Origin of the sequence: Fluviicola sp., from assembly GCF_039596355.1 — a bacterium.
Lineage (GTDB): Bacteria > Bacteroidota > Bacteroidia > Flavobacteriales_D > Crocinitomicaceae > Fluviicola.
On the sequence record NZ_JBCNJW010000006.1, the window covers coordinates 57,672 to 223,577 of the forward strand.

Here is a 165,906-nt window from a genome sequence, read left to right on the forward strand (position 1 = left end):
AATAAGGAAGCAAAAGCAACCCAAAGAATCAGACAAGTGACCACTATCGCCGCAGTACTTCCCATCAATTCCTCCATGAAAATACTGATGAGATAATCGGTATCACAGGTTTCTTCCCACGGAATCACACTGACCACACTGATGTTCATCGCCAGGTAAAGCACCGAAATTCCGGCAATGGACAGGAACATACTTCGTGGAATATTCCGGGTAGGATTCTTGATCTCGCTTCCCAAATGGCACACATTGTAGTAGCCGAGATAGCTGTATACCGTTTTCACGCTGGCAAAACCAATGGCCGAAACAAAGGCATAATTGACCGTCAACCCGTCGTTCATGTGGCGAATCGGTTCCAGGAAATTTCCGTGAGAGATTCCCCCGGCAACAATCCAGAGAATGGTCAGAATAACCCCGAACCACAGGAACATACTGATCTTCCCGATGGTTTCAATTCTCCGGTAAAGCAGTAAAACAATCAGGATCACCACTCCCCCGCTGACCGCTTTGGCCGCAAGCGGATTCAACGGAAACAGGTATGAAAAATAAGCCGTAAACCCGATTGCAGCGGATGCAATTACGAGCGGAGCCTGGATCATGGTTTGCCAGACAAACAGGAAACTCATCAGTCCGCCGGCTTTATCTGCTCCGTAAGCTTCTTTCAGGAAATTATACGATCCCCCGGCCTTCGGGAAGGCTGCACCGAGTTCACTCCATACCATCGCATCGATGAAAGACAGGAGCGCTCCCGCAATCCAGGCATAGAGAAAATAGGGGCCGTTCATCATCGTAATGATCATCGGCAGGGTGATGAATGGTCCGATTCCGACCATATCAATCATATTGATAGCAGTAGCTTGCGCTAGTCCCAGACGTCTTTCTAACATAAGACTCAAAATTACGAATTTCGAAGACGCTTCTGCTCTTTTTGCCAAATGACCATTCAATTCTTTTCCTGCCATAATTTTCCCGATAATCACGCAATCATCATCGAGCAGAATCCGGAAGAACATCCAGTGATGATTGATACAACTAATTCCTCCTTTGCGTTTAGATGAAATTTTGATTTACAAACCCCAAAGAAGCGAAGCGCACAAAGTTTCCACTCCATCCGATTCATTCTCAGACAAGGACTAAAAACAACAATGCCCGCTTGGGAGCAGGCATTTGTTTTTCTATAAATCAGTCGATTCATTGGTGCTTATTCCCCTTCATAAGCCGCTTTAAATTCCTGTGCGAAATCTTCGAGTTTTACTTTCCCGAATACAGGCTTGTGATTGATGTAATGTTCCGTTGCTCTTCCTTCGCGGAATGCGCGTCCCATTTCAACATAACTCAGGGCCATATCTTCGCTTAAACCACCTTCGCTCATTCCTTTCAAGGCTTCTTCGTCGCTGAATAAAATCCACGGTGTTTCCGGTTTTCCAACAGCCGTTCCGAGTACACGGGAAATATCTGCGGAAGTCCGTTCGTCGCTGACGATGTATTCCACCGTTTGACCTTCGAAGTCTGACGCAATCAGGTATTTGGCTGCTACATCGGCGATGTCATGGGTATGTGTCAGTGGAATCGGCTCATCGGTTCCTCCGAAGTTAGACCCCATAATTCCTGCATGGCGCACCATATCGCCCATCGTGAAGAGGTTGTAAAAGAAATACGACGGTCTCAGGATTTTCACGTGAAGATCAAGTCCTGCAAGTGCTTCTTCTAAGTAACCCAATCCATCGATTGGCCCTGCTCCCTGGCGCAGGTGTGCACCGATGCTGCTAAGCAATACTACGCGCTTCACTCCCGATGCTTTCAATGCATCAACGTAGCTGTCGCCCACTGCGTGCTGGTGTTCCCAGATACTTGGAGCAGCAAAATTGTTCGGAACCATGAGGTACACGGCATCTGCTCCTTGAAAGGTGTTTGTCAAAAAATCGATATCGGTTACCGATCCGATGGCTGCTTTTGCTCCCAGAGCTTCAATCGCAGCCTGTTTCGCTGAATCGCTTGTAATGACTGTTACGTGATGTCCTGCTTGTGTAAGCTGTGCCGTAAGTGGCTTGCTGATGTTTCCCAGCGATCCTGTGATAATGTAATGCATCATTTGTATTTTTGAATTTGATGGAACAAAGGTATATTTGCACTTACTTTTATACTAGTACTTACCAAAAAGTAGGTTTATGCGCATCATCAAAGAATCATCTACAAATAACGAAAACCGGCAGATTGTCAACGATTTCTGCCCCGTCAATTTCACACTCGATCGCATCGGAGGGCGTTGGAAACCACTCATTTTATGGAATCTTCGGAACGGGAGCCGGCGCTACAGTGAACTGAAAAGAGGAATTCCGTCCATTACCGAAAAAATGCTGATTCAACATCTGCGTCAACTGGAAACGGATGGTTTAGTCACACGCCAGGTGATCGAAGTGATGCCACCACACGTAGCTTACGATCTTTCTGCATCCGGAAAAGAACTCATTCCTGCATTGGACGCCATGGCGAATTGGGGGAAGAAGAACCGGAATTCTTAGATGAGGAAAGGAAGAGATTCGGGGAAATAGGCATCGGAGCAAACCGTTTTCCCACAGGCGCAAACTGCTTTTTACTCTTTAACATATTCCCCGAAAATTATCTCTATTATTGTTCCAATTATTCATTAACACTATTCACATATGACAACTAGTTCTACCTCTTTGCTTCCGGGTACTGTTCAATCCGCGGCCCCCAACCTGAAAGGATTCGACACCAATACCGTTTTAACGGCAAAACAAGCTACCGCTTTTATACAGAGCGGTTATTCTTTCTGTCTGCGCTACCTGTCACGGGGTAATGGTCAGCAACCGGGAGATCTGAGCTATGCGGAAGCAAAAATGATCCTGGATGCGGGCCTGGCTTTGGGAGCTGTACAGCACGTTTCGGCCCAGGGATGGTCACCAAACGCTGCCCTCGGAATAGCATATGGTACCAATGCTGCTCACAATGCTGCTTCCATCGGCTTACCGCAAGGAATGAACCTTTGGTGCGATGTTGAAGGTATCAAAACCGGAACTTCCGCCCAGTCGGTTATCGAATATTGCAATGCCTGGTACGATTCCGTTGTGGCCGGAGGCTACGTTCCCGGAATTTACGTCGGTGCCAACTGCATGTTGACAGGAGACCAGCTGTACAATAACCTGAAGTTCCAGCATTACTGGAAATCGATGAGTTCGGTTCCGGACATTCCCAATCGCGGCTATCAAATGGTACAAGGTTATGCTAAACATCCTGTCAATGGTGTGTATATCGACAGCGACTCTACTCAAACAGATCAAAAAGGAGGAGCCGTTCTTTGGTTGAAGGTCTGACCGGGAAGATAAAAACATCGCATCCCCCGATAATTTTCATCGTTTTTAAACGCGAAATCCCGGCAGAAATTATCTACCGGGATTTTACATTTTTTGAATATTACAAACTATTCAGATACGCGGTCAGCGCAGCCAAAGTAGTCGGCATCATGACAGGTATATTTGTTACCATGCCCGGAGTTGCTATGGTTGTAGCATTTCCGTAATAGAGCTGACCATTATAGCTTGTAATTGCCACATATGTCACCTGGTATCCTATAGGAAGTTGCGCATTTGGATTGGCGTACCACCATCTTGGCGAAGCATTGTACCTGTCAAGACTAAAGATGATTTTTTGTCCTTGCGGCGTGCATGGTTCCAGTACCACATAAACCTGCGTATTCGACTGGTTGAAGGCTGCAGATGCGGAAATAGTAACCCGGTGATCGGTTAACTGTAATCCCGGACACAGGTTTCGCATATCGACGTTGTAGGCGGCATTCCGGCTCCAGTTGAAATTATAGGACTGCCCGTTCGAACCTGGCGTAACGGGAGCTGGTACTCTCACCCAAACGTTATCACGCGGCTGGCTCTCTGAAGGGACACCTTCCCAGAGCGTCATTTCCGGATTAAAATTATCCGTAGCGACACTCACCACGACGCCTCCGTTCGGAGCTTCCAGAGCTTCTCCCTGCGAGTTGAACATTTCGATACGCATCGAACCGGCTGTTATGATTCCACCACCGAGACCTTCCTGCGCGTCAAAAGCACTTTGTGTCGGCATACCGCCAAGCGCGTTGTCAGCAAGCCGGGTCACAGCAAACATACTGATGGTTACCTGCCCTGTCTCAATAGATCCATCCGGGCGTGTCAGCACCGACCCGGCGATAGAAACCCGCACATTGCCACCGGAACTGACAAGTTCCCCACCCTGCAATGCATTGAACTGGGAGGAAACCGTGTTCTGGTCTCTGTAAGCCCTGAAAAGACTACTGATTGGATCATTCGCTTTTTCGGTAGCGGTTACCGGTTTTTTGGTTGTTTCAGAAAGTTTGGCGTCTTTCTTACAGGCTACAAACGTCATTCCGACGAACAATGCAGCGATTGTTAGTTTTCCTAAATGCATGAATAATGGTTTTATTAATTGGCTGGAAATTAAACCCATAAGAACACCACAACAAATAAAACCAAAATATTCACAAATTAATCCTGTTCTAATGTGATATGTAACAATTTCAACTTTAACAGTAAAAAATTAACTAAATTATTAGTGATAACTAATGGTTGATTGAAGAGTTTTATACGTGAGAATACTCAATTTATAAACTGTGTAGTGGATTTCGCCTCTAATACTTTTGTCAGAGTAACAATTAGGTATAGAAACGGGATCCATTTTTTACAAATTGTCCATTATCTAGCCAAAATCTGCAAGAACTTGCCGGTTTCAAATAGAAAATCGAACAATAAATACCAATCTTTTGAATGTGAAATAGAGAAAAGCAGAAAAAATACTATATTCGCAGGCGCTTAGCGCAAATCCACGCGCATGTGGTGAAATTGGTAGACACGCCATCTTGAGGGGGTGGTGCCTTCGGGTGTGCTGGTTCGAATCCAGTCATGCGCACAAAAAGAAAAGCGAATTGCGGCAGTAATTCGCTTTTCTTTTTCCCTCGAGACTCACACTCTCCCTCACACTGACCCTGCCTGCTTTTTCTTTTTGCAGTAGTGAGTGTGGAGTTTTGAGTGTGAGGAGAATCTGGCTTCGAAAATTTTCATTTCTCCTTCCGAATACTTATATTCAAGTAAGCAAATAACTTAAACCATTATTCATGTTCGATTTTGAGAAACTGGAGGTCTACAAAAAAGCCAAGGCATTTAATAAAGACGTTTTGGTATTGATGAAAAACACTAAATCTATTGATGTTGTTACGAAGAATCAATTGCGAAGAGCCTCACTCAGCATAGTCTTAAATATTGCTGAAGGAACTGGTCGTTTTAGTAAAGTTGACAAACGTCACTTTTACATTATGGCAAGAGGATCAGCCTTTGAATGCGTTGCCATTTTCGATGTGATGAAAGACGAAACAATCTTAACCGAAGAAGAATTTACCTGCTTTTACGGAAAGGCAGATGAATTGTCGCGGATGTTGTTTAAAATGATAGGGAATTTGTCAAATAGCGAGTGTTAGTGCGAGAAGTTTATGCCGACAGGATTAGCAGTAGCTCGACTTCATCGGTAAATCCAGCAATACGCACAAAAAGAATCGGGATCTTACTACCTCAAAAATTAGAAACCTTGATTCGTTCACTCAAAGCGAGGTAATCGGTAAAGATGGTAGGAAATTCAGTAGTTTGTATAATCCTCATGTTCAATTCATGGGCGAAATTTGTATCCTTAATCAAATTCAGCTCATACAATGAATACACACAATCATACAAGGGCATTGGGTACTGAAGCTGCCACGGCTCCGTTTAAGACATTAGAAATCGAACGAAGAGATGTTTTACCAACTGATGTACAAATTGAGATACTGTACTGTGGTATCTGTCATTCGGATCTGCATGCCGTGCATAATGATTGGGGAGGCACAACCTATCCGATCGTTCCCGGACACGAAATTGTAGGAAAAGTCTCAAAGGTTGGCGAAAGCGTTACCAAATTTAAAGTTGGAGATTTGGCAGGTGTGGGTTGTATTGTAGATAGTTGCAGCGAATGCAGCCATTGTCAGGACGGAGAAGAACAATACTGTGAAAAAGGCTGGACCGTTGTTTTCAATGCTGCCGACAAGAAACATGGCGGCATCACTTACGGTGGGTTTTCCGAGAAAATCGTAGTCAATGAAAATTACGTCGTGCATATTCCCGAAACGTTGGATTTACCAGGTGCAGCACCCATTCTTTGTGCAGGCATTACGGTTTATTCTCCGTTGAAACATTGGCAGGCAGGATCCGGAAAAAATGTAGGTATAATCGGTATAGGTGGTTTGGGACACATGGCCATCAAGATCGCTAAGGCAATGGGTGCTTACGTCACAGTATATACAACTTCACAATCAAAGGCAGACGACGCCAAACGCCTGGGAGCAGACAATATTGTATTATCGACGGATGATGAGCAGATGAAAAACTGTCCGAAGCAGGATATCATTTTAGATACAGTTTCGGCGAAGCACGATATCAATTCCTTTATCAGCTTGCTGAAGACGGATGGCTCTTTGGTAATGGTAGGTCTTCCGGCAGAACAACTTGAAATCAGCGCATTCAACATTGTGCACGGCAGAAAAAGTTTTTCGGGTTCCAACATCGGCGGGATTGCAGAAACCCAGGAAGTTCTGAATTTTTGCGCTGAACACAACATTACAGCAGACATTGAATTGATCAATGTGAACCAGGTCAATGAAGCATTTGAACGATTGGAGAACAACAATGTAAAATACCGCTTTGTTGTTGATATGGTGGGTTTAAAACAATAGAATATGAATCGGTTAAAAAAACAATATTAAGACAGTATTGTTGTCAGCATTTCTGCTGCTGATAATCAGTTCGTGTAACAATAGCAAACAGGAAAAAAATGGAAGAAGAAAAGAAAACAACCATCTTCCCCAAAGGAGATCAGTTATCAAGCGAATGGTTCACCGGTGAGGCATTTTTGTTTCCGTTAGTCACAAAGGATAAAAACAACGAATTTTCTGCAGGTGCAGTAACCTTTGAAATGGGGGCAAGAACCAACTGGCATACGCACCCGAGGGGTCAGGTATTAATTGTAATCGAAGGTTCGGGGTTCTATCAGGAAAAAGGCAAATCTGCCCGAGCTATAAAAAAAGGAGATGTGGTAAACATTCCTGAAAACGTAGAACATTGGCACGGCGCATCTGCAAAAACGTCCATGACTCACATAGCCATCACCAATTTCGAAGAAGACACACAGGTAACCTGGCTGAAACCCGTTACTGATGAAGAGTTTAACGAAGTAACTAATCAAAAATAAAATGAAAAAATTAATATTAACAATCGCTGTAATGATCCTTTCTCTCGGACAGTTAACAGCACAAAATTCAGTAAAAATGGATACAACGGAACATTACACTTTCACACTTAGCGATAAGGTTACAAGAACGGCAGTCACTTTTAAAAACCGCTACGGAATCACGCTTTCAGGAGATTTATACCTGCCCAAAAATGCAGGCGATCAAAAATTGGCAGCTTTGGCGATCAGCGGACCTTTCGGAGCGGTAAAAGAACAGTCTTCAGGTTTGTATGCCAATCAAATGGCTGAAAGAGGATTCGCAGTTGTTGCTTTTGACGCATCCTACACAGGAGAAAGTGGAGGTGAACCACGCAACGTAGCTTCGCCAGACATTAATACAGAAGATTTCAGCGCTGCGGTAGATTTCCTGGGACTTCAAAAAAACGTAGACCGAAACAAGATTGGTATTATCGGAATCTGTGGTTTTGGAGGGATGGCGCTTAACGCAACAGCTATTGATAAACGTATCAAGGCTGTAGTTACTACCAGTATGTACGATATGTCAAGAGTGATGTCCCAGGGTTACAATGATGCCGTGACCCTTGAACAACGTACCAAAACATTAGAGAATTTGAATCAGCAGCGTTGGGTGGATGCCGAAAATGGAAAACCTGCATTCCCGAAAATGCACCTCCCGGAGAAATTGAATGGAGACGAACCACAATTTGTGAAAGAGTATTTCGATTATTATAAAACGCCCAGAGGTTACCACAAAAGATCAGTCAACTCAAACGGAGGATGGACTGTTACCACTCCACTTTCGTTTATGAATATGCCTTTGTTGAGCTACATAAAAGAGATTTCTCCGAGACCTGTATTAATTATTGCAGGGGAAAACGCACACTCCCGTTATTTCAGCGAAGATGCCTATAAGGCGGCAGCTGAACCGAAAGAACTGATGATCATTCCAGGAGGTGTCCATGTGGATTTGTACGACAAAGTTGATATCATTCCATTTGATAAACTGGATATGTTCTTTAAGGAAGCATTCAAGTAACAGCGTATTGTGAAAGGTGGTTAGTAATACGGCTGTTAAATGGAAAAAGGTAGCGATTTGCTACCTTTTTCTGCTTTATTGCGTTAAGTATTCGACCGGATTAATTCAATGATCTGTATTCAAGAGGTGTAAGTCCCGTATTCTTTTTAAAGGCTCTTGTAAAATGTGCAGGATATCTAAACCCCAGTTCGTAAGCAATTTCGCTTATCGTAGCATTCGGATTCAGGATTTTTTCCTTCGCGATATCCATTGTTTTTAGCTGTATATATTCGTGTGCTGACTTTCCGGTTTCCTTTTTGACAACATCACCGAAATAATTGGGAGATAAATGCAGCAACCCCGCAAAATAATTAACGGTAGGAAGTCCTACTGTCTGAGGTTTTTCCGATTGAAAATAATCGTTCAGAAACATTTCAAACTGCCCGATCACGCCTTTGTTTATATCACTTCGGGTAATAAACTGCCGGTCGTAAAAGCGCTCGCAATAATCCAGGAACAATTCAATGTTCGAAGCAATTAACTTCTTACTATGCTTGTCTGTTCCGAGTTCCAGTTCATACTTGATTTTATCAAAACAATCAACGACCAATCTGCGTTCCTTTTCAGAAATATGCAATGCTTCATTAGATTGATAAGAAAAGAAATTGAAGCTGTCAATCCGACGTCCTAATGACGTTCCTCTTATCAAATCAGGATGGAATAAAAGCCCCATGCCATAAGCTTTATCACCCTCGTTTAATGAAATATTGATGACTTGTCCGGGAGCCACAAAAACCAATGATTTGTCCTGGTAATCATAGGTGCTTTTTCCGTAAGTAATATCACCGCATACGGTGTCCTTCAGATACACAGCATAAAACCCGAAACTCATTGTTGACGCGTAGACGTCCGGATATCTTCCCTCAAAATCAATAATACTTACCATTGGATGTAAGTTTTCCTTGTGGTAAAAGGCGTCATACTCGCTAACGCTTTTAATATTTATGAATTGTTCCATATTCCTTTCATTTCTTAACAAAACAAATTTATCACTTATAATCAACGACTTGAAGGTCGTTAGCGGATATCAGTAAAAATGGTAATCATATCCGTAGTGCGTATAAGTTATCTCGTTTGGAGAAGCATCAATTTTGTATTCAGAATAAAATAAAGATAGTATGGAATTGATAAAAAATACGTTTTTCGAAGGAGAGCGCCCTTTATATGGTTCAAATGATCTCCGTTTGGAAGATGTGAAATTTTACCCGGGTGAATCGGCATTGAAAGAGTCTTCAAATATTGAAGCCATTGATTGCTATTTCATGTGCAAATATCCATTTTGGCACAATGATAATGCCGTTATTAAAAACAGCTATTTCACCATTTACAGCAGGGCGGCGATTTGGTACGCTAAAAATATACAGATGTTCGACACCGTGGTCGACGCCCCAAAGATGTTCCGGGAAGTGGACGGTCTTTACTTAAAGAACGTAAAGATGGAAAATGCAGGTGAAACCTTATGGAATTGTCGCAATCTGGAATTACACAATGTAGAAGCCAAAAATGCCCCGTATATTCTTATGAACAGTACGAACATTAAGGTTGATGGCTTTAAACTCGACGGTGATTACTCGTTTCAGGATGCAAAGAATGTGGAAGTCAGAAATGCTTTTTTAAATTCTAAAGATGCGTTCTGGAAGACAGAAAATGTTACGGTCTATGATTCTGTCATTATCGGCGAGTATCTGGGATGGCATTCAAAAAACCTCCGCTTAGTCAACTGCAAAATAGGCGGAACACAACCTTTGTGCTACAATACAAATCTAATCCTGGAAAACTGCGAGCTGATGGACGATTGCGATCTTGCTTTTGAATACAGTACGGTGGTTGCCAGTATAAATAGCCATGTTGTAAGTATAAAAAACCCGTTGGGCGGTGTGATACAGGCTCCAAGTATAGGCACAATCATAATCGATGCAAATGTTCGGAATCCGGGAGATTGTAACATTATTGAAACAGGTAAAACCGTAAAGGAAGATTCCGATGTCGTTTGACTTTGATGAAATAATCATCCGACGAAACAGTAATTCATACAAATGGGATACAGCAGAGGATGAAGATGTTCTGCCAATGTGGGTTGCAGATATGGACTTTCGTACTGCTCCCACAATTATTGATGCATTGGTAAAAAGAGCCGAACATGGTGTGTTCGGTTATACAAAAGTCCCGCAAACCTATTATGATGCAGTTATCACATGGTTTGAAAAAAGACATGGATTTCTGCTGGATAGTAAATGGCTGCTTTATACCACAGGAGTAGTTCCGGCATTATCGGCCGTCATACGCGCTTTGACCGTTCCTGGAAATGGAGTCATCGTTCAGGACCCCGTTTACAACTGCTTCTTTTCCTCAATCCGCAACAATGGCTGTCGGATAATATCCAACAACTTGATATATGCGGACAATACCTACAGCATTGATTTTTTGGATTTGGAAGAAAAGGCTAAAGACCCTGACAATAAGTTACTGCTGCTTTGTAGTCCACACAACCCGGTTGGTCGGCTTTGGACAAAAGAGGAACTTACACGGATTGGAGAAATTTGTCTTAAATACAATGTCGTTGTAGTTTCAGATGAAATTCATTGCGACCTGGTTTATGAACAAACCGGACGAAAACACATCCCTTTTGCCTCCATCAATGAATCCTTTTTGTTGAATTCGGTAACCTGTACAGCACCCAGTAAAACATTTAACCTTGCAGGGCTTCAAGTGGCTAACATACTGGCTGCCGATGAAAAAATCAGAGGCGCAATAAACCAAGCTTTAAACACCAATGAAGTTTGTGAGATCAGTCCTTTTGCGGTCGAAGCTCTTATTGCAGCATATAACACGGGCGGAGAATGGCTTGACGAACTAAAAAAATACCTATATGGTAACTATACTTACCTGAAATCTTTTTTTGAACAGCATCTTCCTGAATTTCCCGTATTGCCAATGGAAGCTACCTATTTGGCATGGGTAGATTGCTCGGCTCTCGGACTGTCATCAGAATTGATTGCAAAGTCCCTTTTGGAAAGAGAAAATCTTTGGATCAACCACGGTAGTATTTATGGATCAACAGGTATCAACCATTTTATACGTATCAATATCGCATGCCCTCGATTTAGTCTAACAGAAGCATTAACAAGAATGAAACAGTTTTTCATAGACATCAAGGAAGGTGGAATCAACTAAACACAAAAAGCTGAACATAGCCATTGCCTATTTCCTGATCTATGTGGTTTGGGGGTCCACCTACTACATAACCGGACTGGCTTTAAAGGATTTCCCTCCATTTCTGCTGGGTGCGATACGGTTTTCAGGAGCGGGAATTTTGCTAATGGCATGGTGTTTTTTTGTAAGAGGTGAAAACATATTCCAAAAAAAGTTGTTGGTCATTTCAGCAGTTGGAGGAATTGTTTTGCTATTTGTTGATATGCTCGTCATTATGCTTGCGCAACGTTATGTTAGTAGTAGTCTTGTAGCGATCATAGCTTCATCAACTACTTTTTGGATAACGGCACTAGACTTCCCCATGTGGAAAAGAAACTTTCGTACCCCATCCACAATTATTGGCTTAGCAATAGGTTTCCTGGGTGTGTTGGTACTCTATCTACAAAATCAGAATAGTGATAACTCAACCGGAACGAGTGTTTACGGCATTTATATACTCCTGTTAGGCTGTATTTCCTGGGCTTGTGGTACATTGTTCATTAAATACTATTCATCGTATAAAGGATCTTCCAGCCCCTTTGTAGGTGCGGCATGGCAAATGACTTTTGCTTCCGTCATGTTCTGGTTATTTTCCATTATTTCTGGTGAAACGGGGAGCATTAAGTTCGCCAGCATCTCACAAAAATCTTGGCTATCCCTCATCTACTTAATAATAATGGGGTCTGTATTAGCTTATTCCGCTTACATCTGGCTGCTAAAGGTCCGACCTGCAACGGAAGTCGGCACTCACGCCTATGTGAATCCCCTTATAGCTGTGTTTATTGGCTTGACGATTGGAAACGAGTACTTGTCATTTGTTCATCTAAGCGGTCTTTTCCTTATTATTTGCAGCGTTATATTGATTACACTACACAGAAAAACTAATTGATATTCCAATCAGTAAAAATGGTAATCATATCCGTACTACGTATAATTATAACGCCTTAAAAACGCTGCAATTTTGTATTACAGAAAATAACATTTTACATCAATCTCAATTATGACAATATCAATCATATACGATAGTGGTTTTGGCCACACCAAAAAGTTAGCCGAAGCTGTTGCAAAAGGCGCAACTGAAATAGACGAAAGTGAGGTTCATATCTTCCATATTGGTGAACAGACGAATTATCCCTGGGAAATTTTAGAAAAGAGTGATGCGATCATTTTTGGTTCACCAACATACAATAGTTCGATTAGTGCCAAATTAAAAGCATTTTTTGAAGCTTCTACCAAGGCTGCCTGGAACGACTTTAAATGGCGTAATAAAATCGCTGCAGGCTTTACGAACTCAGGATCACTAAGTGGTGATAAATTAAATGCACTTATTACGATAGCGCTGTTTGCCGCACAGCATGGAATGATTTGGGCAGGTCTTGACCTGCATCCGGCAAATCCCGAAAGCCCGCTTTCTACGAAAGATTTAAACGGTTTGGGAAGTTGGTTGGGAGCCATGGCTCTCTCCGAAAATGATAGTCCGGAAGTTACACCAGGTGAAAAGGATCTTAAAACCGCTGAATATCTCGGAAGAAGAATTGCTCAACTGACTAAAGATTTTATCAATTAATACCCACACAAAGAATTGAACAAATAAACCTGATTAAATATTGAAAGTAGTATGAAACGAATAATCGTGAATATAACCTGTGATTTAAGTAAAGTTCCTGATCTAGAAACCATTCTTCCAAAAGAATTGGATACCTCAAGCCAGTTTAAAGACAAGGGAGTATTGGAACATGTTTTCGCAAAAGATGACGCAAAAGGAGCCATATTGATTTTTAAGAACCTTGATGAAAACCAGGTAAAGCAACACGTTGCAGACTTTCCACTTGCGCCATATTTCGAGGAAATAGTTTATACCACAACGGAAAAACATTTTTAATCGCTCAACAATTAAAAGGATACATTATGTGTGAAGACAATAACAAGCATTCAAGAAGAAAATTTATTCAACAGACAGCTATCGCAAGCGCCGGGTTAGCCCTGCTCCCTTCTTTTGATTTATTTGCCGGCCCTGACATACAGCAGAACCGAAACATCAAAACCAAAGGCTATGCTGCTAAAGACAGTTCCGGAAAATTAAGTCTGTGGGAGTTCGAAAGAAGACCAGTCGGAGAAGACGATCTTTTGATTGAAATCAAATACGCAAGTATTTGCCATTCCGATATTCATCAGATGAGAGGTGATTGGGGAAAACAACCCTATCCACAAGTTCCGGGACATGAAATTGTCGGGATCGTAACAGCAGTCGGAAAAAATGTTACCAAATTTAAAATTGGTGACAAAGCCGGTGTTGGCTGTATCGTAAATAGCTGCCTGGAATGTGAAAGTTGTAAGAACGGTGAAGAACAACATTGCGAAAATGGTATGACAAGTACGTACGGCTCTCCAGACAAGACCTCTCCATCAGGAATTACACAAGGCGGCTACTCAACTCACCTGGTCGTCAGGCAGCATTTTGCCGTTCACATTCCCGAAAATATAAGCCTTCAGGAAGCCGCGCCGTTATTGTGTGCAGGAATTACAACCTATTCGCCATTAATGAAAGTAAAGATCAGGAAAGGTGATAAAGTAGGTGTCGCGGGAATAGGTGGTTTAGGGCATCTTGCTGTTAAAATTGCTGTTTCAAAGGGAGCAGAAGTTTACGCTTTTACCACATCAAAGGAGAAAGTAAATGATATCCTTTCTTTCGGAGCAAAAGAGGTAATTGTTGTAGATGATCTGGAAAAACTCAGACCTTATCAAAAACGTTTAGACTTTATGATTTCGACAATACCGGTACAGTTTGACGTTGCAGCATACAGTTCGGTTGTTAAGCCCAATGGTTTCTTTACACAAGTAGGTATGCCCAAAGGATTCGAAATTACTTTAAACAATTTAGGTTTAGCTGGTACAAAAGTTAATTTCAATGCCTCAATGATTGGTGGTATTCGCGAAACACAAGAAGTGGTAAACTATTGTGCGGACAACAAGTTATTACCTAATATACAAATCATTAACGCAGAAGAAATCAATGATGCCTGGGAAAAAGTGCTTAACAAAGAAGCCAGATACAGGTACGTAATTAATTCCGCGACCATATAAGGTTAAAAGTCTTTGTGTTGAACACATCCTAAGAATTCAGTATTCACGGACAAAGCATTTGGAATGAGCGGTTAAACACGTTCACATTGTATGATATTGCCTAAAAAACAGTTCAAAAGATTAAATAAAATTCCCATAGAAAGGATATGAACACGAGTAATAATGGCGTAGGTATCAAAAATATAGCCTACGCAGGATGCCTTGGAGCAGTTGGAATTATAAGTACCGAATTCGGGATCATTGGTGTTTTGCCAAAGGTTGCCGCACATTACAATATTGGAATTGATCACGCGGGAATATTATTGAGTGCATTTGCGCTGACCATTTTTTTACTGGGACCATTCGTAGTCCTTTTAACGTCAGCAATCAATCGAAAAAAAATCATGCTATTCGCAATCACCCTCTTCTTGATTTCTAACATTGTTTCTGCATGTGCTCCACCATTTTGGCTTTTGACCCTATTCAGAATAATGCCTGCTATTTTACAGCCTGCATTTTTTTCCGCAGCGGTTGGTACAATTATTCGTACAGCAACCAAAAGTGAGCAACATAAGCTGATTGGAACTGTGATTGGTGGTGTCGCTCTTGCACAAGTAACCGTAATCCCGTTTACGGCATATATGGCGAACTTTTATGGTTGGCAAATCAGTTTCGTAATTCAGGGGGTGGTTTCAGTAATTGCCTTAGCCGGTATCTTATACTTTATCCCAAGTATCCCCGTAAAAGAAAGATTATCGTACGGAAATCAATTGAAGATATTAAAAAAGCCTCGTTTTTTAGTTAGCGTAGCGTTTAATGTGTTTCTAATTTCTGCTTGGTTTTCAACATATAGTTACTTTGCCGACTATCTTGAGAAAATCAAATTAATGACAGGTCAACAGATTAGTTATATGCTTTTACTATTTGGAGCTACAGGTGTCATTTCGAATTGGTTGGCGGGTAGATTTTTATCTAAAAACATTTCACTCACTACAGCATTTTTTATGCTGGGAACAATATTGTTACCAATAATATTGCAGTTTTCCGGCACTAATTTCTACGTTCAAATTTTTGTTATAGCTTTTTGGGGAATTATGTATGGTCCGGCATTTTTAACTGCTATTTCCTATATGATTGATGCTGCCCCGGAAGCACCTGAGTTCGCAAATAGTCTCCAATCGTCCTTTGGTAATCTTGGTGTCTCTGTTGGAACACTTACAGGGGGATGGTTCATCGCAAACCTGGGTATTAGCAGTACCCCATGGTTAGGATCGTGTTTCGGTATAATAGCAGGAATAACAATGATTGTTAGAGCGGTGCTCGATAGAAAAATGAGTTCAGGTAAAATAGAATTAGTCAAACATAAATATTCTTGAAATCCACAATATGAATGAATACTTTTGGTTTTGGTTCTAGTTTTTGCCTAAATTAATTGTCCTCATGGACTGGAAAAAATTAAAAAAACGATCAGAGAAAAAATTCAGGAAGATTCCGCTTTACTCCAATTGTTATGGGCTTCAGATTCAACCGGGAACAAAGTGGAATCCAGGATTGACCAAATCTGAAATCGAGTCGCTAGAAGCGTTGTTCGGATTCGAATTTCCTGATGACTATAAATCCATGCTCACGGTAATGAATGGTTTTGACCGGGATGAGATTTCCATTGATCCTGACGAAGAACTGGAAGATGAATTTGGCAGGATGTTATACAAGTTTCCGGAAGATTATGAAAGAACCAAATGGATGGTTGAAGAGCTATTTGAATTCATAAATCATACAAAGGAGCCTCTGAAGAAAGCAGGCTTTGAAACCGAGCACATAATCGGCTTTATTCCTCTGTATGGTAATCGTTATCTTGCTGTTTTTAAGGATAAGTCTTTAACCCCCGTGATTTCGGCTCATCAAGGAAATGATGTCATTCTTTTCGCAAATTCCCTTTTAGAATATTGGGAGAAAGAGTTTGAGTTGTAAAGTTGGTTCTAGCTTTAAATCGAATTTGCATCCCAAGAGAAAAGCAATCTCACCTTATCAAACTAACTTTTTCTTCACTCCTCCGGTCACACACATGAAAAAATAAATAACTTTACTTCCACACAAACACTATTCACATGAAAAAGAATCCACTATTCGGAATGCTGCTTCTGGCATGCATCCTGTTGACGCAGAGCGTAAACGCGCAAGACCTCCGAAAACTTTACCGCGACGCAATGAGCATAGCCGTTTATCCCGACTCAGCCAAAATTGCAACGAACCTGGTGGCGATCACCCAGCAAAATCCGGAACTCACCTGGAAAACCATTAACGGCGAACCACACGTATTGGTTGTAACCTGGAAAAGTGCTTCCTACTATCCAAACGGCGGAGATTCGCTCTACAATACCGGTCCTTACTCCATTTGGGTGACAGCTTCTCCGCAACTGAAAAAGTGGTTTCACCAGCAGAAAAATGTGGCCGACACCAACCTGCGTTTAAAACAATTACTGGGATTGCCGCCTGCAGGTACAAACTACATCTATTTCGTTGAGTTCTGGGTAAAACCTTCAGACCTGTTCCGTCCGTGTCCCGACAGTGAGATCAACGACAAATCCTGTTCCACGTGTTTTCCTCCCAACACTCCACAGGAATATATCACGTGGTTCAACGAAAGCCGGATCAGCCGCTATTACGCGTGTCAGCTCTACGATCAATATCCGTGGACACAGCTCGGGTATACCTATGATTGGAACCCGGCTAACAAGACACACGTGGGAATGAGCGAATTCGTAATCAAACAAAATGCAACCGTATATGTAAAAAGTGTTTCAACAACCCGGCAATACCTGGGCCGTTGATGATTTCCAAATCACATAATGCTCCGCCCCGGCAATGTCTGGGCGGAGTGTTTGTTTGATATACATTTATTCAGATGATCATTGGTACGAGTTCGATTACACCAATTAATCACTCCAATTAGCAATCCACATTCCAATTTCCTCCAATTATCAGGTAAATTTCTCACAAAAATCCAATTTAACGTGAGTAATACAACCAATCCAAACTCTTCTGTGTTATCTCCCCGAAAAACGTGAAAATACTCGTTTTCAAGTTGTCAGGTATCAAAGAATGACTTAACTTCCTTCCATTAACTATTATTCACTTTACTATGAAAACAGCACTCGTATCAGTGGCGCTCTTCTTTGCGTCGCATGTGTGTAACTCACAACAATTTTTAGAAACGACTTTCGGAAGCTGGGACAATCAGAACCTCTCCGTTGAAACCTTCCAGGATTTTGTCATTAGTGGTTATACCGAAACAAATCCCGGAACCGGATTGTTAACCCCAACGTTTAAGATTACCGACATTTTCGGGAATCCGTTAAACACCTTTTACACCGAGTATTACGATGACATGTATTTGATGGACTTTACAATCAGAGAGTCTACTCACACCATCATCCTGACGGGAATGACAGCAGTAACAACAGGCGGAACACCCTACAAAATGTTCGTTGCAGAGGTCGATTTCATGAGCGGAGCGCCGGTTCAAAGCTGGATTGAGTACACCTACAATGGCAACTCCATGGTTCCGCATCAGGTCATTGCTTCGGAAATCAGTGGACAAGTCATGGTTGTAGGAACTGAAATTACGGGAACTGTTACTCCGGGCAACTTCGGCTTTATACAGAAATCCGGTTTCATCCTCGCCCTGGATATCAACAACTTCAGTAATATCCTGTACACTCCACTGGAAATGGACGTTCCTGCGGTAAGCAACTGGGATTATGACATGCTGGAAAACATTACGGAAGTAGACGGTTTCGGATACTTTATTTCCGGATCATGTAACGGCCCGGCCGGAGAACAAAACCTATTGGTAATGACCATCACGTATGGAGGTGGAATCGCAGCTTCGAACATCATCGATAACACCAACTCCCGTTTTGCTGGAGCATCCGTGATGTACAACCAGCAGTTGAATGTGGTATATGTACTCGTAAACAACAGCATTATGCACCAGTACCAGGTTGCTCAATTTAATCCTTTCACAGCTACTCCGAGCGGCCCATGGGTCAACCACCAATTCACTGCATTCCCGATCGGAAGCGGAGTGGATCAAAACGGTTTCCGCTTACAGCAAACGCCAGACAACCTGATCATTGTCGGTGGATACTTAAGCGCTCCGTTCGGAGCGTTGCCGGAGCAATTGACTCCTTTCCAAACCGTGATGAAGGATGATTTGACATTTATTGCAGCGAAACTCTATGTATCGGGCAACAATTCACCACTGTCACCAAGCTATTTTGAAGAAAACGGGAATTCTGTTTTCATCAATACTCCGGATATGATTGTTTACAATGAAGTTTCTAAACGCACTTACCTGGTCAATCAAAATATCAATAACGGAGGTTTTGACCTCGATGTGTCTTCCCTGTTCCAGCCTTCTCAATGTGAAAAAGCACTGAAAGTAGCCACGTCGATGATTACTCCGGTTATCGTAGGTTCAGGAAACTACAACTTGCTTCCGATGTATCCTAAAAACTACATGCCGAATCCTACACCCCGACCAATCATGCACCAGGTGCTTTGTCCGGATGTCTCCCCTGCAATTGTAGCACACACTCCGGATGCAACACTGGCTCCGAACCCGGCTACGATTCAGTTGAGTATTACACTGGATGAAGGCGAAACGATTCAACATGCATCTGTTTACGATTTGAAAGGAAACGTCGTGCTTTCGCAACAAGCAACAGACCGTCCAAACCATATTCTGACGCTGAATGTTGAGAAACTGAGCCCTGGAACTTACGTGGTTGAGATTACCACGAAAGAAGGTACTATCCGTCACGAGAAATTTGTGAAGCAGTAAGAATCCTGTAGCATTTGAATGACTTCGGAATCCCCGTTTGCAGTCGCAGGCGGGGTTTTCGGTTTTCTTTTGGGGAAGGTTTTGTAATTGAAAAATGGGGACTCTATCCCAATGAAACCGGACTTTTACCCGTCCCGATAGCGTTCGACTGAACTCACACCGAAGTCTATCAGGATTACAAATTTGTAAAAATGGTGTAGTTAAGGATTAATATTCAAACTCAAATCACCTTTCAAAACCACCAATCAACACACAATTTCCGCCTCCCTCCAATATTGACCCGAATGGCTCGTTATTACTTTACCGATAAACAACAAACGATGCATCACTCTCCAAAGGTCACTCCGAACAACCATCCTCATTCAATCAAAGCGGTCTTCTTCGATATCGACGGCACGCTGGTCAGTTTTAAAACGCATACCATTCCGGATTCAACGGAAAAGGCACTGAAAGAACTCCGGCAAAACGGAATCAAAGTGATCACCGCAACCGGCCGTTCGATCGGTGCCCTTGAGTCACTTCGCTACCTGGATTTTGACGGGTTTGTGACCTTCAACGGCGGCTACTGTATCACCAAAGAGTCGGAAGTGTTGCTCAAGGAAGAAATCAATCCGTCAGATATCAAACAACTGCTGGATTATTCCCTGGATCAGTCGCTCAATTTCTCCCTGATGTATCAAAATAAAGTCTTAGTGAATGAGATCACACCCGATATTGTGCGCATGCATCAACACGTGGGATTACCGCTTCCTCCGCTGGTAGACCGGAACAACATCGATTTCTCCGATATCATGCAGACCAATGTGTTTATTTCCCCGGAAAGGGAGAAAGCATTCATGGAAAACATCATGCCCAACTGCACCTCATCGAGGTGGACACCACTTTTTGCAGATGTCAACCCGAAAAACATCAGTAAAAAAGTAGGATTGGATGCATTCTGTAAACATTTATCCATTGATATTTCAGAAACGATGTCCTTCGGAGACGGTGGAAACGACATCACCATGCTCCGGCATGCAGGAATCGGCGTTGCAATGGGAAATGCATCGCCGCACGTGAAAGAAAGTGCCGATTACATAACAGATGATTCTGACAGCGATGGCATTCTGAATGCACTGCGTTATTTCGGACTGCTTTAAGTCCCATTTTTCCATAACTGATTTCCCCGAGAAGTCTTTCATTCTTTCCGGGAATATCTACCTGGTTACCTGTCAAAAAACAACCTGATCTCAGAAAAGCTTGAAGGAGCAGCTTACATTCAAACCGGCATTCCAGTAATAAGCCGACTCTGCCAGGTTGGTTTCAATCGGAATGAAGGAATGTCTGAATGTAGGAACCGCTCTCAGGAACACCCAGTCATTGACTTGGTACTGAATACCAAATCCAACGGTTCCGGAAAAGGTATTGTCACGGTACGGTGTATGAAAAATCAGGACCGGCACAAATTGATTGTTAACCGTTTCCCGGTTGAAGTGCTTGATGGAACTGTGGCGCATGTGATTCCAGACCAATCCTATGGAAGCAACCAGCTGTAAGCGTTTGTCCTTTAGAATCACATAATTCATCGTAAGCGGAACATCCAGGAAATTGAAGTTGTAATGATCTTTCATATCTCCTTTAAACGCCGGCTCCGGATTACCTCCCATAAACATGACTCCAAGTGCAGGTCGGCGCTGGTATCCTTTGAATGAATACTGTGCTCCCGTCTCAATATACATATCCCGGGTCAGGTAGTATAAGACGTGTCCGCCGGCAGAAAACCCCAGTCGTGGAGCAAACATCTGATTCATTTGATCTTTGTGTTTGTTCCAATCCTGTTCCGGTTTCTTCTCTATGTTGTGGAGCGTGCGGTAATTAAAATCCGGTGAGGCATTTACCCCGATGGCAAAACGTTTGAACTTAACATCCTGTTTTTCAGGCTGAGCGAAGGAATAAACAGATGTACAGAGGAATAAAATGAATAGTGTCTTCATATGTAGCAGATGTTTGAATGCGCACAAAGTTAACCTTTTTGCAGGATTTCCCCCGGTTTCCCAATCAGAAAAACAGAAAATAAATCCGTGTTTTTCAAGAATCAATGATTGGTTCGTAACAACCGCTAAAAAATCTCGTGTTACCTTTAAGAAGAGATGAGGTTCATTTTGTGGATGTTGATGTGTTATTCAACTAAAAAGGACATGAGAAGAATGTTGCAAACCCCGAAGTGCTGATCAGGAGGCTTCATTGCTGCATTTTCCCGTTAAATACTAATTAGAAACAAAAACAATATCGTATGGAACAACCAGTGAGAAATCCCTTTACATGGGTAGAAATTTATGTCAGCGATATGGCGCGCGCTCAAACCTTTTATGAGGCTGTACTGCAACAACAACTCGTTGCAATGCCGATGCCTGACACGGAAGTGTTGGCTGGCATGCAAATGCTGAGTTTTCCGTTTACCGAAGGTCGTCCGAACATCAGCGGCGCATTGGTTAAAATGGAAAACAGGAGTCCCGGATCCGGTGGAACGTTGGTTTATTTTGCCTGTGCAGATTGTTCTTCAGAAATATCCCGGGTGGAAGCTGCGGGAGGAAAAGTACTGCAACCCAAGTTTTCAATCGGGGATTATGGTTTTTGCGGAATCTGTATCGATACGGAAGGAAACACCATAGGTTTTCATTCCATGACCTGAATTATTTTATGATCTCAACATTAAATTTCAAATTAAAAAGAACATGGCAACAGTAAACACGTATCTGACCTTCAACGGGAATTGTGAGGCAGCATTTGACTTCTACAAATCCGTATTCGGAGGAGAATTTACCTACATCGGGCGCTTTGGCGAAATGCCGGCAAGTGATGAGTACCAGGTTCCCGAAGGGGACAAAAACAAGATCATGCACGTTTCGCTGCCTATCGGCTCGTCTGTATTGATGGGAAGCGATACCGGCGAACACTATGCAGCGTCGTTCCTTCAAGGAAATAATTTCTCTGTTTCCATCACCGCGGACAGTAAAGACGAAGCAGACAAAATTTTCAAGGCTTTATCTCAGGGCGGACAGGTAACTTTACCTTTGGACTTCATGTTTTGGGGAGATTATTTCGGCATGCTGGTTGATCAATTCGGAATCAACTGGATAATGAGTTTTAACGAACAGCAAAACAGCTGATTTATTGGACATTAAAAACGAAAGGCCCGACGGTTATTCTTTTCAGGGTAACCGTTTTTTTTATGCTTTCAGGTCTGCACAAACGGATTATTTCGTTCGTTTCTTCCGCCCCATTCAACAATTTTTAGTAGTATTGGAAAAATCTTGTGGAACAATAAATCCGTTCTCGAAAGAGACAGCATATTCCTGAATTCTGATGCATACTATTTTACCTTTTCTGCTTGCAATGATCGCCGTGATCGTGTTGCTGAACATGTGGGCAAACAAACTTAAAATTGCTTATCCGATCCTGCTGGTTGTAGCGGGGCTTCTCATCAGTTTCATTCCCGGATTACCGGTAGTTAAGGTGAATCCGGATTTGATTTTCATGATTTTCCTTCCACCTTTACTCTTTGAAGCGGCCTGGACGATTTCATTCAAGGAAATGAGAAAATGGTGGCGCATCATCGGGAGTTTTGCTTTCCTGGTGGTCTTTTTCACCGCTTTGTCTGTGGCGGTTGTTACCAATTATTTCATTCCCGGATTCACCATTGCACTCGGGTTTCTGCTGGGAGGAATCGTCTCTCCTCCCGATGCGATAAGTACCGGAGCGCTCACCAAATTTGTCAAAATCCCGAAATCCACTTCCGCGATCCTGGAAGGTGAAAGCCTGCTCAACGATGCTTCTTCGCTGATCATTTTCCGGTTTGCTCTCATAGCCGTTGGTTCCGGTCAGTTCATCTGGCAGGAAGCCGCACTGAGTTTCTTCTGGATGGTAATCGGAGGAGCCGGAATCGGTTTGGTTGTTGCCTGGTTGTTTGTTCAGGCACACAAACGCCTTCCCACCGATGCACCTTCCGATATCGCACTGACGCTGATCGAACCGTATTTCATGTACTGGATTGCGGAGCAGATTCATTGTTCGGGCGTACTTGCCGTAGTAAGCGGCGGGTTGTTCATGTCGGCCAGAAGACTCATCTTTTTGAACAGCGCCAGCCGAATCAAGGGATTCAGCGTTTGGGAAAGTTTTGTGTTCATCCTGAACGGTATTGTCTTTTTGCTGATCGGGCTGGAACTCCCGGAAATTGTAGACGGACTGCATGCTGACGGCATTTCGCTGAAAACGGCAATCGGCTACGGGGTGCTGGTAACCGGTGTATTGATTCTTGCCCGGATCATCAGTTCATACACGGCCATGATTTCTACCTTGATTTTTCGTCCGAGTGTGGCCCCTTCCCGCAATATGACCAACCGCAAAAGACAAATGCTGCTGCTCCCGCTCATGCTTGGCTGGACGGGAATGCGCGGTGTGGTTTCACTTGCTGCTGCTTTGGCAATCCCCGCTACAATGGACAACGGATTGCCCTTTCCTCACCGGAACCTCATTTTATTCATCACGTTTGTTGCCATCCTGCTCACATTGGTTGTTCAGGGACTCACTCTTCCCTATTTTATCCGGCGCACCGGCGTTTTTGATGCCTTTGACAATGAAAAAACGGAGGAAGAAACCCGTCGTAAAATGAAACAGGGATTGAAACAACACGTGTATGAACTTTTGAAAAGCAAATACGAAAACGAACTGAACGGACATGCCGGAATGGAGAAATTCCTGAAGCAGTGGGAAGAAAAAAGCAAAGCTTCGGACGACAGCTGGATGAATGCAAAAACCAAAGCGCTTTTCATCGAAGTACTCGAAAGTCAACGGGAATACCTCACCGAACTCAACAAAGATCCGAAGATCAATGAAGAAATCATCCGCCAGCAATTATACCAGATCGATTTGGAGGAAGAACGGATAAAATCGGTGTAATCATTTTTAATGGTTTGATGCGGCCGGCTTTTTTACCTATAGAGATTATCTATGAGTTCGACATTTTTGCAAAATGCGATTTCGTGATATTGCGAAATGCCATCATCCGGGAATCGCTGATGACACAAATGCTGCTGGCACAATTCTTACGATAGAAGGACAAAACCTCAGCCATTTCAGGATTTTCTGTATTCCATTATTCTTTCCAGAAGAATATCCGTAACTTTCCGTTTCAATCATAAAACCATATGATGCGGATTTTCGGGCTTTTCATTACTTTATTTTCTTTTTTGAATGTGTTTGGACAAGATGCCCGGATACAGGAAATTCTGACTCATTTCAGTCCGGATTCGGTTCGTGCCGAAATACGCCGGTTGAGTGGCGATATTCCCGTAACGATCAACGGAGGAACGGTGACCATCAAATCCAGGTTATACAACAATCCCGGGAACAACCAGGCTTTTCAATACATCCGCCAGCGGTTCACGGAATACGGACTGCAAACGCAGGGACAACCTTTCTCTACCAACGGCGTGAATCTGCTCGGGATTAAACCTGGGACTCTGTTCCCGGACCGGGTTTGCATCATCGGTGCACATTACGACAATTTGCCAACCGGCCCCATAGCTCCGGGAGCAGATGATAATGCCAGTGGTTGTGCAGCAGTACTCGAAGCGGCTCGTCTTTTGGCCAATGTTGACCTTCCGAATACCGTCATTTTCGCAGCATGGGATGAAGAAGAACTCGGATTAATAGGCAGTAGCGCCTATGTGACTAAAGGCATCTACGGATCGTCGTTTTTAGGATATATCAACCTCGACATGATCGGCTGGGACGGAAACGGTGACCGCGTAGCGGAAGTACATACCCGGCCAATCGCCGGATCAGTGGCACTTGCAAACAAAGTACTGGAATGCAACGAAGCATACCACATCGGGCTGGTGCTGCAAGTACACAACCCGGGAGTTGTCAACACCGATCATTATTCGTTTTGGCAGGGCGGCTATACAGCTGTCGGGATCAACGAGCAATACGATGCGGACATGAATCCGAATTACCACCAGGTGACGGATCAATACCAGCATCTCGACACAGCCTATCTGAGTGCCAATGCCCGGCTGGCGATTTCCGTTCTTTCCACACTTGCTTTCGACAAAAGTCAGATTGGTGATCCGGCAGAAATTGCTTCACAAGCGAAACTTTATCCCAATCCGGTAGCAACGAACCTCACGGTTGAATTTCCACGCGCGATCGTAGCACCTTTCACGGTTGAAATTGCAGATGCACGCGGGCGAATTGTTCTGTCGACAACCAAATCAGAAACTTTTAAAGTCACTCTTCCGGTCGATGCTTTATCTGCAGGTGTTTATTCGGTCATTGTCCGTTCCTCCGGTTTCAAATCGAGTTACCCGTTTGTCAAGCATTAACGTAGAATCTCAACTACGTACTGGCGATTTTTTATAGAAAAGAGGGGCTTTTATGACTTTGCTCACCTTGCCTCTTCGCGTTAAAACAAGTACCATTCATGAACCGAAAAGGTGCAAAGAACGCAGAGGATCCCCCAAGATCATCTGGATTTTGCGCAGCGCCTTTTTGTTAATAAAGTTAAATTTCCATTATTCTATAGAATTAATAGAAAATAAGTTTTAAGTTTGCAAAGAATTCGTTCGGTAAAGAATTTAAGCTAAAAAAATGAAGCGTCCTTTTATCACATACAATTGCATTTGGCGTTCATCTAAGATGAATCGTTATTGTATGGCCATGCAGGTCAAAAAACAGTGTATCGGATAATAAGGAAACTTACAAAGATTGAATAAATCCACCGATGCAAATCATCCGGTGGATTTTTTTTATACGTTAATTTTTAAGTAATGAGAACACAAGCAGCAATTAAGACACAACAATCGGCACGCAAGCATATGAATACGATGAATTGGGCCATGTATCGCTGTATGTTTTTGCATAGCCTTATACCGTAAAAACCCTTCAAACTAATTAGTCGGAGGCTTTACGGTAAAACGTAAAGCCTTTTTTTATTTCATCATAATTCAATATACAATCATGAACACCAACAAAAGCAACTGGTTGATACCATTAGCATTCGCCAACATCTATGTTATCTGGGGGATAACATTCCTGGCCATTTCTTACGGACTGAAGGGGTTCCCTCCTTTCATCCTTTCAGGTCTCCGCTTTTTCATTGCAGGAGCAATCATTTACGGATACCTGAGAGCGAAAGGCGAAAAGGCCAATTCATGGATTAACTGGCGGAAAAATGCCATTACCGGGATACTGGTTTTGACCGGTGGAACAGGTTTGGTGGGTTGGGGAGAACAATATGTCAGCGCATCCGAAGCAGCGATCGCCATTGCAACGGGGCCATTCTGGTTTATTGCAATCGACAAGAAAAACTGGAGATACTATTTCTCCAACAAGCTGATCCCGATCGGGCTAGTGTTAGGGTTTGCCGGATTGACCATCTTCCTTGGCGGAAGCATGCATGCTGAGAGTGCCGGTTCGGTGAGTACATCACTGCGCATCACGGCATTCATTGTATTGGCTTTGAGTTCGATCAGCTGGGTTCTGGGATCGCTGTATTCCAAAAACAACCCGGCCAGTCATTCGACCTTTATGAACATTGCGCAACAGTTGATTACGGCAGGAGCTGCTTCTTTCCTGATCGCCTTGTTCCGAAACGAATGGAGCGGATTTTCAGTTGCAGATGTACCTGCTGAAGCCTGGTCTGGTTTGCTGTTCCTGGTATTACTCGGGTCGATCGTGGCCTATGTTTCTTACATCTGGTTGTTGTCCGTGAGACCGGCCGCTTTGGTCAGTACGCATACCTACATTAACCCGATCGTGACGGTTGCTGCAGGAGCAATTATTGCAAACGAAGTGATCAACGGAAGCCAGCTTTTGGGTCTGTTCATCATTCTTTCGGGAGTTTTGCTGACCAATGTCACCAAGTACCTGAAACTCTCCAATCGTTCCAAGGTGAAAATCCGAAGAACACTCCGAAGCTGGAACAGAATTTATCCGGCAGTTGTCAGACGACAACAATAGAAAAGTATAGTGAATTACACACAAATTATTACATCAGAAATCATGACAATACCGCAATCATACCATGATAAACTTCAACAGCAACACGAAACGGGACTGTTTCCGCTGGTTGAAGTGGTACTGGAAGGTACAATCTCTTTCGAGAAATTCCTCTCTGAGGTGTACTACAAATTCCAGATTCCGCACAAAGTCGTTAAAGCGGACATCGAATACAAAGGAGGTTCTTCTTTTGGGAAGTTATTGCTCTACCTGCAGGGAAACCAGGAGGAAAATGCACGCATGATCCATTTCTTCAAACAGCGCAACATTCAAAACAGCGTGAAAGGGTATGCCTGAAAACCGGGTTTCATGAATCCGGGTTATGAATACTGATTTATAATCCGGATTTATATCCCTTTAAAACCGGCGTCTCACTAATCATATCACAACCAACTCTTCTTCCAATCCAAAATCCAACCGCAATAAACCAGGACCGAATTGTAGGCATTGTTGTAGGTACTTGTTTTAACGCGACTCCCGGTAACAAGGCTGTATGCCGACAAACCGGTGAAGAATCGCTTGTTGGTATAGATAAATCCGGCTTTAAAATGATTCACAAAACCAGCTGTAAAAAAGTACTTTTCCGGAACCGTCCGCATAAAATTAAAGCCCAGTTGCGGGATTTCAATTGCTGAAATGATCCAGTGCTTGTTGATTACCCAATTGTAGCCGTAACCTCCCCCCAGATCAAATCCGTTGACCATTAGGTTGGTGAACCCATTAATGGAATCGAAGGCAGGTTTGGTCGATTCACTCAAATGATCCAGCGAAAACCGGTCGTTGCTGAATGCCCCGGAAACAATAAACGATCCGGCGCTCTTCAATTGCCTGCTTACAGGCGTGAACCCAGCCGAATAGGAATACTTGCGGTAATTGAAGACGTAATCAACCTTCAGTTTGGAGGTAATGATGCTGATTTCATTTTCCCGGTTGGTAATAATCGTATCAGATAGCTTTCCCGTCTGCGCAAAACTCAGGGTGTAATCCAGGTTTCTCAGGTACGACAAATTAAACTGGATTTGAAACGGACGATATCCTGATGAAAAGCGAAAATCCATGTTCCTTCTCGAATGATCCGGATTCAAACTGAAACTGTAGCCCGCATTGATCCATTTATAGCTGATCGCACCACCGAGTTGAAACAGGCTTCCCGTTCCGAAGTTTGCTTTCAGCAACGTGCTGTCTGTGAGCCTGGTCGTAAAAGTGATATTTTGTGTTTTATAGGTAGAAATGATTTTCGGAACGACTTTCCCATAATTACTTTCGATATAGTTGCTGTCTGTTTGTGCCAAAAGACTTTTACCGGAAAGCAACAAACACAAGAACAGGAACCAATTTCTCACGGGCAAACAGTATGATTGACCTTACAAACGCATTTCTCGTTCTAAAAGTGTGTCTTGCGTTATTTTTTCCGGCTCTGTGAAAAGAAAAACCGTTTTGAGACACACATTCCGGTGAATTGCTTAGTTTTATATCCGATCGATTTATTTCAAACAGCCATCATCGCCGCATGTTATCTTTGATGAATATCCTTTTTCTATTGTCGGCATTATCTCCGTTGATGATTTTCCTGGATTACCGGAGAAAAAAGAACATCCGTTTTTCATTGATCTACCTGACCGTTTTTTACGCGGTTGCATTCGCGGTATTTTACTTCGCATATGACTACGGGATGATTTTTGCTGCTCTTGCCCCTATCCTGCTGTTATTCATTTGTCTTACAAAAAGAGGAAGTAAAAACCGGTCCTGACACCCCCAAGGGGTAACCCCTGAAATGCGTCAACCTGCTTGATTTCATGTATTTAAGGCTGGAAGTATCCATACCTTTGTTCCATAACATATCAAAAGAACTACACATGAAAAAAAGACTTTTACTCATTTTTCTAGCCATCACCTTTCATTTTTTATCTGACGCTCAGTGTACTGTGAGTATCAGTGCCGCTGATTCGCTTATTTGCTCAGGAGACACTGCTGCTCTAACAGCTTTCACCGTCGGAGAAGGTCATGAATTGGATGGCTCAAACATTGGGGGAAACAACCAGCGCGGAAACATGTTTGATATCGTTGCAACCAACGCGGTAACCATTTTCGGTTTCGATGTTTCGCCCATGGGAAATACTACGATTGAGATTTACTACAAAGCCGGGACATGGAACGGTTTTGCAAATACGCCTTCTGCATGGACATATGTAGGCTCAGCACCGGTTGTCTATACAGGCGGATTCGTTTCGGTGGCATTTCCTATGAATATAACCATTCCTGCAGGACAAACTTATGGGTTCTATATCACTTCCAACTCGACATTTACAAGTTTGAACTACTCAAACGGTAACGCCGTTGGAAATGTGTACTCTTCAGATGCGAACATTACCTTCCTGGAAGGAGGAGGTTTGGACTATCCGTTTACACAAGGAACCGGAGCGGTTTACCAACCACGTGTATGGAACGGAAGAATCCATTATGCAGTTTCCATCCCGGCTTCAACGACTTATTTGTGGGGTCAGGGACAAACAACCGGACAGATTTCTCAACCATTGACCAGCGCAACCACTTATACGGTTGAGTCAACAGTTCCTGGTTGTCCGACGATGTATGATACGCTGACAATCAATGTTTCTACACCATACGTAAACGCAGGTTCAAATGTAAGTGTATGTGCCGGCGATTCTGTTACGTTGACTGCAACCGGTTCGGCAACATACAGCTGGGATCCGGTTATTACAAACGGTCAGACATTCCTGCCGTTGGCTTCAGCAAACTATGTTGTTACCGGAACCGATACAGCAGGTTGTGTGGCAATGGATACGGCATTTGTGGAGGTATTTCCACTACCCGGCGTAAGCGCCGGAGCAGATCAAACGATTTGCCAGGGAGCTTCTCTGACACTTTCAGCAACAGGAGCTGATACCTATGTTTGGAATCACGGTGTGACTAACGATGTTCCGTTCGAGCCAATTGCAACAAATACTTACACCGTAGTCGGAACAGATGTACAAGGTTGTCAAAACACCGATTCTGTTACCATCGCTGTTTACCCGTTCACAACAGATATTACTGTAAGCGGTGAGATTATCCTGATCGGAAACCCCTGGTCGGGTGTAACATACCAATGGATCAACTGTTCCACAAACCAGGTAATTGCCGGTGAAACAGGACAGGCATACCTTGCAACCGAAAACGGATCATACGCTATAATTATTTCAAACGGACAGTGTACGGATACAACTGATTGTGTTACTGTAAGCACAGTAGGTCTCGGTGAAAACTCACTGGACAACCTGGTTTCTGTTTACCCGAACCCAAGCAACGGAACATTCGTGATCCGTGCAGCCGCTAATTCGGATCTGGAAATTACGGATCTGAACGGACGTTTGGTCAAGAAAATCCATCTGAACAACGCACAAACGGAAATCGAATTGTTTGAAACAAACGGAATCTACCTTGTGAAATGGATCAAGGAAGGACGTTCGGTTGTAAAGCGCATCGTTATTCAAAAGAACTAACTAGTTTCTTCATCAAAATCAGTCAGAGATACTCTGAACTTCCTGAGATTAGTGCCGGCAAATGCCGGCACTTTTTTGTGGGGCATATTCACAATCCATTCGGTTTATGCTTCCTTTTCACTATGTCGATGCTTTCCTGGCCAGTTCTTCCGGTCCTAAATCCAGGTTCAGATGCACCCCCAATCAAAAGAAAAAGGGGAACCGAAACCGGATCCCCTCTATTCGTGTCAAAAAATAAGTTGCTTATTTTCCGCTCAATGCAACGGAACTCAATGAAGTATCTCTGTTTACATCCGAATCATCGGTGTGTAGACATGTTTCCCTTCTGCTTCCATTTGTAACTCATCTTCCTTAGACTCTTTCTCTGTAAAAGAGCATTATATCTTTGCCTGGCAGATCACTATTTCCACTTGTGCAGAAGCATCTGAACCGGTTGAATCCTTGTTGTAAGTGATTGATTAATATGGGGCCAAATGTATCAATTAAACCGAAACGAACACAACACGCTTCAAAAAAACTTCCCAGATCTTCCCCAAACCCTTACCGGATCTAAATAAATGAATTCCAATTATTTTTCTTTCAGGGTAAAACTACTCTTTCCGGAATTCGTACCCTGGTTTTCTCCATCATACAATACAGTGCTTCCGGACTCCGATTCCAACTGTAATTCCTTTTGTTTGGATTCCTTTACCGTAAAAATCAGGACGCGTTCTCCTGCCAGATAAGTCTCATTCGAAGAATAACTCATCGTGGTTGCTCCCTGCTCCGTTTGTGTAAAGTTGTATCTCTTTGCCAGCACATTAAACAGCACGCGCTCATTCTTTTTAAAATCATCGCCTTTGTTTTTCCCTACAAAACTCCAGCTTCCGCTGTACACGGTTCTGTATGTTAACTTCTTCCCACTATCCATTTCGGTATATTCTTCTGTCCGTGTCCAGGAACCGTCTTTTTCGATCAGCCAGTCAAAGGCATTTACTCCACCGGAATGATTCGCGGTGCTTGATTCCCCTTGCGGGTTCGTGTTCGTTACAGAAGACGAATAGGATGTCTCGTTTGTAGTGCGGGAAGCGATCGTTTTACTTCCATCGGAATTCACGGAAGTGGAATTCTCTTCGGACGAAACAACCTGCCATTCATTGGCCATTTTTCCTTGAGTACTTTTCGCACAGGAAATCATTGCAGCACTTAAAAGCGTGATGCTCAACAGGTATAAAAAATGCTTTTTCATCATGTGTTTAATCTAAAATGGTGATTGAATCGGGTTAATTTAAAGTGACACTTAATTTTTTAATCAGTGTCTGGGTTTCGGAGCCGCTGCCTGAATAGAGGTTATTTGCTTCGTATTCCATTTCAAGCAATTTTTTCCCTGATTCCTTCACTGAAAAAATAAGGGATTTCTCCCCCGTCAGGTAACTCGTACTGGTTGTAATGTCTGACGAAAGAATCTGCCGTTCTTCCAGAAGCAAGACATTGAAAATAACCCGCTCGTTTTTCTTGAACTCATCGGTTTTATTATTCTTGATAAAGCTCCAGGTACCGCTATGGGTAGTAATCAAATCTTCCTGAATACTCCCTGACGGATTCCTCAAATGTTTTTTCCAGATCCAGGTTCCGTCTTTTTTGATCGACCACGAGTTTTCCACCACAGTCAAAGTACTTGAAGTGGTTTCAGTGGTACTATCACTCGGAGAAGTATGCGTTGTTTTGATCGTGTAGGAATTATCCGCACTGACCTCGGTGACTAATAATTTTTCCCCGGTTTGACTCACATAATTATACTCCTGGCTGGATGAAACAACGTTCCAGTCGTTCACCATTTTTCCGCGTGTTGTTTTTCCACAGGAAATCACTCCGGCTGTCAAAAAGACAACTGACAGCATGTAAACAGAAATTCTCTTCATTCTTGTTGATTTAAGTTTTGTTTAAAGGTAGAAGTCGTTCTTCCGCCCAGGTTGTTATCGCAGCAGGTTCACGTGTCCGTTAAACTCCGTTGGCATCCCAAAGCAATCTTCGTAGATCACAGAAACGGCATACATCCCTGTCGGACAAATTTCTCCCTTGTAGGTTCCGTCCCAACCGGAAAAGTTTCCGGCTTCTGAGAAAATCTCTTCGCCCCAGCGGTTGAAAATCCTCATACTTCTAATTTCCACATTTTCTCCCTGGAATTCATACCGTTCGTTATGTGAATCGCCATTCGGAGTAAACGAATTCGGCAGATAAAAAAACTGCTCGTTTTGCAGGTTCACATAAATGGAATCCCAGGTTTCGCCGCACGGATTGAAGGCATGAAGCGTGTACCAGCCGGATTCGGTGAAATCCGTTCCGACCAGTTCATTGTTCGGAGAGAAAATCTCCAGCGCGTAATTCGTTTCCACCTGTAGCGCCGAAACGGAAAGTTGTCGCTGGCAGTCCTTGATGGAATCTTCCGGGAAGAACAAATCAACTTCCGTATAGCGGCGCACCTGCATCGAATCGGTGATGCTTCCGCAGACATTGGTCAAGGTACAAGAATACATTCCTTCCTGGCTGATCCATTCGGTTGCCGTCTGCGAACCGGAACTCCACTGATACGATCCGCCTGAGCCCTGAGCTGTATACGCAAAACCGACTCCTACTTCAAAACACGTATCTAAAACCGCCGGCAGATTCAGTTCCGGGAAATGATTGATTGTTACGACACAGCTCTCAGTGCTTGTTCCGCACACATTGGACGCTGTGACGGTATAGGTTCCCGAAGCAGAAACAGCAAGCTGGTTTCCGGTACTTCCATCCGACCAAAACACCGAAGTTGTACCGCTAAATACCGGTGTCAATGTGATGGATGCACCGTTTGAAATACACGAATCGATGGAGGCAACCCATTGGATTTCCGGAAGCGGAATTTTGGACACCAGCATCGAATCTGTAACACTACCACACACATTGGTCAACGTACAGGAATACGTTCCTTCCTGGCTGATCCATTCCGTTGCTGTTTGAGAACCGGAACTCCATGCGTATGATCCACCCGAACCCTGCGCTGTATAAGCAAATCCAACTCCGATTTCAAAACAGGTATCTAAAACCGCTGGTAAATCCAGTTCCGGCAGACGATTGATCGTTACGGTGCAGGATGCAGAAGTCGTTCCGCAGGCATTGGTTGCCGTAACGGTATACGTTCCCGAAGCAGAAACCGAAAGCTGGTTCGTCGTGCTTCCATTAGACCAAAGGACGGACGTTGTGCCGCTAAAAACCGGGGCAAGGATCAATGAACCACTAACAGGAAGACACGAATCAACGGAAGAAGCCAGTTGAATATCCGGCAAATCGGTTTGTGAAACGGCAATGGTTGCGCTGACCGTTCCACAGACATTACTTGCTTCCAGGGTATACGATCCCGGGCCGGAAACACTTCTCGGAATGAAAATACTTCCGTCTTCCCATAAAATGGTTGATCCCACGGAAACAACCGGGTTGAGGTTTACCGGGAAGTTACCTTCACACACAACCAGCGGTGCGGTATTGGTAATCACAGGAATCGACCGAAATTGAACGACCATAGAATCTCTTAATGTTTTACAGTTGTCGGAAACTTCTACCCAGTAAGTTCCGGAAGTAGTAACCGTTAACGATGCCCCCGTTGAGTTATTGCTCCACAGGTATTGAACAGGAGAATTCGGATTCAAAATCGTCGGAAAAAGTGTGTAGGAGCCTCCTGCTCCGGATTGGAAACAAACCGTTGTATCTGCAGGCAAACTCATCGTCAGATCCGAATGCTGCATCACCGGAATAATCGTATCAATCAACTCACAGCATTTGGTGTCCAAAACCCGGACAATCACCGTATCTTCCGTATGTACCGTCAGTGTATTTCCGGTTGAAACCGTACCGTCTGACCAATAGAAAGTCGGGGCAGTAAATCCGGCAGTGTTTGCACTGATCGTGGATTCCTCACAACCGGAGTTTTGCACCAGGTCAAGGGAAGTGTTCATACAAAATTCAAAAGGAGGAAGATCATCCAGGATGATTCCGTTCTGGAAGCTCATGGTGTGCGGAAAATTATTCATTGGAAGTAATTCAGTCATAGCAGGAACAATGTTCACACTTGTCGGTACAGTGATTAACTGGTAACAATCTTCCACTTCATCCAGGTTTTCATTCAAAATCACCTGATTGATATCATACATCTGGTTCGCGGCAGATGCTATTTCTGAAGACACAAAGTAATGCTTGCCATTCATCAGACGACTGTTCCCAGTCATAATGATTATCCCATTAATCCCATTAGAAACACCCGATTGGCTCCATGACGCCATACCCAGAGAACTCGTATTGGGTTTATAAACCAAAATAGATTGCTGCACGTTTCCACTTTTATCTGTCTCCATTACATAAGGAAAAGCTCCTCCCAAACCTATTCCTCCCATAACACCGATCCTTGTTCCAAAAAATACATATCCGGTTGCCGTTTCATTCATTGATTCCCAGAATGTAAAAACAAGGGGAGAATTGGAGCCTATTTCATAATTGTTTGAAAACAGGACATTTCCAAGAGTATCACACTTGGTCATAATGAAATCGTCCTGAACAATACCATCCCAGCGAGCACTGTTGATGATCAGGTTCTGATTCAAATCCTGATGGATTCTATATCCGAAATATCCTGCATTTCCAATATGCGATATATTCAGCCATTTTTCCAGGAATACTGTACCATTTTCATTGATTCCTATTAAAAGAGGCATTGCAGTTCCTGTCATTAAGTTCAAATCCTGAAAAGCTCTGGAGTAACCAGTGATGTAAAATTTACCGTTGCGTATTTCCGTTGCGTGAGCAAAAACATTCGTGATACCTCCAGAAATCAATGATCCTGGAATAACTCCCTGCTTTAGGGGAGTTTCCCAAACCAGGTTTCCCGTTTGGGAAGAAACCGCCATTGCTTTCCCCAAAGACACGTTTAAAGAATCCAGCACTCCACCTACCAGAAAAAATCTCCCGTTTGCATAACGCATGCAGGAAAAAAACGCTTTGGTGGTCAGGTTACATTTAGACCAATACAGGTTGCCCGTTTGTGCAGACAACTTAAAGTAAAAGGGATACAGATTAGCTTGTCGACGAACTGTCCCACAACCAAATACGGTATCTCCAACCTGATCCAAAAAAGAAATAATCGTTTCATCTGCCGGGTTATTGGTAAATGCCAGGGTCTTCATCCAGATTGTCTGGTGCAGCGCATTTTGTTTAACAACCAGTCCTTTCTTGTCCTGAACTCCGCCTACGTAGGTATTCCCGGCATTGTCAGCAACTATATTCGCCGCGCGTTCATCCGCATTGGGTGTTCCGATCAGGCTGCTTTTGATATCATTTTGAGAAAACGCAGGTTTCACCCAAAGAACCAGGCATAAAAGTATTGCATGAAGTAGTATCGATTTTCTCATAGCTAAGTAGTTAAATTCCCTGATTAAATCTAGGGAAAATTGAGGCCAATCCCATAATAGGACTTCCTGTTCAGTTCAACGGCCCCAGGCAATGAAACGTTGGTTCAGAACCAAGAAACAAAATGCAAAACACTAATTATCAATACTTAAAAACAGTTTATTTTTAATTAACATATCAATCATTCTAAAAACAGCTTCATTTCTTCTGTCCCAATCGTTTAGTAAACCTTCCCACTCATTGATTCTGGAAATCTATCCATCAAGTGGTTGATTCTAAGTGAAAAATCACGACTTTTGTCAAAAGAAAATTCAGCCGTCATGTATCGACTCCTTTTTTTAATTCCTGTGCTGGCACTTACGTTGAGCTTCAAAGAAAAGCAGCAGCCTGTTTTCTCCGAAGAGGCTCTTTCTTTGTCATATCCATCTTCCGGTGATACGCTAAAGATCAACGACCTGATCTTTGCAGATTTTTTCTCTCCGAACAGCGACGGCTACAACGATCAGTACATCATCCTGAATGTCCTCAACTACCCGACTAATACTTTCAAGGTATTCAACCGCTGGGGTGAAATGGTTTACTATGCTTCACCGTACAAAAACGAGTGGAACGGAAAAACCAACCAGTCCGGCTCCATGCTCGGGGAAGATTGTTCTCCCGGAGTTTATTATTTTGAATTCAATGATGGAACAGGAAATATTGCAACCGGACACATTACTCTGAAACGATGAAAAAATGGATACTCCTTTCGGCATTAATCGTTTCCGCGCTTAATTCCTCCGCACAATTAAGAACTTACTACAGCCAGTACATGCTTAACCAGGGAATTTTCAATCCCGGTTACATGGATATCACTACGCGCTTCAGTGCTACGCTGAATTTCAGAAAGCAATGGGTCTCCAGTCTGGAAACGCCCCTGACCTTTTCTGCCAACGGACATTACCACATTACACCCAATCACGGTGTGGGGATGGTTGCACTGACTGATTACACAGCCGGTGTAAACACGATCGAAGTGAGCGGAGTGTACAATTACCACATTTGGCTGGGGGAAAAAACGGCGCTTGGTCTTGGTGTGAAAGTTGGTTACCAGCAGCGCTCCCTGCAAACAGATTACATTTATTTCAGTGAAAAGGAACCGACTTTGGATAACCGCATTTCGAGAGGACTGAATCTAGGAGTAGGATTATCGATCCAGTCGGAAAACTTTGACTTCGGGGTTTCCATGCCGAGCTTGTTTGATAACGCACTGGCTGATCCCTCCACGATTTACGCCACAACTTACAATCACTTCTTTTCGCATATCGGCTACAAGATCCGCTTCAACGACAACATCATCTTCTACCCAACTGCTATGGCACGCATGGTGAAAGGCTCCAAACTCAACATGTCTTTTGACGGGAACTTCCTCTTCGGACAGCTGATCTGGGTTGGAGGAGGCTATCAGTCGGACAATGGAGTAACCGGAAGTTTGGGCTTGTTCCTCGAAAAAGGTTTGCGGATCGTTTACAGCTATCAAACCAGTTTCTACACGCCGCATAAGCATCTGCAGAATACGCACGAAGTGACCCTGAATTTCGCCAGATCGATTGACGATCTTCCTTTTGCGAAACGCAAATACACCACACGTAAAGGAGGACAGTTCAGAAAGAAATTGAGATAAGTGTTTACTTTTTCTTCGCTTTATGAAGCAAGATCGGAACGATGAAAATGGCCAGTGTCAATGCTGATACACACAGATCAAAATGCTCGGATTCGATCCAATGCGTGGATGGTACGAAATGAACCAGCAGAGCCAAACACAGTTTAATTCCCAGGATTCCGATCACCAAAAATGCTGAATTTTCCAGGAACGGATATTTTTCCATCAATACCACGAAGTATTTTGCGACGTAGCGCATTGCCAGAATCCCAATAAATACACCGATGCAGATCAGTACAACGTTTTCGGAATATGCTACCACCGCAAAAATATTATCGATAGAGAACACGATATCCATGAATTCCACCGCCAAAACCGTAGACCAGAAAATCCCGATCGCACCGACCGTGGAACGATAAATAAAACTCTTCTTGGTATCCTGGACTTCTTCATCGATTTCGTCCTGTACGCTCTTCGCGCGGAAATGCTTCACGGCCATGTATATCAGGTAAGCTCCACCGATCGGTTTGAACCACCAAATGCTCAAAATGGATTCGACCAACACCAGGGCAATTCCGCGGAACAAATAGGCCCCGAGAATTCCGTATTTCAAGGCTTTGGACTGCTGTTCTTTCGGAAGGTCTTTCACCATCGTTGCCAGAACCGCCGCATTGTCGAATGACAGGATAATTTCCAGGAGTAAAATTCCAAAAATCAAGAAAATAGCATTCAGCGGATGCTCGGTCATTAATTGGGCAAATTCCTGGAATTGTTTCATCATGGCTTTAAATCTGTTCTGCTTGGGTGCGACTCAAAAATGCAAAGATACGCTTATATTCATTTGGGGAAGCTTTCGGTGGAATATCTTCTTTCATTGCTTTCGAATACAGGGGTAAACGCTTCGATTTTCGGAAAACATTTATGACGAAATCAACTACTTACCCGGGTAATGGTTCGCTATATGGCGATATGGGAATAGCGCGATTTTAGGAATTTTCCGCCCTTCTCAAAACGACGATTCAGAAACAGAATTTCGTATATTTGTTTCTATGGATTTCCAACTCACTTCAGAATTTAAACCAACCGGTGACCAACCGCAGGCAATCAAACAATTAGTTGCCGGAATTCGCGACGGACAGTTTGCTCAAACGCTTCTCGGAGTGACAGGAAGTGGGAAAACCTTTACGATGGCAAACGTGATCCAGGAAGTGGAAAAACCAACCCTGATCCTGTCGCACAACAAAACCCTGGCGGCTCAGCTTTACGGAGAATTCAAGCAATTTTTCCCGAATAACTCTGTGGAGTACTTCGTCAGTTATTACGATTATTACCAGCCGGAAGCCTACTTGCCCGTAACAGATACATACATTGAAAAAGATCTCCAGATCAACGACGAAATTGAGAAGCTGCGGCTCTCGGCAACTTCCGCACTTTTATCGGGAAGAAAAGATGTGATTGTCATTGCGTCGGTGAGTTGTATCTACGGGATCGGGAACCCGAATGAATTTGCCAATTCAATCATCGGGATCCGGGTCGGACAAAATATTTCACGCAATAAATTCCTGCTGAGGCTGGTCGAAAACTTGTATTCCCGCACGGAAGCCGAATTCAAACGAGGAACTTTCCGGGTAAAGGGCGATACCATCGATATTTACCTCGCATACACCGATTATGCCCTGCGCATTGAATTTTGGGGTGACGAAATTGAGCGCATCCGCACCATTGATCCGGAAAACAACTCGGAACTGGAAACATTCCAGGAAATCAATATTTACCCGGCAAACATCTTCGTTTCAAGTCCGGAAAACACCCGCAGAGCTATCGACCAGATTGGCGAAGACATGGTGATCCAGGTAGAGAATTTCAAGAAAGAAAAGAAAATACTCGAAGCCAAACGTTTGGAAGAACGAACTTCCTACGACATGGAAATGATGCGCGAGCTGGGCTACTGTTCAGGGATCGAGAATTATTCCCGTTATTTCGACCAGCGTGATCCGGGAACACGTCCCTTCTGTTTACTTGATTATTTCCCGGACGATTACCTGATGATCGTAGATGAAAGTCACGTAACCATGCCGCAGATTCGTGCCATGTACGGCGGCGACCGTGCACGGAAAATCAACCTGGTGGAATACGGATTCCGCTTGCAGGCTGCCATGGACAACCGCCCGCTGACATTCGACGAATTCCAAACGCTGATCAACCAGATTGTGTATGTTTCTGCTACACCGGCAGATTTCGAACTGGAACAATCGGAAGGAGTGGTCGTAGAGCAGTTGATCCGTCCTACGGGCTTGCTCGATCCGGTGATTGAAGTACGACCAAGTTTGAACCAGATTGATGACCTGATCGAAGAAATTCAGCTACGAATCGAAAAAGACGAGCGCACACTCGTAACGACCCTCACCAAGCGGATGGCGGAAGAATTGCAGAAATACCTGGACAAATTGGGAATTGCCTGCCGTTACATCCACTCCGATATCGATACCATAGAACGCGTGGAAATTCTACGTCAGCTCCGCCTGGGAGAATTTGACGTACTCATCGGGGTGAACCTGCTCCGGGAAGGATTGGATCTTCCGGAAGTGAGCCTCGTTGCGATCATCGATGCGGATAAAGAAGGATTCCTCCGAAACGAACGCTCATTGGTTCAAACTGTCGGGAGAGCCGCACGAAACGTCAACGGCTTCGTGATTATGTATGCCGATAAGATCACCGATTCGATGCAGAAAACGATCACCGAAACGGAACGCCGCAGAAAAATGCAGATGGCATACAACGAAGAAAACGGCATTGTTCCTACTCCGCTCAACAAGTCGAAAGAAGTCATTCTTAAATCGACCAAAGTAGCCGACGGAGATCCTGAAACCCGTTCTCAAAAAGATTACTACGCAGGTTCCGATACGCATTCCCTGGTTGCAGAACCGGCACTTCATTATGCCAATCCGGAAGAACTGGAGAAAGCCATTACTGCCAAGCGCAAACAAATGGAAAAAGCTGCCAAGGAACTGGATTTTATCGAAGCTGCCCGATTGCGTGATGAACTATTTGAATTGCAAGCAAAAAGAAAGCAGTAGCTTCCGAAAATATAATCTATTTTAGTACTCCATGAAAAAACGTTTTTACATTCTCCCCCTGTTCGTCCTGGTTCTGCTTGCATCCTGCAACAAACCGCTTCTGAAGTACAATTCCGAATTCGAAGGAACCTGGTACAGCGAACCGCAATACAATTCCGTGATGGGCAAATTTGTATCGGATCAATTTACCTTTTCGGGAAAAACGGGGACATACCTGATCGACTGCCAGGACACCTGCGCACCGAACTTATGCACCTGTACGGGAACACTGACAGGAACGTCGGAAATCAATCAGCAGAGAGACAAAATCCGTTTGAATTCACAGACTCCTCGTGTATTTGAATTGAATGCGGAACCGTATCAGGAAGGAAACTACTGGTACATGGAAGTGGACGGAAAGAAATATAAAAAGCAATAAACTATTCTGTGGGGACGCGATGCATCGCGTCCCCACAGAATCCCCACAGAAACCGATTAATCGGTGAATGGTACCTTTTCAAATCCGCTTAAACCCTAAATTTGCAAACAAAAAATCATGAATTTCAAGTCAGCTTTAGGTGCTTTGCGCATTGTCGGAATCCTCGAAGGAATCTCTTTTTTATCATTTTTGGTTACCATGCCGTTGAAATACATGATGGACATCACGGCTCCCAACAAAATCGTCGGGATGGCACACGGAGTTTTGTTCATCGCTTACGTATTTTTGGTGTTTTGGGCCTCCACTGAAACAAAATGGGATTTGAAAACTAAATTCTGGGCTTACCTGGCTTCTTTACTGCCTTTCGGAACCTTTGTTGCAGACGCAAAGATCTTCAAACCGACTCAGGAGTCTCTGAAATCCATTTGATTTTACTACCTTCGCGCTTATGTCAGATACCAGAAAGCTTATCGAAGTATGCTACACTCCGGGCGAGTATGCTTACTTTAAAGGTGAATTTGAAATAGTTGTTGTAATCGATGTTCTGAGAGCTACATCAGCCATTTGTGCCGCTTTTGATAACGGAATTGCTTCCATTATTCCCGTTCCGACGGTAGAAGAAGCCTGGGAATACAAACAAAAGGGATTTCTGGCAGGAGCCGAACGCAAAGGTCAGATCGTAGAAGGTTTTGACTTCGGAAACTCCCCGTTTTCATACATGAAAGAAGAGTTCAAAGGACAAGAAGTAGTACTGACAACCACCAACGGAACCAAATCGCTGGATGTAGCAAAAGATGCGGAAATTGTAGTAGTAGGTTCATTTCTGAACCTGGATTACCTGAATCAGTGGTTGGAAAAACAGAATAAAAATATTTTGTGCCTGTGTTCCGGATGGCAGGATAAATTCAACCTGGAAGACACCATCTGTGCTGGAGCAATTTGCGAATACCTGATAAATACAGGAAATTTCACTTCCGTTGAAGACTCTTCCATTGCAGCTAAATACTTATTCCTCTCAGCAAAAGACAATTATCTCGGATTTTTGAAGTCGAGTTCGCACAGAAGACGATTAAAAAACCTAAATTTGAATGAAGACATCAAGTATTGTTTGACTCCGAATCAAACAAACGTGATTCCAATTTTAAAGAATGGTAAACTCGTCAACATTTCGGAGAACTAGTTTCTTCCTGCTACTTTCACTGTTTATTTCAAACACGGGGAACGCCGTTCCCCTTCCCTGGTCACAAAAACTTCCGGAGCCTGCACTTTGGGGATTTTTCGGCCACAAACGCATCAATCGCGTAGCCGTTTTCACACTTCCGCCGGAACTGTTCGGGTTCTTCAAAGAGAACATCGAATTCATTACCGAACACGCCGTGGATCCGGATAAACGCAGGTATGGCGTGGATGGCGAAGCACAACGGCATTACATAGACATTGATCATTACGCTGCCGGAGGGCAAAATCCCTTCGAAATCGTGCCCAGACGCTGGGAAGATGCCGTAGCCAAATTTACGGAAGATACCCTTCAGGCATACGGAATCGTTCCGTGGCACATCCTGGTAATGAAATACCGCCTGCAGAAAGCATTCGAATCGAAAAACATCGACCTGATTCTCAAAAATGCCGCAGAAATCGGGCATTATATCGGCGACGCACACGTTCCGCTCCACACAACAGAAAACTACAATGGGCAGATGACCGGACAGCGTGGAATCCACGGTTTGTGGGAAAGCCGGATCGTGGAACTGAACGCCGAAGAATACGATTACTTCGTGGGAAAAGGAAAATATGTCACCAAAGTTCTCGATTTTGCCTGGGAAGCTGTGCAAGCTTCCAATGCTGCGGTTGATTCAGTTCTGAGTATCGAAAAAGAGCTCACAGCCGAGTTTCCAAGCGATCAGAAATACACCTACGAAACACGCGGAAACGTAGTGATCCAAACCTATTCCAAAGCGTTTTGCGACGAATACCAGAGACGCATGAACGGAATGGTGGAACGCCGGATGCGCCAGGCCATTATTGCCGTTGGCTCCATTTGGTACACCGCCTGGGTCGACGCCGGACAACCGGATTTATCCAAACTCACGCACAATCCTCCTTCCGCAGAGTTGCTAAAAGAACTGGAAGAATTGGAGAATTTATACCAGCACACTGAACACAAAGGCACTATTTGTGATTAGTTTGCGTTACCTTTATAGCCAAATAATTCAGTTTTATGACAGTAGACACAAACACAGTGGTTTCCTTGCATTACAAGTTGACCAATCACAAAACAGGTGAACACATCGAGGAAACATCTGAAACTCATCCGATGGAGTTTTTGTACGGAATAGAGCGCATCATCCCGGCATTCGAAGTCAATATTCATGGTTTGAAAGCAGGAGACAAATTCGAATTCTCGATTCCTTCCGCAGAAGCATACGGAGATAAGCAGGATGACCATGTGGCTATCATTCCGATCGCAGTATTTTTTGACGAATCCGGAAAAATTGACGAAACGCAAATCAAAGTCGGAGCAATCTTGCCGATGACAGACAATGAAGGAAATCACCTGAGAGGAACGATCCTGGAGTTGACGGATGAAAACGTAACGATGGATTTCAATCACCCGCTTGCAGGAACAGATTTATTCTTCCAGGGAACGGTTTTGGACGTTCGCGAAGCAACTGCAGATGAAATTGCTCACGGTCATTCCCACGGTGCGCACGGACACCATCATTAATAGAAGTTAGAATGGAGAATTGAAAAGGAAAAAACCGTTCAATTCTCCATTTTCAATGTTTCCTGGCTCATTTTTGCTGCAAATGTGCCGCATCAAACAAAATGACATGAATTTAAAAACCACCTTAATCATCGGGGCTTTCGCGCTCCTTAGCAGCAATTATTCCATTTCCCAAGATTTAAAACACGAAATCGGGATTCACGGCGGAGGTTCTCTTTCTGCTTACTTGGGTTATCAGGCTTCTCACACATTTGACAGAGCCAATTCAGGTGTATTTTATGGCATCGGCTATCAATGGAACCTCAAAAAGCACTTTTCACTTCGCACCGAAATGAATTCCGAGCGGAAGGGATCTATCAGGCAAGCCAATGGTTCTCCCAGCTCCCGAACCTACACCAACCTGGATTATTTCACCCTCCCGGTTTTCTGCCAGTTTCATTTCGGAAACCGGGTTCAGTATTTTCTTCAATTCGGACCTTATATCAGCGGGCTTTCAAAAGCGGTGGAACGTTTCCCCAAAACAGCGGGTAACAACTACCAGGAAACCATCAACGATGTAGGTTACCGGTATACACAATATGAAATCGGTGCCAGTCTCGGCACGGGAATCGCCACCTATGTCTCTCCACACCTTAAATTATTTCTGGAATGCCGGTATAACCAGGGAATCACATACCTCCTCCATCATTCCAAGCACTCCAACAGTTCCAATATGCGCAATTTCAGTTTAACCGGCCTGGCAGGACTCCATTATTGCTTCGGCAAAAAAGGATAAGGTATTTTCAAAGACACAAATAAAGAAGCGTTTTTTCTTCAGAAAAACGAGGTAAAATCAAACTATTTCCCCGTTTATTCGTTATTTTACGCTGTATTATGCTATCAAACAACATTATGAAACGTTTCTTAATCATCTGTTCACTTGTATCCATCGGAAACAGTGTGAATCTGCATGCTCAAAACAGCATGTTTGACCTGGGTCTGGAAGGTGGACCGAATCTGAGCACCATGCTCATCAGCAGCAGCAATCCGGCGTTTGATTTCAACCCTGATCCTGCTATTTTCGGATCAGGAGGTTTTATCTTTCAATACAATTTTAAAAATTTCCTTTCCCTTAAAAGCGGTCTTTCCTACCAACGGAAAGGATACCAAATAAAGGACCTTAACTACACGGATCAATCCGGAAATCCTATTGGAAACGGAAGAGCATCTTCCCGCTTTGACTACCTGACCTTTCCTGTTTTAGTGAAAGCGAGTTTCGGAAAAAAGGTTCATTTCTTTGTCAATGCAGGCCCTTACGTTGGTTACCTCCTGTCAAAAACAGATTTGATGAAAATAAACGGCAATAAAACCATTTATAAAGATCCGTTAGACGCTACCGGCATCAATCGCTGGGATTTTGGTATTGCAAGCGGTGTAGGAATCTCCATTCCGGTGCGGACATACTGGGCAATCTCTGTAGAATTACGCAATTATTCGGGACTGCTTGACCTCACAGCATCCAATACAACCAAATGGCTCACAAACACAACCGATCTGCGCGTGGGTGTTGCCTATAAATTGGGATTTTATAAAGACGCGGAATAAATCAACCAATGAAAAGCATTCCGGGAATCTTCCATTTTCAGATTACGTCGTCGAACAATGAATAGCGTTCTTTTTTCACATGGAAAAGCCCGTTTATTACATTCTTTCAGGACTAGGAGCAGACGAACGCGTCTTTGACCGGATTGATTTCGGCGTTTACGAACCGGTTTTCATTCCCTGGGAGCCGGTACAAACGGGACAATCCTTTGAATCGTATGTGAAGCAACTCACCAAACAGGTTCAAGCTTCCACCCCGGTTCTGATCGGGATTTCATTCGGAGGAATCGTTGCACAGGAAATGAGTGCCTTGCTGAACAACTGCCCGGTTTTAATTCTTGCAAGTGTCCAAACACGAGCTTCACTTCCCTTTTGGATGAAAGCAGGTGGAAAAATCGGTCTGCAAAAACTCATGCCGGTAAAAACGCTGCTCCGGAACAAAAAAGGAAATCACTGGTTCTTCGGCACTAAAACTACGGAAGAACATGCGATCCTGGATCAGATTCTGGCAGATTCCGATCCGTTATTCACCAAATGGGCCATTCACCAGATTGTGACCTGGAAACGGAGAACACCCGTTTCATCCGAAGTGCTTCACATTCACGGGAGCAAAGACCGCATTTTCAATATCAAAAAAGTACATCCTGATTACATCGTTGAAGGCGGCACACACTTCATGACCGTTTCCAAACCCGAAGAACTGAGCCAAATCATTCAACGCGCCCTGAACAAGCTTTCCCGAGAAATCATCACACCGAACTACTTGTAGTGAACTTGTCGAACTAAGCCAGCTTCCTTTTCAATGCTCCATTTTCAATTGTCCATTCTCGGTTTTGCATTTAAATACAACCTTTCATCACTAAAAAGATCGTTTCGACGCATTTTGTACTAACCGCTTTTGGCATCTTGTTAACTTAGTGACATAATCTCTCGCTATGATACAAGTTTCTAATCTCAGCAAATCTTTTAGTCTGAACAGACAGCAAAAGAAGGAGCTGGGAACCACACAAAATGCCGTTCTTGCAGTCGATAATATCAGTTTCGAATGCATGCCCGGAAGAGTACACGCCTTACTCGGACCCAACGGAGCGGGAAAAACAACAACCCTCCGCATGTTGTCAACCATTTTCAAACCTTCCAAAGGAAGCATCCTTATCAACAACATCGACGCAGTGGCAAATCCACAGGAAGCACGAAGACACATTGGTTTTCTGACAGGTTCTGCCGGGTTGTATGCACGCCTGACACCCAATGAATTGATCAGCTATTTCGGGGAATTGTACAGCGTTTCAAAAAATGATATCGAGCTACGTAAAAAACGGCTCTATGATTTGTTGGACATGCACGATTTTCAGAACAAACGCATCGGGAAACTGAGTACGGGAATGAAGCAGAAAGTTTCCATCTGCCGCACCATGATCCACGATCCGCAAGTAGTGATTTTCGATGAACCGACCAGCGGACTGGACGTGATTACAGCGGAAAACATCATCCAGCTCATCCGCGATTGTAAAAATCAGGGGAAAACGGTCATTTTCTCGAGCCACATCATGGGAGAAGTTGACTTATTGTGTGATGACATTACCATCATTCACAAAGGAAAAGTATTATACAACGACACCATGGAAGCTTTCAGAGCACAGCAACAGGCTCCGAATCTAACAGCAGAATTTATCCGGATTGTTCACGACCAAAAACCTGAATTAGCATGATTTTCACTGTATTTAAAAAAGAATTGCGCGATACGCTGCGCGACAGAAGAACGGTCATGATGATGATCGTTATCCCAACCCTTGTATTTCCGCTGATCATGAGCGTATTCATGTCGGTGTCGGAAAGTTTTCAGAAAGCTGCAGCCGAGAAAAAGGTCAAAATCGGTTTGGTGAGCAACCAGGCAGGAAGCCTCGAAGCCGACTTACTGAAAGTTCCGGATGCCCTCGGTAAAAAAGAATTCATTCCGTTTACAGATACATTGGCTTTGGTTAAGGCAATCCGCTCGGATTCGATCCAGGTAGGAATTTACATCCCGAACAACGCCGAACAGCTCAAAAAAGCGATGAAGCCGATTGCAGTGACTGTTTTCCATGATGGAACGGACCTGGGGATGAAAGACCGCGCAGATGCGTATTTATCTTACATCCAGGAAAATTGGAAAAAGCAGCGGTATTCCGAATTGAAGATCGACGAAGCGAAAGTGACGCCGCTGGTGATGAACTATTCGAATGTGGCATCCAGCAAAGAAATGATCGGGAAACTGGCCGGAGGATTCCTGCCTTACCTGTTTATCGCCTTTGGATTCATGGGGTGTATGTTCCCGGCAATTGACTTGTTTACAGGTGAAAAGGAACGCTCAACGATTGAAACACTGCTTACGACTCCGGTTCCAAGATGGAAAATTCTTTTCGGGAAGATGGGTGTCGTAGTACTCTCCGGACTGCTTGCCGCAACCTTCAACTTACTGGGGATTTACCTGTCAATCGAAGTATTGGACATTGTCAAAGACCCGATCGTGCTTCAGGCCATCAAAGACATTCTTTCGCCCGCGTTCATCGTAATGCTTTACGCACTGCTTTGTCCGCTGATCATTTTCTTTGCCGGAATCATGATCCCGATTGCTGTCCGTGCGAAAAGTTTCAAGGAAGCTCAAAGCATTATTTCCCCACTGAATTTATTGATCATTCTCCCTGCAATGGTTGGTTTCTTCCCTGGAATCGAACTGAATGAAGTAACGGCACTGATCCCGGTAGTCAATATTGTACTGGCAACCAAGGAACTGATTGCAGGCACGCTGGAATGGCATTTGGTTGCCATCTCTTTCGGAGTAATGGTACTGCTTGCAGTAACCGCCATCCTGTTTTCGTACCGCAAGTTTGAGAATGAAAATAACGTGATTTCATAAACCGGATTATCCAACCACGCCTCACGCAAAATGTACTGATGCTTCGTGCATCAAAACAACAAAAGCACCCCTTGAAGAGCGCAGAGCATCCTACAGGCTTTGCGCTCTTTGCATTTTGCAGAAAATCTCCCGGATTCAGTACCTCCGGATGCCTGTAAGTGTATCTTTGTAACAATAAATACAACTCATGCTCCCGATACATCCGCAACTGGAACAAGCCCTTCAGGAAGAAATCCGCTACTCGCAGAAACTGGCTTCCGAAAACCTGAAAACCGCACCGAATGAGCTGCGTAAACAGGGATTGAGCGTTTTTCCATGCGAAGTGGCCGAAATCCGGACGGGAATTAACGGCGATTTCTACTCTCTGGAAACATCATTTGTCATCAATAATACGTTTTTCAAACGCGGATCAAGTGTATTACTCCACGTGGAAAATAAACCGTACAAAGCACGGATTGTCGAACTGAATGCTTATTCCATGCTTTTGTTCTGCAAAGAAGAAATCGAAGGAAATGTGCGGGAAAATACCGTGCGTGTAGATTTCACCCCCGACGACCGGACACTGGAATGCATGCAGCTGGGATTGCGTTTTCTCAGTGAGCAAAAACACCTGCAGGACTTCGCCCGTGATTTCTCCAACGAAAAAGAAACATTGTCATTCCCTTCCGAACAACTCAATGAATCACAACAACAAGCTGTAGGAGCCATTCTTGGCAGAGACCTTACAACGGTGATCCAGGGACCTCCGGGAACCGGAAAAACACATACACTCGCCATTGCGATTGAGCATTTGATCAAAGCAGGTAAAAAAGTACTCATCACCGCTCCGAGCAATACGGCAGTCGACAACCTGTGCAAAAAGCTTCTTTTGTTCAATTGTTCGTTGCTGCGCGTAGGGAACAACGAAAAAGTGGCAGCTGAAATCCTTCCTTTTACCATTGATGCCTACCTCGAATCAGGGAAAGCAGCTCAATACGGTCAGAGTTTAAAAAAACAGATTCAAAAAGCAGAACAGGTTGTCAACCGGCACATCCGCAATTATACCAAAGAAGCAGCGGACGAAAAACGACAAGCCAGAAGGGAACTCCGTGAATTGCAAAAAGAATTGCGCAAACTGGCACAGGATACCGAACAACAACTGATCGATTCCAGCTCCGTTATTGCAGGAACTCCGGTGGGATTATTCAATGAATTATCCAAAAATCAGGCGTTCGATGTAGTGATCATGGACGAAGCCGGGCAAGCTCTTGCTCCGTTGGCTTGGTTAGTGGCGAGTTTCGGAAAAAAGCTGGTTTTGTGCGGCGATCCGCAGCAGCTGCCTCCCGTTGTGATGAGCGACAAAGCCAAAAGCCTCGGCCTGGCTAAAAGCTTACTGGAAACCGTTTGTGAAATCCAACCTCCGATTCTGCTCAACGAACAATACCGCATGCCACAAGAGGTTGTTTCAGTTATCAATCCGTATTTCTACAACAACCAGCTCCAAACAGCCCAGGGCATTCGAAACGGAGAAATTCAATTTATTGATATGGCCGGTTTTGGTGACGGCGAAGCCGAGAATGAAACAACCGGCAGTTTTGAGAACCGCGACGAAGCGAAAATCATTCAAAAACTGATCGAAACGGAAGCGTTGAATCCGAAGAAAACAGTGATCCTCGCTCCCTACTCTGCCCAGATTGCGTTAGTGCAAAAGGCCTTAGGAAATGAATGGAACGTTTCCACCATCGATGCCATCCAGGGACAGGAAGAAGAAACGGTTGTCATCAGTCTCACCCGTTCCAACCCGGACGGAATCATCGGTTTCTTAAGTGATTACCGGCGTACGAATGTGGCGATTTCAAGAACGCAGAAAACCTGCTACCTCATCGGGGACAGCGCCACCCTGGGAAATGACGCATTTTACGAAACCCTGCTCCAGGAGATTGAGAAAAACGGAGTTTACAGAAGTGCATGGGAATTTGAGCGTTAATTCCGAATTACGAGTTCCTAATGCCTAATGCGAAAACATTCGTAATTCGTAATTCGTAATTCGTAATTCGTAATTCGTATAATCAACGTTTAACCAACTCCGTAAAAACCCGCACGATCTCCGAGTAGTTTCGAAACTCCTGCACATTCGGGTAAAATTCGGCAAACACTTCCGGGTTTGAAAAATCGTATCTTCGATACTGATCTGCGATTTTAAATTCAATGATGTAATAACTTCCGCAACCGACTCCAATTCCTTCTCCGGATAGATTTCCTGTTTCAGGATTGAAGTAATTCTTCCCAAACGATAAGTTGTTGTCGTTCGGTAAACCAAAGATATCGTTTACAGCCAGCACTGCGAAAAGTGAATCCAGGTGATCGTTTTGCACGGAAATCCAGTTTTTATCTTTTTCGCCACTCTGGTACTGATACTGACAGGTTTTTACGTTCCATTTCGTATCGTAATACAAGACCGTAGACTGAAATCCCCTGAAACAATGGCTGGTAAACCGGATTTCAATCTTATATGTGGATTCCAAAACAGAAGCAAGCCCATAATCGTATACACCTCCTTCTTTCCCGAAGCTGGAAGTATCGGAGATTACGTTTCCCACGAAGAATCCACGGTCGTAATCGGAAGATTCCACCTCCTCCTCCTGGGCGAATATCGTGCTTCCGGAAAGCATGAAACTAAGTGACAGGATAAACTTGATCATACAGAAATAAGCGGAAACGGGCGAAATGTTACGAAAGGATTTGTGACGAAGAACGGTAATCAATCAATTTGATCTGGATCAATGCACCGGGTTTACCGGAACGGTTGTTTCCGAAGATAACTCCTGCGTCGATTTGTTCGCATAGTGAGCGGATCAGTTCAAAACCCAATGTATTGGAGTTCGAACGGTCGGGAGGAATTCCCGGGCCATTGTCGGACAATTCGATTTGAAGCGAATTCCCAAGCTGGAACACGTGAATGTTTACCACGAGTTTTTGTCCGGGAAGCACGGCATGTTTATACGAATTCGTGATCAGTTCGTTCATGATCAGTCCGATCGGAACCGCCTTTGAAATAGGCAGTATCAATTCTTTTGAATCGACCTCCAGCATCACATCGGCGTCCCCTCCGAATGCGTGCTCCACATTCCGGATGAGTTCTACGAGGTAATCCATCATGTTCAGGTTTCCGACCCGCGAACCGGAATACATCTGCTGATGCACCAAAGCCATCGAATACACCCGTCCACGGCAGTCTTCGAGTGCATCGATCACTTCCTGCGAACTGGAATTGTTTTTCTTGATATTGATCAGGCTAGTCACAATATTCAGGTTGTTTTTCACCCGATGGTATAATTCAGCCAGTAACAAGCGCTTTTCTTCCACCACATTCCGGATTTGCTCCTCCTGTTTGATATTGATCCATGTAATCACCGTAATTTGCATCAATCCACAGAAAAATGCGAAGAGTCCGTTGAAAATCTTCAGGATACTCAAATGTTCCGGTTTCATGGTATGCGGATAATACTTCGGTCCGAAAATCACCAGGAAACTAATTGTCAGGAAATAAATAAATCCCCACACAATCAGGTGGCGAAACAGTTCTTTCCGTCCGTAAATCTGCACGATTGAAAGCGTCAGCGGGAAAAAGTACATCAGCACATTGCTTTCCAGTTGCATGTAAATCGCTGCCACTCCGAGAATGTATACCCCGATTGCAAAGAACAGGTAGGATGCAATGATGTACTTTCGGAAACGGATCAGGATAAAAATACAAGCCGACAAGCCCAAAACCATGAAAAAATGACTATTCAGCGCTGAAAATCCGATCAGGTTAAACACGATCAGGCAAACCAGGATATTGAAACTTCCTATCGCTGAGAGAAAGCCCACTTTTTGAACTAATTCTTTCTCCCATTCGAGTATAGTTTCGGGCCATTTCAGCCCTAATTTGTTGCTTATCACGCCTTTCCAGTTTGGGACGAATATACCAACATTTTTGAAAAAAATTGCCGGATATTCGGATAAGCTGTATACATTTGAGACAAAATACAGTCCATGCCTATTCAGAAGACGCTATTACGTTCAGTCTTAATTGCTACTACATTGTTATTCACCCAGTTTGCCGATGCACAACCTTACGCTTTGCAATACCGGAAGCCATATACCTGGATGATCGGTGTAAGCTGGAATGTAATCGACGATGACGGACGCGGGCTTTGCCAGATGTTTGATGTGGCAGAAACATGGAACTACGAATATTTCCCTACGCGCATTTTTGTCGACAAGTATATCAAACACGGAATCAGTGCAGAATTTTCGGGAGCTTATGTTACCTACCGTGCAGGAAAATTGATCAATGATTCGATCAATCGTTCGGGGACGTTCCTGGCTTTTGACCTGAATTGCAAATACAGCTTTTACCCGCTGGTATCGCAAAGATGGCTTGATCCGTTTGTTTCCCTTGGATTCGGAATCACCCAGCGAACCGCCATGCCCAATGTTACAACCGTTACGGGAAATATCGGTTTGGGAGTGAATCTGTTTTTCTACCGCGGCTTGGGCTTCCAGTTGCAAACTTCCTGTAAAATAGCGCTATCCGGTGGATTTTTCGGAAAAGGGAACTACCTGCAGCACAATGCCGGTTTCGTTTACAAGTTTGGTTCCGGGATTCGCGAAACGAGTAACTTCAACAAGAGACACTACAAGTGGACCAGTAAGAAACAAAAGTTCAAAGGGAATAAACGCGGCGGATAATTCCTGTAGACCTGGAGACAACAAGACTTCAAGAGTCATGAATCAAGACAATGTCAAAATTGGTCCTATCTCTTGACTCACCAAGCCTAAAAAGTCATTTAGCTATCCCTTTAGTCCCATCATCAGCAAATCGATATCCTTGTATTTGAGGTCGAAAACACGTCCGAGTACTTCGCTGACAAGAATTCCTTTGTAGATATACACTCCTGAACGGAAACCGTGGTCGTTGCGGATCAAATCCAGGCAACCTCCGGAATCTCCCATGTTCATGAGGATCGGTGAGAAAATATTGGATAGTGCAAACGAAGCCGTTCGTGGTACCCTGGATGCAATATTCGGTACACAGTAATGCACCACGCCATGTTTCACAAAGGTCGGGTTGATGTGGTTGGTCACGCGGGAAGTTTCAAAACATCCTCCCTGATCGATACTTACATCAACGATCACGGAACCTTCTTTCATATTTTCCACCATTTCTTCGGAAACAACGCATGGAGTTCTTCCCAGCGGGGAACGGATGGCTCCGATCACCACGTCTGCACGCATGATGGATTTTGCCAGTACTTTCGGCTGAAGTACGGATGTATAAATCCGCGATCCCAAATCGTTCTGCAGACGACGTAAACGCGACAAACTGTTGTCGAATACTTTCACGGAAGCTCCCAGTCCCATAGCAGCACGCGTAGCAAATTCTCCAACGGTTCCCGCTCCGAGTACTACCACTTCTGTGGGCTGTACACCGGCAATTCCTCCCAGCATGATTCCTTTTCCTTCGTTGAAAGATGAAAGTAATTCTCCTGCAATGAGGATGGAGGTTGTTCCTGCAATTTCTCCCATCGTGCGTACTACCGGGAACACTCCCTGTTCGTCTCGAATGTAATCCCAGGCAATCGCAGTCACTTTTTTATCCATGAGTTTCTGCAAAATGCTTTTCGGCTGAATGCTCAACTGCAAGGCTGAAATCAGGGTTTGGTTCCCTTTCAGCATATCTACCTCTTCTTCCGAAGGTGGCGTTACTTTCAGGATAATATCGCACTCAAAAATTTCTTTGTTAGAAGAGCACAATTCTGCTCCGGCTTCAGAATATTCACGGTCGCTGAATTTGCTGGATTCTCCGGCACCTCTTTCAACGCGGACATCGTGGCCATTTGCAACTAAAAACGAAACAGCTTCCGGTACCAATGCTACTCTTCGTTCCTGGAAACTCTGCTCTTTGGGAATACCGATTACCAAACGGCCTTTCTTCTTAGCAATCTCGAGCATTTCTTCCATCGGAAGAATGTTTCCTTCCTTCAACAATTGTTTGAGTAATTCCGGATCCTTTACCATATGCCTCGTTCGATTTTTAGACAAACGAAGATACGAAAAATATGAATGGTAACGTGAGGTGAATCAGATGTTATTGAAGAATTTTACAGTTTAAAAACCGAATTCCCGAATTCCCAAAAACCCAATTTCCCAATATTGGGACGAGCCTAATAATCAGCAAGTTACACTTGTAAAGTCAGTTTCTATCTGAAAATCAACCGGATATCAATCAATCTGAACAACCCGCTCTCCGGATTCATTCACCTGGATCCGCACTGTCATCACATCCTCCGGAAGCAGCGGCTCAACAATCTCCGCCCACTCCACAAAACAATGAGCACCGGAATACAACAATTCCTCAATTCCTGCATCCAAAGCCTCATCCAAAGAATTCAGACGATACACATCAAAATGCATTACCTCACCAAAATAAGGCGAATCATAAGAGTTTACAAGAGAATAGGTCGGGGAACCTTCCAGGTTTTCAATTCCCATTGCGCGTAAAACAGCTGTAATGAGCGTCGTTTTTCCCGACCCCATTTCCGCATAAAACGCAACAACTTTCCGGTTTCCCAATTGTTCGAGCAAGACTTTTGCAACGAACGGAATATCTTCCAGGTTATGAGCTATCAATTCTTTCACTTCGACTGCAAAATTATAAACGGAATCAATAATTCCTCCATCGAAATCCCCCCGTGCTGGAATGTATCGTTGTAATAGTTCACGAAATGGTTGTAATTGTTCGGGTAAACGAAGTAATCCTGTTCGCGGGTAAAGACAAATTCCGCCGATAAACTTGATTTCGGCAATCCCACCTTATCCGGATGCTTGATCGTGAATACTTCTTTGTCCTTATAGCTCAGGTTGCGACCGGTTTTGTAACGCAGGTTCGTATTCGTTGAGCGGTCTCCGACAATCTTCACAGGGTTGGTCACACGAACCGTTCCGTGATCCGTCGTTACCACAACCTTTCCTCCTTTTTCGGCAATTTTCTTAAACATTTCCTGCAAAGGCGAATGCTCAAACCAGGAAACGGTGAGCGAACGATATGCCGCTTCATCAGCTGCCAATTCCTTGATCATGTCCATTTCGGTTCGGGCATGCGAAAGCATATCCACAAAGTTGTAGACAATCGCATTCAGCTGATTGTCCCAAAGGGTGTGAAACTGATCTACCAGGCGTTTTCCGGCATCCAAGTTGGTGATTTTGTTGTAAGACCACTTCACATTCTTCCCATTGCGTTTCAGGTTGCCCTCCAGGAAAGTTGCTTCATGCATGTTTTTACCGCCTTCATCTTCTTCGTTCAACCAGTGATTCGGGAAACGTTTCTCGATCTCGGAAGGCATCAATCCGGCAAACAGGGCGTTACGGGCATAATGCGTTGCAGAAGGTAAAATCGAATAAACGATCTCCTCCTTTTCAATGGTAAAGTAATTCGAAATAATCGGTTTCAATACCTGCCACTGGTCATAGCGCAGGTTATCGATCACAATGAGGAAAATCCGTTCATTCAGCAAAGGAAACACCTGCTCTTTTAGCAAATGGTGCACCATATCCGGCGCCTCTTCCTCTCCGTTAAACCAATCTTCGTAGTTATTTTCAATGAAGCGACAGAACAAATCGTTTGCTTCTTTACGCTGTGCATTCAGGATTTCACGCATTCCCTGGTCTTCGATTCCGTTGAATTCCAAATCCCAATAAGTCAGTTTTTTGAAGACTTCCTTCCATTCGTCGGAATCCAAACGGGCATTCAGCTGCATTCCCAACTGGCGGAATTCCTGCTGATAGTTCGAATTCGTTTTCTGGGAAACCAGTTTGCGGTGGTCCAGGTTTTTCTTCAGGCAGAGCAATAGCTGATTCGGGTTTACGGGTTTGATCAGGTAATCCGCGATCTTACTTCCGATGGCTTCTTCCATAATGGATTCCTCTTCACTCTTGGTGATCATCACAACCGGCGTCATCGGAGAAATTTCCTTGATGCGAGCCAGAGCCTCCAAACCGGAAATTCCGGGCATGTTTTCATCCAGGAATACAATATCATAATTGTTTTCCTGGCATTTTTCTACGGCCTCGCTCCCGTTATTGATCAATTCCACACTGTACCCTTTCGACTCTAAAAAAAGTACATGCGGTTTCAGGTATTCCATTTCGTCGTCTGCCCACAGAATCTTTGCTTGCATATCCTAAAGATTAATTAGCTTTGATATTTGATTTATAAAGGTATTCAATTGCGTACAAACACACATCGAAATAATAAAAAGAAAATCATCAACGACCCCGTTTATGGTTTTATTTCAATTCCCGACGAATTTATTTTCGACCTGATCGAGCATCCGTTTTTTCAGCGTCTGCGCCGGATCAAACAGCTCGGAATGACCCACATGGTGTATCCGGGAGCACTACATACGCGCTTTCACCACGCGATTGGAGCCATGCACCTGATGACACAGGCTATTTCCGTCATCCGCCGGAAAGGACATGAAATTACCGAAGAAGAAGAACGCGCGGTACTCGTGGCGATTTTGCTTCACGACATCGGACACGGACCGTTCAGCCATGCATTGGAGTACGACATTGTCAAAAATGTCAGCCACGAACAGATTTCCTATTACTTCATCCAGGCGCTGAAACGCGATTTTCCGGAAAATTCGGACGATTTGGAACGTGCCCTGATGATTTTTGCCAATAAATACCACAAAACATTTTTGTACCAGTTGGTTTCCAGTCAGTTGGATATGGATCGATTGGACTACCTGACCCGCGACAGCTTTTTCACTGGAGTTTCCGAAGGAATTGTGGGAACGGAACGCATCATCGAAATGCTAAATGTGCACAACGACCAACTGGTGATCGATGAAAAGGGAATTTACAGCATCGAGAAATTCCTGGTAGCGCGACGCGTCATGTATTGGCAGGTTTACCTGCATAAAACAGTTGTTTCAGGCGAATTCATGCTGATCAACATTCTCCGCAGGGCCAAAAAACTGATCCGCGACGGAGAGAAATTATTCGGAAGTCCGGCATTGTTGTTCTTTATGGAACGTGATATTCAGAAAGTGGATTTCGAAACCAATCCGGAAATTCTGAAAACCTTTGCCCAACTCGACGATTTTGACGTGATGGGAGCGGTGAAAGTATGGCAGCAACACCCGGATAAGGTTTTGTCGCTCCTTTCGACGAGTTTGGTGAATCGCCACCTGCACAAAGTGGAAATTGCCAAAGAACCGTTTAGTCCGGATCGCATTTTGATGGAAAAGGAACTGGTTCGTACACAATTTCAGCTCAACGACGAGGAAATCGACTACTTTGTCTATTCGGAATTGCTTTCAAACAATGCATACAGCCAGGTGAAACAAACCATCAATCTGTTATTGAAAGGCGGTGACACAGTCGATGTTTCAAAAGCGTCCGACAACCTGAATATTTCTGCCCTGGCGCATCCCGTGGAGAAGTACTGTTTGTGTTATCCGGTGAAACATTAATTGCCGTGTCACACCAAGTGAAATACGAAGAATGCGTATTTTGTATCGAGATTGACACGACCGTTATATCTTTGAAATCTGGCAGGAAATGCGCACTTTTACAGGGCACATCTGCATTTAAAGCCAATCTATGAAGTTTTTATTATTCGTAACCTTTTTTATTTCAACGCTTTCCTTCTCACAACAAGATTCCCTGTTCCTGGCAAAAATCGAACGCATCCAGTCTAAGGTACTCAACGAAGAGCGGATTCTGAACGTATACGTTCCGGAAGGGTATCATCCCGATTCGGCAAAAACCTATCCGGTAATTTATGTCCTGGACGGCTCTTCCAACGAAGATTTCATCCACATGACCGGAATCGTGCAGTTTTTGGTTATGAGCCAGCAAATGACACCGAGTATCGTGGTTGGGATAGCAAACGTGGACCGCAAGCGCGATTTCACCTATCCTACAACGATTGAGAAAGACAAACAAGATTTCCCGACAACCGGGCATTCCGAAGAGTTCATCCGCTTTTTGGAGACGGAGTGTATTCCGTTTGTTCAAACGTATTACAAAACCAACGATCACCGGACACTTACCGGGCAATCTCTCGGCGGGCTTTTGGCGAGTGAGATCTTATTGAAGAAAACGGCACTGTTCAACAAATACCTCATCGTGAGTCCGAGTTTCTGGTGGAACAACCAATCACTGCTCAACCAGTTCAAGGAAAAATCCAACCGCTACAAGGAACTGGGAACGAAGGTATTTATCGCGGTAGGAAAAGAGCATCCGATGATGGTCAAAGATACCAAAACATTTGCGAAATACCTGTCCTATCAACTGGACGAAACAAAACGCAACTTCATGGAATTCAAGAAAGAAGACCACGCAACCATCTTACACGCAGCAGCTTTTGAAGGTCTGAAATGGCTGGAGAAGGAGAAATAAAAGGGATTAGAGTCAAGACGCTAAGACCTTAGAGTCAGGACGACAGCATGTATAGTCTGTTTGTCTCTAAAAAATCGTTTATTTACACAAAAATTAAAGCTTATGATGATTGTTTGGATTATTCTCGGGGCATTAGCAGGAATTATCGCCCTGGTATTGATTATTGCAGCTTTCAGCAAGAAAGATTTTGCAGTTGAACGCACCATTACAGTCAACAAACCACTACCTGAAACATACGATTTCCTCTCTTCGCTGCAAAAGCAGGATCAATGGAGCAAATGGACACAACTCGATCCGAACATGAAGAAATCATACATCGGAACGGACAAAACGGTCGGTTTTATCTCCAAATGGGAAAGTAACCACAAACAAGTGGGCGAAGGCGAACAGGAAATCAAAAAACTGGTTCCGAACGAACGCATTGAAAATGAAATCCGTTTCATGAAACCGATGAAAAGCGTTGCCAATGCTTATTTCACCGTACAGGAACCCGGAGAAAACCAAACGAAAGTAGCCTGGGGATTCACCAGCACCACTCCCTGGCCCTTCAATGCATTCATGCTGTTTTTCAACATGGAAAATGCCGTCGGGAAGGACTTTGAAGAAGGGTTGTCGAATATGAAAAAAATGATTGAAGCCGAGTGATCGGCTTTTTTATTGAAAATATTCCACCTTTTTACCATTGCCGTAAAAAGGTGGCCCCAAAAGGTCTGAACCTGCACTAAAAAACTTACAAACTACGCGTCATTACGCGAAAGCATTCGAAACTCGTCCTCTCAGCCTGAAGCTGAACCGGACTCAAACAAGGAATGCTTTTTTTCGCTTCACTCACTTGTTTGTCACAATTTTTAGCGTGAACGGTCATTTTAGATTCGTCTGTGTCAAGTTCTCGATACTATTTTGCCTGTGTCACTTCGAGTGCGAAGCGTATCGAGAAGAAACGGCAAAATCACTCGAACTGACAAAAGATTACTCCTTTACCACCAATTTCTGCAATTTCACGCCATCTTTCTCCAGTTCCACGAAGTAAACTCCGTTTCGTAACCCATTCAGCGGAATTGTTACCTGGCTGGTGTTTGTAAAATTAACTGCTTGTGTTTGTACCACTTCCCCTGAAACACTCAGAATCCGGCAATCAACCATACCCGGTTTCAACTGGTTTTCACAGCGTATTGTGAGGTTCTCAGATGCAGGATTCGGGAAAACGGAAAATGTGGTTGCAGCAAACAATTCTTCCAGGGAAGTTGTTTCGGATTGAATAATCACCGATACACTCACGGTACATCCGCTGTGATCCGTTATCACACACGTATAGGTTCCTGCACACAAGTTACTTGCGGTGGATGTAGTCTGGTTCTGTGGATCATTCCACTGGTACGTATAAGGCGCTTGTCCGCCGGTTGCAACTACGAACGTTTGTCCGTTACAGCTTCCGTCATCCGTTCCCGGGAAAGCACTTCCTTCCAGCGGATTTACTGAGTTGACTTCGAAACACACGTTATCGCTCACACCATTGTGGTCTGTCACGGTAACGCAATAGCTTCCTCCCTGCAGGTTATTTGCCGTAGCTCCGGTCTGAGAACCGGCATTTGCATCCCATTGGTAGGTATACGGTGCTTGTCCGGCATTGGGTTGAACGGTTACACTGGTTCCGCCCGAAGCGCAAGTTCCACCGGAAAATGTCAGTGTTAAATTCAGTCCGAAATCAGTTGGAAGCGTGTAAAGCATGTCCATTTTCACCGGCAGGTGGTCGGAAGCATAATACAAAGCCCGCACCAATGAATCCGGGTATTGGGAATTACTTCCCGACAAAATGCTTTGGTTGTAATGGTTTCCGTCATTCCCCACTGCTTTGTACGAATTAGCAACAAACTGCAGATCGTTGGCTCCATTCATGACATTCTGGGAAACGAGGATGTGGTCGAAACGATCATCCAAACCTCCGGTAATTCCACAATCCGTAGAACCACTTGTGCGTGGCGATTGAGTGTGCAGGTAGCCGAATGAACTGTTTGAAGTCCAGTTTCCGGGTGCATTCAGCGGATCTTTCAGGAAGCTTGTTCCGCCGCTCACCAGGTTTTGGTAGCACACTTCGGAACTGCGGTACGTATTCAAGTCACCGCAAACAAACAGGTGTCTTCCCTGCGGACGACCGTCCAAAATGGTGCGCAGCATCGCTGTTTGCTGGGCACGATCGCTCAGATCAGAACTCGTGCTTCCTGCTTTCAAATGACACATAAATACTTCAATGAAACAGGTATCGTGGTGCTGAGACAGCGTATTGTCGTTTACATACAAGATATAATGACTCAAATCGCGTGGTGATGTATTGACGATTCGCTGTTCTTTCAAGGTCAGTTTTGCAGCGTTATAAAACAACATATTCTGCAAATCGCCTCCATTGGAGTTTGAAATCCACTGTGCACGCTGGTAAGAAGTTGTTCCGAACACATTCAGGGAACGGTTCAGTACGCTGTCACATCCGGCTTCCGTCTGAATTTCACAGCCTACGAAAATATCGGGTTTGAGGTACTGCATGATCTTGCGCAAGGTATCCGAACGGTTGGGAAGATTCACGTTTCCGGAACCGCAATCGTTGCGTCCGTTAGGGAAATTCAATAAATTGTAGGAAACGATGCGCACAGGAACTGTTTGTGCAAAAACCGGACGAAGACTACCTAACAAGAGTCCCGCCAAAACCACTAGTACCACTTTCATTCCGCAAAATTACGACGGAAAAACGAAGCGTACCAATAATCGGATAGGTAAACCGTTTTAGTGTCCATTGATTCTCCCAATCGCATTAGTTACCATGGTAACTGGTGGATAAGCGTCCACTTATCCACCGAATCAAAATCCAAAGGAAAATCATTCGACATTTCCTGTCGAAAACACTCCATTTTGCTTATCTTGAACTCACAAAAAACACGCTTTTGAATTTTTCAAAACCCAACTTTTACATCCTCACCGGAGGCCCCGGATCCGGAAAAACGACCTTACTGAAAGCGCTTCAACAAGACGGATATGCCGTTGTTCCTGAAGTAGCACGGGAAATTATTCAAAACCAAATGAAAACCGGTGGAAACGCCCTTCCCTGGAAAGATACTTCGTTGTACACGCAGCTCATTCTGGAAGGTTCGGTAAAAAGCTATACCGATCGCCTCGAAAACAATGAAATCCTCTTTTTCGACCGCGGAATTCCCGATACACTCTGTTACTCGGCACTAATCGGAAACGGAATCTCTGAAGCCATGCACGCGTATGCAACTATGTATCGATACAACCCGAAAGTATTCATTCTCCCGCCATGGCTGGAGATTTACGAAACAGACAACGAACGAAAACAGAACTGGGAGGAAGCAGAAATGACCTATCATCACCTGAAAACAACTTACGAAAAGTACCGGTACGAAGTGATTGACGTTCCAAAAACAAGTGTTGAGAACCGGAAGCGGTTTGTTTTGGACGTGGTGAATGGTAAAATTAGTTGATAACCACATCTTTTTTCAAAAACCGTTTGGAAATCAGACTAGAAACATTATTTTCGGCATTTATCGTTAACCAATAACAAACTATACATTTACGAGAAAGAATGATACAAACATGAAAATTTCATTCATTTTATGTAATTCAACTACATAAACCGATAAAAAATATACCCTCCTTCACTTACTTTTAACGTTTACTTTTATGGAAGAACAACAACCAGATTCACTCGAAGAAATTCAAGCAGAAATTAATTCATCAAAACCAGATTTTGCATCTGAAATAAACAAGTTTATTAAGCATATTGAATCACAGGCTGATATTGTACCAATTGTAATGAGTTTAATCAGTTTGAAACTAGTTCAAGAATCTCGCCATGTTGAACAATATATAAAAGATAGTGGGATCATAGAAAAAAAGAAAGACGAAAGTACTGATGGTGACGAGCCTAAACAAAGTAAACTTTTAGTACCATCAGATAAGTTCAAAGGATTTATTGAGCTGACTGAAAAGGTTGATAAAACAGGGCTAGCATATCAATTACTTCCAATAAACTTTGTTGTATCCTTTGTCAGTCAATATGATGCATATCTTGGTGGTTTAATTAGAACTATGTTTTTTGCGAAACCAGAACTTTTGAATGGTTCTGAAAAGAATATTCTTTTTAGTGAATTAATGAAATTTGCTTCAATTGAAGATGCTAAAGAATTTTTGATTGAAAAGGAAGTTGAATCAGTACTCAGAGAAAGCCATTTAAAACAATTTAAATGGCTTGAAAACAAATTAGGAATAACACTAAGAAAAGACTTGCCTAGTTTTAGTGACTTTATTGAAATCACAGAGAGACGGAATCTTTTTGTTCATTGCAATGGCGTTGTCTCGAGACAATACATTGATGTTTGCCGAGAAAATGAGGTGAAAAATATCGATGAGATTAAAGTTGGTGAACAATTAAGTGCAAAACCAGAATATTTTAATAAATGTTACCAGATACTATTCGAAATCGGAGTAAAACTCGGACAAGTTACATGGAGAAAATTGATTCCTGATGAAATAGAAAAGGCTGATGCCCATTTAAATAATGTTTGTTATCAGTTATTAATTAAAGGCCATAATCGACTAGCATTAAAATTATTGACATTTGCAACCGACACTATAAAAAAACATGCTGATCAAGAAATGGTCTGTATTTTCACAATAAACAAAGCACTTGCACATTACCTATCAAATAAAAAAGAAGAATGTAAGAAAGTTCTCGAAAAGCATGATTGGTCGGCAACTAATGACAAATACAAACTAGCAATAGCAGTATTAAAAGAAGAATCAGAAGACGCAATTAAATTGATGAAATCAATTGGATCCACAAGTAAAGATGTTACAAAAGATGCTTATAGAGAATGGCCATTGTTTCGGGAATTTAGAAAAACGGATACTTTTAAAACGGCATATGTGGAGATTTTTGAGGAAGAATTTATTTATGTTGAACCCAAGCCAAAGAATCTAGAGGATATTGTTAGTGAAATGCAACAATTAAAGAAAGAAGCGTTAGAGGTCAGGGAAAAAGAAAATACAGCACCTAATGGTGATTCAGAATAAGTTATAGTATTTATGTAAATTAAACTCTCGGAAAACATACTTCCATGCTCAAACTCCTCCCCTTCTTGTTCATCGCGCTTGCAGCTGCAGGTTGTCTCGAAAATGCCCCAAACGAAGAATCCGCTCCGGCGGTTCATTCCGAGTCGGTAACGGAATCACAGAAAACAACCGCGCTGAAGTTTATCAACGGATATGTGGAAAATGCCAACTTGATGAGAAAGGCGCTTGAAAGACGGGAATGGGCAGATCAAAATCCACTGGCTTCAGAACATTTTAAGCGAACGCTGAATCAACTGATCGGTGATGCGGAGAAAGCAGACCCCGAGCTGGGACTGGATTTCGACCCGATCCTGGATGCACAGGATTATCCCGACGAAGGATTTAAAGTGGAAGAAGCAGACGAAGAAACCGGATATGTGACGGTAGCCGGCAAAAAATGGACCGGTTTCAAGGTGAAAATGAAACTCGTACGGGCCGGACAACAATGGCTCGTGGATGGTTGCGGCGTGATCAACATTCCCGAAGAAGAACAGATCAAAAGGTAGTATTGATCCGAATTGAATGATGAAGGCTAATAAATCGCTCCGGACAACACTCATCGTGGGGATCAGTTTCCTGGTCTACTATGTCTTGTTTCACTATTTCGGAACCATCAAAACAATTCTGGATGCCTACACCCGGCAGGGATTGACGAGCTATATCATCACCTATTTACTGATCGGTCTTCCGATTTTTGCAGGAACCTACCTGATCTGTAAACGGGAAAACGTGTTTGCGGATCTGGGAATGTCCGGGAACTTATTTACCGGAATCGGTGTGAGTGCCTTGTTCACGCTTCCCCTGTTTATCGGCGGGTTACTCTTCTTTGATTTCAACACGAAAATAGAAACAGAAAATCTCATTGCGGGAACACTCATTGCCGGGTTGATGGAAGAATGGTACTTCCGGGGATTCTTCTTCGGAATGCTGTTCCGGCATACGCGCATCGGGTTCATCCCGGCTATCTTCTTCGGGGCAGTGATTTTTGCTTTCGGACATCTCTACCAGGGTTCTGGCTTTTTGGAGCTCACAGGAATTTTTACAGTCACTTTTTTAGGAGCAGTTTTCTTCGCCTGGCTCTTTGCCGAATGGAAGTACAACCTGTGGGTTCCGGTTTTCACGCACACCTTCATGAACCTGTCGTGGGCATTGTTTGATGTCGATGCAACGGCACTCGGAGGATTGAAATCAAACATTTTCAGGCTGTTGACCATTTTTCTGGCGGTCGGGTTCACCCTGATCTATAAAAAGCGGAAAAATCAGCCTTTGGAGGTCAACCGGCATACCTTACTCCTGAAGAGGAATGAAGTGACCGGGTCTTGAAGAGAATCGCTGCAAACTACCTAATAACATTGAAACGGGCAAAAACGAAATGAGGAGATTTAAACCACCGAATAAACGATTCCTTCGATGGTTTGTTGTATCTATTCAAAATCAATAACTTCCGGATTTTACTAAAATCGTATTCCCGTAAAGCATAAGGATCAGTACAAAAACACGTTTCAGTATCACAAGCAAGGTAGCTCCTGAATTATTCGATAACCACTACCGAAGAGCTTGATTTTCCAAGTTCATCGGTACAACGAATGAAGTATGTTCCGTGACTTACTGAACGACAATCCACATTCACTCCACCATCCAGTTTATCAAAAGGCATGCATTGTACCCGGCCAACCGGATCAATTAATTCCACAGAAGTAATTTCAAGATGTCCCGTTTGATGCACAAAAGCAAAAGCTTTCGTAGGATTTGGTGAAACAATATACTTATCAGACATCGAGTATTTAACAGAACGGATGGAACTATATTGAGTCTTTCCATCCTTATCCACCTGCATCAACCGGTAATAATTAATTCCCTCAGCAGGTGACTGATCTGTAAAACTATAATTATGCACATCCGAACTGGTTCCTGCTCCTTCTATCAAACCAAGCGTTTCCCAGACGATGCAGTCGCCCGAATGCTGTATCGCAAAATAATCATTATTTGTTTCCGTTTCGGTAGTCCAGGCGAGACGAACTGCTTCTCCTGCTACCTCCGCATCCCACGCAGTATAACCAACCGGTAAGACGATGGCGCAATTGGTCGTTGCAGTTCCTCCCCCATTCGTAACACTGATATTTTGAACCGTATTGGCGTAATTGGTGACCAGCAACACATAAACTTGTCCTGCAACAACTCCTGCAATATTTACCTGCTCGGTAGCAGATGTCGAATAAGAACAATCCAATGGTGCTCCATACGTATTACAAGCCGATGTCCCTGCTGAAACCGATGCGAAAGGCCCCCAAATGGCAAAATCTACGTCCGAACCAGCTGTAATATCTACCGTAAGGGTTCCGGGAGTAGCAATCTGCAAATAATACCAGCTTGGATTTGGCGACGTGGACAAACAGCCATAATTATTCCCGGGATTCACAGTACTTGCCGGGCTTCCTCCCGTATTTGCCGTAAAACTAATTGGGGATCCGGAGCAAATCGGTGTTTGAACAGAACAGGTTGTATTACCTACCGGTGGAGCTAAAGCAGTGACACACAGACTGAAAGTTCCTGTTCCGCCTCCATATTGCCAGAAACGGATCAGGTAAGTCGCACCGGGAGTCAGGCTCGATGCACTGATTTGTGGCATCGTACTACCTGAAAAATCGTCATTACAACTAATCTGCGTAAAACTTCCACAAGACCCTGAATATAAAGCCATTACTCCATCCGTGATAGATCCTGCCTGTGTATTAATCTGAACCGATCCGGAAGACGGAGCAGTAAATTGGTACCAAACATCCGGCCCCATGGAACCGCAGGAAGGTGTTCCCCCGTTCGCAGCATTGGTTTGAGCAGTAGCTCCAACCGTAGTCCCCGAAGTATAGGAACAGGTTGAACTGACTGTAATGGAAGGAGCTGATATTGAACCCCCTGAACATGGCGTATTCGACTGACCGAATACGCCTTTCTGAAAAATCAGAATGCAGGATATCAGAACAAGTAATTTTCCTGTTTTCATAAGTTGTAGCATGAAATAAATATTAATACAAGTAGTTCGTTATATCCTGAACGGTTAGGTATTCACCGATCAATATGAGGGCATTTTCGGATTGGTACAGGTTTTTACGTTCTTCCGGCATCGTTTGAAACTCAGACCTTCTGATAATTTTAACATCCTGATGAAAAGCCAGCCAATTTTTAATCAGTTGCACATCCTCGTCTTTGAGTTCTGAATTCATGGAAACAGCCTCCGCTTTTTCGAGTCCATCAAATGCTATCAGGTCCTCAAACAGGAGCTTATCTTTGTAAACCACCACACGATCCTGTAACTTGGATTTGAAATCAGAACTTAGTTGACTATAATTTGCTTCGGAGAAAATGTAAACGGAGGGATGCCCGGATACCCATTCTAAAATACGTGAATCCTGCTGAGTAAAAGCATGATCATAAAAAAGAAAACAAAAGACACTGGAGAGGAGCGTATACTTCATCATTTGCATAAGTTAAATTTGTAGTATTGAAAATTTGTAAAAACAAAACGAAATAGTTTCCTCTGATTGAGGATTTAGTACAATTTATTTTTCAAAGTTTATTATAAGATTATCATTACACTTTTACCATCTCTTTTTTAGATGCACTTAAAATCTTATTTTCAGTTACAACTCAAATCCAAACTTCAACTAACTTTGTAAGATGAAACACAAAAAAGCAGCGTCTGAAAAATACAAATCATGCTTTTCAAAAAGAAAATGAGATGAAAAGGTTCAAAAATTGAGGTAACGGCAATTTACATGAAACGAAAAAATCAAATCAACCGAATTCTCTTACAAAACACCCAGAAATAAATGCAAGAAGAACTTCATCCCTGGAATTGGTTTGCACCCGAGAACAGCAAAACGATGATCATCGGCACGTTTCCAACTGCCAGGAAAAACTGGTCTTTCGACTTTTTCTACCCGAACAAAGCCAACCTGTTCTGGAAGGTCATTGCTGAAATCCTGGGAACGGAATTGCAATTCATGACCGGAAATCCGGCAACAGAAGAACGAAAAATTCTCCTGCGAAACCTCCGGCTGGCGGTAACAGATATGGGAAAACAGATTATCCGGCACGCAAACAGTTCGTTGGATGAAAATCTCACCGTGCTCGAATACATGGATATTTTCCAAATCCTGGATGAAAACCCGACGATCGAAAAACTCATTTTCACCAGTAGTTCGGGAAAAGTAAGCGCAGCCAAATGGTTTACGGAATTTTTAACTCAAAAAGGAATCCGTTTTCGTTTTCCTGCCGGAAAGAAACCCATCCGCAGTGAAATGGAATACCGGGGAAAAATCGTTCAGCTGGTGATCCTCTACTCACCCTCTCCAAGGGCTGCAAACCGGATTTCGTTTGAAAACCTGGTAGAATTGTACCGGCAGGAAATCCTGAAAGAATCTTCGCATGGTAAATCCTCAAAATAATCATATGATGAAACTGATTTTCCTCCTGATTCCGATTTCCCTTACATTCTTTTCCTGTTCGGATTCTTCTTCCACAAAAGTTACGGAAGCGGACAACATCACTGAGAAGAAGACGACTTCCGTTACGGAAATTCCGCGTACCGATTCGATCTTAAAAGTACACACCAGTTCTTCCTACATCTATCCCATTGATCAAACTTCAGATGATGCCTCCCTGAAGCGCTTCGTTTCCAGGTTAAGGCAATGTGTGGAGCGCAAAAATCTTCCGGAATTCATTTCCTGTCTCGACACCGGAATCGTTGTTAGTTATGGCGGTGGCATGCACGGAATCCCAACCTTTCTGGATGAATGGAAACTCAATAAACAAGCTGAGAAATCGGCTCTTTGGTCGAAAATGAACTTGTTTCTCGATTTGGGAGGAGCCTGGAAAGATCACCAAAAAACGGAGTTTTGTTTTCCTTATCCGCAATCAGATATCCTGTTTGAACACATCGATCAGGATCTTGACTGGTATCGAACGGCAGTGTGTATTTCTCCCCAAACGATTGTTTACGAAAAGGCGGCAACGAATTCTAAAAAAACGGCCTTACTTTCTTACGAAGTCCTTGAAATCATGGAACGGGGCGATCATTTTATCCAAATCCGAACACTCGACAAACAGGTTTCCGGGTTCGTTAAAACAGAGCAGCTCATTTTGAGCGCAGATGCTTATCCTATTCTCCAAAAGGTGGATGGAGCATGGAAAATCGTTAGTTTTGCTCCTTTCGACTAAACCTGTATGAAAAAATTCAAGCAACAATTCGTCCACATCACTACCTGGATCGCTTTCGGACTGGCGTTTTTGGGGTATCTGATGATTCGCGGTGCTGCACGGCATTTTGATAATTTTGTCAGCTACATCATGCTGGCGGCCGGAATCGGTTTCATCCTGTTTTTTGCCGTGATGTTGTTGATCCTGATCCGGATGTCGAAAAAAACCGTTGCGGAAGAAACCATTAATCAGTTGCAAGACATGTACGACCTCGTAAATCAGGGGATTCAAATCCCGGTAAACCTGGAACAAGTGGCGATCAAAAGCAATCAGTGGACAGAAACGGAGTTTATCCCTACCAATCATTACGACATCGAGTTGAAAAAAGAACACATTCAAAGCATCCTCGAATTCGAAGCAGAATTCAATGGCGGCAAACACCTTTTTCGTATGCCTTCTGAACTCGCCCCAAAAAGCCTGGAAATGTATTTTGCCATGAAGCAATCAACTATTTTGTATGTCGATCCGGCAAACCCGGCCCGTTTTTACCTCGATTTGAGTTTTATCCCTTAGAATCATGAGCAGAAGAAATCCAAAGCGTAAACGAAAACGCGGACACACGCACAAGCCCAAACGCAAACCGAACAGGAAGAAACAAACGGGCTTATCCATTGGTCTAATCGGTTTCCTTCTCCTGTTGATCTGGGAAGTGGATTTGTACCGGGAAACATTCATTTCCTTGTGGACAGCGCTCGTCATTTACATTGGTGGAGGCTCCATTGCATTTTTTCTACTCCGAAACCGGATGCGGAACTATAAGCGTCGCGTAGAAACTTACGGAATTTGGTGGACGACACTTGCCGGGATTTTCTTCTCCGGTGGTGTGGTGCTGACACTTGTTATGACTCTGAATTATTACATTCCGCTGGAAAAGAAACCGGAAACGATCTTCCTGAAAGTCATCAAAACCGGGCGATTCGGGGGACGTGGATCGAAAGATCCGTATGTCATCGTGGATTATAACGGATTTGAAAAGCAGCTGGTTTTCGATTACTCAACAGACGTGATAAACAGTAAGTTGGTCAAAGTTTCTTTACGCAAGGGAATTTTTGGTTTCCGGACAGTTCGAAGTGCAAGCCTTATCTATTCATACGATGCAGATGAGAAACGCGCATCTCAGCAAATTCTCAACCAGGCGCGGAAATATGAATTACAAGGTAATATCCCGAAAGCCATTGAACGCTACCAACGAGCAGTACGATTCAATCCTTCCGACAGTTTGACCAAAACCCATGTGATGAAACTGAACCGTTCGCTGACATTCCCCGCCAACTAAATGCATCCCAAAAACAGGGAGAAAGTTCACAGATGCTGCACCGGGAAACGCCGGAAAACCGTATCTTAACGCTTCGAATCAAGAACATCATGCAGATCCAATCACACAAGGTAAACAACATACAAATTGCAGAAATCCTTTCGGAGGAAATCATCATCCGGAACGCGGAAGACGGTCTGGATTTACTCGGAAACGTCTATTACCAGGGATTTGACCGGATGATTGTGTACAGTAAAAACATCACTCCCGACTTTTTCGATCTCAAAAACGGAATAGCCGGCGAAATCCTCCAGAAATTTTCCAATTACCGCGTCCGGCTGGCAATTGTAGGCGATTTCAGTTCCTACACCTCCAAAAGCATCACGGACTTCATCTTCGAAAGTAACAAGGGAAAACACGTGAACTTTTTAAGTTCTCCGGAGGAAGCTTTGGAGAGATTATCCATCCATTAATTCCAATCGAAAAATCAGGAAGATGCTAGCCAACGTACGAAAAGATTACATCCTGAAAACCGAACGTCTGACCATCAGGCCGGTTTCCGGATCGGACATCGACCATGTTCATCAACTACAGACACTGCCTGAAATTACACGCTTCAATACGGCTGATATTCCGCAAAACCAACAGGAAACAGAAAGGATTTTGACCTCCTGGTTATTAAGTCCACGGAACCTCGTCTTCGCATTGGAAACAAGCGATCACCAAACGTTCGTCGGTTTAATCGCTATCAACCTGGGAAGAGAAAAATACCGGAATGCTGAAATCTGGTTCAAGATTTACCAGCAATTCTGGAACCAGGGTTTTACCACCGAAGCGGTTAAACGCATCATCCGTTTTGGTTTCGAGGAACTCGATCTTCACCGGATTGAAGCCGGGTGCGCCGTTGAAAACACCGGTTCTTTTCGCGTATTGGAAAAAGCAGGAATGCTCCGGGAAGCACATACCAGGCAGCTTTTACCGCTTCAATCAGGCTGGTCTGACAATTACGGATATGCCATTTTAGCATCGGACAAGTGGTCTGAATGATTCAAAAACACGAAAAAAATACCATGAACATCGTTATCACACGCCCAATTATGCCCTTCGGGATGGAACGTCTGCGGGAAGCCGGACTGGAAATAACGGTTTGGGAAGAAAACCGGAATCTGACACCCGCGGAATTGATCGAAAAATGCCAATCTGCAGACGGACTGCTGAATGCCGGGATCAATCAATTGAACCGGGAGCTGATGGAAGCCTGCCCGAACCTGAAAGTCATTTCGCTGCATTCTGTCGGGTATGATCATGTGGATTTGACAGCCGCAAAAGAATTGGGAATCCGGATCGGAAACACACCGGGAGTTTTAACCGATGCTACTGCAGATACAGCTTTCCTGTTAATCCAGGCGACGGCCCGCAATGCTTTTTACCTGGGAAGACAGATTCGTGAAGCTAACTGGAAAGCCAGCCAGGAAAGCGAGCAATTCGGAATCGAGCTCCGCGGAAAAACACTCGGAATCTTTGGACTCGGAAGCATTGGTTTTGCTTTGGCAAAACGCTGCAGGGATGCATTCGGGATGCACATCATTTACCACAATCGCGGAACGAATGAAAAGGCCGAACGCGAACTCGGGGCGAAACGTGTGTCTTTCGAACAACTGCTTGCACAAAGTGATGTTCTTTCGGTTCATTCCAACCTGACTCCGGAAAATGCCGGCATGTTCAACCGATCGGCTTTTGAACAAATGAAGCATTCAGCCATTTTCATCAATACCGCCCGCGGAGGTTTTCACAACGAAACGGATTTGATAGATGCCCTCGAAAACAAGATCATTTGGGGAGTCGGACTGGATGTAACCAATCCGGAGCCGATGCTGGCAGATAATCCGCTGCTGAACATGCCGCGCGTTTGTGTATTGCCGCATATCGGTTCAGCCACTCTGGAAACACGTACTGCCATGCTCAACCTGGCAATCGATAATCTCCTTTCGGGATTGAACGACGAACCGATGAAAGCAGAAGTCCTCATTTAATCTGATCCCGCCATGTCATTCATTCCGACGTATCAATTCATCGTTCCATTTCCGGCCGTTTTTGACCTCTCAGAAAAACAGCCCCGGGAGTTTACCAACAACCTGAAGTCCGAATTGGAGAGAATCATTCCCGAAGCAGGTTCCAGTGCAGCCAATCATTACAACAAGCGGGAATTCAAATTGATTCCAGTGCTTTACGAAGAGCAGATTATTGCAATGAACAGCAAAAAATTATCCCATGAATCTTAATCCAAATTGGCAATTCGTAATATTGCGAATTGCCAATTTTCAAATTCATCTATGAACCGAATCTTATCTGTTTTTCTCCTTTCCAGCCTGCTGTTTTCCTGTTCGGAATCTGGCACAAACAGGCATCTGCCGGAGCAAGGTATATCGAAAAAAAACGAATCCGCTCAGTTGGAATACGCCGAATTTCATCCGGACACCATCCCCAAGTTGGGGATCAAAGGATTTTATACCGCCGATGCTTATCAACTCGGTTCACTTGCCGTTTTAACCGGATATTACGAATATCCGGACGGGAAAATGGTGCCACCCAATACGGAAGACAACTTCGGAATGCGCTTACTGGGAGTGGACAAACAACATCAAATCCGCTTTCAATCCAATGGTTCGGGCGATGTTTACCTGTTTGAACCACATTTTTACCGGAATCCTCAAAGTGAGAAAGTCTATATTCTTTGCCAGGAGGCATTTGAATATTACTGCGGAGCAAGTGTGTTTTTGTTCGAGAATGACAAGATTCGATCCTTGGGCATCATAGATCTTTCAGGAAAAGACCTGGAAACGAAGCTCACAGACATCGTACAAATTAACGAATCCGGTGGTAAAACAATCTTTTCGTTCAACGGTGATTCACTGACGTTCAATCCTGGCGGAGAAAACGAAGCCGTTATCCCAAACCGGAACATTCGTTACATTTACACGAATCAAAAACTACATTTGATCCGATAACCCAATCAATTGAATTCATGATCCTGGCATTTGACACCTTCTATTTCGACAATCAGGCAAAAACAGTGTGCGTTACGTTCAACGACTGGAATTCCAGTTTGCAATTCGACGTGTTTTCGGAAACGATCAAACATAGCGCGGCATATACTCCGGGCGAATTCTACAAACGGGAACTTCCGTGCATTCTAAGTTTGCTGAAAGCGATGAACCCGGAACAAATAGAAGCAATTATCATTGATGGTTTTGTATTCCTCGACGATGATTACAAACTGGGATTAGGCGGGCATCTGTATAACCATTTGGAACAAAAAATCCCGGTGATCGGTGTGGCGAAAACCAATTTTGCAAGCATCGACCAACTCAAACGTCCTTTGCTGCGCGGAAAAAGTGCCAATCCGCTTTATATTACAGCTATTGGAATCGATGTGGATGAAGCGCTTGAAAAAATCCGCAACCTGGACGGAGAGTTTCGCATCCCGACAATTCTAAAAACACTGGATGGGCTAACAAAAGCGTGAAAAAGCGAAGGAAATGAATTCCCGGTTATCGGTCGAAGTTTACAAATACAAAAAACCTTACTCTCTGTTATTTGTTTTACACAAGAATTGCAACACACTTTTATCTCCCGCAGACTAATTGGTTAATGTGTTATATTACAACCGGGGATGTTTTCAAGTAATGCTCCTTCGCGTTCTTTATGCCTTTGCGGTTGATTTAAGTCCAGGAGCCTATATTCCCGCATCATTTCCATCAAAAACTCATCCCAAACTCCCCTATTCACATTTCTTCCGGTGAAATATTCATTCCATTCACTTCCGCTTCAGCACTTTTATTAATTTTCCGGCATACCCGATAAATGACTAAACCATGAGACGAACCTTGCTGTTGCTTGTCCTGCTGTTTTCGCTGGGCACCTGTTTCGGACAACAAAGCCACTTTTCTGACCTCGATGAAGCACTGAAGCATCCATTGGACGTTAAAAGCCTGTACCTGGGGAATCAAACCAAATACAGCCATTCCAAAGAATTACCGGGAGACCTCCAAAAATGTGTCAACCTGAACAAAATCAGTTTTGGCTGGCACAAAGATTTCGATCTACCCAAGTTGTTTACGCTGCTTTCAAAACTACCCCAACTCGATTCCCTTGAGCTATATGCCTGCAATCTGACAGAAGTTCCAAAAGAAATCCGTTTGCTCCCACAGTTGAAATACCTCAAACTGGAACTAAATGACATCTACCAGGTTTCGCCCGAAATCAAACAACTCCAGCAGTTGGAATACCTGGATTTGTCATCCAATAAGATCACAGCGCTTCCAAAAGAAATCGGAGAGCTGAAAGCCTTGAAAACACTGCTGATCTCCAGTAATAAACTGACAGAACTACCCACTACAATCGGTTCATTGAAAGCGCTTGAAAAACTCAACCTGCACTACAACTACTTAACAAGCCTTCCGGAAGAGATCGGCAATTTGGCACAACTGCGCGACTTAAGTATCGGCGGAAACATATTTCAATCTTTTCCCCAATCACTGGAAAAACTGAACCTGGACGAATTTCATTTCGGCGGTTACAACAGCGCATTTCCCTACGCTATTTTCAGGATTACTTCGTTGAAAGAACTGGGATTATACGAAACGCAGCTGGAACGTTTTCCGGAAGACATTGTCCGCATGCAGCAGTTGAAAACACTTTATCTCAGAGACCTGAAAGGATTCGACATCCCTGGTGGAATAGAAAAATTAAGTCGCCTGGAAAAACTGGAAGACTTAACGATTTCATCCGGACGTTTTGGCTCGGTGGAAAATGGAATTTCGGGGTTAAAGCACCTCCGGACACTCAAAGTCCTCGGATCACTAGCAGATTCTTCTTACCGGGTTATGCGCGAAATTGCCAAACTGTCGCAGTTGCAAAGTCTTTCTTATGACTACTATAACGACACATTCCTGCCCGGCGAAATCGGAAACCTGGCGGAGCTTCGTTTCCTTGAAATCAATAAATCACGCATCCAGGAATTACCGAAAGAGATCGGAAAACTAAAAAATCTGCAAACACTTGCATTATCGACCAACTGGTCGCAATCCATTGAATTTCCGGACGAACTCGTCGCGCTGACGCAGCTTGAAAACCTGGATTGCTACTGGTGCAGAACCAAAAAGATTCCGGAACACATCGGAAACCTCACCAACCTGAAAAAACTGAGCTTATGGGGCAGTAGCCTGGAACAGCTTCCGCGAAGCATTGGTCAGTTACAGAACCTTCGGGAATTGTACCTTTCCAGCAATGACCTGAAGGATTTACCGGTGGAACTTTTCCAGCTGCAAGCATTAAATGTCCTGAGCCTGGAAGCTAACAACCTGGTACAAATTGATCCGGCTATCAAAAACCTGATTCATTTAAGAGCACTGGATTTGTCGGATAATACCGGTTTGACTGCACTCCCCGAAAGCATTGTCCATCTGACTGAACTGAAAAGCCTGTACCTGGACAATACGCAGATTACCAAACTTCCCGAAACACTCAAAGACAGTCCTTCCCTGGAAGATCTCCGGATTTGTAAAACGCTGGTTGATCATCCGGAGAAATTGAAAAAGGCATTCGGAGAGAAATTGACCTGGAGCTGGGATTGCAGAACGTTGGAAAGAACACTGGTTAACTTTGAGGAGAAGTATGGAACGGAAAAGACAAAATGGGTAGACCAAAAAGACACCGTTTTCTTTTATTACAACTATTTCTACAACGAACCGGGAGTCATTGACGAAGAATATACCAAAGAGGTCCGCATCGCTATTCCAAAAAGTGTGCTTGCGGCACAAAAACAATTCACATTGCCCCTTAACGAAATCACTGCAAGTGCATCCTACGCAAGCATCTGGACATTTGACCAACCCTACAAACCGCTTGAGGGAACCATCGAAATTCTTGAATACTCCAAAAACAAAGCAGTACTGGTCATTAATCTATCCGGCAAATTCTACCAAGATGAAGAACCGCAAAAAGTGCTTGCAAAAAAAGTGGTTTACAAGAGGTAGCGATTGTGTATTTTTATAACTTCTATCTGAATTCCGTCATGATGAAAATGCGCCTGTTCCCGATCTTGTTTTTGTTCCTTCTTTCTCATTCGGCCTGCACGAACAAGAAAACCATCTTACTGGGTGATTTAATGGAGGCCGATGCCATTGAACAAGTTCGCATGAGTAACAATTCAGGGACTTTTTACCTGGATGGAAAACAATTGAAAACGTTTAAGGAAGCGATCAAAACCTTTCCGTACGAACCTGGATTTGCTGCGAAAGTCGGAGCCATTCAGATAGAACTGACCATTCGCGGAAAAACCTGCTCCATGAGTTCGGCTACACATGGAAATTATGTGGAAGTTGCCCGCTGCAACATCACCAAAAACGATCATTTAATCCAATCGGGGGAACTGTATTTCCAAACAGACGGGTTCAACTTTGATAATTTTCAACCGGCAAATTAATGGGGTAATTTTTAGCCCTCAAATTTCGCAGATCCCGCAATACATACTATGTGGTTTTAAGTGCAAGTAGCTAAATGCATCATCTGCGGAATCGCTCAACTGAATTCACGGCGAAGTATACATGATTTGTGGAACACACACAAGAGATCGCATTTGCTGTAACTTCTTCGGAACAATATCCTTATTTTCACCAGGTAGTTCTTCAAACAAAACACATGAAAACGCTCTTCATTCCCATAGTACTCAGCTATTTTTCGTTACTGGCAGCTGTTTCCTTTGCACAAAGACCCGATACCATGCAGCTTACCAAGCAGTTGTCTGTACTGAACGGAAAAGCCATTTTCTCCTTTCCGACAAAGGCAAACAACATTCAGCGGGAAGTGGATATCATGTCGGCAGACCGCAATGCCAATGAAGAAACGCGGATTATTCTCGATATCAACGATATGCGGCTCGTTTTCTTTGTACAGGAATTATTTGCTCTCAGCGAAGACCACTTATTTGAAAAAATTGCAGCGGACAACCAAAAAGACGGACTCGTTTCACGCGTACTTACCGATCGGAACAACCTGTATTCGGTTCTTTCAACACCCACTTCACTGGACTCGACTCAGGATGCCATTTTACTGAACAGTTTGATCGTAAAAACTCCGGACAATACGCTGTTTCGCGTGTATGCCCTGATCAATCCTGCCGCGTTTAAGTGGAAAGACCAGTTTCAGAAACTCAGCGAGAACGTATTTCAAACACTGGCTCCGGGAATCCGGCAGATCAACCTGAATGCCCATACGGAAGATCATCCCATTTTCGGAACAGACAAACAATTCCATTTTCAACTGCCGGAAAATTATGTGGTAACCATCGACCAGAAATACGATTTCCAGGTTTTCAAAATCCAGAAATACCGTCCGTATTCCGATACCAACTGGACGAATATTACGCTCTATAACGGACACCATCCTTACGCCAACTACCGCGATTACGGATTCCGGGAAAGTGACATGCAGAAACGGGCCGGGCTATTTCTCGGAAAACCGGTTAACTGGTTCTTTTTCTATATTCCCGAAGAACATTTCTACTGTAAAGAACAAATCATTTCGTGCAACGAGCTGGAAGAAGGCCTATTGGTTCACATCGCACAGACAAGCAACCAGGAAAGCAGCCTGAACGAACTCGAACAGCTGATCGAACAAATCACGCTTCTCAGTAAGTAAATCAACTCTTTAGTACGCTGTTCAAGCGAATTTAAGCAAGCAGAAAAATTCAATGGGCCCAAAAGGTTAAAACTCAATATTAAACTATTGAACTATTCAGAATAGCACCAAACATCTTTTAACAAAGAGATTTCTCCTCAAAAAGAGTTGAGATTCATTTTTGTTGTAATTTTGTAAGGTAAACTAACAAGTTAACTTTCATAAATGAATACAACTGAATTAGCTTCTGCACTGCGCATCGCGATTACAACCCTGCACAAAGGCCTGAGAAAAGAACTGGCGGAATCGACAGGTTATTCCACTACCGAACTGCAAACCATCGGCTTGGTACTAAAAAGTTCGGGGATTCTTCCCACGGAGCTGGCACGAATTACCCGGATTACGACGCAATCCATGTCGCAAATTCTTTCCAAACTGGAAAAACAGGGTATTATCAGCAAAGTGCCTTCGCAAACAGACAAGCGGAAAGTATGGATCTACATCACCCCGTTCGGAGAAGAAATGGTACAAAAAACCCGTCACGAACGCGATCTGTGGCTGATCCAGGCGTTTGAAAAATCATTGGACGAAGCAGACCTCGAATCGCTGAAAAAGGCAATTCCTGCTTTGCAAAAACTAGCAAACTTCAATTAATACATACACTATGGAATGGTATCACTATGTCAGCGGATTCTGGTCTGCATTGTTCCTGGTCAACTCGGTTCCGCACTATGCGGCGGGAATCCAGGGAAACAAGTTTCCTACACCTTTTTCCAATCCGTCCGGAAAAGGACTGTCTTCACCGGTATTGAATGTGATCTGGGGATTGATCAACATGCTGATCGGTGCGGTTTTATTCAAATGTGCTCACCTGTCAGCCGACAACTGGCTTTCTCTTGCCATTTTCTTCGGGGCAGTGTGCCTGGGGAGTATTTTTCTCGGAAGTCATTTCAAACACAAACACCACGAATAACCTCTTTCCGGCATGAAATCTCTTCGACAAATCAGCATGTTTCGTTCGTTCCAAAACCGGAACTACCGCATTTTCTTTGCCGGTCAGTCCGTTTCCCAAATCGGGACCTGGATGCAGCGAACCGCCATCAGCTGGCTGGTTTACAGTCAAACCCACTCCACCTTCATGCTTGGACTGACGATTTTTGCATCGCTTTTTCCGTCCTTCCTCTTATCCGTTTTCGGCGGCGTTGTTTCAGACCGCTTCAACCGGCACAAAGTACTTTTTATTACGCAGGGAGCTTCCATGATCCAGTCGCTCGTCCTCACCATCCTGGTTTTAACCGATCATTATTCGATCTGGATGGTCATCGTGCTGACAACTTTCCTGGGAATCATCAATGCCTTTGATGTTCCCGCACGTCAGCCTTTGGTAAACGACCTGGTGAAAGACAAGGAAGAACTTCCGAATGCCATTGCGCTGAATTCCGCGATGGTGAATTTGGCCCGCTTACTCGGTCCGGCACTTTCAGGCATTACGCTGGAATTTTGGGGCGCAGGAATCTGTTTCCTGATCAATACAATCAGTTTTGCAGCCGTATTGATTTCCCTGTTCCTGTTGAAATTACCGGAATACAAACCGAAAACCGAGAAAAAGAAAGTGGTTGCCGAGTTGGTAGAAGGATTCAATTACCTGAAAAACCATCCCACGCTCAGTGTCATTCTGTTGTTACTGATCAGCATGAGTTTATTTGTGATGCCGTATGATACGCTGATTCCTGTTTTTGCCAAAATCACGTTCCATGGAAATGCAAGTACCTTTGGACTTATCAGCAGTTTTATCGGTTTCGGCGCTATTTGCTCGACACTTTTCCTCGCTTCGCTAAAACCCGGAACTGACCTGAAATACATCCTGCTGATCAATACCTTTGTATTGGGCTTCGGACTGATTTGCTTCTCACATATCACCTATTTTCCGGTTGCAATGATCTTCGCGATCATGGCTGGATTTGGCGGTATGACACAAACCACCATCTGTATTACACTGATCCAGGTACATTCCGATGCAGTGATGCGCGGACGGATTATTAGTTTCCTGGCAATGGCCATTTTCGGAATGCTGCCGCTGGGAAGTTTGCTCGTCGGTGCCGCTTCTCAAAGAATTGGTCCGGCCAACACTATTTTGGTTCAGGGATTCATTGCCCTGCTGATCGGCGTGATTTTTTCCAATAACCTGCGTGCCGATAAATTGAAAAAGAAAGACAAACAAGTCTTGGAAACGGTCGAAGACCAACTCATTGAAACCCTTTAAAACAAGATAATCCTCATGGAAAACACTTCTCTTCAATCCGCGTTGCTGGTCATGGACTTTCAACCGGCCATTCTGAGCCGATACCCGGAAACTACCGCTATCATTCCGAATGTACTGAAAGCAATTGACCATGCGCGTGAACAACAACTCCCGGTCTTTTACATCCGCGTTGGTTTTCGTGCCGGAGCACCGGAAATCAACCCGATCAATAAAATGTTCGGTGCTTCAAAACACTTGTATGCGAATGTAAACCCGGAAGATTTCATGCGCCTGACTCCGGAACTCCATCCGCGTGAAGACGAATGGATCATCACCAAACGACGCATCAGCGCTTTTGCAGGAAACGACCTGGAAATGCTGTTCAGGGCCCAGCATATTCAACACCTCATTTTGGCGGGAGTTTCAACCAGCGGTGTGGTTTTATCTACCGTACGGGAAGCTGCGGACAAGGATTACAAGCTCACGGTGCTGTCAGATTGCTGTTTTGATGGCGATCCGGAAGTTCACTCCGTATTGCTCAACAAAGTATTTCCACGCCAGGCCGACGTACTCACATGCAGCGAATGGATCGGGAAATAAATCCCGAAAACCGAAATACGTATCAAATTACTCCCGGACAGCATACTGAAACACTCACATGCTGTCCGTTCTTTTTGTCCTTGTTTTGAGCCACCAATCCCAATATCCGGGAAGTTATTACTGCAAGTTTCTTACATTTACCTGAAACAAACAGATCTTAACTATGAAAAAAATCTTTACCCTTTTACTGACGACTTCCTGCCTTACGACCGCCATTGCACAGACCAAAGAAAAGAAGCCGGATTATGCCAAACGGCTTGCCGGAATTGAGAAAGAGCTGGAAAAAGTGCTGGCTGATCAGAAAGCTGCCGGCTTTTCCGTCGCTGTTGTCTACAAAGACCAGATTTTGTTAAACAAGGGATTTGGTTACCGCGATCTTGCAAACAAGAAACCAGTAACTCCCCATACGCTTTTTGCGATCGGTTCGTCGAGTAAAGCATTTACTGCTGCCATTCTCGGGCAATTGGAAAAAGAAGGCAAGTTAAAACTGGATGACCTGGCAACCAAACATTTGCCACAACTCAGCTTCAAATACGATTACATGAACACCGGGATCACAATCCGCGATATGATGTGCCACCGAACCGGGCTTTCCCGTTTCGATTATTCCTGGTACCTGTTCAATTCTGCGAACCGCGACAGCATGATCCAGCGTGTGAAATACATGGAACCCAATGCGAAACTGCGTGAAAAATGGCAGTACAACAACTGGATGTTCCTTGCTCAAGGAATGATTGCAGAAAGAATTACGGAGAAAACCTGGGAACAAAACATCCAGGAGCGCTTTTTTGCTCCGTTGAAAATGACACGCAGCAACACCGACATCGAACTGACCAAAAAGGATGCGGACGTTTCTCTTCCCTATTCTTTCGACAGCAAATTCAACATTAAAAAAGTTGATTATTACAACATCAACGGAATGGGACCTGCAGGAAGCATCAATTCCTGTTCGAACGACATGGCAAACTGGGTTTCTACCTGGATCATGGGTGGGAAATTCAAAGGACAGGAAATCATCCCGGAATCTTATATCAGAGCGGCTTCCAGTTCCCAAATGGTGATCAGCGGAGGAAGACCGGGCGAACACCCGGACATTCAATTCTCCAACTACGGGTTGGGCTGGATGCTGGAATCTTACCGCGGACACTACCTGGTAGAACACGGTGGAAACATCGACGGATTCTCTGCAAACGTGGCATTTTTCCCAAGCGATTCCATCGGAATTGTGGTGCTGGTAAACCAAAACGCGTCTGCGGTTCCTGAAACCGTTCGCAGTATCATTGCCGACAAATTGTTTGCCCTGACGCCAATTCCGTGGAATGCAGACGTTAAAAAGGAAATCGATGCAATGGTAGCTGCTGCCGGAAAAAATGTGAACAAAGGAGATTCCATCCAGGTAAAAGGAACCAAACCTTCTCATCCGTTGAAAGATTATGCCGGTTTTTACTCCAATCCTGCTTTCTGTGATTTCACGATCGTACTGGAAAATGACACCTTGAAATCGGTCATTGGCGGTGAAAAAGTGTGGTTGAAGCATTACCACTACGATGTATTCGATATTGAAACGGTAAAAAAAGACGAAAACGCTGATCCCGATTCGGAATCTAAATTCCTGATCAATTTTGCTTCTGCCAATGACGGAAAGATCGAAAGTATTTCCATGCAACTCGATGAACCCGGTAAAAACACGGTTTTCACGCGCGGCAACCCGAAAGTGGCGATTTCAAATGACGAACTGGCAAAATATGTCGGGGAGTACAACCTGGAAGGTGCAACCATCAAAATTTACCTGAAAGACAAAACCCTGATGGTATTGGTTCCGGGACAACCGGACTACGAAACGGTTTCTGTCGGAAATGACACCTTTGACCTGGTTATTGCCAAGGGCTACAGTGTAAAATTCACTGTGGAAAACGGAAAATCGACAGCTGTGACATTCCAGCAGCCAAATGGAAATTTTACGGCCAAACGCAAATAATACCGGTAAACCGGTTTTATTTTAGCAGTACAGAGTGAACGATATGTGCCGACGGACTTTATTCGCGACGAAAGAACGAACACTGCTGAAATCGTTCAACGGTTGAAAAGTTCACATTGAACCCTTTGAACAGATTTGATTTACTGGCAACAAAAGAAAAATTCAAATCACCGGAATTTCCGTACAAAACACCTTGCTTCTAATTCCTGTGTAGAAACACGCTGATTTCTACACAGGAATTCAACTTATTCTGATCACCAATACTTACTCAATCACTACCCGTTTGGTAAGGGATCCGGATTCATTTTCCAATACCAGCATGTAAACACCTTTCTCCAGGTGGCTCAGATTCATGTCGAATTGAAGTTGATTGATTTCAGACGTGGAGATCAACTGTCCCGCTGTACTCACCACCCGGAATGTTTGTTTTCCATTGGTTTGATTCTCAATTTTCACCGTAAAAATTCCATCGGAAGGGTTTGGAGTGACGATCAAATCAGGAAGGAATGTTTGCTCGTTTACTCCCAGGTTTAATGTTCCTGTGACACACTCAAACTCATCCTGCTGACTTGTTGTATTATCTCCCAATTGCCCGGCGTAGTTTGCACCGGTTCCACAAATAGCATACTGATCGCCATGCAATCCCAGCGCATGCATTCCATACACTGCTTGTCCACTGATTGCACCTGCCGCTCCTGAAATGTCTATCCAATCCAGGTCCATACCAACCTGAACCGGGCTCGCTTGCTGCGTGGTAGTACCGATCCCAAGCTGACCGTTACCGTTGAATCCCCAGCTAAACAATGCGTGATCGGAATTAATGGCAAATCCGAAAGTAGATCCGGCTTCAATAGCGATCCAGTTTTGATCGCTCCCGATCTGAACAGGAACATAACTGGTAGAGGTATTCCCGATTCCAAGCTGACCATTTCCGTTAAATCCCCATGCCCAGATGGTTCCGTCTTGTTTTCTTCCAAGGGAATATTCAAAACCTGCCGCAATTTCGATCCAGTCCGTATCCATCCCTATTTGCACAGGAGAGTCATGTTCTGTGGTAGAACCATCTCCCAACTGCCCGGTTGCATTGACTCCGAATGTCCAGAGCGTGTGATCCGATGCCAGGGCAAGCGTGTGTGCTCCTCCGCAGGAAACAGCCATCCAGTTGTGTTGTGTCCCGATCTGGACAGGAGCCGTTTGATTGGCGGTATTTCCCAGTCCCAATTGTCCGTTGGTATTAAATCCCCAACCCCAGATTGTGCTATCCGCTTTCAAGGCAATGGAATGCCCTTGTCCTGCATATACTTCCTTCCAGTTGGTGTCTGTTCCGATCTGAACCGGAGCGTTTTGCTGACCGGTTGCATTTCCCTGTCCCAACTGACCAACACTGTTCAATCCCCAGGCCCACAAGGTTCCGTCATTTTTTACGGCTACCGCGTGAAAAGCACCGGTCGATATGGATTTCCAGTCGGTATCCGTTCCGATCTGAACCGGATCCGTTTGAGAATTGGTACTGCCAATTCCCAATTGTCCGTTGGCATTATTTCCCCATGCCCAAAGCGAATGATCTGATTTCAGTGCGATTGAAAATTCGGTCCCGGCTTCTACCTTAATCCAGGTTTCCTGGGCTGCTGCCTGTTGCGACAACAAAAGAGCCGCAGCTAGTTGAATGGTTGTAAAAGTGATTTTCATACAGTTATAACATTAATTTTAAACAGTTTAAACCTCAAAAACACCGCATGAGATGTTTCAAACAGTAGGTTGACCGATCTGTTAATTGTTGTAGACGCAAGCCTTTCCGCCACAATATTACTAAATACAAAGGATTTTCCTTCCCGGTATTTTGATTCGAAATCAGAAGAATCAGTATACATCCTTTCTTTTTCGGAAAAGTGCTATCCTAAAATAGATCGGATCAATCAAAGCCTCGATCCTTGGAAATCGGAACACCAATTTTGAGACGCCTCACGAAGGAAGTTATGTACTTAAAACAAGTAGCACCAAAAAAAATCCTGAAACAGAATTTTCGAAAAGATCGATCCACCGGAATTTCCACAGCAAGAGCATCAAATCATACTAACAGGAAATGTCTAATCACTCACTGAAACCTGCGCAGGACATTTTTTAATTGCCGAAAAGTGCTTTTTATACCTAATTTCAGCCTAAGTAGTTTTAATTTTACCACTCTTAACTGAATAAAATGACAAAAGAAATTTGGCTCAACCTGCCTGTTCGGGATGTAGAAGTGTCTCAAGCCTTCTTTTCAGCAATCGGATTTACACTCAAACCGGAACAATCTGCTCCGGGAGAAAGAGCTTGTTTCCTGGTTGGAAAAACCGTGGTGATGCTCTTTGCAGAATCCATTTTCAAGCATGTCAACGGTGGTTTGCCAATGAATGATACCCAAAGTACAGCACAAATGCTCATTTCTTTTGATGCGGAAAGCAGAGCAGAAATTGATGAGCTGGCTCACAAGGTGAAGCAGTCAGGTGGACACGTTTTTTCCGAACCTGCAGAAAACCAGGGCTGGATGTACGGTTTCGCATTTGCAGATCCTGACGGTCACCGCTGGAACGGGTTGTACATGGATTTTTCTAAACTCAACACATAGTGCCTATGAAAGCAGCAAAAATTACCTTTTGGGTGAGCACCGCTTTGATCGGTTTGTTCATCATTCCGGGAGTCTTTTTCCTCAACCAGCCTTTTGCACTGGAAGGAACCAAGCACCTGGGACTTCCTCTGTGGTTTCACTGGGAACTTGGAATCCTGAAAGCAATCGGAGCAGTGGTAATATTGTTACCTTTTTTCGGAAACCGCATCAAAGAATGGGCCTATTTCGGACTGTTCCTGGACGTTTGCTCTGCATGTTACGCACTTGCATGTGTTGACGGAATGAAAGGCTCCACCTTCTTTCCTCTGGTTGTCTTTGTACTTTTAGTCCTTTCTTACTGGAGCCATCACCGTATTCACAAAGTATTTTGATTTCATATTATTATTAAACATTCATCTATGAATCCAAAAATTGAACACATCCAATCCGGCCTGAACCATGTACGCTCTCAGGTGGTAAACCACCCAAGCTACCAGGCAATTCAGTCCATCGAAGACATCCGCTCTTTCATGGAACATCATATTTATGCCGTGTGGGATTTTATGTCATTGCTCAAAGCGCTGCAAAATCAATTGACCTGTACACAGGTTCCATGGTTCCCGGTAGGTTCTGCCGAAGTGCGCTACCTCATCAATGAAATTGTCTGTGGTGAAGAATCAGACCTGGCATCAGAAGAAGATGTCAGAAACGGTGACGGAATCCGCAAAAGTCATTTCGAACTGTATCTGGAAGCCATGGAGCAAACCGGTGCTTCCCGCGCAGGAATCGAGGCTTTGTTTCGTGAAATCCAACAAGGAAAAACGGTTGAACAGGCTATTGAGACAGTAAATATTCCAGAAGCGGCAAAACGTTTTCTTCGTTTTACTTTCGGAGTAATTGCCACCAATAAACCGCACATCATTGCCGCTGTTTTCACTTTCGGAAGAGAGGATTTGATCCCGAACATGTTCCACAACATCGTGAGCGATTTGAATGTTAAATTCCCCACTCAACTGGCTACATTCAAGTTTTATCTCGACAGACATATCGAGGTAGACGGAGATCACCACAGTCATCTGGCACTTCAAATGGTCAGTGAATTGTGCGGAAACGATCCTGTAAAATGGGAAGAGGCCGAGCGCTATTCCATCCAGTCGCTGGAAATGCGGAAACAGCTTTGGGACGGGGTCCTGGAGACCATCAACAAGCACCAAACAGCTTAATTGCAGAAAGAGGAATGAGGTTCATTCCTCTTTTTTTTGTACCTATTTTCAACAAAACGCCAAACGACTCTTTTATCGTTCAAACGAACAATTTAATCGCAATCAATCAGTTAACTTATTCTTCCTGCAATTTTAGGTGAACTACAAATCTTTTTCTGCACTATCACGGCTGAAAACCGTGTTTATCAGAATGAAATTAGACTAATTTTAACCGCGAAACTACAACACACAACTCTTAACAAATGCGTATCTTACTCTCTCTGACTTTTGCGTTGGGAATGCTTACCGCGTATTCTCAGGCGACCATCGAATTCCGAATATCAACCGTCAGCAACAACCTCGATGACATGGACGGTTTCTTGCAAGGCGACAGCGACCCGGTCTGGGAATTCGAAATCCTCGACGGAACAACCAACCTCGGAAGTTCTTCTTATGCTATCACGGCAAACTGCCCCGGAACCAGAACAGTCAACAACACCTTTGCTTCCCGCAACTACAACTGTGCACTTCCTGCGAACTTTACTTTCAGATGGAGAGCCTATGAAGACGACGGATGGTTTTTCGGAGAATTGACGGAAGCAAACACCGGCTGGCAGTCACTCACAGTTCCGGCAGGAGCACTCACGGCAACATCCTTTACAAACATTGCGACCTATACGGCAACTGCAAGCGGAGACAATTGCAGCGGTGGCGGTACCGTGACCTGGGGAATCACCTTACAATACCGCATCACTGGAAGCTTCCTCACCAATACGGCCCCTACTTCGATCACGGCTTCGAGCATTTTTGTGCAAACCGGGCAGAACGTCATGCTGACACAAGTTGGCGGAAGCATCCTGAACGGAGCAGCCAATTATACCTGGACAACCGGAAGTTGTAACGGACCAATTGTAGGAACAGGACCGGTTTTGATTACTGCAGTTCCCGGAACAACTACGTATTATGTGAAATCGGCAGGAACCTGTACTACGGCTTGTACGTCCATTACCATTTCTGCATCCGCGCTGGGCGTAACCCTGAGTGATTACTACTATTTGTGTTCCGACGGTCAGATCGGTTTTTACTGGCGCACGGAGTCTGAGGCGAATAATGACTATTTCGAAATCCAACGGATGGAAGCTCCTGAGGTTTGGACAACCATCAGTACCATTAAAGGACATGGTAACAGTTCTGTTACACATCAGTATGAATTTGAAATTCCATCGACAACCGAAAACAACGATCATTATTATCGTTTGACCCAAGTAGATAAAGATGGTATGCATACAGAATACGATCCGTTTTATGTTTCCTGTAAAACAAATGTGAAAGAGATTTCGGTTTTTCCGAATCCGAATAACGGAACCTGGTCTTTGTCTCCGTATGAAAAAGATTTGCAGCTTGTTGCTATCCGCAACCAGCAGGGACGATTGGTTCCTTTCGAACAGCAAGATACAGAGATTCAATTGCTCGATCCGGTAAGCGGTACTTATTACATCGAATACATTTCCGGCGGACAGCAGGTCGTAAAGAAAGTAATCGTTGAGCGTTAAAAGCGTTGATTGAAAAAATGAAAAGCAGTTCGAAGGACTGCTTTTTTTGGTTGTGAAAACCGTTTTCCGTGCTATCAAAAAAGGCTGAAACAGAAATTCCGTCTCAGCCTTTTTCAGGTATACCTGCTTCAGAACAGCAAACTGCTTTTCGTGACAGGTCAGATGCCTTCTTCTACTTTTTTCACGTCCACTTTCGGCGGAATCAAGCGGTAAATGATCGGTGTTACGACTCTCGAAAGCAGCGTCGAACTGATCAACCCTCCGATGAGTACAATCGCCAAAGGTGAAATCAACGGGTTGGTAGAAATGGCTATTGGTATCAAACCTCCGATTGCCGTGAGTGATGTGAGTACAATCGGCAGGAAGCGTACTTCTCCTGCTTCGCGGATTGCTTCATCAAGTGATCTTCCTTCTTCCCGCAACTGATTGGTAAAATCAACCAGCAAAATGGAGTTTTTCACCTCGATCCCCGCCAGGGCAATTAAACCGATTACTGCAACGAACGACAGGGAATTCCCGGTCATCCACAATGCAATCACTGCACCAACAATTCCCAGCGGAATCACGGACAATACAATCAGCGTACTTTTGAAAGTCTTGAAGAGCAGGATCAACACCGCCACAAACAGGAACACCGTGATCGTGATAATGGTGTTGAATCCGCCGAACGATTCATTGCGCGATTCGTATTCACCTCCCATGACGTAAGAATATCCGTCAGGAAGTTTTTGCTGATCCATCCTGGTAATGACATCCTTAATCAGGTTATCAACCAATACACCTTTCTGAGCAAAAGCACTCACGGAAACCGTCCGGATTTTATTGTAATGGTTAATGAAAAGCGGCGAACTTTCCAGCTGCAACGTGGCAATCTGGGAAAGCAAAATCGCTCTTCCCTGCTGATTATTGATGTACAGCTGATTAAACACATCCAAAGTGGCATGTTCCCCCTTATGGGTTGTGAGCAGCATGGAGTATTCGTCGTTGTTTTCATCCGAGAAGGTTCCCAAATCCACTCCGGCAATTGCCAAACGCACCGTTCGGTCAATATCCACCGTGTTGATTCCAAGTGCACGCGCTTTTTCTTTCGAAATAACCAGTTTGAAATCCGATTTCAGGTTTCCAACCGGGTTGTTCACATACATGGTTCCGGGAGTTTCTTTCAGCAATTTCTCTACCTGCTGGCTCAGCTTACGCAAGGTATCCAGGTTATCACCGGAAAGACGCACTTCTACAGGAGCTACAATCGGCGGGCCTTGTTCGAAATTCTTCACTTCGATTTTTGCGCCGGGATATTCGTTGAAGATTTTCCGCAGGTGTTCTGAAATTTCCTGCTTCTTCTCTACTCCCGTATGTTTTTCCAGCTGAACAAAAATCTGTGCAAAATCCGAACGCTCGTTTTCCTGCGCCACGTTGTAGTATACCGGAGGATTTCCCTTTCCGACATTGGCTGCATAGTATTCGATTTCCGGAATTTTGGACAATTCCTTCTCTACGTATTTTGAAATTTCATTGGTGTGCTCCAGGTTCGTCTGTAACGGCGCCACCACATTGACCATGAATTGCGGTTTTTCAGATGCCGGGAACAAACTGAAACCGATCACGGGAAACAAAGCCAAAGAACCAGCGAAGATTCCCACCGCCACCAACAAGGTAATGATCGGTCGTTTCAATGCTTTATCCAACAATACCGAATACGTTCCGGAAATCGCTTTTTGCAAAGCTCTCAGGAAAATGTTTCCGTCGTGCTGTCCCTGATGCTGTTTCAGCAAACGGCTTGAAAGGAACGGAATGATTGTCAGGGAAACCAGCATGGATGCCAGTACACTCGCAATTACCGCCATCGGCAGACTCCGGATAAAATCTCCGGCAACTTCCGGCAGGAAAACCAACGGCAGAAAGGCAATGATCAAGGTCACCGTACAACCAACCACCGAAAGTCCGATTTGTTTGGTTGCCATCAAGGTAGCATCCATTCGCGAATATCCTTCACGCAGCCAGCGTTCGATGTTTTCCACCACCACGATGCTGTCATCGACCAGCAAACCAAGCGCCACAACCAATCCCACAATACTCAGCTGATTGATGTTGTAGCCCATGACGTTCAGTAATACCAAACCGATTGCCAGGGAAAGCGGAATGGAAATCATCACGACCAATGATGCACGTCCGCCCAGAGGAAGCAGTGTGATGGCAACCAGTAAAATTGCGATGAGGAAATCCACTCCCAAACCGCCCAAACGGCTGTTTACATTGTCTCCCTGGTCAAAATGCGTCACCATATCGATATTGGATGGAATCTTTTTGTCAAACTCATCCAGTACCTGCTGGTATTTCTCCTGTGTTTTCGAAATATTGAACCCTTCTTTCTGTGCTGCTACTACGAACACACAGCGGTGTCCGTTGAGGCGCGTAATGTGTTTCGTTTCCGAAAAATCATAATAGACATCCGCCACATCTTTGAGCGGAATGGTCTTTCCTTCCGAAGCGTATATAATCGTATTGGCAATCTCATCCAGCGACACGTAGTTTCCACTCGTTTTCACGTTCAGTGACTTCGTTCCTACATGGATACTTCCACCCGGAATGTTCGCAATTTCGCTCTGTAATGTTCCCACCACCGCATTTAGCGGAATGTGCAGCTGTGCCAGTTTGTCCGTTCTCAAATCAATGCGTACCTGTTCGTCCGATAAACCGTGAATCTTCACGTTCTTCAGTTCAGGGAGTTTTTCCAGTGCTTCCTGTAAATCTTCGGCTGTTTTTTTCAGGCTTTTGCGCGATGCATTTTCACTGATCAAAGCCGTTTGGATCACGTTTACGTCAGAAGCAACGAGTTTTTTCACTTCGATGCTCAGGATTTCAGCCGGGAGTTCGGAACGCATTCCGTTGACTTCCCGCGTCAGTTCCTGGTATTTTTCATCAACATCCGATTCGTATTTGTATTCCACCGTCAGGATGGCAATCCCGTCTTTGATCTGGGTTTTGATCCGCTTGATGTTTTCCAGGCTGTAGATTTGTTTTTCGAGTGGTTTCACCACCAGTTCTTCCATGTCCGACGGACTGGTTCCGGGATAAACCACAATGACCGGGAACATCGGGGAATTGGTCGTAGGGTCTTCGCTTCGCGGCATCGTCAGGAGCGTGTTGACTCCCAGGGCGATCGCCATGACAAACAACACCAGCGTGAACTGGTAATTGCGTACTGCGTATGTTGCTATTTTCATGGTCGGCCGGTTTTATTTTGCTGAAATAGCAGATTCTTCATTCAGGTAAGGACCTCCGGAAACCACTACGTATTGATACCCTTCCAACCCTTCGGAAACTTCCACGACGTTCTGGTTCAGGTTTTCCACTTTCACAGCTACTTTTTTCACCGTTTTGCGGTCGTTTGAGACAAATACGAATCCTTCGTCCGCATTTCCGTCCAGCAACGCTTCGTATGGAATTTTCCAGTTTTCGGAAGTCTGTGACAAGTGGATTGTTGCTTTTCCGAAGACACCGCTTGCCAACCCGGCAGGAAGTTTACCTTTCAGTTCCAGTTCCACAGTAAAGGTTCCGCTATACGGGTCAATGCTCTCCGACTTGCGGGAAACACTTGCCTGCACCTTTGCATTCTTGAAAATATCCGATTCGATCTCTGCAACATCACCAATTTTGATTTGACTCCACTGGCGGTCGCTCACCCCAACTTTCAACTTAAATGCATTCGATCCGGCTCCGTTTGTCTGAAACACGGGAGTTCCACTTGCTACCAATTGTCCCTGGTTGGCCATTTTTTTCAGGATAAAGCCATTGGAAACCGCACGGATTTCGGAATATTTCAGATTGAACATAGCAGACTCCAGCTGTTCCTGCGCCACATCAAAAGCTGTTTGCGCATTCTGCATCTGTTCCAGCGTTGCAAAACCATCTTTTTGCAGGTTCTTTGCACGTTCCAAATCGCGTTTTGCTTTCTCAAGTCCCAGTTTTGCCTGGCTCACGGTTGCTTTTACCAGTGTAAGATCCAATGTTGCAAGCAGTTGTCCCTTGCTCACTTTATCTCCTTCTTTCACGTATAATTTCTGGATCACTCCTCCGGAAAGAAACGACAAATAGGTTTCATCATCCGTTGTAAACTGCCCGGATACGTGAATCTCTTCACTGGAATTCATTGCTTTCAACGATTCCAGCTTTACAGGAATTACTTCTACTTTCGGAATTTCATTCGTAGCCTTTTCTTTTGAGCCACAGGATGCCAGCAAGAAAGAAAGTGCCATCCCCGATGCTATTATTTTTTTCATAGTCAATGAGTTTAATGATTGATATTCAATGGATATGTCGCTGCTGCCCGCTCAAGTTCAGCCAGTGAACTCAAGTAATTCTGGTATTGGATCAGGACAAACAATTCAGCATTCGTTACCTGATTGGAGGCATCGATAAACTCCAGCTGATTGGTTAATCCTTCCCGGTTTGCGCCGGAAACCAGTGCAAAATATTCTTTGGAGGTTTCAAATTGCACTTGAGCAGTTTCCCAGTTTTCTTTTGCATTCAATGCATTTCTCAATGCTTGCTGACGCTGTAGCTCGAGCTGCTGCGATACCTGGTTGAGCTGCAAACGTGCGTTTTCAATTTCGTAGCGGGTTTGTTTGATCTGCTGCTGATTGCGTGAACCGTTGTAAATCGGGATGGAGGCCGAAACACCGAACATGTAGTAGGCCGATTTTCTGCTCACCTCCCAGTTGGTTCCCTGGGAACCCAGATCCAAAAACGCATTGATTTTCGGAACCCAGTAGTTGCGGTTCATTTTCAAGACCGATTCCTGAATTTCGATCGATTGATTGATCAGTTGCAACTCTTCGCGTTCCTTTACAGCTTCTGTTTCCAGCTGCGGAACGGCATTTGCGACTTCTTCCAGTACTACAGGTGCATCCAGCGGACGGTTGATCAGGAAATTGAAATAGGCTTCGGCATTCTTCTGCTGGTTTTTGGCCGTCGAAATCGAGGTGTTGATCTTCATCAGCTCGGTTTGGGCTTTGAGCAAATTCACTCTCAAACCTTTTCCCTGTTTGATCAACGCTTCATTCAGAGCCACGTTTTGCTCCAACGATTTTTTGTTTGCCTCATATACCTCTACCGATTTGGAAGCCATGATCACGTTGTAATAAGCCACCTTGATGTTTTTCACCAATTCGCGGGCATACACCTGCATATCGATCGTGCTCAGTTCCACTTTTTGCTCCTGGATACGCTTGTTGGCATAAATATCTGTGTTCAGAAGCGGAACCGAAGTCCGGATATACGTATCGTAGAAATTATTGGGCAGGAAGTTGATTTGCTGATTCTGAATCTGTGGAAACGCATTCGTTCCCGTCATCTGGTTCAGGGTCGAATAAACCGGGTTCAGCATGTTTCCAACCGGAAGTTCGGCATAACGTCCTCCTTCAGCGCTGGTATAGGAAGCGTTGAAGTTAACAGACGGAAGAAAATTACTTTTTGCCGTATTCAAAGCCGTCAGTGCCTTATCCAGTTGCACAGAACGCTGTTTTAGCACCAGATTGGAGTCCAGTCCCTGCTTGATATAAGCATCCAAAGCTCCTTGAGACCAGGATTTTGGAAGGAAAAGCACGCTTCCGATCCCGGTCAGTATGATAATCATTTTCTGTTTCATAATAATCATTGTTATTTTAATAAACAGTGTTAAGTAATTATTAAAAAAATTAGTTCCCGAAGGCATCCAGCATTTTTAAGAACTCAGCAAAAGCAAGATCTACAATTTGCTCACTCTTTTCTTCATCCAACACTTTGCAGCGTCCGCGGTCGTATAAATTACACATTCCGTGCAGTGTTGCCCACAACAAATAAGATCCGGCTTCCACATCATTGAACGGGAGATAGCCCTGCTCGATGCATTGTGCTACCGAAAATTTCAATCCATCGAATGTTGTCTGACCTTCCCTCCACACGTCATGGTCTTCATCCAGCTTATTCATAGGCGATTTCTGGACGAACATCAAATCGTAATAGTCCGGATGATCCATCGCAAACTGGATGTAGACACGCCCCATGGCCTTGATGCGTTCAAAAGGATTTTCGACTGAGTTGAGTACCTCCATTTTACTCCCCAGCAGATAAAACCCTTCCGTGTGCAGCGCATACAGGATTGCATCTTTGTCTTTGTAATACAAATAAATGGTTGTGGGACTGTATTCAATTTTCTGGGCAATGGAACGAATGGAAGTCTGATCGAAACCTTTCTCCAAAAAAACTTCCCGGGCAGCTGTCAGGATGCTTTTATGCAGTTCTTCTTTTTCCCGTTCCTTACGTTCGTTAATTCCCATTGTCACATTTGAATGATGCAAATATACTTAACACTGTTAAGTTTCCAAATTTTATTTCAAAAAAATTGCCCGGAAACAAAAAAAGCTCCCTAAGGAGCTACGTAATAAGCGCTTAACCTGGCGCGTTTCCTGGAACACTGTACCTGAAGCGCAGTAAGGTATTCCATTTTTTTTAATCATTCCAACGGAGGCAACACCAATTTCCCCACAGATGTACCATTCTGAATAATGCTTAATCCCAAACCTTCTATTTGCGGGAATTAATCGAACATTTAGCTCGTTACATTTAAACGGAGTTCGTTTGTGAAACGCAAAGAAGCTAAGAGCCCAAAGGTTTTACTACCGGCTTCAACCTTTAGACGTACCCACTGGAAACACCTCGTATCCTTTTATCTTAACAACGAAATCAATCGATCAATTTCTTCCACCGTATTGAATGCATGGATGCAAAAGCGCAGACGTTGTGTTCCGGCCGGAACAGTTGGCGGAAGAATGGCTTTTACCGCGAAACCGGCTTGCTGTAATGCTGCTGCTTTCAATTTACAAGCTTCGGGGTCTGAACATGCTACGATTTGAATCGGGGAACGCGGGGAACTGATCCTGGATGGAATCTGTGATGCAAACTGTATGATATTTTGTTGCAGCTGTGTGCGCAATTCCTCCGGTTTACTCAGCTCAATCTGCCGGAGGATATGCTCATAAAAACTTACAGGCGGTGCAGTGGTGTAGATAAACGAACGCGCAAAATTGACCAGGTACTGCCGCACCTCTTCCGAACAACAGACAGCAGCGCCGTGTGCTCCATAAGCTTTCCCGAAGGTGAACAAGCGAATAAATACCTCATCCTGGATGCCCAATTCATGACACCAACCCTTTCCTTCTTCTCCGAAAACGCCTCCGGAATGGGCTTCATCAACGATCAGAAAAGCATCATATTCCCTGCACAAACGATTTATTTCGACCAGAGGAGCCAAATCACCATCCATGCTGTAAAGTGATTCTACAGCCACGAAAACGCTTCCCTGCGCTTTTTCCAGCTTCCGTTTTAAATCTGCCGGATCGTTGTGCTTAAAGGAATAGGCATTGGCAAAACTCAACCGGATGCCGTCACGCACCGAAGCATGCACCAATTCGTCGTACAAAATAGTATCTCCTTTTTGCGGAAGCGCAGAAAACAGTCCGAGGTTGGCATCGTAGCCGGAATTAAAGATCAATGCAGACTCATTTTGAAAATGTGCCGCAACCTGTTGCTCGATCGCTTCAACAGCAGCTGAATTTCCGGAGATCAAACGCGATCCCGTACTTCCCATGAGTTCCACCGCATGAGGAATCCGCGCCAGCCCCAGGTAATCATTCGACCAAAAATCGGCCAGGCCATCAAACGACAAAAGGGAGCGCAAACTCCCCTTTTCCTGTCTATCTTGTAATCGTTTTTGAAACTTTGATTTCATTTCTTACGAAAGTGTTGTCACTTTTCTCGGAGTAAATCCGGCAGAAGCAACTTTCGCTTCAGCCAATTCCTGCGCTCGCTGTGCCGCTTTTTCCTTTTTCGCTTCGATGATCGGATCTGGTTGTGAAACCGGTTTTTCTCCGTCAGCAAAAGCTTCTTTCGGGATCAGACCCAAAATCTGGAACATTTCCTTATCCTCGTTAAACTCCGGGTTCGGCGTTGTCAGCAATTTATCTCCTGCGAAAATAGAACCTGCTCCAGCCATGAAGCACAAAGCTTGTCCTTCCATGGACATTTTCGTTCTTCCTGCAGACAAACGAACTACCGCTTGCGGGAACACGATGCGTGTTGTTGCCACCATGCGGATCATTTCCCACTGTTCAACCGGTTTCTGATCTTCCAGCGGCGTTCCTTCAACGGCAACCAATGCATTGATCGGAATCGATTCCGGCGGGTTTTCCATTTCCATGTAGCTCATCAACAAACCAATGCGGTCTTCGATTGCTTCCCCCATCCCGATGATTCCTCCGGAACACACATTGATTCCTGCTTTGCGGGCATTGTCAATCGTATTCAGACGATCTTCGTATTCACGGGTGGAGATCACATCTCCGTAAAATTCTTTGGATGAATCCAGGTTGTGGTTGTATGCAAACAAACCGGCATTCTTCAAACGCTTCGCCTGGTCTTCGTTCATCATCCCCAGGGTACAGCACACTTCCATATCCAGGTCGTTTACTGCTTGTACCATTTCGATCACGGAATCAAAATCCTTGTTGTCGCGCACTTCTCTCCATGCAGCTCCCATACACAAGCGTGACGAACCGTTTGCTTTTGCATTCTTCGCCTGCTCTACCACTGATTCCACTGTCATCAGTTTGTGAGCTTCCACGTCTGTGTGGTAACGCGCAGCCTGCGGACAATAACCACAATCTTCCGGACAACCTCCTGTTTTGATACTCAACAGGGAAGACATCTGAACTTCTCTCGGGTTATGGAATTGACGGTGAACCGTTGCTGCTTCGAACACGAGTTCCAACAAGGGCTTGTTGTACAATTCCAATAAACTTTCTTTGGTTTTATATGCTGGATTTACTTTCATTCTAGTTGAATTGAGGGAACAAATATACAAAGGATGCTGCGCCTGAAGTTTTCAGCAACCGATATTTTTTCGACAGTTGTTGATAACCCGGAACGGAAAATACAAAAATCAACTTGATTTACAGCCTATTACTAACTATTTAGACAACAAACAAACTGCATATGCCTTCACCGCTTCCCCGGCTCCGAAGGAATCCACTTTCTCGTGAGTTGTTGCCTTGATTGAAACGCGGTCGGTGTCCGTTTCAAGGATTTCCGCCAGGATTTCCTGCATTTGTGGAATGTGCGGGTTCACTTTCGGCTGCTCCAGGATCACCGTAGCATCGATATTCACCACGGAGAAGCCTTTTCCCTTAATCAGGTCCATAACGTTTTTCAGCAGGATTTTCGAATCGATACCCTTGTACTTCGGATCGGTATCTGAAAAGTGAAAACCGATATCACGCAGGTTCAAAGCCCCGAGCATCGCATCGCAAATAGCATGGATGAGTACATCTGCATCGGAATGACCAACGGCACCAAACGAAGAAGGGAGTTTTAAACCTCCCAACCAAAATTCGCGACCTTCTTCCAAACGGTGAACGTCTACACCAAAACCTATCCGTATATCCATTATTCCGGTTTAGCTTTGGAGTCATTCGATTTATCACCCAATGCAAAACGAAGTGTGAAACGCATGGTGTTTGCCAGTGGGTTGTTTCTCTTCAATGCAGCCAGGTACGAGAAGTCGAAACTGAAAATATTGTATTTGAATCCAACACCCACCGTAAAGAACTGGCGGCCTCCTTTGGAAACATTTTCGTAGAAATATCCTCCGCGCAATGCGAAAATGTCGTTGTACCAGTATTCCAACCCGGAACCGATCATGATCTCACGCAACTCTTCAGCCAGTTTCGATCCTTTTTTCACCTGGTATGTTCCGTCGCTGTTTTGAACAGCGTCTCCGTTGCTATCTCTGATCACCGTTCCCGGTGCATCGTAGAACGACTGAAGCATTCCTGCAATAACACCTACGTTACTGCTTTTCCCGGAAATCAAGGTCGTTTCACCATTAATTTTTTCATATACTGCCGGAGTCGGAACCAACATTTTGGAAACATCCACACTTACCGTCAATTTGTTGTACTTATCGATTTTCGCCGTGTACGCGTTACCGATTTTCAACGTGGTCGGAAGGAAATCACGGTCTGCAGTCTCTGTATAAGAAACCTTGTTACCAATGTTCACAATCGTTACTCCCAACGAGTACACCCCGTTTACTTTGAACCAGTTGATGTCTTCTGTTCTGAATGCGTAAGAGATATCTGCAATACCTGCAATCGCCGCTTTTGTTTCAGCTCCCGGAGTAACCAATCCACCTGTCAGGTTGGAATAAGCAAACTTCCCGTTCACCCCGATACTGTGTTTTTCTGCCAGTTTGAATGCATAAGCCAAAGTCAGCTCAAATTCATTCGGCTTGAAATCGCGGATGTAATTGTTATTCGCATCCGTAAAAGTGATTTCTCCCAAACTGAAGTAACGGAGAGCACCACCGACTACGTGACGACTCCCTACACGTGCATAACCGGAAAGGTAAGACAAGTGCATGTCGTTTGTCAACTGGCGCAGCCATGGTGTGTAGCTGATGCCGATCTCGGACTTATCCTCTGCGAAATTCAACATCGCCGTATTCCACATCACAGAAGACGCGTTCGGGCTCAATGCTGTTCCCGCATCCCCCATCGCTCCTGATCTGGAGTCCGGGTTGATTCCCAGGAAAGGCATTGCCGTGGTAATCGTGTTTAATTGAATGTCTTTTTGAGTAACTCCTTGTCCACTTGGCTGTGCGAAAGATAGATAACTAACAAAGATTGTGAATATTAGTAACTTATGTGATAACATGAATTATTTCAGTTTTAATTGTGACAAAAATACGCAAAACTTACACTTTTATTGTGTAACTATTTCAAAAGAACCAACTTTTCCATTTTTTGAGCCTTCTTTCCATCCGGCATGGTGACTTTCAACTGGTACACATACACGCCTTTAGCCAGCTGATCACCAAAGTCGTCACGTCCGTCCCAGGAAATTCCTTCGACGCGGAATCCGTTGGTTGGAACCAATTGATTGATTGTTTTTACCAAACGTCCGGAAACCGTATAGATATTGATTTGTGTTTCCAGTGACGCACAGGACTGGTTGTGTTCGTACATGAAAACGGTATGCGTTGTGAACGGGTTCGGATAGTTCAATACGTGATCCAGCTGCACATCCTGATCTTCAGTTACGGTGAACTCCAAACGAACCGTACTGGAGTTGTTGTTTACGTCCCACATTTTGACATCAAGCGTGTGCGCCCCCACAGAAAGGTTTCGCAGCGTGTATTGCAGTTTCCCGTTTTGGTAGCTGTCCAGATTCGATTTGTAGTACTCGTTCAATACCATCGGGCTTCCGGTGTTTCCGTCCAGAACCGCCGTGATGTCGTGCCCGATTCCGTTTCCAACCGTGTTGATCCCGTTCTCATCGTATGCTTCCACCACCAGCAAAGGATTCGCACTTGAAATACTCCCGTTTACAAACGAATCGTCATTCAGGTAAATTTTCAGTTCCGGCCCCACATTGTCTATCGGTGGATTCGGGTTGATTCCTCCAACGATAAACGTGGTATCCCAACCGTCCGCATCGACCACTTTGTTGTCTGCATAGTAGCTGATTTTTCCTCTTCCGTAGTTGAAATCGATGTCTTTCGGAACCACGAATTCGAATTTAAAATCTCCGTTGGTTACCGTCGCCCGCCCTTTGTACAAGGCATTTTTTTGCGTTTTGAAGGTAATAATCGGAGAATTCGGGTCGTTTCCAAGCGTCTGAACGCTTTTCGGTTTATCAAAAATGGTCGGAGCCAATACCCCGTTGAAATCCGTGAGTTTATTTCCGGAGTAATCTTCCAGGTGGCCTACCACATGCATTTTGGTCAAAGCCTTCACCGTATCCGCTCCCATGGAAAGTGGCTTATGATTGATCGAATCCGTTACGATTTTCCATTTCGGCAGATCGATTTTCAGAGCAGGGTCACCGATCAGGTTGAAACATCTTCTGTTGTCGGACGAACCGGAAGTATTTTTGGTTCTGCGCATGATTTCCCCGTAAGGAAGCGCATCGTAATTGGCATCGCGTTCTACCACGTGACTGAACAAGCTGGCAACTACCTGCGTGTTAATCGAAATATATACCGAACGGGTGGTTGTCATCAAACAGATGGAACCTCCTTTCGGGTTCAGTGAAATCAGCTCTCCGATCGATTCCCGGGAAGGGTCATCAAATTTCGTAAACTCACACGTTGCTGTTACGAACAAACCGAGGCGATTCAGGTTCGTCCATGCGTTTACCTGCGGAATGGTAATAATGCGCTCTTCAGCCGCCCCCACTTCTCCACCGTGGCCGATGTAGTTGGTGATCAAACTTCCGCGCTCCACCCGATCCGTGATTGCTGTCACGACATCCGGGTAGCGGTGTCCGCCGGTTGTTGAAACCTGTGTGTAGGCATCCGAATAGATTTTCTCGCAGTTCATTTCGTTTGCGATAGACTGTACCTGGTTGAAAGCAGGCTCAGCATCGTCCGTAATAAACGTTCCGCCCTCTTCATCATCGGTGATATTCGTGTAAACCAAACGCCAGTCTCCGAACATGTTTGCCGCTTCATCAATACAACAGCTATTCTGATCACTCGAAGAGATCGGCGAATTGATTCCGTTTTTCATGTAGTGTTCGATCTTATCGACCTGTGTTTGAGCATGCGTACCAGTCGAAATCAACAAACGCCCCACTCCGATGTCCATCATATCCAAACCACTGATCGACTCGTTGTTATCGAGCAATCCGAAATAATCATCCGATACGAGGGCCGCAATGTGGTTCTCCGAATTCAGGAATTCATACGTTGGGATCATGTAATTGTTTCCAGCCACGCGGTTTTTCGGATCGTATGTTGCATCTCCAAACAAACACAGGAACTTTGGCTGCAAAGTCGTATTTCCTGCCGCACGATCATAGAACATTTTTACAAAGCGTCTGATTGCCGTTGCATCCTGGTTTCCGGATGAAAACTCATTGTAAACCTGCTCGATATCTACCACCACTGTCGACAGACCGGAATTGTCATGCAGATTCCCCAGGCGTTGTGCATGAGCTATGAACTGCTTTGGACTCAAAATGATATAATCATACTGCCCCAAAGCGTGCAAATCCTGGTTTTCAACTTGTTTAATGAATGTCGGTTGTAAAAAACCGGTTCCGCTGAAAACGATGAACTCGCGAAGGGTATCGGTGGCCTGACGGAAGGTAAACACACCACCGGTCAACGATCCCTGGATATCCTGCGGGTTGGTTTTAGATGTCACATCCCAAACGCGGTTTGAAGTGTTCATATTCACAATGGAGAAAGCACTCACATTTCCAGCACCAACTGAATTCACGTCTCGGAACAGCATGTTATTTCCGTAAAACACCAGACTTCTGCGCCCCACAATCCGGATGTAATCCAGGTAGGCTTTTACCGAAGGGCTCACCCTGTTCAAGGTAAAAACCAGGTCAATTGCCGCAGAAACCGGCATGAACGTGAAATCACCGGCATTGCGGATGTAATCGGCACTGGTAGAGTTCAAAGCTTCGTTGTCGACCTGCGCTCCGTTGTAAACCACCCGGAAACTGTTTCCTCCCGAACTGGAGTTGGATGCCACAGCATACTGCACTTCCATTTGGGTATTCACATCCACGTTCGGAACGCTGAATTTGAAAGTTTGCGTCAGGTTCGCATCAAACTGCTCGCCGTACCAGCGTTGTCCTCCCTGAACCAGGTTCACCGATTCATTTTCATGGATATCGTAATAAGTATATGAGTTGACCGTATTGGTTACTGGCAGAGATGTTTCCGGCAAACTTTGGATGCGCAGCGGTAAGTCTGACGCATCGATATGAATGAAGTAGGTGTTGACCGAGCTGTAAATGTGCATGTCGCGGTTGAAGTTTGTTCCCGAAGTACGCGTCCACCTGTTTGGTCCGGCACCGAAAAACAGGAAGTATTCGTCATCCGCAAATGCCGTGTCGGTATTCCCGACAAACTGGATGGCATTCTTCTTCAGATCATCCATATACGGAGCGCTGTTCATTTCAGAAAGTCTTCCGTCTGCATTTCCGTACAGGTTGATTGTTTTGGGATCCAGGCCGTCCATATCGACCCCCATGTTTTTGAAAAACGTTTTATCCATCTGGTAAACTCCGTCGGACGGAACCGAAATCTTATACCACAATCCGCTGTTCAGAACCGAATTTGCGGCATAGCTTTTCAATTGATTAACGGCAACCGGCTGGTTCGACAAGGTAATCCGCAATTTGTAGGAGACTACTTTCTGAAATCCGCCGGCAGTCTGGAAGTAAGGAATACACTTCGAACGGATGTAATTCTCATTCTTTCCTTTCGTGATTTTGGCTTCGATCTGTGCGGTAGCCGGAAGCGGCTCTTTGATTGCGTTCAGGTAGGTCGTTTCGTATGACTCCAGGCTTGCAGTCTGGACATCAACTATTTGCACCTGATACTGCCCCGATTTGAACTTTTGATGAAACGAATGAACGGGCAGCTGGTTTTCGAAATCTTCTCCCGAAACGAACGGTACGGTCATTTGAACATCATTGATGGTGAGATTACGCGGTTTTAACCATTCGATTTCAACAGCAACATCCTGAGCAGAAGCAACATGACTTATAAAAAGTAAAATGACGAGTTTGTAAAAATTGTTAAAAATGTAACTTGCTTGTGTTTTGTCGTTTTTCATAGCACAAAATTCGAAAACTAGATGAATGTTCACTCAAACGTATGAATTCTTTTTTTATTTTTGTGTTTCGGCGATTTAGTTGTAACCATTGTATTTTTTTTTCGTAACATTGGCGAACCAATGCTACTAATATATAGCTTGAAAATATTCTTAACCGAATGAGAAATATTAAACTATTGGCGTTTGTCGGTTGTCTTTTGGGATCATGTCAAATATACGCACAAGACCCGACATTTACGCAATTTTATGCAAACCCTCTGTACCTGAACCCTGCTTTTGCCGGATCACACGGCTGTGCGCGATTTGCTATGAATTATCGAAACGAATGGCCCAGCCTTTCAGGAAACTACGTCACTTACAGTGCATCCTATGACCAGTACTTCAAAAACATTTCCGGGGGAATCGGCATCTTAGCCACCCACGATATGCAAGGTCAGGGAACCATTAACACATCCATGCTCGGACTGGTTTACTCTTACCACCTGAAGGTAAACAGGAAGTTTGCGATGTTATTCGGTGTTCGCGCTGCCTGGTACCAAAAGTTCCTGGACTGGGATAAACTAACTTTCGGTGACCAGATCGACCCTCGCAGGGGATTCATTTATCAAACCGGTGACTTGCGCCGCGGGGGTTCCAGAGGATTCTTCGATGCATCAGCAGGTTTTGTAGGATATTCGAAACACTTCTTCTTCGGAGGAGCGGTACACCACCTGAACATGCCAAACGAATCGGTGATTATCGGAAACTCTCCGATGCCGATGCGCTTCACAGGTCACATCGGTGCTGAGATTCCGCTTGGAGGAAAATCGAAATACCAGAATACGACTTCGATCATGCCGAACATCATCTACCAATACCAGCAAGGTTTCCAGGAAATCAATATTGGTACCTATATCAAATACGGGGCATTCAATGCCGGTGCGTGGTTCAGAAACAGAGATGCCTTTATCCTGACAATCGGGATCCAGACACCTTCTTTCAGAATCGGGTATAGCTATGACGTAACTGTTTCACGACTGAACAATGGGGTATCAGGTGGTTCTCATGAAGTTTCCCTGGGTATCTTTACCAAGTGTAAAGGTCCGGTGAAAACATTCAAGACAATCTCTTGTCCTTCATTCTAAATATTTTTTGTAACCTTTTGTTGATAATCCGTTTATAAGCTTAACTTTGGTCACCCAAAAAATGAAAAAACAAACCAAGCATATGAAAATGTTGCGTTTATTTCTCTTAGCGACTGCCGGTGCGGCGATAGCTTCGTGTAGTCGAGATTCCTCATCCTCAACAGGTTGGGATTACAACAATGTGAATCACGGAGGTTTTCAAAAGGTTCCTTTTGTGGATCAGGAAACCGGACCGGGACTGATTTTGGTTGAAGGTGGTACGTTTACAATGGGGATGGTTGAACAAGATGTGATGTTCGATTACAACAACCGCCCTGCACGAGTAACTGTTTCTTCCTTCTACATGGATCAGACGGAGGTAACAAACTTCCACTGGTTAGAATACCTTTACTGGCTGAGAAGATCTTATGAAAAGTACAGCATGGTTTACAAAAACGCATTGCCTGATACACTTTCATGGAGAAGCCCGCTGGCGTTCATGGACAAGTATGTAGATTACTACTTACGTCACCCGGCATACAGAGATTACCCGGTAGTAGGAGTTTCCTGGTTGCAGGCTACAGATTTCTGTAAATGGCGTACTGATCGTGTGAACGAATACATTTTGATCCGCGAAGGAGTTTTGGGATGGGATGTTGATGCGGCAGATGCGGAAACATTCAACACCGATTCTTACCTGATGGGTCAGTTCGAACAAGATCCTGAAAAAGGCGGAAGAAAATTAAAAGATACAGACCCGACTCACAGAGACGGAAAGAAATTAGGCGAGCGTATCGTACGTATGGAAGATGGTATTCTTCTTCCAAGATACCGCCTCCCAACAGAAGCTGAATGGGAATACGCAGCAATCGGATTGATCGGGAACCTTTCAGAAGGAACTGAAGTAATCACTGAGCGTCGCCAATACCCATGGAACGGTCACTTCGTTCGTCAGGACAACAAAGAATTCACTGGTATGATCCGTGCAAACTTCGTAAGAGGAAAAGGGGATTACATGGGGGTTGCAGGTCGTTTGAACGACGGTGCCGATGTAACTGCTCCGGTTGAGTCTTTCTGGCCGAATGACTATGGTTTATACCATATGGCAGGAAACGTTTCAGAATGGGTCATGGATGTTTACCGTCCATTGACTTCTGAAGACTATGATGAATTCCGTCCTTTCCGTGGAAACGTGTTCCAGACAAAAGTATTGAATAACGACGGAGCTGTTGAACAGAAAAACCAACAGGTAATGTACGATGTTCATGGAATGAAAGAATACCTGAATGCATTTGAGCGTGTACGCTACCAGCGTGTGTCTGCGGCAAACCACGATCCGAATGACTCGATCATTCCTTCAGGAATTCAAATGCACAACAAAGCTGAATACCGCACACAACGTGGTGCAGCTCCGGATCAGTACTATGTTTCTCACGGTAAGAAAAAAGATTCTGTTGAATTGGCTTTGATTGCAGAGATCAACGCAGTATTGGACAGAGCAATTGCAGATAAGAACGACAAATATGAAATCGAAGCTTCTGCATTGGTTCAGGACGAAATCTTCGAAGGAATCTTCGCTGAAAGAACAAGACAAGGACGTGACGAAGAGTACTCTTTCGAAATCATCCCGATGTTGCGTGAAGGATTCAGCCAGTTTATCATCGGTACTCCTGGAAAATTGAAATACCGTAACGTAACGGAAGAAGAAAACATCGGACGTTTGAACTACCGTAAAGATGACTACATCGATTACCTGGATGGTGATATTGAAAGTTCAATCTATTACGATAACGACGACCGTAAAAACGGAATCAACGAAGCAACACGTGATCCGCACCTGATCATGTACCAAAGCCAGTACGAAACGTACGACTTGAACGGTACTCCGATCAAACCGGAAGACAGAACATCCTGGCCGACAACGTTGATTTCTGATAAATCACGCGTTTACAAAGGAGGTTCGTGGAGAGATCGCGCTTACTGGTTGAACGCAGGTTCCAGAAGATTCTTAGACGAAGATAAATCAACTTGTACAATCGGATTCCGATGTGCAATGGATCGTGTAGGAAGCCCGGTAGGACACAACTATGGTAAAAAGAAACAAAAGAAAAGATAATAGTTATTGATTTTCAGAAACCCTGACTTCGCCCCGGTGAACGTCAGGGTTTTTTATTGCAATATGGAAACACTTTACACATTATTTCAATCCAGTACGGGAGTTGAAACCGACACCCGGAAAATTCAAACAGGTTCATTGTTCTTCTGCCTGAAAGGAGCAAACTTCGATGGAAACACCTTTGCTCAGGAAGCATTGAACCAGGGAGCAATTGCAGCCGTGGTCGACAACCCGGAATACCACATTGAAGGGAAAACGGTTTTAGTAGACGATGTCTTGAAGGCATTACAGGATCTGGCACGTCATCACCGCAATCAATTCAGCATTCCCATTATCGGGATTACGGGAAGTAACGGAAAAACGACTTCCAAAGAATTGATCGCTGCAACACTCAGCACGCAGTTGAATGTACATTTCACGCAAGGAAACCTCAACAACCATATCGGAGTGCCGTTAACCCTGCTTCAATTGAATCCGACGCACGAAATTGCGGTTATTGAAATGGGGGCCAACAAACCGGGAGACATCAGGGAACTGGTAGAAATTGCACTTCCGACACATGGGATCATTACCAATATCGGGCGTGCACACCTGGAAGGATTCAAATCGCTGGAAGGTGTGATCAAAACCAAAACGGAGCTGTTCGATTTCCTGGCTCAAAACAACGGACATCTCTTTGCCAACAAACAGGATGAAACGATCGTAAACAAGCTTCCGCAAACGACACACAATCATTTCTACAACGATGATTCGGAACTTTCGGGGGAATTGATCAGCCTCACTCCTTTCGTCAACATGACATGGAGCGAACCGGGTTACAAAAGTCCGGCAATTGCAACCAACCTCGTAGGAGAATACAACTTTATCAATTTCCTGGCAGCGATCCGCATCGGACGATTCTTCGGAATCAGCCCTGAAAACTGCAACCAGGCTATTTCGGATTACCAGCCGACGAACAATCGTTCACAGGTCACCAAAACAGATAAAAACACACTGATCGTGGACTGCTATAATGCCAACCCAACGAGTATGCGCTCTGCCCTATCCAGCTTTGCTAAAATCGATAATCATGCGAAAATTTTTATCCTGGGCGATATGCGGGAAATGGGCGATGATGCTCCGATGGTTCATGAAGAAGTGATCCAGCAGACGATCGATCTGCGGTTAAGCGGATTCTTTATCGGGGAGGAATTTTTGAAATTCAAAGGCATGCACCCGAATGCGATCTTTCTGAAATCTACCGAACCGCTGATTGAACATTTTACGCACAATCCTCCTGCGGATTTACTGATCTTGCTGAAGGGGTCACGGGGAATTTCGCTGGAGAAGGTCATTCCGTATTTATAACATTTGAAATAGTTGGGCGTAATTCCGCAATATTACGTCCAACTCTGTTTCCATATTTTGGTTTCAATCCGGCTTCCGGATGCATGTTCGCGATATTACATACAGTTCCTGAAAACACAGGAGTTCCGGAAGGAAAATACCGGCTAAAATAATCCCAAACAAAAAAGGTGTCTTCGACTTTGCGCAGACACCTTTTTTATATCGTTAAACCGACTAATTAATCAGCCAGAATACCTCTTGAAATAACAATCTTCTGTACTTCGGATGTTCCTTCATAAATCTGAGTAATCTTCGCGTCACGCATCAAACGTTCTACGTGGTACTCTTTTACATAACCGTAACCTCCGTGGATTTGAACCGCTTCTACTGTTTGCTCCATTGCCACTTTTGATGCGTACAATTTTGCCATTGCAGAAGACTGATCGAAGTTTCTTCCCGCATCCTTGTCAGCCGCAGCGCGGTAAACCAGCAAACGAGCTGCTTCGATTTCAGTTGCCATATCCGCAATTTTGAATGCGATAGCCTGGTGCTTGTAGATTTCTTTTCCGAATGCTTTACGCTCTTTGGAATAAGCAGCAGCCAATTCAAAAGCTCCCGCAGCGATACCTAAAGCCTGAGCAGCAATTCCGATACGTCCTCCGGAAAGTGTCTTCATCGCAAACTTAAATCCGAAACCATCTTCTCCGATGCGGTTTGCTTTTGGAACCTTCACATCATTGAACAACAACGTATGTGTGTCACTTCCGCGGATTCCCAATTTATCTTCTTTTGCACCAACAATGAACCCTTCCATTCCGCGCTCAACGATCAATGCGTTAATTCCTCTGTGTCCCAATTCCGGGTTTGTTTGAGCAATTACAATGTATGTAGAAGCTGTAGAACCGTTTGTGATCCAGTTCTTCGTTCCGTTCAACAAGTAGTAATCTCCCATATCAACTGCAGTCGTACGCTGAGATGTTGCATCCGAACCAGCTTCCGGCTCAGACAAACAAAAAGCACCGATCTTCTCGCCTTTTGCAAGAGGAACCAGGAACTTCATCTTTTGCTCTTCGTTTCCAAATTTTTCCAATCCCCAGCAAACAAGAGAATTGTTTACAGACATACAAACGGAAGTAGAAGCATCTACTTTCGAAATTTCCTCCATTGCCAATACGTATGACATGGTATCCATTCCGCCACCACCGTATTTAGGATCAACCATCATCCCCAGGAATCCCAGTTCACCCAATTGTTTGATTTCCTCAACAGGAAATTTCTGATCTCTGTCGCGATCAATTACCCCCGGTTTCAAAACGTTTTGAGCGAAATCACGAGCAGCTTCTTTCACTGCTTTTTGTTCTTCTGTCAATTCGAAATTCATCTGTATCGCAGTTTATTTTATATTTGTTCAGAAGACAAATGTACCTATAAAAACTTAATTTTCGTCTTTTATGAATTCATTCAGGATAATCGGCTTAATGTCAGGAACTTCACTAGATGGAGTTGACATTACCTATGCCAGCTACAACCGAATTTCAGATAAAAACTGGGAGTTTGTTCTTCACGCTTCAAAAACCTGTCAGTTCACTGACATCTTGCTTTCCAGCCTGCATGAAGCGACAAAATTAACGGGATCGCAGCTTGCTACTTTAAACCACGACCTGGGAATCTTTTTCGCATCCTGCATCAATGAATTTATCGACGAAAATGCCATTACAAAATCAGAAATCGACGCCATTGCTTCACACGGGCAAACCATCTTTCACCAGCCTGCACGCGGTTTCACGACTCAAATCGGGAATCCGGCAGTGATTGCGGTCAAAACCGGGATTCGCACAATCGGTGATTTCCGGACGAAAGATGTCCTGTACGGAGGTCAAGGTGCGCCGCTCGTTCCGATCGGTGATTACTACCTCTTCGGTTCAAAAGCAGACGGATTTATCAACATCGGCGGATTTGCGAATATCAGTTTCCAGGAAAAAGGAATCGTAAAAGCTTATGATATCTGCCCGGCAAACCTTCCGATGAACAAACTGGCGCGCTCCAAGCACCTTGAATACGACAAAAACGGAGACCTGGCGAGAGCCGGCGAACTGAACTATTTCCTGCTCGACTTACTGAACAGCCTGGACTATTACCAGGAAGAAGGCCCCAAATCACTCGGAACGGAATGGCTGGAGCAGCACTTCTACCCTTTACTGAAGTTCGACAAAGACATCGAAAACAACCTCGCAACGGTGGTAGAACATATTGCCATCCAGCTGGGAGAGATTTGTACGAAAAACAATCTCAAACGCGTCATGATAACTGGCGGTGGTGCTAAAAACACTTTCCTGATCGAACGCTTCAAACGGTATTACCAGGGAGAAATCATTTCCGTCGACAAGGAACTCATTGATTATAAAGAAGCGCTCATTTTCGGTTTATTGGGAGCCTTGAACCTGAACAACGAACCCAACTGTCTTTCCAGTGTAACCGGAGCGTCTGAAAATGTGATCGGGGGAGTGCATCACCTGCCTTAAAATCGCACTTTTACGGGAACATTTCTAATCCCGTTTATTTCTTTTCGCGCTAAAAGATCAATAATTCCTACTTTTACGGCTCAATATTGAATGCTATTAATCGAAGAACAATATCATGAAAGATTTACTTCATAAGTTTGAAAATAAGCGCCCCGAAATCGTATTTGAATGGAAAGATGCTGAAACAGAAGCAGAAGGATGGGTAGTGATTAACTCCTTACGCGGCGGTGCTGCCGGAGGTGGTACACGGATGCGTGTAGGCCTGGACAAACGCGAAGTGGAAAGTCTTGCCAAAACAATGGAAGTAAAATTCACCGTTGCAGGACCTCCGATCGGGGGAGCGAAGTCTGGAATCAATTTTGACCCGAAAGACCCGCGTAAAGAAGGTGTTTTGAGAAGATGGTACGCAGCTGTGACGCCGCTTTTGAAACATTACTACGGAACCGGGGGCGACCTGAACGTAGACGAAATCCACGAAGTGATTCCGATCACGGAAGATTGTGGAATCTGGCATCCGCAGGAAGGAGTTTTCAACGGGCACTTCCAACCGAGAGAAGCACAGAAAATTAACCGCATCGGTCAATTGCGCCAGGGAGTACTGAAAGTCATCGAAGACACACAATACAGCCCGAGTGTCGGTAAAAAATACGTAGTTGCAGATATGATCACCGGTTACGGTGTGGCACAATCCGTGGCCCATTACTACAACATCTGGGGTGGTGATATCAAAGGAAAGAAAGTCATCGTACAAGGATGGGGAAATGTGGCTTCAGCAGGTGCATATTATTTGGCTCAGGCAGGTGCAAAAGTAGTTGGAATCATTGACCGCGTGGGCGGACTGATCAATGAAAACGGGTTTTCTTTTGAAGAAATCCAGGAGTTGTTCCTGACGAAAAATGGAAATGAAATCATTCACCCGAACCTGCAGTCATTTGAAGAAATCAATGCAAAAATCTGGGATATTCCGGCAGATGTATTCATTCCATGTGCTGCTTCCCGCCTGATTACACAGGAGCAGGTTGAGCGTATGATTCAATCCGGAGTACAAGTAATTGCTGCAGGTGCAAATGTTCCGTTTGCAGACAAGGAAATTTTCTTCGGACCGATTGCCGATTATGCAGACAACCATCTTTCCGTGATTCCGGATTTCATTTCGAATTGTGGTATGGCGCGCGTTTTTGCTTATTTGATGAGCAACGACTTGAAAGAACTGACAGATCAGGGAATTTTCGAAGATACCAGCAACATTATCAAAGATGCTTTGCAGAAAGCACATGCGAAAAACCCGGTAAAAACCGGAATTGCAAAAGCGGCGTTTGAGATTGCATTAAACCAGCTGGTTTAACCTGATTTCGCTTCGAAAGTTTGCTCCCGTTGCATGTTCGCGATATTGGAACAGCCTAGTGAGAGAAAGGCTTTCAGGACAGTTTTAAGCTCATTTTAAATACAGAAGAAAAAACAGGAATATTCAATTGAATACCAACAAGTAAAAAATAGCTGATGGAAAGAAAAAAAGCAAATAACCAGATCTTCCGGAAGTTCTTCGAAAGCGAAAAATCAAGCGGTCTAACGCTGATTGCTTTCACGATTCTTTCACTGCTTCTGGCGAATTCTTCCATCAAAGAAAACTATACCGAATTTTGGGAATACTCCTTCGCAGGATTGAGTATCGAACATTGGATTAACGACGGCCTGATGGCCGTCTTTTTTCTTTTGGTCGGACTGGAACTGAAACGCGAATTCCTGGTCGGGGAACTTTCTTCACTCAAAAAAGCTACGCTTCCTATTTTTAGCGCATTGGGCGGCATGCTGATTCCGGCAGGAATTTTCATCCTGATCAATCTCGGAAAACCCAGTATCACCGGCTTTGGAATCCCGATGGCAACCGATATTGCTTTCGCGCTGGGAGCCTTGTCATTACTTGGAAATAAAGTTCCGACTTCCGTCAAAGTTTTCCTCACCGCCCTGGCTGTGATCGACGACCTCGGAGCCATTGTCGTCATAGCGGTATTTTATACCAAAACCATTTTCTGGCTCAACCTCTTCATTGCATTTGGAATTTTCGTTGGTCTGATGATTCTGAACAAACTGAAAATAACCTCTCTGTGGATCTACATTCCACTGGGAATCGTCATGTGGTATTTCATGCATCATTCCGGAATCCATGCCACCATTACCGGAGTTCTTCTGGCATTTGCCATTCCTTCATCCGGTAAAAACCAGAACGAGCACTCACCTTCCGACCGCCTGCAGGAAGCCCTGCACTACCCCGTTCCGTTCATTATTCTACCCTTGTTTGCATTGGTGAATACCGCTATTGCAATTGGCCCGGGATGGGACAAAGCACTTTTTCAAAATTCCAGCCTGGGGATTATCATGGGATTAGTACTCGGGAAACCGGTCGGGATCTTCATCTTCACATGGATTTCCATTAAACTGAAAATAGCAGACAAACCGGACGGCACTTCCTGGAGCCAGCTTTTCGGGGTCGGAATTTTAGGCGGGATCGGTTTCACCATGTCGATTTTCGTGACTATCCTGGCATTTACGGATCACACGATGATCAACGACTCCAAATTTGCGATTCTCATTTCATCGCTTTTGGCAGGAGTGATCGGTTACATCTGGCTTAAACTAAGTTTCAGACCGAAGAAAAAAATTCAAAAGACTCAAAAAGTTCAAAGGGGATAAATTCAATATTGAACTATTGAACTATTGAACTATTGAACTATTGAACTATTGAACTATTGAACTATTCTACACAATCCCACGAAAAAAACACCTAAATTCCTGTAACCAAAGGCCTCTTTTTGCATTCATAGGAGTATACGCTACGAATCCGAACAATCCCGCGCCCTATAAACAAAATACTGTGAATATCTCTTCCGGTGAAGGGAAAATCATCCGTTATTGGGGCGTATTTTTGAAAATTGATTCATGTATTCATTTATAAACCAGATGAAAAAAGCAACAATATTTACGTTTATCCTTTTGGCAACTCCACTTTTGAGTTTAGCACAAGTTGTCGAAAAAACCGCTGAAGAAGCAGAAAAAGCAGTGCCGGGAGAAAAAATTTCCGCGCTGGAGTTTGTTATGAAAGGTGGTGTATTCATCATCCCGATCATTATCTTGTTGTTTTATACCGTGTACGTGGTCATTGAACGTTACCGCTATATCCGACGCATGTCTGTATATAACCCGAATTTGCTGAACGATATCCGTATGAACCTGGAAAAAGGAAACATCCAGGATGCATTGAATCATGTACAGCGCGACCAAACGGCTTACGGTTCCGTAGTTGCAGAAGGAATTCAGACGATCGGAAGACCAGTTTCGGAAATCGAATCCAATATGGAAAAAGTAGCCAATATTGAGATTGCCAAAATGGAAAAAGGAATGGGAGTTCTCGGACTTGTTGCCGGGATTGCACCAACCTTCGGATTTATCGGTACGATTGCCGGGGTAATCAAAATCTTCTACAACATCTCCATTTCAGAAAACGTAAGTATCGGGAACATCTCCGGAGGTTTGTATGAAAAGATGATCAGTTCGGGAGCAGGTCTCGTGGTAGGTATTATCGCTTACTCCGCATACCACATCCTGAATGCGATGATTGACAATTACACGCTGAAAATTCAGTCAACGAACTTAGGATTTATCAATATCATCCAAAGACCAGGAAAATGGCAATAAAACGCAAAAAACGATTTCATGCGGGGGTAGAATCCTCTTCCATGAGTGATATCATGTTCTTTTTGCTCTTGTTCTTTTTGATTATCTCAACATTGGCAAACCCGAACGTGATCAAAGTTCCGCTTCCGGACGCAAAAGAAACAGATACCAAAGTGGGGTCTCACCTGACTTTAACGGTCACCAGTGACAAACATTACTACCTGGATAAGGAAGAAGTTGCACCGGAAAACCTCGAGGTACGATTATTGCAGGAAACAAAATTGCGAAAAGATGAAACCGTAGTGCTTCGTCCTGCGTATGACCTGAACGTCCAGGAATTGATAGACTTATTGCAAATGGGACTGAAACACCAGTTGAAGTTTGTAATTGCTACCAAAGCCGGGTAATTTATAACACATTTATTAAATTCGGGAATTATGAGTTTGAGTTATGAAATGGAAAAGACTTACGAGTCCAAAGACCGTAAGATTGCAGGTATTATTTCAATATCTGCCCTTGTTTTGATTTTAACGATTCTTCATTTTCTCGGATACAGGATTCCCACTCCCCCGCTTCCGGAACAATTGCTTTACAAAGACATGGAAATGGAACTCATTCCCGTGGAAGTAGTTGAAGTAAAACCTGGAGGTGGTGGCGGAGGTTCCGGAAAACCTGCAAATGCTCAGAAAACGGAAACGACTCCTGAGCAAATGGAGCAAGTGCTGACGCAATCTTCCAGCAGTACGCATGTCAAATCCGGAAATTCCAGTTTCTCCAACACCACAAAACCCAACAACAATCCACCAAGTGCTCAAAACACTTCTACAGATCCATTTTCCGGTAAAGGCGGAAGCGGCGGCGGTGACGGTAGTGGAAAAGGTCACGGGATTGGGAATGATACCGGAGATGGAAATGGACAAGGAACAGGGCCAGGTTCCGGAGGAGATGTAAACCGCTACCTGGTTTCCAAGCCCAATACCAACAACATCAGTTCGGATGAAAACTGTACGATTGTTTTCTCGGTACTCGTTGCTCCGGATGGAAGCATTATCGGGAAACCGACGTATGTAAAAGCATCATCTACCACCAATGATATGACCCTGATCAACCAGGTGATCAAGGCAATCGAATCTCAGGCACGCTTCAACAAAGTGGAGACCACGAAGAACATGAAACAAGCGATTACCATTCGCATCACAGCCAACTAGTTTTCGTTAAAGTGGCTTAAAAAGATCGATTCTTTCACTTTTTACTTGTAGATTTAGACTGGTTTAGTAGAGAGGGGTTATGGTGTTCGTTTATATTCTGTTTATACTCATTATTCTGTTTTCACTGTATCAATACGTGGATAATAGTGAATGGGAAGAATTTCAGGCTGGTAACTTCAAAACCATTTTTGCGAACCGGAACAAGAAGTACGGAGCATACCAAATGCGTACCCGTCAGCCGGTGATCCTGATGTTTGTCACACTCGGGATCGTTGTGCTTGGCATTCTTTCTGTCTACGTCAAAGTCATTGTCAATAATTACGAAGGACTCAACACGATGACCTTCAGTGAAGTTTCCGACACCACGCAGTTTACCCTGAACAATCAAAACGTGGAAGAAACTCCTCCGAGTCAGTTCAATTACCAGGGACAAAACGGTGACGGAATGCCGCAGGCACAGGATGGTGGCGAAAAACCGGAACCAAACCCGGAAACGACGGAGTCTTCTGCTTCGGAACCTGCCAGCGTACCGAAAGAAAAGACCAAACCCAAAACTCCCGAGCAATCCATCTACGATTTCGAGAAACAACAATTCGATATGGCCGGCGGAGCTGCTGAACGCGAAAAAATCCAGAAAGAAATGGAGAAACGCAATAAGGAACGTGAGGAAAAAGAAAAGAAAAAACAGCAGCAAAAACAGGATGGCGGAAACGGTGGTAATATCGGATCAAACACCGGTGTGAAAGGCTCCACCATGATGAGCTACAACCTGAACGGCAGAAAAGCATTCCAGAAAAACGACGACTATATTAAAATTCCGGGCTATATGTGCGGAAAAGGAATTTCCGAAACCATTGTAGTAAAGGTAAAAGTGAACTCAAACGGCGATGTATACTGGGCAAAATCCCAGGCTCCGGCATCTGCCAATCCATGCTGTGTGGAATTGGCTGAAAGATACGCTATGAAATCCCGCTTCGAATATTCCGAAAAACCAATTGAAGAAGGTACCATTACCTACAGCTTCAAAGCGCAATAATACCATGAATTATTCTCAAACGATTGAGTGGTTGTTTCAGCAGTTTCCTGCCTACCACCATTTAGGAGCCCAGGCTTATAATCCGGGATTAAAAAATATTGAAGAACTCAGTGCTTTTTTCGGCAACCCGGAAAAACAACTGCGCTTCATCCACGTTGGAGGGACCAACGGAAAAGGCTCCGTTTCAAACATGCTCGCTTCCATCCTCACGGAGTGCAATGAAAAGGTTGGCTTGTTCACTTCTCCTCACCTCTTCGACTTCACCGAACGCATCCGCATCAATGGAATTCCGGTAGAAGAACAATTTGTGATTGATTTTTGCGAAAAAGTACGGAATCACCAGTGGAATATTCAGCCGTCTTTCTTTGAAATCACCTGGATGATGGCCTTGGAATACTTTTCTCAAAACCAGTGTACGATCGTAGTGGCAGAAGTTGGCCTGGGTGGAAGACTTGATGCCACGAACATCATTACACCTTTGGTATCGGTCATTACCAACATCGGGTTGGATCACGTACAGATTCTCGGAAATACGCGCGCTGAAATAGCTGCTGAAAAAGCCGGTATTATCAAAACAGGAGTTCCGGTCGTTCTCGGGGAAATTGACGATGAAACCTTCCCGGTATTCCAGGAGGCTGTCATCAAGAATAACACTGAGATTGTAATCCCTGATCCGGGAACTCCGATCCCGAAAGAAATCATTGGATACCAAACAGGGAATTACCGCATTGTTTCCAAAGTCTGCGATCTGTTATTGAAACAAGGCTTCGCGTGCGACCGTGAAACCCGCGAAAAAGGAATCCGCAACCTCAAAAGCAACACCGGGTTCTTCGGAAGGATGGAAATTATTTCTGAAAAACCGCTCATCATTGCAGACTGTGCACACAACGCAGAAGGGATTTCAGCACTCATGAATGCCGTTTCTTCTTTAAATAAAGGTCAGCTTCATTGTATTTACAGTACCAGTTCCGATAAAGATTTGGACTCCATTCTGAAAATTTTGCCTCCGGAAGCACATTTTTACTTCACAACCTTCTCCAATCCGCGGAGCATCACATTGGAGAATTTGCGCGAAAAAACGGGGCAAACATTCAAAAACGCGATTTTTTTTCAATTTTCTTCTGATGCTTTGAAAAGCGCACAAGATTCTGCAAACAAGGAAGATACCATTTTAATTTTCGGCTCCTTCTTTTTAATTCATGATTTTTTTGATTTTTTTTTTCGAAAACCGCTTGCAGAAACGAAATAACCCCCTATATTTGCACTCACAAATGAGACACAACGGTAGCTCAGAAAACAAAAAATAACGGGAGATTAGCTCAGCTGGTTCAGAGCACCTGCCTTACAAGCAGGGGGTCGGGGGTTCGAATCCCTCATCTCCCACAGGAAAAAAGCCTTGCAAATTTTGCAAGGCTTTTTTGTTTGTAGAAACTTACTATTCATGTGTTGCGCTTACATCCTCTATTCTTCTGTAAAAGATAAATTCTATACCGGCGTTTCAGAGAACCCAGCTGAAAGACTCAAAAAGCATAACTCCAAAAACAAGGGATTCACCAACCAGGCTTCCGACTGGAAAATCGTATTTCTAAAACCTTTCGATTCAAAATCCGAAGCACTTGCTTACGAGAAGCAAATTAAAGCATGGAAGTCCAAAATAAAAATTCAGAAACTGATCCGCTCAGCTACTTCAGAGCATCCCGATGCATCGCAATCGGGAGGGGCGGACATCCCATCCCCTCATTCCGATCCGCACACTCTTCGGAAGTAAACCCTCCCACAGAAAAAAAGCCTTGCAAATTTTGCAAGGCAATCCATCACAAGCAGTGCTTGCTCTTGTTTGTAGAAACTGACGATTCATGTGTTGCGCATACATCCTCTATTCAGAATCTACAGATTCATTTTACAAAGGCTCAATTAAGGATAGTTCGGAACATCTGAGGAAACACAATGGGAAAATGGAAAAAGTGATGTGATCAACTAAAAATTGCTTCTTAATAAATCCTAATTTCATCTTTCATATTCCGGAACATAAATAAATTCGTAACTTTCAATTGATACCTTCATTACACAGAACACAACTTAAATCAAAATTCATCAAAATCAATCTTCCATAATCATGTCGGCTATTCAGCAGATCTTAAATCAAACACAGCACAGGCCCTGGCCGCTTCCCTCCGGGAAATGGCAGTATTACCAGGAATGGAACAATGCGCTGTTCTTTCATTGGGAAGTTCCCTTTGAGAAATTACGTAAACTGGTTCCGGAATTTCTTACTTTGGACAACTTTGAAGGAAAATACTACATTTCGCTGGTCGCATTCTCCATGCAGCAAATCCGGCCGCGAAATCTTCCGGCAGTCAAATTCCTTTCAGACTTTCATGAAATCAATGTGCGCACCTACATTGACATGGATAACAAAAAAGGCGTTTACTTTTTGAACATCGAAGCTGAAAAAGCACTTTCGGTATGGGTTGCACGAAAACTCTCCGGACTTCCATATGAAAAAGCGTCCATTCGTTTCGATCCGGGGAGGTATCATTCGGTAAACAACACCAAAGGCTTCCGGCTCGATACCCGCTTTTCTATTTCTGAAACCATCGGCGATAAAACAGCCCTTGATCTCTGGCTCACGGAACGCTATTGCCTTTACCTGGATCGCAGAGGTGATTTTTTCCGTTTCGACATTCACCACCCCGAATGGAAACTAAAGCATGTGAAACTTGAACAGGCGGAAACAAACTATCAACTCGGTGACATCAATCTCCGGGCTGACGATACGCTCCTGGCTCATTATTCGAAAGGAGTCAGCGTTTTGTCCTGGAAAAAGACCACATTAAGCCGTTCTGAGACACAAGAATTTTCTGATGCTTTTCTTTCAGACAATATTCAAAATCAATAGAAAATATTAAATTTACCCCCAATCTACATACAAGTAATAGACCTAAACTTCAATAAGTTATTTGATTATGAAAAAACTTTTAATCCTGACTGTCCTTTTTCCGCTAGGCCTTTTTGCGCAAAAAAACATTTCAAGAGTTGTCGCAAAAGACGTCATCGAACGCGGAATTGAATTACACGACAATAAAAAGTACGCTCAAGCCATCGAAGAGTACGAAAAAATCAACATCAACGATACGGCTTATGCATTGGCTCAATATGAAATTGCACTCAGCAATATGGAGCTTGAAAACTACCAGGAGGCAACCCGGATTCTGACCGACCTGCTGGATTACAAAATCCGTTTCAATTTTAAGCAGAAAGTTTACTTAACGCTTGGAAACTGCTACGACCAGAACAAAAAGCCAGAAGAAGCGATCCGCGTCTACACCGAAGGGCTTAAAATGTACCCATACCAGCACAACTTGCTTTACAACCGCGGGATCACCTATGCCAACCAGAAAAAATACAAGGAGGCAATCAGTGATTACATGCAGGCGATTCAAAGCAACGTGTACCACGGAAACAGTCACCTGGCACTTGGGCTACTGGCAGCAAACGAAGGGTTGTATGACCAGGCGATGTTGTCACTGCTTACATTTACCTGGTTGAATCCAGATGATTCACGAACTCCGGGAATCGTCGGAATCATTGAACGCATCTCCAACGGTTCTTTTGAAAAAGATCCGAAAAACATCAAAGAATTGTTCGGTCCGGATAACTACGAAGACTATAACTTGCTTTTCGAGAACAAAATTGCACTCCAGGATAATTACAAAGCGAAATTCTCGATTCCGACTGCATATGGAAAGCAGCTGCACCTGTTCCTAAAAAACAACAGCTACGATAAAGCGAATATGGATTTCTGGAACCAGCACTACCTGCCGTTCTTTGAGAAAATCTGGAAAGCAAAAATGCTCGACCAATTCTGTATGGTTCCATTGACTTCTTTTGAAAGCCAGGAAATTCAATCGATGGTTAAACCACGTATGTCGAAGATCAAAACGTTCTACGATTGGTCTAAAACGGCATACAAAGAAGCTACTTCTAACCAGTTCATGGAATTCGAAGGAGAAAAGCAGTGGGTAAATGTAGACTACCGATCCAGCCACCTGGAAGGAATCGGGAGACAAAATGACAAGAAACAAACAATTGGAAATTACTACATCTACCATAAAAACGGGTTGCTGAAAATGCGTGCCCAGTTCGGTGAAAACGAAAAACCGATCGGAACATGGGAAGTATACAATGATTTTGACGGAAATATCAGCCGCCGCGTTGAGTTTACTTCCAACCCGAATGAGAAAATCCAGCACATCTACTATTTTAGCGGGGAACCGTACCTCAAATACAAAATGGTCAACGAGGTGGAGCAGGACTCCGTCGTATACCTCTTCAGAAACGGAACCGTGAAAGAACGCTATTTTGTGAAAGACGGGAAAGAGAATGGAGTTCACCAATACTACTACTCCAACGGGCAGCTTGCAGAAGAATCAACGTATAAAATGGGGGTTCGTGACGGAAATTACGTTTCATACCATTCCAACGGGGCAAAAGAAGACGAATTCAAGGTCGTAAACGGAAGCATCAGCGGACTTCGCACCAGATACTACCCGAACGGACAGATTTCTTCCAAGTACAACTACGTCAATGGAAAATACGATGGAGAATACGTGACTTACTACTACGACGGAAAAGTAGAAAAGAAGGGAACGTACAAAAACGGAAATGAGGTTGGAAAATTCGAAAAATTCTACTCCAACGGGACTTTAGCAAGCTCTATGCAACTGGATGAATCCGGAAAACAAAACGGGATCAACATGCAGTATGACCTGGACGGAAAAAAATACGAAGAACTGGAGTTTTCCAAAGGAGAATTGAAGACGATTACTTATTACGACAAAGCAGGAACGGCAAAAGTTCTGGCAACGAAAAAAGGAAAGAAAATCGATTATGTCCGCTCCTACCCTGACGGGAAGAAAGCTGTTGAAGGTCAGTTTGTAGATGATCAGCGTTCCGGAGACTGGAAGTACTACGATCGTTATGGAAACATGACCACACTGGAAAAATACAAAGACGGAAAATTGACTGATACCCTGAAAGAATTCTATTCGAACGGTCAGCTGGAGAGCTTCAGCATTATCAAAGACGGTCAGCGCGACGGTTTGTACCAGGCATTCAACATCTTCGGTGATTTGACTTCGGAAGGATATTACTCAGAAGACGAATACGACGACCAATGGATCGGTTACTACAACGACGGAAGCTTCAGCTACAAAAACTTCTATGTGCAGGGAACCAAGCAAGGGTACCAGATTTCATACGACGTGGAAGGAAAACTGGATGCAATGGATGAATACGACAAAGGACGTATCATTGCGCATACGCAGTTCGACACGACAGAAAACATCCTGGGTCAGATGGGAGAATACAACGGCGAAGTCAAGTTGAAAGATCCTACCGGAACATACGTTAAATTCATCGGGAACTACAAAAACGGTACTGCTGACGGAAACTTCAAATGGTTTACCATCAACAACGTGCTGACTTGTGAAGGAAACTACCGAAACGGAGACCGAGACGGTGTTTGGAAATGGTACAACGACAAAGGTCAATTGACTCATGAAACCAAATACCTCAATGCAAACATTGACGGATTCGACAAAAAATACCACGATAACGGAACGCTGGAATCCGAAACCAACTATGTGAACGGCGAGCGCCAGGGTAAATTTGCATTCTACAGCGAAACAGGAAAAGTCCTGATCTCCGGAGAACACCTGGACAACGAAAGACACGGGGAAGTAAAATACTTCGATGTAAACGGTTCATTGATGATGATCCGCTACTACAACCAGGGAATTTTCACTTCGTATTCTTACCTGAACGCAGAAGGTAAAACAGTGAAGCCGGTTGAACTGAACGGTAACGAAATGAAAGTGGTGTGTTATTACAAAACCGGAAAAAAATCCATGGAGCACACCCGTAAAAACGGACTGATCGAAGGACACTACATCACGTATCATGAAAACGGGAAACTGGCAGAAGACGAAAACTACCTGCACGGAGAACAAAACGGAAAATCCCTGGAATACAACGAACAGGGCAAGAAAACCAAAGATGCGGATTATGTGAAAGGCGAACTTCACGGAAAATACCTGGAATACAACAACGCCGGTGTACTGATTTACGAAGCAAACTACCGTTTCGGCGAATTACACGGTGAAGCAAAAGAATACAACTCAGAAGGGAAATTAACCCGAATTATAACTTATTATGGAGATGTTGCAGTTAAAGTTCAAAAATTCTAAAAGAACCCTTTTCTTCATTTATTTCGTTTTCGTCTGCTTCTTTTCCCAGGGGCAGACAACCGAAATACTGGCGTCTTACAAGGCAAAATACCCGGGAAACCACGTCGTTCAAACCAAACATGAACGCACGGTGACCATTAAATACGTCAAGGGAGTTCCGACTTTGGTCTACCACTTCGAATACGAAGATTTGATTATCGACAAAAACGGGGCAAGCATGCTTTCGGAAGACATGATCGATTTCTCTTCGTTCGAAACCGTATCCAATATTCAGGCTTATTCCCTGATTCCGTCCGGGGACAAAACGAAAAAAGTGGTTTCGAACAACATGTTTACCCGCGATGCGGAAGCCGACCGTGGAATTTTCCACGACGACAGCAAGGAAACCGTGATCGTATTCCCGGGATTGGTAGAGGGTGCATTGCGCCACCTTTCCTACGACATCACCATGAAAAGGCTTGACTTTCCGTTCGGATACGTGTTCTTTGATTACACTCCGACCGAAAATCCGACGCTTAAAATCATTTCAGACACTTCCATTCACTTGTTGTTGAAAGAATACAACACAGATAAGGTAAAACTGAAAAAAGAGGAAACCATTTCCAAAAACATCCGCACCACGATCTATTCGTGCGATCAGGCACTGCTTTTGAAACCGGAAGAAAATGCTCCGAACATCCGCTATTATGCGCCTCAAATCCTGGCTCAGGTAGCTTATTACAACTACAAAGGAAAGAAGGTAAATGTAGGCGGAAGCCTGGAGGATTTGCACAACAACTATGCTCCGAACGTGGCTGAAGTGGTCAACGAAAAACCAAGCCCGGAAATCACGCGGATTGCGGATTCGATTACCCGCGGCTTGACGGCGAACCTCGATAAAGTGCGCGCTATTTATTACTGGGTACAGGATCATGTGAAATACATTGCTTTCGAAGAAGGAATGGGTGGATTCGTTCCGCGCCAGCCCAATCTGGTGGTAGACAAACGTTACGGTGACTGTAAAGACATGGCTTCTTTGATCTATTCCATGCTGAAAGCAGTCAACATTCCAAGCTACCTGACATGGGTAGGTTCGCGGGATCTTCCGTTTAAGTACAGTGAATTTCCGAGTGGGATGTGCGACAACCACATGATTACGACCTACAAGGAAAATGGCAAGTTCTATTTCCTCGATGCAACCAATTCGTTCCAGACGATGAATGCTTCAACCGGGTTTATCCAGGGAAAAGAAGCACTCCTGCACATCAGTCCAACGGAGTATGAATTGACAACAATCCCGGTGAGAGATCAACAGTATTCGACCGTTTACGATCATTCGAACATTCGTATCGAAGGAAAAGACCTGGTAGGAAAAACCATGGTGACTATCGACGGGTACTACCATACCCTGATCGGGAATTACGCGAAGGATGTGCTTTCCAAGGATCAGAACAAATTCCTGACAAGCATCAACCAGCGTGGAAACAATTCATTCGTGGTGACTTCCGGGAACATGAAAAACGTCTTGCAACGTGATACCGTTGGTGTGATGAACATGGATTGGAACTGTAAGAACTACTGTACCAGCCTGGATGATGAAATCTACATCAACATGATTCTGAACAAGAACATTACGTATCAGAATGAATTGAAGGAAACACGTGTAGCTCCTTTCGAACTGGATCACGAATCACATGATACCTACGTGGTAGAGCTGGAAATTCCTCAAAACTACACGGTGAGCCACCTGCCTGCACCGGTTTCCTATCATTCGGATATTGTAGATTTCGATGTGAAATACGAACAGAAGGATTCTAAAATTATCCTGAATATGAATGTTGCTTTGAAATTCCTGGTATTGGATCCTTCTCAGTTTGCAGAATGGAACAAATTCATTGCCCAGAAGAAAAAAGCACTTTCTGAAACAGTTGAACTTAAACGCAAAAAATAATCATGAAACACCTTATCACAGGACTATTATTTGTTCTAGCTGCCGGTTTTTCCACGGCACAATCTCCAGTCTATTTCAACTACGACTGGAAAAGCACTCCTGAAAAATGGGAAGTGTCGGATAAAGACAAACTGGAAGACGAGATCATGCTGTTCGAAAAGCGCAGTATCGAATTCACGGAATACAACAACGGTTTTTACCAGATGGTATTGGTGCACAGTGTTGAATTGATTAACACGGATGCCGGAATCGAACGCAACAACAAAGTGTACATTTCCAACAAACCGGGTTCTACGGTATTGAAGCAGAAAGCACGCGTAATCAAGCCGGACGGAAAAATCATCAACCTGAAAGAATCCGATATCCAGGAATCAAAAGACGAAAACGGAGATGTAGAATACCGCTATTTTGCACTGGAAGGTCTGGAAAAAGGAAGTTATATCGAATACCTGCACTACATCAGCGAAGAACCTACGTTGACCGGAGCAACCATGTACATGCAGTCGGGAATCGATAAAAAGAAAGTAGATTACGATATCATCTGCCCGAAACACCTGGAATTCATGTTTCACTCCATCAATGGAATGCCCAATTTCATCAAAGATTCATTGAATACGGACGTGAACAGAAACTTCATCAATGCTTCCAACATCGAAGGGTTGAAAGACGAAGAATCCAGCGCCTACAATGCCAATTTGATGAAGTGCTACTACAAGCTGCAGAAGAATACTTCCAGCGGAAAATCGAACTTGTACACGTATCTGAACGTTTCCAAAAACGTACACTCCAACCTGTTTGAACCGGTTTCAAAAAAATCTGTCAAGAAAATCGCGGCACTGGTTTCGGAATCAGCGCTTGGAAAAGGCGATTTGGAATCGAAACTGCGCGAACTGGAATACAAACTCAAGTCTGAATACGGAGTAACGGAAGAATACTTCGAAGGAATCAGCAACCTGGACAATATCCTGACCAAAAAGGTTACGAATGAAACCGGGATGATCAAACTGATGATTGCCTGTCTGAAAGAGATGAAAGTGAAATTCGAGGTCGTTCTGACTTCAGACAGAGAAAACAACCCGTTCCTGACTGATTACGAAGCATACAACTTCCTGGATGAAACCCTGATTTACATCAGCGACATTCAGAAATACTGGGCTCCGGGAATGTTCTCCCGAATCGGGTTCCCACCATACGAATGCACGAACAACAACGGCTTGTTCATCGAAGAGCGCATCGTGGGCGACCAGGCTTTCGGAGTTGGAAAAGTAAAATACATTGCCGGAACGAAAAGCGAACAGTCGATTGATGAGATCAACACGATCGTAACTTTTGATGCCGGTTTGACGGAACCAACAATCGAGATCGAACGCAAATTGTCGGGCTACAAGGCGATGTTCCCGCAATTCATCCTTGACTTCGTTCAGGATGAAGCGAAGAAAACAGAATTGAAAGAAGACGTGTTACTTTACCTGGATGAAGATGCGAAGTTATCAGATGCTACTTTCCAAAATGACAACAGCAAGGTTGCCGGAAAAGAAACATTCGTTGCCAAAGGAAAAATTCCGGGTGCAAACTTCATCGAGAAAGCAGGAACAAAAACCCTGCTGAAAGTCGGGATGCTGATCGGGCCGCAAGCTGAAATGTACAACAAAGAAGCGCGCAAACAGCCTGTTTCAACTCAGTTTACACGTCAGTACGTGAGAAAGATCATCGTAAATATTCCGGAAGGAGTTACGGTGAAAAACCCGGAGGTTCTGAACATCAATATCGTGACGAACGACGAGCCTGCATTGCAGTCCGGATTTGTTTCTTCTTACGAAATGAAAGGAAACCAACTGATCGTAACAATCCGCGAATTCTACAACAAAGTGAATTACCCGGTTGCAGAATACGAATTATACGAAAAAGTGATTAACGGGGCAGCAGACTTTAACAAGCTGACACTCGTATTGGAATAACACCAACGTAATTAAACTAAAAATCCCCGGTCATTGAGCGAAGTCGAAATGCCGGGGATTTTTTTATTTTCTGCAATTACTGGCTATCTGTGTCATCACTTTAGTTGCCACCTGCATTTCCTCCAAAGTGAGTCCGCTGAGGGCAACAGCCCGGTTATCCGGGATGATCTTGTCCATTTCATCGATCGCGTCCATTGCTTTCTTGGTCACGAGGATATCCATCTTTCTGCGGTCCGATTTATTGATCTTGCGCTTCAGGTATTTGGATTCAACCAGCAGGTTGATCATCCGGTTTACGGATGCAGCATCTTTGAAAACGAGTTCCGAGATTTCATTTTGCTGAATCCGGGGGTTTTCGATCAGGCATTTAATGACCAGCCACTGGTCAATGGTAATTTGGTGCCCCAAGGCTTTTAGTCTGGCCTGGGCAAATTGTCGATAGGTGCGAATGGCTCTATCTATCTTATAAAAAATTATAGAATCCAGCTTTTCCACGTTGCTTATAGTATTGTTGTAGTACATGATAAATTGAGTTATTATCAGGACGAGAATTAAGAGCTTTGAGTTGCATTGCGCGGACAAAAACCATGAATTCTTTTAAATGCCTTACTGAAAGACGCCAGATCGGCATAGCCAAACAGCAGACTAATCTCTGTCCAGGTATAACTTTGATCTTCATATAATTTCTTCGCTTTCTCCATCTTCAGGTTCCTGAAATAAGCCGCCGGCCCGATTCCCATATAAACCTTAAAACTTTTGTTGAGTTTCGAAACAGAAAAACCGATCATCCGGGCGTGTTTTGCAACATCAAAATGCTCATGCGAATGTTCATTCATGTAGACAATCAGTTTGTCAATTGCCTTACTGTCTTCGGGGTGTAAAATCTTATTCATAGTCAACAGATTACCACTTTTACAAAGTTAACAATTGATACATCAATTAATTGATTGCAATCACTTTATACGACCATTTGAACTGATTTTTAACCGCTTACAACTCCATGCAAAAACGGACAATAGAAAAAGGCAGAAAAACGTGCATTTTTGAGGAAACAATCAAAACTAAAAGGAGATGATAAACTGGTTAGCACAACAAGTAAGCGTTATCGATCTTTTCGCAATTTTCGGTAAAAGATAATCCGATCGCTCAGGATAATTCTTCAAGGCCGTAAAATTCCTGCTTTGCCCACATGGAGATATAGAGTATGGTTAGGTAATATACGTTGAAATGCTTCAGCATGTAACAAAGCACGCAAAGCAGTACGGAATTTGAAGAAAACCCGCAGGATTAGCAGGGTAAATGAAAGATAAAAGCCCCGGCATTTCGACTCCGCTCAATGACCGGGGCTTTTTTAATTCTCAGCAATTTCTTCCAGTCCCTCCAGATTGGAATCCAGGACTCCTTCCGCATGTTTAAATGCAATTTGGCGAAAGACATAGCGCAATACGATCAATGCTGTTACAGCCAAAGCTGCCGCTACGAAAAACGGGGCTCCGTAGAAAATGGCATTCTTTTCTGCCAGCGGAACCGATTTATAGAAAATCCACATCATGAAGATCGGTCCGGTCATTTCTGCCAAACTCATCAGCGAGGTGAAAATTCCCTGCAGTTCCCCCTGTTCGTTGTTTTTTGCCTGGCTTGAAACCAGGGAACGGATACTCGGATCTACAATTCCGGAGAACGCATACGGCAAAATAATCAGGTACATCATCCAGCCATACGGAATCAGTCCGATTCCAAGAGTGACCATACACAAGATGATCAACCCAAGCGTTGCGGCTCCCTTCTCTCCCATTCTTTTTACAATCGGCCCGGATAAAGCTCCCTGCACCACTCCAAAGCAAACCCCAACCACTGCCAGCGAGATCCCAACATCTTTGGTCTCCCAACCGTAACGGGCAATCGTATAGTAATTCCAAACCGAATGAACAGCCATGTTCGATAACAATACAATGAAGGTTACCACGAACAAACCGCGGTATTTCGGGAAACGTACAATCTGAACCAACGCCCCGATCGGGTTCGCACGTGCAATCTCAAACTTTCGTCGGTCGCTTACCGGCAAGGATTCTTTCAGAAACAGCAACCCGTAAATGAAGTTTGCCAGAGACAAAAATGCCGCTACCATAAACGGAACACGGATTCCAAATTCGGAAGCGACCCCGCCGATTGCCGGCCCGATGATAAATCCGACTCCAAAAGCAGCCCCGATCAAACCGAAATTTCGCGCCCGGTTTTCATCCGATGAAATATCTGCGATATAAGCTGCTGCCGTAGTAAAACTCGCGCCGAACATTCCTGAAACAGCTCTTCCGAAGATCAGCCAGGCCAGGTTCGGTGCAAAGAACATGAATACGTAATCCAGTCCGAGTCCCAAAAGCGACATCAGGATGATTGGCCGGCGTCCGAAACGGTCGCTCAGGTTTCCGATCAGTGGTGAAAATAAAAACTGCATGAAAGCATAAGTCGCCAATACCACTCCGGAATATTTGGACGATTCGTTGATGGACAAATGCGTTGCATCCGCGATCAGGCTCGGCAAAGAAGGAATAATGATTCCCAAACCGATTGAATCGATGCAAATGGTTATTAAAATAAAGATTAAGCCTCTTGTTTGTTTTTCACTCATGGCGCAAAATTACAGATTCCTTTCGGTTGAAAAAAAACACAACTTTACTATTCGGTAAAATGTATCTCTCAGAGCGCAGATTGAGAATTGAGAATTGAAAAGGTAAAAGGTCTTTTAGGGCTTGATAGGTGATCGCTCATAATTGTCAATTCTCCATTTTCAATTTTGCCTTTTTCAATGCTCACTTTTAGTTAGTTTTGTAAGATGAAACGCGAATTGGTCAAAACAGCAGACGGATCTACCACGATCTATCTTCCCGAGTGGAACGAACACTATCATTCCAGCCATGGAGCTTTGCAGGAAGCACAGCATGTTTTTATCAAACACGGTCTGAATCCGAAAACAGAAGATTACCTGACGATTTTCGAAATGGGATTCGGGACGGGACTCAATGCCCTGCTAACCTATTTTGCTTCGGAAAAGCGCAATCAGTATGTGCATTACATCGGTTTGGAAGCTTATCCGCCCACGGAAGAGGAAATCGCAGCCATGAATTACACCTCTTTTACAACGGATGAAGAAGCCCTGGAGGTATTTCAAGCTATGCACCGGGCGGACTGGAATACTCCCCGTGAAATTTCGGAGCATTTCGTTCTGGAAAAAATCGGGAAGCAGATCCAGGAACTGGAACTCCAAAAAGAAAGCGTCGACCTGGTGTATTACGATGCCTTCGGCCCAAGAGTGCAGCCCGAACTCTGGAGTGTGGAAATTTTCGCTAACATGTACGACTGGCTGAGTCCAGGTGGTGTTTTGGTGACTTATTGCGCAAAAGGGCAAGTGAAGCGCGACCTGAAAGCGGTTGGTTTCGAAGTGACTTCTCTCCCAGGCCCTCCGGGAAAACGCGAAATGACGAAAGCGGTGAAAATAATTCCTAATTCCTAATTCCTAATTCCTAATTCCTAATTCCTAATTCCTAATTCCTAATTCCAAAACAAGATTATTTTCATTCGGCATTCGTAATTCGTTCCGCCGGGGCGGACGTAATTCGTAATTATTTTCAACTCCTGTTTCCAGTCAGTCCCGATATCCCGGATGTCCCGGGACTCGAACGGACAAAAATGGGCGTTCGGAACTCGTAATTCATAATTAAAACACTATTTTAGTTTACTCAAAAAAGACAACCAAATGGCAAACGTAACTTTAGGAGGAAATCCTCTGCACACAAATGGCGAATTACCTGCAACAGGCTCTCAGGCTGTAGATTTTTCATTGGTAAACTCAGACCTGGGAACAAGTTCATTGGACACTTACAAAGGAAAAAAACTAATCTTAAACATTTTCCCGAGTATTGATACGGGAACATGTGCGGCATCTGTACGCGAATTCAATAAGAAGGCATCTTCCCTGGAAAACACGGCTGTTTTGTGTATTTCCCGCGATCTTCCTTTCGCTCAGAAACGTTTCTGCGGAGCTGAAGGAATTGAAAATGTGGTGACACTTTCTGATTTCAGAGACGGTGAGTTCGGGAAAAACTACGGACTGGAATTACTTGACGGGCCATTAAAAGGATTGCACGCAAGATCGGTCGTAGTTCTGGATGAAAATCACCAGGTGGTTTATACCGAATTGGTTCCGGACATCAAGGACGAGCCAAACTACGATGCGGCTTTGAAGGCATTGTAATGAAAGAAAAAACCGGCTTTGCGTTGAATTCAATAAACGCTAACCAAGATGCGTAGAACGCAAAGAATAAACATTCATAAAAAGCGCTGTGTTTAGACATGGCGCTTTTTTCATTCATCATGGTGTTCCCGAATCACCTCTTTGCGGAATCGCAGGCCCATCTGACTCCGGTTTTTCATAGCGTCCGAACGAGTATGAGACTTTAAACCAAATGATGCGCGTGTCCCATTTCGTGTAGCCGTCCAGGTTCAGGTTCGGATATGCCACGCGGGTCACATCCCGTTCGGTATTGAAAATATCCTGGAAGGAAAGTGAAGTCTTCAGCTTTTTGTCGTAAAACTCCCTGCTGAAAACCACTTCCAGCGCAGTGCGGTTTTTCAGGTAAGTATAAATCTGGTAATTCCCGCGGTTGGCAATGTAGTAATCCACATTCATGCGGATTTTCCACGGAAGAATGAACTGTGAATACACCCCGAACGTCCAGATTCCTTTGTTTTTTCCCAGGTAGTTGTAACCGTCGATGTACGTTTTGGTATGTTCTCCGTACAGGTACAGGAATGAAATCTTGTCGATGTCTACCGGGTGATTGAAGAAATCCATTCCCTGTTTGAAAATGCCGAACGGAACCGGAATCGACATGAAATAACTCATGGAATTCACATTCTGGTACGTTTTAAAGGTCTGAACGGTTTGAAGAGAGTTGGGTTCCACGATTACCTCTGTCAGATTCAGCGTTTGTGAATGCGTATAATGCGCGGAAAGCTGCATGTAATCAAACACGCTGAATTTCAGTTCTGCATTGTCGTAAAAATTCGGCTTCAGCTGGGAATTCCCCACAGAAGTACTGTAAGAATCGTAATACCCGTTGTTGTTCGGGTCGAACTGGCTGTATGACGGAATCCCGATTTTGCGCGAATAGGTTCCGATCAGGTTGATATCCGGCGTGATGCGGTAAATGGCGTTGAACGATGGAAACAAGTTGAAATAATTGCGCGTCAGAGAAGTGGAACCGTTGGCTCTTCCGTTCAGCGTGAAATTCTCAGCACGTAGTCCTGCACCGACGGACACTTTTTTACCGAATCCTTTTTTCAGTTCGACATAGGCCGCCAGGTTGTCTTCGTTGTAACGATAATCAATGCTGTAGATATAGAATGGATTGTCAAAAATGGCCGCAGAAGGATTTTGCAGGTTGTATGATCCCAGGTTCTTGTTGAAGAGGTAGCTGTATTTCAATCCTGCATTGACATTGAATTTGATCTTCGGAAACGGAATTTCCGCATCGGCACGCGCATAAAAGCGACTCAATCCCGATTGGTATTTCAACAAACTGTAATCATCCGTTTCGGAAACACGCTGCATATTTTTCCGAAGGTTATTTCCCACATTGTCCGAATAATACGCCGTGAAACTCAACACGCGGTTCAGGGTATCGAAGTTATTCCGGTATTTCACAATGAATTCGTTGTTCAGGTTCGATCCTTTCTGCGAATATGTGTTTTGAAAGGAAACTACCGGAGTAATCTCCTGGCTGTAGGTCAATCCTTCGCCCTTTGTAAGCCAATTACTGACCGAACCGTTGTAATTCAGAATGAGCGAAGCATGTTTGTTCAAGCGGAACGTGAGCGAAGGTTTCCAGTAGAAATAGTCACTGGTGATTTGTTCCTTGCGCTCGGAACTCATTTTCGCAACCGGGTTGAATGAGGTGTAGGATCGTTCGGAGGTGGTTCGGAGCGAGCGTTCGTTATAGGAAATTCCGGTTTGAAACTGCCAGCTCCATTTGGAACGCCGTCCGCTCAAGACCAGCGAGGGAGATGTTTTATTGTTCTGATTCAATCCGTAGTTCAGCGTAAGGGTTCCGGACATCCACTTCGTTGCTTTCGAAATGCTGTTGATGTTGATGACAGCCCCGCTCACATTGGCATCGTAGGAAGCGCCCGGATTGGAGATAATCTCGATATTTTCTACCGATGTTGCCGGCAGGCTTTTGAGCAGGTTCATCAGATCATCGGTCGACAAGCTACTCGGAATATTTTCAAAATACACACTGGCCATTTGTCCGTTGACCGCAAATCCGCCGCCCGGATAAGGTACAATTCCCGGGATCTTTAAAATCGCATCGTAAATGCTGCTAACCGTCAAAACCGGGTTATCCTGAACCGTAATGGTTGTTTTGTCGGCATCGACCTTGATAAAACGGCGTTGAATTCCTGTGACGGTTACTTCTTCCAATTGTGCCACATCGTCTTTGAAAACCAGTTCGCCCAAATCAATGGTATCGGGTGTGTTCGGACCGACTTCAAAACTCAGCAGAATCGGCTGATAGAGTTGTGTGCGGATTGTAAACGAATACACTCCCGGAATTTTAGGTACTTCAATCAATTTCGTACAATCCGAAAAGGTTTCTTTCAGCAGCACGCTGTCTTTCCCGTCAAGCGGTACGGAAAGCACCACTTGTTTCGGAATTTCACCGCATGGAATTTCTTTTTCTGCAAATGAAAAACGAATCTGTTGTGATTGTGCAAATGCCTGTGAAAAACAGAAAAAGATGCCAATGAGTGTAATTATGCGATACATCGGTTAACCGGGTTTTTCGTTAAAAGTAAGCGATTACGATGTGTTTAATGCCAAAATTGTGATTAGTAACAAAAAAATGGGATTAGTGGTAACTTTTTGTATTAAATCATTCAAAACTAAAGTCGAAATGTTTTATTTTAGACCTATGAAAAGATCTCTAACCTTGTTCGTTCTCTTCGTGGGAATGAGTTTTTTATTCGCTTCCTGCGGGTCGACGGATGCTGCGGAAAAAACCGCTACTAAATTTTTCAAGCTTTTGATTAAAGGCGATTTCAAAAAGGCAAACACATTCATTAGTGCCGGATTTGACCCCGATGTTCAATTGCAACAGATAAGTCGATTGGGAAAAAATGATACTGCAGGTAAATTGCTTTCTGCCAAAAAAACGATGGGATTTAATACGAATATCACCAACGGTATTACCACTGTCAAACTTCCGTATCTTTTGAAATACGAGAAGAGTGAGCTTTCTGTGGAAGTGACACTGGTGAATCGGGGTTCCGGATTTAAGATTCAAAGCATCAACTAATTTTCTGGTCGGTCCGAACTGATTTCTTCTGTAGATTCGCTTAACTTTGCCCTTTACAATTAGTTGAGCAAATGAGAATTCTTATGGTATTGGGCATCGCGTTGATCGGATTAACGGCGTGCAAGAAAAAAGACATCAAAAAGGTTGAAAAAACCGTAACGGAAGGTACTTGGAAGATCACGAAATTTATCGACAGCGGCGATGATGAAACCACTTCTTATTCCAGTGCCGTACTGACCTTTACTTCTGATGGAAAAGTAGTGTTGACACAGGGAGGAACTTCGTATGGAGGAACCTGGAGCGTGAAGAAAGAATCCAAGGATGACGATCATTCTTCAGACGACAGTGACCTGGAGTTTAACCTGTCGGTTCCTTCTCCGCACCAATCATTGTCGGACGACTGGCATATCGAAAGTTATTCCGATTCCAAAGTGACACTGTACGACCTGGATAAAGATGAACCGAATAAATCGGATTATCTGACAATCGAAAAGATTTGATTTTAAATCCCCGGCATTTTCCGCCTCGGCGGACTCAATGACCGGGGATTTTTGCGTCCTGTTTGTTCAATGAATCAAAAAAGTGACAAACCTCCCCCCCTTTTTCAATCCGTATTTCGTTTCTGTTTAAAATGCTTAAAAACAGATTTATGAAACGACTAAAAATCGCATCACTAGTTATTCCGGCAGCTATGCTGGTTTTGATCAGTTCTTGTAAAAAAGACAATCCTGATCCGACAAATACAACTACTCCGCCAACTTCCGGCTCCGGAATTTCGTCTTTCTTTCAAACGAACCTGAACAATGCTACTCAGACCTTCACAATCGACGCCGGACAAAATCAATCCATCACGGGAAGCAAGGGAACCGTTGTTCACTTTTATGCCAATTCATTTGTTACAGCTTCCGGAGCTCCGGTAACCGGTAACATTCAAATCGAACTGGTTGAAATTTATGGTAAAAAGGATATGATTTTACTGAATAAACAAACGATGGGAGTAAACGGCACAGGACTTAGCCCGCTGATTTCCGGAGGACAGTTTAACATCGTTGCAAAACAAAACGGTCAAAAACTCCGCCTGGCAAATGGGATGGGTTATAGCATCGATGCACCTGCTCCAAACGGAACGACTCCTCAAATGGGTGTGTTTTACGGTGCCATTGCAAACAACCAGCTGACCTGGACACAGGCAGATTCTGCATTTGTCAATATCACTCAAAACGGTTATTCCCTTTTCAGCGATTCAACGGATTGGGTGAACCTGGATTATTTCATGTCTACTACAGGCCCGCTGTCTAAACTCAACGTGCAACTGCCTTCCGGTATCTCAACTTCTGATACCCGTGTTTTTGTCTCTGTCGACGGTTCTAATACATTAGCCGGGATTTACCAGTTTGCCAACGGTGTTTTCACTACCGGTGATTATTACAAACTTCCGGTTGGGATGCCTGTGCATTTTATTGTTATTGACCTCGAAAACAATGCCATTAAAGCGGCCATTATTCCTTCTACCATTACAGCCAATCACCTGGAAGTAGTGAGTTCACTGACTACGTATACCTTAGCCGATCTATCCACACTATTGGATAATTTACCTTAATAGTACCTGAAACAGAGGGTTTGCCGGCGAAGCTGATCCTCTGTTTTTACAATCTGCAGCTACCAGTAACAACTGAATAATTTTGATTTTGAAACTTGTTTGAATTAAACGCTGATACCATTACTGCTATAAAGAAGGGAAACCGGAAGGTGATCCTGGATTTATACCACTACACTTTTCAGGTGTTGATGGGGAATGCTGTGCGTTATACAAATGATTCCGAAAGTCAAATGCAGATTGTCAATAATTCATTCATGAAGATCATTTCCGCCATTGACCAGTTTCAGTTGGGAACAGCCTATTTTTCATGGGCGAAGCAGATTGTGCGGCGGGAGATTATTGATGATTTCAGAAAAAACAAACGCTACAAAGAACTTTTTCAATACAACGACGACTACCAAAACAACGCTCTGACCAGCGATCCCGAAATTGATCAGGTTTTTGATGCAGAACTCCTGCAGCAAATGCTCGACCAATTACCTCCGGCCACCAAAATGGTTTTCAACCTCTATGCAATTGACGGCTATTCCACGAAAGAAATTATGGATGAGTTCCTGATTTCCTACGAAACCGTCAAATGGCACATCAAGGAAGCCCGCAAAAGATTGAAAGCGCAGATTGAGATAACCCAAACTAAACAGATCAGTTTTGAAAGAAGATAAAACACATATCGACAAGCTGTTCAATGACTCGTTGAATCAACGGTCTTTTGAGGTTCCCGATGCTTTTTTGGAGGATTTAAACAAGCGTTTGGATGCCGGGAAGAAAAAAGGAGGCGGAGGTTTCCGGTTCTGGCTACTCGTGTTCATTTTATTGTTTACCGGAGTCGGAATAGCTGCTTCTTTGCTCGTAATCCGGGAAAATGACACCGATAAAACGGTATCTGCATCCCATATGCAATCGGTTTCCGGTGCTTCCGATGAAAGCAATTATTCACAAATGTCAGCAGCAGAAAAAGACACTACGACCAGACAAGGACAGGATTCAAATGCTGACGAGCCCGCCGTTATACAAACTGAAGCGAATACTCAAAATCATCTGCAAAGCTCCCAACCGAATTCGAAACCGGGGCAAAAACAAACTCCAAATGCAGCGGATAGCAAACAAACGGAGAACCTGAATCTGAATGTGAAGGATCGTCAGACTGTCGGCATTAAACCGAAATCCAGGCTGCATTCCGCGTTCAAAACGTTCGGTAAAAAATCAGAACAAACACAATCAACTCAAAAAATCGCTTCGGAAAAAGTACTTCTTTCCGGCAAAAAGGCACGGACAAAAACAACCGGGCGCTCGGTGGTAAAAAGTACTCCTGGCCGTACTAAAAACACCTATTCCGGCCTGGCATCTTCAGCAAAATCTGCAACTTCCCAAACCGAAACTCAACCCGGTAAAGACAAAAACACGAATGAAAAACCGACTGTACCAAGCACTACTCTTCTAAGCGAAACAGCTCCAGCAAACACTTCTCAAGGTGACACAACCACTGCTGTCACTTCAAACGAGACCAAACAGGATTCTACGCTTGCAGTGAATCCAGCCGACAGCACCTCCACACCGGACGAAACCGCAGAAACTTCTCCGGAAGAAACGAACAAAAAGAAAGGAGGCAATGGGAATAACTGGAGAGCTGAAATCGAGCTTTTCGGAGGTTTGGGAGCCAACATGATTCATGATTCAAAAACCAGCCAAACAACGGATCAAATGAAAAATCAATCTTCCATTTTCGCTCCTTCATTCGGCGTAAACGGCCATGCATCCTACAAGCAGTTTACCTTCGGTACGGGACTTTCCTATTCCCAAACGGGCGAAAAGTACGCACTGGAAAAATATAAGTACTCCACAAAGGATTCAACGACCGCGGAGATTATTCACGATTCGATTCCGGTTTTGGTTGATACTGTGATTGTTTGGATTCCGCACGATACCACGATTTACCACACGGTTCAATACCAGGATTCTGCATTGGAAAAATCGTCCATCAAAAACCGCTACTCGTGGTTCTCGATTCCGCTTTATCTTGGTTACCGCTTCGAATTGGGACAGTATGAACTCATTCCGCGAATCGGTGCGCAGTTCAACTTCGGAATCGGCAAAAACACCGGCACTTTCCCTGGCCTGGATACTGTTGGAACAGTGAAATACCCGGCAGTTAAATTCAACGTTTCTTACCTTATCCAGCTGGAAGCAAGAAGGAATTTTGATCACTGGTATGTCTTTGTCAATCCGTACTTCAAATCGATGATCAATCCGGCCGTTTCAGGCGATGTGATCCGGAGAAGGTATTCTTCGTGGGGAATTCAGTTTGGGATCGGGCTGAAGTTGTAAATGAGTACCTGTTTTGATCATTTTACTCCTGCAGATCAGTCATACCAGGCGGTTCGCCATTTGGCAAATTCGCGAATTGGCGAATTTGCCATATTGAAAATGATTTCGCCAGGTTTCCCGGAATTCCAGGTGAGATTTCAATAATAAAAACACCCGGACGTAATTCGCCACGGCGAATGCGGAATTATGCCACTTCTCGCAGACATACCCCAACAAACAACTATTTAACCGTAAAAGGATTATTTTTTAATCAAACCACTTGTTTCAAGCGAACTTTTTTCTTAAATTAAAATAGAAAAGAGGAAAATTATGCTGGTAAAAACATTCGGAAGTGCCGTATTCGGAATTGATGCAACGACCATTACCATTGAGGTAAACATTGCCAACGGAGTGAATTTTATGTTGGTAGGATTGCCCGACAAAGCGGTTCAGGAAAGTCAGCAGCGGATCAAAGCCGCACTCAAAAACAATAACCTGAACTACCCGGGAAAGGAAATCACGGTCAACATGGCTCCGGCGGATATTCGTAAGGAAGGTTCCACTTTCGACCTCGCCATAGGAATAGGCATTTTGGCAGCTTCCAGCCAAATTTCAGCGGAAAAACTCGAAAACTACCTGCTTTTGGGAGAGTTATCACTCGACGGAACGCTCCAACAGGTCAAAGGTGTGCTCCCGATCGTCATGCAGGCTAAAAAAGACGGATTCAAAGGAATTCTTCTTCCCAAACAAAATGAGTCCGAAGCAGCCATCGTGGAAGGAATTGATGTCTATGGCATGGAAAACATGCAGGAAGTGATCGATTTTCTAAATGGAAGTAAAACTTTTGTTCCGGCCAGTTTCAATATCGAAGAAGAATTTCAGCGCCAGCTCCACGAAAACGAAGTCGATTTTATGGATGTCAAAGGACAAAGTGCCATCAAACGTGCCTTCGAAATTGCCGCAGCAGGAGGTCACAACGTCATTTTGATTGGTCCGCCGGGAGCCGGAAAATCCATGCTCGCCAAGCGCCTGCCAACGATTCTTCCACCTATGAGTATCGAGGAATCACTGGAAACGACCAAAATCCACTCGGTTGCAGGAAAAATCGGTAAACACACCGGATTGATTACCCAGCGACCATTCCGGAAACCTCATCATACGATTTCGGACGTAGCACTCGTTGGCGGTGGATCCTATCCCCAACCCGGAGAAATTTCGCTGGCACATAACGGCGTACTTTTCCTGGATGAACTTCCGGAATACAAGCGGCAGGTACTGGAAGTGATGCGCCAGCCTTTGGAAGACCGGACTGTCACCGTTTCCAGGGCCAGGTTCTCCATCGATTATCCCGCAGGATTTATGTTGGTTGCGGCAATGAACCCCTGCCCTTGCGGATATTACAATCACCCGGAAAAGGAATGCGTGTGTGCTCCGGGAACTGTGCAGCGTTACCTGAATAAAATTTCCGGTCCGCTGCTCGACCGAATTGATCTGCATGTGGAAGTAACACCGGTTTCCTTCGATGACCTGGCTTTCAACGCTCCCACCGAAAGCAGTGCAGAAATCCGGGACAGGGTCATCAAAGCACGACTGATCCAACTGGAACGTTACACCGAATCGCATACACACTGCAACGCGCAGATGCAGCGAAAAGAACTTACTGAATTTTGCGAAATCTCATCCGAAGGAAAACAATTGCTGAAACATGCAATGGATCGATTGGGACTCTCAGCCAGGGCTTACGACCGGATTCTGAAAGTGGCACGCACCATTGCAGACCTCGATCATTCCGAAGCGATCGGAACCCATCACTTATCAGAAGCAATCCAGCTGCGAAACCTCGACCGGGAAAACTGGGCGGGATAATATTATTGCTTCACGAAACGCAACGTATACGTCTCCATCCCCGACTGAACCTTTAAAAAGAAAATTCCGTCAGGAAGTTCAGAAATGTCCAGTGTATTTTTAGTTACACGCGGTGAAACAACCTTCCCATCAAGTGCAACGACAGATAAAACAGAAAACGGCAGATCATCGATATTCAAAATATGGATCGTACTTGAAGCCGGATTCGGATAGAGCATAAAAGGAACTACTTTGGTCTTTTCATCCAGGGAAAGCGTATTTAATGCCAGTTTAACGGCAGCATACGCATTGATCTTCCCCATTCCCCACTTAGTGTCTCCGGGAGCAACAATCGCTCCTGTGTAGTTATCCAGCCGGGCTGTTGTTTTAATAATGTTTTTCACCTGTTGGCTGGATAAACTCGGGTTCGCATCCAGGATCAGCGATACAATCCCTGCAACGCACGGTGTAGCCATGGATGTTCCGGAAAGCTGTCCAAAATGATAATCCTTGTTATTAAAAGTGATGGTAGCCATAGACGTATAGATCACATCGGTATACGATGACATGGAAGAAGTAACGCTTACTCCGGGAGCTGCGATGTCGGGTTTCATTGTTTCATTGTGCAGAGGACCGATACTGGTGAATGAAGCCGCCATTCCTCCGACCGTGGTTCCGGATCCGGTTACATAACTCGACGAATAAGCCGCAACGGTGATCACGCTGTTTGTACAACCGGGTTCTCCGATGGCATAAAACGAATCTCCTGTGACTCCATTTGCACCGTACGTAGTGAACGTTTGTCCGAAATTACCCGCTCCGTTTGTTAATTCGGGAAGGTTCCAGTAATGAACCGTTCCGTCAACAGCCGAACCGGTAAGTACAATTTTATTGCTGGTGTTCAACGAACGAATCCGAATCTGCATGCCCGGTTTCCCATTCAGTGGGTTAGCCGTTTCAGAAGAAACATTGAAAACAATCGTGTCATTCCCGGCAACCAGGATGGAATCCAAATAGCCAGTAGTCGTAGTTGAGTAATAAGGGCTTTCGACCAGTAAGGTTCCCGATGTATTGTACACCGAAATCTTGTTTGAAAAAGGATGTCCCTGTTCTCCCCACGCAGTAATGCATTCTCCCCACATATTCGGGTTTGCTGCATACGAATAAAACCCTACCAGCGTGTTGAAGAAGTTATTGTTGAACGTTCGTTTAATATGGAATTTTGTCCCGTTATTGTTTCCGGCAGCGGCAACAAAAACCACCTGATTGGTATTACTTAGTTCATCAATTGCTTCGGAAAGCAACGAGAAACCATCCAAACTTCCCATTTGATTGTAGTAAACTCCCCAGCTCATGTTTACAACCAGGCGTTTTCCGGCAGCTTCGGCTTTGTCTTTCATCCAGACAAACGCGTCAATTGCTGAAGCCTGATCGATGTAAAAAGTAGTAAACAGGAATTGCGCTTCAAAACCAAATCCTCGGTAGATTGAACCGGCTCCGCTTCCTCCTGCAATACCGGAAACGTGCGTTCCGTGTGTATGATAACCGTAAATGTTTGACGTATCTGATTCCGCAGCTGCCAATTCTGACGGCGTGTTGTACTCCACTCCGTAATTCTGTCCCGACGGTAGATTTCCGACCTGCTTATACTGATCCCAGGCTGCATAAATGCGTGAATGCGTCAGCAACGTATCGTAAAACATCGGATGACCGTAATCAAATCCCCAATCCGTAACACCGATCAACACGTCTTTTCCTGTAAAAGCAGCCGGTAAATTGATTCCATGCTGAACACTGTCTGCCCGTGTATCTTTTACTGCCTTGTCGAGTTGCGGAACAATTTTCCCCGGAATTTCCAGGTAAGAATAGAACTGGGAGAAATCAATGCTGTGCACTTTTTCCAGCGGAACCTTCATTGTGGTAATGTTCCCGACAGAACTCCCCAAGAGAATTTCATTCTCCTGGATGATCCCCCAATTACAATTCGGAAGCCGTTTCCCGTAGAGCGAAACATACCAGCGACCTGAAATAGCGTAAACCGGGAACGCATCTGTCACTTCTTTAGCAACACCTTTTTCACTCCTGAACGTTTTTGAATAACGAATCAATTGATCCCAACGCATCCGGTTGGATGAACTTTGAGTTTGAGCAAACAAAACAGTACCTGTAAAGAAGAAGGTAAGCAGCAATAAGTATTTCATAATTCGTAATATAAGTCCCGATATGCAGAAACAGCAAAATCATGGAGACAAATATAAAATTTTAGACTAGGATTATCACGTAAAAAAACAGCTTCTAAAATACCTAACTAATAAGAAGTGTAATAATACTTTACGAGCATTTGTCCTTGATTCATTTTATAATTTCCAGCTTTATATAAAATATAGGATCCACCATTATCAACCAAAATATCATTTTCTAATTCAAAATAGAAATTATTGTAATTCTTTAATAATTCTTTGTACTCTTCTTCTGTAAGGGATTCTTTATCAATGATAAGACTCATATCAAAAGTAATGCTTGTAGTTACTGGATTTTCGGGCGTTGCAAGTACTAAATTAGTACCAAAAAAAATACCTCCACCAGGATTTTGACTAGTACTCCAAATACACCAATTGTCAGCAAAAACCTCACTTTGCCATTTCACTTCCCCACCACAAATCACCTGATACCTATAGAAACATAGAGTTATATAGGTGACAAAGGTTCCGCACGGCCTTTCCTGAGCTCCATTTGGGTCTTCCCCAGGTTCAATTACCATCAAGTTTAAGCCTTGTTCCATTCTTAACTGTAAAATAGAATCGCTTTGAGAGAATACTCCAAAAGGAGTTAGTGTAAATAAAAGATAAATGATTGTTTTCATAGTGTTTAGATTAAATTTCACGTCTTATGACATTCTAAAATTTAAGAACGGCAAACACGTGAAAAAGGTTGGTCCCAGATTCAAAATTACCTGATTCCGAAAGCTCTTTTCACCAGTTCGTCATGGCTGATTTTCCCGAATGATTTCAATTCCTGCGTGTCTTTTTCAATAATCAGCATCCGGGAGCAATATTCGATGCAAAAATCAATATCGTGCGATGCAATGATGACCAGGCGATTGCTTTCTTCGGCAATTTTTCCTAGCAAAGACATCACTTCTTTCTTGGTCGGGTAATCCAAAAACGCGGTAGGTTCATCCAACAGGATAATGGGCGTTTCCTGGATCAGTGCTTTGGCAATTCCGGCGCGCTGGCGTTCACCGTCACTGAGGGTCGAAGTGGATTGATCCAGCAACGAAGTTAAGTGAAGTAAATCGGCGTATTTCCGAACCACTTCCTTATCACTTTCAGATAAACGCCCGGTGAAATTCGTGTAGGTATGTCGACCTAATTCGAGGTATTCATTCACTTTCAGGTAGTCAAAACCTAAAAAATGGTTATCAACCAGTGTAATCACTTTTGCCCGCTCCACCGGCTTCAGATCGTTCCAGTTTTGATTTCCCGCCAGCACTTTTCCATTGGGAAATTTCCCCCGGATCAACCAATCCATCAACGTCGATTTCCCGGAACCGTTTGCTCCGATTAATGCCGCGAACTCCCCTTTTTCGAGCTCCAATTCCGGAATCCGGTACAGCATTTTCGCATGCCCGATCGTGCAGTTTTCAAACTTAAGCATTGCGGATATTCTTTAACAGGAGAAACAAAACAACCGGCGCGCCAAGCAAAGCGGTCAAACTATTAATCGGTAGAACCATAACCGGTTCGAATAGGCGGATCATCAACGCGCAAAAGACCATCACACTCGCCCCGATCAATCCGGAAGCCAAAAGCAGGTGACCATGATTGGCCGTTTTATAGTACATGCGTACCAGGTTCGGAACAATCAAGCCCACAAAACCGATCGGGCCACAGAAAGCAGTCACCAATCCCGTCAGAAGTGAAACCACGAGTAGTACACTCCAACGCGTTCGTTTTACGCGAACTCCCAAAATCTCCGCCGATTTTTCGCCCAGAACCAATGCGTTGAGCGGTTTGGTCAGAAAAAATGCCGCCATGATTCCAAAGAAGAACAACAAGGCGATCAACGGAATCTGTTCGATACTCACCTGCTGCAATGATCCCATTCCCCAGATCGAAAAAGCTTTCACACTGTTCGCATCGGCTTTCATCAGGATGATATTGGTAATCGCGGAAACGAAAGTACCAAGCATCATACCGACCAGCAAAAGCGATACCATCGAACGAACCCGCGTGGCAATAAGCAAAATCAGCAATCCGAAAACAAGCGCCCCGATCGTTGCAGAAATCGTAATTCCGAGATCCAGCACTTCCAGTCCCAAAAACGAACTTCCCATAATGGTAAGTGCTACCATCAGGTGCGAACCGGAAGTGAGCCCGAGAATCGACGGACCCGCCAGGGGATTATTGAGCATCGTCTGCAACAACAACCCACAAACAGAGAGCGCAAAACCAGAAATAATGGCAATAAACACTTCCGGAATCCGGTAAATAACAAACAGGTTCCAGGCGTTCTGATCGCTCGAATCAAAAAAAGAAAACCAGGCATCTTCTCCATGCGGATAGCCGATCGTCACAACTGTGATGACCAGGAACAAAACAGACGATACCAGGTGTTTCTTCCACATATGCTTACTTCAGCTGGCGGTAAAAATGATACTTCGCGTCTTTGTCTCCTCGTGCGATATGCACAAAGTCTTCCAGCAACCAATGCGGATTTACCGGGCTGCTTTCCCAGAAATAATTCGAATTGTGTGTATACGTGAAGACTTTCCCGTGTTTTACGGTATGGAAATACTGAAATTTCGGATTGAGTTCAAACAACTTTTTGAAAGTCGGTGCTTCCGCATTGATCCATACATCGCATTGCTGATCGTCGTTGAAAACCTGCTCAAACGTTAGGCTCAGACTCGCTGTTCCGTCTGTGTTTTTATAGAAATAATCCATTCCGGCATCTTTCATGATTCCCGCCATGAATGATTTTCCGGCGGGCGCATACCACACATCTCCGACCAATCCGCCGCAAATCACCTTTTTATGTTGCTTGATCGCTTTTGCTTCTTTCTCCATTTTCAGGTATGCTTCTTCCACCTTCGAAAAATAAGCATCGGCTTCTTCGTTCTTATCAACCAGTGCTCCGAACACTTTGATCCATTCGGCTTTTCCAAGCGGGTGCATTTCTTCCCAATCGTAGTTTGCCATGCACACCACATGCAATTGCGCAAATTTGTCTTCATTTGGAAAAGGCTGACCGAAACCGCTGAAAACAATCACTGAGATCTTCGCTTTCAAAACGGCATCCGGCGTTAACCCGGTTTCATAACCCGCCGTAATGACCTGCCCGGAGCGAATACGCTTCAGCAACATTTTATTGGAAATGTATTGTTCTTCCGTCGTTGCTTTCACCGTTTCCACACTCTTGATTGCGTCCAGCATTCCGACAAATGACGTTGAAAGCGCCGCCATATTCTGAACCGGAACTTCGATAATTTTCACCCCGGAAGGGCGTTTCATTTTGGAATTGCGCGGAATCAACGCATAACGACTTTCCACTTTCAGGCTTTTCGGATTTTTGATGATTAGTTCCTTGTAGCCCACTTTCTGTTCAATCGATACCAAACGTGCATACCGGAAACCTTTGACATCGTTTTGTGAATCATCGGAATCTGTTTTTTTGGTCGTACAGGAAAAAAGAATCGTAAAAAGGGTTAAGCCTGCTAAAAGTATTTTCATTGGATGGGGCATTTGGTGTGTTTCATGGCTTCTGCCAATTGTTTTTCTTCATAAGTCCGGGTCGAGAGATCATCCACAATCCGTTTAAAATCAACTTCATTGCGGTTTTGCGACAGCTTGAACGCTGCTTCTGTTTGCCGGATTTCAAGCCGGAAACCCACAATTTCTTTTTTGTACGCTTCGATCAGGTCTGCAGGCCATACATCCATGTGAACCTTGTGAACCCGCCGGGATTCGAACCCATCGACCAATTGCGGAAGGTGTTCCTGGAGTTCCAAATCATTCAAAACTTCGAGTTTTCCGCTTACGTGAACCGCCTGGTAATTGTATGTCGGGACATTGGTGTGGGTGTAAACCGAAGAAGAGATATAGCCGTGTGTACCCAGCACAATCAGTTTCCCCTGACCTGCCGCCGCTATTGCCGCTACGATCTCATTTTCAGATGCTACATGAAATTCCAGTTGCTTGATTGTTTCTCCGAAACGGCAGGTAAATGGGACATGTACGAGGACAGGAAATCCGCCAGCCCCGTTCACAGCCAACGTTCCGAAAGGATGCTGCTGTAAAAATTCCAGGATTAGCTTTTGATCTTTTATCTCAAACTCAGTTGGAATATACATAAAGCAAATATACACTTTCGGGAGCAACTGAGATAATTGGATTAACTTTGTAAAAAACTGTCCGATGCGATTTTCTGATTATCCCATTTCTCAAACGATCAAAGACCAGCTGGAAGCACTTGGCTACAAACGGCCGACTGATATCCAGTTCAAAGCAATTTCACCGATCCTGAACGGAGAAGATGTATTTGGAATTGCACAAACAGGAACAGGAAAAACAGCGGCTTTCGCTATTCCGATTATTCACATACTGAGTACATCGAAAGCCAAAACGAAAAGTCCGCGCTGCATCGTTATGGCTCCTACCCGGGAATTGGCAGAACAGATCAAACAAGCATTTGAAAGCATCGCGAAAGGTTCGGACATTCGCATTACGGCTATTTTAGGCGGATTGGAACAGGACAAACAAATCAAGGAACTGAAACGCGGAACCGACGTAGTTGTTGCTACTCCGGGGCGTGTTTTCGATTTGCGTTCGCAGGGATATCTTTCCCTGGACTCGATTCGATTCCTGGTACTTGATGAAGCCGACCGCATGCTGGATCTCGGTTTTGCACATGACATGAAGGCCATTCACAAGCTTTCGCCTCAAAAGAACCGTCAAACCCTGTTTTTTTCGGCAACAATCGATAAAAAGATCAAGGCGCTGGCTTACGACCTGGTAAGAGATGCCATCCGGATCCAGATTTCTCCGAAAGACCCGGTTTCCAAGAATATTGAGCATGGTTTCTTCCGCGTTGAAATGGATGACAAGCGTTTCTTTCTCGAAAACATCGTCAAAGAATACGAGGAGTTGAAATACGTGGTGTTTGTCCGTACCAAGGTGCGTTGCGAACGTGTGGTTGCAGCGATGGAGCGTGTGGGTGTACATGCAGAAGCATTACACGGGGGCATTGAACAGAAAGAACGCTTCCTGGTTTTGGAACGCTTCAAGTCGGGAGAAAACAAAATCCTGATCACAACTGACGTTGCCGCACGGGGAATTGACATCCAGGGCGTTGACTACGTCATCAATTACGATTTGCCGGATCAGGCAGAACAATACGTACATCGCATCGGGCGAACCGGCCGTGGTGAAAATAAGGGGCAAGCTCTTTCTTTCTGCAGCAAGGAAGAAGAACCGCTATTAGAAGAAATTGAACTTTACCTCGGCTACGACATCGAAGAGATTGAAATCAGCAAAGGGGATTACTCCGCGATCCTGAAAGATACGGAAGATACAACCTACAACTGGCAAAAACTCCTCGACGACGCCAACGACGAAGACGGTACGAAGGATAAATGGTAAATTATTCATTACGAGTTCCGAATAACCTAATTCCGAGTGGAATGAATGTTGTTTAAACACACGCAATTCGTTCCGCCGTGGCGGACATAATTCGTAATTCAATTACTTGCACGAAACCAGATCAAACTGCCGGTCTAGCTGCGACAGTTGCTGATCCATTTCGTTCCAGGAAAACAATTCTACATACAAACCAGTGGTAGAATCGAACACCGTCACACGGCGGTCTTTCTGACGGTATGCGTCATATGCTTTCGCATTAAACAGTTGTCTTTGTGAACGCAGCACCATCTGACCGTCTGCAAAACGGTAGGATTGTGCCATGACGTAGTTCAGTTTTGACAACTTCAACAGATCCTTTTCCAATTCCAGGCGCTCCGGGGTAGAAAAATTGGCCTGGATCAGGCGCTGGGTAACCGGTGCGCAATCGGAAAATTTTTGAATGAGGGTAACGGTGTTAGCTTGAGAGAATCCTACAAAGCTTATCAGCAGAAAAGCGAAAAAAATCGGAGTAGTTTTCATAGCAGTGTGTTTTAAGATGATCTCAACAATGGGTTTCATTATTGACTATCTAAAAGCTATGAACTCTCCGGCTAAAAATCAAGTTTGTGTATTTTCAAACAAATCCACTCAGTCAAACAACCCGCTTATTTACTGATATTCACAATTCACACCCAAAAAGACGCAATTCACCCTAAAGCATACTTTATTCGTTAGGCATGCATAAATATTCGATCAAAAGCAGATTTTAATCATTTGAACCGTAAAAATTCCGATAACCGATTTTAAGGATCACAAAATGTTCACTTCACGTTCGAGTGTGACACCAAATTTGGTTTGAATGTCTTCGATGATTGCAGTAGACAGATCGTAAATTTCACTTCCTGTTGCTCCGCCGTAATTCACCAATACCAACGCCTGCTTTTCGTGTACACCGCAATCTCCGACGCGCTTTCCTTTCCAGCCTGCTTTTTCGATCAGCCAGCCGGCTGCCAGTTTCTCATCTCCTGATTCCTGCGGATAATGCGGCGCATCCGGATACTGTTGCTGCAAGGGCTCAAAAACAGCTTTCGATACAACCGGGTTTTTGAAGAAGCTCCCTGCATTTCCCAACACTTTCGGATCCGGCAATTTACTTCTGCGGATATTCATTACCGCCTGACTCACCGTATCAACGGTTGCTTCCTGCACGCCCATTGCTTCCATTTCAGACTGGATAGCTCCGTAGGAGGTGTTGATTTTCGGATGTTTGGTAAGTCGGTATGAAACGGAAACAATCACGTATTGATCTTTCAACGCACGCTTGAACACACTCTCGCGGTAACCGAATGCGCACTGCTCCTTGTTGAAGGTATGCAGTTCCAGCGAATCAATGTGGAGCGCTTCGAGCGAAACGAAGGTATCTTTGATTTCCGCACCGTATGCCCCGATATTCTGCATCGGGCTTGCTCCTACGCTTCCGGGAATCAAACTCATATTTTCAATTCCGCCCAATCCCTGCTCAACGGTATGACGCACAAAGGCATGCCACTCCACACCCGATCCAACTTTCATGATTACCTCCTCATCGGTTTCATGAATGGTCTCGATTCCCAGAATCTCGTTGCGTAATACGAAAAACGGAAGATCTTTCGTCAGCAGGATATTGCTTCCTCCTCCCAAAATCAACAGGGGAATTTCGCGGTTGCGTTCATTTAGCAATACTTTCAATTCTTCCAGCGATCCAAAACGACCGAAAGCAAGTGCTTTCACGTCAATTCCAAAGGTGTTGTATGGCTTTAGAGAAATGTTGTGCTCAATCATGGTGCAAAATTAACACAATTGAATCGAGAATGTAAAATTGACAATTGAAAAGTGACTTCAACTACGCCCAGCCTCCTTTTTCAATGAGTGATTCAAACGGAAAAGAAAAAAGGTGGTCTTCAGCATCAGCCTACTCAACCACCTTTTCAATGTTACATTTTCAATGCTCAATTAATGAAGATCAATCTCGTAAGGCATGCGCATCTGGATTCCAGTATACGATTCCAGCTTCATCAGCCTTTTCGTCAAATCGTCAATTACTTTCGGAACTGCCTGCTGTTTGATTTTCAGCGATTCGCGGTCTTCCTGTGACAACTGCTCCAGGATTTCCTCAAACGGATCTTCTTTCACTTTCGGGTAGTAACGTACTTTCGGATCTTTCACTTTCGCTTCTTTGATTGCAAAAGCCAATGCATCGTTCAAACCTCCCAGTTTATCCACCAAACCGATTTTCAAGGCATCCGTTCCGGTCCACACACGACCACGCGCAATGCGCTGTACCTGTTCGGTTGTCATTCCACGTCCATCAGCCACACGCTTCTTGAACTGCAGGTAAATCTGGTCTACTTCTGCCTGGATCAATGCCAGTTCTTCCGGAGTCAGTTTGCGGTTGGTCGACAGCACGCTGTGCTTGTTTGTCTGAACGCGGTCGAATGTCAATCCGAGTTTGTTTTCCATGAATCCCCCCGTGTACGGAATCACTCCGAAAACCCCGATGGAACCTGTAATGGTTGTTGGCTCGGCAAAAATCGTCGATGCCGGAGATGAAACGTAATATCCTCCCGAAGCAGCCACATCTCCCATGGAAACAATCACTTTCTTTTTCTTCGTAGTGAGGGAAACTTCCCGCCAGATTTCGTCGGACGCCAGGGCGCTTCCTCCCGGACTATTTACGCGGAACACCACCACTTTAATATCGTCATCATTACGTACTTCGCGGAAGTATTTACAGATTTTATCAGAAGTCATTTCGTCACCGTTCACGGTAATTCCTCCTTCTCCGACAATCACTGCCACATTTGCCTTGGTAGACATTTCGAAAGCCAGCTGTTTGTTTTTGAATCCTTTGGCAGCGTATTCCTCAAAAGACATGATGTCTTTCAAATCTTTCAGTTTCGATTTTTTCAGGATGATTTCTTCTACTTCGTCGCGGTATTTCGATGCATCAATCAATTTCAGACGAACCGCATCATCCACACGCTGAATCTTCGCATTCTCAGCAATGTCGTTCAATGCCGCAGCACTGATTTTACGGTCTGCCGCAATCTGAGTGCGTACATCTTCCCAAATCGAAGCCATATAACGCTGTGTCTGCAAACGGCTTGAATCACTCATATTCGTTCTGAAATACGGCTCTACCGCACTTTTGAAATCGTTGTTGGACCCGCGAATCACCTGCATTTCGATTCCCAGTTTGTCGAAGGTGTTTTTCAGGAACATCAATTCCCCGCCCAGACCAACAAATTCCATTGCCGATGTGGAGAAACCATAGATTTCATCTGCAACAGAACTAATGTAATACTGTTTCTGAGTGATTACTTCCCCGTTCAGGTAAGCTACCAGGAATTTTCCCGACTTTTTGAAATCTTTCAGCGCACTGCGGATTTCCATTGCTGTTGCGTAACCGCATTGTACATTATCCAATTCGAGGTAGATTCCTTTCACCTGCTTGTCATCTTTTGCTTTTTCAAGACCTGTGAGAATATCAGCCAATCCGATTTTTTTATCCATTGAAAAACTGGAAACATTGAGGGAAGACGAACCACGTTCTCCGATCTCTCCGCTCAGTGTCATATGTAATACGCTCGTATCTTTGACTTCCGGCTCACTGCTGAACATGGAACCGAAAACAATCAGCCAGAAAATCCATCCCAAAACGGACAGAATCATGGAGGCAATCAATGAAGGCCAAAATACGCGCCAAAAAGAAATTTTAACTGTAGACATAGATTTAACTTTGAAACAAATATACGTTCAAAAGAAAAGTGATTCCCCCTTTAATGATGTAAGTTATCTTTACTCCCTCAAAAGGATCAAAAATGGTTTAAATGGTAAATCAGGAAAAGAAGCACTTTAATGAACTCATTTACATCGGAGTGGGCACCAATCTGGGTGATAAAATGGCCAATATCCGCTGCGCGGCCGCTGAATTGAATGCCCACGGTATTCGTGTGATCCGTTCTGCCTCGATATATGAAACACCGCCCTGGGGTTTTGAAACGGACGAATGGTTTTTGAATACTGTTTTCGAATGTACAACTGAATCAGGTCCTCATGATTGTTTAAAAGCCCTCCAATTTGTGGAAAAAAAAATGGGACGCGAAAGAAGCCTCAAAGAAGGGTACGAATCACGGATCATCGACCTCGACATCTTATTATTTAAAGACCTGAAGATCAACAGTCCCGAATTACAGGTTCCGCACCCGTATATTACTGAAAGACAGTTCGTAATCATTCCGATGCAGGAATTAACCGGAGATTTTTTCTTTCACTCCCTGGAACATCATTTCGAAGAACTAAAAAATCAATCCGAAAGTGGAGAAATTCCATTCGTCGTTCATAATCCGCCACTTGTCAATGAATAAATGCCGATTTATCTTCATAGGTTAAAAAAAATCATTATTATTGCAAGGAATTTTATTAAGGTAGTAACTAACAATTGAATATGAAAAAGCAAAGTATCAAAGGATTAGCTTTTTTCGCTGTAGCTGGTTCGCTTGTATCCAGTTGTGATCTGTTGAAGGATGTGGATTATACCGTAACTCCAAGCCCTCTTGAGATGCACGCTGACAGTGTACGCGTAAAAGTTGACGTTAAAATCCCGGAGAAAGGGATCAAGAAGAAAGTGTCCGCTGAAATCACTCCGAAATTGGCTGGAGTTCCGTTAAAAACGGTTACAATCCAGGGAGAGAAAGCAACAGCGAATGGTACAGTAATTCCATACAAACCAGGAGGAACAATGACATACACAGATGTGATTGCTTACAAACCTGAGTTTGAATACACGGAATTAATCGTAACTGGAAAAGTATTCAAAGGAGGTAAAGAGAAGACCGGTAAATTTGAGGATAAAGAAATCGCAAAAGGTACAATCATCACTCCATACCTGGTAAACAAAGATTTCAAGTGTACTTACGCAAAAGATGAGTTCAAACGTGTAAACGAGAAAACAACTGCTGCGCAAATCAACTACTTGAAAGGAAAATACGACGTTCGTAAAACGGAGTTGAAAGATGCAGATATCGTAGATTTAGGAACATGGTTGGCAGCTGCTCAATCTAACCCGAAAATCAACATCAAGTCTATCAACATTACGGGTTACGCATCTCCTGAAGGGGAAGTTGCTTTCAACGACAACTTGTCTACAGACCGTGCAAATTCAGCAAAAACTGCGACAGTTGACGTTGCTAAGAAAGCTAAAAACGAGAAAGCATCAGGTGAGATTTACAACCTGGCTGGTCGTGGTGAGGATTTCGACGGATTCAAAGTTCAGTTGGCTAAAAACACATCTATCAAGCAAGAAGATAAGGATTTGATCCTGCGTGTTCTTCAGATGTATGCTGATCCGAATCAGCGTGAGACTGAAATGAGAAACTTAGGAAAATCGTTCACTGAGTTGGATAAAAACATTTTCCCATTGTTGCGTCGTGCTGAAATCAGCGTCGTTTTCGATTTGACAGGATACTCTGACGATGAATTGAAAGCAATCTCTGTTTCTGATCCACAAAAACTGACTTTGGAAGAATTGTTGTTCACAGCTACTTTGACTGATGATCTGAACGAAAAACTGCGTCTGTACAAAGAAGCAGAGAAAAAAGATCCGTCTGACTACCGTGCAGCTAACAACGTAGGTGTTGTATTGTACAACCAGGGGAAAGTTGCTGAAGCGAAATCCCAGTTCGAGAAAGCAAACGGATTGAAAGACAACCCGATCTCTAAAAACAACTTAGGTGCTGTTGCAGGAGTTAGCGGAGACCGTAAAAAAGCTGCTGAATTGTTCGCTCAGGCTGGTTCCAGCGAAGATGTAAGCTACAACAAAGGAATTATCGCTATCCAAAACGGAAAATACTCTGAAGCAGTAAGCGCGTTTGGAAGCAAAGCATCTTTCAACAAAGCATTGGCTCAATTGTTGAACGGTGATGCTGCTGCAGCAATCAGCACAATCGATAATTCGAACGATAAAGAATCAGGACAAGGATACTACCTGAAAGCAATTGCTGCTGCTCGTCAAAGCAAATTGACTGACCTGGTTAGCAACTTGAAAAACGCAATCGGTAAAGATGCGGCATGGAAAGCTAAAGCTGCTAAAGACCGTGAGTTCTTGAAGTACGCTGAAGACGCTTCTTTGTCATTCATCAAGTAAGAATCGAATTTCTGAAATACAGAACCCTGACTTCCGAAAGGAACGTCAGGGTTTTTTCATTATATTTATGCTACCAATATTCAAATCTACTATTATGAATTCCATTTTCTTACGCGCAAAACACTGGCAGATTTTCGTTCCGCTGATCGCCATTCCATTTGTCGTCATGATGATCTTCGGAATCATTGTCGGAGTGTATGTGATAAACCACCAACCACAAAGACCGGAAGACATGGCCTGGATTTTCTACCTCATGCCTTTCATCATGGCAGCTACAGGGTTTGTTCAATTCGCGTGGACATGGAATGTTCTCACCAAACTCAGCAAACTGATTCCACAGGAGAAGGTCTACATGCCTTCCGGAAGAATCAAAACATTTTTCATCATCCCGGTGGTTTACCTTTGTATTGTTCCCTTGTTCGGAGCATTCATGATATCCAACATCGGGCGCGCCGAACACGGTGATCCCTCCGGAATCTTCAGCATGTTCCTGCTCGGACTACTCATCTTTTTCATGCACCTGTTCAGTATTTTCTGCATGCTCCACACCTTCTACTTCATCGCAAAAACCATTCGTGTGGCGGAAACGCAACAGAACGCGACATTTTCGGATTTTGCAGGCGATTTTTTCCTGACCTGGTTTTTCCCGGTCGGAATCTGGTTCCTGCAACCGCGTATCAATAAACTGATTGAGAACGAATCACCGGCTCCAGATGAAATCGATGAGTATCACGGTTTGATCGACGGGTAATCAATGTGAAAATGTCGGAAACAACCGTTGAATCGGTTGGAATCCTTGCATCTTGTTTCGGACCGGAGCATCAAAAGCTATATGAACTCGAAATCGACGCGCCTGTTTAATTGTTTCCCTTCAGATGAGTGATTGTCCCCGACAGGAACTTTTTCTCCCTTAAAATCGATTACAATCCGGTCGCGCTTCAACCCGGCTTTGACGAAATAATCGATAATGGCCTGGGCACGTCGTTCGGAAAGTCCGTCGTTGTATTGATCCGAACCATCTGCATCGGTATGCCCCGTGACGCGGATTCGTAAATCGGAATGACTATTGATGATGTACACAATCTTCTGCAAAAAAGGATCGTATTCCGAACGGATTTCTGATTTATCGTAATCAAAATAAATCGGTTCGAATTGGAAGTTTTTGCGTTCGGCATCGCGCACTTCTTTGGATTTTCTTCCGTTCCGGATATCTTCCGCAAAGATCGGTCTCCAGGATTGAAGTTCTAACATGGTTTTGTCCCGCGAGACGGTTTCATTGACCTTGAAACAAACTACTTTTCCTGAAACACCCTTGCATTCCAGGCTGGAATATTTTCCCTGCAGGTAACCGGTCGAATCGACCAATGCCAGGTCGAAATCCAGCATGCACCAACGGGTTCCGTATACATCTTTCTTTTTCAGAATGGTTGCTTGTTTCGCTTTTACGGAATTTCCCTTCTTCTCTACTTTCAGCGTGCGGACTGCGTATCCGTCTTTTCCACTCATTTCTTCCCGGGAGATCGGATCTTTCCCGAAATCGAAATATATAATGCTCGCCTGTTCCGGTTTTTGGCCATCTTTGATCAACAGTCCCTTCCACACTCCATCGATCTGGGCGCACAGAAGTCCGGAAACAAACAGCGAAAAAATGACCAATTGAAGTTTCATGTGTACTTATTCGTTAATTTTAATAAAAAGTTGCCTTTAATCTGAAAAAGAACTGATAAATTAAATCTATGAAAACAGTATTATCTATTTTGTTGCTGCTCGTTGCATTCACGGGCACCAGTCAGACGATCTACGACTTTAAAGTTACCGATATTGATGGAAATGAATTCAATCTGGCTTCTTTAAAGGGAAAAAAGGTGATGATCGTTAACACAGCATCCAAGTGTGGGCTGACTCCTCAGTATGAAGAACTGGAGAAATTGTACAAAACGTACAAAGACAGCAATTTTGTAATCGTCGGGTTTCCATCCAACGACTTCATGTCTCAGGAACCGGGAACAGACCAGGAAATCAAAGCATTCTGTTCTAAAAACTACGGTGTGAGTTTCCCGATGATGAGCAAGATCGAAGTGAAAGGAAAAGACAAGCATCCGCTGTACCAATTCCTGACTGAAAAATCGAAAAACGGTTATTCCGACAACTCTGTGAAATGGAACTTCCAGAAGTACCTGATCAACGAACAGGGAAAATTGGTCAAGGTCATTTCGCCGTCTACCAAACCGATGGATCAGGAGATTATTTCCTGGATCCGTTCATAGGAATTCCAATCAACAATTTGAATCAAAAAAAGCCGCGTTTATGACGTGGCTTTTTTGTTGTTATTTCGTTAATATTTTGTTGATAAATACTGGTGTTTTAACCCTTTTTGGCTCAGAAAACGGCTTGAATTTCGTATATTTGTTCTGCACTGAAAAAGTGCGTTTTTTAAGCAACTTTATTTATGAGCGAAGAAAAAAAGAATCAGGATTATTCCGCGGATAACATACAGGTATTAGAAGGTCTGGAGGCGGTTCGTAAACGTCCGGCGATGTATATCGGGGATGTGGGCGTTAAAGGTCTTCACCACCTTGTTTACGAGGTCGTGGATAACTCCATCGATGAGGCGTTGGCTGGTCATTGTGATACCATCGATGTCTGGATCAATGAAGACAATTCCATTACTGTTAAAGATAACGGCCGGGGGATTCCGACGGCTATGCACACCAAGGAGAAAAAGTCGGCACTGGAAGTGGTAATGACAGTGCTCCACGCCGGCGGTAAATTTGATAAAGACACGTACAAGGTTTCCGGTGGTTTGCACGGGGTTGGGGTTTCGTGTGTGAACGCATTGTCTATTCACATGCGCACGGAGGTTCACCGCGAAGGAAAGGTTTTCGAACAGGAGTATTCCATCGGGAAGCCGCTCTACGATGTAAGAGAAATCGGAACTTCTGATACAACAGGAACTATTCAGACCTTCAAACCGGATGATACGATTTTCGAATTCACAGAATATAACTACGACACTTTGTGTGCACGTATGCGTGAATTGGCATTCCTGAACAAAGGAATTACCATCACCATTACCGACAAGCGGGAAGTAGACGAAAACGGGAAAGAAACTTCCAATGTATTCCATTCCGAAGGGGGATTGCGCGAGTTTGCACAATACCTGGATCGCAACCGTGAACCGCTGATCGCAGATGTGATCTATTTCGAAGGGGAACGTGAAGGAATTCCGGTAGAAGTTGCCTTGACATACAATACGTCTTACACGGAGAATATCCAGGCGTATGTCAACAACATCAACACGCACGAAGGTGGAACACACCTTTCCGGTTTCCGTCGCGGTTTGACGAATACCTTGAAAAAATACGCAACTGACAGCGGGATGCTGGCGAAAGAAAAAATCGAAATTGACGGGGACGATTTCCGCGAGGGGTTGACTGCTGTTGTTTCTGTAAAAGTAGCTGAGCCGCAATTCGAAGGTCAGACGAAAACAAAATTGGGTAACAGAGAAGTAACTGCTCCGGTTTCCCAGGGGGTTTCCGAAATGTTAACCATTTACCTGGAAGAACACCCGGCTGAAGCAAAGATTATCGTTGACAAAGTCATTCTTGCAGCAAGAGCGCGCCACGCAGCACGTAAAGCACGTGAAATGGTACAGCGTAAGAATGTGATGTCCGGATCAGGTTTACCTGGAAAACTGGCCGACTGTTCTGAAAAAGATCCTGCGGTTTGTGAGATTTACCTGGTCGAGGGAGACTCGGCGGGTGGAACTGCAAAACAAGGACGTGATCGTATGTTCCAGGCAATTATGCCGCTTCGGGGGAAAATCCTGAACGTGGAAAAAGCGATGCAGCACAAGATTTTTGAGAACGAAGAGATCAAAAACATCTACACTGCACTGGGAGTACGTATCGGAACGGAAGATGATTCCAAAGCCCTGAATCTCGAAAAACTGCGCTACCACAAGATCATCATCATGTGTGATGCCGACGTGGATGGTTCTCACATTGAGACATTGATTTTGACGTTCTTCTTCCGATACATGAAGGAACTGATCGAAAAAGGATATATCTACATTGCAACCCCGCCTTTGTACCAGGTGAAAAAAGGAACCAAAGCGGAATACGCATGGACGGAAGATCAACGCGACCGTTTGATCGGTGAATTGAAAGGTTCCGGATCTGATTCTTCTGTAAACGTACAACGATACAAAGGTTTGGGTGAGATGAATGCAGAACAGCTGTGGGATACAACGATGAATCCGGAGCACAGAACACTGCGCCAGGTAACCATCGAAAATGCAGCTGAGTGTGACCAAATCTTCTCCATGCTGATGGGAGATGAAGTTCCGCCAAGACGTGAATTCATTGAAAAGAATGCGAAATACGCAAAAATCGATATCTAAAAAACAACAAGCCCTGACGATCCTGTCAGGGCTTTTTTTATCTTTATCCTGAATCAATTTTAGTCAAACGAAATCAATTGTATGCGTTATCGGTTATTGCTCCTGCTTGTTCCCTTTATCCTCATGGGAGGCTGTGTGGATTATGACAAGGAAAACAAGGAGGTCAGAGAAGATTTCAAAAAGAATCACTACAATTTCACATTGGATAAAACCATCAAATACGAAGGGATTTCATTCAAGATTCCGAAGCATTTCAAACGGTATTATTCGCACGATTTCACGATCAAAAATTCTTCCATTACCCGAACGAGCAATGCTCTGAATATCTTTTTTTCGGTTGAGCGTTTCTCCAAGTCCGACCTACACCGCAGCTTTGTCTCCGATTTCGTGATCAAAGACGATTTATTGAATACTTTCCAGGATGCCTACGTTTGGCGCAGATTCACCTCTCTTGACAACGGCGGGATTTCGATTAAGAAGGAATTACCGAAGAACCTGAAGCAAAAAGGAGTGATTCAAACAGTAGCCGGAGACGGTGAATATACCGGAATGACGTATTACGCCACGGCTACCATCCGGATTAAAGACAATTACTACGTTTTCCAATGGATCACCAATAAATCCATCATGAATTACACCTACGACGATTTTGAACGGATTTTGAAAAGTGTGAAGCAAGCAAAATGACATATGCCGATTTAATTGAGAAGTTTTCAGGAGAATTACCGGGCGAAAGTTCACACCTGGCTTTTATGCCTTTCCGGGGAAGTTCCAGGGAACAAATTCAGCAGGGAGTCTCTTACCGCGATGCGGCGGTAGCCATTATTTTATTCCACAACGAAGAAAACACGCTGTCTACGATCGTTACACAGCGCCAGCAATACGATGGCTCACACAGCGGACAAATCAGCTTTCCCGGCGGAAAAAAAGAAGCAGATGATCCGGATTTGACTTACACGGCCATCCGCGAATGCTTTGAAGAAATCGGAATTGATGCCGGGTCATTCGAATTGTTAAAAGAACTGACTCCCCTGTTCGTTCCGGTCAGTAAATTCCTGATTACGCCTTTTGTATTCTACTCCACACAAAAATCCTTTCAATACAACCGTTCCGAGCGGGAAGTCGCCGAAATTTATGAGCTGGATCTTCCGGCGCTTTACAAACCGGAATCCGTCGTGCAGCTCGATATTCCGCTGAACAAAGAATTCATTATGAAAAATGTACCCCACTTCAAGCAGGGAGACATTCTCATCTGGGGCGCAACCGCGCTGATCTTAAACGAGCTGAAGGATATTCTAAGGTAATATGCTAAAACAGAGAGATCGTGCATGCTGTTCTTCCCCGTGGAGGAAAAAATTCAAAGGGTTCAACAGTTAACACACTCCTCTCCCGCTTCAAACTGCTTATAGTAAATCACATTTCAAATCGCCAGAATGCTCTTACAAGACGTATCCTAAAACCGGAATCGCGCAAATCCTAAGGCTCCCGAAACACTGGTTCCGTCTTTCAGGAAGAAGCTCAAAGCATCACGTGAAGCAATTCCACATTCGTATGCCCCGTCTTTGATAATGAAGGTCAATCCCAAAGGCATGTTGTTTTTGTAAATTCCTCCTCCGTAATACCCGATGCTCAATTGCAGCCATTTCACCGGCAGAATGTCTCCACCAAAAGAATAAACCGGATTTTGAATCGATCCCGGGTTGTTTTTGTTAAACGGCGCTACGACATCAAAGCCCAAACGCAGGTATTTAATCGGCTCGTAGCTCACGCCGAAGCGGAAATCGGAAGCATTGATCACCGTGTATTTCTGTTCGCCTTCCAGGGTCAGCAAACCGTTGTCGCGCACCAACTGGTTGACCGTCTGCGTGATGTTGTTTCCGTTCAGACCACCTAACTCAAAAGAGGTGAACAAGGTGTCTTTCACTTTGTACACGTTTCTTTTGTAGGTCACCGAACCGATATTGTTTACTGCAACCGCTACGCGCAGTTTATTGAAGAGAATCATACTTGCAGAAAGATCAATTCCGTAACCTGTTCCCATCACCGGTGCCATTCCTTTGCTTTTCTGCTGCATAGCATTGGATCCGCTCACGTTTCCGTAGTTGATATCAAAGGTCGGAGTGATGGAAGTATACATCCGCAATCCGTCATTGTCTGAAGTCATACTGAACATCGCCATCGACGTGATCAGGCGCGCTCCTACTCCCCCATACAATTCAAACACGGAGTCTTTTCCGAACAATTTGCGTCCGTAACCGATGTTGTAGCTTCTGCTCCACAATAACTGAATCTGCGTTCCTTTCGTCAGGTCACTGATCCGGATCGGAACATTCAGTGATCCACGCACCACGTGGTTCAAAGTGTCTTGAGAAATCGATGCATTGTTTGCAATGCGGGAGGTATCCGAACCGTAAACAACTGTCAGGGAATCAAAGATGGAAGATAATTTTCCGCGGAAAAGCAGGTCAGTTGTCTGAGAATTCAGTTTGGAATACCAGCTGTAGCTTTCGCGGATATTGAACGCAATTCCACCCAGTTTTTTTCCGTAGTAGGAAAACCCGAACCAGTTGTAATCAAAGTTAATGGCAACACCTGCTTCCGCATAATCTCCCACTGCTTCCATCTGTCTTTTGTAGTCGATTTCACTCGGATTTTTATGCTGTGCGGCCTGGTAAAGTGTTGAAGTAAGGTTCTGAAGTTTTTTGGAACTCAATGAATCGGAGGAAATCCCGAATGCAAATTCTGAAGTTCCGGTGGTGAACTTTTTCCCGGCATACCGCGGTCTCCAACCCAGCGCGGAAGTATTGATTCCCAATGCATGGTAATCGGTCACAAAAGGCGTAGCAACTCCTTTACCGACTGTTGGGAAGGCAACTCCCTGGGTTTGAGAAAATGATACGGAAATGGATAAAAGGGCCAGGAGCAATAATTTAATCTTCATAAGTGCGTAGTTGTTGCAGAATGTTCGCTAAAGAAACGAAAAAAAGCCGCACTACCAACCAACAGAAAACAAAAAGAGGAGTAAATTCTATGTAACTTACTCCTCTTTTTGCTAAACCATGCTAAAACTATAAAACCCAAAACTAACAACTATGAAAATTGTTGTTCTTGAATACAAAGGTACACCAGATTATTGAATCTACAACTTTTGATTTCTTTTTTTTGTTCCAATAAATGCTTAATTCTTGAAGTCTTGAAATTTCAGATTGTTTTCTTTTACAGTATAATCTGCCTTTCTTTTGTATGGTGAAAGTACTACCGAAATGAGAAAAATCAAGCCGTTCACACATACGATCAGTGGAGAAATAGAGATATTGATCCATTTTCCAAGGAACACTCCAAGGATGCAAGATACTATTCCTATGCATGCAGCATAACAAAAAGTACGACTCAAAGTCTTGGAAAATTGCAATGCCGTTGCCGCCGGAAGCACCAATAATCCGACAACCAGGATCACTCCCACGCTTTCAAAACTCAACACGGCGTGAATACTCAGCAACAACATCAGGATCAACTGGAAAAGCCGGGTAGGAATTCCGATAAAGGACCCGAATTGCGGGTTGAATGCCCAAACTTTCCAGCCTTTGAACCCGAATATGATGACCACCAGCAGGACGATCGTTAGCGGAAGCAGCTGAAGAATAGCCCGCGTTCCATAGAGGTATCCGCCTACAATGACCTGATCCAGGATGGAGGTTTCCAGATCGCCATACAAGACACATTCCTGATCCAGGTCGCTGTTCTTTCCGGCAAAAAGGGCAATCAGCAGCACGCCCGCTGCGAACAGGAAGGTAAATGTAAATCCGATTGCCGCATCTTCCTGGATCTGCCATTTCCTTCTCAGGAAATCAATCAGAAAGGTGGTTAAGAATCCCGTAGCGGCTGCTCCCAAAAGCATTGGCCCGGAATCCCGTGTTCCGCTGAGCAGATAGGCGACCACAATTCCTGGTAAAACGGCGTGTGAAATGGCGTCTCCGACCATCACCAGGCTTTTAGAAACGAGCAAAACGCCCAGCAGCGATGCAGGAATTGCAACGGAGCAGGCTGTTAAGATCATCAATACATCATTTTCCATGGCTTTTCCGTTTGGTTTGAAGTTTGACTGTGAGTGCAATCACGATTGCACAGGTGCTCAACACCATGATGATGCACGGGCCGGTAGGAATGTTGGTTCCCAAAATGGAAATGTAGGAGCCCAACAGGGATGAACATGTTCCCAAAGTTAAGGCAACGAGCAACATCCGGTTCAAGCGGTAGGTCAGCATTCGTGCAGATAGTACAGGAATAATCAGCAATGCCGACATGAGCACCACTCCGACTGCCTGTACCCCCATCGCGACTACGAGGATTGTCATCGAATTCAGTATAAAGTCGTTCCAACGCAGCGAAAATCCTTTGCTGATCATGAATTCCCGGTTAAATGCAAAACTGTACATCACCCGGTAGCGCAACACAACGGCAATTACGATAACCGCCGAAACGCCCAGGAATAAATACAAATCGCGGATGTCGAGCGCGGCAATTTTCCCGAACAGGAAATCACTCAGCCCGGCCTGGCCGTCATCCGGTCTTCCCTGAATGTAGGACAACAAGGCCAGTCCGAACGCGAAAAACATACTGAGTGTAGCGGCTACAATCGTATCGGATTTCAGTTTGGTTTTACGTTGCAGCCAGGAAATCTGTTGTGTGGCAAACCATCCGGCGCAGAAAGCTCCGAGCATCAAAATCCACGTAGTGCGTTGTCCGGAAAGCATGTATGCCAGTACAATTCCGGGAAGTATCGAATGGGAAATGGCATCACCGATCAGGGACTTCTTCTGCAGAAAGGTGAATGTTCCCACCAAAGCCGCACAGATTCCGATCAGCGCCGTTCCGATAAATACGATCCAAATACTTAAATCCATGTTATTTCTTATTCAACAGAAAGCTCATTCCGTATGCTTTCTCAATGTTCTCTGGTTTCAGCACATCTTCCTGTGCACCGCTTGCGATCAATTTTTTGTTCAACAGGATCACATCGTCAAAGTATTGAGCTACGACTGACAAATCGTGGTGTACAATCACAATGGTCTTGCCGGCATCGCGCAGTTTACGGACAATCGCCAGAATTGCTTCCTGTGATGCCATATCGATTCCCACAAACGGTTCATCCATAATAATCAGTTCGGCTTCCTGCGCCAATGCTCTTGCCAGGAAAACACGTTGCTGCTGTCCGCCGGAAAGTTGTCCGATCTGCCGGGTCGAAAATTCTGACAATTGCACTTTCTTCAAGGTCTCTTTTACGATTTCCTTGTCTGCAGAGGTCGTTCTCGCCCACCATTTTCTGGGTGTAATCCGTCCCATTTCGACCACTTCGGCTACCGTGATCGGGAAATCCCAATCGATGGATTCGCGTTGCGGCACGTAAGCAATTTTCGAGCGGAATTTTTCAAAACTGCTATCGAAAAAAGAAACCTTTCCTTGTTTTACGGGAATGATTCCCAGGATTCCTTTCAGGAACGTGGATTTTCCGGATCCGTTCGGCCCGATAATCCCGGTTATTCTTCCGGCATTTACCGTTACCGAAATATGATCCAAAGCGAGCATTTCGCGGTAAAAAACCGTCAAATCAGTCACTTCTATTGCTTTTCTCATTTCAAACCGTCTTTAATCGCATTAACATTATGGGTCAGCATCCCGATATAAGTGTCTGCCCCGCTTCCTTCAGAACCCAGCGCATCGGAGAAAAGTGTTCCCCCGATTTTGACGTGATATCCTTTTCTTTTCACCGAATTGAGCACACTGTTCAGGGCTTTCGGACTCACGGAGTTTTCTACGAAAATTGCTTTGACCTGGTGTTCGACAATGAAATCGACCAGGTTTACCACGTCTCTGACTCCCGGTTCCTGGGAAGTAGATACCCCTTGAAGGGCTTTTACTTCGATATCGAATGTGCGTCCGAAGTAATGAAATGCATCGTGGGAAGTGATCAAGATCCGGTGTGCTTTCGGAACTTTTGCCAGTTCACTTCTCAATGCTGCCGTTTCCGACTCCACTTTTTGTAGAAAACGGTAGAAATTTTCGCGGAACTCCAGTTCGTACTCTGGGTATAATTCAATCAGTTTATCTACGACTCCATTCATGGCCTGAATCCAGGAGTCTGTATCAAACCACACGTGCGGATCGGGCGTGATCTGGTCGGTATATAAGATTTTCGTTTGTGGAAATTCGGTCTGAAAAGAAACAACGGCTTTTCGTTCGGATAAGCGTTCGAACAATTCCGCCATTTTTCCTTCCAGGTGAAAACCGGTATACACAACGAGTTTTGCGTCGTTCAACAAGCTCACATCACTGGGTCTCGGATTGTAGGTATGCGGATCCACTCCGGGGCCCATCAACGATTTCACAATCAAACGGTCTCCCACCACCTGGCGCACGCAGTCGGCAACAATGGAAGTAGAGCACACAATCAGTTTCTCATTCTCTTCCCGCTGCCGGATTCTGCATCCAAGCAGTAAAAACAATCCGATCGTTACACAAACAAAACTTCTCATAGTTGTTTCACCGAAATTTGTTTTGAAACCGTACTTGAAAACTGCACTTGTTTTCCTTTGAGGTCAATCAGGATCGATCCGTCGAAACTCAACTTGTCGAGCACTTCGATCTGTGTTCCCAGATTCAACCCGATTTTACTGAGATACTGAAGGAATTCCGTTTGATCATCTTCCACGCCCATAATAATTGCCCTGGTTCCGGGTGTTGCTTCAGAAAGCAGGATTCTATTGGCTGCAATTTCGATCTTACCGTCTTTTCCCGGAATCGGTTCTCCGTGCGGATCTACTTTCGGGAAACCTAAAAACTCATCAAGTCTATTGGTGAGCTCCGTCGACTGAATGTGTTCCAATTGTTCTGCAATCTCGTGAACTTCTTCCCAGCCAAAATGCAGTTTATCGACCAGGAATGTTTCCCACAACCGGTGTTTACGGATGATGGCTAAAGCGCAGGAACTTCCCAAAGCGGTCAACTGGCAGCCCTGGTATTTTTGATACTCCAGCAAATTCTTCTCTCCAAGCTTTTTGAGCATGTCTGTTACCGAGGATGCTTTGGTGCACATCTTCTCGGCCAGATCATTGGTTGAAATAGGTCCTTTTCCCTCCTGGCTCAATGTAAAAATGGCCTTGAGATAGTTTTCTTCGCTTTGTGTTAACTTCAAGTTCTTTGTTTTTACAAATTTAAAAACTTTTTTAGACATATCTAAAAAAACAAATTGAAAGATTTGATTTATAGGGTACAAAGCTTGGATCTTTTTGAGAAAATAGTTGTACTTTTGCACCGAAATTTATTTAAACAAAACAAGATGTCAGGTAACAGAACCTTTACAATGTTGAAACCAGATGCGATCGAAAACGGTCACATGGGAAAAATTATTGATATGATTATCCAGGCTGGATTTTCAATCAAAGCAATGAAATTCACTCGTTTAACTGAGGATCAGGCGAAAAAATTCTACGAAGTTCACGCTGAGCGTCCATTCTACGGTGAATTGGTTGAGTACATGACATCCGGACCGATTGTTGCGGCTATTCTTGAGAAAGACAATGCAGTTGCTGATTTCCGTGCTTTGATCGGAGCTACAGATCCAGCTGAAGCTGCGGAAGGAACAATCCGTAAGTACTACGCAGAGTCTAAAGGAAGAAACGCGGTTCATGGATCTGATTCTGATGAGAATGCTGAAATCGAAGGAAAATTCCACTTTACAGCTGCTGAGATTTTCTAATCACTCCAGTTGATACGAATTGAAAGCCTTACTTTTTAGTGAGGCTTTTTTTGTGGTGAGAATTTTCTTTTGAATCAATTCTAGCTTAATGAAGTGGTACTGGTCTTCTTCATTCTATTCTTCTGAATCATCCATGCAGAATAGCCTGAATGGGCCTCTCTGTGGATTTCTCTTCTGTATGGAAGAAACAACCTTTTGATCTATTCTTTCGATACAGCCAGGCGATTTTGCAGGGATATTTTGCGCAATATCGTCTAAGCTTTGTATTCCCGTCCCCATATTGGGAAATTGGGAATTCGGGTTATTGGCCGGGTTGTTTCAGGGGCAGGGAAAAGTAGCAAGTTTAGGGCATAAAAAAAGC

Annotated in this window: 151 protein-coding genes and 2 tRNA genes (1 of these 153 cut by a window edge); 104 read left to right on the top strand and 49 right to left on the bottom strand. The window is 44.1% G+C overall.

Annotated features, from left to right (window positions below):
• A protein-coding gene (locus ABDV94_RS12540; RefSeq protein ID WP_343747534.1) for an amino acid permease crosses the window boundary here: on the bottom strand, nucleotides 1-1,010 show its 5' portion. Its footprint begins 448 nt before the window's first position; the window shows 1,010 of its 1,458 coding nt (coding positions 1-1,010); the start codon lies at nucleotides 1,008-1,010; its stop codon lies off the left edge, out of view.
• Nucleotides 1,011-1,198: 188 nt separating this feature from the next.
• Nucleotides 1,199-2,086, bottom strand: a complete 888-nt coding sequence (locus ABDV94_RS12545) for an NAD(P)H-binding protein (RefSeq protein WP_343747535.1) — start codon at nucleotides 2,084-2,086, stop codon at nucleotides 1,199-1,201.
• A 79-nt stretch (nucleotides 2,087-2,165) separates the two neighbouring features.
• Between ABDV94_RS12545 and ABDV94_RS12550 the strand changes: the two genes are divergently transcribed.
• Together ABDV94_RS12550 and ABDV94_RS12555 are read left to right on the top strand one after the other, a co-directional pair.
• Nucleotides 2,166-2,519, top strand: coding sequence for a helix-turn-helix domain-containing protein (locus tag ABDV94_RS12550; RefSeq protein ID WP_343747536.1), 354 nt, complete (start codon nucleotides 2,166-2,168; stop codon nucleotides 2,517-2,519).
• A gap of 141 nt (nucleotides 2,520-2,660) precedes the next feature.
• Nucleotides 2,661-3,332 carry a DUF1906 domain-containing protein gene (locus tag ABDV94_RS12555; RefSeq protein ID WP_343747537.1) on the top strand — a complete coding sequence of 224 codons (672 nt, stop codon included), beginning with the start codon at nucleotides 2,661-2,663 and terminating at the stop codon, nucleotides 3,330-3,332.
• Between the two features lie 100 nt (nucleotides 3,333-3,432).
• On the opposite strand, the gene ABDV94_RS12560 is transcribed toward ABDV94_RS12555, so the two are convergent.
• A complete protein-coding gene (locus tag ABDV94_RS12560; protein ID WP_343747538.1) occupies nucleotides 3,433-4,437 on the bottom strand; it encodes a hypothetical protein in 1,005 nt (334 codons plus the stop codon).
• A 416-nt stretch (nucleotides 4,438-4,853) separates the two neighbouring features.
• On the opposite strand from ABDV94_RS12560, the gene ABDV94_RS12565 reads away from it, so the two are divergent.
• The 5 genes from ABDV94_RS12565 to ABDV94_RS12585 all read left to right on the top strand — a co-directional run bounded on the left by ABDV94_RS12565 (nucleotide 4,854) and on the right by ABDV94_RS12585 (nucleotide 8,335).
• Nucleotides 4,854-4,935, top strand: a tRNA-Leu gene (locus ABDV94_RS12565).
• Nucleotides 4,936-5,140: 205 nt separating this feature from the next.
• Entirely contained in the window at nucleotides 5,141-5,500 is a 360-nt protein-coding gene (locus ABDV94_RS12570) for a four helix bundle protein (RefSeq protein ID WP_343747539.1), read from the top strand.
• Between the two features lie 228 nt (nucleotides 5,501-5,728).
• Nucleotides 5,729-6,784: an NAD(P)-dependent alcohol dehydrogenase gene (locus tag ABDV94_RS12575; protein WP_343747540.1), complete on the top strand. Its 1,056-nt coding sequence runs from the start codon at nucleotides 5,729-5,731 to the stop codon at nucleotides 6,782-6,784.
• A 98-nt stretch (nucleotides 6,785-6,882) separates the two neighbouring features.
• Nucleotides 6,883-7,299 (top strand): cupin domain-containing protein, encoded by a 417-nt coding sequence (locus ABDV94_RS12580; RefSeq protein WP_343747541.1) that lies wholly within the window; start codon nucleotides 6,883-6,885, stop codon nucleotides 7,297-7,299.
• A 1-nt stretch (nucleotide 7,300) separates the two neighbouring features.
• On the top strand, nucleotides 7,301-8,335 hold the full coding sequence (locus ABDV94_RS12585) for an alpha/beta hydrolase (protein WP_343747542.1): 1,035 nt from the start codon (nucleotides 7,301-7,303) through the stop codon (nucleotides 8,333-8,335).
• Nucleotides 8,336-8,435: 100 nt separating this feature from the next.
• Here ABDV94_RS12585 and ABDV94_RS12590 read toward each other — a convergent pair whose 3' ends face one another.
• Nucleotides 8,436-9,260 carry a helix-turn-helix domain-containing protein gene (locus tag ABDV94_RS12590; protein WP_343747543.1) on the bottom strand — a complete coding sequence of 275 codons (825 nt, stop codon included), beginning with the start codon at nucleotides 9,258-9,260 and terminating at the stop codon, nucleotides 8,436-8,438.
• A gap of 232 nt (nucleotides 9,261-9,492) precedes the next feature.
• On the opposite strand from ABDV94_RS12590, the gene ABDV94_RS12595 reads away from it, so the two are divergent.
• From ABDV94_RS12595 to ABDV94_RS12645, 11 genes are all read left to right on the top strand, one after another.
• Entirely contained in the window at nucleotides 9,493-10,368 is an 876-nt protein-coding gene (locus tag ABDV94_RS12595; protein WP_343747544.1) for a DUF3737 family protein, read from the top strand.
• On the top strand, nucleotides 10,358-11,548 hold the full coding sequence (locus ABDV94_RS12600; protein ID WP_343747545.1) for a MalY/PatB family protein: 1,191 nt from the start codon (nucleotides 10,358-10,360) through the stop codon (nucleotides 11,546-11,548). Before ABDV94_RS12595 ends, ABDV94_RS12600 begins: the two co-directional genes overlap by 11 nt.
• Nucleotides 11,535-12,455, top strand: coding sequence for an EamA family transporter (locus ABDV94_RS12605; RefSeq protein ID WP_343747546.1), 921 nt, complete (start codon nucleotides 11,535-11,537; stop codon nucleotides 12,453-12,455). The genes ABDV94_RS12600 and ABDV94_RS12605 overlap by 14 nt, the downstream gene beginning before the upstream one ends.
• Before the next feature lie 111 nt (nucleotides 12,456-12,566).
• Nucleotides 12,567-13,133, top strand: coding sequence for a flavodoxin family protein (locus ABDV94_RS12610; RefSeq protein WP_343747547.1), 567 nt, complete (start codon nucleotides 12,567-12,569; stop codon nucleotides 13,131-13,133).
• Between the two features lie 51 nt (nucleotides 13,134-13,184).
• Nucleotides 13,185-13,448, top strand: coding sequence for a hypothetical protein (locus tag ABDV94_RS12615; RefSeq protein ID WP_343747548.1), 264 nt, complete (start codon nucleotides 13,185-13,187; stop codon nucleotides 13,446-13,448).
• A 26-nt stretch (nucleotides 13,449-13,474) separates the two neighbouring features.
• Nucleotides 13,475-14,650, top strand: a complete 1,176-nt coding sequence (locus ABDV94_RS12620) for an NAD(P)-dependent alcohol dehydrogenase (protein WP_343747549.1) — start codon at nucleotides 13,475-13,477, stop codon at nucleotides 14,648-14,650.
• A gap of 146 nt (nucleotides 14,651-14,796) precedes the next feature.
• Nucleotides 14,797-16,005, top strand: coding sequence for an MFS transporter (locus tag ABDV94_RS12625; protein WP_343747550.1), 1,209 nt, complete (start codon nucleotides 14,797-14,799; stop codon nucleotides 16,003-16,005).
• 64 nt (nucleotides 16,006-16,069) lie between these two features.
• Nucleotides 16,070-16,600 carry an SMI1/KNR4 family protein gene (locus ABDV94_RS12630; protein ID WP_343747551.1) on the top strand — a complete coding sequence of 177 codons (531 nt, stop codon included), beginning with the start codon at nucleotides 16,070-16,072 and terminating at the stop codon, nucleotides 16,598-16,600.
• Between the two features lie 137 nt (nucleotides 16,601-16,737).
• Nucleotides 16,738-17,460, top strand: a complete 723-nt coding sequence (locus ABDV94_RS12635; protein WP_343747552.1) for a hypothetical protein — start codon at nucleotides 16,738-16,740, stop codon at nucleotides 17,458-17,460.
• Nucleotides 17,461-17,771: 311 nt separating this feature from the next.
• Nucleotides 17,772-19,475: a T9SS type A sorting domain-containing protein gene (locus ABDV94_RS12640; RefSeq protein WP_343747553.1), complete on the top strand. Its 1,704-nt coding sequence runs from the start codon at nucleotides 17,772-17,774 to the stop codon at nucleotides 19,473-19,475.
• Nucleotides 19,476-19,759: 284 nt separating this feature from the next.
• Nucleotides 19,760-20,614 (top strand): Cof-type HAD-IIB family hydrolase, encoded by an 855-nt coding sequence (locus tag ABDV94_RS12645; RefSeq protein ID WP_343747554.1) that lies wholly within the window; start codon nucleotides 19,760-19,762, stop codon nucleotides 20,612-20,614.
• A 90-nt stretch (nucleotides 20,615-20,704) separates the two neighbouring features.
• Here the strand turns inward: ABDV94_RS12645 and ABDV94_RS12650 are convergent, their stop codons facing one another.
• A complete protein-coding gene (locus ABDV94_RS12650) occupies nucleotides 20,705-21,448 on the bottom strand; it encodes an outer membrane beta-barrel protein (protein ID WP_343747555.1) in 744 nt (247 codons plus the stop codon).
• A gap of 299 nt (nucleotides 21,449-21,747) precedes the next feature.
• On the opposite strand from ABDV94_RS12650, the gene ABDV94_RS12655 reads away from it, so the two are divergent.
• From ABDV94_RS12655 to ABDV94_RS12680, 6 genes are all read left to right on the top strand, one after another.
• Nucleotides 21,748-22,146, top strand: a complete 399-nt coding sequence (locus ABDV94_RS12655; protein WP_343747556.1) for a VOC family protein — start codon at nucleotides 21,748-21,750, stop codon at nucleotides 22,144-22,146.
• A gap of 43 nt (nucleotides 22,147-22,189) precedes the next feature.
• Nucleotides 22,190-22,624, top strand: coding sequence for a VOC family protein (locus ABDV94_RS12660; RefSeq protein WP_343747557.1), 435 nt, complete (start codon nucleotides 22,190-22,192; stop codon nucleotides 22,622-22,624).
• A 196-nt stretch (nucleotides 22,625-22,820) separates the two neighbouring features.
• Nucleotides 22,821-24,413 (top strand): Na+/H+ antiporter, encoded by a 1,593-nt coding sequence (locus tag ABDV94_RS12665; RefSeq protein WP_343747558.1) that lies wholly within the window; start codon nucleotides 22,821-22,823, stop codon nucleotides 24,411-24,413.
• Nucleotides 24,414-24,661: 248 nt separating this feature from the next.
• A complete protein-coding gene (locus tag ABDV94_RS12670) occupies nucleotides 24,662-25,840 on the top strand; it encodes a M20/M25/M40 family metallo-hydrolase (RefSeq protein ID WP_343747559.1) in 1,179 nt (392 codons plus the stop codon).
• Nucleotides 25,841-26,474: 634 nt separating this feature from the next.
• Nucleotides 26,475-27,476 carry an EamA family transporter gene (locus ABDV94_RS12675; RefSeq protein WP_343747560.1) on the top strand — a complete coding sequence of 334 codons (1,002 nt, stop codon included), beginning with the start codon at nucleotides 26,475-26,477 and terminating at the stop codon, nucleotides 27,474-27,476.
• A gap of 42 nt (nucleotides 27,477-27,518) precedes the next feature.
• A complete protein-coding gene (locus tag ABDV94_RS12680; RefSeq protein WP_343747561.1) occupies nucleotides 27,519-27,812 on the top strand; it encodes an NIL domain-containing protein in 294 nt (97 codons plus the stop codon).
• An 86-nt stretch (nucleotides 27,813-27,898) separates the two neighbouring features.
• Here ABDV94_RS12680 and ABDV94_RS12685 read toward each other — a convergent pair whose 3' ends face one another.
• A complete protein-coding gene (locus ABDV94_RS12685; RefSeq protein WP_343747562.1) occupies nucleotides 27,899-28,858 on the bottom strand; it encodes a DUF4421 family protein in 960 nt (319 codons plus the stop codon).
• Nucleotides 28,859-29,371: 513 nt separating this feature from the next.
• On the opposite strand from ABDV94_RS12685, the gene ABDV94_RS12690 reads away from it, so the two are divergent.
• Nucleotides 29,372-31,018 (top strand): T9SS type A sorting domain-containing protein, encoded by a 1,647-nt coding sequence (locus ABDV94_RS12690; RefSeq protein WP_343747563.1) that lies wholly within the window; start codon nucleotides 29,372-29,374, stop codon nucleotides 31,016-31,018.
• A 568-nt stretch (nucleotides 31,019-31,586) separates the two neighbouring features.
• On the opposite strand, the gene ABDV94_RS12695 is transcribed toward ABDV94_RS12690, so the two are convergent.
• The 3 genes from ABDV94_RS12695 to ABDV94_RS12705 are packed head-to-tail and all read right to left on the bottom strand — an operon-like array spanning nucleotide 31,587 to nucleotide 36,435.
• The gene (locus ABDV94_RS12695) at nucleotides 31,587-32,249 is read right to left on the bottom strand and encodes a hypothetical protein (RefSeq protein ID WP_343747564.1); all 663 of its coding nucleotides are present in this window, start codon (nucleotides 32,247-32,249) and stop codon (nucleotides 31,587-31,589) included.
• Nucleotides 32,250-32,280: 31 nt separating this feature from the next.
• Nucleotides 32,281-32,919 (bottom strand): hypothetical protein, encoded by a 639-nt coding sequence (locus tag ABDV94_RS12700; RefSeq protein WP_343747565.1) that lies wholly within the window; start codon nucleotides 32,917-32,919, stop codon nucleotides 32,281-32,283.
• Nucleotides 32,920-32,973: 54 nt separating this feature from the next.
• Nucleotides 32,974-36,435: a T9SS type B sorting domain-containing protein gene (locus ABDV94_RS12705; protein WP_343747566.1), complete on the bottom strand. Its 3,462-nt coding sequence runs from the start codon at nucleotides 36,433-36,435 to the stop codon at nucleotides 32,974-32,976.
• A gap of 318 nt (nucleotides 36,436-36,753) precedes the next feature.
• Between ABDV94_RS12705 and ABDV94_RS12710 the strand changes: the two genes are divergently transcribed.
• Nucleotides 36,754-37,164: a gliding motility-associated C-terminal domain-containing protein gene (locus ABDV94_RS12710; protein ID WP_343747567.1), complete on the top strand. Its 411-nt coding sequence runs from the start codon at nucleotides 36,754-36,756 to the stop codon at nucleotides 37,162-37,164.
• Nucleotides 37,161-38,096 (top strand): PorP/SprF family type IX secretion system membrane protein, encoded by a 936-nt coding sequence (locus ABDV94_RS12715; protein ID WP_343747568.1) that lies wholly within the window; start codon nucleotides 37,161-37,163, stop codon nucleotides 38,094-38,096. The genes ABDV94_RS12710 and ABDV94_RS12715 overlap by 4 nt, the downstream gene beginning before the upstream one ends.
• 4 nt (nucleotides 38,097-38,100) lie before the next feature.
• Here ABDV94_RS12715 and ABDV94_RS12720 read toward each other — a convergent pair whose 3' ends face one another.
• A complete protein-coding gene (locus ABDV94_RS12720; RefSeq protein ID WP_343747569.1) occupies nucleotides 38,101-38,856 on the bottom strand; it encodes a DUF475 domain-containing protein in 756 nt (251 codons plus the stop codon).
• A gap of 268 nt (nucleotides 38,857-39,124) precedes the next feature.
• On the opposite strand from ABDV94_RS12720, the gene uvrB reads away from it, so the two are divergent.
• From uvrB to ABDV94_RS12780, 12 genes are all read left to right on the top strand, one after another.
• The gene (uvrB, locus tag ABDV94_RS12725) at nucleotides 39,125-41,152 is read left to right on the top strand and encodes an excinuclease ABC subunit UvrB (RefSeq protein WP_343747570.1); all 2,028 of its coding nucleotides are present in this window, start codon (nucleotides 39,125-39,127) and stop codon (nucleotides 41,150-41,152) included.
• Nucleotides 41,153-41,183: 31 nt separating this feature from the next.
• Nucleotides 41,184-41,570, top strand: coding sequence for a hypothetical protein (locus ABDV94_RS12730; RefSeq protein ID WP_343747571.1), 387 nt, complete (start codon nucleotides 41,184-41,186; stop codon nucleotides 41,568-41,570).
• 117 nt (nucleotides 41,571-41,687) lie between these two features.
• Nucleotides 41,688-41,999: a DUF3817 domain-containing protein gene (locus ABDV94_RS12735; RefSeq protein ID WP_343747572.1), complete on the top strand. Its 312-nt coding sequence runs from the start codon at nucleotides 41,688-41,690 to the stop codon at nucleotides 41,997-41,999.
• Nucleotides 42,000-42,018: 19 nt separating this feature from the next.
• Nucleotides 42,019-42,750: a 2-phosphosulfolactate phosphatase gene (locus tag ABDV94_RS12740; RefSeq protein WP_343747573.1), complete on the top strand. Its 732-nt coding sequence runs from the start codon at nucleotides 42,019-42,021 to the stop codon at nucleotides 42,748-42,750.
• The gene (locus ABDV94_RS12745; RefSeq protein ID WP_343747574.1) at nucleotides 42,719-43,753 is read left to right on the top strand and encodes a zinc dependent phospholipase C family protein; all 1,035 of its coding nucleotides are present in this window, start codon (nucleotides 42,719-42,721) and stop codon (nucleotides 43,751-43,753) included. Before ABDV94_RS12740 ends, ABDV94_RS12745 begins: the two co-directional genes overlap by 32 nt.
• 35 nt (nucleotides 43,754-43,788) lie before the next feature.
• The gene (locus tag ABDV94_RS12750) at nucleotides 43,789-44,295 is read left to right on the top strand and encodes an FKBP-type peptidyl-prolyl cis-trans isomerase (RefSeq protein ID WP_343747575.1); all 507 of its coding nucleotides are present in this window, start codon (nucleotides 43,789-43,791) and stop codon (nucleotides 44,293-44,295) included.
• Nucleotides 44,296-44,401: 106 nt separating this feature from the next.
• Nucleotides 44,402-45,070 carry a porin family protein gene (locus tag ABDV94_RS12755; protein WP_343747576.1) on the top strand — a complete coding sequence of 223 codons (669 nt, stop codon included), beginning with the start codon at nucleotides 44,402-44,404 and terminating at the stop codon, nucleotides 45,068-45,070.
• Nucleotides 45,071-45,186: 116 nt separating this feature from the next.
• Entirely contained in the window at nucleotides 45,187-45,879 is a 693-nt protein-coding gene (locus ABDV94_RS12760; RefSeq protein WP_343747577.1) for a porin family protein, read from the top strand.
• A 79-nt stretch (nucleotides 45,880-45,958) separates the two neighbouring features.
• Entirely contained in the window at nucleotides 45,959-46,645 is a 687-nt protein-coding gene (locus ABDV94_RS12765) for an alpha/beta hydrolase (RefSeq protein WP_343747578.1), read from the top strand.
• 166 nt (nucleotides 46,646-46,811) lie between these two features.
• On the top strand, nucleotides 46,812-47,588 hold the full coding sequence (locus ABDV94_RS12770) for an ATP-binding cassette domain-containing protein (protein ID WP_343747579.1): 777 nt from the start codon (nucleotides 46,812-46,814) through the stop codon (nucleotides 47,586-47,588).
• Entirely contained in the window at nucleotides 47,585-48,775 is a 1,191-nt protein-coding gene (locus ABDV94_RS12775) for an ABC transporter permease (protein WP_343747580.1), read from the top strand. The genes ABDV94_RS12770 and ABDV94_RS12775 overlap by 4 nt, the downstream gene beginning before the upstream one ends.
• A gap of 187 nt (nucleotides 48,776-48,962) precedes the next feature.
• Nucleotides 48,963-50,741 carry an AAA domain-containing protein gene (locus ABDV94_RS12780; RefSeq protein ID WP_343747581.1) on the top strand — a complete coding sequence of 593 codons (1,779 nt, stop codon included), beginning with the start codon at nucleotides 48,963-48,965 and terminating at the stop codon, nucleotides 50,739-50,741.
• Nucleotides 50,742-50,823: 82 nt separating this feature from the next.
• Here the strand turns inward: ABDV94_RS12780 and ABDV94_RS12785 are convergent, their stop codons facing one another.
• Both ABDV94_RS12785 and ABDV94_RS12790 read right to left on the bottom strand, forming a co-directional pair.
• On the bottom strand, nucleotides 50,824-51,456 hold the full coding sequence (locus ABDV94_RS12785; RefSeq protein WP_343747582.1) for a hypothetical protein: 633 nt from the start codon (nucleotides 51,454-51,456) through the stop codon (nucleotides 50,824-50,826).
• A gap of 28 nt (nucleotides 51,457-51,484) precedes the next feature.
• Complete coding sequence (locus tag ABDV94_RS12790) at nucleotides 51,485-52,699, bottom strand: histidine kinase dimerization/phosphoacceptor domain -containing protein (RefSeq protein WP_343747583.1); 1,215 nt, start codon at nucleotides 52,697-52,699, stop codon at nucleotides 51,485-51,487.
• 93 nt (nucleotides 52,700-52,792) lie between these two features.
• Between ABDV94_RS12790 and ABDV94_RS12795 the strand changes: the two genes are divergently transcribed.
• Nucleotides 52,793-53,491, top strand: coding sequence for a hypothetical protein (locus tag ABDV94_RS12795; protein ID WP_343747584.1), 699 nt, complete (start codon nucleotides 52,793-52,795; stop codon nucleotides 53,489-53,491).
• Nucleotides 53,492-53,593: 102 nt separating this feature from the next.
• Here the strand turns inward: ABDV94_RS12795 and ABDV94_RS12800 are convergent, their stop codons facing one another.
• From ABDV94_RS12800 to ABDV94_RS12810, 3 genes are all read right to left on the bottom strand, one after another.
• Nucleotides 53,594-54,820 carry an alanine dehydrogenase gene (locus ABDV94_RS12800; protein ID WP_343747585.1) on the bottom strand — a complete coding sequence of 409 codons (1,227 nt, stop codon included), beginning with the start codon at nucleotides 54,818-54,820 and terminating at the stop codon, nucleotides 53,594-53,596.
• 204 nt (nucleotides 54,821-55,024) lie between these two features.
• Nucleotides 55,025-55,441, bottom strand: coding sequence for a tRNA (adenosine(37)-N6)-threonylcarbamoyltransferase complex ATPase subunit type 1 TsaE (gene tsaE / locus ABDV94_RS12805; protein WP_343747586.1), 417 nt, complete (start codon nucleotides 55,439-55,441; stop codon nucleotides 55,025-55,027).
• Nucleotides 55,438-56,979 carry a bifunctional response regulator/alkaline phosphatase family protein gene (locus tag ABDV94_RS12810; RefSeq protein ID WP_343747587.1) on the bottom strand — a complete coding sequence of 514 codons (1,542 nt, stop codon included), beginning with the start codon at nucleotides 56,977-56,979 and terminating at the stop codon, nucleotides 55,438-55,440. Before ABDV94_RS12810 ends, tsaE begins: the two co-directional genes overlap by 4 nt.
• 48 nt (nucleotides 56,980-57,027) lie before the next feature.
• On the opposite strand from ABDV94_RS12810, the gene ABDV94_RS12815 reads away from it, so the two are divergent.
• From ABDV94_RS12815 to ABDV94_RS12825, 3 genes are all read left to right on the top strand, one after another.
• Complete coding sequence (locus ABDV94_RS12815) at nucleotides 57,028-58,281, top strand: HD domain-containing protein (RefSeq protein WP_343747588.1); 1,254 nt, start codon at nucleotides 57,028-57,030, stop codon at nucleotides 58,279-58,281.
• 130 nt (nucleotides 58,282-58,411) lie between these two features.
• Nucleotides 58,412-59,212 carry an alpha/beta hydrolase-fold protein gene (locus ABDV94_RS12820; protein ID WP_343747589.1) on the top strand — a complete coding sequence of 267 codons (801 nt, stop codon included), beginning with the start codon at nucleotides 58,412-58,414 and terminating at the stop codon, nucleotides 59,210-59,212.
• Nucleotides 59,213-59,314: 102 nt separating this feature from the next.
• A complete protein-coding gene (locus ABDV94_RS12825; protein WP_343747590.1) occupies nucleotides 59,315-59,857 on the top strand; it encodes an SRPBCC family protein in 543 nt (180 codons plus the stop codon).
• 324 nt (nucleotides 59,858-60,181) lie between these two features.
• Here the strand turns inward: ABDV94_RS12825 and ABDV94_RS12830 are convergent, their stop codons facing one another.
• Nucleotides 60,182-61,930, bottom strand: a complete 1,749-nt coding sequence (locus ABDV94_RS12830; RefSeq protein WP_343747591.1) for a T9SS type A sorting domain-containing protein — start codon at nucleotides 61,928-61,930, stop codon at nucleotides 60,182-60,184.
• A 215-nt stretch (nucleotides 61,931-62,145) separates the two neighbouring features.
• Here ABDV94_RS12830 and ABDV94_RS12835 point away from each other — a divergent pair, with 215 nt between their 5' ends.
• From ABDV94_RS12835 to ABDV94_RS12850, 4 genes are all read left to right on the top strand, one after another.
• On the top strand, nucleotides 62,146-62,703 hold the full coding sequence (locus ABDV94_RS12835) for an AAA family ATPase (protein ID WP_343747592.1): 558 nt from the start codon (nucleotides 62,146-62,148) through the stop codon (nucleotides 62,701-62,703).
• Nucleotides 62,704-62,902: 199 nt separating this feature from the next.
• The gene (locus tag ABDV94_RS12840) at nucleotides 62,903-64,294 is read left to right on the top strand and encodes a hypothetical protein (RefSeq protein ID WP_343747593.1); all 1,392 of its coding nucleotides are present in this window, start codon (nucleotides 62,903-62,905) and stop codon (nucleotides 64,292-64,294) included.
• A gap of 44 nt (nucleotides 64,295-64,338) precedes the next feature.
• Nucleotides 64,339-64,839 carry a hypothetical protein gene (locus ABDV94_RS12845; RefSeq protein ID WP_343747594.1) on the top strand — a complete coding sequence of 167 codons (501 nt, stop codon included), beginning with the start codon at nucleotides 64,339-64,341 and terminating at the stop codon, nucleotides 64,837-64,839.
• Nucleotides 64,840-64,855: 16 nt separating this feature from the next.
• Nucleotides 64,856-65,656 carry a CPBP family intramembrane glutamic endopeptidase gene (locus ABDV94_RS12850; RefSeq protein WP_343747595.1) on the top strand — a complete coding sequence of 267 codons (801 nt, stop codon included), beginning with the start codon at nucleotides 64,856-64,858 and terminating at the stop codon, nucleotides 65,654-65,656.
• A 208-nt stretch (nucleotides 65,657-65,864) separates the two neighbouring features.
• On the opposite strand, the gene ABDV94_RS12855 is transcribed toward ABDV94_RS12850, so the two are convergent.
• Together ABDV94_RS12855 and ABDV94_RS12860 are read right to left on the bottom strand one after the other, a co-directional pair.
• On the bottom strand, nucleotides 65,865-67,346 hold the full coding sequence (locus tag ABDV94_RS12855) for a T9SS type A sorting domain-containing protein (protein WP_343747596.1): 1,482 nt from the start codon (nucleotides 67,344-67,346) through the stop codon (nucleotides 65,865-65,867).
• Between the two features lie 10 nt (nucleotides 67,347-67,356).
• Nucleotides 67,357-67,809 carry a hypothetical protein gene (locus tag ABDV94_RS12860; RefSeq protein WP_343747597.1) on the bottom strand — a complete coding sequence of 151 codons (453 nt, stop codon included), beginning with the start codon at nucleotides 67,807-67,809 and terminating at the stop codon, nucleotides 67,357-67,359.
• 351 nt (nucleotides 67,810-68,160) lie between these two features.
• Between ABDV94_RS12860 and ABDV94_RS12865 the strand changes: the two genes are divergently transcribed.
• The 18 genes from ABDV94_RS12865 to ABDV94_RS12950 all read left to right on the top strand — a co-directional run bounded on the left by ABDV94_RS12865 (nucleotide 68,161) and on the right by ABDV94_RS12950 (nucleotide 83,344).
• A complete protein-coding gene (locus tag ABDV94_RS12865) occupies nucleotides 68,161-68,778 on the top strand; it encodes a hypothetical protein (protein WP_343747598.1) in 618 nt (205 codons plus the stop codon).
• 4 nt (nucleotides 68,779-68,782) lie between these two features.
• The gene (locus tag ABDV94_RS12870) at nucleotides 68,783-69,550 is read left to right on the top strand and encodes a hypothetical protein (protein WP_343747599.1); all 768 of its coding nucleotides are present in this window, start codon (nucleotides 68,783-68,785) and stop codon (nucleotides 69,548-69,550) included.
• Between the two features lie 6 nt (nucleotides 69,551-69,556).
• Nucleotides 69,557-70,102, top strand: a complete 546-nt coding sequence (locus ABDV94_RS12875) for a hypothetical protein (protein WP_343747600.1) — start codon at nucleotides 69,557-69,559, stop codon at nucleotides 70,100-70,102.
• 4 nt (nucleotides 70,103-70,106) lie between these two features.
• Nucleotides 70,107-70,865: a tetratricopeptide repeat protein gene (locus ABDV94_RS12880; protein WP_343747601.1), complete on the top strand. Its 759-nt coding sequence runs from the start codon at nucleotides 70,107-70,109 to the stop codon at nucleotides 70,863-70,865.
• Between the two features lie 89 nt (nucleotides 70,866-70,954).
• Entirely contained in the window at nucleotides 70,955-71,317 is a 363-nt protein-coding gene (locus ABDV94_RS12885; protein WP_343747683.1) for a DUF4180 domain-containing protein, read from the top strand.
• A 22-nt stretch (nucleotides 71,318-71,339) separates the two neighbouring features.
• The gene (locus ABDV94_RS12890) at nucleotides 71,340-71,891 is read left to right on the top strand and encodes a GNAT family N-acetyltransferase (protein WP_343747602.1); all 552 of its coding nucleotides are present in this window, start codon (nucleotides 71,340-71,342) and stop codon (nucleotides 71,889-71,891) included.
• 23 nt (nucleotides 71,892-71,914) lie between these two features.
• Nucleotides 71,915-72,877, top strand: coding sequence for a D-glycerate dehydrogenase (locus ABDV94_RS12895; RefSeq protein WP_343747603.1), 963 nt, complete (start codon nucleotides 71,915-71,917; stop codon nucleotides 72,875-72,877).
• 12 nt (nucleotides 72,878-72,889) lie between these two features.
• Complete coding sequence (locus tag ABDV94_RS12900; protein WP_343747604.1) at nucleotides 72,890-73,126, top strand: hypothetical protein; 237 nt, start codon at nucleotides 72,890-72,892, stop codon at nucleotides 73,124-73,126.
• A gap of 51 nt (nucleotides 73,127-73,177) precedes the next feature.
• Nucleotides 73,178-73,852, top strand: a complete 675-nt coding sequence (locus ABDV94_RS12905) for a hypothetical protein (protein ID WP_343747605.1) — start codon at nucleotides 73,178-73,180, stop codon at nucleotides 73,850-73,852.
• Nucleotides 73,853-73,869: 17 nt separating this feature from the next.
• Nucleotides 73,870-74,370 carry an endonuclease V gene (locus tag ABDV94_RS12910; protein WP_343747606.1) on the top strand — a complete coding sequence of 167 codons (501 nt, stop codon included), beginning with the start codon at nucleotides 73,870-73,872 and terminating at the stop codon, nucleotides 74,368-74,370.
• 349 nt (nucleotides 74,371-74,719) lie between these two features.
• Nucleotides 74,720-76,882: a hypothetical protein gene (locus tag ABDV94_RS12915; protein ID WP_343747607.1), complete on the top strand. Its 2,163-nt coding sequence runs from the start codon at nucleotides 74,720-74,722 to the stop codon at nucleotides 76,880-76,882.
• Nucleotides 76,883-76,920: 38 nt separating this feature from the next.
• Nucleotides 76,921-77,331 carry a hypothetical protein gene (locus tag ABDV94_RS12920; protein ID WP_343747608.1) on the top strand — a complete coding sequence of 137 codons (411 nt, stop codon included), beginning with the start codon at nucleotides 76,921-76,923 and terminating at the stop codon, nucleotides 77,329-77,331.
• Nucleotides 77,332-77,546: 215 nt separating this feature from the next.
• Nucleotides 77,547-78,545, top strand: a complete 999-nt coding sequence (locus ABDV94_RS12925) for a hypothetical protein (protein WP_343747609.1) — start codon at nucleotides 77,547-77,549, stop codon at nucleotides 78,543-78,545.
• A gap of 204 nt (nucleotides 78,546-78,749) precedes the next feature.
• Entirely contained in the window at nucleotides 78,750-79,178 is a 429-nt protein-coding gene (locus ABDV94_RS12930) for a MarR family winged helix-turn-helix transcriptional regulator (protein WP_343747610.1), read from the top strand.
• Between the two features lie 10 nt (nucleotides 79,179-79,188).
• Nucleotides 79,189-79,497, top strand: a complete 309-nt coding sequence (locus ABDV94_RS12935; RefSeq protein WP_343747611.1) for a hypothetical protein — start codon at nucleotides 79,189-79,191, stop codon at nucleotides 79,495-79,497.
• A 12-nt stretch (nucleotides 79,498-79,509) separates the two neighbouring features.
• A complete protein-coding gene (locus tag ABDV94_RS12940) occupies nucleotides 79,510-80,787 on the top strand; it encodes an MFS transporter (RefSeq protein ID WP_343747612.1) in 1,278 nt (425 codons plus the stop codon).
• A gap of 15 nt (nucleotides 80,788-80,802) precedes the next feature.
• A complete protein-coding gene (locus tag ABDV94_RS12945; RefSeq protein WP_343747613.1) occupies nucleotides 80,803-81,366 on the top strand; it encodes an isochorismatase family cysteine hydrolase in 564 nt (187 codons plus the stop codon).
• Nucleotides 81,367-81,529: 163 nt separating this feature from the next.
• Entirely contained in the window at nucleotides 81,530-83,344 is a 1,815-nt protein-coding gene (locus tag ABDV94_RS12950; protein WP_343747614.1) for a serine hydrolase, read from the top strand.
• A 264-nt stretch (nucleotides 83,345-83,608) separates the two neighbouring features.
• Here the strand turns inward: ABDV94_RS12950 and ABDV94_RS12955 are convergent, their stop codons facing one another.
• Nucleotides 83,609-85,033 carry a T9SS type A sorting domain-containing protein gene (locus ABDV94_RS12955; RefSeq protein ID WP_343747615.1) on the bottom strand — a complete coding sequence of 475 codons (1,425 nt, stop codon included), beginning with the start codon at nucleotides 85,031-85,033 and terminating at the stop codon, nucleotides 83,609-83,611.
• Nucleotides 85,034-85,541: 508 nt separating this feature from the next.
• Here ABDV94_RS12955 and ABDV94_RS12960 point away from each other — a divergent pair.
• From ABDV94_RS12960 to ABDV94_RS12975, 4 genes are all read left to right on the top strand, one after another.
• Complete coding sequence (locus tag ABDV94_RS12960; protein ID WP_343747616.1) at nucleotides 85,542-85,952, top strand: VOC family protein; 411 nt, start codon at nucleotides 85,542-85,544, stop codon at nucleotides 85,950-85,952.
• Nucleotides 85,953-85,957: 5 nt separating this feature from the next.
• Nucleotides 85,958-86,323, top strand: coding sequence for a DoxX family protein (locus ABDV94_RS12965; RefSeq protein WP_343747617.1), 366 nt, complete (start codon nucleotides 85,958-85,960; stop codon nucleotides 86,321-86,323).
• Between the two features lie 27 nt (nucleotides 86,324-86,350).
• On the top strand, nucleotides 86,351-87,154 hold the full coding sequence (locus ABDV94_RS12970; protein ID WP_343747618.1) for a DUF3050 domain-containing protein: 804 nt from the start codon (nucleotides 86,351-86,353) through the stop codon (nucleotides 87,152-87,154).
• Nucleotides 87,155-87,396: 242 nt separating this feature from the next.
• Nucleotides 87,397-88,686 carry a T9SS type A sorting domain-containing protein gene (locus ABDV94_RS12975; protein ID WP_343747619.1) on the top strand — a complete coding sequence of 430 codons (1,290 nt, stop codon included), beginning with the start codon at nucleotides 87,397-87,399 and terminating at the stop codon, nucleotides 88,684-88,686.
• 158 nt (nucleotides 88,687-88,844) lie between these two features.
• Here ABDV94_RS12975 and ABDV94_RS12980 read toward each other — a convergent pair whose 3' ends face one another.
• The 9 genes from ABDV94_RS12980 to porU form a co-directional block, all read right to left on the bottom strand.
• Nucleotides 88,845-91,910, bottom strand: coding sequence for an efflux RND transporter permease subunit (locus tag ABDV94_RS12980; protein ID WP_343747620.1), 3,066 nt, complete (start codon nucleotides 91,908-91,910; stop codon nucleotides 88,845-88,847).
• A 12-nt stretch (nucleotides 91,911-91,922) separates the two neighbouring features.
• Entirely contained in the window at nucleotides 91,923-92,966 is a 1,044-nt protein-coding gene (locus ABDV94_RS12985; protein WP_343747621.1) for an efflux RND transporter periplasmic adaptor subunit, read from the bottom strand.
• Between the two features lie 11 nt (nucleotides 92,967-92,977).
• On the bottom strand, nucleotides 92,978-94,333 hold the full coding sequence (locus tag ABDV94_RS12990; protein WP_343747622.1) for a TolC family protein: 1,356 nt from the start codon (nucleotides 94,331-94,333) through the stop codon (nucleotides 92,978-92,980).
• A gap of 49 nt (nucleotides 94,334-94,382) precedes the next feature.
• Nucleotides 94,383-95,003, bottom strand: a complete 621-nt coding sequence (locus tag ABDV94_RS12995) for a TetR/AcrR family transcriptional regulator (RefSeq protein WP_343747623.1) — start codon at nucleotides 95,001-95,003, stop codon at nucleotides 94,383-94,385.
• Between the two features lie 389 nt (nucleotides 95,004-95,392).
• Nucleotides 95,393-96,403, bottom strand: coding sequence for an 8-amino-7-oxononanoate synthase (locus ABDV94_RS13000; RefSeq protein WP_343747624.1), 1,011 nt, complete (start codon nucleotides 96,401-96,403; stop codon nucleotides 95,393-95,395).
• A gap of 54 nt (nucleotides 96,404-96,457) precedes the next feature.
• Nucleotides 96,458-97,555, bottom strand: a complete 1,098-nt coding sequence (gene bioB / locus ABDV94_RS13005; protein WP_343747625.1) for a biotin synthase BioB — start codon at nucleotides 97,553-97,555, stop codon at nucleotides 96,458-96,460.
• Nucleotides 97,556-97,690: 135 nt separating this feature from the next.
• Nucleotides 97,691-98,167 carry a 2-C-methyl-D-erythritol 2,4-cyclodiphosphate synthase gene (ispF, locus tag ABDV94_RS13010; protein ID WP_343747626.1) on the bottom strand — a complete coding sequence of 159 codons (477 nt, stop codon included), beginning with the start codon at nucleotides 98,165-98,167 and terminating at the stop codon, nucleotides 97,691-97,693.
• Nucleotides 98,167-99,435 (bottom strand): type IX secretion system outer membrane channel protein PorV, encoded by a 1,269-nt coding sequence (gene porV, locus ABDV94_RS13015; RefSeq protein WP_343747627.1) that lies wholly within the window; start codon nucleotides 99,433-99,435, stop codon nucleotides 98,167-98,169. The genes ispF and porV overlap by 1 nt, the downstream gene beginning before the upstream one ends.
• Before the next feature lie 59 nt (nucleotides 99,436-99,494).
• The gene (gene porU / locus ABDV94_RS13020) at nucleotides 99,495-103,361 is read right to left on the bottom strand and encodes a type IX secretion system sortase PorU (protein ID WP_343747628.1); all 3,867 of its coding nucleotides are present in this window, start codon (nucleotides 103,359-103,361) and stop codon (nucleotides 99,495-99,497) included.
• A 158-nt stretch (nucleotides 103,362-103,519) separates the two neighbouring features.
• Between porU and ABDV94_RS13025 the strand changes: the two genes are divergently transcribed.
• The 3 genes from ABDV94_RS13025 (at nucleotide 103,520) to murF (ending at nucleotide 107,927) form a co-directional block, all read left to right on the top strand.
• Complete coding sequence (locus tag ABDV94_RS13025; RefSeq protein ID WP_343747629.1) at nucleotides 103,520-104,485, top strand: type IX secretion system membrane protein PorP/SprF; 966 nt, start codon at nucleotides 103,520-103,522, stop codon at nucleotides 104,483-104,485.
• Between the two features lie 61 nt (nucleotides 104,486-104,546).
• Entirely contained in the window at nucleotides 104,547-106,580 is a 2,034-nt protein-coding gene (locus tag ABDV94_RS13030) for an SUMF1/EgtB/PvdO family nonheme iron enzyme (RefSeq protein WP_343747630.1), read from the top strand.
• A 63-nt stretch (nucleotides 106,581-106,643) separates the two neighbouring features.
• The gene (gene murF, locus ABDV94_RS13035) at nucleotides 106,644-107,927 is read left to right on the top strand and encodes a UDP-N-acetylmuramoyl-tripeptide--D-alanyl-D-alanine ligase (protein WP_343747631.1); all 1,284 of its coding nucleotides are present in this window, start codon (nucleotides 106,644-106,646) and stop codon (nucleotides 107,925-107,927) included.
• A 217-nt stretch (nucleotides 107,928-108,144) separates the two neighbouring features.
• Here the strand turns inward: murF and ABDV94_RS13040 are convergent, their stop codons facing one another.
• Entirely contained in the window at nucleotides 108,145-109,287 is a 1,143-nt protein-coding gene (locus ABDV94_RS13040) for an acyl-CoA dehydrogenase (RefSeq protein ID WP_343747632.1), read from the bottom strand.
• 70 nt (nucleotides 109,288-109,357) lie between these two features.
• On the opposite strand from ABDV94_RS13040, the gene ABDV94_RS13045 reads away from it, so the two are divergent.
• From ABDV94_RS13045 to ABDV94_RS13110, 14 genes are all read left to right on the top strand, one after another.
• Complete coding sequence (locus tag ABDV94_RS13045; RefSeq protein WP_343747633.1) at nucleotides 109,358-110,428, top strand: anhydro-N-acetylmuramic acid kinase; 1,071 nt, start codon at nucleotides 109,358-109,360, stop codon at nucleotides 110,426-110,428.
• A gap of 115 nt (nucleotides 110,429-110,543) precedes the next feature.
• Nucleotides 110,544-111,773 carry a Glu/Leu/Phe/Val dehydrogenase dimerization domain-containing protein gene (locus tag ABDV94_RS13050; RefSeq protein WP_343747634.1) on the top strand — a complete coding sequence of 410 codons (1,230 nt, stop codon included), beginning with the start codon at nucleotides 110,544-110,546 and terminating at the stop codon, nucleotides 111,771-111,773.
• Nucleotides 111,774-111,928: 155 nt separating this feature from the next.
• A complete protein-coding gene (gene nhaA / locus ABDV94_RS13055; protein ID WP_343747635.1) occupies nucleotides 111,929-113,119 on the top strand; it encodes a Na+/H+ antiporter NhaA in 1,191 nt (396 codons plus the stop codon).
• A gap of 246 nt (nucleotides 113,120-113,365) precedes the next feature.
• Entirely contained in the window at nucleotides 113,366-114,121 is a 756-nt protein-coding gene (locus tag ABDV94_RS13060; RefSeq protein ID WP_343747636.1) for a MotA/TolQ/ExbB proton channel family protein, read from the top strand.
• Complete coding sequence (locus ABDV94_RS13065; protein ID WP_343747637.1) at nucleotides 114,112-114,507, top strand: biopolymer transporter ExbD; 396 nt, start codon at nucleotides 114,112-114,114, stop codon at nucleotides 114,505-114,507. The genes ABDV94_RS13060 and ABDV94_RS13065 overlap by 10 nt, the downstream gene beginning before the upstream one ends.
• 30 nt (nucleotides 114,508-114,537) lie before the next feature.
• Entirely contained in the window at nucleotides 114,538-115,308 is a 771-nt protein-coding gene (locus tag ABDV94_RS13070) for a hypothetical protein (RefSeq protein WP_343747638.1), read from the top strand.
• A gap of 136 nt (nucleotides 115,309-115,444) precedes the next feature.
• A complete protein-coding gene (locus ABDV94_RS13075; RefSeq protein WP_343747639.1) occupies nucleotides 115,445-116,344 on the top strand; it encodes a hypothetical protein in 900 nt (299 codons plus the stop codon).
• 4 nt (nucleotides 116,345-116,348) lie between these two features.
• Nucleotides 116,349-117,593: a folylpolyglutamate synthase/dihydrofolate synthase family protein gene (locus tag ABDV94_RS13080; RefSeq protein WP_343747640.1), complete on the top strand. Its 1,245-nt coding sequence runs from the start codon at nucleotides 116,349-116,351 to the stop codon at nucleotides 117,591-117,593.
• A gap of 59 nt (nucleotides 117,594-117,652) precedes the next feature.
• Nucleotides 117,653-117,727, top strand: a tRNA-Val gene (locus ABDV94_RS13085).
• A 58-nt stretch (nucleotides 117,728-117,785) separates the two neighbouring features.
• On the top strand, nucleotides 117,786-118,112 hold the full coding sequence (locus ABDV94_RS13090; protein WP_343747641.1) for a GIY-YIG nuclease family protein: 327 nt from the start codon (nucleotides 117,786-117,788) through the stop codon (nucleotides 118,110-118,112).
• Between the two features lie 348 nt (nucleotides 118,113-118,460).
• Nucleotides 118,461-119,243 carry a DUF2071 domain-containing protein gene (locus ABDV94_RS13095; RefSeq protein WP_343747642.1) on the top strand — a complete coding sequence of 261 codons (783 nt, stop codon included), beginning with the start codon at nucleotides 118,461-118,463 and terminating at the stop codon, nucleotides 119,241-119,243.
• Between the two features lie 67 nt (nucleotides 119,244-119,310).
• Nucleotides 119,311-122,592: a tetratricopeptide repeat protein gene (locus ABDV94_RS13100; protein ID WP_343747643.1), complete on the top strand. Its 3,282-nt coding sequence runs from the start codon at nucleotides 119,311-119,313 to the stop codon at nucleotides 122,590-122,592.
• Complete coding sequence (locus ABDV94_RS13105; protein ID WP_343747644.1) at nucleotides 122,564-124,522, top strand: transglutaminase domain-containing protein; 1,959 nt, start codon at nucleotides 122,564-122,566, stop codon at nucleotides 124,520-124,522. The genes ABDV94_RS13100 and ABDV94_RS13105 overlap by 29 nt, the downstream gene beginning before the upstream one ends.
• A 2-nt stretch (nucleotides 124,523-124,524) precedes the next feature.
• Nucleotides 124,525-126,480 (top strand): DUF3857 domain-containing protein, encoded by a 1,956-nt coding sequence (locus ABDV94_RS13110; RefSeq protein ID WP_343747645.1) that lies wholly within the window; start codon nucleotides 124,525-124,527, stop codon nucleotides 126,478-126,480.
• 63 nt (nucleotides 126,481-126,543) lie between these two features.
• On the opposite strand, the gene ABDV94_RS13115 is transcribed toward ABDV94_RS13110, so the two are convergent.
• The 3 genes from ABDV94_RS13115 to ABDV94_RS13125 all read right to left on the bottom strand — a co-directional run bounded on the left by ABDV94_RS13115 (nucleotide 126,544) and on the right by ABDV94_RS13125 (nucleotide 129,109).
• A complete protein-coding gene (locus tag ABDV94_RS13115) occupies nucleotides 126,544-126,888 on the bottom strand; it encodes a MarR family transcriptional regulator (RefSeq protein WP_343747646.1) in 345 nt (114 codons plus the stop codon).
• Between the two features lie 143 nt (nucleotides 126,889-127,031).
• Nucleotides 127,032-127,373 (bottom strand): AraC family transcriptional regulator, encoded by a 342-nt coding sequence (locus ABDV94_RS13120; protein ID WP_343747647.1) that lies wholly within the window; start codon nucleotides 127,371-127,373, stop codon nucleotides 127,032-127,034.
• Nucleotides 127,374-127,831: 458 nt separating this feature from the next.
• The gene (locus ABDV94_RS13125) at nucleotides 127,832-129,109 is read right to left on the bottom strand and encodes a TCR/Tet family MFS transporter (protein WP_343747648.1); all 1,278 of its coding nucleotides are present in this window, start codon (nucleotides 129,107-129,109) and stop codon (nucleotides 127,832-127,834) included.
• A gap of 204 nt (nucleotides 129,110-129,313) precedes the next feature.
• Here ABDV94_RS13125 and mnmD point away from each other — a divergent pair, with 204 nt between their 5' ends.
• On the top strand, nucleotides 129,314-129,991 hold the full coding sequence (mnmD, locus tag ABDV94_RS13130) for a tRNA (5-methylaminomethyl-2-thiouridine)(34)-methyltransferase MnmD (protein ID WP_343747649.1): 678 nt from the start codon (nucleotides 129,314-129,316) through the stop codon (nucleotides 129,989-129,991).
• A gap of 243 nt (nucleotides 129,992-130,234) precedes the next feature.
• Entirely contained in the window at nucleotides 130,235-130,732 is a 498-nt protein-coding gene (gene tpx, locus ABDV94_RS13135; protein ID WP_343747650.1) for a thiol peroxidase, read from the top strand.
• A gap of 117 nt (nucleotides 130,733-130,849) precedes the next feature.
• Here the strand turns inward: tpx and ABDV94_RS13140 are convergent, their stop codons facing one another.
• Nucleotides 130,850-133,306: a TonB-dependent receptor gene (locus tag ABDV94_RS13140; RefSeq protein ID WP_343747651.1), complete on the bottom strand. Its 2,457-nt coding sequence runs from the start codon at nucleotides 133,304-133,306 to the stop codon at nucleotides 130,850-130,852.
• Between the two features lie 145 nt (nucleotides 133,307-133,451).
• On the opposite strand from ABDV94_RS13140, the gene ABDV94_RS13145 reads away from it, so the two are divergent.
• From ABDV94_RS13145 to ABDV94_RS13170, 6 genes are all read left to right on the top strand, one after another.
• Nucleotides 133,452-133,835 carry a hypothetical protein gene (locus ABDV94_RS13145; protein ID WP_343747652.1) on the top strand — a complete coding sequence of 128 codons (384 nt, stop codon included), beginning with the start codon at nucleotides 133,452-133,454 and terminating at the stop codon, nucleotides 133,833-133,835.
• A gap of 83 nt (nucleotides 133,836-133,918) precedes the next feature.
• Nucleotides 133,919-134,335, top strand: a complete 417-nt coding sequence (locus ABDV94_RS13150; protein ID WP_343747653.1) for a hypothetical protein — start codon at nucleotides 133,919-133,921, stop codon at nucleotides 134,333-134,335.
• 149 nt (nucleotides 134,336-134,484) lie between these two features.
• Nucleotides 134,485-135,435, top strand: coding sequence for a hypothetical protein (locus ABDV94_RS13155; RefSeq protein ID WP_343747654.1), 951 nt, complete (start codon nucleotides 134,485-134,487; stop codon nucleotides 135,433-135,435).
• Between the two features lie 95 nt (nucleotides 135,436-135,530).
• A complete protein-coding gene (locus tag ABDV94_RS13160) occupies nucleotides 135,531-136,097 on the top strand; it encodes an RNA polymerase sigma factor (RefSeq protein WP_343747655.1) in 567 nt (188 codons plus the stop codon).
• Nucleotides 136,084-137,760: a hypothetical protein gene (locus tag ABDV94_RS13165; RefSeq protein WP_343747656.1), complete on the top strand. Its 1,677-nt coding sequence runs from the start codon at nucleotides 136,084-136,086 to the stop codon at nucleotides 137,758-137,760. The genes ABDV94_RS13160 and ABDV94_RS13165 overlap by 14 nt, the downstream gene beginning before the upstream one ends.
• A 309-nt stretch (nucleotides 137,761-138,069) precedes the next feature.
• Complete coding sequence (locus ABDV94_RS13170; RefSeq protein ID WP_343747657.1) at nucleotides 138,070-139,605, top strand: YifB family Mg chelatase-like AAA ATPase; 1,536 nt, start codon at nucleotides 138,070-138,072, stop codon at nucleotides 139,603-139,605.
• Between the two features lie 2 nt (nucleotides 139,606-139,607).
• Here ABDV94_RS13170 and ABDV94_RS13175 read toward each other — a convergent pair whose 3' ends face one another.
• From ABDV94_RS13175 to ABDV94_RS13200, 6 genes are all read right to left on the bottom strand, one after another.
• Nucleotides 139,608-141,785 carry a S8 family peptidase gene (locus ABDV94_RS13175; protein ID WP_343747658.1) on the bottom strand — a complete coding sequence of 726 codons (2,178 nt, stop codon included), beginning with the start codon at nucleotides 141,783-141,785 and terminating at the stop codon, nucleotides 139,608-139,610.
• A 107-nt stretch (nucleotides 141,786-141,892) separates the two neighbouring features.
• Nucleotides 141,893-142,447 (bottom strand): hypothetical protein, encoded by a 555-nt coding sequence (locus ABDV94_RS13180; protein WP_343747659.1) that lies wholly within the window; start codon nucleotides 142,445-142,447, stop codon nucleotides 141,893-141,895.
• A gap of 86 nt (nucleotides 142,448-142,533) precedes the next feature.
• Nucleotides 142,534-143,241: an ABC transporter ATP-binding protein gene (locus tag ABDV94_RS13185; protein ID WP_343747660.1), complete on the bottom strand. Its 708-nt coding sequence runs from the start codon at nucleotides 143,239-143,241 to the stop codon at nucleotides 142,534-142,536.
• Entirely contained in the window at nucleotides 143,234-144,211 is a 978-nt protein-coding gene (locus ABDV94_RS13190) for an iron ABC transporter permease (RefSeq protein ID WP_343747661.1), read from the bottom strand. The genes ABDV94_RS13185 and ABDV94_RS13190 overlap by 8 nt, the downstream gene beginning before the upstream one ends.
• A gap of 4 nt (nucleotides 144,212-144,215) precedes the next feature.
• The gene (locus ABDV94_RS13195; protein ID WP_343747662.1) at nucleotides 144,216-145,316 is read right to left on the bottom strand and encodes an ABC transporter substrate-binding protein; all 1,101 of its coding nucleotides are present in this window, start codon (nucleotides 145,314-145,316) and stop codon (nucleotides 144,216-144,218) included.
• The gene (locus ABDV94_RS13200) at nucleotides 145,313-145,936 is read right to left on the bottom strand and encodes an FMN-binding negative transcriptional regulator (protein ID WP_343747663.1); all 624 of its coding nucleotides are present in this window, start codon (nucleotides 145,934-145,936) and stop codon (nucleotides 145,313-145,315) included. Before ABDV94_RS13200 ends, ABDV94_RS13195 begins: the two co-directional genes overlap by 4 nt.
• Before the next feature lie 64 nt (nucleotides 145,937-146,000).
• On the opposite strand from ABDV94_RS13200, the gene ABDV94_RS13205 reads away from it, so the two are divergent.
• Nucleotides 146,001-147,224 carry a DEAD/DEAH box helicase gene (locus ABDV94_RS13205; RefSeq protein WP_343747664.1) on the top strand — a complete coding sequence of 408 codons (1,224 nt, stop codon included), beginning with the start codon at nucleotides 146,001-146,003 and terminating at the stop codon, nucleotides 147,222-147,224.
• A 102-nt stretch (nucleotides 147,225-147,326) separates the two neighbouring features.
• Here the strand turns inward: ABDV94_RS13205 and ABDV94_RS13210 are convergent, their stop codons facing one another.
• The 3 genes from ABDV94_RS13210 to sppA form a co-directional block, all read right to left on the bottom strand.
• Nucleotides 147,327-147,743, bottom strand: coding sequence for a hypothetical protein (locus tag ABDV94_RS13210; protein WP_343747665.1), 417 nt, complete (start codon nucleotides 147,741-147,743; stop codon nucleotides 147,327-147,329).
• Nucleotides 147,744-148,013: 270 nt separating this feature from the next.
• Nucleotides 148,014-149,024 carry a UDP-N-acetylmuramate dehydrogenase gene (gene murB, locus ABDV94_RS13215; RefSeq protein WP_343747666.1) on the bottom strand — a complete coding sequence of 337 codons (1,011 nt, stop codon included), beginning with the start codon at nucleotides 149,022-149,024 and terminating at the stop codon, nucleotides 148,014-148,016.
• 171 nt (nucleotides 149,025-149,195) lie between these two features.
• Nucleotides 149,196-150,914, bottom strand: a complete 1,719-nt coding sequence (gene sppA / locus ABDV94_RS13220) for a signal peptide peptidase SppA (protein WP_343747667.1) — start codon at nucleotides 150,912-150,914, stop codon at nucleotides 149,196-149,198.
• Between sppA and ABDV94_RS13225 the strand changes: the two genes are divergently transcribed.
• The 4 genes from ABDV94_RS13225 (at nucleotide 150,913) to ABDV94_RS13240 (ending at nucleotide 154,138) form a co-directional block, all read left to right on the top strand.
• The gene (locus tag ABDV94_RS13225) at nucleotides 150,913-151,101 is read left to right on the top strand and encodes a hypothetical protein (RefSeq protein WP_343747668.1); all 189 of its coding nucleotides are present in this window, start codon (nucleotides 150,913-150,915) and stop codon (nucleotides 151,099-151,101) included. The two genes, sppA and ABDV94_RS13225, sit on opposite strands and share 2 nt — an antisense overlap.
• On the top strand, nucleotides 151,073-151,609 hold the full coding sequence (gene folK / locus ABDV94_RS13230) for a 2-amino-4-hydroxy-6-hydroxymethyldihydropteridine diphosphokinase (RefSeq protein ID WP_343747669.1): 537 nt from the start codon (nucleotides 151,073-151,075) through the stop codon (nucleotides 151,607-151,609). Before ABDV94_RS13225 ends, folK begins: the two co-directional genes overlap by 29 nt.
• Before the next feature lie 80 nt (nucleotides 151,610-151,689).
• Nucleotides 151,690-153,387: a tetratricopeptide repeat protein gene (locus tag ABDV94_RS13235; RefSeq protein WP_343747670.1), complete on the top strand. Its 1,698-nt coding sequence runs from the start codon at nucleotides 151,690-151,692 to the stop codon at nucleotides 153,385-153,387.
• 94 nt (nucleotides 153,388-153,481) lie between these two features.
• On the top strand, nucleotides 153,482-154,138 hold the full coding sequence (locus tag ABDV94_RS13240; protein ID WP_343747671.1) for a hypothetical protein: 657 nt from the start codon (nucleotides 153,482-153,484) through the stop codon (nucleotides 154,136-154,138).
• A 77-nt stretch (nucleotides 154,139-154,215) separates the two neighbouring features.
• Here the strand turns inward: ABDV94_RS13240 and ABDV94_RS13245 are convergent, their stop codons facing one another.
• On the bottom strand, nucleotides 154,216-155,055 hold the full coding sequence (locus tag ABDV94_RS13245) for an OmpA family protein (RefSeq protein ID WP_343747672.1): 840 nt from the start codon (nucleotides 155,053-155,055) through the stop codon (nucleotides 154,216-154,218).
• A 68-nt stretch (nucleotides 155,056-155,123) separates the two neighbouring features.
• Here ABDV94_RS13245 and ABDV94_RS13250 point away from each other — a divergent pair, with 68 nt between their 5' ends.
• The 4 genes from ABDV94_RS13250 (at nucleotide 155,124) to ABDV94_RS13265 (ending at nucleotide 159,093) form a co-directional block, all read left to right on the top strand.
• A complete protein-coding gene (locus ABDV94_RS13250; protein WP_343747673.1) occupies nucleotides 155,124-155,654 on the top strand; it encodes a glutathione peroxidase in 531 nt (176 codons plus the stop codon).
• Nucleotides 155,655-155,836: 182 nt separating this feature from the next.
• Entirely contained in the window at nucleotides 155,837-157,789 is a 1,953-nt protein-coding gene (gene gyrB, locus ABDV94_RS13255; RefSeq protein ID WP_343747674.1) for a DNA topoisomerase (ATP-hydrolyzing) subunit B, read from the top strand.
• An 81-nt stretch (nucleotides 157,790-157,870) separates the two neighbouring features.
• Complete coding sequence (locus tag ABDV94_RS13260) at nucleotides 157,871-158,476, top strand: hypothetical protein (RefSeq protein WP_343747675.1); 606 nt, start codon at nucleotides 157,871-157,873, stop codon at nucleotides 158,474-158,476.
• A complete protein-coding gene (locus ABDV94_RS13265) occupies nucleotides 158,473-159,093 on the top strand; it encodes a CoA pyrophosphatase (RefSeq protein WP_343747676.1) in 621 nt (206 codons plus the stop codon). Before ABDV94_RS13260 ends, ABDV94_RS13265 begins: the two co-directional genes overlap by 4 nt.
• Before the next feature lie 149 nt (nucleotides 159,094-159,242).
• Here ABDV94_RS13265 and ABDV94_RS13270 read toward each other — a convergent pair whose 3' ends face one another.
• From ABDV94_RS13270 to ABDV94_RS13295, 6 genes are all read right to left on the bottom strand, one after another.
• Entirely contained in the window at nucleotides 159,243-160,730 is a 1,488-nt protein-coding gene (locus tag ABDV94_RS13270; RefSeq protein WP_343747677.1) for a DUF5723 family protein, read from the bottom strand.
• 237 nt (nucleotides 160,731-160,967) lie between these two features.
• On the bottom strand, nucleotides 160,968-161,864 hold the full coding sequence (locus ABDV94_RS13275) for a metal ABC transporter permease (RefSeq protein WP_343747678.1): 897 nt from the start codon (nucleotides 161,862-161,864) through the stop codon (nucleotides 160,968-160,970).
• Nucleotides 161,854-162,693, bottom strand: a complete 840-nt coding sequence (locus ABDV94_RS13280; RefSeq protein ID WP_343747679.1) for a metal ABC transporter permease — start codon at nucleotides 162,691-162,693, stop codon at nucleotides 161,854-161,856. Before ABDV94_RS13280 ends, ABDV94_RS13275 begins: the two co-directional genes overlap by 11 nt.
• A 1-nt stretch (nucleotide 162,694) precedes the next feature.
• Nucleotides 162,695-163,423, bottom strand: coding sequence for a metal ABC transporter ATP-binding protein (locus ABDV94_RS13285; protein ID WP_343747680.1), 729 nt, complete (start codon nucleotides 163,421-163,423; stop codon nucleotides 162,695-162,697).
• Nucleotides 163,420-164,322: a zinc ABC transporter substrate-binding protein gene (locus tag ABDV94_RS13290; protein ID WP_343747681.1), complete on the bottom strand. Its 903-nt coding sequence runs from the start codon at nucleotides 164,320-164,322 to the stop codon at nucleotides 163,420-163,422. The genes ABDV94_RS13285 and ABDV94_RS13290 overlap by 4 nt, the downstream gene beginning before the upstream one ends.
• A complete protein-coding gene (locus tag ABDV94_RS13295; RefSeq protein WP_343747682.1) occupies nucleotides 164,319-164,981 on the bottom strand; it encodes a metal-dependent transcriptional regulator in 663 nt (220 codons plus the stop codon). The genes ABDV94_RS13290 and ABDV94_RS13295 overlap by 4 nt, the downstream gene beginning before the upstream one ends.
• Nucleotides 164,982-165,125: 144 nt before the next feature.
• Between ABDV94_RS13295 and ABDV94_RS13300 the strand changes: the two genes are divergently transcribed.
• Entirely contained in the window at nucleotides 165,126-165,545 is a 420-nt protein-coding gene (locus ABDV94_RS13300; protein WP_343747684.1) for a nucleoside-diphosphate kinase, read from the top strand.
• Nucleotides 165,546-165,906: the final 361 nt, after the last annotated feature.

What these genes read in the sequence shown, in the direction of transcription:
- ABDV94_RS13025 (WP_343747629.1), top strand. Translation starts at nt 103,520, where the DNA reads ATGAGAAATATTAAACTATTGGCGTTTGTCGGTTGTCTTTTGGGATCA.
- ABDV94_RS13225 (WP_343747668.1), top strand. Translation starts at nt 150,913, where the DNA reads ATGGAGGCAATCAATGAAGGCCAAAATACGCGCCAAAAAGAAATTTTA.
- tpx (WP_343747650.1), top strand. Translation starts at nt 130,235, where the DNA reads ATGGCAAACGTAACTTTAGGAGGAAATCCTCTGCACACAAATGGCGAA.
- ABDV94_RS13140 (WP_343747651.1), bottom strand. Translation starts at nt 133,306, where the DNA reads ATGTATCGCATAATTACACTCATTGGCATCTTTTTCTGTTTTTCACAG.
- ABDV94_RS12820 (WP_343747589.1), top strand. Translation starts at nt 58,412, where the DNA reads ATGAAGTTTTTATTATTCGTAACCTTTTTTATTTCAACGCTTTCCTTC.
- ABDV94_RS12705 (WP_343747566.1), bottom strand. Translation starts at nt 36,435, where the DNA reads ATGAGAAAATCGATACTACTTCATGCAATACTTTTATGCCTGGTTCTT.
- ABDV94_RS13185 (WP_343747660.1), bottom strand. Translation starts at nt 143,241, where the DNA reads ATGCTTAAGTTTGAAAACTGCACGATCGGGCATGCGAAAATGCTGTAC.
- ABDV94_RS13050 (WP_343747634.1), top strand. Translation starts at nt 110,544, where the DNA reads ATGAAAGATTTACTTCATAAGTTTGAAAATAAGCGCCCCGAAATCGTA.
- ABDV94_RS12785 (WP_343747582.1), bottom strand. Translation starts at nt 51,456, where the DNA reads ATGATCAAGTTTATCCTGTCACTTAGTTTCATGCTTTCCGGAAGCACG.
- ABDV94_RS12925 (WP_343747609.1), top strand. Translation starts at nt 77,547, where the DNA reads ATGAAAACGCTCTTCATTCCCATAGTACTCAGCTATTTTTCGTTACTG.
- ABDV94_RS12640 (WP_343747553.1), top strand. Translation starts at nt 17,772, where the DNA reads ATGAAAACAGCACTCGTATCAGTGGCGCTCTTCTTTGCGTCGCATGTG.
- uvrB (WP_343747570.1), top strand. Translation starts at nt 39,125, where the DNA reads ATGGATTTCCAACTCACTTCAGAATTTAAACCAACCGGTGACCAACCG.
- ABDV94_RS12800 (WP_343747585.1), bottom strand. Translation starts at nt 54,820, where the DNA reads ATGGTAAAGGATCCGGAATTACTCAAACAATTGTTGAAGGAAGGAAAC.
- ABDV94_RS12990 (WP_343747622.1), bottom strand. Translation starts at nt 94,333, where the DNA reads ATGAAACAGAAAATGATTATCATACTGACCGGGATCGGAAGCGTGCTT.
- ABDV94_RS12670 (WP_343747559.1), top strand. Translation starts at nt 24,662, where the DNA reads ATGATGCGGATTTTCGGGCTTTTCATTACTTTATTTTCTTTTTTGAAT.
- ABDV94_RS13190 (WP_343747661.1), bottom strand. Translation starts at nt 144,211, where the DNA reads ATGTGGAAGAAACACCTGGTATCGTCTGTTTTGTTCCTGGTCATCACA.
- ABDV94_RS12975 (WP_343747619.1), top strand. Translation starts at nt 87,397, where the DNA reads ATGCGTATCTTACTCTCTCTGACTTTTGCGTTGGGAATGCTTACCGCG.
- ABDV94_RS12700 (WP_343747565.1), bottom strand. Translation starts at nt 32,919, where the DNA reads ATGAAGAGAATTTCTGTTTACATGCTGTCAGTTGTCTTTTTGACAGCC.
- ABDV94_RS13195 (WP_343747662.1), bottom strand. Translation starts at nt 145,316, where the DNA reads ATGAAAATACTTTTAGCAGGCTTAACCCTTTTTACGATTCTTTTTTCC.
- ABDV94_RS13030 (WP_343747630.1), top strand. Translation starts at nt 104,547, where the DNA reads ATGAAAAAACAAACCAAGCATATGAAAATGTTGCGTTTATTTCTCTTA.
- ABDV94_RS13065 (WP_343747637.1), top strand. Translation starts at nt 114,112, where the DNA reads ATGGCAATAAAACGCAAAAAACGATTTCATGCGGGGGTAGAATCCTCT.
- ABDV94_RS12650 (WP_343747555.1), bottom strand. Translation starts at nt 21,448, where the DNA reads ATGAAGACACTATTCATTTTATTCCTCTGTACATCTGTTTATTCCTTC.
- ABDV94_RS13265 (WP_343747676.1), top strand. Translation starts at nt 158,473, where the DNA reads ATGACATATGCCGATTTAATTGAGAAGTTTTCAGGAGAATTACCGGGC.
- ABDV94_RS13155 (WP_343747654.1), top strand. Translation starts at nt 134,485, where the DNA reads ATGAAACGACTAAAAATCGCATCACTAGTTATTCCGGCAGCTATGCTG.
- ABDV94_RS12750 (WP_343747575.1), top strand. Translation starts at nt 43,789, where the DNA reads ATGACAGTAGACACAAACACAGTGGTTTCCTTGCATTACAAGTTGACC.
- ABDV94_RS12915 (WP_343747607.1), top strand. Translation starts at nt 74,720, where the DNA reads ATGAGACGAACCTTGCTGTTGCTTGTCCTGCTGTTTTCGCTGGGCACC.
- ABDV94_RS12745 (WP_343747574.1), top strand. Translation starts at nt 42,719, where the DNA reads ATGGTAAACTCGTCAACATTTCGGAGAACTAGTTTCTTCCTGCTACTT.
- ABDV94_RS12580 (WP_343747541.1), top strand. Translation starts at nt 6,883, where the DNA reads ATGGAAGAAGAAAAGAAAACAACCATCTTCCCCAAAGGAGATCAGTTA.
- ABDV94_RS12970 (WP_343747618.1), top strand. Translation starts at nt 86,351, where the DNA reads ATGAATCCAAAAATTGAACACATCCAATCCGGCCTGAACCATGTACGC.
- ABDV94_RS13125 (WP_343747648.1), bottom strand. Translation starts at nt 129,109, where the DNA reads ATGAGTGAAAAACAAACAAGAGGCTTAATCTTTATTTTAATAACCATT.
- ABDV94_RS13245 (WP_343747672.1), bottom strand. Translation starts at nt 155,055, where the DNA reads ATGAAACTTCAATTGGTCATTTTTTCGCTGTTTGTTTCCGGACTTCTG.
- ABDV94_RS13200 (WP_343747663.1), bottom strand. Translation starts at nt 145,936, where the DNA reads ATGTATATTCCAACTGAGTTTGAGATAAAAGATCAAAAGCTAATCCTG.
- ABDV94_RS12690 (WP_343747563.1), top strand. Translation starts at nt 29,372, where the DNA reads ATGAAAAAAAGACTTTTACTCATTTTTCTAGCCATCACCTTTCATTTT.
- ABDV94_RS12845 (WP_343747594.1), top strand. Translation starts at nt 64,339, where the DNA reads ATGCTCAAACTCCTCCCCTTCTTGTTCATCGCGCTTGCAGCTGCAGGT.
- murB (WP_343747666.1), bottom strand. Translation starts at nt 149,024, where the DNA reads ATGATTGAGCACAACATTTCTCTAAAGCCATACAACACCTTTGGAATT.
- ABDV94_RS12660 (WP_343747557.1), top strand. Translation starts at nt 22,190, where the DNA reads ATGGCAACAGTAAACACGTATCTGACCTTCAACGGGAATTGTGAGGCA.
- gyrB (WP_343747674.1), top strand. Translation starts at nt 155,837, where the DNA reads ATGAGCGAAGAAAAAAAGAATCAGGATTATTCCGCGGATAACATACAG.
- ABDV94_RS13150 (WP_343747653.1), top strand. Translation starts at nt 133,919, where the DNA reads ATGGTATTGGGCATCGCGTTGATCGGATTAACGGCGTGCAAGAAAAAA.
- ABDV94_RS13080 (WP_343747640.1), top strand. Translation starts at nt 116,349, where the DNA reads ATGAATTATTCTCAAACGATTGAGTGGTTGTTTCAGCAGTTTCCTGCC.
- ABDV94_RS12940 (WP_343747612.1), top strand. Translation starts at nt 79,510, where the DNA reads ATGAAATCTCTTCGACAAATCAGCATGTTTCGTTCGTTCCAAAACCGG.
- ABDV94_RS12950 (WP_343747614.1), top strand. Translation starts at nt 81,530, where the DNA reads ATGAAAAAAATCTTTACCCTTTTACTGACGACTTCCTGCCTTACGACC.
- ABDV94_RS13175 (WP_343747658.1), bottom strand. Translation starts at nt 141,785, where the DNA reads ATGAAATACTTATTGCTGCTTACCTTCTTCTTTACAGGTACTGTTTTG.
- ABDV94_RS12620 (WP_343747549.1), top strand. Translation starts at nt 13,475, where the DNA reads ATGTGTGAAGACAATAACAAGCATTCAAGAAGAAAATTTATTCAACAG.
- ABDV94_RS13260 (WP_343747675.1), top strand. Translation starts at nt 157,871, where the DNA reads ATGCGTTATCGGTTATTGCTCCTGCTTGTTCCCTTTATCCTCATGGGA.
- ABDV94_RS12870 (WP_343747599.1), top strand. Translation starts at nt 68,783, where the DNA reads ATGATGAAACTGATTTTCCTCCTGATTCCGATTTCCCTTACATTCTTT.
- ABDV94_RS12840 (WP_343747593.1), top strand. Translation starts at nt 62,903, where the DNA reads ATGGAAGAACAACAACCAGATTCACTCGAAGAAATTCAAGCAGAAATT.
- ABDV94_RS13070 (WP_343747638.1), top strand. Translation starts at nt 114,538, where the DNA reads ATGAGTTTGAGTTATGAAATGGAAAAGACTTACGAGTCCAAAGACCGT.
- ABDV94_RS12895 (WP_343747603.1), top strand. Translation starts at nt 71,915, where the DNA reads ATGAACATCGTTATCACACGCCCAATTATGCCCTTCGGGATGGAACGT.
- ABDV94_RS12780 (WP_343747581.1), top strand. Translation starts at nt 48,963, where the DNA reads ATGCTCCCGATACATCCGCAACTGGAACAAGCCCTTCAGGAAGAAATC.
- ABDV94_RS12910 (WP_343747606.1), top strand. Translation starts at nt 73,870, where the DNA reads ATGATCCTGGCATTTGACACCTTCTATTTCGACAATCAGGCAAAAACA.
- ABDV94_RS12665 (WP_343747558.1), top strand. Translation starts at nt 22,821, where the DNA reads ATGCATACTATTTTACCTTTTCTGCTTGCAATGATCGCCGTGATCGTG.
- ABDV94_RS12955 (WP_343747615.1), bottom strand. Translation starts at nt 85,033, where the DNA reads ATGAAAATCACTTTTACAACCATTCAACTAGCTGCGGCTCTTTTGTTG.
- porV (WP_343747627.1), bottom strand. Translation starts at nt 99,435, where the DNA reads ATGTTATCACATAAGTTACTAATATTCACAATCTTTGTTAGTTATCTA.
- ispF (WP_343747626.1), bottom strand. Translation starts at nt 98,167, where the DNA reads ATGGATATACGGATAGGTTTTGGTGTAGACGTTCACCGTTTGGAAGAA.
- ABDV94_RS12980 (WP_343747620.1), bottom strand. Translation starts at nt 91,910, where the DNA reads ATGAAAATAGCAACATACGCAGTACGCAATTACCAGTTCACGCTGGTG.
- murF (WP_343747631.1), top strand. Translation starts at nt 106,644, where the DNA reads ATGGAAACACTTTACACATTATTTCAATCCAGTACGGGAGTTGAAACC.
- ABDV94_RS12855 (WP_343747596.1), bottom strand. Translation starts at nt 67,346, where the DNA reads ATGCTACAACTTATGAAAACAGGAAAATTACTTGTTCTGATATCCTGC.
- ABDV94_RS13180 (WP_343747659.1), bottom strand. Translation starts at nt 142,447, where the DNA reads ATGAAAACAATCATTTATCTTTTATTTACACTAACTCCTTTTGGAGTA.
- ABDV94_RS13120 (WP_343747647.1), bottom strand. Translation starts at nt 127,373, where the DNA reads ATGAATAAGATTTTACACCCCGAAGACAGTAAGGCAATTGACAAACTG.
- ABDV94_RS13270 (WP_343747677.1), bottom strand. Translation starts at nt 160,730, where the DNA reads ATGAAGATTAAATTATTGCTCCTGGCCCTTTTATCCATTTCCGTATCA.
- ABDV94_RS13235 (WP_343747670.1), top strand. Translation starts at nt 151,690, where the DNA reads ATGAAAAAGCAAAGTATCAAAGGATTAGCTTTTTTCGCTGTAGCTGGT.
- ABDV94_RS12695 (WP_343747564.1), bottom strand. Translation starts at nt 32,249, where the DNA reads ATGATGAAAAAGCATTTTTTATACCTGTTGAGCATCACGCTTTTAAGT.
- ABDV94_RS12860 (WP_343747597.1), bottom strand. Translation starts at nt 67,809, where the DNA reads ATGATGAAGTATACGCTCCTCTCCAGTGTCTTTTGTTTTCTTTTTTAT.
- nhaA (WP_343747635.1), top strand. Translation starts at nt 111,929, where the DNA reads ATGGAAAGAAAAAAAGCAAATAACCAGATCTTCCGGAAGTTCTTCGAA.
- ABDV94_RS12680 (WP_343747561.1), top strand. Translation starts at nt 27,519, where the DNA reads ATGACAATACCGCAATCATACCATGATAAACTTCAACAGCAACACGAA.
- ABDV94_RS12850 (WP_343747595.1), top strand. Translation starts at nt 64,856, where the DNA reads ATGATGAAGGCTAATAAATCGCTCCGGACAACACTCATCGTGGGGATC.
- ABDV94_RS12755 (WP_343747576.1), top strand. Translation starts at nt 44,402, where the DNA reads ATGAATTTAAAAACCACCTTAATCATCGGGGCTTTCGCGCTCCTTAGC.
- ABDV94_RS12590 (WP_343747543.1), bottom strand. Translation starts at nt 9,260, where the DNA reads ATGGTAAGTATTATTGATTTTGAGGGAAGATATCCGGACGTCTACGCG.
- ABDV94_RS12760 (WP_343747577.1), top strand. Translation starts at nt 45,187, where the DNA reads ATGAAACGTTTCTTAATCATCTGTTCACTTGTATCCATCGGAAACAGT.
- ABDV94_RS12735 (WP_343747572.1), top strand. Translation starts at nt 41,688, where the DNA reads ATGAATTTCAAGTCAGCTTTAGGTGCTTTGCGCATTGTCGGAATCCTC.
- ABDV94_RS13300 (WP_343747684.1), top strand. Translation starts at nt 165,126, where the DNA reads ATGTCAGGTAACAGAACCTTTACAATGTTGAAACCAGATGCGATCGAA.
- ABDV94_RS13170 (WP_343747657.1), top strand. Translation starts at nt 138,070, where the DNA reads ATGCTGGTAAAAACATTCGGAAGTGCCGTATTCGGAATTGATGCAACG.
- sppA (WP_343747667.1), bottom strand. Translation starts at nt 150,914, where the DNA reads ATGATTCTGTCCGTTTTGGGATGGATTTTCTGGCTGATTGTTTTCGGT.
- ABDV94_RS12795 (WP_343747584.1), top strand. Translation starts at nt 52,793, where the DNA reads ATGCCTATTCAGAAGACGCTATTACGTTCAGTCTTAATTGCTACTACA.
- ABDV94_RS12625 (WP_343747550.1), top strand. Translation starts at nt 14,797, where the DNA reads ATGAACACGAGTAATAATGGCGTAGGTATCAAAAATATAGCCTACGCA.
- folK (WP_343747669.1), top strand. Translation starts at nt 151,073, where the DNA reads ATGGTAAATCAGGAAAAGAAGCACTTTAATGAACTCATTTACATCGGA.
- ABDV94_RS12610 (WP_343747547.1), top strand. Translation starts at nt 12,567, where the DNA reads ATGACAATATCAATCATATACGATAGTGGTTTTGGCCACACCAAAAAG.
- ABDV94_RS13100 (WP_343747643.1), top strand. Translation starts at nt 119,311, where the DNA reads ATGAAAAAACTTTTAATCCTGACTGTCCTTTTTCCGCTAGGCCTTTTT.
- porU (WP_343747628.1), bottom strand. Translation starts at nt 103,361, where the DNA reads ATGAAAAACGACAAAACACAAGCAAGTTACATTTTTAACAATTTTTAC.
- ABDV94_RS12560 (WP_343747538.1), bottom strand. Translation starts at nt 4,437, where the DNA reads ATGCATTTAGGAAAACTAACAATCGCTGCATTGTTCGTCGGAATGACG.
- ABDV94_RS12555 (WP_343747537.1), top strand. Translation starts at nt 2,661, where the DNA reads ATGACAACTAGTTCTACCTCTTTGCTTCCGGGTACTGTTCAATCCGCG.
- ABDV94_RS12995 (WP_343747623.1), bottom strand. Translation starts at nt 95,003, where the DNA reads ATGGGAATTAACGAACGTAAGGAACGGGAAAAAGAAGAACTGCATAAA.
- ABDV94_RS12810 (WP_343747587.1), bottom strand. Translation starts at nt 56,979, where the DNA reads ATGCAAGCAAAGATTCTGTGGGCAGACGACGAAATGGAATACCTGAAA.
- ABDV94_RS12635 (WP_343747552.1), top strand. Translation starts at nt 16,738, where the DNA reads ATGAAAAAGAATCCACTATTCGGAATGCTGCTTCTGGCATGCATCCTG.
- ABDV94_RS12920 (WP_343747608.1), top strand. Translation starts at nt 76,921, where the DNA reads ATGATGAAAATGCGCCTGTTCCCGATCTTGTTTTTGTTCCTTCTTTCT.
- ABDV94_RS13110 (WP_343747645.1), top strand. Translation starts at nt 124,525, where the DNA reads ATGAAACACCTTATCACAGGACTATTATTTGTTCTAGCTGCCGGTTTT.
- ABDV94_RS13250 (WP_343747673.1), top strand. Translation starts at nt 155,124, where the DNA reads ATGAAAACAGTATTATCTATTTTGTTGCTGCTCGTTGCATTCACGGGC.
- ABDV94_RS12960 (WP_343747616.1), top strand. Translation starts at nt 85,542, where the DNA reads ATGACAAAAGAAATTTGGCTCAACCTGCCTGTTCGGGATGTAGAAGTG.
- ABDV94_RS12985 (WP_343747621.1), bottom strand. Translation starts at nt 92,966, where the DNA reads ATGAAAAAAATAATAGCATCGGGGATGGCACTTTCTTTCTTGCTGGCA.
- ABDV94_RS12885 (WP_343747683.1), top strand. Translation starts at nt 70,955, where the DNA reads ATGCAGATCCAATCACACAAGGTAAACAACATACAAATTGCAGAAATC.
- ABDV94_RS13240 (WP_343747671.1), top strand. Translation starts at nt 153,482, where the DNA reads ATGAATTCCATTTTCTTACGCGCAAAACACTGGCAGATTTTCGTTCCG.
- ABDV94_RS13060 (WP_343747636.1), top strand. Translation starts at nt 113,366, where the DNA reads ATGTATTCATTTATAAACCAGATGAAAAAAGCAACAATATTTACGTTT.
- bioB (WP_343747625.1), bottom strand. Translation starts at nt 97,555, where the DNA reads ATGAAAGTAAATCCAGCATATAAAACCAAAGAAAGTTTATTGGAATTG.
- ABDV94_RS12905 (WP_343747605.1), top strand. Translation starts at nt 73,178, where the DNA reads ATGAACCGAATCTTATCTGTTTTTCTCCTTTCCAGCCTGCTGTTTTCC.
- ABDV94_RS13275 (WP_343747678.1), bottom strand. Translation starts at nt 161,864, where the DNA reads ATGGAAAATGATGTATTGATGATCTTAACAGCCTGCTCCGTTGCAATT.
- ABDV94_RS13095 (WP_343747642.1), top strand. Translation starts at nt 118,461, where the DNA reads ATGTCGGCTATTCAGCAGATCTTAAATCAAACACAGCACAGGCCCTGG.
- ABDV94_RS12765 (WP_343747578.1), top strand. Translation starts at nt 45,959, where the DNA reads ATGGAAAAGCCCGTTTATTACATTCTTTCAGGACTAGGAGCAGACGAA.
- ABDV94_RS13090 (WP_343747641.1), top strand. Translation starts at nt 117,786, where the DNA reads ATGTGTTGCGCTTACATCCTCTATTCTTCTGTAAAAGATAAATTCTAT.
- ABDV94_RS12875 (WP_343747600.1), top strand. Translation starts at nt 69,557, where the DNA reads ATGAAAAAATTCAAGCAACAATTCGTCCACATCACTACCTGGATCGCT.
- ABDV94_RS13210 (WP_343747665.1), bottom strand. Translation starts at nt 147,743, where the DNA reads ATGAAAACTACTCCGATTTTTTTCGCTTTTCTGCTGATAAGCTTTGTA.
- ABDV94_RS12585 (WP_343747542.1), top strand. Translation starts at nt 7,301, where the DNA reads ATGAAAAAATTAATATTAACAATCGCTGTAATGATCCTTTCTCTCGGA.
- ABDV94_RS13040 (WP_343747632.1), bottom strand. Translation starts at nt 109,287, where the DNA reads ATGAATTTCGAATTGACAGAAGAACAAAAAGCAGTGAAAGAAGCTGCT.
- ABDV94_RS12715 (WP_343747568.1), top strand. Translation starts at nt 37,161, where the DNA reads ATGAAAAAATGGATACTCCTTTCGGCATTAATCGTTTCCGCGCTTAAT.
- ABDV94_RS12645 (WP_343747554.1), top strand. Translation starts at nt 19,760, where the DNA reads ATGGCTCGTTATTACTTTACCGATAAACAACAAACGATGCATCACTCT.
- ABDV94_RS12930 (WP_343747610.1), top strand. Translation starts at nt 78,750, where the DNA reads ATGAATACAACTGAATTAGCTTCTGCACTGCGCATCGCGATTACAACC.
- ABDV94_RS13105 (WP_343747644.1), top strand. Translation starts at nt 122,564, where the DNA reads ATGTTGCAGTTAAAGTTCAAAAATTCTAAAAGAACCCTTTTCTTCATT.
- ABDV94_RS12550 (WP_343747536.1), top strand. Translation starts at nt 2,166, where the DNA reads ATGCGCATCATCAAAGAATCATCTACAAATAACGAAAACCGGCAGATT.
- ABDV94_RS12935 (WP_343747611.1), top strand. Translation starts at nt 79,189, where the DNA reads ATGGAATGGTATCACTATGTCAGCGGATTCTGGTCTGCATTGTTCCTG.
- ABDV94_RS12655 (WP_343747556.1), top strand. Translation starts at nt 21,748, where the DNA reads ATGGAACAACCAGTGAGAAATCCCTTTACATGGGTAGAAATTTATGTC.
- ABDV94_RS12740 (WP_343747573.1), top strand. Translation starts at nt 42,019, where the DNA reads ATGTCAGATACCAGAAAGCTTATCGAAGTATGCTACACTCCGGGCGAG.
- ABDV94_RS12675 (WP_343747560.1), top strand. Translation starts at nt 26,475, where the DNA reads ATGAACACCAACAAAAGCAACTGGTTGATACCATTAGCATTCGCCAAC.
- ABDV94_RS12545 (WP_343747535.1), bottom strand. Translation starts at nt 2,086, where the DNA reads ATGCATTACATTATCACAGGATCGCTGGGAAACATCAGCAAGCCACTT.
- ABDV94_RS13205 (WP_343747664.1), top strand. Translation starts at nt 146,001, where the DNA reads ATGCGATTTTCTGATTATCCCATTTCTCAAACGATCAAAGACCAGCTG.
- ABDV94_RS12900 (WP_343747604.1), top strand. Translation starts at nt 72,890, where the DNA reads ATGTCATTCATTCCGACGTATCAATTCATCGTTCCATTTCCGGCCGTT.
- ABDV94_RS12730 (WP_343747571.1), top strand. Translation starts at nt 41,184, where the DNA reads ATGAAAAAACGTTTTTACATTCTCCCCCTGTTCGTCCTGGTTCTGCTT.
- ABDV94_RS12595 (WP_343747544.1), top strand. Translation starts at nt 9,493, where the DNA reads ATGGAATTGATAAAAAATACGTTTTTCGAAGGAGAGCGCCCTTTATAT.
- ABDV94_RS12570 (WP_343747539.1), top strand. Translation starts at nt 5,141, where the DNA reads ATGTTCGATTTTGAGAAACTGGAGGTCTACAAAAAAGCCAAGGCATTT.
- mnmD (WP_343747649.1), top strand. Translation starts at nt 129,314, where the DNA reads ATGAAACGCGAATTGGTCAAAACAGCAGACGGATCTACCACGATCTAT.
- ABDV94_RS12600 (WP_343747545.1), top strand. Translation starts at nt 10,358, where the DNA reads ATGTCGTTTGACTTTGATGAAATAATCATCCGACGAAACAGTAATTCA.
- ABDV94_RS12615 (WP_343747548.1), top strand. Translation starts at nt 13,185, where the DNA reads ATGAAACGAATAATCGTGAATATAACCTGTGATTTAAGTAAAGTTCCT.
- ABDV94_RS13285 (WP_343747680.1), bottom strand. Translation starts at nt 163,423, where the DNA reads ATGAGAAAAGCAATAGAAGTGACTGATTTGACGGTTTTTTACCGCGAA.
- ABDV94_RS12890 (WP_343747602.1), top strand. Translation starts at nt 71,340, where the DNA reads ATGCTAGCCAACGTACGAAAAGATTACATCCTGAAAACCGAACGTCTG.
- ABDV94_RS12880 (WP_343747601.1), top strand. Translation starts at nt 70,107, where the DNA reads ATGAGCAGAAGAAATCCAAAGCGTAAACGAAAACGCGGACACACGCAC.
- ABDV94_RS12865 (WP_343747598.1), top strand. Translation starts at nt 68,161, where the DNA reads ATGCAAGAAGAACTTCATCCCTGGAATTGGTTTGCACCCGAGAACAGC.
- ABDV94_RS12710 (WP_343747567.1), top strand. Translation starts at nt 36,754, where the DNA reads ATGTATCGACTCCTTTTTTTAATTCCTGTGCTGGCACTTACGTTGAGC.
- ABDV94_RS12770 (WP_343747579.1), top strand. Translation starts at nt 46,812, where the DNA reads ATGATACAAGTTTCTAATCTCAGCAAATCTTTTAGTCTGAACAGACAG.
- ABDV94_RS13290 (WP_343747681.1), bottom strand. Translation starts at nt 164,322, where the DNA reads ATGAGAAGTTTTGTTTGTGTAACGATCGGATTGTTTTTACTGCTTGGA.
- ABDV94_RS13145 (WP_343747652.1), top strand. Translation starts at nt 133,452, where the DNA reads ATGAAAAGATCTCTAACCTTGTTCGTTCTCTTCGTGGGAATGAGTTTT.
- ABDV94_RS12945 (WP_343747613.1), top strand. Translation starts at nt 80,803, where the DNA reads ATGGAAAACACTTCTCTTCAATCCGCGTTGCTGGTCATGGACTTTCAA.
- ABDV94_RS12775 (WP_343747580.1), top strand. Translation starts at nt 47,585, where the DNA reads ATGATTTTCACTGTATTTAAAAAAGAATTGCGCGATACGCTGCGCGAC.
- ABDV94_RS12720 (WP_343747569.1), bottom strand. Translation starts at nt 38,856, where the DNA reads ATGATGAAACAATTCCAGGAATTTGCCCAATTAATGACCGAGCATCCG.
- ABDV94_RS13280 (WP_343747679.1), bottom strand. Translation starts at nt 162,693, where the DNA reads ATGGATTTAAGTATTTGGATCGTATTTATCGGAACGGCGCTGATCGGA.
- ABDV94_RS13045 (WP_343747633.1), top strand. Translation starts at nt 109,358, where the DNA reads ATGAATTCATTCAGGATAATCGGCTTAATGTCAGGAACTTCACTAGAT.
- ABDV94_RS12825 (WP_343747590.1), top strand. Translation starts at nt 59,315, where the DNA reads ATGATGATTGTTTGGATTATTCTCGGGGCATTAGCAGGAATTATCGCC.
- ABDV94_RS12575 (WP_343747540.1), top strand. Translation starts at nt 5,729, where the DNA reads ATGAATACACACAATCATACAAGGGCATTGGGTACTGAAGCTGCCACG.
- ABDV94_RS12630 (WP_343747551.1), top strand. Translation starts at nt 16,070, where the DNA reads ATGGACTGGAAAAAATTAAAAAAACGATCAGAGAAAAAATTCAGGAAG.
- ABDV94_RS12830 (WP_343747591.1), bottom strand. Translation starts at nt 61,930, where the DNA reads ATGAAAGTGGTACTAGTGGTTTTGGCGGGACTCTTGTTAGGTAGTCTT.
- ABDV94_RS12965 (WP_343747617.1), top strand. Translation starts at nt 85,958, where the DNA reads ATGAAAGCAGCAAAAATTACCTTTTGGGTGAGCACCGCTTTGATCGGT.